This window comes from Mesorhizobium denitrificans, from assembly GCF_003403035.1.
Lineage (GTDB): Bacteria > Pseudomonadota > Alphaproteobacteria > Rhizobiales > Rhizobiaceae > Mesorhizobium_G > Mesorhizobium_G denitrificans.
Genome location: NZ_QURN01000004.1, coordinates 165,078 through 383,232, shown reverse-complemented (window position 1 = coordinate 383,232; position 218,155 = coordinate 165,078). Strand labels below are relative to the sequence as shown.

Here is a 218,155-nt window from a genome sequence, read left to right as displayed (position 1 = left end):
CCGCCGCTCACCGCTTTGGGGAAAGGTTCACATGGCTCAATTCTCAGTGGAAATTAGACGCCTACCCGGCTCACTTCTGGGTGGAAATCAACAGTCTGGCGAGAAGCGAGCAATCGGCACGCCTCCCAGCGCGAGCAGTACGCTTTCTTGGGACTGGCTGGCTGGACGCCGAGGTCTGGCGGCTGGAAGCTATTCCAGAAGCTCAATCGATACATGGGCCGGCGATCATTGAGTCTGATTTCACGTCGATCGTCGTCGATCCGGGCGCTGTCGCCCGGCGCGACGCTTCCGGCAACCTCATCATCTCAATCTAAGGGGGTTTCAATGTCGGACATAAGCTCTGTACCGGCGGAAGCCGCGACCGAAAGCGCGATGGACGGTTCCACTCTCGCGCTGCTGACTGCGCGCTTCGAAGGCATTGCCCGCAAGATGGCAAATACGCTTCACCGCACCGGGCGGTCGGGCATCCTTACCATTGCACGCGATTTCTCATGCGTGGTGCTTACCGCGCAGCATGAATTGCTGGCCACCGCCGAAAGCCTTCCGAACCACGTTTTGCGAGGGCCGGAGATAATGTCGCGCACCATGGCAGAGAACCATCCGGTGCTGCGTCGCGGCGATGCGTTTCTTCACAACTCGCCCTACCACGGCTGCACACATCCCGCCGACCATTCGATCCTCGTGCCGATTATCGACGATGAGGGTCGACACCGTTTCACGGTAATGGCCAAGGCGCATCAGGCGGATTGCGGCAATTCGCTGCCGACGACTTACATGGGTTCCGCCATCGATGTTTATAATGAGGGTGCGCTGATCTTTCCCGCTGTGAAGGTTCAACAGAACTACGAGCACGTGATGGACATTATCCGCATGTGTCAGTTGCGAATCCGCGTGCCTGAACAATGGTGGGGCGACTATCTCGCGACGCTCGGAGCCGCACGCGTCGGCGAGCGCGAAATCATGGCATTGGGAGCCGAGATCGGCTGGGACAGGCTCGCGGACTATGCCTCGCAATGGTTCGACTACAGCGAACGCCGCATGATCGAGGTGATCCGCGCTCTGCCTGCCGGACGCGTTACGCGCTCCAGCACGCATGATCCATTTCCCGGTACACCCGCTGAGGGCGTCAAAATAACCGCTACTGTGGAGATCAAGCCGGAAGAGGCGATGATCGAGGTCGATATGACCGACAATCCCGACACAATGCCCAACGGACTGAACCTTTCTGAGGCCTGTGCGCTTTCGACACCGATGATCGGCGTTTTCAACTCCATCGATCACACCGTTCCGAAGAATGAGGGCAGCTTCCGACGCATAAAAATCCATCTGCGCGATGGGTGTGTAGTCGGTCGTCCCCGGCATCCGACATCGTGCTCTGTCGCGACGACCAATATGGCCGACCGCGTGGCAAACCCCGTTCAATGTGCGATAGCCGAAATCGCGGACGGGTTGGGTCAGGCAGAGACCGGGGCACTCATACCCCCTTCCTGCGGCGTCGTTTCTGGCGTGCATGACGGCAAGCCGTTCGTGAACGAAGTCTATCTTGGCTGCACAGGCGGAGCGGGTACGCCATGGACGGATGGCTGGCTAACAATCCTGCACGTGGGCAATGCCGGCATGTGCTACCAGGACTCCATCGAAGTCGATGAACTGCGCCACCCGATTTTCGTTAAGGCGCGACGCCTTATTCCGGATTCGGAAGGAGCGGGGCGTTTCCGCGGAGCGCTCGGAGCTTATTCTGAGTTTTCACCGGTTGGATGCAGTATGACTGTGGCCTATGTCAGCGACGGTAACGTCAATCCCGCGACCGGCGCGCGCGAGGGAATGTCTGGTGGCGCATCTGCACAGTTTCGACGCAAGGCAGATGGTTCGCTCGAACCCGTGCCAGCCTGTGCAGAGGTTCTGATTGCCGAGGGCGAGGCTATGGTCTCGATAAGCGGCGGAGGCGGAGGCTATGGACATCCGTTCGAACGTGACCCAATGCGCGTTGCGCATGATGTCCGCGAAGGTTGGGTCTCGGCCGAACGAGCGCGGCAGGTGTATGGGATAGTGCTGTCTCCAGATGGTTCCCCGGACCTCGCCGCCACATTGGCCTGTCGCGATCAGATGCCAGGCTCGAGAAAGGGCATTGGGCCGACGTCAGAGTGATGCTTTTGTTGGATTAGCGTCGCGATCGGGGCGCATGCGGGTGCGAAGTTCGCTTGGCGAAACCCCCGTATGCTGCCTGAACACGCGGCTGAAGTGGCTGGCGCTGATAAATCCGCTGCGAAACGCGACTTCTGCAATTTGCAAGCTTTCATCGGCGAGCAATTTGCGCGCAAAGTTGATGCGTACAGCACCGTAGGCGTCAGCAGGACCCATGCCGAGTTCGAGGGCAAATCTGCGCTCAAGCTGGCGATTGGAAATTTGTAGCTGGCTCGCGATCTCTGCAATTGAAAGAGATTCATGCAGATTGCTTTCCATCAATAGAAGCGCGCGTTTCACCAGGCTGCTGGTCGCGCCGGGGAACATGTCCGAGATGGGTTGAGGGTCGCGAACGCTTCTGATCCTATCCAGCATCAGAACGTTGGCCGCCTTCTGCGCCGACACGTCGTTGAGATATTTCTTTACAAGTTGACCTGCCAAGTCGGCAGCGCCGGTACCTCCGGCGCACGTCGCCCGGCTTCGATCAATCAGATACAGGCTATCCGCGCGAGCATCGACGTTCGGAAATGATGCCCGGAAGTCTCTGATGTGAAACCAGCTCACACATGCGCTGTGGTTGTCGAGGAGGCCGTATCGGGCAAGCGCAAAACTTGCGGTGCAAAGACCGACCAGCGGCTTTTTCAAGCGCGCCGCGGCCAGCAGAAACTCTTCCTTCTCACGGCTCAGTTCGTGAGTGGCTTTCAAGAGGCCGCCGACAACGACAATATGATCGTAGCTCTCTGGATTACCAACATCGCAGGTGGGCAATATTTCAATTCCGCAACTGGATCTCAGCGGAAGACCGCGTTCGCCGACAATCTGCCAGTCAAACGCCACGCGGCGGCTGCGATCACCATCGTCCCCCGCCAGCCGAAGCGTATCGATGAACAGAGAAAGGGGCGACAGCGTGAACTCCCGCGCGAGCAAGAACGCAAATTTTATTGTCACCGAACTACCTCGCGGGATGTGCGCATCTGATTACCGGCAGATCAATCCCTTACCACAAATGCCAATGATGCGACGAAAGCGGCGCTGAGGCGACCTCGGAAATGGTAGCATCCCCCTTGCCCCCGCCAGTCTCGGCCACACGCTTGGATTAGAGCGTTGGAAGCACACGCTTGATGTGGTCAGCAAACGCCACGGCAGCGGGCGACGGACCAAGTTCTGAAAACTTGATGAGCATACCCAACACTGACAATCTTGGCATCGGAGCTCCTATGATGAAAAGGTCAGGCGGCACTGCTTCCTTCGTCATCACGCTGATCGCCAGCCCAGAGCGCGCGATGCCGATCAACCCGGCCAGACTGTTACTCGCATGCGCAATTTTGTAGCGAAGGCCAGCCCGAGTCATTGCATCGCAAGCTGCCCGATGATCCATGGCATTGGAGGCCGGTAAGGCCAACGGAACGATTTCACCGAACCCATGATCTCCCAGCGTCGGCCTGCTGCCAACCCAAACAAGTGGTTCAGGTCGCAGAACCTCCTGCGAATCCGTAGCGTTTGGCGTCGATATAAGTGCGAGGTCCAGTTGGCGCGCATTTATCAGCGCCTTCAATTCCACTGTGGGCGCGGAAATCACCTTGATCTCGACATTTGGGTAGAGTGGGCCGAAACTGCGCAAAATCTCTGCGAAAAACGCAAAAAGGTAGTCTTCCGGCGATCCGAATATGATCGTGCCCTGCAGACCCTTGTCTGAACAACTCAGCAGCGCCTCGTCCTGCAGGCGCAATATCCTCTCGGCGTAAGCGAGAAACCGCTCACCGCTGCCGGTGAGGCGGACGCCGCTTCCGCTGCGATGCAGCAGGGCCTGTCCGATCAACTCCTCCAGTCGTTGCATCTGCATGGTCACGGCAGATTGCGTGCGGCCGACCTGAACCGCAGTCGCGCTCAGTGAACCCGAATGCGCGGCGTGGATGAATGTAACGAGGAGGCGCGGGTCGATTGTCGTGTACATATCAATCTCATTGATATCGGATCACAAATACTATCAATTTTACCTCTGCACAACCCAGCGCTAATTCTTGCCTGTTCACCTTCAGGGAAAAGCCGATGTCAAAAAATCAGGAAGCGGCGTTCTGGGCAAAAGCCAGGTCCCATATGGTTCGTTATGGCGGCGCGTTCGACCCTGCGATCATTGAGCGCGCAGAAGGCTCCTTCGTCTATGACGCGGACGGCAAGGCGATCCTCGACTTCACCTCAGGGCAGATGAGCGCCGTACTCGGCCATTCACATCCGCGCGTCGTTGAAACCGTTCAGCGGCAGATGGGTCAGGTAGCCCACCTGTTCAGCGGCATGCTTTCCCGTCCGGTTGTCGACTTGGCGGAGAAGCTCGCCGGGCTCGTACCGGGGCTTGATCGCGTCCTGCTTCTTTCGACGGGCGCGGAGTCCAACGAGGCTGCCATTCGCATGGCAAAGCTGGTGACCGGGAAGCACGAAATCGTCGCATTCTCGAAAAGTTGGCACGGCATGACAGGTGCTGCGGCAGCGGCGACTTATAGCGCAGGCCGCAAAGGCTACGGGCCGACAATGCCCGGCTCCATGACCATCCCTGCCCCAAACAGCTATAGGCCGCGCTTCAAGAATCTGGACGGGACGCTGGATTGGCAAACAGAACTCGACGATTCCTTTGCACTTATCGACGCCCAGTCCACCGGCAGTCTGGCCGCCTTCATAGCCGAGCCCATACTCTCGAGTGGCGGCATGCTTGAACTGCCTGCTGGATATCTCAAGGCGCTCAAGGAGAAATGCCACGAGCGCGGCATGTTGCTGATCCTTGACGAAGCGCAAACCGGCGTAGCGCGCACCGGGAACATGTTTGCGTTCCAACGCGACGCGGTGACGCCCGATATACTCACGCTGTCGAAGACCATCGGCGCGGGCCTTCCGCTCGCTGCTGTGATGACGACGACGGAAATCGAACAGGCGGCGCATGAGCGCGGCTACCTATTCTACACCACACACGTTTCCGATCCGCTGCCCGCTGCGGTTGGCCTTACAGTTCTAGAAGTTGTCGAGCAGGAAAAGCTGGTGGAGCGCTCACGGCATTTGGGCAAGAGGCTTTTCGATGGCTTGCTAGATCTCAAACAGCGCCACGAATGCGTTGGAGACGTGCGTGGCCGCGGGCTTTTCATCGGGCTGGAAATCGTCAAGAGCAGGTCGACCCGCGAACCTGACCACGAGCTTGGCGCCAGCATTGCGCGCGAAGCCTTCAGGCGTGGATTGAACATGAACATAGTCAAGCTGCCCGGTATGGGTGGGGTGTTCCGAATAGCGCCTCCGTTGACCATTTCCGAAGCGGAAATCGATCAAGGGCTTGAAATCATCGGGGAGTCGATCGCGCACGAAACCATGCGCGTCGGAAAGCTGACGCGCGCACACAGCGACCTTGCCGGAGCCGCAAAATGAAGTCGGCGCAAACCGATGTCATTCGCGTGCTGGTCGCAAAGCTCGGACTGGATGGACATGACCGCGGGGCGAAGGTGGTGGCACGCGTGCTGCGCGATGCTGGCATGGAGGTCATCTATTCGGGCCTCTACAAGACACCGGCACAGGTGGTGACGGCGGCGATCCAGGAAGACGTAGACGTCATTGGCGTTAGCCTGCTTTCCGGGTCGCATGTTCCCCTGTTCCGAGAACTCGGGCGGAACCTTCGCGAGCAGAAGGCGGAGCACATCTTCGTTGTCGCTGGGGGAGTGATTCCTGAGCGGGACTATCCGGCACTTCTGGAAAGCGGCGTTGACGTGGTCGTGCCGCAGGAAGCGCGCGCCGAGGTCATCATATCCGCGATCAGGGATCTGGTGACGGCGAGAGGGCGCAAATGAGTGCGCCCGTCCGTTCCGTAGGGACAGCGCGCCCGGCCTACCGGGCCTCGATGGACCTTGTCGGCGAAGTCCGCGAAGGCCGCGTGTCGGCAATCGCCCGAATGATCTCACGAGCCGAGAGCGGGCACAGCGAGGCCGCCGCGGCGCTTGCGGAGATTTACCGACACACTGGCCGCGCGCACATCGTCGGCATAACGGGCGTGCCCGGTGCCGGCAAATCGACGCTTGTCGCGTCTTTGATCAAGTCCTTCGCTCGCGAAGGCTGCAAAGTCGGGGTCATCGCCATCGATCCAAGCAGTCCGTTTTCAGGCGGTGCGGTACTCGGAGATCGCGTTCGCATGACCGATGCGGCGGAGGCGACGCAATGCTTCGTGCGCAGCATGGCGACTCGCGGCCATCTGGGAGGGCTGGCGCGTGCAACCCTGCAAGCCGTCGATGTGCTCGACGCCGCAGGCTATTCGCCCATTTTCATCGAGACCGTCGGCGTGGGCCAGGACGAGGTCGAAGTTGTGACGGCGGCACATACGGTTGTCGTTCTTTCAGCGCCCGGCCTTGGAGACGACGTGCAGGCAATCAAGGCAGGAATTCTCGAGATTGCGGATATTCACGTCGTCAGCAAGGCGGATCGGCCGGATGCCGCCGCAACTGTCTCAGCACTGCACGGAATGATGTCGCTGGGCAGCACTCGACCCCAAACCAGTTGGAGCACGCCCGTGCTCGCTGTCAGTTCGGTGTCGGGAGAAAAGATCATGGAACTCAAGCAGGAGATTTCTCGTCACTGGATGCACCTTCAGGAGACTGGCGAGTTGGCTGATCGCCAATTGGCCATGAGCCGGACGCGTATTCTCGGAATGGCGCGCGACCTTTTCCAGCAGAAGTTCGATGAAGATGACGACGCGCTCGAAACGCGGCTGCATGCGGTCAAGTCGCGCAAGTTGGACCCGGCTTCCGCAGCACGCGCACTCCTGGGCTGGGAGGACGATTTTTCATGACGCTGTATTCCAAGGCGGCCATCGATGAGGTCCGCACCCGCCAAGGCGAATGGGAGGCGCGCGAACTCGACGCCGCGCTGCGCTCGCGACCTGAAGAGAAGGAGCGCTTCGCGACCGAAAGCGGCATTCCCCTCAAGCGCATATATACGGCCGCGGATGTCGCCGATATTCCCGCGAGCGATCTGGGTTTTCCGGGTGCCTATCCTTTCACGCGCGGCGCCTACCCGACAATGTATCGCGGGCGGCCCTGGACGATCCGGCAGGTTGCCGGTTTCGGCAATCCCGAAGCCACCAACCAGCGCTACAAATACATGATCCAGACTGGGCAGACCGGTCTTTCGACGGACTTCGACCTTCCGACGCTGCTTGGGCTCGACTCCGATGATCCGATGTCATTTGGTGAGGTCGGACGATGTGGAGTGGCCATCGACACAATCGAGGATGTCGACCGGTTGTTCGATGGAATCGATCTGGAGAAGATTTCCGTATCCCTTACGATCAATCCATCCGCCTGGGTCGTCTATTCCATGTTCGTCGCGGTCGCCGAGCAGCGCGGATGTGATTTCACCAAGCTTTCCGGAACGCTGCAGGCCGATCCGCTCAAAGAGTACGTCGCGCAGAAGGAATGGATCTATCCGGTCCGTCCTGCCGTCAGGCTGCTGCGAGACCTGATCATGTACAGCGCCAAGGCGACGCCAAGGATCAACCCAATCAGCCTTAGCGGCTATCACCTTTCCGATGTGGGTGGCAACGCGATCCAGGAGATCGCCTTCATCATGGCTTTCACCATCGCTTATTGTGATGAGGTGATCGAGGCCGGCATGAATATCGACGACTTCGCCCCTCGCCTGTCGTTTTTCTTCATCAGCCATCAGGATTTTTTCGAACAGATCTGCAAGTTCAGGGCCGCCAGACGCGTTTACGCCAAGCTCATGGCCGAGCGGTTCAACGCGAAAAAGCCAGAATCCATGCGGCTGCGGGTCCACGTCCAGACCGCAGCGATGAGCCTCACGAAAATCGAATACCAGAACAACCTGATGCGGACCGCCATCCAGGCTCTGGGTGCTGTGCTTGGAGGATGCCAGAGCATGCACACCAACGGGCTGGACGAAGCCTTCGCAATCCCTACCGAAGAGGCGATGAAGCTGGCCATACGCACGCAACAGATCATCCGCGACGAGATCAACGTGACTTCGGTGATAGACCCCCTCGGGGGCTCCTATTTCGTCGAACGCCTGACCAAGGACATGGAAGACGAGATTTGGAAGGTCCTGCATGAAGTCGACGAGCGCGGAGGCGCCATCAAGCTCGTGGAAGAAGGTTGGTTCCAGCAGAAGCTGGCCGACTCCGCATATGAGACATTCAGGAAGATCGATAGCGGCGAGAAGATCTCCGTCGGCGTCAACCGATATGTCGACGAAAGCAGTTCAGCGGCGGATGCCGACATCCATCCTTATGACGACGACTGCACGCAACTGCAGATCGATCGGCTTAATGATGTGCGCTCGAGGCGCGACAATGCGCTGGTGACGCGGCTTCTGGACGAGCTTGCCGAGCAGGCGCTGAGCGACAAAACGAACCTGCTGCCCAAAACCATCGAACTCGTGAAGGCGCGCGCAACACTTGGCGAGATCTGCAGCAGGCTCCGAGACGTCTGGGGCTCTTACGACGAACCTCTGATAGTGTGAGGATGCCTTGTCCGACGCCATAATTCTCAATTTCGATGGCACTGTTGGCTGGATAACGCTCAACCGCCCCGAGCGGCTAAATGCGATGAACCGGCAACTTGTCGACCAACTCGCCGCAGCTCTGGAGAAGGCAGAAAACGACGATTCCGTTCACACGATCGTACTGCACGGCGAGGGCCGCGCATTCTGCTCCGGCGACGACCTGAAAGATCTCGACGCGCAGACGGCTTCAGAGGCGCAGACTCGCGATTGGGTCAACGCCATCCAGAACATAACGCTGCTCATAATGCGCTCGAAGAAGATCGTAATCGCTGCTGTTCATGGCTGGTGCGTAGGCGGAGCACTGGAATGGGTCATAAATTGCGACTTCAGCCTCTTTGCCGAAAACACCCGCTGGTTTTTCCCTGAAGTCGGTTATGGGCTGTTCGTTACTGGCGGCGTAACCGCCCTGCTTACGAAACAGGTTGGTCCGCAGGTCGCCAAGGAACTTATGATACTGGGCGAAAAGCAAGATGCGCAGCGCGCTCTTGATCTCGGGATAGCATGGAAGATCGTACCCGACGGCGAACTGCTGGATGAGGCAAGGCACCTCGCAGTGCTGATTGGCACACGCCCACTGGGCGCCGTTGCGAAAATCAAGCACGCCATCAATGAGGGCTTCCACTCTTCGCTCGATACCGCGATCGCACGCGAAACCGAAGCGACCATCAGCGGCTTTCTCTCCCCCGAAGCCCAAGCCCGGGCAAAAGCCTTCAGATCATGACCATGACAATTCACCAGATCCACACGCCGCATATCATTCCCGGCCATTCGGATCGGGAAATCGAACTCCGTGTGCTGCCAAAAATCCTGCAGCATCAGGCCGAGCGGTTGGGCAGCACAGCGTTTATTGACATCTGCGGCCGCACGGCGAGCTTTGAGGAAATGTTCGCCATTTCAGGCGAGCTTGCGCATGGCCTGCAGCGCCTCGGGGTGAGCAAGGGCGACCGTGTCGCACTTTTGCTGCCGAACTGCTTCGAATTCGTCGCGCTATGGTTTGCAATCTCCAGGCTGGGTGCGATCGAGACTCCGAACAACCCAGGCCTGAAAGGAGATCTTCTCCGCCACAACTTGACAAATTCGGGCGCGGAAACGCTCGTCGCGGATGCTGCTTCACTGCCCGAAATCGCCAGCATTCAAGCTCAAATCCCGGCGATCAGAACGCTTATCCTCGTGGGTGCCGACCCTGATGACGCACGCGCGGCCGGCATCCGCATCGCTCGCATCTGCCGGTATGAGGACTGCCTTACATCGCAATCTGATTTCGACGCAGTCGATTTGCACTACACGGACCCAATGGCGATCCTCTACACGTCCGGGACGACCGGGCCGGCCAAGGGCGCGTTGATGTCGCACCACCACTGCTACGCGTGGGCGGCGGCGATGGCGCTGAATCTCGGATATACGTGCGACGACAGCTATTTTTCCGCACTGCCGCTGTTTCATACCGATGCGCAGATGTTCGGTGTGTACCTGCCGCTGATCTATGGCACCAGGGCGACGCTCGTCGATCAATTCAGCGCCTCGCGATTCTGGGAACAGGTTCGCGGAAGCGGTGCCACAGCGACCAACATGCTTGGCGCGATGGGCGTCATCCTCTCTCGTGCGCAGGCTGCGGAGGTCGACGAGAGGAATTCAATACGCGTTTGCCAATGCATCCCGATGGTTCCGGACCAGTCATCTTTCGAGCGCCGGTTCGGGCTGAAACTGGTTACGGGATATGGTCAGACCGAAACGAGCTTCGTCACGCTCGACACGGCGGACAATGGGCGTGACGGCTCTTGCGGGCGTCCACATCCAGATTGGGAGGTCGCCGTGGTCGACGAATACGACCAGCCGCTGCCGCCCGGCAGCGTCGGAGAGATCGTTTCGCGGCCACGCAAGAACTGGAGCATGTTTTCCGGCTATTTCAACGCCGAAGCCAGGACTGTCCAAACCTTGCGGAACCTCTGGTATCACTCCGGCGACGCGGGCTGCTTCGACGAAGATGGGTGGCTTTACTTCAAGCACAGGCTCAATGAGGCAATACGCCGGCGAGGCGAGAATATCTCGGCCTACGAGGTCGAGAGCATTGCAGAGCGTCATCCGGACATCGTCGAGTGCGCCGCCTTCGGTGTCGCTTCGGAATTCACCGAAGAAGACATCATGGTCGTCGCGATGCGGCGCGCCGGTTCGCAGTTCACACCGGCACAGCTGATAGAGCACTACGCCGCCAACGCGCCGCGCCACATGGTGCCGCGCTATGTCGAGATCGTCGATGCGCTTTTGCCGCGAACGCCCACGGAAAAGATCGCCAAAAGCACCCTCAAGCAGAGGGGCGTGACGGAAGCGACGTTCGACCGGGGAGCGCGCTAGCAGAGCAGGATTCCAACGGCCTTCTGCGCAGGCGCGGGCAGCGCATGAAGGCTTTTATCAGCGCCCGTGTAAAATGGGAGAGCATGCATGAAACGGACACTCTTTAGCGCAGCGCTGATGGGCGCGGTATTCTCGTTCGGTGGGTCTGCCTGGGCAGACATAACCATCGGTGTCGCCGGTCCAGTCACCGGTCCTAACGCCGCTTTCGGCGCACAGATTCAGAAGGGCGTCGAACAGGCGGCGGAAGATATCAACGCCGCCGGAGGCATTCTCGGTGAGAAGATCAAGGTTCAGGTCGGCGACGACGTTTCCGACCCGAAGCAGGGAATCTCGGTTGCAAACAAATTCGTGGCTGACGGTATCAAGTACGTAGTAGGGCACTTCAATTCCGGTGTGTCGATCCCTGCATCCGAGGTCTACGCCGACAATGGCGTGCTGGAAATCACACCTGCTTCAACCAATCCCGTCTACACCGAGCGCGGACTCTGGAACACCTTCCGCACCTGCGGGCGCGACGACCAGCAGGGTCAAGTTGCAGCCGACTACATCGCCAGCCATTTCAAGGATGCCAAGATCGCCATCATCCACGACAAGACGCCTTACGGACAGGGACTGGTCGACGTTGCGAAGAAGGTGCTGAACGAAAAGGGCGTCAAGGAAGTGATGATGGAAGGCATCAACATCGGCGATAAGGACTTCTCGGCGATGATCGCCAAGATGAAGGAAGCCGGTGTGACGCTGATCTATTTCGGCGGACTGCACACCGAGGCGGGGCTTATCATGCGGCAGTCAGCCGATCAGGGCCTGAAGGCAACGTTGTTCTCGGGCGACGGCATGGTCTCCAACGAACTGGCCTCAATCGCCGGCGATTCCGTTATCGGCACGCTCAACACCTTCGCGCCCGATCCGCGCAAAAATGCGGATGCGAAGGAGTTGGTCGAGAAGTTCCGCGCCAAGGGATTCGAACCCGAAGCCTACACTCTCTACTCGTATGCGGCGCTTCAGATTGTTGCCGCAGCCATCGCCAAGACCGGTTCGGCCGACGATGCTCAGAAAGTTGCAGAAACGATCAAATCTGGCGGGCCATGGGCAACGGCCATCGGTCCTATCGGCTACGATGCAAAGGGCGACATCACACGCCCAGACTACGTAATCTACGAGTGGAAGAAGGGCGAAGACGGAAAGCCGACATACTCGCAGATGTAATGCCAACAGTTACGGTTTAATATTGAGGAATGTCAGGCTCTGCTAGTGGTCCTTCCAGAGCCTGACATTCCGCTTCTTATAGTGGCTAGTGCCTGACCATGCCCGCGTCGACATTCAGCGTCTGGCCGGTGATCCAACGCGCGTCTTCGCTTGCGAGAAATGCCACCGCATCAGCAATATGTTCGGGCTGTCCCTTGCCCTTGACTGCCTGAAGCATCTCGACAAAGCCGAACGCCTCATTGTGGGGGCTGTCCTTGACGCCATCGCTCTCGATCAGGCCGGGCGTTACCGCATTCACCGTAATGTTGTACTTGCCGAGTTCCGTGGCCAACGCGCGCGTAAAGCCGATCACACCGCCCTTCGAGGCAACGTAGGCCGCCATATTCGGCGTTCCAGCGAAGAACGTATTGGAAGCGATACTGATCACCCGCCCGGCCTTCTTGTTCGCACGCATCTGATCGGTCGCTGCGCGCGTAACGATGAAAGTGCCGGTAAGATTGACGTCGATAATCTTGCGCCAATGATCGAGGTCGACTTCGTCCCATGCGATGAAAGGAACAATACCGGCATTGTTGACCAAGATGTCCACGCCGCCAGTCAGTTTCTGTATCTCAGCGAACAGCGCCTTGACCGCTGCAGGGTCGGAAATGTCTGCAGCAATCGCTTTCGTTTTTCCACCAATAGAAGCGGCAGCAGCCTTGATGCCGTCAACGTTAACATCGCTTGCGATGACGGTAGCGCCGTCGGCTGCCAGCCGCGCCGCAATTGCTTTGCCAATGCCCTGAGCGGCACCTGTGACCAAGGCCGTCTTTCCCGCGAGTCGTTCACTCATAATGTTTCTCCGTAGTCCGATGATGTTCGTTCAGGCGTCGGCGTCGATGACTGCCATCGCCGCTTCTACTCCCTTGCCAACTGCAAGCTTTTGGCCGGCCGCATTCAGAGCACCACCAAACGCAGTCAGCGCTGCTATTGCGTAGATGGGCTGCGCCGTTGGCCCCATGTGACCTATGCGTGTCAGCTTCCCCAGCGTTTCGCTGCGGCCAGAGGAGAACACCACGCCGTAGCGGGAGCGCGCTGCCTCTCGAATTGTCTTTTCATCGACACCTTCCGGCGTGCGAACAGAGGTCGTTGTTGGCGATGCAATCTTGTCGCTGGCTGCCCAAATAGAGAGGCCCATGGCTACAACTCCGGCACGCATGGCCTTTGCCGTCAGCGCGTGGCGCGCCCACACCGCCTCCGGTCCTTCGTTCAGGTATAGGTCGAGCGCGGCATCGAGCCCGTTGATCTCCGCAACTGCGGGGGTAAACGGGAATGGTTGATCTCGCGACCATGCATTTTCCCAATCGACAATGCTCAACATCGACGCGCGAGGTGCCGCTTTGTTGGCCTTCATCTTGGCCCAAGCGCGCTCGCTGACGCCGAGAATTGTCAGCGCTGGCGGCGCACCCAGGCATTTGCCTGGGCCGGTAACATAGATGTCTGCTTTGCAGTCATCGGGATGCGTCTTCATGCCGGCAAAGGATGAAACCGCATCTACGATCAAATAGCCGCCATGTGCCGAAACGAGCGCGCCGATCTCGTCGATCGGATTGATGGTGCCCGAGGGCGTGTCGTGATGACAAACCGACACGATGGTGATTTCCGGATGGGCCTTGAGCATATCGGCGACGGCCTGCGGATCGATCGCCTCATTGTATGGCACTTCGATCTCCAGCAGGTGAGGCGAGTAACGCTTTGCCCAATAGCCGAAGCCCTTGCCATAGACGCCGGAGACGAGATTGAGCACAACGTCGTCAGGCGTGATTAGCGAGGCGGCGGCAGCCTCAAGGCCAAGAACGGGTTCGCCGTGCAGGATGACCGGCTTGCTTGAAAGGCGCATCGCCTTCTGCGCCTTGCCAACGACATTCTCGTAAAAGAGTTGGAACGCCGGATCGTAATCATAGAGCACTGTGCGGCCAAGGCCGCGCAGCACTTCCGGGTAGCAATTGACGGGCCCGGCAGTCAGCGTAATGACTGGATTGGCGTGCTCGGAATAACGCATGATCAAATCTCCAGATTGGCCGCCATCAACCGTAGAACTGCGTGCCGGTCTTGTAGGTTTTGAAGTTGTCCATATCGTGCGAATACATCAGCTCCGCACCGTGATCCTCGGCGAGCTTTTTCACCTTACGCATTGAGTTCACTCCCGCCACCGGGTCGATGTGGAAGGCTGCCTGACACAGTGTTTCAAGGCTCTTCTGCGTATAGGCCGCATCGATTGTGAACATGATCGGCTTGCGCTTGGGAAACTCCACCAGCAGGCTGTAATGGCCAATCGAATGGCCCGGCGTCGAGATCAGCTTGACGCCCTTGGCGAGTTCGATGTCGCCTTCGATACCTTCGAAGGTCGAGTTTGCGCGTGTCGTGCCTTCAAGCAATTGCGCAGTAGCGCCACGCGCTTCGGCGGCCTCTGCAGAGAAGCTGAGGTCCGAATAGCCGAGATGTTCAAAAGGCTGCGGATTGCAGGCCTGCGGCACCTCAGAGCGATGGCATATCTTCTTCGCGTGCGGGAAGTATTTGTTGCCGCCGCAATGATCGAAATGGAAATGCGAGTTGACGACGACGTCGATGTCTTTGGGTTCGAGCCCAAGCAATGCGAGCGCACCTGGAATGGTCTGGTGCTTTTCCTGGATCGGCTTCTCGAACGGAAGCACCTTCATGACATGGTCGAAGTCATAGCCCGTATCAATCAGGAACCGGCCTTCATTATGCTCGATCAGGATCGAATAGACCGGAAAACGCACTTCGCCGCCGGGGCCGCGATTCCAGAATACATGATAGCCGTCGAGGACGAGCGAGCCGCCGTCGAGCAGGTAAACCTTGGTATCCGACATAATTACCTCCTGTTGTTGCGCGGTTTGCGTCCGCGCATGTGTTGCTGTCAGCGGGCCCCGCGTTCGTAAGGTATGCCTAGTGCGGCGGGCAGGCTGGCTCGCCGACCGAACAGCACAAGCATCGCCATAACTGCCAGGAACGGCAGCATTTGTATGATATCTGTTGGCATGTTGATGCCCGCCACCTGCATCGCGGTCGTAAGCGACAGGCAGACGCCGAAGACGAGCGCGCCAACCAGCACCCACACCGGACGACCGCGCGCAAGCATGGCCAGAACGATGCCAAGGAAGCCCGCTCCGTTGGTGATGAATGGAATAAACAGCCCAGCGCCTACATTGGCGAGATAGGCACCGCCGAGCCCGGCGAGAGCGCCCGTCGTCAGCACCGCGATGGTGCGCGTTTTCATGACGTCTATGCCGGCAACGTCGAGTGCGGCGGGTTTGTCACCGGCGGCCTGCAAATTGAGGCCGAGCTGAGTACGCCGATAAATGTAGCTCATCACGAACACCAGCGCGACCGCCAGATAGACAATCATGTGATGCTTGAAGAATGCAGGTCCGATAACCGGGATATTGGAGAGCAATGGAATAACGGTGGCATCAGCCGCCGGCAGACGGGGATAACTGCGCGAGAACTGGAAATGGTGCAGCAATGCTGTCAAACCCTCCACCCCGAGCGTCAGGGCTATGCCAATGACAATCTGGTTCAGCCCGATGCGTACACAGAGCAGCGCCATGATGAGCGCCACCGCGACACCACCCGCGATCCCAGTGAGGAAACCCAGCCAAAGCGACCCCGAATAGAACGCGCCAACGAAACCGAGATAGGCACCCGCCAGCATCATGCCTTCAATGCCTATATTCAGCACACCAGCCTTTTCCGACATCTGCTCGCCGAGACCGGCAAGCAGCAGCGGGATGGCTGCCGTAATGGCCCCAAACAACAGGGCGCTGAGAAAGACGTCGCTAAATAGCCCGCTCATGTCTCAGGCCTTTCTCGATTGGTTGTAGCGATGGTCAACATATTCAGCGAGGGCGAGCACGATCAGCACGATTGAAATCAGCACCAGCGTAAAATGATTTGGAACGCCGAGGCGGCGCGCTGCGCTTTCGCCTCCGATTGACAACACTGAAAGCAGGAACACAAAGCCGATTGCAGCAAAGCCGTTCATGCGGGCGAGAAAAACGGCTGGAATGACCGCAAGCCCATAGGCAGGGTTCCAGTCGGCCCGCACATTGCCCTGCACGCCGATTATGTCCACCGCACCTGCGAGCCCTGCGAGCCCCGCGGAAATCGCGAAGACCGCTATCGTCAGGGCAGAGACGTTCAATCCGGCATGCACCGCCGCGCGCGGATTGGCACCGACAATCCGTAATTTCAGCCCGAATGCAGTGCGTGTCATCACCAGATGCACAATGATGATTGTGATCAAGCCAAGAACCAGACCGCTGGTGATCGTTGTGTCGAAGAGACGCGGCAAACGGTCTTCTACGGGCAATGTGCGGGTCTGCGGCACAGTCGTGCCGGGATCACGAAAAACCAGCTTGACCAGAACATTGGCAAGCGAAGTGCCCAGAAACGTCATCATCAAAGTCGTGACGATCTCATTGACGCCCTGATAAGCCCGCAGCAGCGCGGGAACGAGCGACCAGATCATCGCAACAATCGTGGCAATGATGAACGCGCAAAATAACGCGAGCCAGCCCGGCATAAATTGAATTAGAACCGGCGCGCTGGCGGCAGCAGCTACAGCACCGAGAAGAAACTGCCCATCGCCGCCCAAATTCCACATGCCTGCGCGAAAGGCCACGATAAGGCCCGCGGCAAGGAACAACAGCGGAGCCATTCGCGAGAGCGTTTGCTGGATTCCCAGCGGCGAGAAAAGGCCTTTCTCCAACACGTAGCCATAATAGGCTAGCGGATCGACGCCAACGGCGAGCAAAATGCAACCCGCGATGATCAGGGCGATCAGAATTGGGCCGAGCGTCATCAGCAATCGATGCAAAATCGCGCGGCGCGTTGCCGCCCCGCTGGTTGCATCGAGCGCGGTCGCGCTGACAGTTGGCGCTGTGTCGATGCTCATGCGGCTAATCCGATCATCAAGCGCCCGACCTTGGTGCGTGCGTCGTCGACGTTATCTACGGTTCCGACAAGCGCACCATCGGCAATCACCGCGATACGGTCGCACATGCTAAGCAGTTCCTCCAGATCGGTAGATATGAGCAACACGGCCAAGCCACGCGCCGCCGTATCGCGGATGCGCTGGCGCGACGCCAGTGTGTTGGCAAGATCAAGCCCGTAGGTTGGCTTGTTGAAGATCACCACCTTGGCACCCTCGGCCAATTCTCGCGCCAACAGCACCTTCTGGATATTACCTCCGGAGAGCCGTCCCACCGGTGTCTTGAGGCTGGGTGTTCGCACATCGTATTCGCGCGCAAGCTGCGCGGCGCGCGCATCGATTTCGCCGCGCTGCTCGACGCCATTGCGCCAGAAAGGCGCGGCGCCGACCTGCTTGAGAAAGAAGTTTATCGAAACCGGAAAGGTGCCGACGGTGCCTTCACCTAACCGGTCGTCGGTCAGATAGCGAAGGCCGATTTCCCGGCGCGCCCCGACGCTTAATGTCTCGATGGCGGTGCGATCTACCCATATGGAGCCGCCCGCGACGGCGCGCTGACCAGCCAAGGCTTCCGCCAGTTGCTTCTGGCCGTTGCCATCGATACCCGCGATTCCGAGAATCTCGCCGGGACGAATGTCGAAAGAGATAGACGACAGGCCGGGTGCGTTTTCGGTCTGCGCAACGGCAAGATCCTTCACCTGCAGTAGCGGAGCCGCTCCAGCAAACGAGGCGGTGTGATCGGGATGCGTGGCAGCCTCTGGGTCTGCTCCCTGCGTGCCAAACATCAACTCCACGATTTCTGCGATGATTTCCTGCTCGCCCAGCGAGCGGAGTCGCTCTGGCGGGATTTCTCCAACCTTCTTGCCAAGCTTCAGTACCGATATGCGATCGCCAAAGGCGACCGCCTCCTTCAGCTTGTGAGTAATGAAAACAACTGCGAGCCCCTGCCCGACGAGACGCCGCATCAATGCGCCCAGTTCGTCAATGCCTTTTGGTGTCAGCATCGAGGTCGATTCATCGAGGATCAGCAAGCGGCTGTTCCTCAACATGGCACGCAATATTTCGACTTGCTGTTGCTCGCCAAGCGAAAGCTCGGACACCTTGGCGCTCAGTTTCAAGGTGATGCCAAGGCTGGACGTGATTTCGGCGACGCGAGCCGCCAGTTCTTCGGTTTTCGGCGTTTGCCACCACGGACCGCCAAGCAAAAGGTTTTCCGCTACGGTCAATGTTGGCACCAGCATCATGTGCTGGAATACCGTGCCTATGCCAAGCGCCAGCGCATTGCGCGGCGAAGTGATCTGTGTCGGCTTGCCGTCGACGAGTATGCGCCCCTCATCCGGCTGCTGCAGGCCGGAGAGCATACCGATCAGTGTGGATTTTCCAGCGCCGTTCTCGCCCAGGAGAACATGCACCTCACCTGGACGAATCGACAGATCGATATCGTCGTTGGCTACAATGCCGGGGAAGCGCTTGGTCACACTCTCAAGTGTGACGATGTCGCGCTTGTCAACGGGGGAGGATGCAGAACCGCTCATCAAGGCCATCACTGGAAACAGGGAATAGTCCAGAGGGGCGACACAATCGCCCCTCTGATAGTTGATCTTCAGCGAGCCTATTGGGCAACGCTGGTCATAAGCGCCCGGACCGCAGCGGCGTCAAAGATCGGCTCAACCTTGATCTTGCCGGAGATGATGTCCTCGCGCACGGTCTGCATCTCGGCCCAGACATCATCCGGGATGGCTGCGGTCTTGAGCAGCTGCACGGAATCATCCTTGAGGCCAATCGAGTAGTGCTTGGTGCCAAACGTGTCGGCCCTAAGGTCGGCAATCATCGCCGCATAGACCGGCTCGATGTTCCAAACGACAGACGACAGCAGGAAGCCTTTGTCGATCGGCGATTTGTCGCCGATGACATCGATGAAATAGACCTTGCCGCCATCAGCCGCCTTGGTCGTTTCAACGGCCTGCAACATTCCGAAGCTCGAACCATTGCCCTGACCGAAGATGATGTCGGCACCTGACGCAATCACGCTTTCAGTAACACGCTTGCCACCTGCGGCATCGCTGTAGGCGGCGGGCCCGATCACCGCGTAGGTGATCTTGACGTCCGGGTTTCCTGCCTTAACGCCTTGCGCGAAAGCAGCCGACTGCGAGTTCCATGATGGAGGCTCACCCGACACAACGATGCCGACGGACTTGGACCGGGACATCTTGGCCGCGAGACGGCCTGCAAGATATGCGCCTTCGTGGCCGCTCAACGTGTAGTCAGCAACAAGGCCCTTTTCCAATCCGGCGGGCGTATCCACAATCGCGACCGGAACTTTCAATTCGTGGGCGATTTCAGGTGCCGCAGTGTTGTAACCGCTTGCGTGAGCGATCAGCAGGCTTGCGCCATCAGAAGCGAGTTCCCGCAACGTTGGACGCACATCGCCGTAACCCAACCCCTGGGCGACGACAACTTCAACGCCTGCGGCTTTGGCGGCTGCCTTTGCAGCGTCGATGCCTTGCTGATTCCAGCCGTAATCGGTGCCTTCTTCAGGTGTTAGAATGGCTATAGACTTAACTTCGGCAGCGTGAACGCCGCCCAACAAGACACCACTCAGTATAGTTGCGCTTGCTAAGTTCCTAAGAATCTTAATCATGCTACCCTCTTTCTTTGATGTTCCAACAAATATTCTTGTTTTTATTGCGCATACGCGAGATATATTACCTGAGAAAATTACCCATGGGGTTCAGGCAAAGTGAAAGCTCCTTATGTTCTGCCGGCATTGCTGGCATTTACATCCTTCGCCAGTGCGGTTGAGTTGCACCATGTAATCGTCCGCAAAGGCACTGATGGTCTGAGCCCGGTGGCGCTGACGATTTCGAACGCAAGCAATGAGGAATTGTCCTGCAATGCAGATTTCGCCCATTGGTATTCGTCCGAGATAACAAGCGTTGGATCGGGCAAGAGTGAGCAGCGCGAGCTTTGGTTCGACCCGAAGACCGGCACATTCACCATCCTCAACGACAAGCGCGAGAACCTGCCCATCGAACGGCTGTGGTGCGGCCTTGCCGGCCGCGCGTACGCCACACGCGTACAGATAACGCTCGATCCAACCGACGCGGCCAAAGGCGAGCGCACCGTTTCGTGCAACATGGGGCAAGCCGGGCTGGCCTGCCTATAGACGCTGATCAACTTGCCCCGTGCCGACACCACTCGTCTCCTATTTGTTTGCCAGGAAGGTGTCAGTGAAAACATCATCAGCTGAAAGTTGCGCCTTGAGGACACCCTGATCGGTGAGTGTCTTCAGCGTTTCTTCCCACTGCTTTTTCGTCATCCAGCCAAGACCGTGCTCCTTGGTGTCTGGGCTGGTGAAGGTCGATGCGATGTCCGCGTTGATCTGCGCCAGCAGCACATCCTTCTTTTCGGCATAACCGGGAACGGCCTTGGCCGTAATCTCGGCGGCTTCCTCAGGATGCGCCACAACATAGTCGAACGCCTGCCTGTACGCCTTTACGAAGCGGGCAACGACGTCGGGCTTTTTTTCGATCATCGCCTGTGAAGTGAACAACCCGGAGCCGTAGGCTTTCCAGCCATGGTCGGCGCCCATCATGATGCTGAGCGAGCCCGGACCACCGGCCTTCGCCTCCAGTTCGGGAACCTCCGCATCGATATAGCCGACAACTGTTTGAACGCGACCGAGGAGCAGATAGCTCTCATAGGGCGGAGACACGCTGTTCAAGGTCATGTCCTTCTCGGAGAGGCCATTTGCCGCCAAAAACCCCCTGAAGAAAATGTAGGTTGAACCCGCGGGGTGAATGCCGATCGTGAGCCCCTTCAGGTCTGCCGGGCTGGTGAGCTTTTTCGTCTTGGCGAGCGAGATAATGGCCAGTGGCGAGTGCTGGTTGACCGCGGCCAATGCCACAACGGGGACATTCTGCGACCGGGCGACTGCAAGTGTGGGCAGATCTCCAAAGCCGAAATCGGCGTTCTCATTTCCCACCAGCCGCATGGCGTCGGGAGAGCCGGAACCCTTGCGAATCTCGCCGACGTCTATGCCGTTTTCTGAAAAGAACCCTTTCTCCTTGCCGACGAAGAACATTGCGTGATTGCCGCGCACGACCCAATCGAGTTGCACATTGACCTTGTCTGCGGCCGATGCCGCGCCAGTTAGGCCAGCGGTGCCGACGAGGGCTGCTAAAGTAATTGCTTTTATAAGCGAGCGTCTCAGCATGTTCGATCCTTTCTAATGTCTCTCGATATGGCAACTACGCGTCGTTGAACTTCGGCCTCCACGGCACCACGATGCGCTCAAGAATTTCGGCGGCGTAATAGAAGGCAACGCCCAGCACCGACACGAGCAGCAGCGCAGCAAAAACGAGCGCGGTATCCAACTGGGTGGAAGCGAATTGGATGATGTATCCGAGCCCGTCCGAAGCGCCCGCGAATTCGCCGACGATAGCGCCGATAACGCTGAGCGTCGCTGCGATCTTGGTTCCCGCCATCAGGCTCGGCAGTGAGTGTGGAACAAGAATTCTGAACAGGATCTGCGTGCGACTGGCACCAACCGAGTTCATCAGTAACAGCAGCGAGTGGTCCACCGACTTCATGCCCGCCAGCATCGACAACGTTACCGGAAAGAAGGCGATCACGAGGATCAGTCCGATCTTCGGGGCCAGCCCGTAACCGAACCAAAGGATAAAGATCGGTGCCAGCGCCACCTTCGGAACGTTCTGAAAAAGCACCACCAATGGATAGAGCGCACGGCCCAGCCAGTCGAAGCGCACGATGATCAACGCAATAGCAATACCGACGACGACTGAAACCACAAACCCGAACAGGATTTCGCCAGCCGTCACGAGCGTCGCCTGCATGAGCGTGTCCCACTGCGCGACCAGCGATTTCGCAACCTCCGTGGGAGCCGGAATGATGAAGGAGGAAATCGAAAAGATCCGCACCGCAGCTTCCCACGCAACGACTATCGCCAGAATGAGCGTGATCGGTGGGAGCCAACTGGCTGCCGCTGCACTCCAGATCGATGCCAGCCGCGAATCGGCGGAATATGTAACAGGCTGATCGGTCATGATGCGCCTCCGGGTTGGTGGCTCGCACGGAGCAGCATGCGCAGGTGGACCGCTTGCTTCACAAATTCGGGATCCTCCGCCACCGAAAGATCGCGCGGATAAGGCAAGTCAATGTCCATGCTCTCGGTAATCCGTCCGGGCCTGATCCCAAGCACATGGACGTGGTTAGAGAGATGAACGGCCTCATCGATGGAGTGGGTGACGAGCACAATTGTCTTGCCGGTGCGCTGCCATATCTCCAGCAGCGACTGCCCCATTGAATCGCGCGTAATAGCGTCGAGTGCGCCGAATGGCTCGTCCATCAGCAGCACAGCCGGATCAAGCGCCAAGGCTCGCGCGATGGCTACGCGCTGACGCATTCCGCCTGACAGTTCATGCGGGTACTTGTTGGAAGCGTCACCCAATCCCACCAGTTCCAGCATCTCCTGACCGCGCGCCTGCAACTCAGCGCGCGAAAGCGACCTGTTGGCGATGCTGAGCAGCATCGATGCGTTATCGACGGCGTTCTTCCAAGGCAGCAGGTTTGCGTCCTGGAATACCAGCCCGATCATGCGCCTGCGCGCCGCCTCTGTTGCCGAAAGCCCGGCGATAGAAACACTGCCGCTGGTCGGCGTCACAAGTCCGGCCAGCACCTTGAGCAAGGTACTCTTTCCGCATCCGGATGGGCCAATAAGCGAGACGAAAGACCCCTGCGGTATGGAGAGATCGATATTTTGCAAAATCAGTTGATTGCCCAAAACGACCGAAACGCCGTTCGCCGTGATCAACTCGTCGGTTTGAACTGCGGTTTGCTTGCGGGCGTTTGCGTGGGCGAGGTGCGACATTGCTAATCCCGCCCTTCAAGGATGCGCCGCACGGCAACGAGCTTGCGCGCCCGTTCGCCTTGCAGCGCCTTGGTCTGCTCGGGTGTGTAGGAGAACATGCCTTCACCCGACTTGATGCCGAACTTGGATGCGTTCGTTTTTTCCAGGACCATCGGCGCGACATCGTCGCGGTTGGAGAGGTCCGCATTGAGAAAAGACGAGACGGACTTGTAAATATCGAGGCCCGCCATATCGAGCAGCGCCATCGGTCCAATGACGGCAATCTTGTACCCGATCCCCCACGACACGCATGTATCGAGATCTTCAGGGTCGATAACACCACGCTCGACAAGGTCGACCGCCTCGCGCAGCAATGCATAAAGAACACGGTTTTCAACGAAGCCCGGAACATCCTTTTTCACCACAACCGGCAGCAAGCCGATCGAGAGGATCAATTCGCGGATCGTTGCCACTGTTTGGGGCGCGGTCTTCTCGCCTGCGATCACTTCAATCATCGGGACGATATGCGGCGGGTTCGACCAATGCATACCCACCATCCGCTCGGGATGGGAAATATGCGCCTGCAACTTGGTGATCGGTATGCCCGAGGTATCGGACGCAACGATCGTATCCGGCGCAATCATTCCGTCGATCGTGCGATAGACTTCAGCCTTGATTGAGATGTTCTCAGGAACGTTCTCAATAATCAGATCGGCTCCGGAGATTGCATCTGCAATATCATCAGTAAAGCGAACAGCCTCAGCCCCGGCTGGTGCCACAGTGCCTAGATTGTCGAGCACCAACTCGGCTGCGCTCAGCATGGTGTGAGCGCGCTCGATCGCCGCCGGAACAACGTCGTACGCAGTGACAATCATGCCGCCCCTTGCAAGGCGTGCCGCCATGCCCGGGCCCATCGTGCCCATACCAATGATGGCTATGCGCTTGATCGTCATGCCGCCGTGCTCCCTTTTGACGTTGCGATAAGGTCGGCGGCTTTCTCGGCGATCATGATCACGGCAGCATTGATATTGCCGCAGACGAGATCAGGCATGACAGATGCGTCGACTACTCTCAGGCCGCTGACCCCACGAACTCGCAACACCGGGTCGACAACCGAAGCGTCATCGGCTCCCATGCGGCACGTGCCTACCGGGTGATGGACCGTGATCGAGGTGCGACGGATATGCTCGTCGATCTCATCGTTTGCCTGGCATTTGGGCCCAGGGAAAAATTCCGCCTCGATGAAGGGCTGCATTTGCGGCTGGGCCGCAAGATTTCTTGCAACCCGGAAGCCGGCGCGAAGAGACTCCCAATCCTTGGGCGAGGCCAGGAAATTCTGGTGAATAAGCGGCGCGGCCAACGGATCCGCCGAGGCCAGTTTCACTGCGCCACGGCTCTCCGGTTGTGTCGCCACGATGCGAGTTGCGAACCCGTCGGGAAACGGTGCCTTGAACGGCTCGAAATACGGCCATGCGGCGAGGGGAGCTGCAGTGAACAGCAGTTGCACATCTGGCAACGGTCTATCGGGCCCGCTCTTCAGGAAGGCAACGACCCCGCCCGGAACATCGCCGGAAAAACCCTTGCCGGTGAGATAGGTTTTGGCGAAGTCCAGGCCGATGCGGTCCGCTCGCATCATTCGCAGGAACGGACCCGGCGTCTTGCGCTTGTACATGAGAATGACGGAGACATGGTCTTGCAGATTCTTGCCAACCGAAGGCAGCGTGACCTTCGTCTCGATCCCATGCGCTGCAAGTTCGTCATGAGCCCCTATTCCCGAAAGCATCATGAGTTGCGGCGTATTGATGACACCGCCCGCAAGAAGCACTTCCCTATTGGCGCTGATGGTCTGGGTGCTATCGCGATGGTTGATCTCGACGCCGGTTGCGCGCGTTCCATCCAGCACGATTCTCGTTGCGGTCGCTTGTGTCAGTACGGTGAGATTGGGACGCTTCAAGGCGGGCCGCAAATAAGCGGATGCCGTCGAACTGCGCCGACCATTTGAAATGGTCATCTGTAGGCGACCGAAGCCTTCTTGGTGTTCGGCATTATAGTCGTCCGTCTGCGCGTAGCCTGCCTGCTCACTTGCTTGCGCGAAAGCATCGATCAGCGCGTCTTTGTATCGGCAGAACTGGGTGCTGAGGGGGCCTGAACCGCCCCGATAGTGGCTTGCGCCGCCTTCCCAATGCTCCTGCTTGCGGAAGTATGGCAAAACCTTCTCGTAGGACCAATCGCTGAGCCCACTGGCGGCCCATCGGTCATAGTCGCCGCGATTTCCACGCACATAGGCCATGGCGTTGGTCGAGGATGATCCGCCGATGACCTTGCCGCGCGCGCACTCGACCTTGCGACCACCAACATTGTCTTCAGGTTCGCAGAAGTACATCCAGTCATGACGCCGCTCGGTCAGGATTTTTCCCCATCCGAGCGGGATATGGATCATGGGATCCTTGTCCCAGCCACCTGCCTCCAGCAACAGCACCGAACATTTCGGATCGGCGCTCAGCCGGTTGGCCAGCACGCATCCGGCCGATCCGGCCCCAACGATGACGTAGTCGTAGCTTTGTGCGTGCGTCATTGTAAGGTTCGCTGCTTTCGTTATCGTCGCGTCAAACGCTTAGGCCATGCCTGCCCACTTCAGGCGCTGGGACCAGTGATCCCATCCGCGGTCAATCTGGGCGCCAACCAGCTTCCCTGCCATTTCGATTTCGCCCGGTGTCAGATATTTGATCTTGCCGACTTGCAGGCTCGCCGTTTGCACGGATGCATTCAGCTCGAGATAGATCGCCCGGTACACCACCTCGCGGATGGAATTGCCGACATTGACGACACCATGACGCGCCATGAGAACAACTGGGTAGTTCCCGAGGGTTTGGGCGATGTCTGCGCACACACCTTCTGCGTTGCCGAAAAGATCTGTGCTGTCGCCGTGCTTGTCGCGTATTTCATAGACAGGAACAGCGTCGCCCAGAAAAGCTCCCATATGGATGACCGGACGAAGCGGCTGGTCAACGCAGCAATAAGGCAGAACGGCGGGAGAGTGGCTGTGGAGAACACACTGAACATCGGGACGCGCTTTGTAGATTTCGCTATGAATGAAGCGCTCCAGATATGAGGGGCGATTATCCGTCGTCTCACCGTCGAGATTGTAGCGCTGGATGTCACCTGTCGTTATCAGGCTTGGCGCCATCTTCTTGGCCAGATAGAAGCTACCGGGATCTTCAGGATCACGGGCGCTGATATGGCCGAAAGTGTCCAGCACTCCCTCATTTATAAGGATCTTCGTACCTAGAACGAGTTCCTCGAAGATCCTGTCTTTCGCTGCCTTTTTATCCGTCACTTTAAATTCTCCCGGTACTTAACATCGGCAATCGGATTTGATTTTTATCGATCACCGACGTCGTAGAACTCACTTGTTTTCGTAAATGCCGACGATCCGATTTTGTTCGATGATGTTCCCGGCATACTTCTGGAGGAACTCTTCTCTGGTAGGCGTTCCTTCGACATTGGTGTCCAATGCATAAACCCAGAAGTAATAGTGATGTTCGCCATGGCCGGCGGGCGGCTGGGGGCCGTAATATTGCTTGTCGCCAACACCGTTTGGCCCTACGCGAAACTTTTCCTGAGCATTCGATAGATCGGTGGTAGCCGGATCAATGCCGTAGACCGTCCAATGGGTGAAGCCGTTGGCCAACGGCGCATCCGGATCATGACAAATGACCGCCAGTTCCTTTGTGCCTGCCGGTACACCGCTGACGGTCAGCTTCGGCAGCACATTGCCCTTGTCGCCAGCATGTTCGTCGCGCAGTTTCCCCAGCGGCTTGAAATCCGAGGAAGTGATCTTCAGATCCTTGATATTAAGGGGCATTAGGACTGTCCTTTCATGAGTACCATCGACCTAGACGGTTGCCTTGAGGTCATTCACGGATTTGCCTCCGACGCGCTCATGCACGCGAGAACCCGACGCTACAGCAACGCAGATCAGAAGCTCATCCGGGCGCGGACCGTCCGGCACGGAAAATGTAACTGCGTCGTAATGAGAGCGAATGTAGAGCTCGTCCTTATGAGCGAGCGGAATATCGATGGCGGTACCGGCAGCGGCTACCTTACTCACCGACGATATCCAGGCCTTACCGCCGCCAACCTGTTCGCGAAGCGGATTGCCGAACGCGGTGGTAATGCAGGCAACCACATGCTCCTGCTCTCCAGCCGTGCCGGCAATGCCGCCTTTGCCGTAGCTCGCAACTGGCCGGTTCCCCAGCAAAGCTGCGGCCCGCTCTCCGAGCGCATGACCAATGGCCGCACTGGGCTTTATTAACTTCGACAGATCGCCGTCGAACTTGCCGGCATAGGGGTTGCGTATAATAACGCCCGCCGCGACCTTGATCAGACTACCACCAGCGTCCCCGCCGTCGTGCCGGATCTCGTGGACTGCGGAATACCAACCTCGAACTTCGTAGTGTTTTTCAACTTCTGCCGAATAGTCCATTCTCATCCCCTGAGAAGCGCGCACCTTGCGCGCAAGTTCATTTATTTGCTGGTTTGCCCGGCGCTACTGCGGCCATGAAAAGACACCGCGCAGCGGATCGTAACGGGCGGCTTCAAGCGCTGCCGGAGTAAACATGTTTCCTTTCGATAACGAGCGGTTCGCGGCGTATTCGCCTGACAGCGCCTGACAACGATCGGTGATCGGTCGAATGCGCTTCTCCCAGGCGATGAGCGAATCTTCGACCGTAGAACCGGCTTCAAGGTCCTGCGACAGGCTGAATGCATTGACCATTGCGCAACCTGCACCCTGCGCGAGCGCCGGGCACATTGCATTGGCAGCATCTCCCACGAGGGCGACCTTGCCGCGCGTCCAGCTATCCAGCTTGGTCGTCGCGTATTTATCGTAGCGCGCGGTTTCAAGCTTGGCGGCCTCGACGAGGCAGGGCTCCAGGAACGGGAACATCTCAACCCAGACCTCGAGGTCGATCGGCACGCGCGACCCGCGCGGATCGGCAGCGGGCGCCATCAATCCCAGATAGAGTTCGTTCTCGTTGCAGGGCGAATAAAGTATGCGCTGCACGCGCGGCCAGAAGTTCCACATGTCGATGGTGTTGTCCCATTCGCCATGCCCGAGTTCCTTTTTCTTGCGCGGGACGATCAACCGGATGATGCCGTCTGTCGAAACCCAGCGGTCCTGGACGAACCCGATCGAATCGCGGACCTTGGAGCCAACGCCATCGGCGCCGACGATCAGGTCGGCCTCGAGGACTTCACCCGTCTGAAGGGTCAGGAGGCCGTTCGGGTCGGCCGCTACAGCCTCCGAGTTGACGCGCAACTCCACGCCGAGCGCCTTGGCACGGTTGACCAGCGCATCATGCAGATGACTGCGCGTCATAATGCGCCATGGAAGACCGTTGAAGGTTTCCTTGGATACCGACTTGTTGTGCATCCAGGTTTCGTAGGCAGGTGGTGTGTGCGACCCTTCAAGGACAGCGTCCAAAGCGCCCAACCCTTCGAGCACGCGCAAACCATTGTGCCAAAGATATATGCCGGCACCGAATGCACGAAGTTCCGGGCTCTTTTCATGAAGCCTGACATCCCACCCCTTCTGCCTCAGGGCGATAGCTGCCGTCAGGCCCGCAAAGCCGCCGCCAGCCACTTCCGCGCGCCGCGTCTTGTTCGAAGTTTTGTTCACATTGGACATTGTCTAAATCCTGCTGCGTACAATGAGACGGCGTACCTGCCGTCAGGCGTCGATAAAATTCGTGATGGCTCGCAACGTGATCTCCGGGGAAACCTCGTTGACGTAATGATCTGCACCGGGAACAACGACCACCGGCAAATCCGGCCGCAACCGACTTGTCTTTGCCAAAGCCGCCTCTGAAACGAGCTTGCTTACCTCGCCGCGGACAATGAGGACGGGTCGCCTGACCTCCGTGTAGACAGGGACCAGGTCCGCGCGCAGTCCAATGGCAGTCTGTGCCATTGCAGAGGGCGACGCGAGGGGCCGCAATCCATCATCGGTCTGCTGATAGCCGCTTTCGGCACGCACCTTGATGGCGTCGGCAGGTATGTTCGGATAGCGATTGGAGAGATATTCCTCGACAGCCAGGATATCTTGGAATGGGCGACTGCCTGCATTCACACGAGCTTCCAGAGCATCGAAGACTTCATTCTCGATATAGGGCGTGAAATCGATCGCGATGACGGATCGCACGAGGTCGGGAAATTTCACGGCAACCGTAGCGGAGTTTCTTGCGCCGAGAGAATGCCCCACCAGAATGGCGCGTCCCATGCCAAGCGTTTTAATCAGCGCTGCAATGTCGTCAGCGTAATCACTTGCATCGTAGCCAGTATCCGGTTTGTCGCTAAGGCCATGCCCGCGCTGGTCAATCGCTATCGTCGTGAACCGGTCGGAAAAGCCAGCCATCAGGGGCGGAAAAACTGCCGAATTGGCAGTGATGCCGTGGCAGAACAGCATCAAAGGACCGGTGCCACCTTCGCGAACGTTGAGCACAATTCGGCCCGTGTCTATGCGGCGCAATCTGAACTGCCCGGAAGGTCTGTCTCCTGCCACTCTCTCGATCCTCCCCACCACTGCAACCCTTACTTGAAGGGATCACACAACCCGGGGCTCGTCAACAAGATTGTCTGACATTCTTGCAATCTTTATAATTGACGATCTTACTTTTCATGCTGTCATATTCGACGGCATCGCTTATGATGTAATAGTTTCCGTCCACACCCAATGAGATGAAACCTATGCCGCCTGAACTGAATTTGCGGATTTCCCCGCGCACAGTGCAACAGGAGACTGTAGGCAAGTTGCGGCTGGCCATTTTCTCCGGAATGTTTCAACCTGGAAGCCGCCTTGTCGAGAGTCAGCTATGCGCGCAACTGGGCATTAGCCGACCTTCGCTTCGAGAGGCGCTACGCAGCCTTGAGGCGGAGCGTCTTATCGAAATCGTGCCTAATCGCGGCCCGTCTATTCCTGCGCTCACGTGGGAAGAAGCAACCGCCATATACGAAGTTCGCGAGCTTATGGAAGTCGAGGCGGCGGGACGGTGCGCACTGAGAATTTCCGCGGAACAGTTGGCGGAACTCGAGAAATCTCTGTCCGCTTTTGAAGATGCGGCATCAAGCAATGACAGCGCGGCTCAGGTTATGACTGCTGCCGACTTCTACTCGATCATTCTCGCGAATTGCGGAAATCCGGTCTTGGAGGAAGTACACCGCGGCTTGGTGGCAAGAATCAGCTTCTTTCGAGGGCGATCCATGTCTTTGGAGGGCAGAGCGCAAAGCAGCTTGTCCGAAATGCGGGAGATATTCGAGGCAATTGCCGCAGGCGACGAGAAGGCCGCTCGCAAAGCTTCGAAACGGCACGTCTTGAAGGCAAAAGCTGCGGCGAAGATTTCCATGGACAGCGCCAGCTAGGGCCATCTGAAGAAGCGCGTCCTCACATTACATTTTGGGTCATGCATATGCCGAACCCGGATTTGAGCAAGGGGCTTTCGCCATCTCAGGCTCAGGTCATCCTCGAAGTCCGCAAGGGAAGTGATGATGCCAACGAAGAACGTTCAGCACGGATTGAACTCTGATTTCGTCATCGTTGGCGGAGGGTCTGCCGGATCGCTGCTTGCCGCGCGGCTGAGTGCCAATCCGGATATTCGAGTTCTGTTAATCGAAGCAGGCGGAGAACCAACAGACCCGGACATTTGGAACCCCGCCGCGTGGCCAATGCTTCAGGGACGAAGCTACGACTGGGATTATCGCACTGAGCCACAAAGTGGCACTGCGCATAGGGTTCATCATTGGGCGCGCGGGCGAGTGATCGGTGGTTCGAGTTGCTTGCACGCAATGGGCTACATGCGGGGGCACCCCTGCGATTTCCAGCCTTGGGTTGCCGCGACTGGCGATAGCCGCTGGGGTTGGGATGAACTTAGCCATGTTTTTCAGGCTATCGAAGATCACCCGCTTGGAGGAAACGGCATTTACGGCAAGAACGGACCGCTGCCGATCTATCTGCCAAATGAGGAAGTAAGCCCTCTTGCGCGTGACTTCATCGAAGCAGGCGCTTCATTGGGGCTGCCTCGATTGGAGGGGCACAATAGCGGAGATATGATCGGCGTTACGCCAAATTCTTTGAATATCCGCGACGGAAAGCGCGTCACCGTTGCAGATGCCTGGCTTACCGATATCGTTCGGGTCCGCAAAAACCTGACCATTCTCACGGGAACCCGTGTGGTGCGGCTAAGCTTGAACGATAATAGGGTCCGCAGTCTTGAGGTCGCAGGGCCACAAGGTTCGGCAGAAATTTTTGCTGATCGTGTAATACTTTCCGCAGGCGCGCTTGAAAGTCCGGCCCTGCTGATGCGCTCCGGTATTGGCCCGCAAGGTGTGCTCGCTGCCGCGGGTGTGAGCTGTTTAATCGACATGCCGGCGATTGGTCAGAACCTGCAGGATCATCTGCTAGGCGCAGGCAATCTGTATGCCGCACGAAAGCCGGTGCCAGCCTCACGCCTCCAACACTCTGAATCAATGAGTTATATGAAAGCTGGCGATTTTACAGCTATCGGACAACCCGAAATAGTCGTTGGCTGCGGTGTCGCGCCTATCGTCTCCGAGCGGTTTCAGGCACCTGCCGCTGGCACCGCATACTCGCTGCTGTTCGGAGTAACCCATCCGACGAGCCGTGGCAGCGTGGCAATTAGCGGACCGCAACTCGACGATCGATTGATCATCGATCCGGCATATTTGAAAAGCAGCAGGGACCGTGAACTGTTTCGCGAAGCCCTCGCGGCAGCCCGAGCGATTGGACATCGCAAAGAACTGGCAGATTGGCGGGAGCGCGAATTGCTCCCCGGCCCTTTAAGCACCGCGGCAGAGATCGACAATTTTATAGCGGAGGCGGTGATTACGCATCACCATCCTTGTGGCACCTGTAGAATGGGCAACGATGCGGACGCAGTTGTCGATGCAGATCTCCAGCTGAAAACGCTCAACAATCTCTTTGTCGTTGACGCTTCGATCATGCCGACCCTCACTTCAGGACCGATTCATGCGGCAGTGCTGGCAATTGCTGAAATGTTCGCCCGTACGACAGCAAACAGGATGCAATGATCATGTCAGGAAAGACGTCTGATGGGTGCCTGCACGATCGTTGAGCAATCCAGAGATTCTCCGCATCCTTCCCAACGCGCTGTTTTTATTCGTTTGAGGTATGAAATCAGGTATTTAAGTTGACTTGCAGGATCATGTATTGCTAGGTCTCCGCCTCGTTTTGAAATGGCTTGGAGCCCTCCCATGAGACTTTTAACTACAGCCTGCGCGGGCGCGCTTGCGCTCGCCGTGATGTGCACGGTTGCCTCCGCTCAAGATGCAGAAGGTATCGTCGTTTATAACGCTCAGCATGAAAGTCTCACAAAAGAATGGATCAACGGCTTCACCAAGGAGACCGGTATTAAGGTCACTTTGCGGCAAGGCGGCGACACAGAGTTCGGCAATCAGATCATTGCCGAAGGTGCTTATTCTCCGGCAGACGTGTTCCTGACGGAAAACTCGCCGGCGATGGCACTCGTGGACAGCTTCGGTCTGTTTGCGCCGCTGGACGCGGACACGCTGAGCCAGGTTCCGGAACAGTACCGACCTGCAAATGGCCATTGGATTGGGATCGCGGCGCGTAGCACGGTCTTCGTGTACAACAAATCCAAACTCAGCGCTGATACATTGCCGAAATCGATGCTCGATCTGGCTGATGCAAGCTGGAAGGGTCGCTGGGCTGCATCACCGACTGGAGCAGACTTTCAGGCAATAGTCGGCGCGCTGCTTGAACTAAAAGGCGAGCAGGTCACAGCCGACTGGCTAAAGGCGATGAAAGAGAATTTCAGAGCTTATCGAGGAAACGGAACCGTGATGAAGGCGGTCAATGCCGGCGAGATCGACGGCGGCATCATCTATCATTATTACTACTTCGGCGATCGCTCCAAGACAGGCGAGAACAGCGCCAATGTCGACCTGCATTACTTCAAGAATCAGGATCCCGGTGCTTTCGTCAGTATTTCGGGCGGTGGCGTGCTGGCGTCCAGCAAGCACCAGAAGGAAGCACAGGCGCTGATCAAGTGGATCACCGGCCACGCCGGACAGGAGATTCTCAAGACCGGAACATCGTTCGAATATGCCGTCGGCAACGGTGCAGACTCCAATCCGGCACTGGTTCCACTCAAGGATTTGCAGTCGCCCAAGGTCGATCCTACGAACCTGAACAGCACCAAGGTTACGGATCTTATGACAAAAGCCGGCTTGCTTTGAACATCTTCCAGAGCTAATTCGAGGTGCTCCCGCGAGGCGCAATTGCTCGTGGGAGCCGCTTTCCGAATGACACAGACTATAGCACAAGAACGAGATCTGGTTACCGCAGAGGATTTCCTTAAGATTCCTCGTGGTCACGGTTGGGTGTCGCGATGGATGACTATTGCGGCGTTCGCAATTACCTTCCTCACAATCCTGCCCCTTCCGTTCATCGCCTGGATCGGCTGGCAAACGGGATGGGAAACATCGATTTCCCTGATTTTTCGGCCGCGCGTAGGCGAACTACTTGTCAACACCGTCATGCTGCTGGTTCTGGCGGTGCCGCTTTGCACCGTGCTTGCACTTGCGCTCGCTTGGCTAACGGAATTTAGCGACCTACCATTTCGGCGCGTTTGGGCTTGGCTTTGCGTCGCGCCGCTCGCTGTGCCGGCATTTGTGCAGAGCTACGCTTGGATCAGCCTGTTCCCCGGCTTGAACGGCCTTTGGGCTGGCGTCATCATTTCCGTCATTGCCTATTTTCCATTCCTCTATTTGCCGATTGCCGCCACGCTAAGGCGGCTCGATCCAGCGCTTGAAGATGCCGCAGCTTCGCTTGGGCTGACGCCGTGGCGCATTTTCTTTCGTGTGATTCTGCCGCAATTGCGATTGGCACTGTGTGGAGGGGCCTTGTTGGTCGGGCTGCACCTTTTGGCAGAATACGGCCTCTATGTTTTCATACGCTTCGATACGTTTACCACCGCTATCGTCGACCAATACCAATCGAGCTTTAACGGACCCGCAGCAACGATGTTGGCTGGGGTGCTTGTTGTTTGTTGCCTCGTGCTTCTTAGTATCGAGGCGGGCGTACGAGGCAACGCGCGATATTCGCGAGTGGGTTCTGGTGCGGCCAGGCAAATTGAGCCTGTGCGGCTCGGCAAACTGACGCCTCTCTGCCTCGCATTGTTGATAGCAACAGCGCTGTTTTCCCTTGGTATCCCGCTGCTGACAATTGGCCGATGGCTGATGGCTGGCGGCGCTGATATATGGCGCTTCGATGAGATTGGCTATGCGTTTTACCAGACCTTGGTTCTTGCCATTTTGGGCGGTTTGCTAACGACGCTGGCCGCGATTCCGATGGCGTGGCTTTCAATTCGCGCCCCCGGCGGCGCGCAACGGGCGCTCGAGGGCTTGAACTATCTCGGAGGGGCACTGCCGGGCGTTGTGATCGCGCTCGCCGTAGTTACGATCACGGTGCGCACAGCACATATGTTCTATCAGACCATGGCAACAATCCTTCTGGCTTATACGCTGATGTTTCTGCCCCGCGCGCTGGTCAGCCTGCGCGCTTCGATTGCGCAGGCACCGGTCGAGCTGGAACACGCCGCAGCAAGTCTGGGCAGGCGGCCCGCAAACGCGCTCTGGGCAACGACAATTCGGCTCGCCGCCCCCGGAGCTGCGGCTGGTATGGCACTGGCTTCGCTCGGTATCATGAATGAATTGACGGCCACACAGATGCTGGCACCAAACGGAACGCGCACCTTGGCGATGGGATTTTGGGCCCTAAGCGGCGAATTGGACTACGCGGCAGCGGCACCCTATGCGCTCGTCATGATCTTGATCTCCTTGCCGCTGATTTGGCTACTGCATGATCAATCGCAACGGATGGCCGGACGATGAGCTTTCTCGAACTGCGTTCAGTTGAGCGACGCTATGGAAGAGTCGCTGCGCTTGGTGGCATTGATCTTGACGTCAAAACCGGAAGTCGGACGGCAATCGTAGGTCCATCTGGATGCGGTAAAACCACGCTTTTGCGATTGGTCGCGGGCTTTGATGTCCCTGATGCGGGAACTATCCTGATGGATGGCAAGGTGATCGCCAACGCAAGCGGAACCGTGCCAGCGCACCGCCGGGAGATCGGCGTTGTCGCACAAGATGGCGCTTTGTTTCCGCATTTGACGATCGCCGAGAACATCGGATTCGGAATTGATCGCAATGCGCCCGGCCGCGAAAAGATGATCTCGGACCTTGCATACACCGTAGGCTTGGATGGACACATACTCCTTCGGCGTCCGCATCAGCTTTCGGGCGGCCAGCAACAGCGCGTTGCGCTGGCGCGGGCGATGGCAAGAAAGCCGAAGATGATGCTGCTCGACGAACCCTTTTCAGCGCTCGACACAGGTCTGCGCGCCTCGATGCGCAAAGCGGTAGCCGAGGTGTTGGAAAACGCGGGGATCACTACCATTCTCGTGACGCACGATCAGGCGGAAGCGCTGTCATTTGCCGATCAGGTTGCGGTTATGCGCGAGGGTCGTTTCGCTCAAGTGGGGACGCCACGCGAACTCTACCTCAAGCCGAAAAACCGTATGGTTGCAGAATCGCTTGGAGACGCAATCGTCCTTAGCGCGACTATAGCAGATGGCTGGGCTGAATGTTCACTCGGTCGGCTATCGGTAGATACCACCGAGCGGCGTGATATTGCCCGTATCCTGTTGCGACCGGAACAAATTTCATTGCGATCAGCCTCAAGCACTGACGTTGCCGCCGCCAAGCCAGGCGCGATTTTCGCCGAAGTTTCAGATGCTGAATTTGCGGGTGCGATATCTACCGTTGCGGTGAAGCTGCTGAACAACCCAGATTCGCCGGAGCTTGCGGCGATAGGCAACACCCCGCTCATATTGAAAAAGCCGAGCGTTGAATCGCCAGCTGTTGGTGAGATCGTGCAGGTTGCGGTGTCTGGAAAGGCACATATTCTGGAATAGCAGCCTCGCAGCTATTCCGGGAATCGAATGAAGGCGCAGCCAACGCGCGTGCATACGCTTAAGCTGTTTATATATTCATATATTCTTATATTATTTCTTGACCTCAACACCGGCTTCAGTGTGCTGCGCAGATGGGATTGCGCATTACACCAGTCATACTCGCAGCAGGCGTGGGCACTCGGCTCTGGCCGTTATCTCAAGTCACGATGCCCAAGCAATTTCTGCCGTTGTTGTCAGATGGCCGCTCGACATTTCAGGCGGCAATAGGTGCGGTATCCGGCGAAATGTTCGGTACGCCGATTGTCATGACACAAGAAGCCTATCGGTGGATTGCCACTGAGCAGGCCCGTGCAATTGGCAGAGCGGTGGAATTCGTACTGGAGCCGCCAAAATGCGGCACGGCGCTAGCGGTGAGCGTTGCTGCGCATCAGGCCAAAGCAAAGCGAAACGGCGGGCTGTGCCTGGTCCTTGCGTCTGACCACAATTTGCAGGGTCAGACGCTATTTGAAGATGATTGCCGAAACGCGGTAAAATTGGCTGCGAGGTCCCATATAGCGATATTCGGGATCGAGCCCGATCACCCAAGTTCGGACTACGGCTATATCGAACTCGGGCAAGTCCTACACGTCGGCAAAGGGTACAGCGTCAAGCGCTTTGTTGAAAAACCTGACCAACCGCATGCGATGGAGTTGATCAGATCGGGCTGTCTCTGGAACAGCGGCAATATGCTGTTTGATACAGACGCGATGATTGCTGAGCTTGCAAAGAGCGCACCGAATATCGCCGCAGCCGCCCAAAACGCGCTTGCTAACGCAGTGGATGATAATGGTGCGCTGATCCTGCCAGAACGTGCCGCGCAGGGGCTGAACGCCATCTCCATCGACTATGCGTTGTTAGAGAGAACCTCTCGCGCAGCCGTTGTGCGCGCTTCGTTTGGATGGAGCGATATGGGCACATGGCAGTCTGTATTTGATCTAGGCGCCAAAGACCCGGCTGGAAATGTGACCGCCGGACAGGCCCACCTGATCGACACGCGCGATAGTCTCGTATTTTCCGATGGTAGACGCACCGCAGTTATCGGATTGAATGATGTGGCGGTCGTGGCCACACCACAGGCGATTCTGGTTGCGGATGTCAAACAATCGTCGAAGATAAAGGACTTGCTTCCGCAGTTGAGCGAGACAGATGCATACGCCCGCACTTACCGCCCTTGGGGATGGTTCGAGCGGTTGGGTGGCGGACCGAATTTTCAGGTAAAGCAGCTAGTGGTGAAGCGCGGCGCAGCGCTATCGCTGCAATTGCACCATCATCGGGACGAACACTGGACCGTTGTGCAAGGCGTGGGCGAGATAACGGTCGGCAGTGATACAGGCATATTCGAAGCTGGATCAAATGTGTACATTGCGCGGGAAAGCATCCATAGATTGCGCAATATGGGTGACGCTGAATTGATAGTGATCGAAGTGCAGACAGGATCTTATCTTGGCGAAGACGATATTGTTCGCTTCGAGGATCTCTACGACCGAGTTTAGAGCCAATGCCGACAATCGACCTGAACAGCGACCTTGGCGAGAGCTTTGCTGCTTGGAAGATGGGCGATGATCAAGCGATGCTCGACATCGTCAGCAGTGCCAATGTCGCATGCGGCTTCCATGCAGGTGACCCTGTCGGTATCCTGAAGACCTTGCGAACGGCTGCCGAGCGCGGCGTCGCAGTGGGCGCGCATGTTGGATATCGCGATCTTGCTGGATTTGGCCGCCGCAACATGGACCCCTCCAGCGAAGAACTAGTGGGCGATGTCATTTATCAGATCGGCGCGCTGCAAGGACTCGCAACCGCTGCCGGCACAAAAGTGACGTACGTGAAGCCGCACGGCGCGCTCTACAACACAATCGCATTCGACAAGCGTCAGGCAAGCGATGTGATCACGGCAATAATGAGCATCGATTCCGATCTCGTGCTGATGGCGCTTGCAGGTTCGCCACTCGTCGAGCAAGCGCGCGGTGCCGGGGTGAAGGTCGTTGCGGAGGCTTTTGCAGACCGTGCCTATACGTCGGACGGTCAACTCCTTTCCCGGCGAGAGGCGGGAGCACTGTTGACGGACACGGCGCAAATCACGGAACGGATGATCTGCATGGTTGAAGATGGCTTTTTGCCATCGATTGATGGCGGAAAGGCTCAGATCGATGCTCAGAGCATTTGCGTGCATGGAGACAATCCCCATGCGGTAGACGTAGCGCGACAGCTGCGAGCGGGGCTTGAACGTGCAGGCCTGACAATTCGATCATTTGTCTAGAGACTATGCGCTTTCTACCTGTCCGCGCTGGATCGACACTTATCGAACTGGACAGCCTTAACGAAGCGCTCGCTTTGGCTGCAGCGCTATCGGTCAATCCGATCGAAGGGATTCTAGAAATTGTCCCCGCAGCACGTACAGTGCTTGTCGTGTTCGATCCGGAACAAATATCAGAAGAAAAAATCGCCGCCCAAATTGCTGGTCTGAACCTTTCAATTGCGGCGGCGCCGTCCGGGCCACTGGTTGAAATACCAGTGCGATATGATGGTGAAGACCTTGCGGATGTCGCTTCGATGGTCGGCATATCCGAGGCCGAGGTGGTGCGGCGTCACACAGATTCGCAATACACCGTGGCCTTTACAGGCTTTGCGCCGGGTTTTGCATATTTGGTGGGTGGCGATCCGTCCCTGAATGTTCCGCGCCGAAAAACGCCAAGAGTACAAATAAAGGCTGGCGACGTGGCATTGGCAGGCGAATTCAGTGGAATCTACCCGAAAGACAGCCCCGGTGGATGGCAATTAATCGGCTCGACGCCACTCGTAATGTTCGATCCGGAGCGTGAGCCAGCCGCGCTGCTGGAACCGGGATTCCGCGTTCAGTTTCGCGACGTCACAAACGAACAGTTTGAAGTTCAGCCTCTGGAGTACAAAAAACGCGCGCGGCAATCACGGTCAGCCGCAGTAAGCATCGAAATTACCTACAGCATGTTTCCTGTGCTGATTCAGGATGAGGGCAGGCCCGGCAAGTCCAGCCAAGGTGTCAGCGAGTCAGGTGCAGCAGATAAAGCCAGCTACAGGATCGCCAATCGATTGGTGGGTAACGAACCGGGCGTTGCGGCTCTGGAGATTACGCTCGGGCAAGTTCAATTAAAAGCCGCCGGGAAAATGTTTCTCGCGCTGTCGGGAGCGCCTGCCTCGATGACCGTCCGAAAACCCGATGGCAGAACAAAAGTTGCGGGGCGCTTTGAGGTACTGGCACTTGACAGTGGCGACATACTTACCATTGGCGTGCCGCCTCGCGGTTTAAGGTCTTATCTGGCGGTGCGGGGCGGTTTCGATGTGCCCCGTTTTCTGGGCAGTTCGTCGCGGGATTTGCTCGCAAAGATCGGGCCGTCTGCGCTGGTTGCAGGGTCGATTGTCGATGTTCTCGAAGCACCAAAGAGCGCGATTGTCTCGACCGGCGAAATGGAACCTTTCCCGATGCCATCCGTCGGCGAAACAATTGCAATCGACATTACTCTTGGGCCGCGAGACGATTGGTTCACCGATGACTCTGTGGCGCGATTTCTTGCGCAACCTTGGGAGGTGTCACCGCAGTCCAGCAGGATCGGCCTACGGTTGACGGGTTCCGCGCTGGGGCGGGTCGATCAGCGTGAATTGCCGAGCGAAGCGACAGTTCATGGTGCGATTCAGGTTCCGCCAAATGGCTTGCCGGTGCTGTTTCTGAACGATCATCCTGTAACCGGCGGATACCCGGTTATCGCCAATGTCGCTCGACACCATCTGGACCTTGCCGGACAGCTACCGCCGGGCGTGCATTTGCGTTTCAATCGCCAAAGCCTCCCATAGATGTGAACCCAAACGCGGTGTGGGTGTTCTAATATCTGGCAACTCAAATGAGGAGGAGTGCGACATGACGCGCCTGACCGCGAAGGATTTTCCGCAGGAATTGCTGGAACTCTACGACTATTACGCGCATGGCAAGATTTCCAAACGCGAGTTTTTAGATCGCGCGGGCAAATACGCAGTGGGCGGCATGACCGCTGCGGCTATTTTGGCCTCCATGAGCCCGGATTATGCGCTCGCCAATCAGGTCGAGTTTACCGACCCAGACATCGTTCCAGAATACATCACCTACCCCTCGCCCAACGGTCATGGCGATGTGCGTGGATATATGGTGCGCCCTGCGAAAGCGGAGGGTAAGGTCGCGGCAGTTGTTGTTGTTCACGAAAATCGCGGACTGAACCCGTATATTGAGGACGTTGCACGGCGCGTGGCGAAAGCCGGGTTCATAGCGCTCGCGCCTGACGGCTTGACCTCAGTCGGCGGCTATCCCGGCAATGATGAAAAGGGCCGAGAATTGCAGCAGACGGTCGATCCAGAGAAATTGATGAATGACTTCTTCGCGGCGGTCGAGTTTCTCATGAAAGACGAACGCACAACGGGCAATGTCGGCATTACAGGTTTCTGTTATGGCGGCGGCGTCGCCAATGCTGCTGCGGTCGCCTATCCCGAACTCAAGGCCGCGGTGCCGTTCTATGGCCGCCAACCTAAATCGGAGGATGTACCGCGCATTCAGGCTCCGCTGCTCCTGCACTATGCAGAGTTGGACACCCGCATCAATGAAGGCTGGCCAGCATATGAAGAGACGTTGAAAGCAGCAGGCAAGACCTATGAGGCTTATATTTATCCCGGCGTGAATCACGGTTTCCATAACGACACCACGCCGCGTTACGATTAGGCCGCAGCCAAGCTCGCGTGGGACCGCACCATCGCCTGGTTCAACAAATATTTGGCTTGAAATTGACTGCTTTACATTTGGGAGGCGGCTTCGCGCGCAATCGCGACCGTCGCTTCCAGCCCGATGCCATTGCTGACAATTGTGACGTTGTCCTCACCTTTGATGAGATATACTGCAAAATATTGGGTCGGATTGTCAGCCAGATCGAGCGCCCAGGCATCGTCGGCAAGTTCTGGCACCGCAACAAATTCACCAGCCTCATATTTGCGCTTTTCGCCTTCGATCATTTGATCGAAATAGCTGCGTTCCGCGCCTTTGGGTATGCCATGCGACGATCCGGGGAAGAGCATCACGCTTACAGCGGCATCTTCGTTGCTCCCGACCCATGAACAGACGCTGGCCTCATCTTCAGAGCCTCGAGATTCCTTAAGAGCAGCCGGAGTGCCCGTATATGTTTCGATTTGATGCTGCGTAACCAGCTTACAAGCTGGAGATTCCAAAGGGGTGCCTCGGTCAGCAGCCTGGCTTCCGACTGAAAGCAGCGTCATGAAAGCTGTATGCAGCAATATTTTCCGCATAAAGGGCAGGTGCGGTGTTTTTCGCACAATTGCAAGATGTATTAATTGCTCCAGCCTACAACCAGCCTGTGTGCTTCGATTTCAGCCTTCGCTGCACCAAAAGACTCGTACAACTGACAAAGTTGGAACCAAATATAGTGTGTTTAATTATCTAATGACGGCGAACTCTAATTGAGTGGGGAAACAGTGCGGGCAAAGGCAAATACAGCTAATCAATCACCTATAAACGCGAAACGCTTCCACAAGCGCTCAAATGAAATAGCGCAATTAATGAAAGCGTTCGGGCATCCGGCACGCCTGATGCTCGCGGTTACACTGTTCCAGAAAGAACACTCCGTTGGCGAGCTTGAGGCTAAGCTTGATCTGCACCAACCGTCTCTCTCGCAGCAATTGGGCGTTTTGCGTCTGGCTGGGATCGTAGAGACCCGTCGGGAATCCAAGCAGATTTTCTATCGCTTGACGAACGACAAGGCTGCGATGTTGATCGAGGCCTTGGACGGTATTTACGCCAAGAAATGAAGGCTACGCGCCAGCTTCAACTGCTTTGAGATGGCGCGCAAAATCCGGCGTTTCCATTAGAGCCTTGCACCGGCCGAAACGTCCATCGGCATAAGCGCGAAAATCATCGACCGGATTATTATTGGCTAGCTGGATGAGGCCCCAAAGCGTCCAGAGCAGATCGCACATGGCCTTATAGATTACGACACGCCCGCGCTCAGAAGGACGCGGCTCGCCCTCGAAATAAGCGTTCAGCATTTCATCTTCCTGCGCCTGATCGAAGCCACCTTCGACGGATAAATCGCCGAGGTCCCACATCGGATCGTTCATCCCGGAATACTCCCAGTCAACGATCCACATGCGTTCTCCCGTGTCGATAAAGTTTTCACACAAAGGGTCGCAATGGCAGGCGACAATTTCAGATGGATGCGCGCTGAGTGCCGACCTAACGCTATCTGCTTCGCGAACGATTTCATGATAGCCCGGCGGCAGGACGACGTCTTTTGTCGACAGGATTCTCAAATAGCCATCGATCATGGAGAACAGTTCAAAGCGGAACGGGAACGTCGCACCTGATCGATGCAATCTCCTGAATGCCTGGGCAGCGCGGGCAGGCGAACCGTTTACCGACTTGAAGCCTGCCGGGGTCATCGTGATCGCGCGGTCGATGAAGCGCGTGACCATTATCCCGGTATTCAGATCGAAATATTCCAGCGCCGGGGAAACGCCCGCTTTTGCGGCCTCGCGCGCGGCGAAGCCCTCGTTGGCGCGATCTATATATTCCTCGGTTCCCCGCCCAGGTATGCGCAGACAATAGTCGCCTACGCGAAAGACCAAATTGGTGAGCCCGCCGAGACGCTGCGGTTCGCCCGCGCCAACGAGCATGGGGATAGAACGGATCGCTTCCCGAGCAAGCACGAGGTCTTCACTCATGCCTTGAGCCTTTCCATCTTGGGGTCATACAGCACACGCGGACCACGCGTCGCTTTGTACGCTTTACCGAACGCCTCGATTTCAAATGATTTTTCGTCCGCAAGCGAAGCCGGCAAGTAACCGAACGCAATTGTCTTGCCGAGCGTATAGCCGTAACCAGTAGAGGCAGTGGAACCAACCACTTCTCCGCCAGAAAGGATAGCTTCGCCGCCATGCAGGGGCGCAAAGCCATCAATGGTGAAGGAGCACAACTTGCGCGTTACGCCATCTTTCTTGATCGTGCGAAGGGCCTCGCGCCCGGTGAAGTCGCCCTTATCCAGCGCCACGGCGAAACCGAGCCCTGCATCGTATGGATTGTAGTCCGGCGTGATATCACCGGACCAATAGAGATAACCTTTTTCGAGCCGGCACGCTTCGATGGCACGATAGCCAGCGTCGGCGATGCCAAACGGTTGGCCAGCTTCCTTCAACGTGTCATAGACATGCGGCGCAAATTCCTGCGCGATGTAAAGCTCCCAACCCAGTTCTCCGACGTAGCCCACTCGCACCGCCAGGGCGGTCGCATCGCCAACCTCAATTTTGCGGGCAGTGAGAAACGGAAACGCTTCATTCGAAAGGTCGTCGTCGCTCACCGATTGCAAAATCTCGCGCGATTTCGGGCCACAGATGTTGATTACTGCATATTGGTCGGTGACGTCTCGGACGTTCACTCCGTCTGGCAATTGCCGCTCGACCCAATTGCGGTCGCGAACACCAAAGCCTGAGCCTGTGACAAGCCACAGCAGATCATCGGACAGGTGCAGGATCGTGACGTCTGCTTCGATACCGCCATTATTGTTGCACAGCTGGGTATAGATCGCGTGGCCCGGTTTGGTGCCGAGATCATTCGCGGCGATGTGCTGCATAGCTGAAAGCGCACCCTTCCCAGAAATCTCGAACTTGGAGAATGATGTTTGATCGATCAGCACCGCGCGCTCGCGGATCGCTTTTACCTCTGCACCAACCGCATCGAACCAGCCGGGCTTGCCTTCAAAGCTGCCGAGTTCGATCGCTTCGCTGCCGGGCAGCGAGAACCAGTTTGGTCGCTCCCATCCGAATTTCGAGCCGAACACTGCGCCGTTTTTCCGCAATTGCTCATGCAAAGGCGAACGCCTCAGTCCGCGACCAGCGTGGGCTTCCTCCGACGGCCAATGAATCTTGTAATAGGAGCCATATGCCTCAATTGCGCGCTGTTCGAGATAGCGGCCTTGCGAATGCAACGGACCGAAGCGCCGCGTATCGAACGCCCACAGATCCATACCTGCATCGCCGTGCAAAATCATGTTCGATAGCGCAAGCCCACCGCCGCCCGAAGCAGCAATGCCCGCAGTGAAGCCACAACCCGTGTAGTAATTATCCAGTTCGGGCACCAGACCGATTATTGGCTCGCCATCGTATGAAACGGGGATGGGCCCGTTGATGACGGTCTGAATGCCAATTTCGTTCAGCACTGGAAGCCGCTCTGCGGCTGGCAAGGCGAAAAGCTCCAGGCGATCCATGTTGGGCTCGAACAGTTCGCGCCCGAAATCGAGCGGTGGCTTGCCGCGCCAGCAACCTTTCGAGCCATCTTCCCAACCGCCGATGGCAAAGCTGCCAGTATCCGGCTTCAGGTAGAAATTGTTGTCCGGGTCACGAAGTGTGGTGAGGTTGGGATCGAGTTTCAGCTTTTTCTCGGTGAGGAAATATTGGTGCTCGACAATGCCCGCTGCGAGCGAAACACCTGCCATCTCTCCGACACGCTTGGCCCAGAGGCCCGCGCAATTGACCAGGATTTCGCAGCTTATGTTGCCAGTGTTGGTCACGACGCCAAGCGCCCTGCGACCTTCGACTACAATCTCCTCGACACACACACCTTCTTCGATCTTCGCACCATATTGGCGCGCGCCCTTGGCATACGCCATGGTCAGCGAATAGGGGTCAATGTAACCATCGCCCGGGATAAAGGCCGCGCCCTCGATTCCATCTTCGACGATGAAAGGGAAAAGCCCTTTCGCCTCACTGGCGGAAAGCGCGTGACACTCCACGCCGAAACTTTTCGCCTGCCCCATCGAGCGGCGAATTTCGCTCCAGCGGTCACGGCTTCCGGCAAGACGCAGCGACCCAACTTTTCTCCACGAAATCGCCTGCCCGGTTTCCTCTTCGAGCCGGTCAAACACGGCGACGGAATTCTGCATCAGGCGCGTCAAATTCCGCTTGGAACGAAGCTGTCCGACCAAGCCTGCCGCATGCCATGTACAGCCGTGCGTGAGCTGCGATTTCTCGACAAGCAGCACATCTTTCGCGCCGTCACGAGCGAGGTGATATGCGAGCGACGTGCCTATCGCACCACCACCTATTATAAGAATATGAACGTGCCGGTCTGCGTGGAAAGTCACGATTTCACCCTTGAAGCTGTGGGGTCGTAAAGCGGTTCCAGATGGATTTGCGCCGGTACATTGCGCATGGCGACGACCAGTTCGTATTTTCCGTCGGAGAGCCAATCATCGGCCACGCCTTCGCCGTTTCGCACATAGCCAAGGCCGATGCTCTTGCCTACAGTGTAGCCGTAGCCTCCGCTGGTCAGGTAGCCGACCGGCTGGCCATCGCGCAGGATGGTTTCGCGTCCGAGGAGAACAACCTCGGGATCTTCGACCGTGAAGCTCGCAAGTCGCTTGGTAAGCGCCTTACCGTTAGCGTTTTCCAAAGACCGGCGGCCAAGAAAATCAACATTCTTGCGAAGTTTAACCGCCCATCCCAAACCCGCCTCAAACGGATTGTCGTTGGCTGTGATGTCCGAACTCCATGCGCGATAACCCTTTTCGAGCCGGAGAGACTCGAGAGCGCGATAGCCTGTGAGCTTGATGCCAAACTGCTCGCCAGCCTGCATGAGCGCATCGAAAGCCGCACCTGTCGCTTCGATTGGGATATGCAATTCCCAGCCCAACTCTCCGACATAGGTGACGCGAAGCGCACGCACTTTTGCACCCGCGATTTCGATCTCGCGTACATGCCCGAACGGAAACGCCGCATTGGAAACATCCGCATCCGTGACCGCAGATAGTACGTCACGCGCCTTCGGTCCCATCAGCGAAAGTGTACCAAACTGTTCGGTGACATCCGTCAACTTGGCATCGAGCCCAGGTTCGATGTGATCAGCTATCCATGCAAGGTCATGTGTGCGGAAGCCGGTTCCCGTGACGATATAGAAATGGTCGTCAGCAAGGCGAGCGACGGTCAGATCCGCCTCTATGCCACCGCGAGTGTTGAGCAGTTGCGTATAGGTGAGGCGGCCGGCAGGCTTGGACACATCATTCGCACAAATCCAGTCCAGTGCCTTTTGCGCATCCGCGCCCTTCAACTCATATTTGGCGAATGAGGATTGGTCGAACATGCCCACAGCCTCGCGGACATGGCGGTGTTCGTCACCCACCGCGTCGAACCAGTTCTGACGTCCCATGGAATAGATGTCTTCCGCCGCTTCGCCATTGCGCGCAAACCAATTTGGCCGCTCCCAACCAAGCTTGGAGCCAAAAACCGCTTGCCTCGCCTTCAATCGCTCATAGAGCGGCGAGACAATGGCCGGGCGTCCCGACAGATATTCTTCGTGGGGGAATCCGATTGTGTAGTGCTTGCCATATGCCTCGAGCGTGCGATCTTTCACCCACTGCCGGTCGCGATGCAAACCAGAGAAGCGGCGAATATCGACTACCCACAGATCGAGCGGCGCTTCGCCATCGATGGCCCATTGCGCCAACACCCAGCCTGCGCCGCCACCGGACGCGATGCCAAAGGCATTGAAACCAGCGCCGACAAACATGTTTGCGCATTCCGGCGCGCTGCCGAGAATGAAATTACCATCCGGCGTGAAGCTCTCCGGCCCGTTGATCATCTGCTTGACGCCGACGCGTTCGAGCGCAGGCACGCGGGCAATCGCCTGTGTCATATGCTGCTCGAAATGATCGTAGTCGTCGTCGAACAGTCGAAATTCCCAATCATTCGGAACGTCGCCGCCGGACAGGCCCGTTTCCCAAGGCTGAGGGTTCGGCTCGTAACCGCCCATCACGAGCCCGCCGACCTCTTCCTTGAAATAGGTGCGCCGGTCGGGGTCGCGAATAGTCGGCGCATCGGTCGATAGCCCGTCGATTTTTTCGGTGATGATGTATTGATGCTTTACCGGCTGAAGCGGCACGTTGATGCCTGCCATCGCGCCAACCTGTCGCGCCCATTGTCCGGCGCAATTCACGACAATCTCACAAGCAATATCGCCTTGATCAGTTTTCACCTTCGTGATGCGTTTGCCATCCATTTCAAAGCCGGTGACACGCACGTCTTCAAAAATCTTTGCGCCATGCATGCGTGCGCCCCTGGCAAGCGATTGCGCAATGTCTGAAGGGCTCGCTTGTCCATCGGTCGGCAGCCACGATGCGCCGACGAGATCGGACGCATCCATGAGTGGCCACATCTTTTTGACCTCTTCAGGCGAAATTAGATGCATGTCCATGCCGAAGCTCTTGGCGGTGGTCGCGAGGCGCTTGAACTCTGTCCATCGGTCTTCGTTCGTGGCAAGCCGCAGACAACCCGTCATCTTCCAACCGGTGGCCAAGCCAGTTTCCTCGTCCAGCCGCTTGTAGAGATCGACCGAATATTTGAGCACGCGCGTGATTGAGGCGGACGAGCGCAATTGGCCGACCAGACCGGCGGCGTGCCATGTGGAGCCGGAGGTAAGCTTGCCTTGCTCCAGCAACACAACTTCGGCCTTATGATCGCGCGCAAGATGATAGGCAGTCGAACAACCGATTATTCCGCCGCCGATGACAACGACGCGAGCGTGTGATGGCAAATTCATTGGGACGTCTCCCCGATACGAAGCGGTTTTTTTGTCATTGCAGGCCGAGCCTGATCTTGGTTCGCGCCGCGCCTGCTGCGATGAGCCGGTCGGCAATAATGGCGATGAAGGCTACTGCGAGGCCCGCTACCAGGCCGCGCCCGGTATCTGCCTTGGTGAGTGCGATATAGACTTCCTGTCCAAGATCGCGCGTACCTACCAGTGCGGTGATAACGAGCATGGACAACGCGAACATGATGGTTTGGTTTATGCCAAGCATGATGTCAGGCAGCGCCAGCTTCAGCTTGATCTTGGTGAGCAATTGCCACTTTGTGCAGCCCATCGCACGGCCAGCTTCGATGAGGCGTGGCTCGACCTTTTGCAGCCCCAACGCCGTGTAGCGAATGGCTGGCGCAATCGCATAGGCCACGACCGCCAACATGGCCGTGAAATCCCCAACTCTGAACAGCATAACCGCAGGCATGAGATATACGAACGAGGGCAGAGTTTGCAGCGTATCGATAATGGCCTGAACAACGCGCCAAAGCTGTTTACGTTCGGCCGAAACGATCCCAATTGGAATGCCTATCAGCGCGGCAATTACCACGGATACACCGCACAGATAGACGGTGATCATCGCCTTTTCCCATTGACCTGTAGCGGCGATGAGAAAAGCAAGGACAGCCACAAGGAGCGCCAGCCGCAATCCGCCCAGACGCCAGCCGGCATAGGCAAGCAGACCCGTTACGCCCAACCACGGCAAACCGCCCAGAAAGCGCTTGAACGGCACAAGCACATTCAGCAGCATCGTATTCTTGATTGCTTCGAGCGTGTCGAAATAGTTCACGTTTATCCATTCAACCGCGCGGCCAATTGCCGTGCCACTGGCGATGGTCATGGTTTGCGGATAGGTCTGGATGGCGGGAATGGCGAGCCCCAGAACTGCAGTCGCGACAATCACCAAAAGAGCTACGAAGAGATAGGGATAGCGGGCGATGAAGCTCTTGTTTCCTGTGTCAGCATGGAAGTCGCCCATCTTAAGCGCCATTGCCTGACTCAGCCGATCGAGCGCAACAGCCAACGCAACAATCGCAAGCCCTGCCAGTAGACCCGCTCCAATGTCCAGGCGACGCAGCGCAGCCAATACGTCGAAGCCGAGCCCTCCTGCTCCGATCATCGAAGCGATGATGACCATGTTGAGCGAAAGCATGATCACCTGGTTTACACCAACCATCAGACTGTCGCGTGCAGACGGCACCATAACGCGCCACGTCATTTGCCGGCGCGTACATCCAATCATATGGCCGAGTTCTTGCACTTCCGATGGCACGCCGCGCAGAGCCAAAATCGTAATGCGTGTCATTGGCGGCATGGCATATATGACGGTAGCGACTATGGCCGCTGTCGGTCCGAAACCGAACAGGAAAAGGATTGGAACCAGATATGCAAAAACCGGGATCGTTTGCATCAGGTCGAGCAATGGCATTAGCGCCTTCTCGAATTGCGCCCACCGATAGGCTGCGAGCCCGAGCAACAAACCACCTATAACGCCGATTGGTGCTGCGACGAGGATCGACGCCAGCGTAACCATCGCGCTGTTCCATTGGCCGAATATTGCGAGGAACAGGAAGCAGCCTGCTGCGAACAACGCTAAACGCCAGCCGCCGGCGTAATGGCCGATCATGCCGACGATTGCGATGACCGAGATCCACGATAGTGGTGGCAGGAGTTGAATCGCGGAGGAACCTTGCCCCGATAGCAGGCCAGTCGAGAGGAGGCTCAGCGCGGCACGATAAGGCACGTCTACGACAGCGGCGATGAATCGGGTTAGCTGCGTGAAAGTGAACAGGCCGAAGGTTGCATCATTGAGCAACCATTTCAGCGCGTTGCTGATCCATCGAGCGGCTGGGATGATCCATGCCTTGGGATAGTCGAACGCCCACTTTGCAACCGGCTCCCCAAATTTCCAGAGCAGCACGAATGCAGTTAACGCGACCGCCCAGCCAATGATGGAGATGCGGCGTGATGATTCCATCTCACCCTCGCATCAACACATCGACAACATCAGCGCGGTGCAGCGCGCCGATTGTCTTGCCGGTTTCGTCCTCTACAGCCAGAACATCAAAACCCGGAGCGAACTGGGTCGCTGCATCGGCAATTGTTGTACGGTGTGACACGGTCGGGCCGGCCGCTGTGCTGGTCGACTTCATAACGGATGCGGCACGCAGAACCTTGGCCTTTGCGACGTTACGCGTGAACGCCGCGACGTAAGCATCCGCCGGCTGCATGACCAGTTCCTCAGGCGTACCCGCCTGCACGATCGCACCATCTTTCATGATCGCTATACGGTCCGCCAAACGGATCGCTTCGTCGAAATCATGCGTTATGAAAACGATGGTTTTCTTGAGCACCGATTGCAGGCGAATGAACTCGTCCTGCATCTCGCGACGAATGAGCGGATCGAGCGCAGAGAACGGTTCATCCAGAAACCAAAGCTCCGGCTCAACCGCGAGCGAACGCGCAATACCGACGCGCTGCTGCTGGCCACCGGAAAGCTCTCGCGGAAAGAAACGTTCGCGCCCCGCCAGACCGACCAACTCGATCATCTTTTGCGCGCGGGCTTCGCGCGCGGCGCGATCGACACCTTGCACCTCCAATGGGAACGCAACGTTTGCGAGCACTGTCAGATGTGGCAGCAGCGCGAAATTCTGAAACACCATGCCCATTTGATGACGGCGGATTTCGATCATCCGTGCATCGCTTGCCGCGAGCAGATTTTCGCCGTTGAAAATGATCTCGCCGGAGGTTGGCTCGATCAATCGCGACAAGCACCGCACAAGCGTAGACTTGCCAGACCCTGATAGTCCCATAATGACAAAGATCTCGCCGGCACGGACCCCTAGGTTTACACCCCTTACCGCACCGACGAGGCCTGATTTCCCAAGCGCATCAAGCTCGGGACTACCCCCCGAGGCCACCAGAAATTCGCGTGCCCCCGACCCGAAGATTTTCCAGACATTGCGGCATATGAGTTTTTCTTCCTGCACTGCCATTCTTCATCCGGTCTGTAGTCTTCGGCACGCAAACAGTATGCCCGCCGCGCATAAGCCCCTGTTGGCGGCGGGCTCCCCCAAGCTCCTACTTCTTGATCCAATCTGACCAGCGCGCTTCGTTCTTGCCCATCCATTCGGCCACTACGTCGTCCACTGATTTGCCCTCAAGATCGACTTTGGTGATCATTTGGCCCATTTCATCATTATCGAGGGTGAAAGCCTTGATCGCCTTATATGCGCCGGGCCACTTATCCTTTACGCCAACCCAACCCACTTTCCAGATTTCACCAAATGGCTTGCCGCAATCATAGAGGGCATCGGGGTTCGAACCCCAAGCCGGATCGGTGTAACATTCCTTTGTATATTGCGGGAACTCGACCCACTCGCCCTTGTATTTTGAGGGTGCCCAGTGCGGTGCGTAAATCCAAAGCATGATCGGCGCCTTGCGCTGATATGCGGACTCCAACTCCGCGAACAGCGCCGCATCCGTGCCGGCATGAACCACCTCAAACGGTAATCCCAGCGCTTCTACGCGTTCATCGTCAAAGCCGCCCCAGGTGACCGGTCCACCGAGATAACGCCCCTTCGGTGCGGTTTCCGCGGTAGAAAACGCTTCTGCGCATTTCTCGTCCTTCAGCGCTTCCCAATTGGGAAGGCCAGGGCATTTCTCTTTCATATATTCCGGATACCACCACTCTTCCTTGGCTTTCATGCCAGTGGGTCCGAAATTCTCCACTTTCCCGGTGGCTGTCGCTGCATCCATGGCGTCGCGGCCTGTGGTTTCCCACATTTCCATCGCAACATCGAGGTCACCGGTTTCGAGGCCAGCAAATTGCGCCAGATAGTCAGCCTGCACGTAGTCTACGTTGTAGCCGCCTTTCTTCAGCACCTCGCCCATGATGTGGGTGGTGATGAGCTGGCCGGTCCAGTCATGTAATGTAAGCTTTATGGGATCCGTGGATTCTTGCGAAAAGGCTGGAACGCTGCCGGCCGCCACCGACAGCATCAGGGCACTCGTGCAACCCAATAGAAAACGCCTCGCCCGATTCATGCGATTCTCCTCTGGCAGGTATTTTTTATTTTTATTGATCGAGGGAGTGTTACCGCGAAGGGGCGATCCGTCAACAAGAATTTGTGGCTTTTCATGGCATTTTGACTGAATATGCTTCGCAATTATGTGATGATGCCGCAAAATACCTCATACAATGGGCTCGCGAAGGTGGTGTATTCAAAGCGTCACGGCGAAATAATGCGGCTGCTGCAAGCAGAAGGAACGATAACCGTCGCCAATCTGGCCGAGCGGCTTGGCGTTTCGCTTGAAACGGTTAGGCGCGATGTGAAGCCGTTGGCAGATGAAGGCGCCGTCGTCAAAATGCACGGTGCTATCGGCCTGCCGAACTTGACCGGCGAAGCGCCGTTCGAACGACGCATGCGTGACAATGCAGAGGGCAAGCGCGCGATTGCACGCCATGCTGCGGCGAGTATCCGTGATGGCGATTCCATCATGCTCGATACGGGAACCACAACAAGCTATCTGGCGCGCGAATTGCTCGGCCATCGCCGTTTGACGGTCGTAACCAATTCATCGGACATTGCCCGCACGCTGGCCATCGTCAACGGCAACAAGGTCTATATGGCGGGCGGAGAACTGCGCAGTGACAATGGCGCGGCGTTCGGCGTCTCGGCCAATGAGTTCGTATCGCACTTTAGTGTGACCCACGCGTTTGTAACTGCGGGGGCGATAGACGCTCGTCTTGGCCTGATGGATTATAATCTCGAAGAAGCGGAGTTCGCGCGCATGGTGCTCTCACGCGGCGCGAGAACGGCGGTTGTCACCGATTATACAAAGTTCGGGAAACACGGGCTCGTGCAAGTCTGCGCATTTGATGGTTTCAATGAGATGATCACGGACCAGCAACCGCCTCGCGAATTCGTTTCGGCCATCCATTCTGCGGGAACAACGCTTACGGTCGCCCCCGAATAGGGCTCCTCACTCGAACAGATCAACGCAGCACGCGCACATGCTGGTCGCGCGCGGCTATACATTTGATTAACACCTCTTGCAGTCATGTCTCATATGTGAAAAATGTATTCACAAGAGAATACGGAGGATAAAATGGATTTGTCGGCCGCTGACAGCCCCACTTCGAGCGAAAGTTTGCGTGACGATCTTCCGCTGAACGGCATAGTGGTGCTGGATATGAGCCAGTTTCTGTCTGGACCATATTGCTCGCTGCGCATGCTTGACCTGGGTGCGCGCGTTATAAAAATCGAGCGGCCAGACGGCGGTGATCTTTCTCGCAGGCTCTATCTCAGCGATACAGAAATAGGCGGCGACTCGACGCTCTTCCACGCGATCAATCGAGGCAAGGAAAGCCTCGCCATCGACCTGAAGAACAAGGACGATCTGGCTTCTTTGCGGAAGCTGATCGGTCAGGCTGATGTGCTGATCCAGAATTTCAGACCCGGCGTCATAGCTCGTCTTGGTCTCGACTACGAAACGGTGAAGCAGATCAATCCGCGCATCGTCTATGCCTCTATCAGTGGGTATGGCGAGGAAGGTCCGTGGGTGGACCGTCCGGGGCAGGATTTGCTCGCGCAGTCACGTTCCGGCGTGATGTGGCTGAACGGCGACGAGGAGCAGGGACCTGTGCCGTTCGGGCTGGCGGTCGCAGATATGCTGGCGGGTGCAGCGGCATGTCAGGGCATATTGGCGGCGCTGGTGAAACGCGGCGTGACCGGTAAGGGTAGCCATGTCGAGACGAGTCTTCTGGAAGCTCTGGTAGACTTCCAGTTTGAGGTGCTGACAACATATTTGAATGACGGCGGACGACTTCCGAAGCGCTCCAACTTCCGCAGTGCTCACGCTTATCTATCCGCGCCCTATGGCGTTTATCCAGCCAAGGACGGGTTTCTGGCAATTGCCATGACGCCGATCCCGAAACTGGCGGAGTTGTTGGGGTTGCAGGCAGAACTCGCGCCCTATTCGGACAAGCCTGCTAGCTGGTTTGGTAAGCGCGATGACATCAAGCAAATCATCGCAAAGCGCGTTGCGACAAAGAACATCGATGAGTGGCTGGCCATTCTTGAACCCGCCGATATCTGGTGCGCGAAAGTATTGAATTGGCAGGAATTGATCGCCAGCGATGGATTCGCCGTGCTCGATATGCTCCAGACGGTACAGCGCGAGGACAACGTCTCGATCGCCACGACACGCGTGCCGCTGCGAATAAATGGCGTGCGTCCGCGCGTGGCTAGAGCCGCGCCGCGTGTTGGCGAACAGAGCGAGGCAATCCGCAAGGAATTCGGACTGTGAATGTTCGTCTGAAAGGTATGACGTGGAGCCATCCACGCGGCTACGACCCCATGATCGGTTGCAGCGCCGCGTGGACCGAAAAGTCTGGCGTCGGCATCGATTGGGACAAACGCTCGCTTCAGGATTTTGAGTCCTTTCCGGTAAAGGAACTTGCGCAAGCATATGATCTGATCGTCATCGATCACCCGCATGTCGGGCAGATTACTGCCGAGGGCTGCCTTGAACCGCTTGATGTGGCTAGCCGAGAAAATGAACGGGATGCGCTGGCGCGTGGCAGCGTTGGACAATCTTATCCAAGTTACAATTGGCAAGGTCGCCAATGGGCATTTCCGATTGATGCGGCAGCGCAGGTTCAGGCGTTTCGGCCTGATCTTATACAGACCGCGCCGCAGCGTTGGGATGAGGTGCTCGACCTCGCAAGACAAGGGCGTGTGCTTCTGCCACTGCGCCCGCCACATTGCCTGATGACGTTTTACACTTTGTCCGCAAATCTCGGCACGCCATGTGCTGTTGAGGGTGAATTGATCGCGCTCGAGGCCGGCGCACGTGCGTTCGAGATGATCCGCGAAATTGCTGATCTCGTCGATCCGGCTTGTTTCGAAATGGACCCCATCGCCGTTTCGGAGCAAATGGCGGAGGAAGGGTCAGAGATTGCCTGCTCACCGCTGATCTATGGTTATGTGAGTTATGCGCTTGATGGTTTTCGCCCGAACAAATTGCGGTTTGCCGACATCCCCGTAGCGGCAGGTAGCAGGCCGATAGGATCGGCGCTCGGTGGTACGGGGATCGCCGTTTCGGCGTTTAGTGAGGCAAAGCAGGCAGCTATCGATTTCGCCTATTTCGTTGCCAGCGGCGATATCCAGCGCAGCGTCTACCCCAAATCCGGCGGGCAGCCGGGACATTCGACTGCTTGGGAAGACGAGGCCGTAAACAAGGCGACTGGCAATTTCTATCGGGACACAAGAAAGACGCTCGAGGGCGCTTGGGTTCGCCCGCGCCACGATGGCTATATGGGCTTCCAGCAAGCCGCATCCGACTGCATCAACGATGGGCTATTGGAAAAGCGCGCTGCTCGCGATGTCGTAAACGACATCAACCGGCTGTTTCTCGAGAGCTTTTAGAGTTTCCAGATACGCGTTGCGTTACCGGAAAGCAGCGCAGTGCGTTCGCCTTCGGAAGAACCTGATAGAATTGCGTGTGTTGCGGCGACCCAGTGTGTCAACCCGCCACCAAGCGTGCAAACCGGCCAGTCACTGCCCCACACAACACGATCCCATCCGAAGCTTCCAATCGTGTGCTCGACATAAGGACGCAACGTTTCGACCGTCCAGCTTTCCGCATCTGCATAGGCGACCACGCCAGAAACCTTCGCCGTCACATTGGGGCGCTTGGCGATTTCGACCATGTGCTCGCGCCATGGATGATCTGCTTTGCCTTTGATGTCGGGTACGCCGCAATGGTCCAGGATAAACTGAACGCCGGGTGCATTGTCAGCTAGCGCAATTGCCTGCGGAATTTGTCGCGGCAGCACGCAGAGATCGAATGTCAATCCGGTGCCTTGCATGCGCTTGATATTTTCCCGAAACAGCGCGCTTTCGGACAATTCGTCAGGTTCAACATGCAGGACGCGGCGAAAGCCTTTGACGAATCGATTCTGCCGCTGGCGTTCCAGAAAATCTGCGAAGGAAGCATCCTCGGGTCGACAGGAGGCAATTGCGCCGCGCAGGAGATTGCCCGGTGTCTTGGATAACTTTTCGACATAGCTGATTTCCGCATCGATATCTGCCGGGTCAACGTCGACCTCCATGTGCAGCGCGCCCGAAATGCCAACCCGCAAGGCTTGCTGAGCGTATTCGGTATAGAGGAAATCGCGATTGAGCGCTGGCACCCCCGCCAGCCAAGGATAGCTCAAAGCCGATTGGTCAATGAGATGCAGATGCGTGTCGATGATCATTCGGCGTTGATCTCCCCCATGCCATGCCCCGCGAGTTGAGACAGATGCTGAACGGCGCCTAGAAGCAGCTCGATTGTGCGCGTGATGTCGGGCGCGGGCGGCTGACTGATGACCGTGATGTAAGGAATGGTGAGTGCCGCGATAGCTTGACCATCCGGCGCAAGGACAGGCCCGGACAAATTGTAGACGCCCGCTGTCTGCATGGATGCCATCATTTCGTAGCCACGGTCGCGAACCTGGTCCAAACGCTCGAAGAATTCTTTCGGCTGGTCCGGCTTGTCGGTGCTGCGCAAATGCTCGGCGATCATCATGCGCCGTTCTTCGTCGTCGCGGAACGCAAGCAAGACATGACCCGAGCCGGTATCAAACAGGCTGATATGTGAGCCAACGCGGATCGAAATGCCCCAATAGCCGGGAGCCTCCTGCTGGGCGATGACGACTGCCGCGCCACGGTCAAAAACGACGAGCTGGTTGGCCTGCCGTGTGACCTCGGCAAGTTCACGCATGATCGGCGTGGCGAAGGAAACAAGCCTGCGCACTGGCGCATGCAATTGCCCCAAGCCAAAGAGTTTCAGGGTCAAGGTAAAGCGGTCGCCATCAAGCCGAGTGACATAGCCACGCCTCACGAGCCGATCCAACATGCGGTAAAACTCGTTCGGACTGCGGCCGAGCTTTTTTGAAATTTCCGCCTGCGTCAGCCCACCATCGACGCTCGACAACAGCTCGAGAATATCGAGCCCCTTGTCCAGCGCAGGCGCGCGGTAGCGGTCTTCGTTTTCCTCCACCTTATTCTCTTCCCCAGTGAATGCGTTCCCTTACATATGCAGAAAGCAACAAGAAAGGGAAGTATCGACCGCGCAGAACTTTTATTCTTGACCAACCTGTGAAAATAATCTTTGTATATGAATGAGGCTTTTGTCAATGACGGCTTCGATCACTTGGCGGTCTTGGACCGGCAGAACGGGAGGAACAGATGAGAGATTTGTTAGCGGGCCTAGCGGCCGGCGTATGCATTTTGGCGTTGGCGAGTGGCGCGCAGGCGCAGGATTTGCCGGGAAAGTTTGAGGGCGTCACCATTGATGCCAAGCTGATCGGCGGTCAGCAGTATGAAGCGCTTTACGCGCGCATTGCAGATTGGGAAAAGGCCACCGGTGCCAAGGTCAACGTCCTTTCCAAAAAGAACCACTTTGAGCTGGACAAGGAAATCAAGTCGGACATCGCATCCGGCTCGGTAAACTGGTGTGTTGGCTCGAACCACTCATCATTCGCGCCGCAATATCCGGGCATCTACACGGACCTTTCCGTGCTGCTGCCGAAGTCGGAAATTGACGCGTTCGTGCCAGCGAATATTAAAGCTTCGACCATTGACGGCAAGCTGGTGATGTTGCCGCGCGCGCAGTTCGACGTATCGGCGCTGTATTATCAGAAGAGCCTCTACAACGATGAAGCCAAGAAGAAGGCTTACAAGGAAAAGTATGGCGAGGACCTTGTTCCGCCGGACACATGGGAAGAAGTAACGCGTCAGGCCGAATTCTTTACGGCACCTCCAGATTTCTACGGCACGCAGTTTGCGGGCAAGGAAGAAGCGATCAATGGCCGCTTCTATGAGATGTTAGTCGCCGAAGGCGGCGAATATCTCGACAAGGACGGCAAGCCTGCATTCAATTCGGATGCGGGTGTGCGCGCGCTCGACTGGTTCGTGAACCTCTATAAGGCAAAGGCCGTTCCGGCCGGCACCACGAATTATCTCTGGGACGATTTGGGTCAGGGCTTTGCTTCCGGCACCATCGCACTCAACCTCGACTGGCCGGGTTGGGCCGGGTTCTTCAACGATCCGAAGTCGTCGAAGGTAGCAGGTAATGTCGGCGTGAAGGTTCAGCCAAAGGGTTCCTCGGGTAAGCGCACTGGCTGGTCTGGCCATCATGGCTTCTCCGTGACGGAAAACTGCGCCAACAAGGAAGCCGCAGCATCGCTGGTCTGGTGGCTGACGAACGAAGACAGCCAGAAGCTCGAAGCTTCCGCCGGTCCGTTGCCTACCCGCACCGCAGTGTGGGAATGGGATATCGAGCAGGCCAAGGGCGATGCGTACAAAACCGAAGTGCTGAAGGCTTTCCAGGAAGCCGCTCAGAACGCATTCCCGGTTCCGCAGACGGCAGAATGGATCGAAATCTCCAACGCAGTTTATCCCGAGTTGCAGGCCGCGATCCTTGGCGACAAGACGTCCAAGCAGGCGCTCGACACCGCTGCCGAAAAGGCAACGCAGATCCTGCAAGACGCGGGCAAGCTGTGAGCTTTGCTCAAAGGGCGGCGCTCGCGCTGCCCCCAGAACTGCCTTGCCCCTCATCCTAACCCTCTCCCCGCAAGCAGGGAGAGGGGGACGTCAGCGTTGCGTTGAACTTTTGAAATGCAGGCGCGACGCGCATGACTCCCTCTCCCTGTTTACGGGGAGAAAGTAAGGGTGAGGGGCAGGCCTGCGTGGCAGATTGAAAACAAAATATAGAACACATGAAAAACTGGAAACTCTCAGCACCGTTTCTGCTTCTGTTGCCGTCCTTCATCGTACTGGCCGCAGTCGTGATCGTGCCGTTGCTGCTGTCCTTCTATTCCAGCTTCACACCTTTCCGTCTGACAAAGCCGGAATCGTTCTTCGTATTCATCGGACTGCGCAATTACATAAACATTCTGTCGGACTGGAACTTCTGGGTCGCGTTTGGGCGCACTGTTCTTCTGCTGACAATCGCGCTCAATCTTGAAATGCTGCTTGGGTTGGGACTTGCTCTGCTGGTTGAGAAGGCGTCTCGAGGTCAGCGCATCCTGCGCACCATCATGATGTTCCCCATGATGTTTTCGCCGATACTTGTCGGCTTCCAGTTCAAGTTCATGTTCAATGACAATATCGGGCTTGTGAACAATGCGCTTCAGGCGCTGGGTATCACCAACAATGCGATTCCGTGGCTGATTGACGGCACACTGGCATTCATCGCGATTCTGACTGCTGAAATCTGGTCCTCGACATCGGTCTTCGCGATCCTCATCCTCGCTGGCTTGCTGGCCATGCCGCGCGAACCTGTCGAGGCAGCCCGCGTAGACGGCTGCACGCCGTGGCAGACGTTCCGCTATGTGACTTGGCCATTCCTGATGCCGTTTGCCTATATCGCGATGACAATCCGTTCGCTGGATGTGGCGCGTGCCTATGACATCGTGAAGATTATGACTGACGGTGGCCCGGCGGGCCGTACGGAACTGATCTGGACGCTCGTAGCCCGCACTGGCTACAGCGACGCCCGCATGGGCGTGGCTAACGCAATGGCCTATTTCTCGATCCTGCTGTCGATCCTGTTTACCGTCTACTTCTTCCGCAAGCTGGCCGCTGCGCGGACTCAGATCGGCGCGGAGTGGTGATGCAAATGGATGCCAACGCTTCCGCCCGCACCAAAAAGCGACTCCTATCGATCGCCCATAAAGTTGCGCTATTTCTGGCGATGCTCATCATTTGCCTTCCCGGCATCTGGATTGTGCTCGCATCGCTGCGCCCGACTGTTGAGATCATGGCGAAGCCACCGGTCTGGATACCGCAAGAACTATCGCTCAACGCCTATGTGTCGATGTTCTCCGGTGTCGGCAAAGGCGGCATTCCGGTGCTCGACTATTTCCGGAATTCGTTGATCATCTCGATCACGTCTACGGTGATCGCAATTATCATCGGCATGGCTGGCGGTTATGCGTTTGCACGGTTCCGCTTCAAGGCAAAATCCGGGCTGTTCCTCGGCCTGATGCTGACGCGCACCGTTCCCGGAATTGCACTGTCTTTGCCGCTGTTCTTCGTGTTCGCACGCGTCGGCATTATCGACACGCATTTTGGCTTGATCCTCGCCTATGTAGCGCTGAACATTCCATTCACGATCTGGCTGATCGACGGCTTCTTTAGACAGGTGCCGAAGGATTTGGCTGAGGCCGCGCAAATCGATGGCTGCACGCGTTGGCAGGCATTCTGGCAAGTGGAATTTCCGCTTGCTGGTCCCGGAATTGCATCTGCCGGCATCTTCGCTTTTCTCACTTCATGGAACGAGTTTGCGCTGGCATCACAATTGACCCGCTCGATCAACTCCAAAACCTTGCCAGTCGGCCTGCTGGACTACACAGCCGAATTCACGATCGATTGGCGCGGCATGTGTGCGCTGGCGGTGGTGATGATCATTCCCGCGCTGACACTCACTTTCATCGTCCAAAAGCACCTTGTCGGCGGGCTTACCTCCGGCGCGGTGAAGGGATGAACCAAATGACCGAACAGAAATGAGCAGCTAATGGCAACCGTTTCTCTGAAAAAGCTGACCAAGCGCTACGGCCCGCTGGAGATCGTGCACGGCATTGATCTTGAAGTGGCTGACCGCGAGTTCATCGCTCTCGTCGGACCCTCGGGCTGCGGTAAGTCTACGACGCTGCGCATGATTGCAGGCTTGGAAGAAATATCCGGTGGAGCGGTCGAGATCGGCGGCAAGGTGGTCAACGATCTGCCCCCGCGCTCGCGCAACATCTCGATGGTGTTTCAGTCGTACGCGCTCTATCCGCACATGACCGTGCGCGAGAATATGGGCTTTTCGCTAAAAATAGCAGGGCGTTCGCAAGATGAAATAGCCAAGCGGGTGGACGAAGCCGCCGCCATTCTAGACCTAAATCATCTGTTGGAACGGCGGCCTTCACAGCTTTCAGGCGGACAGCGTCAGCGCGTCGCCATGGGTCGCGCAATTGTCCGCGACCCGGACGTGTTTCTGTTCGATGAGCCACTGTCAAACCTTGACGCAAAGCTGCGCACGCAGATGCGCACCGAGATCAAGAAACTGCACGCCAAGGTGAAGTCAACGGTCGTCTATGTGACGCATGATCAGGTCGAGGCGATGACGCTTTCTGATCGCATCGTCATCATGCGCGACGGCTACATCGAGCAGGTCGGCACGCCGGACGAGGTATTCAAGCGCCCCGCCACGCGTTTCGTCGCCGGCTTTATCGGCTCTCCGCCCATGAATTTGCGTGAGGCAATTGTGACCGACGGAAAGCTGGCTTTCCCGAACGGCACGAAACTGCCGCTGCCACGCCAGTTCCGCGACCGGGTAGCGGCGGGCGACAAGGTGGTGTTCGGGCTGCGCCCAGACGATGCTTACCCCACGGGCCACGGCCTGCATTCGGGCGAAGAAACCGATGTCCACGCGCTGGAACTGCCAGTGACCGTGACTGAGCCGCTGGGCAATGAGACGCTGGTGTTTGCGGATTTCGACGGCGCGGATCTGGTCGCGCGCATGTTGAACCCGAGGCCGCTTAAGTCTGGCGACAAGGTAAATATGAGTTTCGATCTTTCACAAGCGCATCTGTTTTCTGCAGAAACTGGCAGGACGCTGAGGGCCTGACAATGGCGAAGATCGAACGTGTCGAACTGCGGATGGTTGACCTTGTTCCGAAGGTCAAACGTACCGATGCTATCCAGAGCTTTGTTTCCCAGGAAACGCCTATCGTAACGATCACGGATTCCGATGGTGCGACCGGAACCGGCTATAGCTATACAATCGGTACTGGCGGCTCATCGGTGATGCGCTTGTTGGCGGATCACCTCGCGCCGCGCCTGATCGGCCGCGATGCGGACATGATCGAGGCGATCTGGCACGAGTTGGAATTTGCCACCCACGCCACGACCATTGGTGCGATCACCGCAATTGCGCTGGCCGCTATCGACACCGCGCTCTGGGATCTTCGCGCGAAGAAGCAGAAGTTGCCTCTTTGGAAATTGGCTGGCGGCGCGAAAGAGCGTTGTCCTCTCTATACGACGGAAGGCGGCTGGCTGCACATCGAGACGGCGGCGCTGGTGGACGACGCCTTGCAGGCCAAAGCCAAAGGCTTCACTGGATCGAAGGTGAAGATCGGTCGCCCACATGTTTCGGAGGATGTAGCGCGGCTTTCGGCGGTGCGTGCGGCGGTCGGCGACGCATACGAAATTATGACCGACTGCAATCAGGGCTTTTCGGTGGATGAAGCGATTCGACGTGCGGAGCGGTTGCGGCCCATCGATCTGGCGTGGATCGAGGAGCCGCTTCCCGCCGACGACATTGACGGCCATGTACGCCTGTCGAACTCGACGTCGACACCGATTGCGGTTGGCGAGTCACTCTATTCGATCCGTCACTTCCGCGAATATATGCAGAAGGGCGCCTGTAACATCGTTCAGGTGGATGTCGGCCGCATCGGCGGCATCACGCCTTGGCTGAAGGTTGCGCACGCGGCGGAGGCGTTCGACATTCCTGTATGCCCACATTTTTTGATGGAGCTACATGTCAGCCTCGTTTGCGCTGTGCAGAACGGCAAGTATGTCGAGTACATTCCGCAACTGGACGATTTGACGGGATCGCGCCTCAAGATCGAAGATGGCCATGCCTATGCGCCAAGCGAACCGGGCATCGGCATCGACTGGAACTGGGATGCGGTGAAGGCGATGAGCATCGCCGAATTCACCTGCGAGATCGGGAGGTAAGCCATGCAGCGCATGGGATCCATTTTGGGTATCAAGCCCGAAGCAATAGCCGAATACAAGCGCCTTCACGCAGCGGTCTGGCCGGAAGTGCTGGACAAGATCGCAGACTGCAATATCAAGAATTACAGCATCTTTTTGCGGGAACCGGAAAATCTGTTGTTCGCCTATTTTGAGTATCACGGCACGGACTTCGCTGCAGATTCCGCCAAGATGGCGGCAGATCCCAAGACGCAAGAGTGGTGGGCAATCAACATGCCGCTGCAAGTGCCGTTGGCGACCGTCAAAGAAGGCGACTGGTGGGCAACGACGGAAGAGGTCTTCCATGTCGATTGATGGTTTGGCGGCGTTGCCTATGATGGATGCATCTTCCTTGTCTGTTATCCTCGGGCTTGTCCCGAGGATCTGCAATGCTTCCGGTTACGCGGTAGGTCCTCAGGACAAGCCCGAGGATGACGGAGCGTTTGCTAGGCGGTTCGCGCACCGTTTATTCGGTGGACGCGCATGACCTTCGATCCTTCCACGCTCGCGCAAACATGGCCGGCTCCGTCGAACCCGCGTCCGGTGGTGACGTTCGGGGCGGGGTCGATTGTGGGCGATGCGCATTTTCCGGCCTATCGGAAGTCTGGCATTCTCATTGCCGGAATCTACGATCCCGATTTTGCCAAGGCCGAAAAACTTGCCGCAGAATGGGGCGTAGCCGCTTATCGAACCGCGGAAGAAGCGGCATCAGTCGAGAATGCGATATTCGATCTCGCTACCCCTCCGGCGTTCCATGCGGCGGTGTTGAAAACCCTGCCTGACAATGCAGCCGCTTTGATTCAGAAGCCGATGGGCAGTGATCTGGCCGGCGCGACGGAAATCCTTGAAATTTGTCGGGCCAAGAATCTCACCGCCGCCGTGAATTTCCAACTTCGCTTTGCGCCCATGATGCTGGCGCTCAAGGACGCTATCGCCAAGGGTTGGCTTGGCGAGGTTGTGGATTTCGACGCGTGGCTGGCGCTGGATACGCCTTGGCCGCATTGGCCGTTTGTCTTGAAATCGCCGCGCGTGGAACTCGCGCTGCATTCTATTCACTATCTGGATTTGATCCGTCAGGTGCTTGGCGATCCGCGCGGTGTTCATGCCAAATCGATCGGCCACCCGAGCCATACCGTCGCCCAGACTCGCACCAGTGCCATTCTGGACTATGGCGACAAGGTGCGCTGCGCACTGTCGATCAATCATGACCACGCTTTCAAGCGCAAGCATCAAGCCTGTGAGTTCCGCGTTTGTGGGACGGAAGGCGCGGCCTATGTGCAGCTTGGCGTCAACCTGGATTATCCGCGTGGCGAACCTGATATTCTGGAAATCTACCCGAAGGGCGGCGACGACTGGATCAGCGTACCGCTCAAAGGTGGTTGGTTCCCGGACGCATTTGTCGGGCGTATGGCCAACATGCAGCGTTTTGTGGCGGGCGAGGACAAAGAGCTTGTCAGCTCAGTCGAAGATGCGTGGAACACAATGGCGTTGATCGAGGCCGCGTATCAATCGAGCGCCGCGCCCGCGACACCGCTTGCGAGGAAGCCCTGAAATGGAAGTCGTCACCTATTTCGAGGATTACGAAATCGGATCGTCACGCACGACCAGCGGGCGTACGATTACGGAAACCGATTTCGTGGTTCATGCAGGACATACCGGTGATTTCTTTCCCCATCACATGGATGCGGAATTCATGAAGGCGTCGCCCTTCGGCCAACGCATCGCACACGGCACTCTCGTGTTTTCCATCGGCGTTGGACTCACCGCCAGCGTCATAAATCCGGTTGCCTTCTCATACGGGTATGACAGGCTGCGTTTCATCAAACCAGTCTTTATAAACGATACAATTCATTCGGTGACGACCATTGCCGCCAAAGAAGACGACCCAAAGCGACCTGACGCCGGGCGCATAATCGAACGTCTGCAGGTCATGAACCAACATGGCGAAACAGTGCTGGCGGCCGATCACATCTACATCGTCGAACGCAAGAAGAGTTAGAATCATGTCCGACTTGACCGGAAAAACCGTAGTCGTAACAGCTGCCGCGCAGGGCATTGGCCGTGCTTCAGCGCTAGCCTTTGCGGCCGCTGGCGCGAAAGTATATGCGACCGACATCAACGATAAGCTGCTCGGCGATTTGAAAGACGACCGCATAATCGGGCGACGCATGGACGTTTTGAACGATGCGGACGTGCAGGCTGTGATCAGCGGCATCGGGCAGGTTGATGTGCTTTTCAACTGTGCGGGCTTTGTTCATTCCGGTTCTATTATGGAGATGAAGGACGAAGATCTCGACTTCGCCATGAACTTGAATGTTCGCTCCATGATCCGGACCATTCGCGCGGTGCTACCGGGCATGTTGAGCCGCAAGGACGGTTCGATCATCAATATGTCGTCCGTCGCAAGCTCGGTGAAGGGTGTGCCAAATCGCTTCGCCTATGGCGTTACGAAGGCGGCCGTGGTTGGGCTGACCAAAGCAGTCGCGGCCGACTACATTACGCAAGGAATTCGCTGCAATTGTATCTGCCCTGGCACAGTGGAAAGCCCATCGCTGCAGGACCGGATGCGCGCGCAGGGCGACTATGACAAAGCCCGTGCAGCTTTCATCGCGCGCCAGCCAATGGGCCGGTTGGGCGAACCAGACGAGATTGCAGACCTTGCAGTCTATCTAGCTGGAGCAACCTATACGACAGGCCAAGCCTATAATATCGATGGCGGCTGGACAGTCTGAACCTACGGAGATCGAGAGACGGCATGAAACTGGTAAGATATGGCAAAGCGGGCGCCGAAAAGCCCGGCCTCGTCGACGCTGATGGCAAGATCCGCGATTTGTCTGAACATGTATCCGACGTGGCGGGCGCAGCACTTGCGCCCGCACAATTGAAGAAGCTGGCGAAGCTTGATCCGAAATCGCTTCCGGCGGTTCGCGGCAATCCGCGCCTGGGTCCATGCGTTGGCGGTACGGGCAAATTTATTTGTATCGGCCTTAATTACTCGGACCATGCGGCAGAAACGGGCGCAACCGTTCCTTCCGAGCCGATCATTTTCATGAAGGCAACATCGGCAATTGTCGGACCGAACGACGATCTGCTGATCCCGCGAGACTCAAAGAAAACCGACTGGGAAGTGGAGCTCGGCGTCGTCATCGGCAAAAAGGCGAAATACGTTTCCGAGGAAGATGCGCTGGACTATGTCGCAGGATATTGCGTGCTCCATGACGTCTCGGAGCGTGCTTTCCAGATCGAGCATCAAGGCCAGTGGACCAAGGGCAAGAGCTGCGACACCTTCGGGCCGACCGGGCCTTGGTTGGTCACAAAGGACGAGGTCAAGGATCCGCAAAATCTCAAGCTTTGGCTGAACGTCAACGGCAAAAAGATGCAGGACGGCACCACGGCGACGATGGTTTACGGCGTGAAGTACCTTGTCTCCTACCTGTCGCGCTTCATGAGCCTGCAACCGGGCGACATCATCTCAACAGGCACACCTCCGGGCGTCGGCATGGGCATGAAGCCGCAGAAATTCCTCAAGGCCGGTGACGTTGTTGAACTCGGCATTGAGGGGTTGGGAACACAGACGCAGAACGTCAAGGCGGACGCGTAAGCCGCAAGGCACCGCCATACAATTTGAACTGACTGCTCTACCGCTTGCAGAGGTGGAGACGTGAATGTTTTTCGCGAATGCGAGGGAATTGCATCATGACCAGGATAACGAATCTACGGACATACGATTTGCGGTTCCCTACATCGCTGAGCCTCGATGGCTCGGATGCGATGAACCCGGACCCCGATTATTCGGCCGCGTATCTAGTGCTGGAAACGGATCGACCCGGGCTGGATGGTCATGGGCTGACGTTCACCATCGGGCGTGGCAACGAAATTTGCGTCGCCGCGCTCAATGCCATGCGGCATCTGCTGATCGGGCTTGAGCTTGACTGGATCAAGGAAGATCCGGGCCGCATGTGGCGGCATCTCACGAGCGACAGTCAGTTGCGCTGGATTGGCCCAGACAAGGGCGCAATGCATCTGGCAACCGGTGCCGCGGTCAACGCGATCTGGGACCTCCTCGCCAAGGATGCGAAAAAGCCTGTCTGGAAGCTGGTCGCCGACATGAGCGCGGAGGAAATCCTCAAAATTGTAGATTTTCGTTATCTCACCGACGTGCTGACCCCCGACGAAGCATTGGTGATCCTTAAAAAGGCAGAGCACGGACGCGCGGAACGCGAGGCAATTCTGACGCGCGACGGCTATAGCTGCTACACGACATCTGCGGGCTGGCTCGGCTATTCAGAAGAGAAGCTGCGCCGGCTTTGCCAGGAAGCCATCGATGCGGGTTTCAACCATGTCAAAATGAAAGTAGGGCGCGATCTGCAAGACGACATTCGTCGACTCACAATCGCGCGCGAAATCATTGGGCCGGATCGTTATCTGATGATCGATGCCAATCAGGTTTGGGAAGTGCCGCAGGCTATAGAATGGCTGGACAAGCTCGCCTTCTGCAATCCGTTCTTTATCGAGGAGCCGACTAGCCCGGATGACATCGCGGGGCACCGCAAAATACGCGAAGCGGTGAAGCCGATGAAGGTCGCGACCGGCGAGATGTGCCAGAACCGCATCATGTTCAAACAGTTCATTGCGGAAGGCGCTATCGATGTCGTGCAGATCGATTCATGCCGCATGGGCGGCCTGAATGAGGTGCTGGCTGTGCTGCTGTTGGCCGCAAAGTACAACCTGCCAGTATGGCCACACGCAGGTGGCGTTGGTCTTTGCGAGTATGTGCAGCATCTCTCTATGATCGACTATTTGTGTGTGTCGGGTACGAAAGAAGGCCGCGTAATTGAATTCGTTGACCATCTGCATGAGCACTTTATCGATCCGTGCGTCATCCAAAACGCAGCCTACATGCCGCCTGAACGCCCAGGCTTTTCCATCGAAATGAAGCCAGCCTCAATCAAGGAATATACGTTCCGAGGTTAATCCAATGTTCGGCGGAAGCGTAGAAGTGCGAGCGTAGCGAAGGCCAAAACGAACGCAAAAAGTGCGGCGACTTCCGTTGCGATGGCCGGGAAGGCCGCGCCCTTCAGCATCACCGCGCGAACGATACGCAGGAAGTGCGTGAGGGGCAGAATTTCCCCAAGCGTCTGCGCCCAATCCGGCATACCGCGATACGGGAACATGAAGCCAGACAAGAGGATTGACGGTAGAAAAAAGAAGAAGGTCAGCTGCATTGCCTGCATCTGCGTACGCGCAACCGTCGATATAGAATAGCCGAGCAAGACCAGAGCGAGCACAAATACGAAGATTGCAGAAAGCAGCAAGGGCAGGCTTCCGAAAAACGGCACGCCGAAAAGCCCCTTTGCAGCGACAAGCACCACCACAACCTGCACCGCACCCACGGCTGCGTAGGGCAGTACTTTTCCGAGCATTATCTCCACGGGACTGGCGGGCATCGCCAACAGGTTTTCCATAGTACCGCGCTCACTTTCGCGAGTCAGTGCCATAGCGGTCATCATCACCATCGTCATTTGCAGAATGACGCCGAGCAGGCCCGGGACAATATTGTATTGCGAGATACCTTCCGGATTGTAGCGGCGATGGACGACCACTTGCAGCTGGCTGGCTGCCATTGTCGCGGCTTGCGCCTGATCGCCCTGTTCCCGCAGCAATGCCTGACTCGCGACTGTTCCGAGTGTCGAGATTGCTCCGCTGGCGACAGATGGGTCAGTCGCGTCAGCCTCGATCAATATCTGCGGATTGTCGCCACGCTCCACGCGCCTTGCAAAGTCAGATGGGATGGTTACGACAAAGGCCACGTCGCCTTTGGTAATCAGTGCTTCGGCCTCTTCCGCGCTACTTACCCTATGATCGAAACGGTAATACCCGGTCATTTCCAGAGCCGACACCATAGCACGCGTGTAATGATCATTGCTCGTCGCAACGAGTGCTGCGGGCAGGCGCTTTGGATCATTGTTGATTGCATATCCGAACAATATCAGCAGCATCAACGGCACACCCAGCATCATGGCGAACGTGACGCGGTCACGACGCATCTGGATGAACTCCTTTCTCAAGAGCGCGCTTAGCCGGGATAGCGAAAAGATCGTATGGCTCATCCCATATTGTCCTTAGATTCTGCCATAAACTGAATGAATACGTCCTCAAGGCTGGTTTCGCCGAGTTCGATCTTTATGGCTTTTTCTTTCTTGTAGGCAGCAAGCGTCTTTTCGAGCAGAGCGCGGTCTGATCCGACGACGTGGAGCGTAGTGCCGAAAGGCGCGACCTGATCGACGCCGGGTGCGCCTTGCAATCGCTCGGCAACTTCATTGAGACCGGGGCCAGTGACGATATAGGTGGTCAATCCTGCATTTCGGATCACGTCATCGACAGTGCCCGTAGCCAGTATCTTGCCATAGGATATGTAGCAGATGCGGTGACAACGCTCGGCTTCGTCCATGTAGTGCGTGGACACGAGTACGGTGAGCCCACCACGCGCGAGCCGATGAATCTCGTCCCAGAACTCGCGGCGCGCCTTTGGGTCGACGCCTGCAGTTGGTTCATCGAGCAGGAGAAGTTTCGGCTTGTGCATGATGCACGCGGCGAGCGCCAGACGTTGCTTCCAGCCGCCGGATAGTGTGCCCGCAAGCTGATTGCGACGGGTGGTGAGTCCGAGGTCGTTGAGTGTATCGTCAACATATTTTGAAACGGGCTTCAGCTCATAAAGGCGCGCGACGAATTCCAGATTCTCAGCGATGGTGAGATCTTCGTAAAAAGAGAACTTTTGCGTCATGTAGCCGACTTCGCGCTTGATCTTGAGCGAGTCGGTTTTCAGGTCGTAACCCAGCACTTCGCCTTCGCCCTCATCAGGCGTAAGCAGTCCGCACATGATCCGGATCGTCGTCGTTTTGCCCGAACCGTTCGGCCCCAGGAACCCAACGATTTCGCCCTGCCCCACCTGCATTGAGACATGATCGACGACGGTCTTGTCACCGAAGCGCTTCACCAGATTTCGGACGTCAATGACGTTCATCGCGCTATTCCGAAGCCGCGAGATCGACATCTACAATTTGGCCGGGCTTGAGGCGTGTATCGCCGTCCGGACGCGCCTCGATTAAATAAACGAGCTTCTGGCGCGTCTCGAGCGAGTAAATTACCGGAGGTGTGAACTCAGGATCTGGCGATACGTAGCTGATCGTTGCGGTCAGGCCGTTGCCGCAACCATCGCAACGAACCGTGAGCTTGCCACCCAATTTAAGCTTCGAGAAATCCGGCTCCGGAACATAGACTTTCAATTTTACGGCGCCATCAGGCAATATGGATAAAACTGGAGCTGACGGACCTGCGATGTCGCCCGGATCGCGGATTACATCGTCAACGCGCCCGGCGCTTGGCGCAATGAGGCTGCGCTTGGACTGTCGCCAATGCGCTTCTTCGAGCGCTGCCGATGCCTGCTTCACAGCTTCTTCAGCCGCGCGGATCGTTTCCTGTCGTGCGGGCAAATTCGCGACCGCGAGGTTGGCCTTGGCCTGGCCGATAGCAGCAGCCGTCACCTGAAGCTGCGTCTTGGCGGTATCCAGTTGCGCTTGCGTTGCCGTACCGCGTCCGAAAAGATCCTGCGTGCGTTCCAACACGCGACCCGCCTCTTCGTGCTCCGCTTCTGCGGAGTTAAGCGCCGCGGCCAGCACGTCTATCTCTTCTGGTCGCTTGCCGATTTTCAGGTCTGCGAGTTGCGCTTCGGCCTGCGCGAGTGCTGCCTCAGCCTGCGCCACTGCAATGCGAACATCCGTATCTTCAAGGCGCACTATGATTTGTCCCGGCTCGACACGGTCGCCCCGACGCACTGCGACGGTCTGGACATGCGCTGTTTCGATTGGTGCGAGGCGCACGAATTCGCCTTCGACATAGCCAACAGCCAAAGGCGTGGGGCTACCGCAGGAGAGGAGCGAGGCAAGAATCGGTACGGAGCAAAACACACTCATGAGTTCCGGTCTTTCTTTGCAGCAAGGAGAGTGCTGACATTGGCAACAGCGATGTCGGCGATTTTCTTGCCCTGTTGCGGGCCGATTTCGATCCAACCCAATCGTCGGCGGACAGCTTCGCGCGCGAGACGGAAGTAGAGGATTTGGCCGATCATCATAAAAACATTGATGCGCGTTTCCTCGCTCTCTGCTTCCTCACCTGTGGCCGCTTTCCAAAGCTGGCAACAATGACGGTGCAGTGGTTCCATCATGCCGTTGTAGATGCGGTCGAAAGCGGGTGACGGCGCAGACATCTCTCGCAGCACGAAAGGAACGATCTCAGCAGCCTCTTCCTGCAGCACGAAGAATGAGAACATCCGCTCCACCATCGCGATTATCGCTTGCTCGGCTGCCTGCCCGGAGGGCAATCCATCGGTGCGATCCTCAATCTGCGCGCGAGCCGCAATTGCCGCGACGGTGGCAACGATATGGTCGGCCACTGCGATGCGCAGTCCTTCCTTGCCCCTGAAATGATAGGCTATGGAGCCGATATTCGCCTTGGCGGCTGCAGCGATCTCCCGCGTCGAAGTGCCTTCGAAACCCTGTCGCCCAAACAGAATTAGAGCGGCGTGCACAAGTGCGCCACGCGTTTGCTCCGCGCTCGACAAAGATTCAAGTGATTGCTGTTTGCTTGCCATTCGGCGATTTAATCGATCGATTGATTAAAGTCAAGTGATGCTGACGTGAACTTTTTTCTGCTCTGCGGTTCAATTGACAATATTCCGCATTGCGCTCGCACGCCGGACAGTCTTTATTCCCCCGCAATGGCCAAGGAAGTCGAACGCAAATTCCTCGTTCGCAATGATGCGTGGCGCAGCCGCGTGTCGAGAGTTATTGCCATCCGCCAGTTCTATCTTTCCATCGGAGCAGACCGCTCGACGCGGGTGCGTGTGAGCGATGGATCGAGCGCGAAGCTGACGTTTAAATTCGGCTCGAACCTGCCAGAACGGGACGAGTACGAATATCCGATACCTCTCGATGAAGCGCTCTCCATGCAGGCATTCGCGATAGGATCATTGATCGAAAAGCGCAGACATCTGGTTTCGCATGGCGGCTATACATACGAGATCGATGTTTTTACCGGCGAACTTGCAGGGTTGATCGTCGCCGAGCTGGAAACACCAGATCATGTGCCAGATGCGGCCTTGCCGGAATGGCTTGGGCGCGAAGTGACCGGTGATCAGCGCTATTCGAATGCTGTTCTGGCGCTTAGCGAAAAGACGCATTCGACCATTACGGCGCTTGCAAGCTAGGGCGGCGTCGGACGGTTTTTAAGCCACCAGCGCGCAACCAACCAGCAAAGCATTGCCCAAGCAAAGCCCATACACCAGCCCGCCAAAACATCGGTTGGCCAATGCACCCCGATATAGACGCGGCTCGCGCCAACCAGCGCGGTTAGAAGCACCGCGACAAACAGAAAATAGATCTTGAGCCGGCGTTGTGGCGTGATGCGAGCCAGCAGCGAGCCCAAAGTGATATAGGTCACAGCCGACATCATTGCATGACCACTAGGAAAGCTGCTCGAAGTCTCGCGCATAAGATGCGAAACAAGTTCCGGGCGAGGTCGATCTATTTCAAACTTGAGCAGTGTCGAAACGAGTTGTCCCCCACCTACTGCACACAGCACGAAAACTGCGATCTGCCATTTGCCCGCCAGCAGCAGGAAGATGACCACAAGCGCGGTCAAGAGGACAAGGATTGCTACTCCGCCTAGAGCCGTAATGTCCCGAACCAGGCCTTCAAAGTTTGCCGATCCAATAGGATTGTCAGGCTGGCCCGGTTCGCGCAGCGCAAGCAGCAGACGTGTGTCGAAATCATGCGGAGGCGCATTTTTCACGAATTCCGAAAGCTCTACAAAGCCCCACAGGCCGCCTACGATCAACAGACCGGCGAGCAGGACTGGAAATTCAAGCCGATTGAAAAAATCGAGCGGACGAGCGAAGCCTCGCAAAAGTTCCCGGTAATTATTCATCGTCCGCCAAGATAGGGTCCGAAACTAATGACTGCTACCGAGGCTACGGCGAGCAGAATGCCGATGCCTTGAGCTGTACCTGGAATTTCGCCGAAATAAAGCAGTGCAACCAGATTGACTGCAATGAGCTGGATAACCGCAGAAAGGCTGAACGCGACCGACATACCAAATTCGCGCACCAGGCGAAGCATGATGAGGTTGCCTAGCGTGTAGAGCGCGAGCGTCAGTATGATCTTGGGAAGGCTTGGAGCCATCGCCCACGACTTCGCACCGCTAGCCGCTGCTAGAAAAATCAAGGTTGAGGCCAGTAGTTGCAGCGCGCCAGAAAGGCTCATGTTATCCGCTCGATGAATGAAGCGCTGAATTGGGGGCAAGTGAGCGCCCCCGTCAAGTGATCAGTTCTTGAGCCGGTAACCTGTGCGGAATATCCAGCCGACAATTGCGAGACAAACCACCAAGAAACCAAGGGTAGCGGCGAGGCTGATACCGACACCTACATCGGCGTGGCCGAAAAAGCTCCAGCGAAAACCGCTGACAAGATAAACCACAGGGTTGAAGAGCGAGATCGTGCGCCACGCAGGCGGCAGCATGTCGATGGAATAAAAACTGCCGCCCAGAAAAGTGAGCGGCGTGATGATCAGCAGCGGCACAACTTGCAACTGCTCAAAGCCATTCGCCCAAATACCAATAATGAACCCGAATAAGCTGAAAGTCAGGGCGGTCAGGACGAGAAATGCAACCATCCAAAACGGGTGCTCAATATGCAGAGGCACAAAAAGGCTAGCGGTAATCAAGATGATCAAGCCGAGCACGATAGACTTGGTTGCCGCCGCGCCGACATAGGCAATGACGATTTCGAGGTATGACACCGGAGCAGAAAGCAGCTCGAAAATCGTGCCGGTGAATTTCGGGAAATAGATTCCGAATGAGGCGTTCGCTACCGACTGTGTAAGGAGCGACAACATGATCAAGCCCGGAACGATGAACGCGCCATAGGCTATGCCATTCACTTCCTGAATGCGGCTGCCTATTGCGGCGCCGAAGACCACGAAATAAAGCGAAGTCGATATGACGGGCGAGACAATGCTTTGCAACAGCGTACGGAAAGTGCGCGCCATTTCCGTCTTGTAAATTGCCCATAGCGCGTATTGGTTCACTGCTTTTCCCTCAGAAGCCCGACAAAAATATCCTCCAACGAGCTTTGCTCGGTATCGAGGTCGCGAAAACCAATGCCCGCAGCATCAAGATCGCGCAACAACGAAGCAATGCCGGGTCGCTCCGCTTTCGTGTCGTAAATATAGGTCAGCCGCTTGCCGTCTTCCGACCGTTCGAGCTTGTATCTGTCCAACTGCGATGGCAGTTCGCTCAACGTTTCGCGCAGTTCGAGCACCAATTGCTTGCGGCCGAGCTTGCGCATCAGTTCGGCCTTGTCTTCCACGAGTATGATCTTGCCGCCATTGATAATGCCAATGCGGTCAGCCATCTGCTCGGCTTCTTCGATATAGTGTGTGGTCAAGATAATGGTGACGCCATCGTCGCGCAGTCGACGAACCATTTCCCAAAGATCATGTCGAAGTTCGACGTCGACGCCTGCAGTCGGTTCATCGAGAAACAGGATGCGCGGCTCGTGCGCCAACGCTTTGGCGATCAGAAGGCGTCGCTTCATACCGCCGGAAAGCTGCCGCGATTTCGCATCGCGCTTATCCCAAAGAGACAAGTCGCGAAGCACCTTCTCTATATAACCGGGATTTGCTGACTTGCCGAAAAGGCCACGGCTGTAGGCGCAGGCGTTGAAGACGGTCTCCCACATGTCCGCCGTCAGTTCTTGCGGAACCAGCCCGATCAGGCTGCGGGTCGTTCGATAGTCGCGGCCAATGTCATGACCATCGACAAGAACAGTGCCAGCCGTTCGATTAACAATACCGCAGATGATGGAGATTAGGGTTGTCTTGCCCGCGCCATTCGGACCAAGCAGCGCGAAGATTTCGCCGCGCCGGATTTCAAGATTGATATCTTCGAGCGCTTTGAAACCAGAAGCGTAGGTTTTTGAAACGCCGGATATGGAGATTACGGATTGCATGATGGCACTTTGCTATCGTGAGGGGCTTGCATGTCGTATCTCATGGGCCAATGTCAAATTCGATACTGACAGATGCTGACGCCCTTTGCGCAATCGACGCTGCTAAACAACTTCGGTCACAGTATCGCGTTTGATGCCCAATTGCTGCTCTCGGAAGAAAATGAAAAGCCCAGAAACCACGATAACGACTGCGCCAATTATTGTCGTGATGCGCGGCGTCTCGTTAAAGACCAGCCAGCCAAAAAACATTGCCCAGACAAGCAATGTGTATTGATAAGGCGTGACAGTCGCCGCGTCCGCCAGCATAAGCGAACGGTTGGTCAGAAAATGCGCCATCAGCGCTACTACGCCGAGCAACGCAAGCAACACGAAATCGATCGGCGTCGGCATGGTCGTCGCCCAAGGCAGAGCAGTGATTCCGAGCAAGGTCACTCCCAGGGTCGGCCAGAACACCATTGCTATGTCCGACGATTGACGCAGAGCGCGGCCAGTCACCATCATGAAGCTGAAGGCCACACTTCCCGTAAGCGCTACAAGGGCAGGCAGGGTCAGCGTTTCTGACGACGGCCGCAAAGCAATGATCACGCCCGCGAAGCCAATCAGGATCGCCGTCCAGCGCCGCCATCCTACATGCTCACCAAGCAAAAACGGTGAGAGCGCGGCGACGTAGATCGGTGCCGCCATCCAGAAGGTCATTGCGTCGGCCAGTGGCATGTAGCCCACCGCGTAATAAAAGCTGGAAATTTCGATGGTTGTCAGAACGACGCGTGCGACCATCAGTTTCGGCTGTGAAACATCGAAGAGACTGCGCCAACCCGCCTTTAAAATGAACGGGGTTAGAAAAAGCACAGCTGCCGTGCTGCGTATCAGGAGAAGTTGACCTACAGAGTAGGAGGCGACCAGATATTTTCCGAGCACATCGTTCAGCGAAAACATCAGAACCGCCAGCAGCATCAGCATGACGCCGATCTTGCTACGGTCACTCGCTTGTGTAGTCGTGGACATTAGGCCTGCTACGTAATTTATCGCGGACGCCTATAGCAAGCGCTTTAGTCGGTATAGAGCTTCAAGGGCCTCGCGCGGTGTCAGTTCGTCGGGATTGATTGCGCCAAGCGCGTCACTTATCCCATCATTGCGAGGCGGTGGAGGTGTTTCCTTGCGAAGAATAGCGGAGAATAGCGGCAGATCGTCAAGCATACGATCAGCCTTGCCTGACATTTCGCCTTCTTCGAGTTGGTGCAACACATCGCGTGCACGTTGAACCACGGCATCTGGCAGGCCAGCCAGCTTCGCCACTTGCACACCGTAGCTGCGGTCGGCTGCTCCCATGGCTACCTCGTGGAGGAATACGACATCGCCATCCCATTCCTTCACGCGCATCGTCACATTGTGCAAGCGCGGCAGTTTGGCTGAAAGCGCTGTAATCTCGTGGAAATGCGTGGCGAAGATCGCGCGGCAGCGGTTCTGTTCGTGCAGATATTCCACCGCCGCCCACGCGATTGATAGCCCGTCGAACGTTGCAGTGCCGCGTCCGATTTCATCCAGAATAACCAATGACCGGTCGCCTGCCTGATTGAGAATAGCAGCGGTTTCGACCATTTCGACCATGAAGGTCGAACGACCACGCGCCAGATCATCCGACGCACCGACACGTGAGAACAATCTGTCTACGACGCCAATATGAGCGGAACGCGCAGGCACAAAGGAGCCCATCTGCGCCATGATAGAAATGAGCGCATTTTGGCGCAGAAAGGTGGATTTGCCACCCATATTGGGACCGGTGAGCAACCAGATCGCGCCATTCCGATCATTGCCGGAAGGTGAAAGATCACAGTCGTTCGCAACAAACGGCGCTTCGGCAGATCTTCGCAACGCTTGCTCTACAACAGGGTGTCGTCCGCCCTCGATCTGGAAAGCAAGACTCCCATCCACCTGCGGGCGGCAATAATTGTCGGCTTGGGCCAACAAGGAAAGCGCGGCGGAAACGTCGAGTACGGAAATTGCTTGAGCACCGGCCCGGATTACATCCGCGTGGCCCACCGCCTCCGCGGTCAGCGCATCGAAAATTCGATGCTCTATTGCTAGCGCCCGATCCGCTGCATTGGCAATCTTGGTTTCAAGACCGGCGAGTTCCGTCGTAGTGAAGCGCATGGCGTTCGCCATTGTTTGACGATGGATAAATCGCCCTTTCGCTTCATCCGTACCGTTCAACGCAGACTGATTGTTGGCCGTGACCTCTATGTAATAGCCAAGCACATTGTTGTGCCGAATCTTCAGTGAACGAATGCCCGTCTCTTCGATCAGGTCACGCTCCATGCCTGCAATCACGCGGCGAGACTCATCGCGCAAAGCACGCATCTCATCCAGTTCGGCGTTGTAGCCAGCGCGAACATATCCACCATCGCGTCTGAGCAGTGGCAGTTCTTCGCCAAGCGCAGAGGCCAGATGCTCACCAAAGTCTCCAGGCAATGCTGCAAGAGCGTCAATCGCGCGTGCGATTTCGCTCGGCGCAGTCAGCTTGTCCAACATCTCACGAAGGCTACGCGCTGCTTCCATGCCCGCGCGCAAAGCGCCCAAATCGCGCGGCCCGCCACGGTTGAGCGCGAGCCGAGAAAGAGCGCGCGGCATGTCCGCAACGCCTTTGAGCACAATGCGAACCGCCTCGCACAATCGCGTTTCGCCGAGAAAGAACGAAACGGAATCCAGTCGCGCACCGATCTCATCTGGATCGGTGAGCGGCGACATCAGCCGCTCGGCCAGCATTCGCCCACCACCGCCCGTCACCGTGCGATCAATTGACTTGAACAACGAGCCGTCGCGACCGCCATTCATGGCACGAACCAGTTCGAGGCTGGAACGGGTAGCCGGATCGATGAAGAGCGTCGAAGCCGATTGCTCTCGCTCGGGTCTGGCCAATGGCGGGCGCTCGGCCTTCTGCGTTTTTTCCACGTACGCGATCGCGCCTGAAATGGCCGATAGCTCCGCTCGCGAAAACGCCCCGAAACTGTCGGGCGTAGCTACACCGTAGAAGCGCGCGATTCGGCCAGCCGCGCCTGAAGATTCGAACAGCGAGCCAGGAACCGGCCCGGCGGTTCGCCCCAGCACATCGAACACCTGCTTCAGTTCTTCATCGTAGAAGACAGGCTCAGCCACAACCACTTCGCGCGGATCGACGCGCAGAACATCAGCGAGCAAACGATCCGCGTTCGTCTCGGCCACGCGGAACAGCCCGGTAGAAATATCGATCCATGCCAGTCCGAAAACATCTTGTGGCGAACTCTTGATGCGCCCAACAGCCATCAGAAAATTGCTTTGAGCCGGATCAAGCAATTTGTCTTCGGTGATAGTACCGGGTGTAACAAGACGAACCACGTCACGCCGCACGACCGCTTTGTAACCGCGCTTCTTTGCTTCCGAGGGGTCTTCAATCTGCTCGCAAACAGCAACGCGGAAGCCCAGCCCGATTAGCTTCTGCAAATAGTCATCAGCGGCATGGACCGGGACACCGCACATGGGAATGTCTTCGCCCTGATGCTTGCCCCGCTTTGTGAGCACGATGCCCAAGGCGCGGCTTGCTTTTTCTGCATCATCGAAGAACAACTCGTAGAAATCGCCCATGCGATAGAACAGGAGGGAATCCTGGTTCGCCGCCTTGATCTCGATGTACTGCTCCATCATCGGCGTTGCGCCAGATGTTGAAAGGATTGTTGCCTCGCTGGCCTGCTTGTTCAACATCGCGACCTCAAAGGCTGATCGCCGCAGTGCCGATCACCGCAATTGCTGCGCCGAGCCAGGCTGCCTTTACTGGCGCTACGCCGGACCGCAGCCAAACCATCGGCAAAATCATGATGGGCGTCATGGAAGAAAGAGTCGTCACGATGCCTACATTGCCAGTCGTTAGCGCAGCCATCAACAAAGACATGCCGAGCCCTGTGCCAAAGAAGGCGGAGGCCACAGCAATCTTCATATCCGGCCATTGAAATTTGTAAGGCTGGTGAAGCGCTTTTAACGGCACCAGAGCAAGCGCAAGGAAGAAGAGCGCGGCGATGCCTGAGCGCACGGCCATTGCGGCAGCAGGATCGGCACCTGCTTCCATCGCCGGACGAGCAGCGAGACTGCCGAGCGCTTGCCCCAGAGCCGTGATGACACCCAGCGCCATGCCCAGCCAGCTTGGCGATGGTTGTTGCGAGACGGGCGCAGCAGTATTTGCAGCAGGAACCTCAACTGCGGGCACCGTTTCCCGCCTCCGCATTCCGATTGCCATGAGAATACCGACAATCACCAACAGCACGCCAAAAGCTTGGCGCATGGTGATCGTTTCGCCGAGAAACGCATAGCCTAGTAGAAGTGAGAACGGCGATGCCAATGTGAACAGCAAGGCCGTCGTACGTGGGCCAGCAATATAGATCGCGGCAAAATAGGTCGTGCTCGCAATAATGATGCCGAACAGGCTGGACAAGGCCAGCAGCCACGCCTGATCGGCGTCTATGGTGTCCCAACCGCCTCGGACGACCGTCATCGCCGCAGTCATCGCAAAAGCTGCCAACATCTGCCAGCGTGCGAGGCGAATAACATCTACTCTGCCTTTCAATTCGCTGATGAGCATACCGCTCAGCGCGATGCAGATTGCCGCCGAAAGCGCCAGCAGTTCGGAAATAAACAAGGCGATGCGCCCCAAAAATTGAGTTCGTTAGTTCCTTGGCCCTTCCTTTGCAGCAAGTGTAGCCTTATTCCTCAATGCTCCACAAAAAAGCATCGCCGACTGGCACGGCAGGGGTAAGGAAACGCATATTCATGGCCGCCAAGAAGACAGAGCAGACTGGTCCATCCGTCACCGCTGAAGAAGCACTTGATTTTCACGCATCCGGCAGGCCAGGGAAACTCGAAATCAGCCCCACGAAGCCAATGGCGACGCAGCGCGATTTGTCGCTGGCTTATTCGCCCGGCGTAGCAGTTCCGGTCAAAGCCATTGCGGAAGACCCTTCGCGCGCGTTCGATTACACAACGCGCGGCAACATGGTCGCGGTTATCTCCAACGGCACTGCCATTCTCGGCCTCGGCAATCTCGGAGCGCTGGCATCAAAACCCGTCATGGAAGGCAAGTCCGTTCTGTTCAAGCGCTTTGCAGACGTAGATTCCATCGACCTGGAGGTAGACACCGAAGACCCGGACGCCTTTATCAATTGCGTACGCTATTTGGGCCCATCCTTCGGCGGCATCAATCTTGAAGACATTAAGGCGCCCGATTGCTTCATCATTGAGCAGCGGCTGCGCGAACTCATGGACATTCCGGTTTTCCATGACGACCAACACGGCACGGCGATTATCGCAACGGCAGGCCTCATCAACGCGCTGGAAATTACCGGACGCGACATGAAGACCGCCAAGCTCGTCTGCAATGGTGCGGGCGCTGCGGGCATTGCCTGTATTGAACTGGTCAAGTCGCTGGGTTTTTCGCCGGAGAATGTCATTCTGTGCGACACTAAAGGTGTGGTTTATCAGGGCCGCACCGAAGGCATGAACCAATGGAAGTCTGCTCATGCCGTTAAAACCAAGGCCCGGACACTGGAAGAAGCGCTCGATGGCGCCGATGTTTTCTTCGGCCTTTCGGCCAAGGGTGCGCTGACCACGAAGATGGTCCAGTCGATGGCGAAGAACCCCATCATCTTTGCAATGGCGAATCCGGACCCGGAAATCACGCCGGAGGAAGTGGCCGAAATCCGCACCGATGCCATCATGGCAACGGGCCGTTCGGACTATCCCAACCAGGTTAATAACGTACTTGGCTTCCCTTACATCTTCCGTGGTGCGCTTGATGTCCGCGCGACCACCATCAACGATGAAATGAAAGTTGCAGCCGCTCAGGCGCTGGCCGAACTCGCGCGCGAAGATGTGCCCGACGATGTCGCCGCGGCCTATCAAGGCAATCGCCCAAAGTTCGGTCCAAACTACATCATCCCCGTACCTTTTGATCCGCGCTTGATCTCGGCTATTCCCGTTGCGGTCGCGAAAGCGGCGATGGAAAGCGGCGTCGCCCGTCGTCCAATTCTCGATCTAAATAAATACGCGCAAGAGCTTTCGGCGCGACGCGACCCGATCGCGTCCACCTTGCAACGCATTTATGACCGCGTGCGCCGCCAACCCAAGCGCGTCGTGTTCGCGGAAGGTGAAGAGCAGCAGGTGATGCGCGCAGCGGTTTCGTTCGTGAACCAACGTCTCGGCACCGCGATTCTGGTCGGTCGCGAGGAGCAGATAAAGGAAACCGCCCGTCAGGCGGGCGTCGAAATCAACAAGGCCGGCATCGAGATCATCAATGCACGGCTTTCGCGCCGCAATTCCGTTTATGCAGACCATCTCTACGAGCATATGCAACGCAAGGGCTTTCTGCTGCGCGATTGCCAGCGGCTCATCAACAATGATCGAAACCACTTTGCCGCAACAATGGTCGCGCTGGGCGATGCCGACGCGGTGGTTACGGGCGTAACCCGCAACTATTCCACCGTGCTGGAAGACGTATGCCGCGTCATCGACGCCAAGCCGGGACATCGCATCATCGGTGTATCGATTGCGCTCTGCCGGGGCCGCACGGTCATCGTAGCCGATACTGCTGTGCACGACATGCCCAACTCGGAACAGCTTGCGGATATCGCGGAGGAAGCAGCCGGCTTCGCGCGCCGCATGGGCTACGAGCCGCGTGTGGCAATGCTGGCTTATTCCACCTTCGGACATCCGCAGGGTGAGCGGTCAGAGCGTGTGCAGGAGGCCGTAAAGATACTCGACCGCCGCCGCGTGGATTTCGAATATGATGGCGAGATGGCGGCCGACGTCGCATTGAACTTCAATCTGATGCAGCGGCAATACCCCTTCTGCCGACTGTCAGGCGCGGCCAATGTGCTTGTTATGCCCGCGTTCCATTCCGCCAGCATTTCAACCAAAATGCTGCAGGAGCTGGGCGGTTCGACTGTCATCGGCCCGCTGCTCGTTGGCCTGAACAAGTCAGTGCAGATCGTACCGCTGAATGCCAAAGACGCCGATGTGGTGAACATGGCCGCAATTGCGGCCTATAATGCCGGCGTTTAGGTGAAACGCTCCGCTATAAAAAACGGTAGCAATCTAGCCGCATATCAACTATATGCGCGCCAGCATTGCGCAATAATCGTGCCTGCTATCATGGCCCCTGCTGGACGACATCCCGGCTAAGGGCGTCCCGTTTCCTCAAATTCGAAAGGAAAAACGCGATGTCGATAACTGCTGAACGTAAGCAGGAACTGCTGAAAGAATTCGCCACCGCCAAGGGCGACACCGGCTCGCCGGAAGTCCAGGTTGCAATTCTCTCGGAGCGTATCAAGAATCTGACCGAGCACTTCAAGGGCCACGTGAAGGATAACCACTCCCGTCGCGGCCTCCTCGCCCTCGTGTCGCAGCGTCGTTCACTCCTCGACTACCTCAAGAGGAAAGACGATGCGCGCTATCAGGCGTTGATCGAGAAGCTCGGTCTGCGTCGCTAAGAACTTCCGGCGGGTTTCCTTTGGAGACCCGCCGGTTGCGCATTTCGGGCCGTGAATGGCCCAAAGGTCCGGACGAAAAAGGGATCGTCGGACCGCCTCATGGGCAGGTCATGGGGCAGGATTGCAGGATGCCCGGCAGCTTTTCTTGGAGCTAATTACCGGACCTCCCGTTGTCTTGCCCGTGGCTCGCCCAAACGAAGCCGGGAAAGGTAGGGCGCGCCGAAAAGGTCGGTGCGGGCCTTTCCGCATATGAAGGACAAGACATGTTCAATCACCACAAAGTGGAAATCGAGTGGGGCGGTCGCCCGCTGATCCTGGAAACCGGCAAGATTGCCCGCCAGGCTGACGGCGCTGTTCTCGCCACCTATGGCGAAACCGTCGTGCTCGCCACCGTTGTTTCGGCGAAAGAGCCGAAGCCGGGTTTCGACTTTTTTCCGCTCACAGTAAACTATCAGGAAAAGACCTTCGCAGCCGGTAAGATCCCCGGCGGTTATTTCAAGCGCGAAGGCCGTCCGACCGAGAAGGAAACGCTGGTTTCCCGCTTGATCGATCGTCCGATTCGCCCGCTTTTCGCGGACGGCTACAAGAACGATACCCAGATCATCGTGACGGTTGTTCAGCATGATCTCGAAAACGATCCGGACATTCTGTCAATCGTCGCTACCTCGGCTGCACTGACGCTTTCGGGCGTGCCCTTCATGGGCCCGATCGGCGGCGCGCGCGTTGGCTACATCAACGGCGAGTTCGTCCTGAACCCGCATATCGACGAAATGGAAGAGTCCAAGCTCGACCTCGTCGTTGCAGGCACTTCCGACGCGGTGCTGATGGTCGAATCCGAAGCACAGGAACTGCCGGAAGACATCATGCTCGGCGCTGTGATGTTCGGTCATAAGGGCTTCCAGCCGGTGATTGAAGCGATCATCAAGCTGGCTGAGGTTGCCGCCAAGGATCCGCGCGATTTCACTGCGCCCACATTTGGCGACCTCGAAAAGGAAATGCTCGGCCTGATCGAAGGCGAGTTGCGCGCTGCCTACAAGAATACCGTCAAGCAGGCTCGCTATGACGCGGTTGATGCGGCTAAGGCCAAGGTAAAAGCGCATTTCGCACCGGAAGGTGAAGAAACACCGAAGTACAGCGCCGATCAGGTCGCAACCGTGTTCAAGGAGCTTCAGGCAAAAATCGTTCGCTGGAACATCCTCGACACCGGTTCGCGCATCGACGGTCGCGATCTTCAGACGGTCCGCCCGATTGTTTCAGAAGTTGGTGTGCTTCCTCGTACGCACGGTTCGGCGCTCTTTACGCGCGGCGAAACGCAGGCGCTCGTCGTTGCAACGCTCGGCACCGGCGAAGACGAACAGTACATCGACTCGTTGACCGGTACACATAAGGAAACCTTCCTTCTGCACTACAACTTCCCGCCCTATTCGGTCGGTGAAACGGGTCGCATGGGTTCGCCAGGTCGCCGTGAAATCGGCCACGGCAAGTTGGCATGGCGCGCCATCCACCCAATGCTGCCTTCCGCTGAGCAGTTCCCGTATACGCTGCGTGTCGTTTCCGAGATCACCGAATCCAACGGTTCGTCGTCGATGGCAACCGTTTGCGGCACCTCGCTGGCGTTGATGGATGCGGGCGTTCCGCTTTCGAAGCCGGTGGCGGGCATCGCGATGGGTCTCATCAAGGAAGGCGAGCGCTTTGCCGTTCTCTCAGACATTCTCGGCGACGAAGATCACCTCGGCGACATGGACTTCAAGGTGGCCGGCACGGTTGGCGGCATCACTTCGCTCCAGATGGACATCAAGATCGACGGCATCACCGAAGAGATCATGAAGGTGGCTCTTGGTCAGGCCAAGGACGGTCGCCTGCACATTCTGGGCGAGATGGCCAAGGCTCTCTCCGAAGGCCGCAAGGAACTCGGCGAATTTGCGCCCCGCATCGAGGTCATGCAGATTCCGACCGACAAGATCCGTGACGTGATCGGGTCTGGCGGCAAGGTCATCCGCGAAATCGTGGAAAAGACCGGCGCAAAGATCAACATCGAAGACGACGGCACGGTGAAGATCGCTTCGTCGAACGCGAAGGAAATCGAGGCTGCCAAGAAGTGGATCCACACCATTGTTGCTGAGCCGGAAGTCGGCGAAATCTATGAAGGCACGGTCGTCAAGACTGCCGACTTCGGCGCTTTCGTGAACTTCTTCGGCCCACGCGATGGCCTGGTTCACATTTCGCAGCTTGCCAATGAGCGCGTTCAGAAAACCACAGATGTCGTCAAGGAAGGCGATAAGGTTTGGGTCAAGCTGATGGGCTTCGACGAGCGCGGCAAGGTTCGCCTTTCCATGAAGGTTGTCGATCAGGCGACCGGCAAGGAAATCGTTCGCGAGAAGAAAGACGAAGAAGACGCCGCGTAAGCCGCGTCTGATTCAGGCAAAGTCGGGCGCGGCAGCAATGCCGCGCCTTTTCTTTTTCGAGAGATGCATCAATGAGCCGCGAAAGCGTCCAGACTCTTTTTCATCCATTTGCCTCAGGCGAACTCGACGCTCCGGCGGCTGGCAAAACTTGCCTCGTGTTTGGTGCCGAGCGTGATTTTCAGGTACCCCAATATTTCGATGCCAAACTTACGCTTGTACAGGGTTTCCGCCCTGACTTCTTGGTGCTGGAACGGCGCGGGTTTTCCGTAGCTCCCGTCCCTGACGGCGGGAATTACGAATCGGCGATCATCCTTGCCGGAAAGCATCGCGGACAAAATGAGCGATGGCTGGCAGAAAGTATCCTTCGGCTTGTGCCGGGTGGGCTTATCGTCGTTGCAGGCGGCAAGGACGAAGGCGCGGCAAGTTTGCGCAAGCGGCTTGAAAAGGAAGTGCCTCTCGGCGGACACCTGTCAAAGAACCACGGCGTGGTTTTCTGGCTGTACAGAAGCGCGCAGGCCGATGCCTACGCGGACTCGATTGTTCGCCAACAGGATAACGCGTTGCTGGTCGACGGGAAATTCGAAACAGCGCCCGGCATGTTCTCACATGATCGGATCGATGTCGGATCGCGTCTCTTGGCAGATAGGTTGCCAGCCGGACTGCATGGAGTTACAGCCGATTTTTGCGCTGGTTGGGGCTACCTATCGGCAGTACTTGCTGAGAGCAGCAAATTCTCTCGCATTGATCTTTACGAAGCGGATTATGCATCAGTGGAGGCTGCGCGACGAAACATGGCGCGGCTTGCGTCTGCACAAGGCACCAATTTTCATTGGTGTGATCTGACCGCTGAAAGGGTCGAGCGCATCTATGATTTGATCGTAATGAACCCGCCGTTTCACGCGGGGCGAGCGGCCGATCCGGCCTTGGGCCAGGCGTTGATTCGCGCCGCCGCTTCCGCGCTCAAGCCGCGCGGAAAGCTATTTATGGTGGCCAATCGCGGACTACCCTATGAAGCCATTTTGAAAACGCAATTCCACGCTTGCGAGACGATTGCGGACGAAAAGGGTTTCCGCGTTTATGCGGCCACACGCTAAATCCATTTCTTCCACTTGAAGAAGCAGATGGTCAGTAGTGCGACCAGCGCCATAAAGCCTAGCGCCGCTGGATACCCGTAGTAGCTTTCCAGTTCGGGCATGTTGAACGGAGACTTGTCGGGGTCAAAATTCATGCCCCATATTCCGGCGAGAAATGTCAGCGGAATAAATACTGCGGACACAATCGTGAGAAAGCTGATTACGTCATTTGTACGCGCCTGACTAAGCGACAGGTGCATTTCGATGAGGCCGGTCAGCATATCCCGCGCGCTTTCAACCGCTTCCAGTTGGCTGATCGCGTGGTCATAGGTGTCGTTCAGATAGATTTTTGTTTCGGGCGTAATCACCACAGAATCGCTTCGCAGCAGCGCGGCTATAGCATCGCGCGTGGGCCATAAGGCGCGCTTGAGCTGACCGGCACGACGGCGCAACAGATGAAGTCGACCAACCTGGTCCTTGCCCAACCCCGTCAGAATTTCATCTTCAATCGCATCGATTTGGCCATTCAACTGCTCGATGCACGGGAAGTAGCTATCAACAATTGCGTCTATCAGCGCATAAGCAAGATAGTCCGCTTTCTTTGCGCGCAACCTGCTAGCAGTTGCGGCTTCGAGACGCTTGCGGACAGGATCAAACGGATCGCCCTCGCGCTCCTGAAAAGTGACGACAAAATCAGAGCCGAAGAACACGGAAATCTGCTCTGGTCTGTTGGTGATGTGATCGTCAATCATCGTCAACACCACAAAGACATTGGTGTCGAAAAAGTCGGCCTTCGGCCGCTGACCGGTGTTTACGGTATCTTCCAAGGAAAGCGGATGCAGCCCAAATAGTTGACCTATCTCCTGCACGAGTCCGACATCCGCGAGGCCGGAACAATCCAACCATACCAATGGCCAATGGCCACGCTCGCGCCGCACATCATCTACACTAGCGTTAGAAAAGGTTTTTGATCCAGCCGGAGAAATAACCGTCAGCGTGAGAATGGGTTTTTGCGCTGTGGGGTCTGCAATCAGTGTTCCCGGTGAGGCCCCAATGGGGGAATGCTTCTTCGCACGCATTCTCCCTGCGTCACGCGACGGTACTGAATCAGGCATGTCCATCTGCCCAAGCTAGGAAATTTTCCAGTCGCTGAAAACTGGCTCTAGCTTACGAATACACGCTTCGGTTTAAACATGCCTGCTTCAATTGCGCCAATGGCGACAAGCCGTCCGCGCGCCATTGCGCAGGCCTCATCTGCTTCCACAGGCGCGTCGCGCCCGCGAATGATGATAGGGTTACCAAGACGGATGCGAGTTGCTGCATCGTCGGTAATGTCCACGCGGGGAAGACATTCGAGAGCCGCCCCTGTGTCGATCACCAGATTATCGATCGCGGTGAAATTCGGCGCCTCTCCTTCCGCTCCAGTTCGTGCTGTTTCAAGCTGCTCGACGGTCACGAAATCATCTGGTGTGAAAGGGTCTACTTCCGTACGACGCAAGGTGGCGATATGGCCAAAGCAGCCAAGATCACGCCCCATATCACGCGCCAACGAGCGCACATATGTGCCCTTGCCGCATTCAATCTCAAACAGCGTGCGGTCGCCGGAATGTTCTACCAGATCGAATCTACCAATCTCGACTTCGCGCGCCGGTATCTCAACGGTTTCGCCACCACGCGCCAGATCGTAAGCACGTTCGCCGCCGATCTTGATGGCAGAGAACTGCGGCGGGGTCTGCATGATTACGCCAGTGTATTTCGGCATGATGGCGCGGATAGCTTCCTCAGATGGGCGTTCTGCGGACGTCTTGGTTGCCTCGCCTTCCAGATCATCCGTCGTGCGCTCCTCGCCCCACGCGACCGTGAACCGATAGACCTTCGCGCCGTCCTGCACATACGGAACTGTCTTCGTTGCTTCGCCTAGTGCGATTGGCAGCATGCCGGAAGCTAACGGGTCGAGCGTTCCCGCATGACCCGCCTTTTCCGCATTGAAAAGCCATTTGATCTTGGAGACGGCTTCGGTTGAACCCATGCCAACCGGTTTATCCAAAATTACCCAGCCAGAAACCGGCCGGCCTTTTTTCTTGCCGCGTCGCGCCATCAATCATTTTCCTCATTGTCCAGATCGCGCTTTACTTCCGGCGAACGCAGCAGTTCGTCGATCTTGGCCATATTGTCGTAGCTGGTATCGAGCCGGAACCTGAACTCCGGCATGTATTTCATTTGCCTCAATGCAGGCGACATTCGTCCGCGAATAAACCGTGCATTGCGGTTGAGCGCGTCTATCACCGCCTGATCATCCTTCGCGCCGAGCGGTGAAACGAAGGCCGTCGCTATTTTAAGATCGGGCGACATGCGAACTTCGGAGACTGAAATAACAGTCGTCTCAATCAGATTGTCACGTACCTCGCCGCGTTGCAAAAGTTCTGACAACGCATGCCGAACTTGCTCGCCAACACGAAGCTGGCGCTGCGATGGGCCGGAAGTTGAAAATCTGGACATTTTTCCAAACCAAACCGCTTGCGGGATAGAACCGCAAGCGCTTTCAATTAATTTGGGAGGACAGTGAAGCGCCCTCCCGATTTCAGCGAACTAGAGCGTGCGCGTAACCATCTCTACGCGGAAGCACTCAATAATATCGCCCTGCCGGATGTCTTCATAGTTCTGGAACGCCATACCGCATTCCTGACCGACCGGCACTTCAGACACTTCATCCTTGAAGCGCTTGAGCGTTTTGAGCGTTCCTTCGTGGATAACCACGTTGTCGCGGATGAGCCGCACGCCCGCTCCGCGCTCCACTTTGCCTTCCGTAACGCGGCAGCCCGCGACCTTGCCGATTTTGGTGATGTGGAAGACTTCCAAAATCTCCGCATTACCGAGGAACGTCTCGCGACGCTCTGGCGACAGCAGCCCGGACATGGCCTGCTTCACATCGTCTACCAGGTTGTAGATGATGTTGTAGTACCGGATTTCGATGCCTGCCTGCTCAGCCGCCTGGCGAGCCTGAACGTTCGCACGAACGTTGAACCCGATGATCGCAGCGCCCGAAGTCTCGGCAAGAGAGACGTCTGTTTCGGTAATGCCGCCTGCGCCCGAATGAACGATGCGGGCACGCACTTCGTCCGTTCCCAGCTTTTCGAGTGCTGCCGCAATGGCTTCGATGGAACCCTGCACGTCGCCCTTGATGACAAGCGGGAACTCCTTGAGACCACTCGTCTGCAACTGCGACATCATCTGTTCGAGCGAGCCGCGCTGGCCGACGTGCTTGGCAACAGCCTTGTCGCGCGCAAGACGCTGACGATACGCAGCGATTTCGCGCGCACGTGCTTCGTTCTCGACCGTTGCAAAACGGTCGCCTGCGTGCGGCGTGCCTTGCAAGCCAAGAACCTCGACCGGCATAGACGGCGGCGCTTCTTCCAGATGCTCGCCTCTGTCATTGACCACCGCGCGCACACGGCCCCATTCGTTACCTACGACGATAATGTCGCCCGGCATAAGAGTACCTGTCTGTACGAGAACAGTGGCGACAGGACCGCGACCCTTGTCGAGCTTGGCTTCGATGACGACGCCCTCAGCGGTACGATCAGGGTTAGCCTTGAGGTCAAGGATTTCAGCCTGCAGCAGAATGGCTTCAAGAAGCTTGTCGAGGCCCAGACCAGTCTTCGCCGAGACTTCAACGTCCAGCGTCTCACCGCCCATCGACTCCACAAACACTTCGTGTTGGAGCAACTGCGTACGCACTTTCTGCGCATCTGCCGACGGCTTGTCGATCTTGTTGATCGCCACGATGATCGGAACGCCCGCTGCCTTTGCGTGGCTGATCGACTCGATCGTCTGCGGCATCACGGAATCGTCTGCAGCAACAACGAGAATGGCGATGTCCGTTACCTGAGCACCGCGTGCGCGCATTGCCGTGAAGGCCGCGTGACCCGGCGTATCGATGAAGGTGATCTTCTGACCATTCTTCTCGACCTGATAGGCACCGATATGCTGCGTGATTCCGCCCGCTTCGCCAGAAACAACATTGGCATTGCGGATGGCGTCGAGCAACGACGTCTTACCGTGATCGACGTGACCCATAATGGTGACCACAGGCGGACGCGACTTCAAATCTTCATCCGCATCCGGTAGGTTGAACAGGCCTTCTTCGACGTCAGACTCTGCAACACGCTTGACCGTGTGGCCAAATTCAGACGCGATCAGTTCTGCCGTGTCAGCATCGATCACGTCGCCGGGCTTCATCATCTGGCCCTGCTTCATGAAGAACTTAATGACATCCACTGCGCGCTCCGACATACGGCCCGCGAGTTCCTGGATCGTGATCGTTTCCGGCAGCGTTACTTCACGCGAAATCTTTTCACGCGGTTCATTCTGCATCGCACGTTTGAATTTCTCCTGACGGCGGCGAGCCGCAGCCAAAGAGCGACCACGCGCTGCATCGCCGTCGTCCGTCAATGCAGCCGTGACTGTCAGGCGACCTTGACGACGATCGGCTTCACCTTTCGTGCGTGTGGGACGCGCGGGCTCAGGCGCGGGCGTTCCGCGACGCGGCGGCAGGCCTCGCGGTGCAGGAGCACCACCGCCGCCGCGCTTCGGCGCAACCGGAGCCTCGTCCTCATCTGCGACCACGTTATCAAGCTGCGGCGTACGGCGGCGCGCATCTTCCTCAGCACGGCGACGCGCCTCGGCTTCAGCCTTGATACGAGCTTCCTCGTCGGCTTGGCGGCGCGCGGATTCTTCGCGTTCCTTGCGACGACGCTCTTCCTCTTCGGCGCGGCGATTGGCCTGCTCGGTCGCGCGACGGCGATCCTCAGCCTCGCGAGCCTGTGAACCTTCCAATGCGCGTCGACGCGCCTCCATCTCGCTGTTAGACAACTCGTTCAGCACAACACCACCGCGATCTCGACTAGGTGCGGGTGCAGGTGCTGGCGCTGGCGCTGGCGAAGCTTGTGCGGCGGGCGCTGGTGCAGCCACCTGCGGTTTCGCAACCGGCGCAGGTTGCGGCGGTTGCGCCTGAGGTTGAGGGGCCGGCTTCGGCGTAAACACCTGTGCAGGCTCTGGCCGCTCGCCCGGCTTGACGAACTTCCGCTTGGTTTCGACGACGACAGCCTTCGTGCGCCCGTGCGAGAAATTCTGCCGCACGGTGCTCTGCTCGATCCCTGGGCGCTTCAGCGTCAGGGTCTTCTTGGTATTGACATGCAACGTCTTGTCGTCGCCGGACTTCGTATCACTCATTCCATATCCTCTGCGGCGTCATCATTCGGGGCAATTGCCGCACTTATTGCCTGAGCTGCCGGGGAACCGCCCCGATAACGGTCGAGCGCTTCGATGCGCTTAACGGCCGCCGTTCCCGCATCACCCGCGAGGACGGCAGCATGTATCACATTTGTACTGCCCAATGCCAAACCCAATTCGGATTCGGCAAAAAGTTTATAGGCGGGAATGTCTGGGCCACCGAGGTGAACCGTAGCCCGTCGTGCTTGCGTCACTTTGCGCACGCCATCATCCGCTGCCTCGAAAGCATGCAGGACCAGCGCGGCTGTGCCGGATCGCACGGCATTCTCCACCTTTGTAGCGCCAAGCGCAACCTTACCCGCCTTGCGCGCGAGCCCAAGCGAACCGAGCGCAGTTTTGGCCAGCAGCCGATCAACCTGCGCGCCCAGATCTGCGGGAACGGTAACGCCCGCTCGCAGCGCGCGCGTGAATAGCTTTTTGGAAGCTGCTGCTTTGTCTACGTGCTCGCGGTCCGAAGTAACCCAGCAACCGCGGCCCGGCAAATTGCGCTTAAGGTCAGGAACGACAGTTGAATCGGGAGCAGCCACGAACCGGATCAACAAATCCGGGTCCGCGTTCTGGCGGGTAACGATGCAGGTGCGATCGTTCATCTCGTCCAAGTGCCGCTCCAAGCCAACGCATGATTATGCGTCGGCGGTTTCTTCAGCAGCCTCTTGCTCGGCTGCGAGTTCTTCTTCAGTGATCCAGCCGGCCTTGAGCCGAGCCGAGAGCACCATCTGTTCAGCTTCTGCGCGCGAAATCTGATGCGGAGCCAGAACGCCGGGGAACTGTTTGGTTTCGCCGTCCTTGCGCTCTTTCCAGCCAACAAGGTCGTCCACCGCATAACCTGCGAAGTCCTCGATGCTCTTCACGCCATCCTCTCCGAGCGTCACCATCATTGCAGTGCTGATGCCGGGAATTTCGCGAACCTCATCCAGAACACCGAGCTTCTTGCGCTTTGCATCCTGCTCAGCTTCCAGACGTTCCAGATATTCGCGGGCGCGCATCTGGATTTCGCTAGCCGTATCTTCATCAAAACCATCGATGGACGAAATTTCATCGGCATCAACGTAGGCAACTTCCTCAATGCTGGAGAAGCCTTCCGATGCCAGTACCTGACCGACGATTTCGTCGACATTGAGCGCGTCCATGAAGAGCTTCGAGCGCTCCGAGAATTCCTTCTGGCGACGTTCGGACTCTTCCTGCTCCGTCAGGATGTCGATGTCCCAACCAGTAAGCTGCGAGGCGAGGCGCACGTTCTGACCACGGCGACCAATTGCGAGCGAAAGCTGGTCGTCGGCAACGACAACTTCGATACGCTCGGCTTCTTCGTCCAACACCACCTTGGCTACTTCCGCAGGCTGCAGCGCGTTCACGATGAACGATGCAACCGAAGGCGACCACGGAATGATGTCGATCTTTTCGCCCTGCAACTCGGCTACCACAGCCTGCACGCGCGAACCGCGCATACCGACGCAAGCACCGACAGGGTCAATCGAGGAATCGCGCGACGTCACGGCGATTTTGGCGCGGGAGCCGGGATCGCGAGCCACGGACTTTATCTCGATGATGCCGTCATAGATTTCTGGCACTTCCATCGTGAACAGCTTCGCCATGAACTGCGGATGGGTACGCGACAAGAAAATCTGCGGGCCACGCTGTTCGCGACGCACGTCATAGACATAAGCGCGCACGCGGTCGCCATATTTGTAGTTTTCGCGGGGGATGAGTTCGTCGCGACGGATGATCGCTTCGCCACGACCCAGATCCACGATCACATTACCATATTCCACGCGCTTGACCGTACCGTTGACGATCTCGCCAATGCGATCCTTGTACTCGTCATACTGGCGGTCACGCTCAGCTTCACGAACCTTCTGCACAATAACCTGCTTCGCCGACTGCGCTGCGATGCGGCCAAAATCCATCGGTGGAAGCTGCTCGGCAATGTAGTCGCCCGGCTGCGCATCCGGATTGCGCAGGCGCGCATCCTTCACTGAAATCTGGCGGGCAGGTTCTTCGACCGCATCAACCACTTCCATCAAGCGCTGAAGCTTCATCTCACCTGTCTGGTGATTGATGTCGGCGCGAATATTGGTTTCCTGACCATAGCGAGAGCGCGCGGCCTTCTGAATCGCATCGGCCATCGCATCGATCACGATAGATTTGTCGATGGACTTTTCGCGAGCTACCGCATCCGCAATCTGCAGCAGCTCAAGCCTGTTGGCACTGACGACCATGTTCGTCTCCCTGAGTTAGCGGACCATGCCCGCTCGAATTCACTCGTCCTGCGCGGCGTCTTCCGCTGGTTCGCCACGGCGCTTTTTTGCTTCCTGACGCGCCTTCTTATCCGCAGTAAGCGCATCGCGAATCAAATCATCGGTCAATATGAGACGCGCATCGGAAATTGCCTCGAATGGCACTTTCACTGATGGCTCGTCGCCATAGCTGGCCTGATCCCGTTCGATCAGAACACCAGCGTCGTCAACAGATACGATCCGACCGCGGAAGCGCTTGCGCTCCGCTACCATCACCGAGGTTTCCATCTTCACCAGATGGCCAATCCAGGCCGTAAAATCTGACTTCCGAACCAGCGGCCTGTCGATGCCCGGCGAAGACACTTCCAGATGATAGGCTTTTTCGATGGGATCTTCCACATCAAGAGCCGGTGAAAGTGCGCGACTCACTTCCTCGCAATCCTCGACGGTCATCGTGCCGTCTTCCCGCTCGGCCATTATCTGCAGGGTCAAGCCGTTCTGCCCGAACAGGCGAACCCGAACCAGCCTGAAACCGATGCCGCGCAGCACCGGCTCGACAACAGCTGCAACGCGCGCATCGATTCCGCTTTCACGGATGATACGGTCGTCACCGGCAATGTCAGTTTCGGCAGTTGTCATGCAAACCTTCAAATGGCTGCCCGGTAACAAAAAAGAGCGGGACCGGGTGGACCCACTCTTCGTCATACCGACCAAGAATTTGAAGCCGATATAAATCCATGTCCTTCGGATTGCAAGAGGGGGCAGCATTTTCGATGGAATTTCAGAAAGCCGACCCATGCGAATCTGCATGGCTGGTTTGATACAACCCGCCTGACAACATCACTCTGGAGTCACTACATTTGTTGCGTCGCACAAATTTGATGCGGCACCGCAAAACAGGAGTTAGACATGACCATGCGCAGCACACTCTCGGCCTTCTTCGGCACGATCGGCAGCGCGGCAAAGGTAGCGAGCGCCGTTGAGAACAACCGCGCTCCGCGTTCGAGCGATCTTCAGACTTTGGGTATCGACCCTGTCGAATTTCGCATGATCATTGGCAAAAGGGCCCACACGTATAAATAACTCGTTCGCTTCGTGGGAGACAGCCTAGTCTGTGTCTCCCGCGATTTGTTCGAGCACCTTGCTGCCGCGATAGCGCATATACATCGGCACGAGGACGGCTGACGCAGCTAGCAGCCATAGGACTATCGCTATCCAAGAATGGAACAGTGCGGTGGGGTCGCCCTGGCTGATTTGCAGTGCCTGTCGAAGGCTCTTTTCTGCCATCGGTCCAAGGATGAGTCCAACCACCACGGGCGCTATCGGATAGTGGAACCGGCGCAGCAAGTAGCCCAGTATTCCGAACAGCATCAGCAAGCCCAGCCCAAATGATACTGGAATGCCGCCGAGCGAAAAGGTCGAGCCATCGGCGCCGATCGTTCCCAAGGTCGCGAACACCAGAATACCCGCATAAAGCCAATGGCGCGGGATTGTCAGCAGTTTCACCCAAAGCCCAATTAGCGGCAGGTTCAACACAAGCAGCATGAGGTTTGCTACCAGAAGGCTGGCAATAAGACCCCACACAAGCGTTGCGTTGGTTACGAACAGCAACGGACCGGGCTGCAAGCCGAACTGCTGGAAGCCCGCGAGCATGATCGCAGCGGTCGCAGTCGTCGGGAGGCCCAGCGTGAGCAGCGGCACCAGCGTTCCGGCAGCGGAGGCATTGTTCGCCGCTTCCGGACCAGCTACGCCTTCGATGGCACCATGGCCGAATTCTTCCGGATGTTTCGAGAACGTTCTTTCCGCCGAATAGGAGAGAAAACTAGAAACGTCAGCGCCGCCCGCCGGCATTGCGCCAATCGGAAAGCCGATAGCGGTGCCGCGTAGCCACGGCATCCACGAGCGCTTCCAATCGTCCTTGGTCATCCAGACCGAGCCTTTGACAGACTCGACTTTTTCCTCGCCCGTAACCTTCTGCGACGCGACCGCGAATGTCTCACCAATTGCGAAGAGCGCAACGGCAAGCGTTGTTACCGAGATACCGTCAAAGAGGTTCGGCAAGCCCATCGTCAGACGTGTCTGGCCCGTAAGCTGATCTATACCGATAAGACCTAGCGCCAGTCCGATTGTCAGCGATGTGATGCCGCGGAGCGCGGAATCGCCGAAGGCGGCTGAAACGGTCATGAAGGCAAGAAGCATGAGGCCGAAATATTCGGCTGGCCCAAACGAAAGCGCGAACTTCACCACGGACGGCGCGATAAACGCGAGCCCCAGCGTAGCAATCAAACCAGCAACGAATGAGCCTATTGCAGCTGTCGCCAGCGCGGGACCGCCGCGGCCCTTGCGGGCCATTTTGTTGCCCTCGAGCGCGGTGACGATTGAAGCGCTTTCGCCCGGTGTGTTCAGCAGAATCGACGTGGTCGAGCCGCCATACATGCCGCCGTAGTAAATGCCCGCAAACATGATTAGCGAGCCTGCCGGATCGAGCTTGTACGTTACCGGCAAGAGCAGTGCGACCGTAAGTGCGGGTCCGATTCCGGGCAACACCCCAACCGCCGTACCAAGCGTGACGCCAATAAGCGCATAGAGCAGGTTCGACCACTGCATCGCGGTCAACAATCCCTGGCCGAGCAGTTCAAAGGTATTCATTTGATGATCCTAGAAAAGCCGCTCGAATGGTCCTGCCGGAAGCGAAAGTTGCAGGCCCTTTGAGAATATGAACCAAACGATGAAAGAGAATACGACGCCCACAGGAATAGTCAGCCACAGCGGACCTCGGCCAAAGCCTTTTGCGGTTGCCGCGAAGAGCACGCCAGTCGCCAATGAAAAACCAACCGTTTTCATCGTCAGCATTTGAATAGCAAGGCCACCCAAGATCCAGAGAATTGGCGGAACGTTCTGCTCTTCACGCTCGGGAAAATCGCCGCGCAAGCCAGCTATCGCCGTCATGATCGACAAGCCTGCCAGCGCTGCGGCGATGATGTAAGGAACGGTTTTCGGACCCACCGGCGAATAGCCGGCCACGCCGCCTTGCTGCATTGTGCCATAGCCGATGCCGATGGCGACCACCATCAACACCGCAGCGATAACAAGCACCGCCCTATCTGGGCGGCGCTGTTCGCCAGAGCTTCCAGTGCTCATTTAACCAAGCCGATATCTTTGAGAATTTCAGTCGTCGAAGCGACGTCCTTCTTGAGTTGCTCGGTAAATGCGTCTCCCGCGAGATAGGTGTTTGCCCAGCCCTTGTCTGCGAGCGTCTTCTTCCATGTCTCGGAATTGTTCATCTTTTCGATGTCGGCCGTAATGGCCGCTTTCTGCTCATCGCTGATGCCCGGCGCAGCGGCAACCATGCGCCAATTCTGGATCGACACATCAACACCGCTCTCCTTATAGGTTGGCGCATCGATGCCAGCCACGCGCTCGTCACTTGAAATGCCGATTATGCGCAGCGTTCCACCCTTCACTTGCTCAGCAAACTCGCCATAACCGGAAATCCCGACAGTGACCTGATTGCCGAGAATGGCAGCAAGAGCTTCACCACCACCGGAAAATGCGATGTAGTTTACTTTGGTCGGGTCAACGCCCGCAGCCTTGGCGATAAGGCCCGCCGTAATGTGGTCCGTACCGCCTGCCGATCCTCCGCCCCATGAAACCGAGCCGGGATCTGCCTTCAGCTTTTCAACCAGCCCAGCCATATCCTTGATGTCGGATGCGGCGGGCACGACAATCGCTTCATATTCGCCGGTCAGGCGCGCAATCGGCGTAATCTGGTCAAGCGTTACTGGCGAATTGTTGGTGAGAATGGCACCCACCATGACATAGCCGCCGACGATCAATTGCGATGGATCGCCATTGGCCTGATTGACAAACTGCGCCAATCCGATTGTACCGCCCGCACCCGGAACGTTGTAAACCTGAACACTATCGGAAATCTTTTCATCCTGCAGAGCGCTCTGCATGGAGCGAGCGGTCTGATCCCATCCGCCGCCCGGCGCAGCCGGAGCCATGATCTTATAGTCAGTTGCAAGAGCAGGCGCGGCCAGCGCACCCGTCAAAACGGTTGCCAAAATAAATTTCTTCACTGAATTCCTCCCTAAAACTGCGGGAGCAACTATGACTCAGCAAGTCGCATATTTCCAGCATTTGCTTGCGCTCTCAGGTTGAGCGGCGAAAACGTAGGTAAGCGGGCACTCTGCCCTCGCGCAAAGCCTTGGCTTCATAACGCGTTCCCGGCCAACCCTCATATGGCTTACGCCAATCATCAGCATTGTCGGCAAGCCACTCAAAGCCACCGTGATCGGCACATTCAAGCAGAGTCCAATTCACGTAGTGTTCGATATCCGATGCGAAACGAAACATGCCGCCGGGAACCAGTACGCGATGGAATCGAGCCAGATTTGTCTGACTGACGAAGCGGCGCTTCCAATGCTTTTTCTTCGGCCACGGATCGGGATAAAAAAGGTCTATCCCCGCAAGTGATGCAGTGGGGAGCCAATCCAGAACATTCACCCCATCCTCGCCATAGAGGCGCACATTGTTGAGTGGCCGCAGCGCAAGCGCAGCCATCACCTTGGCCATTCCGTTGATGAAAGGCTCGACGCCAATGTAACCGATGGACGGATTTTCGATGGCTCTGTGCAGAAGGTGTTCGCCACCACCAAAGCCAATTTCGAGCCGAACTTCTTGGACGTCCGCAGGGAACAGGGTGGTTAGCCGAGATGGTGGTGCCGTCGAAAGATCCAGCCAATAGGCCTTCTGACCAGCCTCGTAGGATTGCTCCTGATGTTGGCGAAGGGGGCGGCCCCGTCTGCGGCCAAAAAAAGCGCCCCCTGCCAGCTGGTTTTCGTCACTCGCCATTTCAAGAACAAGCTCAGGCGGCGAGCGCTTTCTTGAGCGCGCCGGTCAGATCCGTCTTCTCCCACGAGAAAGAGCCATCACGGCCGGGCTTGCGTCCAAAATGTCCGTAAGCGGTTGTCTTTGCATAAACCGGCTTGTTGAGGTCCAGATGTCGACGAATCCCCGTCGGGGAAAGGTCCATCACGTCGCGCAATGCCTTCTCCAACTTTGCCTCGTCTACCTTCCCCGTGCCATGCAGGTCGACATAAATGGACAAGGGTTGAGCCACCCCAATGGCGTAAGAAAGCTGGATGGTGCAGCGATCCGCAATACCGGCCGCGACCACATTCTTGGCAAGATAACGGGCAGCGTACGCTGCAGAACGGTCAACCTTCGTTGTGTCCTTGCCGGAGAAAGCGCCGCCACCGTGGGGAGCCGCGCCGCCATAGGTGTCCACAATGATCTTGCGGCCCGTGAGGCCCGCGTCACCGTCTGGCCCACCAATCACAAACTTGCCGGTCGGATTGATGTACCAGTTGCAATTATCCGCAATTTTCAGATCGCCGAGCGCATCACGAATATAGGGTTCGACAACTTGTCGGACCTTCTTCGAATCCCAGCTTTCATCCATATGCTGCGTCGAGAGAACGATCTGCGTTACTTCGGCTGCCTCGCCATCGATGTAGCGAACCGTAACCTGGCTCTTTGCATCCGGACCAAGCTTGCCAACCTCGCCCTTACCGGAATGGCGCGCTTCGGCGAGCTTTTCCAGCATCTTGTGGCTGTAGTAGATCGGCGCAGGCATAAGGTCTGGCGTTTCGCGGCAAGCGTAGCCGAACATAATACCCTGATCGCCAGCACCTTCTTCGCCCTGGCGGTCGGCCGCGTTGTCTACGCCCTGACCAATATCAGGCGATTGCCCGTGCAGCAGAACGTCGATCTTGGCATTTTTCCAGTGGAAGCCTGCCTGTTCGTAGCCAATCGCCTTTATTGCCTTGCGGGCCACAGCCTTGAACTTGGAAGGATTCACGACCGGATGTCCTGCCTTATCCAGCAGAACCTCGCCGTCCTTGCCCTTCTTCAGAAGCGTGTCAGGAACCCGAACCTCGCCCGCGATAACCACACGGTTAGTCGTAGCCAAGGTTTCGCACGCCACGCGGACCTTCCATGGGTCCATGCCGGTTTTTCGTGCTTCGCGATAAACGAGATCGACGATTTCGTCCGATATTCGATCACAAACCTTGTCGGGATGACCTTCGGATACGGATTCGCTTGTGAAGAGATAATCTTTGCGCACAGGTTGCCCTTTAGAAGAAATTACCGGCTTTAAGCTGGTGGCGTCCTGTAGCTTTCCCGTTTCGCAGCGTCAAGCAAACGCCGTTCTTTCCTTGAGCAAAAACGAGCATCAAGCTTCCGCGGTCGCGCTTAAAGCCTTAACCAGATCGAGTACGCGGCGGCGAACCTTGGCGTCATCAATAGCGATATATGCTCTGTTGAGTTGAAGGCCCTCCGTGCTTGAACAGAATTCCAGGAGCGAAAAGCCTTGATCCGGCTCGGCAAAACCGGTTCGTCCAGCCTCCGCGTTCGCTGCGTCTTCAAAGAAGAAGGAAACCGGTACGCCGAGAATGCTGGCAATTGCCTGCAACCGGCTTGCGCCTACACGGTTTGTGCCTTTTTCGTATTTTTGCACCTGTTGAAACGTAATTCCCAAGCTTTCGCCCAAGCGTTCTTGGCTCATGCCCAGCATATTTCGGCGAAGGCGGATGCGACTGCCCACATGAACGTCGATCGGGTTGGCCTTTTTCTTATTCTCACCCATCGGTATCCCCAGAAAAGTACAAGGAAATACACCTGCTGGATGCAGAAGTTCATGACTGCAAGCAGCGCGTGTTTTCACACTATATGCGCTACATCTAAATTAGTTTGCAGTCAATTTTTCATTTTGCGCTGCAGCGCGAGTATTGCGGCTACTAGCGCAAATAGGAGCGCTATGCCTGCGCCAATCTTATTTTGCAGTCGCGAATCCATTTGACTGTTAGCGGGTACTCTCAAACTGGTGTCGAGTATGCCCTGACTTTCAATGGCAAGCGCGTCGAGCACGCGCCCCTTTTCATCGATGAACGCCGAGATTCCAGTATTTGCCGCGCGTACGACCGGCAGGCCAGTCTCCACGGCCCTTATCTGTGCCTGCCGTAAATGCTGATACGGTCCCGGCGTGTTTCCGAACCATGCATCGTTGGTGACATTCAGAATGAAGCTCTTGGCCGGAGACGGCTGCATCATCAGGTCAGGGAAAATTATCTCGTAGCAAATGTAGGGCAGAGCGCTGAACCCACCGGGGGTCGATAGGGGATGACGGTTCGCACCCGCCACGAAATTCATCGGACCAGAGACGAACTGATTGATTCCTATGCGCTCGAAAAAGTCTTCAAATGGGATGTATTCGCCAAATGGCACCAGATGGACCTTGTCCACCGCATCTGCGATTTCGCCTTTGTCGTTAATCGAGACGATTGAGTTGTAGTAGAGCGTCGAATCTCCGCCGCCTTCGGTTCGCGCAACGCCGGCGAACAGCGTCTGCCCGTCATTGAGCATATCGCCTATCATACGCAGGCCGTCCGGATGCTCCTGAAACAGGAACGGGATAGACGTTTCCGGCCAAACAATGAGTTGCGGCTTTTGTTTTCCCGTTGCAGGCGGTTGCTTCGAAAGTGAAAGCTCGGACGCAAAAATCCGGTCGCGTACGGTCTCGTCCCATTTTTCGGTAAGATCGATATTTGGCTGAACGATTCGAACCTGCAGCGTTTCCGCAACGGGCTGCTCGCGCGTCATGCTGTAAAAGCCATACCCGGCATGAGCTGCCAGCAATGCAATCGCAGCAAGTATGCCAACAGGCCTGTGCTTGCGGCCTACGAGCAATGCCGGCATTGCGAAAATGAAAACAGCCAGCGCATTCATTCCGATAACACCGACAACGCCTACGCTTTGCATCAACAGCGGGATCGGCATCAGGCCGAAACCTACGGGATTCCAGGGGAAGCCAGTGAACAGTGCTTCGCGCAGCCATTCCGCCAAGGCAAACGCGAAGGCCAGAGCTGCGATGCGCCCGATACCGTCGGTCCAGAAAATACGCGCCAGCGCGGTTGCGATGCCAAAATAGATCGCGAGCAGCAATGGCAACCCTACAATGGCAAACGGCAGGGCCCACGCATAAGTCTGGCTTTCGACCATGACTGCGCCACCAATCCACCATAAGCCTGCGAGGAAATAGCCGAAGCCAAACCACCAGCCGACCCGAAAAGATGGCTTTAGGCGGCCGAGCATGCTCGCTGATGGGGCAGGTGCAGCGCCATCCAGCAACCAGGCGAGAACTGGAAAAGATATGAAGCCTGCCAGCATGAAATCGAAAGGCGCTTGTGTCAAAACGGCAAATGCACCCGCAAGCACAGCAGCAAGTGTGCGCTTTCCGCCGGACAATAGGACAATGTTGCCCGCCAGTCGGTTCATTAACGCGGCTTCCCTCGAATCACCGAAGCAAAGGTGTATCAGGCCGCAAGGCAACGGCCAAACACACCTTAAGTTAAGGCGGAAGTGAGTTCTACTCCTGCTCGGGCTTTGTAACAGGACGCCTGCGACGCTCGCCCTTGTGGCTTGCCACGATCCGCACACGCTTCACCCGGCGCGGATCCGCATCCAGCACATGGAACTCATAGCCCGGAATTGGCTGCACAACCTCGCCGCGAGCAGGGACGCGACCCAGCGCATTGAAAATCATGCCGCCAATCGTATCCACATACTCACCGTGTTCGCCTGGAGCGAAATCGCCTCCAACGGCCTTGGCAACATCCTCGATCTCGGCCTTCGCATCTACCACGAACACACCGTCGCCCGTTTTGGTGATCAGCGGTTCTTCCTCGTCATGCTCGTCTTCAATATCGCCGACGACCATCTCAACGATGTCTTCCAGCGAAACCAGACCGTCTGTACCGCCATATTCGTCGATAACCAGCGCCATCTGCGTGCGGCTTGTCTGCATGCGCGCCATCAAATCCGACGCCAGCATCGACGGAGGAACGAATAGCACCGTACGGATAAGATTCAGTTCGCCGATAGTCTTGCCCAAATCGACAGTTGAAAGGTTCAGCGCTGCATTTGGCGTCGGCTTGCGGCTGCGGCCTTTCTTGGCGCGTGCGCTGCGCGTTACATGTGCGAGCAAGTCACGAATGTGCACCATTCCACGAGGATCATCGAGCGTCTCCGCATAGACCGGCATGCGCGAATGGCCGCTATCCTCGAAAATATTCATCAATTCGCCAACGGTTGTGCCGATTTCAACAGCCTCGACATCGGCGCGCGGCACCATGACGTCCTCGACGCGAACTTCGCGCAACCTTAGGATATTGTTGAGCATTGCCCGCTCACCCGGCGAAAACGCCTCGGCCTCGGGTGCTGTCTCTGAAAGCGCGTCCGCGAGATCCTCGCGCAAGGAACTGCCATTCCGCTGCCGGAAAAGCCCCGCCACCCGCTCAAAAAAGGAATGGCGTTCCGCTGATTGGGCGTGACTTAAGCCGCTACTCGGACCGTCTTCGGTCTTTTCGGCCTTGCCGTTAGCGGCTTCGGGCCGCTCGGCAGTATCTGTCTTGTCGTTCATTTTCTTCCGTCGCTAAGACCTTCTAATTATTCGTAGGGATCAGGGATAGCAAGCCTTGCGAGTGCACGACGCTCCGCTTCTTCCATTTCTTCTGCTTCTTCATCCGTCTCGTGGTCGTAACCGACGAGGTGCAAAAACCCATGAACAATGAGATGCGTGAGATGGTTTTGAAAAGTCTTGCCTTCTTCCGCAGCCTCACGCTTCACCGTTTCGGCGGCCAGTACAATGTCGCCGAGCAAAGGCGGAATTGGCCCGGCGTGAGTGGGTGTAAACGCCGGAAAAGACAGCACATTTGTAGCTTTATCTTTGTCGCGCCATTCGGAATTCAGGCGCCTGATCTGCTCATCGCCCGTAAAAAGCACACTCAGCTCGCTGCCCATTGCCGAAAACGGACGCCCCACCTCCAGCAGAGCTGCCCCTGTCGCACGCTCGCAGATTGCCTCAAGCTCGGAAAGAGGCGGCCAATCACCCGCCTCCACCGAAATATCGAGCGAAAGGGTAGGCCCGTTTGAAGTTGCAACGCTCACAGCAAATCAAATTTCGTCCACGGGGAGCCCGCGCGAAACCTTACCCTCGCGATCATATGCTTTCACGATTTCAGCAACCAAAGGATGGCGCACGACGTCCGCATCGTTAAAGCGCACCGTGACCATGCCCGGCACACCGTCAAGAATGCGCAGCGCGTCAACAAGTCCAGACTTGGTGTTGGGCGGCAAGTCGATCTGCGTCGGATCGCCCGTCACGATCATGCGCGACCCTTCACCGAGACGTGTCAGGAACATTTTCATCTGCATGGTGGTGGTGTTTTGCGCCTCGTCCAGAATGACCGCAGCGTTTGAAAGTGTACGGCCACGCATAAAGGCGAGCGGCGCAATTTCGATCACCTCCGCTGTTATGGCCCGTTCAACCTTGTCAGCCGGCATCATTTCGTACAGCGCGTCATAAAGTGGTCGCAGATAAGGATCGACCTTCTCCTTCATGTCACCCGGCAGGAAGCCCAGCCGCTCGCCTGCTTCCACAGCGGGACGTGAAAGAATGATGCGCTCCACCATGCCCCGCTCCAACAGGCTGGCCGCGTAAGCAACAGCGAGAAACGTCTTGCCCGTACCAGCAGGACCGATACCGAACACCAGTTCGGACCGCTCAAGCGCACGCATATATGCGTCCTGATTCTGAGATCGAGCGTAAATGGTGCGCTTGCGCGTTGCGATCTGGGCGGCGGAAACCTTCCCTTTTCGCTCCAGCGTTGGCAGCGTCAGTTGGTCGTCCACGGCGACAGCCATACGCACCGCGCCATCGACGTCGGATTGGGCGATGTTTCCGCCCTTTTGCAAAATGCCGTACAAATGATCCAGTGCACGTCGCGTCTGCTCGGAGGCAATCGGATCACCCTTGATGGTTAGCTGATTTCCACGCGAGCGGATATCAACGCCGAGTTTCTGTTCCAGCCGCGCGAGGTTCTCGTCGAACTGTCCGTAGAGCGCGCTCGCCAATTTGTTGTTGTCGAAGGTAAGTACGATATGCGCGAGATCTGAAGCTCCACCGGGAGCTGAAACCTGCTTCAATTCGGCAGCGCTCAAACGTATCTCCTTTAAGCGGCTTCGCCATAGAGGCTGTTTGTACCCAGCCGCGTGATTCGTACATTCACAATGTCGCCGATTCCGCCCGCACTTTCATCAACAATAACGGGCTGCAACCAAGGAGATCGTCCAACAAGCTGATCATCCTGTCTGCCCCGCTTTTCGATCAGGGTCTGAAAACTCTTGCCGACAAGCGAAGCAGCAAATTCGTTCTGCTGCCGCGTCAGCAGCGCTTGCAGGCGCTGTAACCGCTCGTCCTTCACATCTTCCGGCACATGTCCGTCCATTTCGGCTCCGGGCGTACCCGGACGCGGCGAATATTTGAACGAGTAGGCAGAGGCATAGCGAACTTCTTCCACCAGCCGCATCGTGTCGTCGAAATCAGCGTCGCTTTCGCCCGGGAAACCAACAATGAAATCGCCCGATATCGCAATGTCGGGTCTGATCGAGCGAATGCGCTCAAGCAACTTCAGATATTCCGCAGCCTGATGCTGACGATTCATTGCCTTGAGTATGCGGTCAGAACCACTTTGAACGGGTAGATGAAGATACGGCATCAGGATTTCAAGATCACGATGCGCTGCAATTAGCTCATCATCCATGTCACGCGGATGACTTGTCGTATAGCGCAGTCGCGCGATACCGGGAATCTCGGCCAGTCTGAACAGCAGCCGCCCGAGGCCCCACTCAGTGCCGTCCGGCCCTTCGCCATGCCACGCATTGACGTTCTGCCCCAATAGCGTGACCTCCCGTACCCCCGCTCCTGCCAGCTTTTCGGCCTCGGTCACGATCTGCGCCACAGGGCGCGAAACTTCCGAGCCGCGCGTATAGGGAACTACACAGAATGTGCAAAACTTATCGCAGCCTTCCTGCACCGTCAGGAAAGCAGTTACGCCGCGCCGCGCGACGTCGGCGCGCTTGGGTTGCGGCAAATGCTCGAACTTGTCTTCGATCGCATATTCCGTTTCGACGATACGCTCACCCGCGCGTGCCTTGCGCACCACTTCGGGTAAACGATGATAGGTCTGCGGGCCGACAACCAGGTCCACGGCAGACGAACGGCGCAGTATTTCGCTGCCCTCGGCTTGCGCAACGCAGCCCGTCACACCCACCATCATTTCGCGGCCTTCGCGCGCTCTGACAGCCTTCATATCGCGAAGGCGACCCAACACGGAGTAGACTTTTTCGGCAGCCTTTTCGCGGATATGGCAGGTATTCAAAAGCACCAGATCCGCTTCATCAATGCTTTCTGTTGCCGTATAGCCATCTGCGGCCAGCGCATCCGACATGCGCTGACTGTCATACACGTTCATCTGGCAGCCATATGTCTTGACGAATACCTTCTTCGTCGCCACGGCCGATTCCTGCGGCTCATGTGCCGCTACTGCTTCAGTTTCCATAACCGCGCTTTAGAGCATTTCGGCCCGCGATTGAAGGGTTTCAGAGTGGCATGATCGACGCTGCAATAATTTTTTGCACCGCAAAAGAATCCCTCTTGAAATAGTAAGCATGCTTATAATATATGGCGCTTATGAGTGACCTGACCCATCAGCCTGACGAAACCGACCGTGTCGGATTTCTTCTTCACGACGCGTCCCGCTTGTTGCGCAAGCGGTTTGAGACGCGCGCCAGTTGCTATGGATTATCGGCGGCGCAGTGGAGACTGCTCGTCCGCGTTTTCAAGGAAGAGGGCATCGCACAAGCACGTCTTGCCGAGCTTCTTGAAATCGAGCCAATCAGCGTATCCCGGCTGATTGATCGCATGGAAGAAGGTGGCTGGATCGAACGACGGAACGATATGTCGGATCGCCGCGTTCGTACGATCTATCTGACCGAGAAAAGCAGAGCGATCTTCAACCAAATGCGCGGCATGGCAGCTCAAGTGTTCGATTATGCACTGAACGGGCTTTCCGCTGATGAGCGACGGACCACCATAAGCGCGCTCAAAACGATCATAAGCAATCTCAGCGACGACGACCGGATGGCCGCCGCCCTCAAAGATACTGAAAAGGCAGCCTGAAATGTCGAGCGCAGCAAACACCAACGAACGCGCTGAGGCGGAAGTGAAGCAATTTCCTCAACCTCAACAAGAAGCTCCTGCGCCCGCTTCCAAAGTCACGGAGCCGGCAGTGGAACTTAAACCCGCACCACGCAAGCGCAGCCGTCGTTTTGCGCTGATGGCACTTGTTCCTGCCCTTTTGCTGGTAGGCGGAACCTATGTCTGGGTTACTGGCGGTCGCTATGAAGAAACCGAGAACGCCAATCTTCGGCAGGCGCGTATCGCCGTAACCTCCGAAGTTGCTGGCCGCATCGTTCAGGTCGACATTCAGGAAAACCAGACCGTCAAGCAGGGCGAAACGCTCTTCGTGATCGACCAGGAGCCGTATCGGATCGCTTTGGCGCAGGCTGATGCCTCCCTTGGGGCGGCGCGCCTGAAGGTTGAAGAGCTTCGCGCCGCTTACAGTCAGGCTATCGCCAGCCAGCGTGTGTCCGAAGAGGAAGTCAAATACTTCCAGTCCGAGTTGGATCGGCAGTCAGAGTTGACCAGGAAAGGCGTTGGAACAGCCGCGGCGCTGGATTCCGCTCGTCGGGATCTCATCAAGGCAAATGAAGAATTATCATCGGCCAAAGAGCAGGTCGCCGGCGCACTTGCCGCTCTTGGCGGAAGCTCTGATATTGAGACCGACAAGCACCCAACCGTGCTTGCCGCATTGGCCGAACGCGACAAGGCTCTGTTCAACCTTTCGCAGGCCACAATCAAAGCTGCGGGTGACGGCGTAGTCTATCAGGCTGCATCTATTAAGCCGGGTCAGTTTGTCACCATTGGCACGCCGCTGTTCACCTTGGTCGAAACAGGCGACACGTGGGTTGACGCCAATTTCAAGGAAACGCAGCTCACCCATATGAAAGTCGGTCAGGAAGCAGAGATCACTCTCGACACCTTTCCGAACAAGCCCCTCAAGGCCGTCGTCGACTCCATCGGCGCAGGTACGGGTGCTGAATTTTCGATTCTTCCCGCCCAGAATGCGACTGGCAATTGGGTGAAAGTTACGCAGCGCATTCCTGTGCGGCTCAAAGTGGAATCTTCTGATGCCGATCTGCTGTTGCGCTCGGGCATGAGCGCCACGGTAACGGTCGATACGGGTAAAGCGCGCGGCTTCGCCAGCCTGTTCGGCTCTGCCTTCGCCGGTGAATAATTAGCAGCGGCAATCCCGCGCGAGTGCAATCATGAGCACGCCTGAATCTCACACCAACGTGCCGCATCGCGCACTCATCACCGTTTCGATCATGCTCGCGACGGTGATGCAGGTGCTGGACACGACAATCGCCAATGTCGCCCTGCCAACCATGACAGGCGATTTGGGCGCATCGCAGGACACCATCAACTGGGTCCTGACATCCTACATCGTCGCCGCCGCCATCATGACGCCTGTTACGGGTTGGCTGTCGGACCGGGTCGGCCGGCGTGAGCTTTTTCTGATTTCCATCGTCGGCTTCACCATTACGTCGATGCTCTGCGGCCTCGCGTGGAACCTCGAAGCGATGGTCTTTTTCCGGCTGGTGCAAGGCGTATTCGGCGCGGCCATCGTGCCATTGTCGCAAACGATACTGCTCGACATCAATCCGCGAGAGCGTCAAGGCTCAGCGATGGCGATTTGGGGCGCAGGCATCATGGTCGGCCCCATTATCGGCCCTACTTTGGGGGGCTGGCTCACCGAAACCGCCAATTGGCGCTGGGTGTTCTTCATCAATCTGCCGGTGGGCATATTGGCGTTTCTCGGCTCTGCCGCTTACCTGCCCAAGTTCCCGCTGCGTCGTCGCAGCCTGGATTTCTTCGGCTTCGCCATGCTCTCGCTCGGCGTCGGCGCGCTTCAGTTGATGCTGGATCGTGGTGCTGAAGTCGATTGGTTTTCCTCGATGGAGATCTGGATCGAGCTTGGTCTTGCTATTACCGGTTTCTGGGTTTTCGTCGTTCACATTGCAACGGGTGAACATACCTTCATGGACAAGGCGTTGTTCGCGGACTGGAATTTCGTAATCTGCCTCCTGTTCATCTTCATTGTTGGCGTAATCTTGCTTTCCGGCCTCGCGCTGCTGCCGCCGATGCTTGGCAATCTGTTCAACCACTCGACAACGCTTACCGGCATTGTCATGGCGCCGCGCGGCGTCGGCACAATGATCTCGATGCTGCTTGTGGGTCGGCTCGTACGCATTGTAGATCCGCGTGCGCTCGTGTTGACGGGTCTTCTGCTGACAGCGTGGTCGCTGCAAATGATGACCAATTTCACGCCTCAGATGAATGATACGCCCGTGATCGTTTCAGGCATTGTACAGGGCCTGGGTCTGGGGCTGGTATTCGTGCCGCTTTCAACGCTGGCGTTCTCAACACTCGACGCGCGGTTCCGCGGCGATGCAACGAGCCTTTTCACCCTTGTTCGGAATGTCGGATCGTCCATAGGCATTTCGGTGGTGTCCGTACTCCTTACGCGGAACATACAGATCAACCATTCGGAGTTATCGGCCGGTTTGACACCCTATAATCCGAACCTCGCCGCTGCACTGCCAAAGGCGATTACAGGCGATCCGGCCACTCTCAGCCAGCTTGATCAGCTCGTGAATCAACAATCTGCCATGATCTCTTATGTCAATGATTTCAAGCTGATGATGATCGTGACGCTATGCGCAGTACCTCTCGTTTTCCTGCTGCGCCGCTCGTCCGCTCCGCGTTCGGCTGGTGCACCCGCAGCGGCACACATGGATTGAATAAACAGGTCGCTGAGATTTCGTTTCGATTTGAATGAATTAGCTTAAACGTCATTTCAGTTTCGCGCGCTATGAGTCCCGCATAGGCGGAGACGGAGCAAATGAAACTTTCAGGCAAATTACTGAGCAGGTTCGCCCGCTCAGAGGGCGGCAATTTTGCCGTCGTCATGGCATTGAGTGCTGTACCATTGTTGCTTGGTGCTGGCATGGCGGTTGACTACAGCCGCGCCACGAACCATCGCGCAACAATGCAATCCTCGCTGGATGCGGCAACGCTGGCAGTGCTTTCACTGCCCAAAACGTCGACTCAAGAGGAACGCGCGAGCAAATTGCAAACCGTTTACGCAGCGAGCGGCGGAAAAGGCAATGCGGCTTTGGTGTCCATGAATATCGACAATGTCGGCGCGGCCAGCGCATCGGCGACGGCCACATATAGCGCACCGACATCTCTGATGAAGATGGCCACGATCGATTATGTCACGGTCAGGGTAAAGGCAGCAGCCAGCAAGCCACCACAGCTAACTGAGGCTAAATTCACGCTGGATACGGCTTCGGGATACTGGAGCAAAGCTATGTATCTCTACGGCAAGCAGTACGGGGCCAAGGATACCGACGCTGACGAAAAGCTGATGCAAATCGACTATACATATAATGGCAAGGGTGGCCCGAAAGGCTACGGCACCACCACGGCTTATACCGTCACGAAAGATGCAAAAGGCAAAGAAGTCAAAACCAAAGTGCAGGAAGAAGTCTGCACTACGACCAATCCTACGAAGTTCACGACGGGCTATACCGGCAAGATCATTCAGGAAACGTCGGGCAACACCAAATATGAGACCAAGTGTGTCACCACTTTTTATGGTGGCGCAACTGGCGCAGCGATCGACGTCAGCAAGATGAATAATCTCTATCTGCAGATGTATGTGAACGACACGAAGAAAACATACAGATCTGACGACACCACCACGTCCGAGTATCTATATCTCGATGGGGTCGAAGTGAAGAAAAACCAGAAGGTTGATATCTTCTCAGCGGTTCCCTGCGGGCAGGTCAGCAGTCAGGCATGGGAGGACGGCGGTAATGCGCTGCCGGCGCCGGTCAATAACGCCGACTTCTATTACAAAGTCACCGGCAAGTGCGATTACTCGCAAAAGACGACAGGTATTCGTTTGACCCAATAAGGCAAAAGCCGAAAAAGGACGCGAAAGGCCGTCCGTCAGGGCGGCCTTTTTCTTGCACCTCAATCATATGTCAAATCACCAGCCTTCCCGCCGAAAACGCGGTAGGCATAAAACGAATAGATCAGGATAATCGGCAAAACGACTGCCGTGCCTGCCAGAATAATCGCCAGACTTTCGGTCGCCGATGCAGCCTCCCAGATCGTCATTCGTTCCGGCACGACATAGGGATAAAAGGACCACGCAAGCCCCATGAAGCCCAGCGCGAATATCGCCGCAAGCATCAGGAACGGCATGAGTTCGTGCCGCCCGTCATGGCTTGGCAGGCTGAATGTCTTGCGCCAAAGAATGAAGAATAGCGCGGCCGAGAGGATCGGCAGGGGCGACAGGTAGATTATTTCCGGAAACAGGAACCAGCGCTCGAATATGCGCGGGCTGGCGAGCGGCGTGGCCAGCGAGACAGCGCCCATGCCGATGACAGTGAACGCGAGCGCCGAGCGCAGCCAAAGCACGGCCTTTTTCTGCAGTTCACCTTCTGTCTTGTAGATCAACCATGCCGCGCCCATCGCGACATAGGCTGCAGCCAGGCACAGGGCAACCAAAGCTCCAAAAAGGAACGCCAGCATTCCAGTGCGCAAGCCGAGCACATAAACACCCAGCATGTAGCCCTGTGCGAGGGACGCCGTTAGCGAGCCGAGGAAAAACAACCTGTTCCACCGTTGCTTGTGACCCGCGGGAACCTTGGCGCGGAAATCGAACGCAACTCCGCGCAAGATCAGACCGACGAGCAGGAAAAATACCGGTATGTAGAGTGCCGTGAGGATTGTTCCGTGCGCGATTGGAAACGCAACGAGCAGCAACCCCACGGCCAGAACAAGCCAAGTCTCATTTGCATCCCAGAAGGGACCGATAGCTGAAATCATCAGGTCCTGTTCTTTGCCATTCGCAACAGAAAACAGAATGCCAATTCCGAGGTCGAACCCGTCGAGAATGACGTAGATCAGGATCGCTACGCCCATGAGAGTCGCTGCAATAAGGGGCAGGAGTGTGGGCCAATCTATTGTCATGGCGCTTTTCCTTTGAGGCTATTCGGCTACCGGCTGCGCGAGAGGCTGCTCCAACACTGCGGGAAGTGGTGCGGTGTCGCCTTCCTTGGCTGCCTTGAGCGCCAAATGAATCAGGACTCCGAGATAGCTCGCGAGCAATGCCGCATAGAGCAACAGGTAGACCACCAGCGTTGTCGCAACATGGCTCGCGGCCACGCTGCCTACGGCGTCTTCAGTACGTAGAACACCTGTGACAAGCCAAGGCTGGCGCCCAATTTCTGTGGTGTACCACCCCGCAAGTGTTGCGAGCCAACCCGAAAGCGCCATCGGAACCAACGGGTAGGCCAACCAGTTTGGAATGCTATCGCGACGCCACAGATAGAACGAGCCAACCCACGAAAAGAACAGCATCAGCAAGCCGGTTCCAACCATGATGCGGAAGCCCCAGAATACCGGCAGCACAGGCGGATGATTGCCCTCGAACTGATCAAGTCCCGGCACTACGCCATCGGCTTCGTGTCGCAAAATAAGGCTCGCACCATCCGGTATTGCAAGTTCAAAGTGATTTTCTTTTGCTGCCTCATCAGGCCAAGCAAAAAGAATTAGCGGTACGTTCGGCCCCGTTTTCCAATTGGCCTCCATCGCAGCAATCTTCTGCGGCTGGTGCTCCAGCGTGTTAAGTCCGTGCTGGTCGCCCGCGAATATCTGGATCGGGATCAGGATCGCGCCTGTAAATATGCCTGTGCGAAGCGCTTTCATCATGGATTCGGAGCGGTCGCCGGCAAGGTATCTCAGCGCCGAGATGCCCGCGATCAGGAAGCAAACGGTCAGCCCCGATGCCAGCAGCATATGAGCCAGCCGGTAGGGAAACGATGGATTCAACACCACCGCCCACCAATCGGTGGCATGGGCAACACCGTCTCTGATCTCAAATCCAGTGGGTGTCTGCATCCATGAGTTCAGCGCCAAAATCCAAAATGCGGACATCGTAGTGCCAAACGCCACCAACAGCGTGGCCAGCGTGTGCACCTTGTTCGGCACACGGCGAAATCCGAACAGCATGATCCCTAGAAAAACAGCCTCGAGGAAGAATGCGGTTAGAACCTCATACGCCAGCAGTGGTCCGGCGATATTGCCAACGCGCTCCATGAAGCCGGGCCAATTCGTTCCAAACTGGAAACTCATCGTCACGCCCGAAACAACGCCGATTGCGAATGAAAGCGCGAACACCTTCACCCACGTGAAATAGGCTCGCATCCATGCGGCGTCATGGGTGGCGTTGTATCGGAGCTTGAAGAAAAGCAGCACCCAGCCAAGCGCTATCGTGATAGTCGGAAACAGGATGTGGAACGACATGTTCGCAGCAAACTGCATGCGCGATAGTATCACCGGGTCCATTGGAAACGCGCTCCTGTAACCTCACCGCCAAGTCTATGAAGCTTTGTGCGCTTGGTCAAAGCGTAAAGGCGGCACAGGGTCGGAGTGTCGCATGGCAGCATGCCATGCAGGCGGAACATTCGCCCCGCCTGCATAAATCAGCTTACGGCCTTATCCGTGGGCGACCATGACGTGTCGCACTGCCGTGTAGTCTTCTATCGCGTAGAGCGACATGTCCTTGCCATAACCGGACTGCTTTACGCCGCCATGCGGCATTTCATTGGTCAGCATGAAATGCGTGTTGATCCAGGTGCAGCCATATTGAAGCCTTGCGGCCGTTGCCATCGCACGGCCCACATCCTTGGTCCACACCGAGGAGGCGAGGCCATAATCGCTGTCGTTCGCCCATGCGACAGCCTCATCGACATCCGAGAAGCGCGTTACCGACACAACCGGCCCAAACACCTCACGCCGCACGATCTCGTCGTCCTGTGTGGCGCCTGCCACCACCGTTGGCTCATAGAAGAAGCCATTGCCTGCGCCCGGCTTTCCGCCGGTTGTTATCTCAATGTGCTTCAACTCGGCAGCGCGCTCCACGAAACTCGCGACGCGGTCACGCTGGCGTCGGGAGATCAATGGCCCGATCTCGTTTTCGGTATCGTCGTTCTGATCAAACTTGATTGTCGAAACGGCGGATGAAAGCTCGGCCACGAGCTTTTCGTAGATCTTCTTGCCCGCATAAATACGGCATGCCGCTGTGCAATCCTGTCCGGCATTATAGTAGCCGAACGCCCGCAAGCCGCTCACAACGCTTTCCAGATCGGCATCATCAAACACGATCACCGGGGCCTTGCCGCCAAGTTCCAGATGCGTGCGCTTCACGGTCTTGGATGCAGCTTGCATCACTTTCTTGCCGGTCGCCACATCGCCAGTAATCGAGATCATATTGATCTTCGGATGATTGATCAGCGCGTTGCCAACGCTTTCGCCGCGCCCGAGAATGACGTTCACAACGCCTTCGGGCAGCACGTCAGCCAAAATCTTCGCCAGTTTGAGTGCGGTCAGCGGGGTCTGCTCGGACGGCTTGAACACAACCGTATTGCCACCGGCAATTGCAGGCGCGAGCTTCCACGCCATCATCATCAGCGGATAGTTCCAGGGCGCGATAGAGGCCACGATGCCGATCGGATCGCGCCGGATCATGGAGGTGAAGCCCGGCAAATATTCACCCGCGACCACGCCCGGCAATGTGCGCACCGCACCTGCGAAGAAACGATAGCAATCGACGATTGCGGGTATCTCGTCGTTCAGAGCGGCATTAATTGGCTTGCCGCAATTCAGCGCTTCGAGCTTTGCAAACTCTTCTGCTTCTTGTTCGATACGATCCGCTATCTGCAAAAGATAGCCGGAGCGCTGCGCTGGCGTCGTCCGCGACCAGCTTGCGAAGGCCTTTTCCGCAGCAGCCACCGCTGCCTCTATCTGGGCGGGCGAAGCTTCCGGCATTCCCAGAATCTTTTCGCCGGTCTTCGGGTTCAGAATGGGTTCCTCGGTTTCGGTCCCGATTTCGAATTTCGAGCCAATCAGCATTTCATTGAACATGCGGAACTCCCTTTTCATTCTTATTTGCCGGAACCGGCGGTTTGGTCACCGTCCCGTGTCAGGTAGTAGGCGGCAAGAATTGGCAAGAGCGTCACCAGCACAACAACCATCGCCACGACATTCGTGACTGGGCGCTGGCGCGGCCGCACCAATTCCTCAAGCATCCAGATCGGCAGTGTCTGCTGCTGACCCGCGGTGAAGGTCGTGACGATCACTTCGTCGAAGGAAAGCGCGAAGGCGAGCATTCCGCCCGCGAGGAGCGCGGTGCCGATATTGGGGAGCACGATATGGCGGAACGTCTGGAAGCCATCGGCACCAAGATCGTAGGACGCCTCGATCATAGAGCCGGATGTGCGCCGGAACCGCGCAACCGCATTGTTGTAAACGACCACGATGCAGAAGGTCGCGTGGCCCAGCACAATGGTCCATGTCGAGAATGGAATGTTCATCAGGCTGAACGCCGAACGCAGCGATATACCGGTAATGATTCCAGGCAGCGCAATCGGCAGAATTACCAGAAGCGAGATCGTCTCACGTCCGAAGAACTTCGACCGACTCACGGCTGCGGCGCACAGCGTGCCGAGGATGATGGCAATCAGCGTGGAGATGGCCGCGACCTTCAGCGAAAGCGCCAGCGCTTCCCATACGTCTGGCCTGTTCCATGTCACCGCGAACCATTTGGCGGTTAAGCCAGGGGGCGGCCACTGATAGCTCTTTTCCTCGGTCGTGAAGGCATAGACAAAGATCAGCAGCAGCGGAATATGCAGGAAAAGCAATCCCGCAGCCGCAGCAATCTTGAGCGCAATCGGTGCGGAGCTGTTGCGATCAGAGCGCATCGAAAGCCCCCATGCGTCTGGCCATCCAGAGATAGATTCCCATCACCACGATTGGCACCACCGTGAAAGCGGCGGCGAGCGGAATATTCCCTGCCGTGCCTTGCAACGAATACACAGCCTGCCCGATGAAATATTGCGAGTTCCCGATGATCTGCGGGATGATGTAATCGCCGAGCGTCAGCGAGAATGTGAAGATCGATCCGGCGATGATCCCCGGGAGCGCGAGCGGGAACAATACGTTTCGAAACGTCTGTGCAGGTGAAGCACCAAGGTCTGCCGAAGCCTCGATCAGGTTTCCCGGAACGCGTTCAAGCGCCGCCTGTATCGGCAAAATCATGAACGGCAGCCAGACATACACGAATACAATGAATGTGCCGGTGAACGACACAGACAGCGAGTTGCCACCAACGACCGGCAACGAAAGCCATGCGTCAAGCAGCCATGTGAGGTGCAGCTTGTCGAGCGCCCATGTGAGGATGCCCTCCTTTGCGAGGATCAACTTCCATGCATAGACCTTCACCAGATAGCTGGACCATAGCGGCAGCATCACGCCAAGATAGAACAGCGCCTTCCATTTGCCGCGCGCATAGCGCGCCGCGAAATAGGCGATCGGAAAAGCCACGATCGCCGACGCAATTGTCACCGATGCCGCCATCACGACCGTGCGGATCATTATGTCCATATTGGAAGGAAGGAGCAGCTCGCCGTAGGTCTTGAGCGTGAACTCCCGGTTGATCAGTCCGGAGAACTCATCAATCGAAAAGAAACTTTGCAGCAGCAGCGCAAACAGCGAGCCGAGGTAAACAACGCCGAGCCACAGAACCGGCGGCGCCAGCATCAGGAACAGAAGTAGCCGCGGATTGCGCCAGAACGCATCGGACAACGCATTCAACACGCCACCCCGCCGTGGCAATACGGCGCTCGTCGAAGCGATGGCGGCAGAGGTGCTCATGCCTCGCCATCCATCAAGTGAATCTGCTCGCGATTGAAGCTGATCGTTACGCGCTCGCCCTGTTCGGGAAGCGGCTGGCCAGCCGGTATCATCGCGTGCAGTCGCAAACCATTGACATCGAGCGCAATGCGGGTCGATGCGCCCAGATAATTCAGCGCAACGACATCTGCGGGAATGCCATTCGCATCCTGCTCTCTCTTCACACGAATTGCCTCGGGTCTAAGACTTGCCCAGCGCATCTGACCGGAATGCAACTTCACGAATTCGGGCGGCAATACATTTGATGACCCAACAAAATCAGCGACGAAGCGAGAGGCTGGGCGCTGGTAAATGTCGTGTGGAGTGCCGATCTGCATGATGTGACCATCATTAAAGACAGCCACCCGGTCAGCCATTGAAAGCGCCTCGCCCTGATCGTGGGTCACGAAGATAAACGTCACGCCGAGCGACTTTTGCAGAAGCTTCAGTTCCTCCTGCATGTTTTCGCGCAGCTTCAGGTCGAGCGCGCCGAGTGGTTCATCCAGCAGCAGAACCTTGGGTCGATTAACCAGCGCACGCGCCAGCGCCACACGCTGTCTCTGCCCGCCGGAAAGCTGACCCGGCATGCGGCTGCCATATCCGGGTAGGCGCACCAGTGCCAAAGTGTCTTCCGCCGCCTTGAGCCGTTCAGCGCGGCCAATGCCTTTGACCATCAGGCCATAGGCTACATTGTCCAGCACGTTGAGGTGCGGAAACAGCGCGTAGTCCTGAAACACCGTATTCACATTGCGGCGGTAAGGCGGCACGCCTTCCGCGCGCTCGCCAAAGATCGAAATAGCGCCCGACGTTGGCTGCTCGAAACCTGCAATCAATCGCAGGCACGTCGTTTTGCCAGATCCGCTCGGGCCAAGCATCGCGAAAAATTCGCCCGGCTCGATGTCCAGATCGACCGCATCCACGGCTTTGACCGAGCCGAAATGCCGGGACACTTTTTGAAAAGATACCGCGGAAACCATCCGGATTCCCTGTTCAAGCGTTAGTCAGCGCGATAGCGATATCGCACTCATAAGCGCAATTTGTTTCATCGAAGTCTCGGCGGGCCACCCCGCTGTTATGCGAGGTGGCCGCGCCGGATCAGCGGCCGCCAATCACGCCGATATAGTCGGACACCCAACGGTAGTAGGGAACGCAGGCATCATTCTGGCTTGCGCACTTGGTTGTGGGCGTCGTCCAGAAATGAACCTTGTCGAAATTGTCGAAACCATTTGCGGAGCAACCTTCCTTGGTCTGTTGGCCACTGCCGTCTGTGCAGGCCGCAGGCACGGATGGGTTAGCCCCGAACCACACCGAAAGGTCGCTCTGGAGATTGGAGGAAAGCGTATGTTCCATCCACATATAGGCGCAGTTCGGATTGGCGGAATCCACGCTCATCATGGTGGTGTCGGCCCATCCAGTTACGCCCTCTTCAGGGAACGTCGAGCCGACAGGCTGCTTCTCGCCCTTCAGCAGATTCACCTGGAACGGCCAAGATCCCGACGCAACCACGCCTTCATTCTTGAAGTCATCGATCTGGATAAACGCATCATGCCAATAGCGGCCAACGAGCTTGCGCTGTTCGCGCAGCAAATCAAGCGCGGCCTTATATTGATCTTCGTTGAGTTCATACGGGCTCTTGATGCCGAGTTCCGGTTTATGCGCCATCAGATATTGCGCAGCATCGGCAATGTGGATCGGGCCGTCGTAAGCCTGCACGCGTCCGGCATTCGGCTTACCATCCGGCAGGTCCATCGGCTCGAACACGACCTTCCAGCTTGTCGGTGCTTCCTTGAACACGTTCGTGTTGTACATCAGAACGTTCGGACCCCACATGTAGGGTACGCCGTAGTGTACACCATCGACCGTATGCCAAGGCGCATTCTTGAGGCGGTCGTCGACATTTGGCCAGCTCTTGATGAGATCAACATTGATCGGCTGAACGCGCTTGCCGGCAACGAGCCGCAGCGACGCATCGCCCGACGCGGTGACGAGATCGAAACCGCCCTCATTCATGAGCGCGACCATTTCGTCGGATGTATTGGCGGTCTTGACGTTGACCTTACACCCGCTGGCCTGCTCGAACTTGGTCACCCAGTCGAAATTCTTGTCAGTTTCGCCGCGCTCGATATAGCCCGGCCACGCAACGATTGTGACCTGCCCTTCGGCCTTGCCTATTTCCTTGATCTGCGCGCCCGCATGGGCCGTGAAGCTCAAAATGAGCGCGAGCGCAGTGCATGTTTTCATGAACGCTTGCATCGTGACATCTCCCATTGCAGGGCCGCTCTCCATCGGCGGTTAAAATCCCTGATTGAAAGTTGCTTCGATTTCAGACCATTCGCAAATTCATTTACAAGAACGCCGATATCGGAATTTCCGATACCTCAGCGTTGGCGGATGGTGCGTTGACCTTGTGCGATGGAAATAAAATCGCGGGCCGTCGGTGTAAGGCCCGACCCGCGCCGCCAAACCATGCCAACCTGCACCACTGGCAGCGTGCCGGAAATATCGCGAGATTCGATACGGTCGCCTTCCAACGACCAGGGACGGTACACAAGGTCCGGCAGAAGTGCGACACCCGCGCCGGTTGCAACGAGACTGCGAACAGCTTCCACAGAACGCGTGCGAAACGCGACATGTGGCTTTGTGCCGAGCGCGGCGAGCAGCTTTCCGGTATTCTCCTCGATCTCGTCTATGGTGAGCATAATCAGCGGCTCAGAGGCGAGGTCCTGCAAATTTATGATCTCAGCTCCGGCCAGATGATGACCAAGCGGCAGCCACAGGCGATAAGGCGATACCTCGATGATTTCCGCCTGCAACGCCATGCGGTCGCGCAGGTTGGAAATCACCATAACGGCAACATCGAGTTCCCCACCGATCAGAAGATGTTCGAGATAGTCGCCATTGTCCTCGACTGCGGAAACCTGCACTCCCGGAAACGCGCGGCGATAGCGCGCCAGCAAGTCCGATAGGACATAGCCTGCAACCAGTGAGGTTACACCGAGATGCAGATGCCCACCACGCTCAGCCGCCTCGCCGGAAAACGCCCTGCGTGCATCAGAAACGCCGGTCAGGATTTTCGTCGCATGGCGCAGAAACTGGTGTCCCTGGTGGGTGATATTCAGCCCACGCGGATGCCGCTCGAACAGCGCCACGCCGAGGTCTGCTTCCAGTTCCTTGATTGCCTCGGTTACGGAGGATTGTGAAATCGACAGTGCCTGCGCAGCGCCCGAGACCGTACCCTGCTCGGCCACCGCCACGAAAAACTGCAACTGTCTGAATGTGAATGCCATGCGCGCAATAAATACGGCTACACATCGCTTTTGAAGCGGAATCGGCGCGCCATTTTTTATTGCCACAGTTGTTTTGTTTGTCCGTTGCGCTAAATCGGAGTCTAGCTGGCAGGATTTGGCCGGTCGGGAGATTGCAATGACGGGTTCTGATCAGCGCAAGACATTGGTCCTCACGGGTGCCAGCCGTGGCATCGGCCACGCCACCGTCAAGCGTTTCTCGCGCGAAGGCTGGAGGGTTATCACCTGCTCGCGCCAGCCATTTGCCGAAAACTGCCCCTGGCCTGCCGGACCGGAAGATCACATAAAGGTTGACCTCGCCGACCCGGAAGACGTGGGTGTCGCGGTTTCGGAAATTCGCCACCGTCTTGAAACAAATGGTGGGCAGCTTACCGCGCTGGTCAACAATGCAGGCATTTCCCCCAAATTATCGAGCGGCGACGGGCGCATGAACTCCATCGATACGCCGATGCATGTCTGGCGCGATGTGTTTCAGGTGAATTTCTTCGCCCCTATCATGCTGGCGCGTGGATTGTTCAAGGAACTCGCCTTAGCCAAAGGCTCAATCGTCAACGTCACATCCATCGCGGGTACGCGCGTGCACCCATTCGCCGGAACCGCTTATGCAACTTCAAAGGCAGCGCTTGGCTCACTTACGCGCGAAATGGCAGCTGACTTTGGGCCGCACGGCATTCGGGTTAATGCCATTGCGCCGGGCGAAATCGACACCGCGATCCTCTCCCCCGGCACGGATAAGATCGTTGAAGGCATTCCCCTGCGCCGCCTCGGTTCAACAGCAGAGGTTGCTGACATCATTTATTTCCTGTGCTCAGGCCAATCGTCTTATGTTAACGGCGCCGAGATCCACATTAACGGCGGCCAGCACGTCTAAATCAGCAGGGCCGCTCACCCGAAACAATTCGTCGCAATGAAATAAGAATTGCGTTGCGTCGGTGTGACTAGTCTTGTGCTGGCGCGGTTGTGCTCATAATAATTCGGCCTCCAGCGGAAACGACGAGGATGCCCTCCATGAAAGGCAAAGCGCAGCCAGCCGAGGCCGACGTAACTGACCTGCCGCAGATTCCCATTCGCAAGTCGGTAGAGGCGCCGCCGTTAAAGAACGAGGTCGCACCAGCCCCCGCCAATACGCCAGCGCATACCGGGCACGGAATTGCCCGAAATCCGGGCATGAAGCTCGATATCGGGTTCGTGGAATCCATGCGCAACGTCAATCGCTCAGCGTTGGAGCGCCGCGTACAGACGATGGCTAAGCGCCGCTCGATCAAGGGCGATAATCAAGCAGCGTGGCTACTGCGCGCGCTGGCGGTCATGGACCTGACATCGCTTAATTCCAACGACACGGACGAGCGCATTCGCCGCCTCTGTGCGAAAGCATTGCAACCGCTGCGGCGTGACATAAGCATTGGCCTTGGGCTGGGTTCGACGCCAGTGCGCCCCGCCGCCGTCTGTGTATATCACCCCTTCGTCGCAACTGCCGCTCAAGCCTTGAAGGGCTCCGGCATTCACGTTGCTGCCGTTTCCACCGCGTTTCCGCACGGCCTCGCACCGCTGGACACAAGGCTGAAAGAAATCGAAGCGTCAGTGAATGACGGCGCAGATGAGATCGACGTGGTGATCAAGCGCGGTCTTGTTTACGAGGCCAAGTGGCAGGAACTCTACGATGAAATCGCGGCTATGCGCGCGGCCTGCGGTAATGCGCACCTTAAAGTCATTCTCGGAACTGGCGACCTCGCAACTTTGCGCAACGTAACGCTCGCTTCGATGGTGGCCATGATGGCCGGCGCTGACTTCATCAAAACCTCGACCGGCAAGGAAAGTGTAAACGCAACGCTTCCGGTCGGCCTCGCAATGGTGCGCGCTATACGGGCCTATTTCGAGGAAACGGGCTATATGATCGGCTTCAAGCCCGCTGGTGGCATCTCCACTGCCAAGGCTGCACTCGACTGGCTCGTGCTCATCAAGGAAGAACTCGGACGTCCGTGGCTAGAGCCTGAGTTATTGCGTTTCGGCGCATCGAGCCTGCTCACTGACATTGAACGCCAGCTTGAGCATCACGTCACAGGCCACTATTCGGCCAATCATCGTCACGCGCTGGCTTAGGGGGAGTTCGGATCATGAATATTCTCGAACGCTTCCACGCAATGGAATATGGCCCGGCCCCTGAAAGCCGGGAAGAAGCTGACCTCTGGCTCGGCTCGCGTGATTTCAGCAAATCGCTCTACATTGCAGGCGAGTGGCGCGCTGCCTCGGATGGCAAGACCTTCGAAACACGCGATCCCGCCACCGGCAAGGTGCTGACCAAGGTATCCGAGGCCAGCAAGGCCGATGTAGATGCCGCCGTAGCTGCGGCTCAGAAAGCGCTTCCGAAATGGTCCGCCTCCTCGGGCTTTGACCGCGCCAAGGTGCTTTACGCAATCGGACGTGGAATGCAGCGCCACCAGCGCCTGCTCGCCGTGCTCGAATCTGTCGACAACGGCAAGCCGATCCGCGAAAGCCGCGATGTGGACGTGCCGCTCGCCATCCGCCACTTCCTTTATCACGCGGGTTGGGCGCAGACGCTCGACAAGGAATTTCCCGACCAGAAGGCCGTTGGTGTCGTTGGCCAGATCATTCCCTGGAATTTCCCACTATTGATGCTGGCGTGGAAGATTGCGCCCGCGCTTGCCGCCGGCTGCACTGTCGTGCTCAAGCCAGCGGAGTTTACGCCGCTCACGGCGATCCTGTTCGCGGAAATCTGTGAGCGCGCCGGTGTGCCGAAAGGCGTGATCAATATCGTTCCGGGTGGACCTGAAACAGGCGAGGCGATCGTCAATCAGCCGGGTATAGACAAGATTGCATTTACCGGCTCATCGGAAGTCGGGAAGATCATCCGCAGGGAGACTGCCGGTTCGGGCAAGAAACTCTCCCTTGAGCTTGGCGGTAAATCGGCCTTCATCGTGTTCGAGGACGCCGATCTTGACAGCGCTGTCGAAGGGCTGGTCGATGGCATCTGGTTCAATCAGGGTCAGGTATGCTGCGCGGGATCGCGTCTGCTCGTACAGGAAAGCGTTGCCGACGCGCTGATTGCAAAAGTCAAACAGCGCATGTCGCGACTGCGCGTGGGCGCTCCACTCGACAAGAACACTGACATTGGTCCGTTGGTGGACAAAACCCAGCTTGAACGCGTGAAGGGCCTTGTGTCTGAGGGTGCGGCGCAGGGTGCGGATTGCTGGCAACCGGATTTCACCCTGCCATCTTCCGGCTACTTCGTGCTGCCAACGCTGGCGACTGGCGTTTCCCCTTCCAACATTCTCGCGCAAGAGGAGGTCTTCGGTCCCGTTCTCGCGACAATGACCTTCCGCAATCAGGATGAGGCCATCGAGATCGCCAACAACACACGCTATGGCCTCGCCGCGTCGATCTGGAGCGAAAACATCAATGTTGCGCTGCATGTCGCTCCACAGTTGAAGGCTGGCGTGGTGTGGATCAACGGCACAAACATGTTCGATGCCGCTTGTGGCTTTGGTGGCTATCGCGAAAGCGGCTTTGGCCGCGAAGGCGGGCGCGAAGGCATGCTGGAATATCTTGCGCCGAAGGCTGCGCCGGGTGCCGAGATAAAGCCCGCATCGAAAGCAGGTTTCCAGCGTCAGGGCGACTACGATATTCTCTCAATCGACCGCACTGCCAAGCTTTTCATCGGCGGCAAGCAGGTTCGCCCCGATGGCAATTATTCGTTCCCCGTTCTGGATAAGAAGGGGAAGCTCGCCGGCGAGTCTGGACAGGGAAATCGCAAAGACATTCGCGATGCAGTAGCAGCAGCGCGTGCCTGCAAGGCGTGGGGAGAAGCCACGGCCTACAATCGCGCGCAAGTGCTGTATTACTTCGCCGAAAATCTTTCAGGCCGTGCGGCTGAATTTGCCGCGCGCCTCGCGCAGTTGACCGGCGCTGCCCCGCAGGCTGCACGCGCTGAAGTGGACCTTTCAATTGAGCGTTTGTTCTATCACGCGGGCATGTCTGACAAGTTCGAGGGTCGCGTTCATCAGCCACCATCGCGCGCCGTTACGCTTGCACTCAATGAGCCGGTCGGTGTTCTAGGTGTCGTGCCAGGCGATGATGCGCCGTTGCTCGGACTCATCTCAATGGTCGCGCCGGCTCTTGCGATGGGCAACACCGTTGTCGCCGTGCCGTCTGCGCGTTCGCCTCTGGTCGCTACAGGACTTTACGAGGTGATCGAGTATTCGGATATTCCGGCAGGTGCGATCAACATTGTTACGGGTTATCCGTCTGAGCTTACGGCGGTGCTCGCCAAGCATGATGACGTCGATGGTCTTTGGGTTGTTGCAGAGGCTGACACATGCACTTACGCAGAAGTCGAGTCGGTCGGAAATCTCAAGCGCGTATGGACCAGCAATGGCCGCGCAATCGATTGGACATCTGACGCTCACAACGACACCTTCCTGCGCCGCGCGGTCGAGATCAAGAACGTCTGGGTACCATACGGCGACTAGCCGGCTTGCACCGCAGCGCAATTCCAGCAAATGTCCGCACCGACCTAATTCTTGAGGAGGTGCGGATGTTTCGTTGGGGTGTTTTGTCGACTGCCAAGATTGCGCGCGAGCAGTTGATACCGGCAATTGTAGAAGCCGAAGGCAGCGTTCTCGCTGCAATCGCCAGTCGTGATCTCTCCAAAGCTAAAAAGCTGACGGCGCATTTCGGTGCTCGTCACGCATTCGGCTCTTATGAGGAGTTGCTCGCGTCTGATCAGGTGGACGGCGTGTATATTCCGCTTCCCACCTCCCAGCACGTCGAGTGGACTGCAAAGGCAATTGAGGCAGGCAAGCATGTTCTGGTCGAAAAGCCCTTGGCGCTGGATGCGAAAGACATCGCGCCGCTGATCAAGCTTCGCAACAAAAAGAAGGTATTGGTGTGTGAAGCGTTCATGGTCACATACCACCCGCAATGGCTGAAGGTGCGCGAGCTTGTTCAGTCAGGGGCTATCGGCACGCTGAAACATGTGCAGGGCGCCTTCACCTACTTCAACGTCGATCCAAACAATATGCGCAACAAGGTTGAGCTTGGCGGCGGAGCGTTGCTCGATATTGGTGTTTACCCCACCGTCGGCACGCGCTTCGTGACTGGAAAGGAACCCAAGCGCGTCCAGGCGACGGTCGAGCGAGATAAGAAGTTCAAGACGGATACTTACTCGTCAATTCGCGCAGATTTCGGTGATTTTGAACTCTCGTTCTATGTCGCAACGCAGCTGGCCGCGCGTCAATTCATGGTCTTCCACGGAGACAAAGGATATATTGAGGTATCTGCGCCTTTTAACGCTGGTGTTTATGACCATCACCGCGTCGAACTGCACAACCAGCGCCACACGGAAGCCCAGGTTTGGCGCTTCCCCGGCGCACAGCAGTACCGCTACGAGATCGAGACATTTGCAAAAGTGGCGCAGGGCGGTAGCGGCGAAGTGTTCACGCTGGAAAATTCTGTAAAGAACCAGAAGCTGATCGACGCCATCTTCCGTGCCGGAAAAGTGAACGGGTGGGAAAAGGTCTGAAGCCCAGTATCTGGCGACCGTAACCCGCATCCGATCACTGGAAAGTGGTCAACGCGCTACCCATTTGAGCAGGGCCTCCATTTCGGAGGCCCTTCGCATTTGGCTCCGAATCAGCAATCACTGACTGTATGTTTGGCTTTCTCAAGCGCGCGCCCCAGCCCGCCCTGCCGATTGAGCGGGAGCACGAGGTTGCTGGCCGCACATTGCCACTCAAGATCGTACAGAACGACCGCGCACGACGCCTGACGCTTCGTATCGACGCGGGCGGGCGCGGACTTCGCATAACCGTACCGCCCGGCGTGCCCGGCAATGAGGTTGAGCGCTTCCTGTTTCGCCATCAAGGCTGGCTTGAGCAGAGGCTGGCGAAGGTTCCGGATCGTCCGCAGGTGCGACCAGGCATCAAGGTGCCGATACGCGGCGTTCCGCACCTGATCGTTCACGAACCGGCGGCGCGTGGCATAGTCAGCATTGAACAGGACGAGCGCGGACCTTTGATCGTGGTTCACGGCGACCGCCGCCATCTCCCGCGCCGTATCTCGGATTTCCTTAAGCGCGAAGCCAAGCGCGAGATCGAAGCGCTTGTTGCCAAGCACACCATGACGCTTGGCAAGCGTGCAAAATCGATCCGTTTCAAGGATACGTCGAGCCGTTGGGGTTCGTGCTCATCGGAAGGTAATCTCTCTTTTTCGTGGCGCATCATGATGGCGCCGCAGGCGGTCATCAATTACCTCGTCGCGCATGAGGTGGCCCATCTCAAGGAGATGAACCACTCGCCGCGTTTCTGGAAAGTATGCACCGAGCTGTGCCCCGATACCGAGCGCTGCCGGTCATGGCTGAAGCGCAACGGCGCTGCTTTGCAAGCAATCGCTTTTGATTGAATGCCTCGACTTTGCAGCCATCTCGCACTATCTGCCCTTCATGGACATCAAGATTTGCGGATTGAATACGGAAAAGTCGGTCGCGGCAGCGCTTGACGGCGGTGCCAGCCATGTCGGCTTCATCTTCTTCCCCAAAAGCCCGCGTAATATCGCCCCCGAAGATGCGGGCCGCTTGCGGCAGGCTGCAATCGGGCGCGCCAACGCTGTTGCTGTAACGGTCGATGCGACCGACAGCGAACTTGAGCGCATCATTTCGACCGTGAAGCCGGATATGCTGCAGCTTCACGGCAAGGAAGCGCCGGAACGCATCGGCGAAATCAAACAGCGTTTTGGCCTTCCAGTTATGAAGGCGCTTGCCATCAGCACCGCTGATGACCTGAACAGGATCGCGCCGTTTAAAGGCATCGCAGATCGCTTCTTGTTTGATGCCAAGCCGCCAGCCGGTTCACAGCTACCCGGCGGCAATGGCGTTTCATTCGACTGGACCTTGCTTTCCAAGCTTCCGGCTGGACTGGATTACCTGCTGTCGGGCGGCATTAATTCTGAAAATGTCGCGGAGGCGCTGCGTATGACCAATCCTCCCGGCCTCGACATTTCATCCGGCGTGGAAAGAACGCCGGGCGTAAAGGATCCTGCGCTTATTGCCGCCTTTTTTGCCGCTGTGCGACGTGCGAGTGCGCAAAGCGTTGTTTGAGAGTGTTTACATTCGATGCGGGAAAAGGATAAGCGGTATCCCGCGAGCCGGTTGCCGGCCAAGGAAAAGCAAGAATGAACGAGACCGTCCAGCCAAATTCATTCCGCACAGGTCCTGACGAACAGGGCATGTTCGGCATTTTCGGTGGTCGCTTCGTGGCCGAAACGCTCATGCCGTTGATCCTTGATCTTGAGCGGCACTGGAACGAGGCCAAGGACGACCCGGAATTCAAGGCTGAGCTAAGCGCGCTTTCCAACTATTACGCCGGTCGGCCCTCAAAGCTCTACTTTGCGGAAGGTCTGACCCGCCATCTCGGTGGCGCGAAGGTATACTTCAAGCGCGAAGACCTGAACCACACCGGTTCGCATAAGATCAACAATTGCCTTGGCCAAATCCTGCTCGCCAAGCGCATGGGAAAGAAGCGCATTATTGCGGAAACGGGAGCCGGTCAGCACGGCGTTGCTTCGGCGACTGTTTCGGCCCGGTTCGGCTTTCCCTGTGTCGTTTACATGGGTGCGACCGACGTCGAGCGTCAGAAGCCAAACGTCTTCCGCATGAAGTTGCTCGGCGCAGAAGTGAAGCCCGTTTCTGCCGGTCACGGCACACTGAAAGACGCGATGAACGAGGCGCTCCGCGACTGGGTTACGAACGTCGAAGACACTTATTATTTGATCGGCACCGCCGCGGGCCCGCACCCTTATCCAGAACTGGTACGTGAGTTTCAGTCCGTGATCGGCTCGGAAGCCCGTGCGCAGATGCTTGAGCTGGAAGGCCGTCTGCCGGATGCGATCATCGCCGCGGTGGGCGGAGGTTCCAACGCAATCGGCCTGTTCCATCCATTCCTTGACGACAAGGATGTTCGCATAATCGGCGTCGAAGCCGGTGGTCGCGGTCTTGATGGTATCGAGCACTGCGCTTCGATGAATGCGGGCCGCCCCGGCGTTCTGCACGGCAACCGCACCTATCTGCTCCAAAACGAGGACGGCCAGATTCTTGACGGTCATTCGATCTCCGCAGGTCTGGACTATCCCGGCGTCGGCCCCGAACATTCGTGGCTGCGAGACACCGGCCGCGTTGAATACGTGCCGATCCTCGACGACGAAGCGCTCGAAGCCTTCAAGCTCACCACCAAGGTTGAGGGCATTATTCCGGCGCTGGAATCGGCACACGCAATCGCTCAAGCCGTAAAATTGGCACCCACTATGGGCAAGGACCAGATAATCGTGGTCAACCTCTCCGGTCGCGGAGACAAGGATGTCCATACCGTCGCGGGCATGATGGGGATGGAGATCTGACATGACCGACACCCGCATCGACCGCCGCATGGCAAAAATCAAGGCCGAGGGACGTCCCGCTCTCGTCACCTATTTCATGGGTGGAGATCCAAATTACGAAACCTCGCTCAAGGTGATGCAAGCTCTGCCAAAGGCGGGCGCGGACATTATCGAGCTTGGAATGCCCTTCTCAGACCCGATGGCCGACGGCCCTGCTATTCAGGCCGCAGGCCTGCGCGCATTGAAAAGCGGGCAGACACTGGCAAAGACGCTGAAAATGGCGCGTGAATTTCGCAAAACCGATGACGAAACCCCCATCGTGATGATGGGTTATTACAACCCCATCTATATCTACGGTGTGGATCGTTTTCTTGCCGATGCAAAGCAGTCCGGTATCGATGGCCTGATCGTCGTGGACCTGCCGCCAGAAATGGACAATGAGCTTTGCGTGCCCGCGATCAAAGCCGGCATCAATTTCATCCGCCTGGCGACGCCGACGACTGATGACAAGCGCTTGCCGAAGGTTTTGGAGAACACGTCCGGCTTCGTTTATTACGTCTCGATGACCGGCATCACCGGCTCGGCGCTTGCAAACACCGCCAAGGTTTCAGATGCGGTGAAACGCATCAAGGCGCATACTGATCTGCCTGTTTGTGTCGGTTTCGGCGTCAAAACGGCGGAGCAGGCGCGCACAATCGGCGCTTCGGCGGACGGTGTTGTCGTCGGCACGGCCATCGTAAACGCGATTGCCAATGTGCTTGGACCGAACGGCGAGCACACGGCAGACCCGGCGGAAGCTGTCGTAACTCTGGTCAACGGCCTCGCACAGGGCGTGCGTGCAGCACGCCTTGAGACTGCCTAGTTCGCATAACATTTTTCACGACGACCCAAGGGATCGCGCGATGAACTGGATAACCAACTACGTTCGCCCAAAAATCAACTCGATGCTTGGCCGGCGCGATATGCCGGACAACCTCTGGATCAAGGATCCCGAGAGCGGCGAGATGGTTTTTCACAAAGACCTTGAGAGCAATCAGTGGGTTATTCCGGCATCCGGCCACCACATGAAGATTGCAGCGAAGGAACGGCTTCGTTTCTTCTTCGATGGCGGCAAATATGACCTCATCGAAAACCCGAAAGTGGCGCTCGACCCCCTCAAGTTTCGCGATGAAAAGCGTTATACAGACCGCCTGAAGGACGCAAAGTCCAAGACCGGAATGGAAGACGCAATCGTCAGCGGTCTTGGCTCCATCGAAGGCCTGCCCATTGTCGCGACAGTGCAGGATTTCGCCTTCATGGGCGGCTCGCTCGGCATGGCTGCAGGCGAAGCTATCATCCGCGCCTTTGAAACTGCACTCGAAAAAAAGCGCCCGCTGGTGCTGTTCGCGGCTTCGGGTGGCGCACGCATGCAGGAAGGCATCCTTTCGCTCATGCAGCTTCCGCGCACCACTGTCGGGGTGGATCGGCTCAAGGAAGCGGGCTTGCCTTACATCGTGGTTCTAACCAATCCGACAACGGGTGGCGTTACCGCCTCCTACGCAATGCTCGGCGATGTTCATATCGCGGAACCGGGCGCACTAATTGGTTTTGCCGGTCCGCGCGTGATCGAGCAGACCATCCGCGAGAAACTACCGGAAGGCTTCCAGCGCGCTGAATATCTGATGGAACACGGCATGGTCGACATGGTCGTGTCCCGCCTTGAATTGAAGGCCACCATCGCGCGACTGCTCAAGATTCTCATGAAGGCGTCAGAACCTGCCGCAATCGAGCCGGAAATTCTCCCGCCCGCCAAGGTAAAGGCTGAGAAAAGACCCGGCGCTTGAGGATATTCTGGGCAGCGCTTTGCAAGGCAAGAAATCGTGACGACACAAAAGGCCGCTGACCGCGAGATCGAGCGCCTTATGGCGCTTCACCCGAAGGGGTTCGACCTTTCGCTGGATCGCATCTCCCGCTTGCTGGAAAAACTTGGAAATCCGCAAGATCGCCTGCCGCCGGTGATCCACATTGCCGGAACCAACGGCAAAGGTTCTGCCGCCGCCTTTTCGCGCGCATTGCTCGAAGAGGCAGGCTACAGGGTGCATGTCCACACCTCGCCGCATCTGGTGAACTGGCATGAGCGTTATCGGCTTGGCACGTCGAATGGCGGTAAACTCGTCGCGGACGACGTGCTTGCAGATGCAATTCAACGGATTGCCAAGGTTAATGACGGCCAGACCATAACCGTTTTCGAGATTCTGACGGCAGCAACCTTCCTGCTGTTTTCCGAACACCCGGCGGATGTAGCCATCATCGAGGTCGGGCTCGGCGGGCGCTTTGATGCGACCAACGTCATTCGTGAGCCAGCAGTATCCCTCATCATGCCGATCTCAATGGATCACGAAGCCTATCTCGGCGACCGGGTTGAACTCATCGCTTCCGAAAAGGCTGGCATCATCAAGCCCGGCTATCCGGTTGTTATCGGACAGCAGGATCATGATGAAGCCGAAGCAGTCTTGGTGGATCGCGCCGAGCGGCTGAACTGCCCCTTGTGGGTATATGGGCAAGATTTCTTCGCCTACGAAGAAAACCGTCGGATGATTTATCAGGACGAGACTGGACTAATGGACCTGACCCGGCCACGTCTTCTGGGGCGCCATCAATATGCCAACGCGGCGGCGGCCATCGCAGCGGTGCGCGCCGCTGGGTTCGATGTCGGCGCAGACGATGCTGATCGCGCTATGACAAGCGTCGAATGGCCCGGCAGAATGCAACGGCTAACCTCTGGCAAGCTGGTAGATTTGCTGCCGTTGGGCGCAGAACTGTGGGTCGATGGTGGGCACAATCCCGGCGCGGGTACGGTCGTCGCCGAAGCACTGGCCGAACTGGAAGAAAAGCAACCGCGCCCGCTTTTCCTCATTTCCGGCATGATCAACACCAAGGACCAAACGGGCTATTTTCGTGCCTTTCACGGCATGGCGCGCCATGTCTACACCGTGCCGGTCACGATGAGCGAAGCCAGTGTTCCGAATGCAGAACTGGCTGCGCGGGCGCGGGCTGCGGATCTGTCGGCCGAACCGGTCAACTCTGTCGCCAATGCGCTTATGCTGCTTCGTGACACTTGGGACATTCGCGAAACCGCGCCGCGCATATTGATATGCGGCTCGCTCTATCTCGCGGGACAGGTTTTGGCCGAAAACGGCACCCCGCCAGCGTAAAACAAAAAGCCCGGCGCTTGGCCGGGCTTTTCTTGTTCGTTCAATCGACAATCAAACGATCGCACCATTGATCCAGTGAGAAAGCGCTGTCTTGGGCAACGCGCCAACCTTGATGTCGGCAACTTCGCCGCCTTTGAAAATCATCAGAGTCGGGATCGAGCGCACACCAAATTGCGCCGCAAGCTCCGGATTCTCGTCAATGTTCAGCTTGGCGACCTTCGCCTTGCCACCGAGTTCATTGGCGATTTCTTCCAGCGATGGGCCGATCATCTTGCAAGGACCGCACCATTCCGCCCAGAAATCAACCACTACCGGCTCTTTGGCGTCGAGCACATCGGCCTTGAAATTGTTCTTGTCTACCTTGACGGTGGCCATGCTGAAATCCTCTCGAAATTGGATGTTATTACCAAATGTGGTGGTTGCGAACCCGCCGTTCAAGTCGATCTTGTGTCACGCTTGAGTGAGTCGGGCAAGCGCGGAGGCAAGCTTCGTTTCAGGAACCTCGATTAGCCTCGGAGCGTCCGTAAAGACCAGCGCCGCCCTTATCACGCGGCCCGGATAGAGCGGCTTAAGCAACTCTGCATAGAGAGCAAGTTGCAGAATATACGCGTCAGGAACCTGTCCCAGCGCAACTGGCGCAGGGCGGTTTGTCTTGAAATCAACGATTTGCACGGCTTCGGGTGTTACCGCGAGCCGGTCGATTTTACCCGAAACAAAGCGCTCCTTGCCTTGTATGTGCAACGTCCCCGCTATTGCGACCTCTGCGCGCGACCCCTCGGCAAAGAGCGGCGCATAAACCGCATCGTTCAGTATGGCTTCCACGGATTCCCAAGCTTTTGCGCGCTCGGCTTCCGGCCAATCTGCTGCAAACAACGACAGGAAACGACCCGCCGCGTCCGCGCGCTCATCCCTTGCCAGATCAGGCAACGTCTGGAGCATGCGGTGCATGGCTGACCCGCGTGCCGCTGCAAAAGACGTGATACCCTCGGGATCAAATACAGGCGAGCGCGTGTCCTTTCCGGCCTCGACCACAGGCTCGATCAACGCCGCCGCTCCAGACGGCGAGAGCGGACGTGGCAAAACTTCTGGACGCGGGAGCGGCGCGATTGCTGGTGGCTGCTCTTCCTTGCGCGCGGCATCCGGTGCCTCTGCCGCCACAATCGGTTGCTGCGAAACATCCGTCACGCGATAGCGTATCACTTCGCCCTCGGCGACCGGATGCGGCACGCTTGTGCTGGAAACATCCCCGGCAAGCGCTTCCATAACGAGCCGATGCCATACGCCCTGCGCTTGATCCCGCTTGCCGTGGTAGCCGCAAACGATCAGCCTGTCCTCGGCGCGCGTCATGCCCACATACAGCAAGCGCCTATATTCATCGTCAGCAAGGTCACGCAACCGGTCGCGAATGCCGGTGGTGACACTGTTTTTCACCTCAATATCCGAACGCCAAAGGTAGCCCTGCACATTGCGCAAATCGCCCGATGGCCGAAACGGCATCAGCCGCGGCAAATGGTGATCCGAGAAGGGTGCACTGCCGCTGTCCACCAGAAAAACCACGGGCGCTTCCAAACCCTTGGAGGCGTGCACGGTCATTATCCGCACCTCGTTTCGGGTCTGGTCCATCTCGCGCTTGATTTCCGGTCCAGCGCTTTCGAGCGTCGCGATAAACGCGCTCAGTCCGGGCAAGCCGGTTCGTTCTTCCGCCAGACAGAAGCTTAGAAACTCGTCCAGAATATCGCCCGCCTCATGCCCCAGCCGAGCAATCATGCGGCGGCGCACGCCATCTCGTTGAAGAACGCCACTGAAAAATTCGAACGGCGGCCTAAACGCAGCCTCCGTCGCCCAACGATCCAGCATCTCGACCGTCGCGCGTATATCGGCGGCCTCGTCAGCCATTTTCCGCATAGCGGCCATCAGTGGCTGCCTTTTCGGTCGGCTTGCGGCAATGTCAAAAAGTCGCTGCTCGTCAAACCCGAAGATCGGGCTTTTCAATATGCCCGCCAGCGAAAGGTCATCGTGCGGTAGCAGCAGGAAGCGCCCAAGCGCCAACATATCCTGAACAGCGATATGGCTCACCAATTTGAGCCTGTCCGCACCGGCCACTGCTATGTCCAGGTCCTTTAGGCTGCGCGAAAGAGCGTGCACGAAGCTGTCGCGTTTGCGAACCAGCACAAGAACATCCCCTGGCGTCAACCTTCGACCTTGACCCTCAATTATCTCTTGGCTGTCGATCCATTTCGCGATGGTATTTGCCACCTGGGTCGCTAGCTGCACCGCTGGCGCCTTGGCGTGATCGACTGATTTAGTCCAATCTTCCGGTTCTTCCGCTTGCTGCGCCCCTATCGATTCCCAAACCTCCACGTAGCCGGGGTCGTTGTGCCGCCACGCGCTATGGGTGATCGTTTCGGCAGCGAGCCCACGTCGCGTTTCAGCACGGTCGAATACCCGGTCTACCGCGTGCAAAACATCATTTGTGGAGCGAAACGAGAGCGTCAGGCGAACCGGCGAAAAGTCTTGTCGGGCGTCGCGCACCAGATGGGCGAACCCGCGCCCGGACTCAGCGAAACTCTCCGGCGCGGCGCCTTGAAACGAATAGATGGACTGCTTTTCGTCGCCCACGGCGAAGATCGTGCGTGTCACGTTGCGCGCGCTGTGACCGGAGAAGAACTCGCCGGCGATGCTTTTCACCACCTGCCACTGTTCTGGGCTGGTGTCCTGCGCTTCGTCCAGCAAAATGTGGTCGATGCCCTTGTCCAGCTTATACTGCACCCACGGCCCGACATCCTGCCGCGCAAGCAATCGAACTGTGCGTGTAATTAAATCGTTGAAGTCCAGAAACCCTTTGTCACTCTTGAGCTTCTCATACCGTTCGATCAGCTTGTCGGCGACAGTTAGCGCTGCCGCTGTGCCTTCCAACATGCGGAACAGGGCCAGCCGGTCGCGAGCCGCAGAAAGTGCCAGCGCAGCCTCCGCGTAACGTTCAATAACATCTGGCATACGCGCCTGCAGCGCCTTGGTGAAGGTGCGTTCGGCATAAGGCTGGCCGTCCGTCTTTAAAAATCCTTTTGCCAGAAGCTGCATTCTGCGCACCGGATCAGCTTCATTGAAGCCGGCAATCGCGTCGGGCAGAATATTTTTCTGCACCTGCCCCGCGCCCACTTCGTTTGCGATCGTCGCAAACTCGCTGAACGCATCCCGCGGAAACCCCGGCAGCGGCCAGACACTTTGCGCAATGCTTTCGGCTGTCTCTCCCGAAGGAAATCCGAACTCTTCAAAAAGAGGCTCAAAAGCCCGGTCGTCTAGCTCAGGCCCCACGCGTGCTGCGGAAATAAACCGCCGCAAACCGTCACGCTTGGAGATGATCTCGCCGAGCAACGCGTCAAGGCCACTCTCGCCTCCGCGCTCCAGAACCATCGCGAAGGCTTCCGCGATTTCCGGATCGCCACCGTCGGCAGCGCCGGAAATCAGGTCGCGTCGCGCTTGTGCGAGCAGCATTTGTTCCATCTTGGAATCAAGCAACTCGAAATGTGCGGCGATGTTTGCTTCCAACGGAAACTGGTGCAGCACAGACTCGCAAAATGCGTGGATGGTCTGGATTTTCAGCCCGCCCGGCGTCTCAAGTGCCTTGCTGAAAAGGCGCCTCGCGAGCGATAGCTTTGCAGCGCCTGGCCTCGCGCCCTCCAGCGCAGCAATCGCGTCCGTCAGCTTGTCGTCGGGCAGCGCGGTCCATGCAGCCAGTTCCTTGAAAACGCGATTTGCCATGTTGGCCGCCGCCGCGCGCGTGTAGGTCAGGCACAAGATGCGCGCCGGATCGGTGTCGCCAAGCAAAAGCCGAATAACCCGCTGGGAAAGTACGTGCGTCTTGCCGGAGCCTGCATTGGCCGACACCCATGCTGAAATAGCTGGATCCGACGCTTTCGCCTGCGCAGTTAAAGTCTCGGGCGGGATGGGTCGCTGAGGTTTCACTCCTCGTCCCCTTCCGTCGTATCACCACCCGCAGACCATTCAAGCACCCGGGCCAGATGGTCATAATCGCCACTCGTCGCATTTTCCCTGAAGGGCAAAGCGCGGGAGAGGTAGCCGTTTTTCTCAACCTGATAGTGGAGCAGCAATTCGCGCAATCGTTCCCACGATTCAAAGGCCAATTGCCTCCCGCTTTTCTGGCTGCCCTTCAAAATGGATTGATGCTCAACCTCTCCGTTGGGCTTTAGCCTCACATAAGCCAGATCAGCGGGCTGACGACTACCGAACTCATGGAAAGCACCAAGTTCTAGCAGGGCGGCTTCAAGCGCAAGCTGCGGAGAAAGCAGCGTCTGCGCCTGCTTCGTCGATGGGTACGAACCTGTCTTGTAGTCGAGAATGTCTGCCAGACCTTCGCGCAGCAGATCGACACGATCCGCATATCCGGAAAGCGTAACGCCGGTTGTGCCCACAGGCGTTTTCTCGGCCCTCACCTCGGCGTGCCGCTTAACGACATTGTCCGCGCGTAGATCCTCCCATTCGAGAATGCTGACCGCCAGGCTTTCGAAACGAGGCCACCACACCGCATAGACGTCCGTCGGCAAATCCGCCTCTGCAAAGCAGGCACGACCATCGGCCAAGAGGCTTTGCAAAGCTTCCGGCGCACGCGGATCGACACCCGAAATTGAAAAGCGATGCAGAATGTCATGGAAAAGCGTGCCGCGCTCCGCAGCACCGGGATCGCGAATGAGCGGATCGATCGCCTTGAGGTCCAAAATGCGCTTCGCATAAATCGCGTAAGGATCGCGGCGAAGCGTCTCGATCTCGGTGACGGAAAAATGCTTCGGCCGTAAGTCCAGCGGCGGCGTGGGCTGCGGGCGCGGCGCAAACGCGATGCGGGCACTTTCGTCCAGCGCGCGGCTATGGCGCAGAAGCTCGTCTCCACGCGCCTTCATCGGCTGCGCCTGATCCGCCCCTATGAAAGCCAGCAACCGTTGCAGCCAACGCGAGGCGACGGCTGGCGCATCGCCATCACGCGCCGCACCGGTCAGAATGACCCTGCGTGCGCCCATCGCCATCTGAAAATCATGCGCAGCCAAACCTATGCGGCGCTCCGGTGGCTCAAGGCTGATGCCCGCCTTCATCACGCGTGACATCAGCCTGTCCGCCTCTGCCTTGCGCGGCCAACTCCCCTCATTCATGCCACCCAGAATCAGCGTATCAACGCTCTGTAGGCGTGCTTCGAGCGCACCCCAGATGGAAATACGCGGATCGGTGTTCACCGATGGCTTCACAACCTCCGGAGCAATCAGCGCACTCAGAACTGAAGGCCACTCGGTTGCTGCAAGCCCAAAAGGAACAGTGCTTCCGATTGCCTCGCGCAAAACCTCCGCAAGCTTGACGCCCGCTTCATGGCCATAGAGATCGGCAAGTGTGCCGTCTTCCGCACGTCCAAGCGCTTCGAACGCCGTCACCGTCGCGGTCAGCAGATCGAAAAGTACAACCTCACCCTTGGGTCGCAACGCGGCCAAGGGCGCGAACACATCGCGCAATTGGCGTAAAACCGCTCGGGCCTCATCCAGCCGTTCAAGATCGAGCCTCGCCAGCCAGTGTGGTTGGCGTGTCCCTTCATGCGCCAGTATCTCAAGCTTCCTCTCGAATAACGCGTCCAGCGCCGAAATGTCTGGTCGCCCGACACCGCCCCTGAGCGCGATTAGCTCAATGCACTCTGCGGCTCGACGCACGACCGCGCGCGGCAAGCCAAGCTGAATCAGCGGGTGCTTCAGCAACGACAAAATCGCCACCGCATCGCCGGGCTCAAACGCGGCAAGCACGAGTAGTCTCAGCAGTCCGGCTGGCGGCGTGTTTGAGAGCGGTGTGCCACCAGAATCATCGGCTTCGATCCCGAACCGGCGAAGTTCTGTCGCCACGCGACGAGCCAAGTTTCGATCGCCCGTAACCAGCGCTGCGGATTTGCCTGGGTCCTCGATTGCGAGGCGAAGTGCCGTCGCTATCGTGGTGGCTTCGTCCCGCTCATTCGCCGCTTCGACGAGCGTCACTGCCGCAAGCGCCTCGTCAAGAGCGCTCCGACTACTTTGCGTGCGACTCGCCAACCAGACGTCCGTTGCCTCAGCTGGACGAAGCGCCTCGCTGACGATCCAGGCGCGATCAACAAGTGCTTTCGGCGGCAAACCAAGCTCCACGACTTCGCTTCGTGTCACGCCGAGTTTTTTCAACAGTTTTGCCAGACCGAATTGTGGATGCCCGAACACCGACTGATCTGGCACTGCCTCGCCAAGCAGCGTCCACGAGTTTTCATCCATGCTCGTGTCGAGGCCTGGCAAAACGACCGCACCGTTAGGTAAGCGAGAAATTACAGAAAGAAGCGCTGCCGTTGCCGGGATGGAGCCCGTCGAACCCGCCGCGATCACAGGCCCGGCCGGCGGGCGCAGCGCAAGGCGCTTGGCTTCGGCGCGCAGCAGAGCGTCCCGGTGCGCGGCAGGGTTGGACTGGCCACGTTCCTCAAGAATTTGCGGCCAATGCGCTGTTACGATTTCCAGAAAATCGAGTGTTACCTGCCACCAGCCAGCGAGATTGTCGGTAACAAGACCGCGAAGCTGCGTCCAATCGGCACCTTCCAGTTCAACCTCATCGATAAGCTCGGCGAGATCGCGCGCAAGCCAGATGGCGTCAGCAGTTGAGGCCGGCACTATCACATGTTCGTTGTAGAGATCCGCCAAGCTCTGCGGCAATCGTTCCTTCCATCGCTTGACCAATGGCGCTAGCAGCAGCAGTCGGTCGATTGCGGAGATCGGCTGCGTAAGCGAAAGCAGGGAAGCTGAACTCGCATCGAACGCGGCTTCTTCCGCGTCAAATTCCCCGAGCGCCTTGATCGTCGGAAGTATCGCAGCCTTGCCTGCTCCAAATTCCGCGAAGGCCGCTCGCAGTTCACGCGCGGCACGCCGGGTCGGCACGAAGATCGTCGCGTCCGCGATTGCCAATGGGTCGCCTTGTGGCTGAAATCCGGGAACCAGTTCTCCGCCGGCCAGCGCGCTCGCCAAGGTCGGCAGAAACGGTGTGCCAGGCGCAATCGTGAACAGGCGCGGGGCAATCCGGTCGATCATGCGCGGTGACCGGCAGCCCTTGCAACGGCGGCTTCGGCGGGCGCAATAGCATCCGGCGTGCCAACGGTTATCCAGCTTCCTTCCATTTGCAGGCCGAAAAGACGTCCCTGTTCAATCGCGCGGTCGAAATAGGCATTCAGCGAATGCGGCACTGCCTCAGCGTCAGCGAATAATTTCGGCGACGCAATCGCCGCGCCGGCATAGATCAATCCAGCCGGATCGCCCTTGGCGCGCTGAAGACGCCCATTCTTACCGAGCAGAAAATCGGTTCCACCGGAATGTCCGGTCGCTTGATCGAGACTCGCGAGCATGAGCAGAATATCCATGCTGTCCGGTCGCCATGCAAGCGCCAGCCGTTCGAGATTGGGTACGCTCCTGTCAATCCAGAACGTATCTGCGTTGAGAATGTAGAACGGATCATTGCCAAGCAGTGGCCGAGCTTTGACTATCCCGCCCGCTGAATCCAACAGCACGTCGCGCTCGTCGGAGATAATTATCTGTGGCTGCGCGCGGCATTTCACGTGAGCGATGATCTGGTCCGGCAAATAGTGAACATTGACCACCGCTTCCTTCACACTGACGGCAGCGAGACTATCAAGCCCCCAATCGAGCAAGGTCTTGCCCGCAATCGAAACCAGCGGCTTGGGCATCGTATCAGTAATCGGCCGCATACGCTTACCCAGACCTGCCGCCAAAACCATTGCGTGGCTCGGTCTTGCGCTCACGCTGCATCCTCCGACAACAGGCCGTTGCGCTCATAAAAATCGCGCAACTCAGCAAGCTGCGGATGGCGGAAAGCACGACGCACATATTCGCGAATGCGCGGCAAATGCTTGAGATAAATCGGCTTGCCATCGCGCCTGTCCAGCCGAACAAAGCCACCCAGAATTTTCGAATTCCGGTGCGCAGCCATAGTTGCGTAAGCGAGAGCAAACGTCCTGCGGTCGAACGCTCCGGCCGCAGCCCGTGCACTCGCATACGCTTCTACCGTTTCGGTTTCGATTTCATCAGGAATGGTTACGCGCGCGTCCATGGCCAGCGAAGCCAGATCATAGGCAGTTGGGCCGATCATCGCGTCCTGAAAGTCCAGAATGCCCAGCCGATCATTGCCCGTTCGCGTCGCCCGCCAGACAATGTTGGGCGAGTGATAATCACGCATAAGCAACGATGTTTCCGCTGTCGCGATGCGATCCAGCGCGGCATTCCAAAGTGCCTCGAACTCGGCCTTCAGCGCATCGCTCGCGGGCGCGCCGCGCATATAGGGCAAATACCAGTCCATCAGCAGGCTGACTTCAATAAGCATTGCCTCACGATCAAATGGCGGAATGCTATGTCGCGCCCCACCGACCTCGATTTCGGTCGGCCAGTCATGGCGATGCATGTAAGCGAGCAATTGCGCCGCCGCCGCATAACGCTCGGCTACCGGCTTTCCATCCTCAAGAAATGTGTCGCTGCCCAAATGCTCTACAAGCAGGAAGCCTTGAGCCAGATCGGAGGCGTATATTTCCGGCACACTTACACCGGCGTCTCGTAATGCGTGATCAATCGCAACAAATGCCGAAACGGTCTGTGCGGTATGCGCGATAATTGCATATGGCTTTCCATCGCGGACCGGCGGTCCCAAAACCAGTTCTGGCGAATTCATCAGAATGCGACGTGGTTCGCCCGGCAAATCTACGGTTTCGTAAGCGCGCGCTGACGCATCCCCCAGCAAATATCGCCGCGCCGCCTCACCCCATCCGTTCGCGCCGAGAAAATCTCGTATCGCCAAAGAACGCGCAACGCGTGCCAGAGCGGCAACCTCGCCGCTGATGATCGCACGACGACCGTCGCCCTCATGTTCAAGATGGACTGTCACACCTGCTGACAGCTTTGCGCGCTCCGGCCACTCGACCAGCGCAGCGCCGAATTGAAGAGCTTCAGAGAGCCCCAGTTCTTCCAGCTCTTCGGAATCGGACAATCGATAGAGGTCGAAATGGTAGAGCGGTATTCGTGTATCGTAAGCCTGAACCAGCGTGAAGGTGGGGCTCGGCACCTCCAAAACCGGATCGCCTGCCATCGCACGGATAAGCGCACGCGCAAGAGTGGTCTTGCCTGTCCCCAAATCGCCATTCAATGCAATCAAATCGCCCGGTCGCAATGCCAGGGCGATGTCTTCGCCCAAACGCTTCGCTGCGGCCTCATCGGCGAGGAACAACTCAATCTGCGCGGCCATTCGCGGCCTACTCTGCGGCTTCGCGTATGCCGCCATCAGGCGGAAAAGGAAAGAAGCAGATGACCGTGGTGCCTTTGCCGGAACCGGTCTCAATCTTCACCGTTCCACCATGCAATTCTACGAAACTTTTCACGATGGAGAGGCCGAGGCCAGCGCCGCGCCTGCGGCCGCCATTTGCTCGCGCCTCAAAGCGAGAAAACACCACGCCGAGCATTTCCTCAGACATGCCTGGACCATCGTCGTGTACAGAAAACTCCACGCCATTGTGCACCTGGCGGCACGCCAGCGTTATCGTGCTCTCAGGCGGAGCGAAGTTGGCAGCGTTGCTCAGCAGATTGTAAAGCACCTGCCTGACCCGCATTTCGTCACCGTAGAAGGTGCGCGGCGCCGCCTTCGTCTCAAGCTTCAGCGCGATGTGATGCTCGGCGAGACGATCCGAGATCAGAGCAGCGGCAGCGTCGATAGCCTGCCCTATTGGCACTTCCGCCATATCAAGCTGCATGAAGCCGGCATCAACGGTGGCAAGGTCCAGAATATCGTCAATCGTTTCCGATAACACCACCGACGACGCGTTGATGTGGTCGATGTATTCGCGCTGCCGTTCATTCAGTTCGCCGGTTTGCCCCATCGCGAGCACTTCCGCGAAGCCGCGAATATTGGTCAGCGGCGTGCGCAGCTCATAGGAAATGTGCTGCACAAAATCATTCTTGAGCCGATAGGCGCGCTGCAGCGCGTCGTTCTTTTCATGCAGCGCGCGCTCTACATTCACGCTGTCCGTCATGTCGATAAAGGTGACCATCACTTGCTGGTTCGGCAGTGAAATCACGGCGTAGCGCAGCACTTTTCCGTCAATCAGTTCGGTTTGCCCTTGACGATCTCGGCGCTCGGCGTCGAAGCCGGTGATGTCGGCCATCAACTCGCTCCACGGGCTGTCCTTCGCGACGGCGTCAGAGCGTGCGCGCAATGCAGAAATATGCGTGTCGATCTGCAAGGTGCCGGGCTCAATCTCCCAGAATCGCAGGAAAGCAGGGTTGAAAAGTTTGATCTTCCCATCATGCCCGAAAACCGCAACGCCCTCGGCCAGATTGTCCAGCGTTTCACCGCGCACCCGCACTTCGGTGGCATAGCGGCTCTGCAGTTGCATCTGTTCGGTGAGGTTTTCAAACACCCACGTCACACCGCCATTTGCTTGCGGGCTGCCCACGACGCGCAAAGTCCGCCCATCCGGCAGATGCCAAAGATCTTCTTTTGGATCGACCGCTCGATAAGCTGCGAGAATGCCTTCTTTCCATCCCCGCCAGTCTGGCCGCTCGCCGAGCTTGCCGAGGCTGCGCAGATGGTCGAGCAGCAGAGCGTTCTCAGGCGCGGTATCCAGATATGCGGGATCTATGTCCCAAAGAAGCTGGAACGCGTTGTTGTAGAACCGCAGCTTCTGTTGCGCATCGAAGATCGCGACAGCAGTCATCAAGTGGTTCAGCGTCTCAACATGGTTCTGCTCTGCACGCTTGAGCTTGTCGCGCAGCATCTCCAGATCGCTGATGTCGCGAGCGAGGCCCGCGCCGCCATTCGTCCCGGCGAAGTCAACAACGGACATCATGTGCCGGTCGCCATGCATCACCGTGGAAATATCGTCCCGGTAAAGCGCGGCGGTGCGATGCTTGATTGCGATTTCCTCGCGCACTTGCGTTCCCAGCAACTCACGGCTCGAATGCACCGCTGCCTCCGAGTCAGCTGCTTCGACAGCATCCGCATACGCTCGATTGACCCATTTCAGCTTGCCATCATGACCGCGTATCCATGCGGGCATTTCCAGCCCGTCCATCATCGAAAGCAGGTCGTAATAATCGGAAACGAGTTTCTGATTTTCCAATCGCAGCCGCGCTTGTGCTTGCTGGGAAGCCGAAAGCGCAATGAAGCGAACCAGTACGGATGCGGGGGTGTAGCGACCCTGTACTTCGAGCACGGAACCGTTTTGCGTCTCTGCCATCAGATCAAAATTACGGCGATGTTCGCGCAGTGCCGCGGTTGCCTGATCCAGCATCGCAGCGGATTGCGGGTTCAACCAGCGCCCAAACGCCAGAAACTGAGCCCTGTCTTCAGGCGCGCCACTCTCCGCAGGCAATGCGCCAACAATATCGGCCTTTTTGGCATCCGAAGCCCACACAATCGTCCGCTGGTCGCGGAAGCTCATCAGCGCTTCATATCGCCGTACAATTGCGGTGCTTTCCGCCAAACGAGTTTTGATGTCGGCGTTCTCGGTCGAGATGCGGGCTCTATCACGGATAAGAGTTATTGCCGTCAGAAAGGTTGCCAGCAGCACCCCGGCGACGATTGCAAGCTGCAAGACCTCAGGCGTCGAAAGCATAGGAAAGTGCGGCAATGCAGCCTCCGGCTCCTGTGCCAGAACTTCCGCAACGCCTAGGCCGCCCGCAAGCGCAAATGCGCTCACACGGGTCAGCGCGCGCCTCATCGACACGCGAATCGGCGTTGCAACCCTTGGACTGGAATCCTTTTGGCCGCCCGACACGGCATTTCCCGCGTCGCGCGGGTCTTCCCCCGGCATTTTATACCTCTCCGCCGCAAACGGTGCTTCGCGCTCACTTGCTCCCCGCCAGTGATTAACGAGCGCTGCGAATCACTAAGATACCGAATGGGCGAATCGGCGTGAAGGAGGCGCGTGCGAAAAATATGAGCCGGGCGAAAAGTCAAGCGCCCGGCCACAATATGTTGTGTTTTTTCAGGAATGGTTAATAGCGGTAGTGGTCAGCCTTGTAAGGCCCCTGCGGCGTAACGCCGATATAGCTCGCCTGCTCGTTGCTGAGTTGGGTCAGCTTCGCGCCAAGCTTGTCCAGATGCAAGCGCGCGACCTTCTCGTCGAGGTGCTTCGGCAGCACGTAGACCTTGTTTTCGTACTTGCCTTGATTGGTCCAAAGCTCGATCTGCGCCAAGGTCTGATTGGTGAAGGATGCAGACATAACGAAGCTCGGATGTCCGGTGGCATTGCCGAGATTCAGCAGACGACCTTCCGACAAGAGCAGCAAGCGCTTGTCATCGGGGAAGGTGATCATGTCCACCTGCGGCTTGATGTTCGTCCACTTGAGATTGCGCAGCGCGACCACCTGAATCTCATTGTCGAAATGGCCGATGTTTCCAACGATGACCATATCCTTCATCGCGCGCATGTGGTCGAGCGTGATGACATCCTTGTTGCCTGTGGTGGTAATGACAATGTCCGCATTTGGAGCAGCGTCTTCGAGCGTCACTACCTCGAAGCCGTCCATTGCGGCCTGAAGCGCGCAGATCGGATCAACTTCCGTAACCTTGACGCGCGCGCCGGCGCCGCGCAGCGAAGCAGCAGAACCCTTGCCCACATCGCCATAGCCGCAAACAACGGCGACCTTGCCGGCCATCATGGTGTCGGTTGCACGGCGAATGCCGTCCACCAGCGACTCCTTGCAGCCATACTTGTTGTCGAACTTCGACTTGGTCACGGAATCATTGACGTTAATTGCGGGGAACGGCAGCAGGCCGTTCTTCTGAAGCTGATAGAGGCGATTGACGCCGGTCGTCGTTTCTTCCGTCACGCCACGGATCGCTTCACGCTGCTTGGTGAAAAAGCCCGGCGTTGCGGCCATGCGCTTCTTGATCTGCGCAAAGAGGATTTCCTCTTCCTCGTTGCCCGGCTTGGATAGCACATCTTCACCGGCTTCAGCGCGCGCGCCAATCAGAATGTACATGGTGGCGTCGCCACCATCATCAAGGATCATGTTGGTCGGGCCGCCATCGGTCCACTGGAAAATGCGATCCGTATATTCCCAGTATTCGGTCAGGGATTCGCCCTTCACCGCGAACACAGGCGTGCCCGTCTCGGCAATTGCCGCAGCCGCGTGGTCCTGTGTGGAGAAGATGTTGCAGGAAGCCCAGCGAACGTCAGCGCCGAGCGCCTTCAGCGTTTCGATCAGCACTGCGGTCTGGATCGTCATATGCAGCGATCCGCTGATGCGCGCGCCCTTGAGCGGCTGGCTTGGCCCGAACTCTTCACGGCAGGCCATCAGGCCGGGCATTTCGGTTTCTGCAATCTCGATTTCCTTGCGGCCCCAGGCAGCAAGCGAAATATCTGCGACGACATAGTCTTTATGGGCGGCCATATGCGTGATCCTGCTTGAAATGATTGGCGATCCACCGGTCAGCCACTCATAGCCACCGGCAAATTTTGCCGCCTCCTAGCAGAAACGCACCATTTCGGCAATGTTACATAAACAAATCTTTATCTCTCTATGTCTTTCTGGATCAGATCTCTTCGCCAAATCGGTCGCATACAAGCGCTTCCAGCGCTCGAATTGCTTCTTCCGCCTGCGGCCCAGTCGCAGAGATGCGGATATGGCAGCCGGGGCTTGCCGCGAGCATCATCAATCCCATGATCGATGTGCCGCCAACCTTCATGCCGTCCTTCTCAACCGAAACATCAGCATCGAAGCTGCCCGCAGTTTGCACGAACTTGGCCGAAGCCCGCGCGTGCAGTCCGCGTTGATTGACGATCAAAACATCACGGGAATTATCAATTTGCGCCGACATTAAACCTGTCACTTTCCGGCGAGGAGTTGGCTGGCGACGTTGATGTATTTGCGTCCCGCCATCTGTGCTTCCTCGATTGCTTTCGCCAGATCATTGCCCTTCCGGATTGACGAAAGCTTGATGAGCATCGGAAGGTTCACACCCGCGATAACCTCTACGCGCCCAGCCTCCATAACGGAGATAGCCAGGTTCGACGGCGTGCCGCCAAACATATCCGTCAGCACAATCACGCCTGAGCCATTGTCGACCGCAGCAACGGCTTCGACAATGTCCTGACGGCGTTGCTCCATATCATCGTCGGCGTCGATGGAAACTGTTGCCAGCCGCTCCTGAGGTCCAACGACATGTTCGACCGCATTGCGGAACTCTTCGGCCAACCGTCCGTGCGTGACGAGCACGAGTCCGATCATACTGTACTGGCTCCTGGTATGGCCGTTATCGCTGGCCTCACTCAACTCAACCCCCGCAACCCGGGGGGCGCTTGGTGGAGCGCTATCTTGTCGAGCCGGAGCCCGTTTACAAGTGCCAATTTGCAGCCGGCTTAGCCATTTTGCCGCATATACACAGCATCAAAAAGGCCAATGTCCAGTTGTGCAAGTACAACTGACGCTGCGTCATGCACGTTATGCGCCGCAAGTTTAAGCTCCGGCAGCCGGACGGAATGAAGGGTCACAAAGCTGGATTCCGGCATCCGTTCTGCCTGCTTGGGATCTACGAGTGTCACCACCAGATCGATAACCGCCTTACCCTGCACGGCGATCGAACGGGGACCCAGCCCCCTGACCTCGACCATGCCCACAATCGTCTCAGGTGCGGTCATCAGGAGCTTTCCGCCCGCAGATGATGTGAATAGCTGATCGTCAGCAACGAGCCGCGCAAACTGGCCACAGGACTGGACTCTCGCCAGCAATTCCAGCGCCAGCTCGGTTTTCCCCGTACCGGACCTGCCCTGGATAAACACGCCGCGGTCACCGAGAATTACCGCCGTGCCATGCAAATTATCGGCCATTCCAGCTATCAGCTTTCGGCAGGGAAGCTTGCCACAAAGCGAGCGCCCTTGAGATCACCCGGCTTTGCGCCGGGAATATTTTCGGCGATCAACCTGCCGCCGTGCGCCTCGACAATCTGGCGACTGATGGAGAGCCCAAGGCCGGAATTCTGACCAAACGCTTCGCTTGATGGTCGGTCCGTATAAAAGCGCTCAAAAATGCGGTCAATTTTTTCAACGCGAATGCCCGGTCCGTTGTCCTCGACCGAAACCACATTGAATTTGCCGGCACGCGCAAGCCGCACAATGATCTTTCCGCCTTCGTCCGGCACAAACGAGCGCGCGTTTTCGATCAGGTTCGTCATCACCTGACCCAAACGCGACTCGTGACCGCTGACAAAGAACCCCTTGACGCCTTGCGGTGGCTTTTCGGCCACGAACTCAATATCAACTCGCTTCTTGTTGCGGCTCGTATCCTGCGAAGCCGCCACCAGGTCCGTCATGAATTTGCGCAGATCGACCCGCTGGGCATCCTCTCGCGCCAATTCCGCATCAAGGCGCGATGCGTCGGAAATGTCGGTTATCAGTCGGTCGAGCCGCCTCACATCATGCTGAATCACTTGCATCAGCCGATCGCGTGACGTCTCGTTTTTCGCAAGCGGCAGCGTCTCGACGGCGCTGCGCAGGGATGTCAGTGGGTTCTTCAGCTCGTGGCTCACATCGGCCGCAAAGCTTTCAATTGCGTCGATGCGTGCATAGAGCGCATTCGTCATGTCGCGGACAGCAACGGAAAGATTGCCGATCTCATCCTGCCGCGCCGAAAAGTCTGGAATTTCCTCGCGCTTCTTCACGCCACGGCGCACACGCACAGCCGCAGCCGATAGCCGACGCAGCGGGTTCGCAATCGTAGATGCCAGCAGCACGGACAGCACCGCATTCGCCAGAGCGGCGACACCAAACACACGCAGAATGGCGCGCCGCTCGCCCGCAACGATCTTGTCGATGTCAGCGCCTTCGGTGGAAAGCATGAGAACACCCAAAACCGCTCGGAAGCGCTGGATGGGCACCGCCACGGAAACGATCTGCTCGCCCTGCTCATTGACGCGCACCTGCGTAGCGGGGCTACCCGTAAGCGCTGTCATAATCTCAGGAAATCCCGCGCCGCTTCCGCCGGGCTGCTCCTTATAGACCGGCAGATCTGTGTTGCGGAAAAGATCAAAGATGAACCTCTCGGCGCGATCCAGAATGCCGTTCTCTTCGTCATCCACCGGCGGTAGGTCGTAGCGCAATATCTGTCCACGCGAATAAAGATGCCGCGAATCCAGCAACAGATTCGCATCCCGGTCGTAGACGCGCGCGCGGGTTCGCGTTGGTGAAATCAAACGGCGCAGGACCGGCGCAACCTTTTCCGGATTGATTGGAAAGTCGAGACTCTCAAGGTCCGCCCCCGGCCCAAGATTCTCGCCTGCCTGCAGTTCGAACAGCTTTTCGGGATCGATGTTGAGCGAATCCGTCTCGACCGTCGCCGAAGCCGCAATTGCGCCTGCAATGATCTCGCCCTGCGTGCGCAGGCTTTCTACGCGCGCATCGATAAGCCCATCGCGGAACTGGTTAAGATAGAGAACGCCCACCACCAGCACTGCCAGCGCGGCAAGATTAAGAATCAGAATGCGCCGCGTGAGACTCGAAAACAGATGGTGTTCAAGAAAGGTGCGCACCGAAGCACCGGCTCGCCGCAGAAATTTTGGCGCAAAGCGCCGACGCGGCTTTGCCGCGGCCGGCCTGCTCGAATGCACCTCAACTGCCATTCACCAGAGTCCGTTGCGTCCTGCCGCGTGGCGAAATGCTTATGCCTCGCGGAACCGATATCCCACGCCATAAAGCGTTTCGATCATCTCGAAATCGTCATCCACCGCCTTGAACTTCTTCCGAAGACGCTTGATGTGGCTATCGATGGTGCGGTCGTCAACATAAACCTGTTCGTCATAGGCCGAATCCATCAGCGCATCGCGGCTTTTCACGACGCCGGGGCGCTGCGCCAGCGAATGCAGGATCAAAAATTCGGTAACGGTCAGCGTAACCGGTTCGCCCTTCCAGGTGCAGGTGTGACGCTCCTGATCCATCACCAACTGCCCGCGCTCCAGCGACCGCGCTTGCTGCGTAGGCGCTTTTGCACCTGCTTCGCGCGCGCTTGCGCGGCGCAGAACTGCTTTTACGCGCTCCACCAGCAACCGCTGGGAGAATGGCTTTCGAATGAAATCGTCCGCGCCCATTTTCAGGCCGAACAACTCATCGATCTCATCGTCCTTGGAGGTGAGGAAGATCACAGGCAGATCGGTCTTCTGGCGAAGACGGCGCAGAAGTTCCATGCCATCCATGCGCGGCATCTTGATATCGAGAATGGCAAGATTTGGCGGGCGCGCCGACAATCCTTCCAAGGCCGAAGCACCGTCGGTGTAGGTCTCCACCCGGTAGCCTTCTGATTCAAGGGCGATCGAAACAGAAGTTAGAATGTTCCTGTCGTCGTCTACGAGGGCGACTGTCGCCATGTCCTGCGGCTCCTTCATTCGCTGCATGTCCCTTCAGTTCATGAATGGCTCATGCAAAACAAATTGGGTACAAAATGTGGCACAGATTCCCGGCAATGTCACACGACGAGGGCTAAACCGCTCATTTTGCCCACAAGAGTAACTTATATTGACTTGCTCTTTCGCAGCCTTACGCCCACGCCACCGCCATTCTCGGCAATGAACTCAACACCCGCGGATTCGAGCGCTTCTTGAACCCTATCGCGAGTATCGGCGTGCATGCCTCCCCGCTCATTCTCGTAGCGTGTTATGGTAGCGGTGGTGACGTTTGACATGACAGCCAACTCTCGAACACCAATTTTGAGCGCTGCACGCGCCATCCGCACTTGTGAGGGGGTCAATATATTACCCTGTTCTTATTTTATATTACACTGTATTGATTTTGGTGAAATCTAGAATTGCTTATCACGACGTATCAACTCTTCCAATATTTGCGCGCCAAAACAGATCGTTCCGGGCGAGCGCGCTTCCATGCGGTATCGGGGTTAGGCGAACATGGACTACCGCACGCATCTCTTACGCCATCTGTGCCTGACCATCGGCCAAAACATCCATGCTGCAAGGCTGAAACAGAGGATGCCGTTGAAAGTGCTCGCGCGCCTCTCGGGCGTGCCGGAAGATAAGCTCGACCAGTGTGAACTCGGAAAAAACGAAATCACGTTGCAAGAAGCGCTGCGGGTGGCTTATGCGGTGCAAGTCGATCTAGCGGAATTGATCGGTCCTGCGTGCAAGAACGTTTCGCGATGAAATCTGGCCGGACCAGTCGAAATTCAACCGATTTTCCTACACTTTTTAAACGATTGAAATAGTTTGATCATTTTTTAAATCGATTAATGATTTGAAATCATTTGGTTTTTCTGGTTCCGCTAGAGTGCGCCATAACGACGAGCAGCGAGTGGCGTTCATCGAACCGAAACTGGCGGCATATAACAGGGGAACGTCGAATGGCATCGAATGGGCACAAGCCGGTTGCACGGCTTGCGGGCAAGGATCTTGTAACCAGCGGAGAGGTCCGGGCGAATCTCGCTGCAGCCGAGCTCTATGAGCAGGCAATCAGGCGCGGTGAAGCGAAGATCACCGCAGAGGGCGCGCTGGTCGCCTATACCGGCCAGCACACCGGCCGCTCGCCGAAGGACAAGTTCGTTGTGCGCGATGCCACCACGGAAAACACCGTTTGGTGGGACAACAACGCGGCCATCTCGTCGGAACATTTCGACATTCTGCTGGAAGATTTTCTTGCGCAGGCCGGTTCGCTGGACCTGTTCGTGCAGGATCTTGTCGGCGGTGCCGATCCAGCCAACAGTTTGCCGGTGCGCGTGGTCACCGAATATGCTTGGCATTCGCTCTTCATCCGCAATCTGCTGATCCGGCCCGACCGCGCTTCGCTGGCCGCGTTCGAACCGAAGATGACCATCATCGACCTACCGTCCTTCAAGGCAGACCCCGCCCGTCACGGTACGCGCACGCAAACCATCATCGCAGTCGATCTGACGCGCATGATCGTTCTGATTGGCGGCACGTCTTACGCGGGCGAGATGAAGAAATCTGTGTTCACCGCGCTGAACTTCCTGCTGCCGAAAGCTGGCGTCATGCCTATGCATTGCTCCGCCAACACGGATGATGCGGGCAGTTCTGCCGTGTTCTTCGGTCTTTCCGGCACCGGCAAAACAACCCTTTCCGCTGATCCTTCCCGCACACTCATCGGTGACGACGAGCACGGCTGGGGGCCGGAAGGCATCTTCAATTTTGAAGGCGGCTGCTACGCAAAAACGATCCGCCTGTCGGCTGAGGCCGAGCCTGAAATCTTTGCGACGACACAGCGTTTCGGCACCGTGCTTGAAAACGTCGTTCTCGACGCCAATCGCACACCCGACTTCAATGACGGGTCGCTGACCGAGAACACACGCTGCGCCTATCCGCTGGACTTCATTCCAAATGCCAGCGCCACTGGCCGCGCCCCGCATCCGAAGAACATTGTTATGCTTACCGCAGACGCGTTCGGCGTGCTTCCGCCCATCGCAAAGCTCACGCCTGCGCAGGCTATGTATCACTTCCTGTCCGGCTACACAGCAAAGGTCGCTGGCACTGAAAAGGGCGTGACGGAGCCGGAGGCCACTTTCTCGACCTGCTTCGGTGCGCCCTTCATGCCGCGCCATCCGTCCGAGTATGGCAATTTGCTGCGCGAACTGATTGCTGAGCATGGCGTTGACTGCTGGCTCGTAAACACCGGCTGGACCGGCGGTGCCTACGGCGTGGGCCATCGTATGCCGATCAAGGCGACCCGTGCGCTGCTATCTGCTGCGCTGGATGGTTCGCTCAAGGGCGTCGAGTTCCGCACTGACTCCAATTTCGGCTTTGACGTGCCGGTTGCGGTGCCCGGCGTGGATAGCAAGATACTCGATCCCCGCTCCACCTGGGCCGATACGAACGCCTATGATCGTCAGGCTCAGAAGCTGGTCGACATGTTTGTCACCAACTTTGCCAAGTTTGAGGATCACGTCGACGATGGAGTTCGTGGCGCGGCGCCCGGTCTGAAAGTAGCCGCCGAATAATCACTTCATGCATTTCTGAAAGGGCCGGATAATTTTCCGGCCTTTTCTTTTTTCGTGTGAGGCGGCATCAAGTCGTCATGGCGGAAGAAATCATCCATATCAGCGCCGAAGCTGCAATTCATCCCGACGACCTGACCGAGAGCTTTATCCGCGCGTCCGGGCCGGGCGGCCAAAACGTCAACAAGGTGGCGACGGCGGTACAGCTTCGCTTCGATGCCGCAAATGCGCCCGGTCTGTCGCCGCGCGTGCGTGCTCGTGCGTTGAAACTCGCGGGGCAGCGCGCAACACGTGATGGCGTGATCCAGATCGAAGCAGCCCGCTTTCGCACGCAAGAACGCAATCGCGCTGACGCTCTTGAACGTCTCGTCGAACTGCTCACCAAAGCCGCCGAGCCGCCACCGCCGCCGCGCAAGAAAACCAAACCGACCAAGGGGTCTGTCGAGCGACGACTGAAGTCCAAGGCTGGCCGCTCTGCAATCAAGCGATTGCGAAGTCGGCGCGTTGATGATTAGATCGCTGGGTAATATAATCAATTTCGAAAATCAGAATAATGCTTCGTTTCAGAAACCAGCCGCTTCGACTTCCGTCTTTGAAGCGTTTTCTAATTGGAATATACGGCGATTTGCACCTCCTCGATAACGCCATACAAGACACTAGATGTGATAGCTATATTAATTTATATCGGTATGTTCTAGTTTTAGAAGACAGGAGGTACTATAGCCATAAGGGGATAGATTATATTTCATTTTTGAGAGACTTTTGGCGCCTAGTAACACTTAGACGGCATGGTGGTTTTAGTACAATAGAGATGCAGTTAGTTCGTACGGTTACCGCGAGGTATGAGCGAACTTTAAGTCGTAAACTATACGAAATTTTGCTTGCGCATCTGTGTAATTGGCACTTTTCAAAAAGAGACATGCTCTTATGCTATTGTTCCATCGCATATTATGGCGCGAGGTATCCGGTCCAACACTACGGGGGATTGATGCCGAATTGCGAGGCAGTCGCATTTAACGAATTCGGTAAATCCCTTGGAGAACTAACAGAGGAGGATGCTGCTGAAATTGCCTCTTACCTAGTATATCCGCGCCCCACACATCCAACACCGTTGTGGCTGAAAAAAGTAGATAAGAGAAAGCGCTACGCGTTAAAACTCGCGCCTTCTTACAAATATCTGTTTGAATATATACCAATTTGATAGATGTTTTTCATTCTCTAACGATATTGCGAATACGCCATCGAAACGCTCCTTTAGTCCGTCAATATGGGACCATAGATTTCCGATATAAGTATTTACAGTCCCGCCAAATAATTCGACTTGGCCTGATATGTCTCGAAGATTTTCAAAATACCCGTGACCGAAATCGCTCCTATCAAATTCTCTTTTTGATTGCTCTACTAGGGAACCGATTTGCTGAAATTCTCGTATAATTTCTTCTAGCTGATATTGCAGGCTTCTTGAGAAGAACTGACGCAACTTCGTTATGTATCCATTCACACTTTCGTTCCATTTAATAACAGACTTGTCGTATTCCTCCCACGCAACCCGAACGCGTTCAGCATCACGTCCCCTGAGAGCCGCAGTCGCTCGAAAAGTCCGAAATCTCCTAGACCCAATTAAATCAGATAGACCTTCAACTATCTGAATTTGCTGACTCAACAACTCCTTGTTTCGTACATAATCTTGCTGAAATCGCCAATTTCTTTTCTGCCAAATATAGGTGATCCACGTTCCCACGACACCTGTGAGCACGAAACCCACGACGGCAGTTAAAATTGTTTTCCATATATCCATCGGAAAATTATACCCTACCATTTGGCCGTAGGGAATGCATACCAAGTTGGCTACCGCCCCTTCCACACGGGATCGCGTTTTTCCGCAAACGCTTTGAAACCTTCCAGCCCATCCTCAGACGAATACAACTCATCCACGGTGCGGAATTTCCGCTTCGTCACCCAATTCATTGCATCCTGAAATTCCATCGCCTCTGCGCGCCGTGCGACTTCCTTGATTGCCGCGAAAACCATCGGCGGCCCGCTCGCCAGCAGCCGCGCGATTTCCCACACACGCGCTTCCAACTTCTCCTGCGGCAGAATCTCGTTGACCAGACCCCAGCGATGTGCCTCCTGCACATCCATCCAGCGGCCCGTCAAAAGCAGGTCCATCGCCACATGATACGGGATGCGTTTGGGCAGCTTGATCGTTGCGGCATCTGCCAGCGTTCCGGCGCGAATTTCGGGCAGCGCGAAGCTCGAATGATCCGACGCGTAGATCAGATCGCAGGAGAGCGCCAATTCAAATCCGCCGCCAACTGCCATGCCGTTGACGCACGCGATCACCGGCTTGTTCAAATCGCGCAATTCCTGCAGGCCCGCGAACCCGCCCACGCCATAATCGCCATCGACGGCATCGCCAGCAGCGGCAGCTTTCAAATCCCAACCAGCCGAGAAAAACTTATCGCCCGCCGTTTTGACAATTGCGACGCGCAGTTCTGGATCGTCGCGAAATGCCTCGAACGTCGTGCCCATGAGTCGCGAGGTTGCGAGGTCAATTGCATTCGCCTTCGGCCGGTCGAGCGTGACTTCCAGAATGCCGCCCTCGCGGCGAGTCGTTATCACTTCGCTCATTGCGTCCTCCGAACCAGCAGCGCGTCTGCGATCCATGCGCCCTTGCCTTCACCGCAAACGATCAGGGGGTTAATGTCCAGTTCTTCGATGTTTTCAGCCTGTGCAAACGCACCGATTTTCGCAATTGCTTCGATGGCTGCGCGAAGATCGGCTTTTGGCCTGCCTCGATAACCTTCCAGTAGGGGAAACATCTTCAAGCCGCGCAACGCGCGCTCGATCTCGTCCCTTGACGCGGGCAGAAGCAGCGTTGCGCTGTCCTGCAAAAGCTCGACCAGCACACCGCCTGTGCCGATTGTCATCACCGGCCCGAAAAGCGCGTCATGCGTAATGCCTACGATCAATTCGGCAACGCCCCCCTCGATCATTTTTTCCACGAAGAGCCCCGTTCCAAGTGGCAACAGCGCTTCCGCGACGCTACGCACGGTATCGGCATCGCGCAGGTTCAGGCGAACTGCGCCAGTCTCGGACTTATGCGCGACCCCCAGCGCCTTGAGCGCAAGCGGAAATCCGATCTTTCCCGCTGCATCCACCGCGTCCGCAACGCTTGCAGCCACAATTCCCGCCGGCACGTTCAGACCATCCTCACGCAGCAGCGCTTTCGCCGTTGCCTCGTCCAGCACTTGTGTTTCACCGACTAACGCGGCGCGGTCGCCAACCGCCGTAGATGCTGGCTTGCTCCATGCCGCACCTATGAAATGTGCTGCCTCTACTGCGTCCATCGTTTCACCAATGCCAAACAGCGGCACGACGCCTTGCGCAACGAGCGCCTTGGCCTCGCCTTCGGGCATATTTTCGGGCATCGATGCGACCACCGCCCCACGCGCCGATTTCGCCGTCAAAGCTGCTCTGAACGCCCGCAGCGTTGGTTGCCAATCGGCGTCCGAGCAACGGTCGTTTCGCGGAAAATCCAACACCAGCGCGTTGAGGTCGAATCTGTCCGACACCATCGCCGTGAACGTCTGGCGCATGGCGTCTTCGTTGTTCCAGATGAAGGTGTGGTAATCGAGCGGATTGGCGACAGCCACCAGAGGTCCAAGCGTTTCCTTGACGCTTGCTCGATGTGCATCATCCAGCTTCGGGAACACCAGCGGCCGTCCTTCCGCCGCATCGGCCATCACAGACGCTTCACCACCCGAACAGCTCATAGACGACAACTTATTACCCGGCAGCGGGCCACACACATGCAGCAGCTTCAGCGTTTCCAGAAATGCCGGGATCGAATCTACCCGCGCAATCCCCAGTCTCCGCATAAATGCGTCCGATGCAGCATCGGACCCGGCCAGCGATGCCGTATGAGACAATGCGCCCGCGCGCGCCTGCTCCGAGCGTCCGACTTTCATGGCGACTATCGGCTTTCGCAATTCGCGCGCCCGCGCTGCCAGCTTTTCGAGGCCCGTAACCGAGTCAAACCCTTCAATATGCAGCCCCAGCGCTGAGACGCGCTCATCCTCGATCAACCCCAGCGCCAGTTCGGAAAGACCGGTCTGCGCCTGATTACCCGCCGTCATGACATAGGCCAAGGGCAGGCCGCGCTTCTGCATGGTCATGTTGATGGCGATGTTCGATGATTGCGTGAGGATCGCAACGCCGCGCCCGCCTTCCAGCCGTTCGCCACCATGCTGATCCGGCCACAGCAACGCGCCATCTGCGTAATTTATCAAGCCATAGCAATTCGGCCCAATGATCGGCATATCGCCAGCCGCCGCCAGCAATTCGTCCTGTAACCGCGCACCGTCTGCGTCGTCAGCGCCCGCTTCCAGAAAGCCAGCCGCGAAGCAAATCGCGCCGCCCGCACCGCGCTCGCGCAATTGCCGCACAATGTCGATTGTCAGCAGCCTGTTCACGCCAACGAACGCCGCATCCGGCACTCCGGGAAGATCGTCTACGCCCCGATATGCCTTGACTCCATGCACCTCCGGCTTGGTCGGATGCACTGGCCATACCTCGCCCGCAAAGCCCATCTTGCGGCATTGCTGCACGACATTGGCCGCGAACGACCCGCCGAACACTGCAATTGAGCGCGGTCGCAACAATCTTTCGAGGCGATGCATATCAGCCGCCCACCGCACGAAGAAGCGCGCGCGAAATGATGTGTCGCTGTATCTCGCTTGTGCCTTCCCAGATGCGTTCGACACGCGCGTCCCGCCAGATGCGCTCGAGCGGCAGATCATTCATCAGGCCCATGCCGCCGTAGATCTGGATTGCCTCGTCGGCTACAAAGGCGAGCATTTCCGTGGCCTTGAGCTTCGCCATCGCCATGTCTTCGTCGGTCACGGTGCCCTGGTCATATTTCCAGCCCGCTTCAAACACGAGCAGGTTGGCGGCCTTCATCTCGGTCGCCATGTCGGCCAGCTTGAATGACACACCCTGAAATTTGCCAATCTGCTGGCCAAATTGCTTGCGCTCGGCAGCATAGGAAACTGCATGGCCGAAAGCGCGCTCCGCACGGCCTAGACATGTCGCCGCCACTTGCAAGCGTGTAGCCCCCAACCAGGCATTGGCAACCTCAAAGCCCTTATGCACCTCGCCCAGAACCTGCTGTTTCGGCAGGCGGCAATCGTCAAATTCCAGCACGGAATTGGTGTATCCCCGATGCGAAACATTCTGATAGCCATCGCGCACACTGAACCCCGGCGTGCCCTTATCGACAAAGAACGCCGTGATCTTCTTGCGCTTTCCGCGCGGGGTATCTTCCTCGCCACTTGCCATGAAGGTAATGACAAAATCAGCCATATCCGCATGGCTGATGAAATGCTTCGTGCCATTCAGCACCCAGTCGTCGCCGTCCTGCACCGCGCTCGCCTGCATGCTGCGCAGGTCCGAACCCGCATTAGGTTCAGTCATGGCGAGGCAGTCCGACTTTTCGCCGCGTATGCATGGAAACAGGTAGCGCTCGCGCTGCTCCGGCGTTCCCGCCAGCAAAATGTTCGATGGCCGCGCCACGCAGTTCCAGTGGAGCGCATAGCTGGCGCGGCCAAGCTCTTTTTCATAGAGCAGCCATGTCACGGTATCGAGGCCCGCGCCGCCCACATCCGCAGGCATGTTTGCCGCGTAAAGGCCAGCTGCAATCGCTTTGGCCTTTATCTCCGCGATCAATTCCGGCCGCAAAACTCCGGTGCGCTCAACTTCCGCCTCATGCGGATAAAGTTCGTTCTCAACGAACGCCCGCGTCGTATCGACAATTAGGCGCTGCTCCTCGCTCAACCCGAACTGCATCTGCGGAACCTCCTCGAAACAAGCCTTCATCTTGCCGAACTTGCAACGTCGCCATTAACTCTTTACGAAATTCATTTGATGAAAAACGAATCTCGAAACGTGTTTCGCGTTGAGCGCGCACCTTTGTCCATCACAATACTCGTGCTCGAAAATGCATCGATCCTGTGCGTTGCCTCCACCATCGATCCCCTTCGCGCCGCCAACCGGATCGCAGGCGAACGCCTGTTCGATTGGCGAATTGTTTCCATTGATCGCGTTCCGCCTCGAACAACGAGCGGCTTGCCCATCGCCGTGGATGGCGCATTCGATGCAATGGCCGCCGACATGCTCATCGTCATCGGCGGCTTCGGCACGCGTGACGCGTCATCGCGCCCGCTGCTTTCCACATTGCGCAAATGTGCCCGCGCGGCGCGTAGCTTCGGCGGCGTCGAGGCCGGTTCGTGGTTGCTGGCGCGCGCTGGATTGCTCGACGGTCGCCGCGCCACAACCCACTGGGAAGACCTCGAGGACTTCGCCGCTGCCTTTCCCAGCGTCGACGTGCGACCCGACCGTTATGTCATCGACGGCGCGGCATTCACGGCAGGTGGCGCCTCGCCCATTTTCGACCTGATGCTGCACCTCATCCGCAGTCGGCTCGGCATGGCCGTCGCGCTCGATGTCGCCAGCGTCTTTATTTATGATCAGGCGCATAATGCCGCCGATACGCAGCCGTTCGTCTCCCTCGGTCGTCTGGAAGGCTATGATGAGCGCGTCGCGCAAGCGATCCGGCTCATGGAATCCCGCATTGATGAACCGCTCAGCACAGCCGCCCTCGCTGCACGTACCGGTGTGACCACGCGAACTCTGGAAACCATATTCCGCAAAGCCATCGGAGAAACGCCCGGCGCATACTATCAGCGCCTGCGCCTCAACGCCGCCCGGCGGCTCGTGCTCGATACGCGCCTGCCGATGGCTGATATCGCCGCGCGTACGGGCTTTGGTTCCACCGCGAGCTTTTCGCGGGCTTTTTCTGCGGCCTTCGGAGAGGCTCCGACACGTCTCAGAACGGGTTAAAATCTCTCAAGAAGATCAATGCATTAAATCGTAAATTCTCCTAACCTATTGCGTTTTATTGCGAAATATGCCTGTATTGAATGAACATTCAATAAATAATCGGGTTTGAAAATGAACCAGCACCTGCTCAATGTCGCAGTGCCGGACAATTGGGACCGGCGCGGCCTGCCGGGCTGGAGCTATCACAGCCCCGCCTTTCTTGAACTGGAAAGGGAATTCCTTTTCCGCAACCATTGGCAGATTGCCTGCCATATCGCGGATGTCCCCGAACCCGGTGACTACCTGACCTTCGACGCTGTCGGCGAACGCGCGCTCATCGTGCGCGGCAAGGATGGCATAGTGCGCGCCTTCCATAATATCTGCCGCCATCGCGGTTCGCGCGTCGTGGCCGACGAGAAGGGCCATTGCAAGAACGCACTGGTCTGCCCGTTTCACGGTTGGGTCTATAATCTCGATGGCACGCTGCGTGGTGCGGCGCAGCCTCGCAGCTTTCCAGAACTGGACAAGAATGAGTTTGGCTTGATTCCGCTGGATCTCGAAATCTGGATGGGCTTTGTGTTTGTCCGCTTCCGGCATGGGCCGCAGCCTTCCGTGGCTGAATTGTTCAAGCCGATCGAAGCGGAAATCGCGCATTACAACATTGCGGATATGGTGCCTTCGGGCGAACCGTGGACGCAGACCACTCCGGTCAACTGGAAGTCGGTCCGCGATGTCGACAATGAGGGCTATCACGTTGCGATGGCCCATCCAGCATTGCAGGATCTTTACGGCTCAACCTATTTTGACGAACCCTTCGTCAATGGGGTGTCGCGCTCATTCGCGACTTACAATCCCCATGCGGGCCGACGCTGGAGCGTGAAAAACTACGTCAACATCGCGCCGGAGCCGTCATATCTGCCGGAGCATCTGCGCAAGGCGTGGATCTATTATGGATTGTTCCCGAACAACGTCATCACGCTGATGCCGGAATCCGTTCAGTTCTATCAGGAATTTCCGCTTTCGACGGGTGAAACGCTTTTGCGCGGCTCTACCTATCGATTCCGTGACGAAAATCGTCAGCAAGCGGCGGCGCGTTACCTTTCAATGCGCATCGACCGCGACACGATGGCAGAGGACGTACAGCTTTCCGTATGGTCGAACGAAGCAATGCAATCAAAGGCGTTCGCGGGCTTCTTCCTGTCTGATCTGGAATATGGCGTGCGCACGCATCATGATCATTTGCGCGAGCAATTGCCGGTGCTCAATCTCGAAACCGCACCGCGTGACCGCGATTTGGCGCGCATCAATGAAGAAATGCGCGCCAAGTCTTGAGAACCACATGAAGTGACCGGCTTGGCCGGTTACTTCTGCTCTTCGTAGCGGACAACGGCCTCGCGGATCATCTTCTTGGCGTATTCAGCATCATGCCAGCCGCCAATCTTGACCCATTTGCCTGGTTCAAGGTCTTTGTAGTGTTCGAAGAAGTGCGCAACCTGTTCCAGCGTAATCGGCGGCAGGTCAGTATAGTTCTTCACGCGCTCGTAGCGCTTCGTAAGGTGCGTCGAAGGAACAGCCAGAACCTTCTCGTCCTGTCCAGCATTGTCTTCCATTATCAGCACGCCGATTGGGCGCACATTGATAACGCAGCCCGGTACCAGCTCGCGCGTGTTGCAAACAAGAACGTCGATCGGGTCGCCGTCGCCGGAAAGCGTGTGCGGCACAAAGCCATAATTTCCCGGATAGCGCATGGAGGTATAGAGGAAGCGATCAACGACCAGCGTTCCCGCAGCTTTATCCATCTCATATTTGATCGGCTCGCCGCCAATCGGAACTTCGATGATGACGTTGACGTCTTCAGGCGGATTATTGCCTGTGGATATGGCTTCGATACGCATCTGTCTCTCCGAAATGAGTCGCACCGCATTACAGTCCCATTTCGAAACGCGCAATGCAGACCGAAGTCGAAGATTAACAACAGGTTGGCGTCAATGCGAGCGGCGGGGCACTATTCCCAAACGAAGCCGATCTTTTTAAGGGCTTTCTGCTCGAATATTTCTACGCCTTCGGCGATGTCGCGCCCGCCACTTCCTGAATAAAACGACAGCGCATTTGCATTGTCTTCCAGCGCCCAGACGACCAGACCCTTCAGGCCGTGCTGCTTAAGGCGTCTGCGCGCCTCTTTGAAAAGGCGTGTGCCGAGGCCAACGCCCTGATATTCCGGGCGCAGGTAGAGTTCGTAGATTTCGCCTTCCTGCTGCAATTGGCGTGCGCGGCTACGCCCCAAAGTCGCATAACCCGCGATTTCGCCACCCACGTCGACAACCAGAATGGATGTCGCGTTGCGGATCGCGTTGGCCCACCAATCATGACCACGGCGGTTAACCATCGAAAGCAATGTCCGGTGCGGGATGATGCCGCTATAGGTTCCAAGCCACGCAGCCTCGTGGGCTTCCGCTATCGCCTCGGCATCGCGCAACTCGGCGCGGCGTATGTCTATGGTCAGAGTCTTCATTATTTCTTAACCATATGCCCCAACCGCGCGGATGCACAAGCGCTCCTTGTGGCTAATCGCGATTCGGCTTTTGGTGATTCTAGAGTGAAGACTCGCTAGATCTCTACCAAATGATCATCGAGTTCATTCGGATTCACAGCTTTTGGTGGAAAGTGCTTCGCCAGCAATGCACCCACGATACCCACTGTTTTGACGAAACCATTGGCGATCTCGTCGCGTCTGGCATGCGCTGTCAGCTCGCGAATAACGCCATCCCACTCGTCCTGCTCAACCTTGGCGCTGATGCCGCTGTCCGCGACCACCTCTGCATAGCGCTCGGCTAGCGAAACGAAGATCAGCACACCGGTTCGATCTGCAGTGATATGCACGTTGCGGGCAAGGAACTGCTTCACCGCATTCTCATGCGCGCGCTGGAATTGCAACCGCCGTGGCACGAGCATCAGCCGAAAGCGCGGCAGGAATGCGATAAGCAGCAGGATACAAGCCGTTGCAGAAATCTGGGCAGCAACAAAAACCGGAAGGCGGATCGTAAACCAACCGGCTTCCAGAGCGAGCGCCGCACCGAGACTTACGATCAGAAGCGCGATGAAAACCATGAAGGACGCAGCGTAAAAATAGCTGCTGCTGCGCCGTGCAACGACGCAGTAGATTTCGCCTGAAGTCTTGTCCTCGGCTGCAGCAATGGCGCGGGCAACGCGCTCGTGCTCTTGGTCGGTGATTGTTCTGGCTGTCATGGCGTCACCATCCACCCGAGGAACCGCCGCCGCCAGATGAGCCGCCCCCGCCGGAGAAACCGCCACCACCAGACCAGCCACCACCGCCACCTGAGGACCAACCGCCGCCAGACCAGCCGCCTGTCGTCCAGCCGCTATCCCGGTTGCGCCTTCCGTTGTTGGCGTAGTTGAATTCCATCCCCAGCCAGCGATATCGTCCGGGCGCAATCTGCTCACCGAACATGCGCGGCAGAACCGCCATCAGAATGCTGCCAAAGAACAAAGTGAACCAAAGCAGCAGGAATAACCCAACCACAACATCCATCGGCTCGGAATCATTCTGCTGATTGCGCTTGGCGCGCGCCTCCAGCTCTGCCCCTTGGCCCTCAAGCACCTTTTCGATACCGTCCACAGCCTGCGTTATGCCGCCGGCGTAATCGCCATTCCGGAAATACGGAACCATGTCCTGAATAATGAGGTTGGAATGCAGGTCCGTCAGCGTGCCTTCCAGCCCGTAACCAACCTCGATGCGCATTTTGCGGTCGTCTTTTGCGACCAGCAGCAGCACGCCGTTGTTCTCGCCTGCCTGCCCCAGCTTCCACGCCCTGAAAAGACGATTGGCATAGGGCTCGATCGCCTCGCCATCGAGATTATCTATCGTTGCGACCACGATCTGATCGCTCGATTTCTTCTCATAGGCCTCCAGTTTGGCCGTCAGCGCCTGTATCGTCGCTGCATCCAACATATGGGCGTTGTCGACAACGCGGCCCGTAAGCTGCGGAATCTCCGCCGCGCGCACCATCGCGACTGTGCCAAGCAGCACAAGCACAACGAAAATGCAGTTGCGCACCACGGACCATGCGATCCGTGGCGTCGTTTCAAGTTCTCTCAGGCGAATATCGGCCACGTCTCGACCGGCTCAGTTCAACCGCCGGAAGATTGCGTCTGCGGCTTGGTGCCGAAATCCACCTTCGGCGCATCCATCTTGTCCTGCTCCACCGTGAAGTTCTGGAACGGCTGCTTATGGAACCAAAGCTTGTCCCAGATCATCGACGGGAAGGTGGAGAGGGTCAGATTGAACGCCCGCACCGCACCGATGTAATCGCGCCGCGCAACGGCAATGCGGTTTTCTGTGCCTTCAAGCTGCGCCTGCAATGCAAGGAAGTTCTGGTTTGCCTTCAGGTCAGGATAGTTTTCCGCAACCGCCAGCAGTCGGCCAAGTGCGCTCGTCAAACCCGCCTGATTTTCCTGAAATTTCTTGAATGCTTCCGGGTCGGTCAGATTGTCGGCATTCACTGTCACCTGCGTTGCCTTGGCGCGCGCCTCGACAACACTTTGCAGCGTGTCGGCTTCATGCGCGGCATAGCCTTTCACCGTTTCAACCAGGTTCGGAATGAGGTCTGCGCGACGCTGATACTGATTCAGCACTTCGCTCCATGCCGCCTTCGCGTTTTCTTCGGCGGTTGGAATGGTGTTGTAGCCACAAGCTGAGAGCAGGGGCGCCAGCAGGAATACGAAAAGGATCGAAAGCAGCGGACGGGTCGGCTGCATTCTGGAAGCGATAGTAGTCATAGCGAGACCCCCAGGGATTCGTGTCGGTTGCAGGCTTAACACACTATTGGGCCAAGGAAAGCTGGTGTGTGCGAAAGTGCCATCCTTGACTTTCATGGCTATCCGGCGTCCCGATCATCAATATCGATTTCGGCAGCACAAATATGACAGCTCGCAAGAATAATGACGATCTCGCAGAATCCCGGCGCATACTTGGCCAGATCGAGCAGGAAGCGGGCTATGCGCGCAGGCTCAAGAACCACCTCAACGCCGCCGACGCAGATCAGGACGATCGTATCGAGACGTGGGGAACGCGAATTGGTCGAACAATCGGGTTCCTCGTCACCATCGCTGTTATCCTGCTGTTTATTCGCTATATGATATCGAATTGAACCATGTCGTCTCCTGCCGATACATCTGAGCCGGGCTCCGCAAAGGCCGTTATCGTCATCTCCAGCCACGTCGCGCGCGGCTCGGTGGGCAATCGCGCGGCAGTGTTCGCGCTGGAAACATTGGGCTATCCCGTCTGGGCGGTTCCCACGGTCATCCTGCCGTGGCACCCCGGTCATGGCCTCGCAACGCGCATCGTCCCTGCGCCTGATCAATTTTCAGCACTGATGAAAGACCTGGAACGCGCGCCTTGGCTCGGCGAGGTCGCGGGCGTCCTTTCAGGTTATCTGGGTGACGAAGGACAGGTGGGCGCCGTTGCCTCGCTTGTCGCCGCTGTGCGAGCTCGGAATCCGAAGGCGCTTTATGTTTGCGATCCGGTCATGGGCGATCTCGGCGGCCTGTACGTGAAGCAGGGATTGGCCGAGCGTATCCGCGACGAACTCATCACCATTGCGGACATTGCCACGCCCAACCGCTATGAACTGGCGTGGATGGTAGGCCGCGAACTGTCGGAAATGCGCACGACGCTGGAGGCCGCTTCAGAAGTCGGTCCGCCGACCATGCTCGTAACCTCGGCTCCGGCCATGATGAAGGGTTTTACCGGTAATCTCCTGCTTTCGGGATCGGAGGCGTGGCTGGCCGAGCACCGCATTATCGAAAATCCGCCAAACGGCCTGGGAGATTTAACCGGCGCGGTATTCCTCGCACGGCTGATGGACGGACAGAATTTCAGCAAGGCCCTGCAGACCACTACAGCGGCCGTGTTTGAAATTCTCGCCCGCACCGCGCGGCGTGGTGGGGACGAGCTTCAACTTGAAACCGATGCACAAAGTCTCGCTCATCCGATGGCGATGGTCCAGATCCGCCGCCTTTCTGTACCCGACAAAGGTCGTCGCGCATAACACGCATAACACCTCGTCGAAAATTCTGTTTTGCAAATCGCTAATGAAGTTCTAGGAGGGAAGCTATGGCACATCTTCCAGACCACCTCCTCAAAGGCTATCGCAACTTCATGACCACCCGCTATCCGGGTGAGCGCGACCATTACCGCTCGCTTGCTCGCGAAGGCCAGGCCCCCGAAACAATGCTGATCGCCTGTTGCGATTCCCGCTCTGCACCGGAAGTCATATTCGATTCCGCGCCGGGTGAGTTGTTTGTCGTACGCAACGTCGCGAATCTCGTCCCGCCTTACGAACCGGATGGCGAGTTCCATTCGACATCCGCTTCATTGGAGTTCGCCGTTCAAAGCCTCAAGGTGAAAAACATCGTCGTTATGGGGCACGGTCGCTGCGGGGGCATCAAGGCTGCCCTTTCACCATCCTCTCCGCTGTCGCCCGGTGATTTCATCGGCAAATGGATGAGCCTTGTCGCACCGGCGGCGGAATCCATCTCTGGAAATCCAATGATGACGCCAATCGAGCGTCAGACCGCGCTCGAACGCATATCCGTGCGCTACTCGCTGACCAATCTGCGTACATTCCCTTGTGTGCAAATTCTGGAACAGAAGGGCAGACTTTCCCTTTACGGTGCATGGTTCGACATTTCGACGGGCGAACTATGGGCGATGAACAACGCAACCGGGGATTTCGAACGACCCGAGTTCGATTGATCGCGGCCACCATCCAAGCCTGCGCAGGTTTTTAGTTCGGCACCGGTCGCCCATCCCTGTTGCGCCAGTACAGAGCGCGTCCTACATCGCTGGTAGGCACACCAATCAGGACCTGACCGCATGACCGTCAAGAATTCCTCCAAACATCCGCTGACGCATTGGACGGGACCATTCGGCCTGCCGGACTATTCGCGCATCAGAGACGAAGATTTTGCCGGCGTCTTTGACGAGGCATTGAAGTCGCATGATGCGGAGATCGAAAGCATCGCTTCCAACACCGAGACTGCAACCATCGAAAACACGCTCGCTGCGCTCGAACTCTGCGGCGATGCGCTCGACCGCGTTTCGTCGATTTTCTGGAACCGCTCCGGTGCGCATACCAACGAAACCATTCAGGCTCTCGAACGCGAAATTGCGCCCAAAATGGCGAGACATTTCTCAGCCATCTCAATGAATGATCGCCTCTTCAAGCGCATTGACGATCTATACCAGCGCCGCAGTACCCTGAATCTCGATTCCGAAACGCTGCGCGTTCTGGAAAAGACCTGGAAAAACTTCGTACGCGCGGGTGCAAAGCTGAATCAAACCGGCAAAAAGCGTCTAGCAGACATCAATGAAGAACTCGCGGGGCTTGGCGCTCGCTTCGGCCAGAACGTGCTTGCAGACGAGAAGGATTGGGTGCTTTTCCTCGACGAAGCCGATCTCGCGGGCATTCCCGACTCTCTCAAGAGCGCGATGGCGCAAGCTGCTGACATACGCGGCGAAAAGGGTCGTTACGCGGTCACGCTCTCCCGCTCTATCTACGAGCCGTTCATGTCCTTCTCGGATCGTCGCGACCTTCGCGAGAAGGTTTTCAATGGCTTCATCATGCGCGGCCAGATGGGCGGCGAGAGCGACAATACGGAAACCGTTGCCAGGACGCTTTCGTTGCGCGCCGAAAAGGCAAAGCTGCTCGGCTACGACAGCTACGCGGCTCTAAAGCTGGATGACACAATGGCGAAAACGCCCGCCGCAGTGCTTGGCCTGCTGGAGCCGGTTTGGGACAAGGCTCGCGCCAAGGCTGGTGAAGATGAAGTCTCGCTTCAGCGCATCGCTGCCGCCTCCGGCAGCAATGAAAAGATCGCAGGTTGGGACTGGCGCTACTATCAGGAAAAACTGCGCGCGGAGAAATTTGCCTTCGATGAAGCCGAGCTGAAGCCATACTTCCAACTCGAAAACATCATCGCCGCCAGCTTCGACGTTGCCACCCGTTTGTTCGGCATTACCTTCGTACCGATCGATAGCGTTAACGCGTGGCACCCAGATGTGCGCGCCTTCCGCGTGCTCGATGCTTCCGGAAATCCGCAGGCGCTGTTCCTTGCGGATTATTTCAATCGCCCCTCCAAGCGTTCCGGCGCGTGGATGAGCGCCCTGCAATCCGGCTACAAGCTCGGCAAGGGCTCGACGCCGATAATCTACAACATCATGAACTTCGCCAAGCCACCAGCCGGCGAGCCCGCGCTTCTCTCGATGGACGAAGCACGTACGCTTTTCCACGAATTTGGCCATGCCCTGCACGGAATGTTGACCGATGTGACATGGCCGTCCGTCTCCGGCACCTCCGTTAGCCGCGATTTCGTGGAGCTTCCCTCGCAGCTTTACGAACATTGGCTGATGGTGCCTGAAATCTTGGAAAAATACGCTCTGCACGCCAAGACGAGCCAGCCGATCCCAAAGGATTTGCTGGACAAGCTGCTGGCCGCGCGCACCTTCGGCGCTGGTTTCAATACGGTCGAGTTCGCCGCTTCCGCATTGGTCGACATGGCCTATCACGCTGAATCCAAGGCTCCGGCCGATCCGCTTGTGTTTGAAGCAGCAACGCTTGAAAGGCTTCAAAAGCCTGAAGCCATTCCGATGCGCCACCGCACACCGCATTTCCAGCATGTCTTTGCCGGCGAAGGTTATTCCGCGGGTTATTACTCCTACATGTGGTCTGAGGTGCTGGACGCCGACGCCTTTTCCGCATTCGAGGAAACAGGCGATCCGTTCAACCCTGAAATGGCTGCGCGCCTCAAAGCCAACATTTATGCCGCCGGTGGCTCGAAAGACCCCGAAGAGCTTTACACCGCTTTCCGGGGTAAGATGCCATCTCCAGATGCCATGTTGGAGAAGCGTGGCCTCGCCTAGGCCGCGCTCTCTTCCTCGCGAGCCAGCTTCTGCGTGTCCATCTTGCGCGCCGCCAACGGCCCAATCACACAGACCTCAAGCGGCGCGCTGTGGCCTCGTATTTCGACCTTCTGGAATGCATAGGCTTTCAGTTCCAGCTTTGATTGCTCGGCGGCGTGGCGCGAAATAACAATCGCCGCGTCGAGTTCCTTCGCGAGCGTTTCCAATCGACTCGCCACATTCACCGTGTCGCCAATAACGGTGACATTCATTGCGCGGCCATAACCCATCGTGCCCGCAATTGCCGGGCCGGAATGAATACCGATTGCCACCCGCAATGGCTGCGCCAGGTCGGGATCGAGTTCCCGGCTGACCCTATCCAGCCCTTCGATAATCGCTTTGGCTGCTTCCAGCGCCTGCCGACACGCAATATCCGGCTCCGTTTCCAGCCCGAATATGGCCATAGCGCCATCACCGATGAATTTATCCAATCGGCCGCCCGCCTGCTCCACGGCTCTGCCTACGACCGCAAAATAGCGGTTCAATAGAAACACGGTGTCGAAAGGCAGGCTGTCGCTGGTTATCCGCGTGAAATCGCGAATATCGCAAAACAGCACCGCCACTTCCCGCTCGCGACCAGGCGCAGGGGAAGCGCGAACCGTTTCCCCCAGAATGTTTTCGCCCGCAGCCAAAACCAGACTGACCTTGATATCCGTCACTGGCCGCAACTGACACGCCAGCCTGACATCTGGTGGCGCATGTATTCTCTCGAGGGTCGCAGCCTCAACGGCACGAGACAGCGGCTGCTCCGCCAGATTTTCGAGCACAACCACGCGACATGTCGAGCATCGCCCCCGTCCACCGCAAACCGCGTGATGCGGTATGCCGGCCAGCCTGCTTGCCTCCAGCACGCTATACCCCATCGGCACGCGCGATACGCGACCATCAGCGTAACGAACTTCAATCGTGTGCGCGCGTTCTCGCAACTCTCGCACCACGCGCAGGATCAATACGACAAGCAAAGCGGCGCCATAAATGCCGTAAACAAGGTAATTGACCTCCGCCTTTGTCGAAGCCGCGGCGCGCAACTTTTCAAGATCGGTAGGTGCCAGCGCAAAGCCAGTTTCGGCAACCGCGCGACCTCCTGCCACAAAAGCCAACGCTGTCAGAACGGGAACCAGCGCAGCCACCACCAGCAAAGGCGCTGCGGCCTTCTCGAACCACGGTTGCTGTCGCTGCCAAAAATAGATCCCAAGGCAAGCGTGTATCCACACCACGAACACAGCCACGATCTGGCGCACGCCAGCGCCGGGCGATTCCACCCACAGCGTATTGGCCACGTAATGGTAGCTGTCCGCTATGCCCGTCAGTTGAAAATTGAAACGCGTGCCGATCACATGCTCGGCCACCAACATGGGTATCAGCAACCCAAGCAGCACCTGGCAGGCCTCACGCGCAGGCATCACCAGAGTGCGGCGCCGATAAAGTGAGCGCAACGTCAAGGCAACATGGGTTAGCAGCGCGCCCAGAAAAAGCGTGGTGCCGACCGGATTGCGCCAAATCGCCAGAAACCACGGTCGCACGGCTTCCGCGGCGTTGAGCGAAACCAACATCAGCATGTGGTTCAAAAAGTGCAGGAGCACGAAGCTGAACAGCACAAGCCCTGAATATAGCCGCAACGTGCGTAAACGCCGGTCGAGATTACCTCTTATGGGAACGTTGGGGTTTCGGCTCATTTTCGGTCCTGGTCGGCGGCCAATGTGTCAGGCCGCACGCATGCCTTCAACGCAATTAACGCATGTTTGCATAGCTGCATTGTCTTTGGGCCCTTTCGCATGTGCGAAAAAACCTGTATGAGCGCGGCAAATTGGCATCCGCAAGGCGGTTTGCTTCCTGTTCACCCCTGAGAACTCATCATGAAACTTCGCAATATCGCGATCATCGCGCACGTCGATCATGGCAAGACGACGCTGGTGGACGCCCTCCTGAAGCAGTCCGGCGCAGTGCGCGATAACCAGCGCGTTGCAGAACGCGTAATGGATTCCAACGATATCGAAAAAGAACGCGGTATCACCATTCTGGCCAAGGCAACCTCGGTTGTCTGGAAAGATACCCGTATCAACATCGTCGATACGCCGGGCCACGCGGATTTCGGCGGTGAGGTCGAGCGCATCCTGAACATGGTCGATGGCGCCATCGTGCTGGTTGACGCTGCGGAAGGCCCGATGCCTCAGACCAAGTTCGTGGTCGGCAAGGCGCTCAAAGTTGGCCTCCGCCCCATCGTCGCGATCAACAAGATTGACCGTCCTGACGCACGCGAAGTTGAAGTCATCAATGATGTTTTCGACCTCTTCGCCGCACTCGACGCCACCGACGAGCAGCTCGACTTCCCGATCCTCTACGGTTCCGGCCGCGACGGCTGGATGGCCGACAAGCCGGAAGGTCCGAAGGATCAGGGCCTCGCTCCGCTTTTCGACCTCGTGCTCAAGCACGTGCCGGAGCCCAAGGTCGGTCCTGGCCCGTTCCGCATGATCGGCACGATCCTTGAAGCAAACCCCTTTCTCGGCCGTATCATCACGGGCCGCATTGAGAGTGGTTCGCTCAAACCAAATCAGGCCGTGAAGGTTCTGCATCACGACGGTTCGCTGCTGGAAAATGGTCGCGTTTCCAAGATCCTCGCTTTCCGTGGTCTTGAGCGCCAGCCCATTGAAGACGCACAGGCGGGCGACATCGTCGCAATCGCCGGGCTTTCCAAGGGTACGGTGGCCGATACTTTCTGCGACCCGGCGGTAAGCGAACCGCTAACCGCGCAGCCGATCGATCCGCCGACCGTCACCATGTCCTTCCTTGTCAACGATTCCCCATTGGCGGGCACCGAGGGCGATAAGGTTACGAGCCGCGTCATTCGCGACCGCCTGCTGCGCGAGGCTGAGGGCAACGTTGCGCTCAAGATCGAAGAATCATCCGAGAAGGATTCATTCTACGTTTCCGGTCGCGGTGAATTGCAGCTTGCGGTTCTCATCGAAACGATGCGCCGTGAAGGCTTCGAATTGGCAGTTTCGCGTCCGCGCGTCGTTATGCAGCAGGGTGAACACGGCCAGCTTCTGGAACCTATCGAAGAGGTCGTAATCGACGTTGACGAGGAACACGCTGGCATTGTCGTGCAGAAGATGTCCGAGCGTAAAGCCGATATGGTCGAATTGAAGCCATCCGGCGGCAATCGTCAGCGCCTCGTATTCCATGCGCCGACGCGCGGCCTGATTGGCTATCAGTCGGAATTGCTCACGGATACGCGCGGCACCGCCGTCATGAACCGGCTCTTCCATGCGTACGAACCCTTCAAGGGTGAAATCCCCGGCCGCGTTAATGGCGTGCTGATTTCCATTGAAGCTGGCGAAGCCGTGGCCTACGCGCTCTGGAACCTCGAAGACCGTGGTCCGATGGTTATCGACGCTGGCGTCAAGGTTTACGCCGGCATGATCATCGGCATCCACACGCGGGACAATGACCTTGAAGTCAACGTGCTTAAAGGTAAGAAGCTCACCAACATCCGCGCCGCAGGCAAGGATGAAGCCGTGAAGCTTACGCCGCCGGTACGGATGACGCTTGAGCGCGCACTCGCATGGATCCAGGACGACGAACTCGTTGAAGTTACGCCGAAGTCCATCCGCCTGCGCAAACTCTATCTTGATCCGCATGAGCGCAAGCGGTTCGAGAAATCGAAGCTGGCTGGTGCAGCCTGATACATCAACGGCCTGCTGCAAAGCGGGCCGTTTTTCTTTTAAGGGTTCGATTTCGTTGGTTACTCTCGGCCCATACCTCCGACACTATCGGCGCGGGCAAATCTGTGTTCGCATTCGATGGATCACTGCACTTGTCGGGCCAGTTGTTGCTGGTTCGTCTTGTAGCTATGGTCGCAATGCCCGGAGGAACCCCATGTCTATCTCAGCAATCGCAATATTTGCCTTGGCGCTGTTCGTAGCAGCGGGATCGCCGGGGCCGTCGATCGCTGCGTTGGTCGCGCGTGTCATCTCGCGCGGTATGCGCGATGTATTCCCGTTTATCTTGGCCATGTGGATCGGTGAGGCGATCTGGCTTTCGCTCGCCGTCTTTGGCCTCGCAGTGGTGGCTCAAGCCTTCCATCAGGCGTTTGTGCTGCTGAAATGGGCGGGCGTTTTCTATCTTCTCTATCTGGCATGGAAAATGTGGAATGCCCCCGCAGCTACAGATGCCGAGGAGCTTCCGAAGTCGGACTCGGCAATCAAGCTTTTTGCAGCCGGGATGGCTGTAACTCTGGGCAACCCGAAAATTATGCTGTTTTACCTCGCGCTCCTGCCCACCATCATCGACTTAAATTCGGTTACGATACTGGGTTGGGCGGAACTGACTTTGACAATGTTTGCAGTGCTTGCCGTAATCGATATTGGCTGGGCGCTTGTTGCTGCGCAGGCCCGCAAATTCATGAAAAGCCCCAAAGCGGTGCGCTCTGCCAATCGCATCAGCGCGGGGCTAATGGTGGGTGCGGCCGCAGCAATCGCCGCTCGCAGCTAAAGAAATAAAAAAGCCGGGCAATGCCCGGCTTCATACCGCTCCAGGATTCTCGTCACTCAGGCAGCGAGCGCGCTCTTAAGCGTAGAGAGATGGTCCAGATATTCCTGGGCCTTTGCGCGAGCCGCGTCGGTCTTGGCATCGCTGACGTCTTCACGCGCGTCTTGAATACGGCGGTCAAGACCGTCTTGATTGATGTCCTGCACCGCTAGAGCCTCTTCCGCGAGCAATGTGCAGCCTGACGGGAGAATATCCGCGAAACCGCCAAACACCACAAAGCGCTGCTCGGCGCCCGATACAGGTTTAACCGTTACAACACCCGGCTTGATTGTGGTCATGACCGGCGCGTGATTGGCCATCACGGTCATTTCGCCTTCTGTGCCAGGAATAACAACCGCTTCGACCGACTCGGAAACGAGCAGGCGTTCGGGAGAAACCAGTTCGAATTTGAACGCTTCAGCCATGGTACCCTATGCCTTGGGCGCTGCTTCCAGCGCTGCCTCAAAGTGCGTAACTGCTGCCGCAAACTTGTCGCGGCAGCCAGGATTACAGAAGCCGACAGTCTTTCCCTTGTACATCGTCAGCGAATCCTCGGAGATCGGCTTTCCCGACCACGGACAGGTTTCGTTGACGGCATCCGCAAGCGAAAGCCCGTCGCCATTCATTAGGCCGCCTCAGCAGCCAATCGCTGTGCCTTCTCGATCGCTTCCTCCATGGAGCCAACCATGTAGAATGCTGCTTCCGGCAGGTGATCGTACTCGCCAGCGACAAGACCCTTGAAGCCCTTGATCGTATCCTTGAGGTCGACCAGCTTGCCCGGCGAACCTGTGAACACTTCCGCAACGAAGAACGGCTGCGACAGGAAGCGTTCGATCTTGCGAGCGCGAGCCACGGTCAGCTTGTCCTCTTCGGAAAGCTCGTCCATGCCGAGAATTGCGATGATGTCCTGCAACGACTTGTAGCGCTGCAGCGTCTGCTGCACCGTACGTGCCACCTGATAGTGCTCTTCACCAACAACCATCGGGTCAAGCATACGCGACGTGGAGTCGAGCGGGTCAACCGCCGGGTAAATGCCCTTTTCAGCGATTGAGCGCGAAAGCACGGTCGTTGCGTCAAGGTGGGCAAACGATGTTGCTGGCGCCGGGTCGGTCAAGTCGTCGGCAGGAACGTAGATTGCCTGCACCGAGGTGATCGAACCCTTGGTCGTGGTGGTGATGCGTTCCTGCATCTGGCCCATATCCGTTGCGAGCGTCGGCTGATAGCCCACAGCCGACGGAATACGGCCGAGCAGTGCCGACACTTCGGAACCCGCCTGCGTAAAGCGGAAAATGTTGTCGACGAAGAAAAGCACGTCCTGACCCTGATCGCGGAAATGCTCAGCAACCGTCAGACCCGAGAGAGCAACGCGAGCGCGGGCTCCCGGCGGCTCGTTCATCTGGCCGTAAACCAGCGCAGCCTTCGAGCCTTCGCCGCCGCCATGCTTGTTCACGCCCGATTCGATCATTTCGTGATAGAGATCGTTGCCCTCGCGGGTGCGCTCTCCGACGCCTGCGAACACGGAGTAGCCGCCGTGCGCCTTAGCAACGTTGTTGATCAATTCCATGATGAGAACGGTCTTGCCGACGCCAGCGCCGCCGAACAAGCCGATCTTGCCGCCCTTCGCATAAGGAGCCAGCAGATCAACGACCTTGATACCGGTGACGAGGATCTGTGCTTCCGTCGACTGCTCGACATAGGCCGGAGCATCCTGGTGAATAGCGCGCTTCGACTTTGTGGTCAGCGGGCCCGCTTCATCAACTGGCTCACCGATAACGTTCATGATTCGGCCAAGCGTTTCATCGCCGACCGGAACCATGATCGGAGCACCCGTGTCGACAACTGCCTGACCACGAACCAGACCTTCCGTCGAGTCCATCGCGATGCAGCGAACGGTGTTTTCACCCAGATGCTGCGCAACTTCGAGAACAAGGCGATTGCCGCCATTGTTGGTCTCGAGCGCGTTCAAAATCGCCGGAAGATGTTCGTCGAACTGGACGTCGATAACAGCGCCGATGACCTGGCGAACTTTGCCTTTCGGTCCCTTGGCCATGTTGTAGTTCGCCGTCGCGCCACGGGTTTCGACCTTGCCCGGCTTTCCTTCCGCAACAAGCTTGGCCGCTTCTTTCGCTGAAGCGGACTTCGCCGCCGTGGCGGGAGCGGCAGACGCCTTCACCGCCGTCTTTGCGGTCGTCTTCGGGGCCGCCGTCTTTGCGGCAGTCGTCTTCGGAGTCGCTGCTTTCGCCATCCTGATTACCCTTTTTCGTCCTTGTGTCCTGTACGCCGACTATCCGACCGTCGGCCTAGAGCGCTTCCGCGCCCGAAATAATTTCAATGAGTTCCTTGGTGATCTGCGCCTGACGCTGGCGATTGTATGTGATCGACAGCTTGTTGATCATGTCGCCGGCATTGCGCGTAGCGCTATCCATCGCGCTCATCTTTGCGCCCATTTCACCGGCCGCATTTTCGAGCAGCGCACGGAAAATCTGGACAGCAATATTGCGCGGGATCAGATCGGCAAGAATTTCACCCGGTTCGGGCTCGTATTCGTAAACCGCTGAGGCTTCGGGACCAGATGCTACCGGCGCTGCAGCAGGAATAATCTGCTGCGCGGTAGGTATCTGCGCAATCACCGACTTGAACTCGGAGTAGATCAACGTGCAAACGTCGAACCCACCCTCGTTGAAAAGCTCAATAACCTTCTCTGCAATTGCCTGCGCATTCACAAAGCCGATCTGCTTGACTTCGCGCAACTCAACCCGATCGATGATGAGGTTGCTGAAGTCGCGACGCAGAATGTCGTGACCCTTTTTTCCGACCGTAATAATCTTCACGGTCTTGCCCGCGCTGAGCAGCTTACGTGTCGTTTCGCGTGCAAGGCGTGCGATTTGCGAGTTGAAGCCGCCGCAAAGGCCGCGCTCAGCGGTGCAGACGACAAGCAGATGCGTGTCGTCCTTGCCTGTGCCGGTCATCAATGCCGGCGCGTCACCACCACCGCCAACAGCAGCACTGATGTTGGCAAGCACAGCACCCATGCGCTGCGAATATGGACGCGCCGCTTCCGCCGCTTCCTGTGCGCGGCGCAGTTTCGCCGCGGCGACCATCTGCATCGCCTTGGTGATTTTCTGCGTCGCCTTCACCGAGGCGATGCGGTTGCGGAGGTCTTTTAGCGAAGCCATATCGTCAGGTCCGGTCCGTCTTCGCGCTTATGCAAAGGTCTTGGCGTAAGAATCAATCTCGGCTTTGAGCTTGGCACGCAGATCGTCCGAAAGCGCCTTTTCGGTACGGATACCGTCCAGAACTGCCTTGCCGGGGCCGCGCATGTGAGCCAACAGACCCTGCTCAAACTTGCCAACTTCGCCAACCGTGAGCTTATCGAGATAGCCGTTCACACCTGCGAAGATCACAGCAACCTGCTCTTCCGTCTTGAGCGGCGAGAACTGCGGCTGCTTCAGGAGCTCCGTCAGACGCGCACCGCGGTTCAGAAGTCGCTGCGTTGCAGCGTCAAGGTCCGAGCCGAACTGTGCGAATGCCGCCATTTCGCGGTACTGCGCAAGCTCACCCTTAATCGAACCCGCAACCTGCTTCATCGCCTTGATCTGTGCCGACGAGCCGACGCGCGACACCGACAGACCGACGTTCACAGCCGGGCGGATACCCTGGAAGAACAGGTTCGTTTCAAGGAAAATCTGTCCGTCAGTGATCGAAATCACGTTGGTCGGAATGTAAGCCGAAACGTCGTTTGCCTGCGTTTCAATAACGGGCAGAGCGGTCAGCGAACCGGCGCCATTGTCGTCGTTGAGCTTCGCAGCGCGCTCCAGAAGACGGGAGTGCAGATAGAAAACGTCGCCCGGATAAGCTTCACGTCCCGGCGGACGACGAAGCAGCAGCGACATCTGGCGATAAGCAACAGCCTGCTTGGACAGATCGTCATAGCCGATCAGCGCGTGCTGGCCGTTATCGCGGAAATATTCGCCCATCGCGCAGCCTGCGAACGGCGCAATGAACTGCAGCGGTGCCGGATCCGATGCGGTCGCGGCAACGATGATCGAATATTCGAGCGCGCCGCGCTCTTCGAGCACCTTCACGAACTGCGCAACGGTCGAGCGCTTCTGGCCGACAGCGACGTAAACGCAATATAGCTTTTCTGAGTCCGGGCCGCTCTGGTGAATGGCCTTCTGGTTCAGAATGGTATCGAGGATAATCGCGGTCTTGCCGGTCTGGCGGTCACCGATGACCAGCTCGCGCTGACCACGACCAACCGGGATAAGAGCGTCGATAGCCTTGAGGCCGGTCGACATCGGCTCATGCACCGACTTGCGGGGGATGATGCCAGGAGCCTTGACGTCAACGCGGCGGCGTTCCGTCGCCTTGATCGGGCCTTTGCCGTCAATCGGATTGCCGAGTGCGTCAACCACGCGGCCGAGAAGCGCCGGACCAACCGGAACGTCCACGATTGCGCCCGTGCGCTTAACCGTATCGCCTTCCTTAATGTCGCGGTCGTTGCCGAAAATCACGACGCCGACATTGTCAGCTTCGAGATTCAACGCCATGCCGCGAATGCCGCCCGGGAATTCGACCATTTCACCGGCCTGAACATTGTCCAGACCGTAAACACGGGCGATACCGTCGCCAACGGAGAGGACCTGTCCAACTTCCGTAACCTGGGCCTCACGGCCGAAATTCTTGATCTGGTCCTTAAGGATTGCGGAAATTTCCGCGGCGCGGATGTCCATCAGCCGACCTCTTTCAGTGCAAGCTTGAGCGAATTGAGTTTGGTTTGAAGTGACGTATCAATCTGGCGGGAACCCATCTTGACGATGAGCCCTCCCAGCAAAGACGGATCAACTGTGACGTTGATCGAGACATCCTTGCCGGCAATACCCTTGAGTGCAGACTTGAGTTCGGTCTGCTGCGCGGCGCTCAAAGCGTGCGCGGAAATGACGTCTGCCGAGACTTCGCCGCGCGCTTCGGCGGCGATGCGCCGGAAGGCAGCGATCATGCCCGGAACCGCGAACAGGCGGCGATTGCGCGCAACGACCCGCAGGAAGTTTCCGGTCAGGCCGCTGATCTTCGCTTTATCAGCGACAGCGCCAATGGCCTTGAACTGATCGTCCGCCGAAAATACCGGGCTTTTGATAAGCCGGTCGAGATCCGGGCTGGAGGCCAGCATTTTTTCGAATGAAGAAAGGTCTGATTCGACCTTGGCGACCGCTTTGGAATCGGATGCCAGCTCAAAAAGTGAGCGTGCATAGCGCTCTGCAACGGCGGAAATGGGCGATGATGAAGATGCCACGGTCCGTCAATTCTCTTGTCTGACAGGCCGAAGATTTTTGGCTTAGAGTGTGAAACTCGGGCTAAATCTCTGACCTAATTACGATCTTAGTGCCTTGAGGGAGGTAGGAACGCCGCGTGTGCGCCGTAGTCCCCCGGCGAAAACCGCTTGCCGTCTAGCACAGGCTTTTCCATGCTGCAACACGGGTAACAGGGCTGATTTCAACAGATTTGTCGCACCTGCCGAGAAGCTTCGCAAGCTTGCACGAGACTCAAGCGAGCCAACCCAGCGCAAAGGCTATGGAAGCCGACGCCAGAATGAGCTCCAGCACGAGCCACGCAAAGTTCGCCGGCGTCAGTCCAGCATCCGAAAGCATCGAGATAAGCCGGCCAAAAGCGGTCAGAAGCCAGCTAAAGCCCAGCGCCAGATATAGAAGCGGCTGGCCCAACAGAATGCAGCAGAGCGGCAGTCCGAGATAAAACCCGGCCATGCGTCCGCGAATCTCTGCCTGCGCCTCCGGATGCCCATCGGTCGTTCTCAAGCGCATAACGCGCATCGAGATGCCCGGCGCGAATAGAAAAAATATGCCAAGCAGTGTCGTGAAGGCCGCAACGCCGAATGCAATCCATTCCGCGTTGCTTACCGGCCATGGAAAAGCGATATCCATTAAACATCCCCCAAGATGCGTTCTGCGCATTGAAGGACGCAGCCGCTTCGAGTCAAGCGAATGCTACAGGAAGCTTTGCGGATCAACATCCACCTGAATGCGCACTGAGCCGCGCAGCTTCGGCCCGCTAGCCAGCATTGCCCGCAGGAAGGTTTGAATATCTGAGCGCCGTCCTCCGTGAATGAGCAGCCGGAACCTGTGACGCCCCGCGACAAGTGCCAGCGGCGCTTCCGCTGGACCCAGTACATGTATGTCAGGCGAATCAGGTGCGGCGCGGCGCAGCCCGCGCGCATGCCCTTCCGCATCGGCGCGACTGTCGGCGCTGACGATAATGGCAGCCAGCCTGCCAAACGGCGGCAGCGCGGCCCGTTCGCGCTCGGCAATCTCGCGTTCGTAAAACGCGCTGCTGTCGCCGGAGACGATAGCCCGCATAACCGGATGATCCGGCTGATAGGTTTGAATCAGGCCGCGACTTTTCTTGCCGGTGCGGCCGGCGCGGCCCGTAACCTGACTCAGAAGCTGGAACGTGCGCTCGGCTGCGCGCGGGTCGCCATTGGCCAACCCAAGATCAGCATCGACAATGCCAACCAGCGTCATATTCGGAAAATGATGCCCCTTCGCTACAAGCTGCGTACCGATCACGATGTCGGCCTCGCCGCCCGCAATTGCTTCCAGCTCCATTCTCAGTCGTTTCGTTCCACCAAGAAGATCGGAGGAGAGCACAATCGTTCGCGCGTCAGGAAAGTGCGAGACTGCTTCTTCGGCGATGCGTTCGACACCCGGCCCGCAGGCGACAAGATGATCGACCGTTCCGCATTCGGGGCAAGCGTCTGGCCGCTTTTCGGTGTGGCCGCAATGGTGGCACACAAGCTGCCCCCGAAAACGATGCTCCACGAGCCAGGCTGAACACTCGGGACATTGGAACCGATGGCCGCATACACGGCAAAGTGTCAGCGGCGCATATCCCCGGCGGTTGAGAAAAAGCAGTGCCTGCTCACCACGGTCGAGCGTTTCGCGAATCGGGCCAAGCAGCGCGGGCGATAGAAACCCGCCGCGCGCGGGCGGTGCGCGCCGCAGATCGATTGCCTTCAATTCCGGCAGCGCCGCATCCGCATAGCGGCCACGCAGCTCGACGCAAGTGTACCGCCCCTGCATGGCGTTCACTTTGCTCTCCACGGAGGGCGTTGCTGAAGCCAGCACGACTGGAAACTTGCCCAAATGCCCGCGCACAACCGCCATGTCGCGCGCATTATAAAAGACGCGGTCTTCCTGCTTGTAGGCAGGGTCGTGCTCCTCATCGACCACGATAAGGCCGAGTTCCTTGAAGGGCAGGAACAGCGCAGAGCGTGCACCAGCGACCACGCGCACCGTGCCTTCCACCGCCTGCCGCCAAACGCGTTCACGCATGCGCGGCGCGAGATCGGAATGCCATTCCGCTGGCTTTGCGCCAAAACGGTCCTGAAATCTTTCCAGAAAGGCTTGGGTCAGCGCAATTTCCGGCAGCAGGATCAGCACCTGCCTGCCCTTGGCCAGTGCCGCCGCAACAGCCTCGAAATAAACCTCCGTTTTGCCCGAACCCGTTACGCCGTCCAGCAGCGTCACGCCAGGCCTATCGCTCGCGACACCGTCGCGCAGAACCTGCGCGGCGCTCATCTGGTCAGGCATCAAATCCGGCAGCGCATAGGATGGATCCGGCGCGGGCACGACCGGCCTCGGCGGCAGCATCACAGTTTCAAAAACGCCCTGCGCCTTCAATCCGTCGATGACCGTGGAAGAAACGCCAGCCGCATGTGCAAGCCCGGAGCGCGTCCAGGCGGGAGCTTCCGACGCTAGCGCGAGCACGCGTCTGCGCGCATCAGTCAACCTGTCCGGCTCTACGTCCGTGAGTTGAATGCCTTCGCTCCAGGGCTCAGGATCAAACGCCGCAGGCGCGCGCAACAAAAGCCGTGCGACCAGTCCCGGCGGAGTTAGCGTATAGGCCGCGACCCAATCGACGAAGCGCCGCGCGGTTTCATCGATCGGCGGACAGTCGAAAATCTCTTCGACCTGCCGCAACCTTTTCGATTCGATGTTTTCGACCGGTGTATCCCATACAATGCCGGCCACTTGCCGCGGTCCCAGAGGCACGCGCACGATCGAGCCCGGCACCGCTTCCATGCCTTCCTGCAGCACATAGGAATAGGGTCGCTCCGCCGGCATAGGCACGAGCACGGGCACCACCTTCATTTCGCGCGAATCTCCTGTCATGGCGCGTGACCTTGCCCCGAACTTGGTCTAGAGCAAAGTCAGGAAGACGGGCACAACGCCTTCAAGCGACAGGAGATACACATGAAGTTCTTCGTGGACACGGCCGATGTAAAGGAAATCAAGGAGCTGAACGATTTAGGGCTCGTAGACGGTGTGACCACAAATCCGTCGCTCATCCTGAAGTCAGGCGGCTCTATTGCTGAAGTCACCAAGCAGATTTGCGATATGGTTGAAGGCCCGGTCTCTGCCGAAGTCGTGGCGACCGACTATGATGGCATGATGCGTGAAGCCGAAACTCTGGCCAAGATCGCCGACAATGTGTGCATCAAGGTGCCTCTGACGCTCGATGGCTTGAAAGCTTGCCGCGCCATTCGCAAGCAGGGCCGCCTCGTCAATGTCACGCTCTGCTTCTCGGCCAATCAGGCCCTTCTGGCTGCAAAGGCTGGCGCGAGCTTCATTTCGCCGTTCATCGGCCGGCTGGACGACATCGCCATCGACGGCATGGATCTCATCGCCGAGATTCGCCAGATCTATGACAATTATGATTACCCGACCGAAATTCTCGCGGCCTCCGCCCGCACCGTGAACCACATCAAGCAAGCGGCATTGATCGGCTCAGACGTCGTCACCGCGCCGCCTGCCGTGCTCAAGGCACTGGTCAAGCATCCGCTTACCGACAACGGCCTCAAGCAGTTCCTTGCTGATTGGGAAAAGACCGGCCAGAAAATCGGCTAACGGGAGCGCCGCCGCCGGTCGCCCAACCTTGTCGACCAACCACCCTTCCGGGCTTATCCCGAGCATCTGCTGTCCGGGCCGTAGACCCTCGGGACAAGCCCGAGGGTGACGGTTGAGCGCAAACTGCTTCGCAGGGGATCAGAACAGCCGAAAACGACTACCGGCTTTTCGTTCTTCCGGCGGCACGCCGGGATCGTCCGGCAAACGCCGAACAGGCTCATCAACCTTTTCTTCCTGCACGGAATCGTGGGCGGGCTTTTGGTCATTGTCCGCACTTAGCGGCTTTGCTTCCTCGGTTGGGTCCGCCTTAGCCGGTTCCGCCGATTCCACAACCGCATCTGCCTCATCGGGTTCTACAAGCTCGACGTCCGTTGCCACAGGCTCAGCTTCGACAATTTCGGCTTCCTCGATTGGCTGCGGTTCGGCCTCGATCATAACCGGTGCCAAGCGCTCCTCTGGCTCGATTGCAATACCCACGCGCTCGACCGGCACGCGCCATTGAAACGCATCGATCTTGCCCGTAACCGGCGATTGAGGTGCCCAATGTTCCGAAATCACACCGTCCGCGACCCACGCAGGATCACGCGGGGCCCGCACGGCACGCGCCAGGAATTCCCGAACGCGGCCCGAATCGCCACCGGCGGCCTCTTCAATGTCCGCGAGCAGCAGATAGGCGCTCTCGCGCGGGTCCATGCGAATAGACGCCTGCGCCTCCTCGCGCGCCAAACCGAATTCCTGCACGGCAAGGGCGGCGCGCGCCACCGTCAGCGCGCTTTCGGGATGGTTGCTGTGCAGAGATTGCAGCCGTTGCGCACGCGCCAATCGATCCAAAGCTGCATCGCCATGCCGTGCATGAACATAAAGCTCGGCAATTTCAGGATGCGGATGCTTGCGCCAAGCCGCCTCCAACAACTTCGATCCTTTGCGAACTTCATCCGTACGGAACAGACAGCGCGCAGCGATGAGCGCGGCTGGTACGAAGTCCGGCACAAGCCTGTTCGCTTCCAGCGCTGCCGCGCGCGCACCCACTTGATCCGTGTCGAACGTCGATATGGCCTTGGCCGTCAGCAACACGGCGCGGCGGCGATTGAACCCTTCGCGGTCGGTCTTTTGCACCGCCTTCTGGGCTTCCAGAAGTTTCAGCGCACCGTCCCAATCGCCTTCTTCGGCCTTTTCCTCGATACTCGATTCAGCGGCCCATCCAAGTTGCGGCGCTACATGGGCTGCCCTTGATGCATAGTGACGGGCAGCTTCCCGATTTCCCTGTCGAGCCGCCTCAAGATAAAGCCCGCGCAATCCCAGCAAGCGCGTTTCGGGATCGTCGATCATCTGCTCAAACTTGTCGCGCGCGGCTTCGTGGTTGCCTTCGAGCATCAGCGTTTGCGCCTCAAGCAACTGAATTAGCGGTTCCTGATCTGAACGGATAAGCTTTGCCGCTTCCTTGTTCTTCTGCCGCGCCAGCGCCGCGTCGCCCGCGCCCGCTGCTATCATGCCGGTCGATAGCGCCTGATAGCCCCGGTCCCGCCTGCGCACACGGAAATAGCGAGTAATCGTATAGGGGCTATTCCAGAGCGCCTTAACGACCCACCATGAAAGCATGATCGCCGCGACCAGTCCGACGACCGCCACGGCAGCGACCATGAGAGACACCTGATATTGGTATCCATCAAAGGTAACGACCATGTCGCCGGGGCGGTCGGCCAACCACGCAAAGCCCAACGCGATGGCACCAATAAGAATCAGGAAGTAAAGAACGCGTACCATTCGAACTCCTAGGCCGACTTCATGGCACTGGCGACAAGCTGATCAACCAGCTTGGTCACTTCAATCCGCCCCTTGATGCGGTCAGCAAGTGGGGCACCCGCCTGCTTCGCAGCTTCCGGAAGGCCGTCATATTCAGCCAGCGCCTTCTGCAAATCGCCAGCCTTAAGCGCAATTTCCATGCGCGCAACGCGTGCGCCCGGTTCATCACCTTCCACAGATCCGACCGGCCTCACCTTAACGACGGACCGTGCGCTGTCCATCAAGCGCTGCCAAATACCAGCGCTCGGATTTTCCGGCTCGCTCGCCGCAATCATGGCATCCGCCGCTTGCGGAAAAGACGCGACGAGATCGGCCTCCGTCGCGACACCCTGATCCGCATATTGGCGAAGCGCGGCCAATTCTGGCGCGTTGGGCGCAATCGCCGCGAAGGTTTCGGCTTCTGCCGCGAACGGTCCGCCGCGATCCACAGCCGATTTGAGCGCTGCCGCTGCGATAGCCAGCGCCACCTTCGGCTGCGAAGCCTGCTGCTCCACCTTGCCTGTCAGCGTGCTGAGCGATTGTTCAATTGCGCCGATTCGTGTGTCGCTGTTTGCAAGCGAATCCGCTGCCGCGGTCACTTTGCTTTCCATCTCGGCAATCTTGCTTTCAACGTCCTGCGCAACGGCAGGAGCCGTTTCCAGCTTCTTGATGCGCTCATCAAGCGCAGCGACCGCAGCACCATCGCCCGCACCGCCCGATTCAACGGCCGACTTCAACCCTGCTACGTCAGATTTTAGCTGATCGAGCGCAGAAGCGAGTCCAGCATCAGCCGATGGTGCCGTCTTGAGGCTATCCAACTCACTCTTTAGAGCGCTGATCTGCGATTCAACCGGCTCCAGCGATGGCACAACCGCCGTGCTACCCGGCGAACCGATCACGCCTGCGGCCTGTAACCCGTAGAATCCGCCAAGCGCGAGGACCGCACCTATCACTCCTGCTGCAATATTGGACATACCGCCCTGCTTTGCCGGAGCCGGACGGTTGCTTGCAGGCCGTGGCTCAGGGTCCGCACGCCCAAATGAGTAATCCGATTTCCGCGTAGGTTCTTCCGCAGCTTCAGGCTTTCGTTCCTCAACAACAGGTTCGCCCTCAACCTCCAGCAGTTCGGCGTCCGGCTGGGCGGGCACTTCGATGCTTTCGATTGATTCCGTAGTTTCCGGTTCCGCTGGCGCTGCCGCAATCGGCTCTTCCACGCGCTTCACGTCATCCGAGCCAAGCTCGATGGTTACGGGCGCGCGTTGCGTCTTGCTGTGGCGCGTTCTCGGGGTCTTGACCATGTCCGGCCTCCGAAATTCAAGGACGTGCCAAAGACCTAGCACACCCGTCGGTCATAGGAACAGTCCGCGCTCTGCCGCTCAAGGATTCAAGAGAGCAAAAAGAGCGTCTTCGTCGGGGTGGTCAGCGATGCGAATCTTTGCTGTTTCCACCCCTTCGAACCGCGCCGCAATGCGCTCTGAAAGGCAGCAATGCACAGTCTTTGAAAAAGTTTCGGCCATTTCGGGCCGCTCAACCAGTTTTCGTAGCGCCTCAGCAGCCTTGGCCGAATAGACAAGCGCCGCGGCGATCGGTCGCCCCGTTCGAAGCGCCTCGATTTCAGCTTCAGAAAGTTCCACCGGTTCGGTGTCATAAACTTCTATGGGAATGACCCGCATGCCAGCCATTTCAAGCCTTGCCTCGAAATTCGGCTGCCGAACGCGCCCCGCCAGATAGGCAATCGCGCCGCTCACCTCCGCGCCGATAATCGCATCTGCAAGCGATTGGGCATCGCCTGCAGCCTGCACAACATCGGCAAAGCCTGCCGCTCGTGCGGCGGCGCCAGTGCGCTCACCAACAGCAAAGCACGGCTTTTGAGACAGCGCCTCAATTAATTCTCTCGGCGAATGGCGCAGCGCGTTGACGCTCGTTACGGCAACGGCTTCGCAATCCGGCACATTATCCGCCGCGGGCAGCGTCGCGATTCGCGACAAGGGCAGCACCACGGCTTCAAACCCCATCGCGCAAAGTCGGCTGGCGGTCGCCGAAGCGCCGGGCTCGGGCCGCGTGACCAGAACCCGCTTCATGTCAGACCCAGCTTTCAAAAAAGCCATCGCCCGCTTCTGCCCGAATTGCGTCTCCGGCCTCGCGACCGATTGTAGCGGCCTCATCCGCGCGCCCAACCCGCTCGATAGAATGGCTGCGCTTGCCATCCGGCGTCAGGATCAGCCCGCTGAAACGGAGCGCATCACCGTCAATCCGCGCATGTCCAGCAATCGGCGTGCGACAAGAGCCATCCAGCGCGGCCAGAAATGCCCGCTCACACGCCAACGCCAGACCCGTATCGCGATCGTGAATCGCAGCGACCATCGCGGTCGCGCGCTCATCGCCCACGCGGCTTTCGATGCAGATCGCACCCTGTCCCGGAGCGGGTGGAAACTGCGCCTCCGGCATAATCTCCGTCGCGACATGATCCATGCCAAGGCGTTTCAGCCCTGCCAGCGCCAGCATGGTGCCGTCAGCGACACCTTCTTCCAGCTTGCGCAAACGGGTCTGCACATTGCCGCGAAAGGTAATGACGTTGAGGTCTGGCCGCATTCGCCGAATCAATGCCTGCCGCCGCAGAGAGGACGAACCAACCGTCGCACCTTGTGGCAAATCGGCGATTCGCTTCGCTGCGCGCCCGACAAACACATCCCGCACATCTTCGCGCGGCAGAAAGGCCGAAAGCTCCAGCCCATCCGGCAATGTCGTCGGCATATCCTTTGAAGAATGCACCGCAATGTCGATCCTGCCGTCCAGCAGGGCTTCCTCGAGTTCCTTTGTGAACAGCCCCTTGCCGCCTGCCTCGGAAAGCGGACGGTCCTGAATGCGGTCGCCGCTCGTGGAAATTACCTCGATGGCAAAAGCCTCCTCTGGCAAGTCATGCGCCACCATCAGCCGCGCGCGCGTTTCGCTCGCCTGCGCCAGTGCCAGCGGACTGCCCCGCGTACCTATCCTGAGAAGTCTGGTATCCATTGTCTGTTGTTTCGGCCTTATGGTCCGTGATAACCCGCAGCGGATTTAGAGCTTTAATCCAAACCCCGCAATGAGGCAGGCAGTCACCAATTGCTCCGCGTGCTTGGCATAGAAACGAGTTGCGATGAAACGGCGGCCAGCGTCGTGGCGTCGGATTCGCCTGCGCATGGCCTTATTCTGTCGAATATCGTGTTCAGCCAGATCGAGGAACATGCCGCTTTCGGTGGCGTCGTGCCGGAGATTGCTGCGCGCGCCCATGTCGAGGCGTTGGATGGCATCGTGCAGGCCGCGCTGGATGAAGCTGGCGTTACCCTTGCCGACATTGACGCCGTCGCAGCTACGGCCGGGCCGGGGCTGGTCGGCGGCCTGATCGTCGGACTGATGACTGCCAAGGCAATCGCCGCCGCATCGGGCAAGCCATTGCTCGCCGTGAACCATCTCGAAGGTCATGCGCTCACCGCGCGCCTCACAGATGGCGCTGCCTTTCCTTATTTGCTGCTGCTCGTTTCGGGTGGCCACACGCAGATTGTTCTGGTGCGGGGCGTTGGCGAGTACCAACGCTGGGCCACTACAATCGACGATGCGCTTGGCGAAGCCTTCGACAAGACCGCCAAGATTCTCGGCCTGCCGCATCCCGGCGGTCCAAGCGTCGAGCGCGCCGCTGCCAGCGGTAATCCTACCCGCTTCGCATTTCCGCGCCCTATGAAGGGATCGCATCAGCCAGACTTTTCCTTCTCCGGCCTCAAGACCGCGGTCCGTCAAGCCGCAACTGCAATCGCGCCGCTCACGGATCAGGACGTCGCCGATATCTGTGCCTCGTTTCAGCAAGCCATTGCTGACACGCTGCATGAGCGCGTAGGCCGCACGCTCGCGCGCTTTCGGCAGGAGTTTCCCGATTGCCCAACTCCCGCGCTCATCGTGGCTGGAGGTGTCGCCGCCAACAAGCGCGTGCGCACAACGCTTGATGCGCTCTGTGCCGAATACGGCTTCCAGTTCATCGCTCCGCCCGGCGTGCTCTGCACAGACAATGCCGCAATGATTGCGTGGGCTGGAATCGAACGCCTGCAAGCCGGACTGGAATCGGAAAACCCGATGGCATTTGCGCCGCGCTCGCGCTGGCCACTGGATACAATATCGGCTCCCGTTGTCGGGTCGGGCCGCAGGGGAGCCAAGGCATGAATCCGTGGCGCATAACCGTGCTTGGTGGCGGCGCGTGGGGCACGGCCCTTGCCGCAGCGCTGCGCCGCGCAAGCCAGCAGGTCACGCTTTGGGCGCGCGACACGGAAACGGCCAAAGCCATTTCGATCGGTGAAAACCCGCGCTACCTGCCCGGCATCCGCTTGCCCGGCGACATTGTTGGAACCACCGATTCCGCGCACGCGCTCGACGGCACCGATTGCGTGCTGATTGTCGTGCCAGCCCAATCTCTGCGCGATACACTGGATGGGCTCGCTTTTCGCATTCCGCCGCATGTTCCAGTCGTGCTTTGTGCCAAGGGCATCGAGCGCAGCACCGGACTGCTGCTCTCCGACGTTGCGCGCGAACATCTGCAAGGCAATCCGCTGGCCGCGCTGTCCGGCCCCAGCTTCGCAACCGATGTTGCGCGCGGGCTTCCCACCGCAGTCGTTGTGGCAGGCGAAGATGAATCGCTGGCGGCGCTCATGGCGCTGCGCTTTTCCTCTGAAACATTCCGCTGCTATTCGAGCGATGACCTGACCGGCGTTGAAATCGGCGGAGCGCTGAAAAACGTCTTTGCCATCGCCGCTGGCGCTGTCACCGGCGCAAATCTCGGCGCCAGCGCGCAGGCCGCCATGGTCACGCGCGGCTTTGTGGAGCTGCGCCGCATCGCCGCCGCCTTTGGCGCACGGCCCGAAACGCTCATGGGGCTTTCCGGTCTCGGCGATCTGATGCTCACCTGCTCAACCGTGCAGTCGCGCAACTTCGCTTATGGCCTTGCGCTTGGGCGCGGCGAATCGCTTGACAATTTGCCCCTGGCCGAAGGTGTTGCGACGGCGGGCATTGCTGCCAAGGTTGCCGCCGATCACGGTGTCGAAGCGCCCATCATCAGCGCTGTCGCCCAGATTCTGAAGCGAACCGTCACAATTCAAGAAGCGGTTCAGCAATTGATGAACCGCCCTCTCAAGACCGAAAGCGAATAGGAGCCATCATGCTGTTTGCATTTCTCTGCAAGGATAAACCCGGTCACCTTCAGGTGCGCCTGGATACCAGACCGGCCCATGTCGAACATCTTACCGCGCTCAATGCTGCTGGAACGCTCAAGTTCGCCGGTCCTTTCCTCGGCGAAGACGGCAAGCCCACTGGTAGCCTCGTGGTAGTTGAAGCCGCAGACCTTGCCGCTGCTGAAAAGATCGCCGCTGATGATCCTTATGCAAAGGCTGGCTTGTTCGAGAGCGTTCAGGTCAAGGCGTGGAACTGGGTATTTAACAATCCCGCAAACGCGTGAGGGCAGCCATGAACTACTGGCTTTTCAAGTCCGAACCCGACGTCTTTTCCTTCGATGATTTGAAGGCCAAAGGCCAGAAAGGCCAGGAATGGGATGGCGTGCGCAATTATCAGGCGCGCAACAACATGCGCGCCATGCAAATCGGCGACCTCGGCTTTTTCTATCATTCCAATATCGGGCTTTGTGCGGCTGGCATTGTTGAGGTTTGCGCGCTCGCCCACCCCGATTCCACCGCCGATAATCCCACATGGGAGTGTGTCGATGTCCGCGCCGTGCGGGACGTTCCCAACCCACCGACGCTGGAACAGATCAAAGCCAATCCGAAGCTTTCGAAGATGGTTCTCGTCAACAATTCGCGGCTTTCGGTGCAACCGGTCACGCCGGACGAGTGGAAGGAAGTCTGCCGCATGGGTGGGGTCGATCCCGCGCCTTGAGCGTTGGCTCACACCCATGCGCACCTCACGTGAGTTCATCCTCGAAAACACGGTATTGATGTCGCCGCCGCATGTGCCGGAGATTCGGCTGCATCTGGCGGACGAAGCACATGCGCTTTGGCAGAAGACCGAGGAAGAGCTTGCCGCCATCGGCCTGCCGCCACCCTTCTGGGCATTTGCCTGGGCGGGCGGACAAGGGCTGGCGCGGCATATTCTCGACAATCCGCATCTCGTTGCCGGCAAGCGCGTGCTGGATTTCGCCACCGGCTCCGGGCTGGTAGCCATCGCGGCCCGCAATTCCAGCGCGGCTTCTGTATTGGCCGCTGACATTGACCCCTTCTGCGAAACGGCTGTCGCCCTTAACGCCAACGCAAATGCCGTCGATATTTCCTTCATCGGTGACGATCTGGTCGGAAATGACGGCGATTGGGATGTTGCGCTCGCAGGAGACGTATTCTACGAAAAGCCGTTCGCTGACCGCCTCATCGATTGGTTTGCGGCTTTGGCCCGTCGCGGTACGCAGATCTATGTGGGTGATCCCGGTCGCTCCTATTTGCCGAAAGATCGCCTTGAAATGCTTGCCACCTACGAGGTGCCCGTAACGCGCGCACTCGAAGACGCGGACGTAAAGAAGACGACTGTCTGGCGCTTTATTTGAAGTCGAGATAGAGCACCCCAACCGCAACGACGGAGTTCGAAATGGTTTTCGCGGGCACGAACTATCTGGCGATCCTCATCGCTGCGGTCGCGGCTTTCGCCTTCGGCGCTGTTTACTATTCCGCACTGGCCGAGCCGTGGAAACGCGCCGCCGGTATCTCCGCAGACCGTGCAAAGTCTGCCACAGGCACCTTCATTTTCACCTTCTTCGCCGAACTGGCGATGGCATGGATCATGGCGGGACTGATCGGCCATCTCGGGCCGGGACAAGTCACGCTCAAGAATGGCTTGATTTCGGCAGGCATCGTGTGGTTCGGATTCCTGCTCACCAGCACGGCTATTTCGCACCGCTATCAGGGCAAGCCGTGGAAGTTAACGCTGATCGACGCCGGGCATTGGCTTGGTGTTGCGCTTATCCTCGGCGGCGTAATCGGCGGGCTGGGCGCCTAGCGCTTCACGACCAGCACCGTTCGTTTGGACAATAGCGGCAGCAGCCTGCGCATAACCGGCTTTGACACCGCGACGCATCCCGCCGTTGGCTGGAAGCCCGGACGCGCCAGGTGAAAGAAAATAGCGCTACCCTTGCCGCGCACGCGCGGGCGGATATTCCAGTCCAGCACAATGCAGCCATCATAAAGATCGTCGTCGCGCAGCATCCGCTCATGGCTCGCCGCATAAGGCATTCGCACCGGGCGATTGTAATTCCGGTCGTCCGGCACCTCACACCAGCCGAGCGTGGGCGAAATGCGCTCCAGCGGCAACGCGGACCGGTAGGCAAACCGGCCATCCCTTATATAGCCGCGTAACAGCCGCATGTTTGCCAGCGGCGTACCGCCATCACTCTCGCGCTTCAGCATTTTGATGCCGCCGCGCCCTAAAGCACAGGGAAAAACTGTGCCGGAAACGTTCATCAGGCCCTGTGTGGGGACGCCGGGACGCGCACGAACCGTGATTCGGCCCACTTCCATACATGAATTTGTCGTTATCGCCTTGCGTCTGCCGATTTTCGGGTATGATCTTGCCACGTTTCAAATCACCGTGCCGTTCGTCGCGCTTCACAAACAGCACAACGGATAACCGGTAACAACAACGGAATTAAGAATGGCATCACGCACCATCCTGATCGTAGATGATGATGACGACCTGCGCAGCACGCTCGTTGAACAGCTATCACTCTATGAAGAGTTCAAGATTCTTGACGAACCGACCGCCGCCAAAGGTGTCGCATCGGTGCGGGCGGGACTGGTGGACCTCCTCATCATGGATGTTGGCCTGCCGGACATGGATGGCCGGGAGGCCGTCAAGGTGCTGCGCAAGAGTGGTTTCAAGGCCCCGATCATTATGCTCACGGGGCATGATACGGATTCCGACACGATCCTTGGCCTTGAGGCTGGCGCAAACGACTACGTCACGAAGCCCTTCCGCTTCGCCGTGCTGCTTGCCCGCATCCGCGCGCAGCTTCGCCAGCATGAACAGAGCGAAGACGCCACGTTTACGGTTGGGCCCTACACGTTTAAACCGAGCCAAAAGCTCATGATCGACCCGCGCGGCTCAAAAATCCGGCTAACGGAAAAGGAAGCCTCGATTATCCGATACCTTTACCGCGCCGGCAAAGCCGTTGTTAAGCGCGACACGCTGCTGGAAGAGGTTTGGGGCTACAATTCCGGCGTTACGACACATACACTTGAAACGCACGTATATCGTCTTCGTCAGAAGATTGAGCGTGATCCTTCCAAAGCCGAGATTCTTGTGACAGAAAGCGGTGGTTACAGGCTGATGCCGTAGCTTCCACGGGGTGGGTGGTGCTAGGGCGTCGGCGAGGGTGCAGCCTTTCACCGCGCCGTTAAAGCTTCGGTGAGAAGATTGCGCTCAGAATCAGTGGTTTAGTGCGTGATCGCGGGTATTTGGAATAATCCGTCCGTCGCGCCTTAGCCGGGGACAATATGGCGCTGGATGACGACATCCGTTTGCTGTCCGGCGTCGCTCTCTTCGAGAGCCTCGCTGACGAACACTTGCGCCTGCTCGCTTTCGGGGCGGAAAAGATGTCGCTGCGCGCCGGCGAAACGCTTTACATCGAAGGCGAGCCAGCACTTTGCGCTTATGTGGTCATGTCAGGCCGCATCGAGATTTATCGCGAACGCGAAACAGAAAAGATAAAGCTGGCCGATGCCGGACCAGGAACCGTGCTTGGCGAACTGGCTGTCATTGCGCCAACCCGCCGCTTGTCGAGCGCAATGGCGGCGGTCGAATCCCGCGTCATGACGATCGATCGGAAGAGCTTCCGGCGCATTCTCGAAGAATATCCGGAGCTGCCCGAACTGATACGCCGCCGCCTTGCGCGGGAATTTCAGGCGATGGTCGAGCGACTTGACGCGCTCTCGTCAAAACTGGGCGAATAGCGCCTCAGTCGGTCATCCGCATGATCACCGGCACGTGGTCGGACGGGCGATCCCATCCACGCGCTTCACGCAGAATTTCAATCTCGGCCAGATTCCCGATCATATTGGGTGAGGACCAGATGTGGTCCAGCCTGCGGCCGCGATCCGACGCGGCCCAATCCTGCGCGCGATAGCTCCACCAAGTGTAGAGCTTCTGCTCATACGGCACGTCGTGGCGCATCAGATCGGCCCAGCCGCCGCCCGTGCGCATGGCTTCCAGACCCGCAGTCTCGATGGGTGTGTGACTGACCACATTGAGCAATTGCTTGTGCGACCACACATCGTGCTCCAGCGGCGCGATGTTCAGATCACCCACCAGAATCGACGCAGATTCGCCATCGAACCCGGCGCGCACGCCGTTCATCTCATCGATAAAGCCGAGCTTGTGCTTGAATTTCGGATTAATTTCCGGGTCGGGCTCGTCGCCTCCCGCCGGAACATAGAAATTGTGCAGCAGCACCGTTTTGCCCGCCGCATTGAGCTTCACCGACAAGTGTCGCGTGTCGTCGATCTCGCAGAAGCGGCGCTTTTCCACGATCTCCAGTGGACGGCGGGAAATTGTCGCTACGCCGTGATAGCCTTTCTGTCCATGTATCGCGATGTGCTCGTATCCGGCAGCTCGCAGCGGCTCGAATGGAAAAAGATCGTCCGGGCATTTCGTTTCCTGCAAGCACAGCACATCCGGCTGATAGGAGCGCAGGAAGCGCTCTACCAATGGCATTCGCAAACGGACTGAATTGATATTCCAGGTTGCCAGTGTGAAAGTCATATTGTGCCCAAGCACGCTGTCGACGCGCTTAACTGCCAGTCAGATCGATGAAAGACAAGCGCCTAGCGCTGACCTTTCTTCTGGTTGATTTCACGATTGCGCTGATAGTTTATTTCGAACATCGACTGATCGAGTTGCACACCGTTCTGGACATTCGAGATCATCACCGTTGTGTCCTTGCCCTTGGCGTCGGTGATTGTCCATTCGAGCAATTCGCTGGTCTGCGGATTGAACTTCATGGTGATAGTCGAGTTGCCGAACACCGATTTGTCGGCAAGCTGAATCGTCGTGAGATCGTCTTCCTGTTTTACGCTTTTCACCTTGCCGCCCGAAAGGTCGATCCTGTCGTCCAGCAGCAATTTCAGCGGCGTCTTGGAGAGCGGATAGAGGTCCGAAGTCCGCAGCTTCATGTTTTCGATAACGACTGACTTGCCATCTGCAATCACGCGATAGTTTGACGGTGCGTCGTAGTTGAACCGGATTTTGCCGGGGCGCTGGATGAAGAACTTGCCGCCAGTCTGCTCCCCGCGCGGACCAAACTGCACGAAATCGCCGCGCATTGTCCGAATCGAGGCAAAGTGGTCCGCAATCTGCTGCACGGCTTCATTGGCCTGCGCCTGCGCATCCATAACCAACGCGGCGTTCGATACTGCAAACGCTCCTGCGAGCGCCAAGCCCAGCGCGGCTCTGCGGGTAAAGCTTTGCTTCGATGTATTCACTGTCATAGCGGCAATTCCAATTCCTGATCGTCAGCGGCTACGCTGCCAGTTGGGCCGAACTTTGACCCTTCAGCAATGTTCGCGAATCAAGCCTCACGAATGCGTGCGCTTACACATTTCATTTAAGGATGGCTTTGGGACGCCGCAATGGCTTCAAGCTTTGCAAGCCATGCCTCGCCTATGCCGCGCTCGCGAATGATCGAAAGCGGGTCCTGGTTGTCCAGCCGCGAAGAAACGCGATAGACCTCCAGCGTTTTGGCATTCATGTCGCCGCGCTTGTAGAAATACATCGCCGCCGCATAGCGCGCGCGGCCCGACCACGCTTCGCCGAGCGGGGAGAGAACCAACCGCCAGTTTTCGGCTTCTTCGGCGGGGTCGCTCATCTCTCACCCGGCGGGTTTGCCGTGCGGCGATCAAGCTTGATGAACGGCCGCGGCACCACTTTCGCGCGCTTCATCAGCTTGTGATATTGCAGCTCGCGCATAGCGTAGATTTCTACCCACAAATCATCAACGACCGTATCGCCATAGGGCCGCTGCAGGCTCGCAATCGCGATGTTGCGCTTTGCCGTCGGCGACCAGATTGCCGCGCTCACCAGCCCGACCTCGCGCTTGCCGCGATGATAGACAATGGCGTGTTCAGCCGGAATATTTCCCTCGATCTCCAGACCAACTAGCACATGCTTCAATGTCTTGTTCTGCCGTGCGTCAAGAATCGCGCGGCGACCATTGAAATGCCCCTTTGCCGGGTCGATCATGAAGCCGAGCCCGATTTCATCCGGCATACGCAGCCGGTCCGTCCGAATGGCGCTGTCGCCGGTCACGAAATCCGCATTTGCAACGATCAGCCCGGCTTCGATGCGCGCGCGGTTCAGCGCTGTGTAACCCATCGGCCGGATGCCATGCAGCTTACCGCCCTCGATCAACCGATCCCACAGGCTCAGCGCTTGCTTCACCGGCACAAAAAGCTCGTAGCCCAGATCACCAGTAAAGCCGGTTCGCGAAATCGTGACAGACCCCTTCTCATGCGGAAATTCCGCCAGATCGAAAATCTTCAGCTTTTCGACGCCTTTAAAACCGGCATCGCGCAGCACCGCAAACGATGTCGGCCCTTGCAGCGCAAGTCCGGCAACTTCCTGCGTTTCTTCAACAACGCTCACCTCATAGCCAATTGCGCTGTCCAGCAGCCAAGGCAGATGCCGCTCCTGACAGCACAGCCGGAACCGATCGGCTGAGAATCGAAACAGCGTGCCGTCGTCGAGCACATAGCCTTCGTCGTCACACCACGCTGTATAATGCACGCGCCCAGGCTTCAGCTTGGTCACGTTGCGCAGCGTCACGCGGTTGAGAAACGCCTCCGCATCTGGCCCCTCGATCCGGTATTTCACCATCGGCGAAATATCGAACAGCGCGGCCTGACTGCGTATCGCGAAATATTCCAGTTCGTCGTCCCACAAAGCGTGCGGCGCCTTGTAGCCCGCCCAATCGTACCAATCCTGTTGAGCGGCCAGCGCTTCAAGCCGCGGCTGAAACGGCGATGGCAAACGCAACGTCCGAAAATGCGCCTGTTCGGCCAGCTTGGTGCGCGACTTCGTCTTGGCAACAGCAACCATCGCTCAGCCCTTTCTCGCCAGCACGCGGCGCGCGGCATTTAGGCCCGGCACACCGGAAATGCCGCCGCCCGGATGCGACCCCGCACCGCCGAGATACAGGCCGTCCACGGGCGTATCGTAACCCGACCAGCCCGCGACCGGACGCGACATAAGCATCTGGTCGGCCTGCAACTCGCCATGGTGCCAATGCCCGCCCGGCATTCGGTAGCGCTGTTCAATATCCGGCGGCGTCAGCAATTCCGCGTGCCGAACCTGCTTACCGATGCCGGGTGCAACACGCTCAAGCTGCGCCATCACGGCTTTCAGGAATTTCGGTTTTCCCTTTTCCCAGCCCTCTTTCAAAGCATAGGGCGCGAACATGATGTTGGCCGAAAGCACGCAACCGCCAGCGGGCGCGAGCGAGGTGTCGCTGATGCTGGGCAGCACGATTTCCATCACCGGCTCCGGCGAGAACCCGCCATATTTTGATGGGTTGAACGCGCGCTCCACATGGTTGGTCGAAGGCGCAAACACCAGCCTGCCGCGAAGATCCTGCTCCGCAACGCCTTTGAACCCTGGCAGGCCGTCCAGCGCCAGATGCAGCTTGGCAACCGAGCCTTTCATGCGAATGTTCGTAACCTTGCGCACAAAGCCGGTGTCGAAATTGCGCGGCCCGGTCAGCTCCATCAAAGCGGCAAACGGATTGGTCGCCGCCAGCACGATTGGCGCGGTCAGTTCTTCGCCGCTGCCAAGCGCGACACCGGTCACGCGAGCGTCCTGCACGTTGATCCGCGCGACTAGCGCGTCGGTGCGCACCTGCACGCCCGCCTTGCGGGCAGCGCTTGCCATCGCCGTGATAACCGCGCCCATCCCGCCGCTCGGCGTTATCTGCGCGCCAGCCTTGCCACCAATCTCGCCAGCCAGCCGGTAGTATAGGCCAAGCAGCGAGGTCGGCGAGCGAGGCCCAAGATGGCTGCCCATCACGGCATCGAAAGCCAGCAATCCCTTGAGCCTATCATCAGTCAGGCAATCGTCGCTCACATCCGCAACATTCATCAGGAACATGCGCAGGAAGTCGCGCATATCCTCCTTGCCCAGTCGCCGCAGCGACAGCCCGATCATGCCGAGCGCAGATGTTTCGCCAAACGTCATGCCGGAAAGGTCCGGTGGGCGACGCGCCAGCATCGGCTTCAAAATGCCCGCATAGCGAATGAGTTGCGCCCGCAATTCCGACCACGCCTGCGCCTCGCTTGCCGACGCGCCGGAAAGGCCTTCGCCATAGGCACCGGTCAGAATCAGCGGCTCACCATCGGCGGAAAGAGCGACGCTCGGCATGTCGGACGCATCGAGAACAAGTCCGTTCGCTTCCAGATCCAGTGCCTTGACCACCTCTGGGTGGAGTCGGTTCAAGATATGCGCGACGGATACGCGAAAACCCGGTGCAAACTCCTCCGTTCGCGCTGGGCCGCCAAGCTCCGGCCTGGCTTCCAGCAGCGCCACGCGACGGCCCGCTTTCGCCAGCAGCGTTGCAGCCACGATACCGTTGTGACCGCCGCCAACGACGATTGCATCAAATGACGTCATGGGCCGCACTCACATGATTTGCGCCGCGCTTCAGGTCGCGCAGAATTTCCACGGCCGCGTTGCGCCCCGGCGCGCCCATAACGCCGCCGCCCGGATGTGTGGAGGAACCGCACATATAGAGCCCACCGACTGGCGAGCGATATTGCGCATAACCCGGCACCGGCCTGTTAAACAGCAATTGGTCGAAGGTCAGTTCACCCTGGAAAATATTGCCTTCCGTCAGCCCCGTTTCCGCTTCGATCTCGCGCGGCGTGCGCACTTCCATATGCACGATCCGCTCGCGGAACCCCGGCGAGTAATCCGCAATCTGGGAAATGACGCTTTCAGCAAATCCGTCACGATCGGCGTCGGTCCACTCGCGCCCACCAACCTTGGGCGGGGCATATTGCACGAAGCAACTCATGAAGTGCTTTCCCGGCGAAGCCATGGTCGGGTCCAGCGTCGTCGGAATCACCATGTCGATGAACGGATCGGCAGACCAGCGTCCCTCTTTCCAGTCATCATAGGCGCGCTCCATGCGCTCCACCGAATCGGTGAAATGCAGATCGCCCCGATAGCAAGGCGAGTCGTCAGGCAGCGCCGGGAACTCCGGCATGGAACCCAGCGCAATATTCACCTTCCCGGACGAGCCACGAATCTTGAAGTTCTTCACCCGTCGCAGGAAAATGTCGGGCAGTTCCTTCGGCTCCACCAGCTTGAGGAATGTGCGCTTCACGTCTGCGTTCGAGACGGTCAGCTTGCCCAACACCTCTTCGCCACCGGCCAGCACGACGCCTTGCGCGTGACCATTCTTCACCAGAACCTGCTCAACCTGCGCGCCGGTCCGGATCGTGCCGCCCGATGCCTGAAAAGACGCTGCCAGCGCCTGCGTCACAGCGCCCATGCCACCGCGCGCGTAACCCCATGCGCCAACCGAGCCATCAACCTCGCCCATATAGTGATGCAGCAGCACATAGGCCGTTCCCGGCGACATCGGGCCGAGCGCTGTTCCGATAATTCCAGACAGCGCAAAGTTTGCCTTGATCACATCCGTCTCGAAATATTCGTCGAGAAAATCGGAAATCGACATCGTCCAGAAGCGCATCGTCAGCGCCATCTCTTCCGCGGACATGTCGGAAAACTTTCGGCCCAGATAAATCAACTCACCAATGTCGCGCGGTTTGAAACTGGTCGGGTCGGGCGCCGTGCGCATCAATAGCGGCTGAATGAACCGGCACTGGCGCGTCACGTCGCACGCATAACGCTCATATGCCTCCGCATCCCGTGGCGAGAAGCGCGCGAACTCTCGCCGGTGCGCATGGTGATCGCGATAATTGGCGAGGTAGTCGCCATCCTGCGTAAAAACCGCGCCGCCTTCATAGGGAATCACCTGCAGCCCGAAGCGCGGCAATTCAAGATCACGCATGATCTCAGGACGAAACAGCGAACACACATAAGAACAGTTGGAATAGACGAATCCCGGCGTTAGCGACCGGCTCGTGGCAGCGCCGCCCACCCAGTCCTTCTGCTCAAGCACCAGCACATCCAGTCCGGAGCGCTGCAAATAGCAGGCATTGACCAGGCCATTATGGCCACCGCCAATGACTATTACGTCCCAGTTCTTCATGACCGAGGCATCTCCCATTGCAGTAAATCTGCCACGCCAGAGCCGCTCTTGTCCATAGCCATTGAATGTACGTTCAACAAATTGACTTGCGTTTGCTGCAGTTCAGAGTAGGCTTGAGCCATTCAGACGCAAGGTAATCGGTATTCGCGTCTGAGCCATCCGGAGCCGTAGAATGGCACTTGACATGGCTGATCCTCCCTCGTCTCAACTGCGGCAGCAGCGCACTGCGCGCGGCGTCAATAAGTCGGGCATGGACAAGATGGTCAGATTGTCATCAAGCAAAGCCATTCAGGGCGACAAAATCAAGCCGCGCACGGCGGCCAAGGATGTGCGCCGCCAACAACTCATCGAAGCGACCATCGATTCGCTTGCCAGGCGTGGCTACGCGGAAACCACGATGGCTGATGTCGCTGATGGGGCAGGCCTCTCGCGCGGCATTGTGAACTTCCATTTCGAGAGCAAGGAAAAGCTGCTTATCGCCACCTTGCAATATATGTCGGACGAATACGCCGCCCATTGGCGCACCAGTCTTGAAAAGGTTGGCGATGTGCCTGCCGATCAGCTTCGCGCACTCGTCGCGGCAGATTTCGACCGTGCCATCTGCACGCGGCGCAAGCTGGCCGCGTGGTGCGCATTCTGGGGCGAGGCAAAATCGCGCCCTACCTATCAGGCGCTATGCGGCGCTCGCGACGAAAACTACCAGCGCATTTTCTCCGGACTTTGCGGAAAGCTCCGACATGAAGCGGGTTATGATTTTGACCCGGAAGCCATTGCGCTGGCCCTTTGTTCATTGCTCGAGGGCCTATGGCTGCGTCTGATGATGGGGACCGAAAACGTTACCCGGCAGAGCGCGCTGCAATGCGCATATGAATTTTTGGCTGTGGCCTTTCCTAAGCATTTCGACCGGCCACGGGAAACCGCACAAGAAACATAAGGGAACAGGGCATGACGAGATTGTTGAGACGAACAGCACTTGGCCTGACCGCCGCTGGGCTGTTTTCCTTTTCGCTGTTAGGCATTGTCGCTGCGGATGATGGCCAGCTGACGATTTTCGACTGGTCTGGCTATGAGGTGCCTGAGTTTCACCCCGCCTATGTTGCCAAGTACGGCGACTCGCCCACCTTCACCTTTTTCGGTGACGAGGAAGAAGCTTTTCAAAAGCTGCGTTCCGGCTTCAAGACAGACCTCGCCCACCCGTGCTCGCAGAGCGTTGCCAAATGGCGTGACGCTGGCCTGCTCGAACCGCTCGACACCTCCAAGATCACTGCCTGGGGCGATATGAACCCGCAGATCATGGGCATGAAGGATCTCGTTTCCACCTCGGATGGCAAGGCGTGGTTTCTGCCTTGGGAGTGGGGCAACTCACTGCTTACCTACAATACCGAAAAGGTTGACGCGGCAGACGTACAATCGCTGCGCTCGTTGGCCGACCCGAAGTTCAAGGACCGCGTTTCCATCGGCGATAATGTCGATGACGCATATGCCTTGGCGTCGCTCGCCATCGGCTTGAAAGACTGGACCAAGATGACCGACGAGCAGTTCAAGGAAGCTTCGGACTTCTTGCGCCAGGTACATAAGAACGTCCGTCTGTACTGGACTGACACGACCGAAATCGTTCAGGCAATGAGCGGCGGCGAAGTCGATCTTGCATGGGCATGGAATGACGCCGCCGTGCAATCTGCGCTCGCCGGTGCGCCGATCAAATCGACGCGCGACACCAAGGAAGGACTTTCGACCTGGGTGTGTGGCTACGTTCGCATCAAGGGCGGCACCGGCAGTGTCGATAAGGCTTATGATTATCTCAACGCCATCAACACGCCGGAAGTCGCGAAGTATCTGCTCACCGATTGGGGCTATGGCCACGCCAACGCCAAGGCCATGAGCGAGATCGATCCGAAGGTCGTGGCCGATCAGGGCTACGGCGATGTCGACAAGTTCCTCGACAAGACGCTGTTCCAGTCGCCATTGCCGACCGAACTGCGCCAGAAAATGATCGAGGAATTCGAGAAGATCAAAGCGGGGTATTGAGGGCTTTTGCTGATTGGGCAGTGCTGCCCCTCACCCTTACCCTCTCCCCGCATGCAGGGAGAGGGAAACATCAGCGCCGATGAAAATCCGCATTGCGATTGGCGAAAACATCGCCACCGCCCGCCTCTCCCCGTTTATGGGGAGAGGATGCCGGCAGGCAGGTGAGGGGCAGCGCTGACCTCGCCCTCATGCACGTCTCTCAATCGGCCAAAGCCACCAGCGCATCGGGGTCATAGGCAAGGCGGATCGGCGCACCCACGGGAATATCGTCCGCGCCGAAATTATTCGTCTCCGACACCGAGAGAGGCTGTTCCATTCCCGGAACCTCCACGATCAGATGTGTAATCTCGCCGAAATAGTGCCGGTCGACCACCTTGCCTGCGATCTCGTACTTGTCGGTCGCATCGTCCCATAGCACCCGCAGCCGTTCGGGACGAATGCCGAGCGTCGCCGCCTTGCCCTTCGTGACAAACTGCACCGGCTTTTCCGTTTTCACACGTCCGAAGCTCGTCGTTTCCACGGTGATCGTGCCGCTATCTTCGCCAACGATTTCCGCTGCAACAAAATTCATGCCGCCGACGAAATCCGCCACCTGGCGATTCACAGGCCGCTGATAAATATCCTTCGGCGTTGCCACCTGCGCGATGTTTCCGCTGAACATCACAGCAATGCGATCAGACATCGCCAGTGCTTCATACTGGTCGTGTGTCACAAGAATGAACGTGATCCCGACCGCCTGTTGCAGCTTGCGCAACTCCACCTGCATTTGCTCGCGCAGTTTCTTGTCGAGCGCCGATAGCGGCTCGTCCAGCAACAACACCTTGGGTCGCATCACCAGCGCGCGAGCCAGCGCCACGCGCTGACGTTGCCCGCCCGACAATTCCGTCGCACCACGCTTTCCCAGATGTGCCATCGACACCTGACCGAGCGCTTCTTCCACCCGCCGCTTTTCCTCGACTGCGTCCAACCGCAGGCGCTTCAACCCATACGCAACATTCTGCGCCACGTTGAGATGCGGAAAAATCGCGTAGCTCTGAAACACCATATTGGTCGGGCGGCGGTTTGCCGGAATTCCGTTCATGGCCTGACCGTCAAGATAGATCGTGCCCGATGTCGGATTGTCGAAGCCGCCGATCATGCGCAGCAAGGTGGTCTTGCCGCAGCCCGATGGTCCGAGCAGCGAGAAGAATTCGCCTTTTTGGATCGTCAACGAAGCGTCATCCAGCGCCTTGAACGCACCATAGGCTCGCGTCACGTGGTCGATCTTGATCATCGGCGTCTCAGGCATAGACACCTCCTTCGTTCTGCGCACGGCGAGCCGCGCGGCGGCGCAAAATTTCAGCGATGGACAGCATCATAAAAGACGCCAGCAAAAGCAGCGTGCCCAGCGCTAAAACGCTCGGCAGTTTCGCCGCAAACCGCAGCTGACCCCAGATGTAGACGGGCAGCGTCGGCTCAGTTCCTGACAAGAAGAACGCCAGAATGAACTCGTCCAGCGAGATGGTGAACGACACCAGCAGGCTGGAGATGATCGCAGGGGCGACCATCGGCAGCGTCACGCGCCTGAAGGTTCCCCACGCGCTTTCGCCGAGGTCAGCAGACGCCTCCTCAAGACTGCGGTCGAACCCTTCGAAGCCGGAAATCAGCACCGTCACGGAATAGGGAATGCAGATCAGTATGTGGCCGAGAATGACCGTGAACAATGAAAGCCCGACGCCGAGTTGCAGCAGCACGAGCAGCATCGAAACCGCCACGATAATTTCCGGCAGAACCAGCGGCGCCATGATCAGGCCGCTCGCCACCCTCTGCCCTCGAAAGCGATAGCGCGTGATCGCCCGCGCTGCGCAGATGCCGAGGATTGTGCTCACAATCGACGCAGACAGGCCGACGATCAGGCTATTCCATGCCGAGGACAACAGCTCCGGCGTATTCGGCAGACCCGCATACCATTTCATCGTGTAGCCAGTGAGCGGGAATTGCGGCACCGCCGACTGGTTGATCGAGAAGATCGGCAGCAGCAAAATTGGCAGATAGAGAAACGCGACGTATAGCACCGCGTAGACCGGCAGCCAGTTCGAAAGCAGTCTGCGCACAATGTTCATCGCGCCTGCCTCGCCGCCCATCTCAATATGAACACCGTCGCGCCCGCCATTGCGGTTACAACCACCATCGACGTTACCGAAAGCGCTGCGCCCAGCGGCCAGTTCGCCGCCTTGCCAAACTGCGCCTGAATGGCGTTGGCTATCATCACGCCGTCTTTTCCGCCGACGAGGCGCGGTGTCACATAATCACCGACCGTCGGGATCATCACGATCATCAGCGCGGATATGGCACCAGGCATCGAAAGCGGCAACGTCACCCGCAGAAATCTACGCACAGCACCATCGCCCAGATCGGTCGCGGCCTCGATCAGCGTGCGGTCCACCTTTTCCAGCGAAACGAAAATCGGCAAAATCGCAAACGCCGCCCAGGCATGCGTAAGCGTAATGATCACCGCATTCGTGTTGTACAGAAACGCGGTGGATGGCTCGCTGATAATGCCGAGTGCCATCAGGCCCGAATTGAGCACGCCGTTGAATCCGAGGATCACCTTCCACGACATCACGCGCAGCAGATAGCTCGTCCAGAACGGAATGGTGATGATGAACAGCCACAGACCCTTGTGGCGGCCGCCATGGAAAGAAATGTAATAGGCAATGGGGTAAGCCAGCACGACCGTGACAAAGCTGACCGTCAGCGAGATGAACAGCGAGCGCCACAGCAGGTCGCGATAGATTGGCTCCGTGAGCGCAATGCGATAGTTTTCCAGCGTGAAGGTGCGGTCGATGTCCATATAGTTCTGCGTCCAGAAACTATGTGCAAATGTCACCAATATCGGCACCGCCAGCATCGCCAGCGCATAGAGAAAGGTTGGGCTTATCAGCGCAATGCCTTGCGCGGCCTCAGATTGCAGAAGGGCAGGTCGTCCAGCCTGTTGCGCCGAATCATCCGGCTTCCCTTCCGCAGCAATCGTCATTGGAGCGTTCCGGGCTTTATCTCAGGCACGAGCGCGTTTCTCATTTTCAGGCCACCTCACCCGCGACGCAGCGCCGCTTGCAGTTGATCGTATCCAGAGATTGAAATTGAAATCAACCTCTGCGATATTGATTGAACGCTTATTCAAAACGACTGTCAAGAATGCTTACGAAAAGCGGACTTGGCGTTGATCTGGAGAGAATCAAATGGCCGCTTTGAGACAAATCGATGACGCCGATACCATCGCCCTGGCCGAGCGCCATCTTGTTCAGCCCTGGCCCGTGGCCGGCTCCATCGGCGCGGAAGCGCGCACGCTGATCGGCGAAGGCGACGGGATTTACATCACGGACGGCGATGGCAAGCGCCTTATCGACGGCCCTGCCGGTATGTGGTGCACGAATGTTGGCCATCGTCGCGCGGAACTGGCCCAGGTCATGTACGATCAAGCGATGGCGCTGTCCTACAACACGCCATGGTACACCATGAACGAACCATCCGTGGTTCTCGCGGAACGCATCGCTTCCCATGCACCCGGCGATCTCGATCACGTGTTTTTCACCACCGGCGGTTCTTCGGCCGTGGAGAGCGCGCTGCGCTTCATGCAGTTCTACAACAATGTGCGCGGTCGTCCTGAAAAGAAGCTGATCCTGTCGCGCGGTGGGGCTTATCACGGCTCAACCTATCTTTCGGCGTCGCTCAATGGCCGGCCTCGCGACCTCGACTGGATGGACGGCGCGAAGGAACTGGTCGTCAAACTCAGTGCGCCGGACCCGTTCCGCCGCCCTGCCGGCCTGTCCGTCGAAGCGTTCGAGCAGTTTCTCGTAACGGAATTCGAAGAAACGATTGCGCGTGTCGGAGCCGAGCGCATCGGCGCATTTGTTGGCGAGCCGGTACAGGCATCCGGCGGCGTTATTGTCGCGCCCGGCAGCTATCTGAAACGCATCCGCGAGATATGCCGCGCAAATGACATCATGTACGTTTCGGATGAGGTCGTGACCGCCTTTGGCAGATTGGGTCACGTTTTCGCTTCCAAGGACGTGTTCGGAATCGAGCCGGATATCATCACCTTCGCCAAGGGCGTTACCTCCGGCTATTTCCCGCTCGGTGGCATGGTAGTTTCGGCGCGTCTTATGGAAGATCTGCGCAAATCGAACCATCCTGACGCCATGTTCGGACACGGGCTTACATATTCCAGCCACCCGATTGGCTGCGCCGTCGCGCTCAAGAACCTCGACTTGCTGGAAGAAGGCGTGCTGGCACATACACGCAAGGTCGCGCCCTATTTCCAGTCGCAGCTCAAGAAGCTTGAGGAATTGCCGCTGGTCGGCGAGGTGCGCGGCGTTGGTTTGATGGCCTGCGTGGAATGCGTTGCCGACCGCGAAAGCCGCAACCCGTTGCAGCTGGATAAAGCAGTCGGGGCGCGCATCGACGCCCATTGCCACGAACTTGGTTTGCTGGTCCGCCCGCTCATCAACATGTGCGTCATGTCTCCGCCGCTTATTATCACGGAATCGCAGATCGATGACATGGTGTCGATCCTACGCGAAGGCATCTGCCGCACGATGGACGATCTGCGCCGCGAAGGCGTCTGGAACGGTTAGCAGACAGTTGCTGATACAGCGCGCACCCTCATCCGCCGGCAGGCGGATGAGGGATAGTCAATTCGCGCAGTTCGGTAGCTTTGCCTGGCCGCGCCTACAGCACTCAAAGCTTCCGCAGCGCTACTTCCTTGACCAGATGGTCCTCGCCCTTGCGCAGAATGAGGTCGGCGCGGGGGCGGGTCGGCAGAATATTCTCGCGCAGGTTTTTCAGGTTGATGTTTTCCCACAGCCCTTCCGCAATGGCACGCGCAGCATCTTCCGACAATTGCGAGTAGCGATGGAAAAACGACTGCGGGTCGCGGAATGCGGTTTCGCGCAATCGCATGAACCTCTTGATGTACCATTCGTGGATCAGCTCTTCGTCCGCATCGATATAGATCGCAAAGTCGAAGAAATCCGAGAGAAATGGCACGAATTTGCCATCCGGCGAGAGCTTGCCGGGTTGTAGCACGTTGATGCCCTCGAAGATCAGAATATCAGGCCGGTCGATGGTTACGAACTCGCCCGGTAGAACGTCATAGATCAGGTGGGAGTAAACAGGCGCAGGTACGTCTGCCTTGCCTGATTTGATGGCCGACAAAAACCGCAGCAGTGCGCCGACATCATAGCTGTCGGGAAAGCCCTTGCGATCCATCATATTGCGTTCGCGCAGCACCTCGTTCGGCAGCAGAAAACCGTCCGTCGTAACGAGATCCACCTTCGGACTCGATGGCCAGCGCGCCAGCAGCTCCTTCAGCACGCGCGCGGTGGTCGATTTTCCAACCGCAACCGATCCGGCGACACCAATAATGAATGGCGTTTTCTCCGCATCCGGTACGTTGAGGAAATCGCGACGCTGTTCAAAAAGGAGCTGACTTGCCTCCACGTGAGCCGAGAGCAGGCGCGACATCGAAAGATAGATGCGCTTTACCTCTTCCAGATCCACCGGATCGTTCAGCGAACGTAGGCGTTTAATCTCTTCCTGGCCCAGCGTCAGTGGCGTATCGGCGCGAAACTGCGACCATTTCTCGGCAGAGAAAAAGCGGTAGGGCGAGTACTTCTCGCCTGGTACAAGCTGGTCCATTTCCCCTCCCAGACGCCGCAATCTATCCGCCGCGCGAAGCCTTTTCAGCAACGCCGGATTGCGCAGTGCGCCTTTCCAGCTCGCTGATCACCTCGGACAATGGCACACCGGCAAGCGCCAGCAACACCAACCAGTGATAGATCAGGTCTGCACTTTCAGCGACCACGCCTTGCCGATCCCCTTTCACGGCGGAAATCACCGTCTCCACCGCCTCTTCGCCGAGCTTTTGCGCAGCCTTGTCGATCCCCTTCGCAAAAAGCTTGGCTGTCCACGAATTCGCATCGCCGGAACGGCCTCGCTCAGCGATAATCTTCTCAAGGTCTTGCAGAGAAAAAGTGCTCATTTTCGCCGTTTATGACGACGCGGCCTCTGAGTCCAGCCGCATCGGCAAACCGGCCTTCGCCATGAAGGCTTTGGCCTCACCGATGGAATAGGTGCCAAAATGGAAAATCGAGGCCGCAAGCACGGCGGTCGCGTGCCCATCGCGAATGCCCGCAACCATGTGGTCGAGTGTGCCGACGCCGCCCGATGCGATCACGGGCGCGCGTACCGCATCGGCAATGGCGCGCGTCAGCGCAATGTCATAACCGGCCTTCGTGCCGTCGCGATCCATTGAAGTCAGCAGGATTTCACCTGCGCCGAGATCGACAACCTTGCGCGCAAATTCGATTGCGTCGATGCCGGTAGCCTGCCGTCCGCCATGCGTGAAAATTTCCCAGCGATCAGCCTCGCCCGTCTGCGAAACCTTTTTCGCATCGATGGCGACGACGATGCACTGATTGCCGAATTTATCCGCGGCCTCCGCCACAAATCCAGGGTTATGCACGGCAGCCGTATTGATCGAAACCTTGTCTGCACCGGCCAGCAGCAGCTTGCGAATGTCGGCAACCTGACGGACGCCCCCGCCAACCGTCAACGGCATGAAGCATTGCTCTGCCGTGCGTGCCACCACATCGAAGATCGTTTCGCGATTGTCAGACGAAGCCGTGATGTCGAGGAAGCACAATTCATCCGCGCCCGCCGCGTCATAGGCCTTTGCCGCCTCGACCGGGTCGCCCGCATCGATCAGATCGACGAAGTTGACGCCTTTCACCACCCGCCCATCCTTGACGTCGAGGCAGGGAATGACGCGTGCTTTCAGTGTCATCTCGTTTCCTCGAAGAATGCGGGCTCCGGCTTGAGCGTGCCGCGCAAAATGCCGAGCGCCTCCGTCGGGTCAATGCGCCCGTCATAGAGTGCGCGCCCGGAAATCGCGCCTTCAAGCTTTTGCGCATCAGGCATGGTCATGCGCACAATGTCGGCGATGGACGCCAGCCCACCAGAGGCGATCACGGGAATGCTGACGGCTTCCGCCAGCGCAATCGTGGATTCCCAGTTGATGCCGGTCAGCACGCCGTCGCGATCAATGTCGGTGTAGATAATCGCGGCAACGCCCGCGCCTTCGAACCTCTGCGCAAGTTCTATCACGCCGAGCGACGATGCTTCCGCCCAACCCTCAACCGCAACCTTGCCGCCCTTGGCGTCGATTCCCACCGCAATCTTGCCCGGAAAACGCTTGCACGCTTCCTTCACGAGCGCCGGATCACGCACCGCGACCGTGCCGAGGATGACACGCGCAAGACCCTTGTCCAGCCAGCTTTCAATATGCGCCAGCGTGCGAATGCCGCCGCCAAGCTGAACCGGATTCGTCGTCGCCTTCAGAATTGCCTCAACGGCAGCGCCGTTGATGCTCTCGCCAGCGAAGGCGCCATTCAGATCCACCACATGCAGCCATTCGAACCCCTGATCTTCAAACGCCTTGGCCTGCGCGGCGGGGTCCGTGTTGTAAACAGTCGCCTGCTCCATATCGCCCAGCTTGAGCCGAACGCATTGGCCGTCTTTCAGGTCGATTGCGGGGAATAGGATCATGGCCGCCACCTCAAAAAATTGGCGATGAGTGCCAGGCCAAGCGCCTGGCTCTTTTCAGGGTGGAATTGCGTTCCCGCACGGTTGCCTTCGGCCACGGCAGCCGTAACCGTCCCGCCATAGTCAGTCGTCGCCAGCACCTGCTCTGCGCGCTTCGCTTCCAGCTGGTAGGAATGCACGAAATAGGCGTGCAGCCCGTCCGATCCCGTCGGGATACCTTCGAACAGCGGATGCTCTCGCTTGAGCGTGATTGTGTTCCAGCCGATCTGCGGGATTTTGAGCGACGGATCGTTCGGCTCGATCTCTTTCACGTCGCCTGCGATCCAGCCGAACCCCTTGCTGATCTTCTTCTCCAGCCCGCGCTCGGACATAAGCTGCATTCCCACGCAGATGCCGAGAAACGGTCGGGCGCGCTGTACCGCCACTTCGTCGATTGCCTCCACCATGCCCGGCACGGCTAGCAGGCCGGCGAGACAATCGGCATAGGCACCGACGCCCGGCAGCACGACGCGGTCGGCATTGCGCACCGCTTCCGCATCGCTGGTCAGCAATATCTCGGCGCTGATGCCGGATTCGCGCGATGCCCGCTCGAATGCCTTGGTCGCGGAGCGCAGATTGCCCGAGCCGTAATCAATAATCGCCACGCGCATCACGCAGCCACTCCAAATCGAGCGAAGGCAAAACGTGCCTCGGCTTCTTCTTCGTTTCTTGCGTCAATATAGGATGCCTGATGCCAGCCCTTGCGCTCCAGCGCGGCTACACGCAATCGCGCACCTTCCAGCCCCACCAGCACGCTGACCGCGAAGGATACCATTGCGGCGAACACGCCATAGCCGCCGCCGCGCGCCAGCCAATCGAGCACAACCAGCAGCAGCGCAACCGTGATCGCCTCCAGCCATAGCCGATGCCATGCCAGCCAGAGGGGCGGCACGAGAAAGCCCAGAACCGCAAAACCGTCCTTCACGATAACGGTTTCGGCCTTGCTGCCCGCAGGCGGCTCCACAATCACGAAACTGGCCATCTTTCAGCCTTTCAGGCTGCCTTTGGTGGAGGGTACCGCATTCGGCTGGCGAGGATCGCTTTCGAGCGCCGCACGCAACACGCGCGCCACAGCCTTGAAACAGGTTTCCGCGATGTGGTGATTGTTCGCGCCGTAGTGATTTTTCACATGCAGCGTAATGCCCGCATGCTGCGCCAGCGCGTTGAAGAACTCGCGCACCAGTTCGGTGTCGAACGTTCCAATCTTCGGCGCGGAGAAATTCACGTCCCAGACGAGAAACGGCCTGCCCGACACATCCACCGCCGCACGCGTCAGCGTTTCGTCCATGGCAAGGTCCAGCGACGCATAGCGCATGATGCCGCGCCGCTCGCCCAATGCCTTGGACAACGCCTGTCCTATTGCAATGCCGGTGTCCTCAACGGTGTGGTGATCGTCAATGTGCAGATCACCCTTCGCCTTGATCGTCATGTCGATCAGCGAATGGCGCGAAAGCTGGTCCAGCATATGATCGAAGAAGCCGACTCCGGTGGAGATGTCGGCCTTGCCCGTTCCATCGACGTGCACGGAAACGGCAATGTCCGTTTCCTTCGTCGTGCGGCTCACTTCGGCGCTGCGTCCAGCCATTGCGTGGTCCTCGCTTGTCCAAGCGGGCTTCTAGACCGTTTCAGCGCAGTATGGAAGCGTGTCAGGCGTGACGAATAGAGCGGCCTTCCACGTCGTCGTTAGAGCGAATGCGCAGCACCCGCGCCGGTACGCCCGCGACAATCGCGAAATCCGGCACATCGTCGACGACAACCGCGCCCGCCCCGATAATCGCGCCCTTGCCAACCGTCACGCCCGGCAGGATCGTGGCGTTTGTGCCGATATCGGCCCAGTCACCAATCCGCACCGGGCGAATTTCCAGGTCCGTCTTGATGATCGGCAAATCGACCGGCATCGCGCTGTGCGCGGAACCGAGAACTTTTGCACCCGGCCCCCAGCCGACATAATCGCCAAAGACCAGATCGCGGGCATCGAGAAATGCCTGCGGGCCGATCCAGCAATTATCGCCAATGACGAAGCTGCCATCGAACCGGCCCTGTATCTGCGCACCCGCGCCGACAAACAGGCTATTGCCGATGGTGAATGTCTCGGCGTGCTTGAACCACGCACCCGCCCCGATCTTGAGGCCATGTCCGCAGCGCACCGAAAGGGCGCGCACGATTGCCCGGCGCATCAGCGTATCCAGCTTGCCATCGCCTTGCGCGAATCGACCGTAAAGCTCGACCAGACCGTCGCGGCTGTAATCTGCCTTCAACGCCTCCGACAATCCGGCTTCATAGGCCGGGTCTTCCACTGGCCCTGCTGCACCGTGAACGGCTTTCACCACTCGAACAGGCTTGTTACCGGACTGCATGCTACACGCTCCAAATTTTCTTTGAGCAAAGCGCGGCGGGCCATTTCTGTACAGAAGCCAAAATGGCCGCCGCTGCTAACCGAAAGATGTAGACCCTAGATCAAGGTTCGCGGATCGCCGTATCCAGCCCCTTGAGGATTGGATAGAGGAAGTAGGAAATCACCTTGCGCTGACCCACCTTCAACTCCGCCGTCACCGCCATGCCCGGCAGCAGCCGCACATCTTCGACCGGTGTGCGCAGATCGGTTTTGTCGAGCCTGATGCGCGCCTTGTAGTAAGGAGCGCCGGCACCCTCCGCATCACCCGCGCTACCGCCATTTACCGACGCGTTGGCCGAGTTATCATGCGAATAGGCGTCGTGGCTGATCGTGCGCACCGATCCTTCGGCTGTCCCAAACTTCTGGAACGGGAATGCATCGAACTTGATGCGCGCATCCGCATTCGACGAAACGCGGCCAATGTCACCGGCGTTGATCGTCACTTCTGCTTCCAGCGGCACGTTCAGCGGCACCAGCGTCAAGACAGGTTCAGCTTCACGCACAACTGAGCCGATGGAGCGCTGCGCGAGGTCAAGCACAACTGCATCAGACGGCGCAGTCAGCTTCACCATATCGCGGCGCAGTTCCATCTTTTTCATTTCCTCGCCGGTGGAGTCGCGCTGGCTGCGCTTGTCCGCAAGCGTTTCCATGGTCACGCGCCTGAAATCCTCGATGAAAGCTTGCTTGTCGGCTTGCAGCTTGGCAACCGCGTGTCGCGCCGTCGCTGCTGTTCCAACAGCCTGCGCATAGCTTGCATCAACCGCCAGACGCGCATCGCGCGAGGTCAGCATGTTCATCAGCGAGCCGGTTTCCTGCTTGGCCAGTTTTTCGCGCGCGACTTCGATTTGCGTCAGCGTCTGCTGGCGTTCGGCAAGAATCACCTGCTGGTCGGCGCTGGATTCGATTGCAGCCTGCTGACCCGCAATCTGCTGATCGAAGTTCTGCATCTGCGCGTCATGGAAGGCCTTGCGCTGCATGAATACTTGCATCTGCAATTGCTCATCCGGCGTATTGCCCGCCTCTGCGGCGTAGTCCCGGCCTTGAAGCTCGGCCTCCATGCGCTTCACCTGCGCGTCGAGCGCGTCATATTCCGTGCGTCGACGATCCACGTCAGCCTGACTGAAAGTGGCGTCGAGCGTAGCCAGCGTTTGGCCCGCCTTCACGACATCGCCCGGCTGTACATCGATGCTGCGAACGATAGACGTTTCAATCGGCTGAACCACGATGGTCGGCTTCGTCGTCACCAGCTTGCCGCGCGCCACCACCACCTCGTCGATTGAAGCGAGCGAGGCCCATGTCACACCCGCTAAAATAAGCGCGGTGATCGTGTAGAGCGTAATCCGTGCCACGCGGGGCGGCGTCCGTTCTTCCAGTTCGATCGCGTCCGGCTGGAACTCCGAGATAACCTGTCTTCCGGCTTTCGGCGTCGCCGGTAAAGGCTGCACGACCACTGCCGGCTTTTGCTCTGCCTGCGGCTCAGCGCCTTCCGGCAGGGTTTCCTTGTGCTGGGTCATATCCATCACGCCACCTGCTTCATCTGCTGGTTCCACAGGTGACGGTAGGTCATGCAACGAGACACAAGCTCTTCATGACGACCGACATCCGACACCTTGCCGCGTTCCATCACGAGAATGGCGTCGGCATCGGTCAGCGTGGACAGGCGGTGGGAAACAATAATGACGGTACGGCCCTCGGCGATCCGGCGCAGGTTCTGCCGGATAATCGCCTCGCTGTCAGGATCAAGCGCGCTTGTCGCCTCATCGAAAATCAGCAGCTTCGGATCGGTAATCAAAGCGCGTGCGATAGCCAACCGCTGCTTTTGCCCGCCCGATAGGTTGGACGCATTTTCTTCGAGGTCCGTTTCCAGACCGCGCGGCAAACGTTCGATGAACTCTTCCGCTCCCGCCAGTCGGGCAGCAGCAGCGATTTCGTCCATCGTAGCGTCGGGTTTGGCGATAGCGATGTTGTCACGAACCGTTCCCTTGAACAGGAAGCTGTCCTGCAACACCACGCCAATGCTCTTGCGCAGATGCACCAGATCGATCTCGCGGCAGTCAGCACCATCGATCTTCAACAGGCCCTGCTGAACAGGATACAGACCCTGAATCATGCGCGTGATGGTCGTTTTGCCGGAGCCGCTTTTGCCAACCAGACCGAACACCGTTCCCGGTTCAATCTTGAACGTAACTTCGTCCAGCGCTGGAGCGCGATCCGGCCCATAGTGGAACGACACGTCGCTGAACTCGATCTCGCCCTTGATTTCGGGGCGCAGGCCGCTGCCCATGCCGAAACGTTCCGGGCGCTGGTTCATAACTTCGCCAAGCATCCGAACAGAGAGCGAAACCTCCTGATACTCATGCACCATGGTCACGATCTGCACCAGCGGACCGGAAACCCGATTTGCCAGCATGTTGAACGCAACCAGCGTACCCACCGTCATTGCACCGGAGAAGGCATCCAGCGCGCCAATCACGATGATGGCGACGCCCATCAGCTTTTCCAGCAGGCCGGTCAGCGATTGAGCAAGCGCCGAGATTTTTTCGACGTGATAGCGTTCGGAAATGACTTCCGCAGACTGGTCGTCCCAGACGCGGCGCTGGCGCGGCTCAAGTGCAAGCGATTTGACCGCCCGCATGCCGTGTACAGTTTCGACAAGCAAAGCCTGCCGCTCACCTTCGGCCTGATAGAGCTTTTGCAGCCGGCGCTGGAATGGCCCGATCAGCATGAAGACCGTCAAGCCGACCAGCGCGGTGAACCCGAGCACAACCATTGTCAGCTTGACGCTGTAGAGCAGCAGCACCGGCACGAACACGATGAGTGACATCGCATCGAGCAAGCCCAGGAACAGCCGCCCGGTCAAAAACTCACGTATGCGCCCAGCCTGCTGCATGTGTTTGATCAGCAAGCCCGCGGGGGCGTGCTCGAACAGTGCAATCGGCAGGTTCAGCAAATGCGAGAAGGTTCGCGTGGAAACGCGCACGTCGATCTTGTTGGTCGCGTAGAGCAGCAAATATCGCCGTAAAAACGTAAAGGTCGCCTCGAACATCAGGGCAATGACAATGCCGATGCTCAAAACGGTAAGCGTTGCGTAGCTCTGATGGGCCAGAACCTTGTCGATCACCAGCTGGAAGAAGATCGGCGTAACAAGGCCCAGCGCATAAAGCACAAGCGCAGCAATCGCCACGTCGCGAAACAGGCTGCGTTGCTTGATGATTTCGGGGATGAACCAACGGATGCCAAATGGCTGCTCGCTGTCGCGCAATTTGAATACGCGCTTCAGCAAAACGACATTGCCGCTCCAGCTTTTTTCAAACTGGTCGCGGCTTAGCATCAGTGCTTCAGGTCGTGCGGCCAGCGGGTCGATTACGCCGACGCGCTGCTCGCCATCTGGCGTGGTCACGACATTGGCAACAACCACCCAGTTTCCATTGGAAAGTTCAGCCAGAACCGGAAACGCTTCCCGAAGCTTGCTGAATGAATCGAATTTCATGCGCACGGCGCGGGCACGCATGCCCTTGTCCTTAGCCATGCGCAGGAGTTTTTGCGTCGAGATCGGCTGCTCGCCGACCGAATAGTCATGTGCCAGCCGGTCGGCCGAAACATCTACGCCGAGATGTCTCGCCACCAGGGCAAGGCACTGAATGTTTGTGTGTTGCTGCATCGACATCGGACGTCAGGCCCCCCTGCTTCCGCGCGATATCAGTTAAAATTGGGAGAGCTGTTTTCGGGTGGTGTCGCCTTCTTGTTGCGCGGCTGCTCCACTGGAGCGGTCGCTGCACCCGGAAGCGGCGTTACCTCTGGCGCGCGGCGCACTGCGCCTGCGTCCACCAGACCGGCCAGCGCCTTGTCCATTACATCCACCGAATTCGCGAACGCGTCGATCGGCATAATGATACGCTGTCTGAAAACCGGCTTTGGATTGCCTTTTGAATCACGTTCGGTAGGCGACAGGCTTACGAGATCGATCCGCACGATCGTTCCAGTTACCGTGATTTCGCCAATTCCATCAGAATAGAGTTCGTCCGCCATCTCACTCTCCGCTGCATAGTTGCACTCTAGGCTGCGGCGTGATCGTGCCGAACCCATTCTGGGAAGGGGTCGCGCATCTCGGCCACTTCCCTCGCGTCAATTCCCGTTTCGCTTCCGGAGAGACATGCGTCAAGCGCGGCTGAAATTTCTTCCTTCGGTAGGTTAACACCGATGAAAACCAGTTCCTGCCGGCGGTCGCCCCATGTCGCCGTCCAATAACGCTGCAACATAGCTTGAAATTGCTGCTGGCGCGGCCAGTACGTTCGTGGAACGGAAGCCCACCAAAAGCCCCGCTGATCTACTTTTGTCTGTGTACCCGCCACCGAATAGAGGCCTATCCAGTCTTTACGGGTCGCCAGCCAGAAATGACCCTTGGCACGCAGCAATCCGTCCCACTTGCGTTGAGTAAATGCATAAAACTTCTCGGGATCGAACGGGCGACGTGCCCGATATACGAAGCTTGCTATCCCATATTCTTCCGTTTCCGGGATGTGCTCTGCAGGGCTGTAAAGCTCCTTATGCCAGAGTGGATGCGTAGCCGCCTTGGCTTCGCTGTAAAGCTTGGTATCCAGAATCTCGGACAGCTCGACCTTGCCGAAGTCTGTTTCAATCAGCTTTGCGTCGATGTTCAGCGATTTGATCGTCTTGCGTATTTCGGCCAGTTCATCGGCGCTCACTTCGCTCGCCTTATTGATGACAACCACATCCGCGAACTCGATCTGATCCACCAGAAGGTCGATCAGGCTGCGTTGATCCTCATCGTCGCGCACCTCGCCCCTGTCGCTCAACAGATCCTGGCTGCTGAAATCCTTCAGGAGGTTTGCCGCATCGACAACGGAAACCATCGTGTCCAGTCGCGATATATCGCGCAGCGAGCGACCTTCTTCGTCCTTGAACGAGAATGACGCCGCTATTGGCAGCGGCTCGGCTATGCCGGTTCCTTCGATCAGGATGTAGTCGAACTTCCCGGCTTCAGCCAGCCGACGAACCTCAACCAGCAAGTCTTCCCGCAGCGTGCAGCAGATGCAGCCGTTGGAAAGCTCAACCATCGTCTCGTCGGTGCGGGTCACATCGGCGTCGCGGATCAGATCCGCGTCGATGTTAACCTCGCTCATGTCGTTGACAATAACGGCAATGCGGTGCTCGCCCGCATTGCGCAATACATGGTTTAGCAGTGTCGTCTTGCCGGATCCTAGGAATCCCGCCAATACCGTCACTGGAAGCAATCCATCCGCCCGATGGTCTTCCATTATCTACTCCGCTATGCCGCCAGCTGCGGACGGAATGCTACGTCCACATAATAGTTGGTGCTGTTGTACGTACTCGTCGGGAACAGCGCCCCCGTGCCGTAACTATACACACCATTGCCGCCAGATACAGCCGAAGAAAGTGCTGTGAGATTCTGGTTCTCGCGAGACGTAGAGAAGAAGTTTGACGTTGCGGAATACGCGCTGTTCGCATTGTACGAAACGACATATGTCGTGTTCGCCGTCACCGCGACCTGCTGCGCAAGCTCGACATATTGCCAGCCGCTCGCAGTTTCGTTGGTGAAGGTTGCACTGCCGAGCAGCGCGCCCGATGCCGTCCACAAGTTCGCGGTGTGCGTTCCGGTGTTCGACGTTCCCTTGTAGAAGCTGAAGCCTGTGATCCAGCCCGCAGCGTTGGTCTGGAACTTCATGCCGAGCTGCACCGGACCATCGATCACATTGGCTGTGGTAGGCGTATCCGAAGCGGTGAACACGCTCTGCGTCGGAGCCACTGCGCCCGAATTCACGGTCAGGCTTACATTTGCAGAAGACGTACCGCCATTGCCGTCCGAGATCGCGTAGCTGAAGCTCGCAGCGCCGGAATAGCCGGTGGTCGGGGTGAACGTCACCGCCTTGGTCGTGCTGTTATAGGCAACGGTTCCGTTTACCGCATTCGATACGCCCGTAATGTTGAGCGTGTCGCCGTTGGAGTCGGTATCGTTCGCCAACAACTGGCTGGCCTGTATGACCTTGGCCGTGTTGAACGCAGTGGTGAAACCGGTGTCATTGACTGCAACCGGAGGAGCGTTCCCGGTTGCGTTCTGGAACGTCACGTCAACCCAGTAGTTCGACGCCTGGTAAGAGTTCGTCGGGAACAGGCTGCTGTTGCCGTAAGCATAAACGCCGTTGTTTCCGCCGGTCGCGCTCAGTGGCCCATTTGTGATGGTCGACGTGAAGTAATTCGGCGTAACCGCGTAGTTGCCGTTGGAGTGATAGCTGACCACGAGAGTCGTACCAGCAGCCACGGCAACTGGCTGGGTGAATGTCAGTGTCTGCCAGCCACTCGCCGTTTCGTTGCTGAACGTACCGGAAGTCAGAAGCGTGCCGCCGCTCGTCCACAGCGAACCGATATGCGTGCCGGTATCGTTGACACCCTTATAGTACTTGATCCCCGTGATGGTGCCCGCGGCCGAAACCGTGAAGCGCATACCGAGTTCAACACCCGACGGATCGTTGACGGATGGCTGCGAAGGCGTGCCGTTATTGAGCAGGCTCACCGTCTGCGCAGGTGCTGCAACCGAGAAGCTCACCGTTGCGGAAGATGTACCGCCGCGACCATCGGAGATGGAATAGCGGAAACTTGCAGCACCGGTGTAACCGGTGGTCGGCGTAAAGGTCACAGCTTTCGTGGTGCTGTTGTAAGCAACCGTACCGTTAACCGCCAGATCAGCACCGGTGATCGACAGCACATCCCCATCCGGGTCGTTGTCATTGGCCAGCAAGGTGGATGCCGCAAGCGTCAATGCCGTATTCTGGATTGTCGTGTAACCGCTGTCGTTGTTGGCGGTCGGAGCAGTGTTCGTCGGTGTGTTGACTGTCAGGCTGACGGTCGCCATCGCCGTGCCGCCCTTGCCGTCAGAGACGGTGTAACGGAAGCTTGCAGCGCCGCTGTAGCCGGTCGTCGGAGTGAAGGTCACAATCTTCGTGGTGGTGTTGTACGAGACAGTGCCGTTTACCGCCTGGTCTACGCCGGTGATGGAAAGCACATCGCCATCCACATCCGTATCGTTGGCGAGCAATGCAGCAGCACCCACTGCAAGCGCCGTGTTGAATGTGGTGCTATAACCGGTGTCGTTCGTAGCCACTGGCGCGCTGTTGGCCACCGCGGACTGGTTGAATAATACGTCCACCCAGTAGTTGGCTGCCTGATAGGTTTGCGTAGGCAAGGCGCTGGTGTTTCCATACACATACAAGCCGTTGCCGGCGCCATTCACTGAGGCCGGAGCCGTCAATGGGCCGCTCGTAGTCGCGCTGTTGAAGTATCCGCTGGTCGCGTAATACCGGCCGTTTGAGTGGTACGAAACGATGTATTGTTCGCCCGCAACGATGTTGATGGCATTTGCGAAGCCCGCCGTCTGCCAACCGCTCGCCGTTTCGTTCGAGAAGGTCAGGCGGCCCAGCAGGGTGCCATCGGCCTTCCAGATCGAACCGGTATGCGTGCCCGTATCGCCGGCGGCCTTGTAGAATTTCAGCCCGGAAATCGTGCCCGACGCGGAAGTCGCGAAGCGCATGCCGAGCTCAACGCCGGTCCCGTCATTAAATGCGGAGCCCGTTGGGGTCGCGCCAGGCGCAAACAGCGATACGCCCGTAGGAAGGGTGTTCACTGCGAGGCTCACCATTGCGGTCGATGTGCCACCGCGACCATCGGAGATGGTGTACTTGAAGCTTGCGGCGCCGGTATAGCCAGCGGTCGGCGTAAATACGACCGTACCGTTTTGCGAATTGATCGCGACGGTTCCGTTCACTGCGTCCGAAACGCCAGTGATACTCAGCGCATCGCCATTGGCATCGGTGTCGTTACCAGTCAGCGCCGCAAACGCCAGCGTCAGCGCATTGCCCTGAGTGGTGCTGAATCCGCTGTCGTTGACCGCAACCGGCGCGGTGTTCGTCGTGCTCGGCTGGAAGACAACGTCGACCCAGTAATTGTCACCCGTAAATGTTGTGAACGGCGACAGCGTCGGGAAGGTCGGCGTGCTGCCGTATACATATACCGCACCATTCGCCTCAACCGACAACGGACCGTTTGAGTAGGCGTTCGTGAACGTGCCGTTGGTCGCCGAATAATAGCCATTGGTATGGTACGAAGCGACATAGCTGGTGTTCGCAGCAATCGTTACCGGCGTGGCGAAGTTAACCTGCTGCCAGCCGTCGAGTGACTCGCCAGTCGAGACGCCACGCGCGAGCAATTGCCCGTCGGCAGTCCACAAGCTGACCGTATGCTCGCCAATATTGTAGAAACCCTTGTAGAAGCGGATCGCGGTGACTTGGCCGCTGGTGCTCGACTTGAACTTCACACCGAGTTCGACACTATCCTTGTCGAGCACGGTTGCCTGTTGCGTCGTAGGTTTGGACGCAAGGCTCCATAGGCTCGATGTCGTCGGAAGCGCAACCGTGACCGTCTTGCCGGTGCCCGGCGTTTCCAGATTGAGGCTGTCGTCCACGGCACGCGACATAATCGTGTAATTGCCGCTGGCCTGTACAACCCAATTGTACGTCCAGTTTTCACGTCCGGTCGCTTTCCACCAGCTTTGCCCGCCGTCGAGCGAAACTTCCACGCCCGCAACTATGCCGCCGCCGGTATCGGTCGCCGTACCCGTGATCGTAACCTTCTGCCCCTCGACAAAGCTTGCACCGATGATCGGCGAAGTAATGGTCGACGTTGGCTTGACGAAATCGGTGCTCTGCGTGGCAAGTACAAGGCTGGCCTGAAGCGTCATAGGCTGAATGCCCATATCCGCAAACATGTTGA

199 protein-coding genes and 1 pseudogene (1 of these 200 running past the window's edge) are annotated in these 218,155 nt (G+C 57.7%); 78 read left to right on the top strand and 122 right to left on the bottom strand.

What is annotated here, in order from left to right:
* Positions 1-314, top strand: a pseudogene (locus DY251_RS06875) (hypothetical protein); the annotation flags it as partial.
* 10 nt (positions 315-324) lie between these two features.
* Complete coding sequence (locus tag DY251_RS06870) at positions 325-2,148, top strand: hydantoinase B/oxoprolinase family protein (protein ID WP_116623111.1); 1,824 nt, start codon at positions 325-327, stop codon at positions 2,146-2,148.
* Here DY251_RS06870 and DY251_RS06865 read toward each other — a convergent pair.
* Together DY251_RS06865 and DY251_RS06860 are read right to left on the bottom strand one after the other, a co-directional pair.
* Complete coding sequence (locus DY251_RS06865; protein ID WP_116623110.1) at positions 2,140-3,132, bottom strand: GlxA family transcriptional regulator; 993 nt, start codon at positions 3,130-3,132, stop codon at positions 2,140-2,142. The genes DY251_RS06870 and DY251_RS06865 overlap by 9 nt on opposite strands.
* Before the next feature lie 148 nt (positions 3,133-3,280).
* A complete protein-coding gene (locus tag DY251_RS06860) occupies positions 3,281-4,138 on the bottom strand; it encodes a LysR family transcriptional regulator (protein ID WP_116623109.1) in 858 nt (285 codons plus the stop codon).
* A 95-nt stretch (positions 4,139-4,233) separates the two neighbouring features.
* Between DY251_RS06860 and DY251_RS06855 the strand changes: the two genes are divergently transcribed.
* The 7 genes from DY251_RS06855 to DY251_RS06825 all read left to right on the top strand — a co-directional run bounded on the left by DY251_RS06855 (position 4,234) and on the right by DY251_RS06825 (position 12,285).
* Positions 4,234-5,589 (top strand): aspartate aminotransferase family protein, encoded by a 1,356-nt coding sequence (locus tag DY251_RS06855; protein ID WP_116623108.1) that lies wholly within the window; start codon positions 4,234-4,236, stop codon positions 5,587-5,589.
* The gene (locus DY251_RS06850) at positions 5,586-6,005 is read left to right on the top strand and encodes a cobalamin B12-binding domain-containing protein (RefSeq protein WP_116623107.1); all 420 of its coding nucleotides are present in this window, start codon (positions 5,586-5,588) and stop codon (positions 6,003-6,005) included. The genes DY251_RS06855 and DY251_RS06850 overlap by 4 nt, the downstream gene beginning before the upstream one ends.
* Positions 6,002-6,997 (top strand): methylmalonyl Co-A mutase-associated GTPase MeaB, encoded by a 996-nt coding sequence (meaB, locus tag DY251_RS06845; RefSeq protein ID WP_116623106.1) that lies wholly within the window; start codon positions 6,002-6,004, stop codon positions 6,995-6,997. The genes DY251_RS06850 and meaB overlap by 4 nt, the downstream gene beginning before the upstream one ends.
* Positions 6,994-8,685: a methylmalonyl-CoA mutase family protein gene (locus DY251_RS06840; RefSeq protein WP_116623105.1), complete on the top strand. Its 1,692-nt coding sequence runs from the start codon at positions 6,994-6,996 to the stop codon at positions 8,683-8,685. Before meaB ends, DY251_RS06840 begins: the two co-directional genes overlap by 4 nt.
* Positions 8,686-8,692: 7 nt before the next feature.
* A complete protein-coding gene (locus tag DY251_RS06835) occupies positions 8,693-9,448 on the top strand; it encodes an enoyl-CoA hydratase/isomerase family protein (RefSeq protein ID WP_116623104.1) in 756 nt (251 codons plus the stop codon).
* The gene (locus DY251_RS06830; RefSeq protein ID WP_245415877.1) at positions 9,445-11,079 is read left to right on the top strand and encodes an AMP-binding protein; all 1,635 of its coding nucleotides are present in this window, start codon (positions 9,445-9,447) and stop codon (positions 11,077-11,079) included. The genes DY251_RS06835 and DY251_RS06830 overlap by 4 nt, the downstream gene beginning before the upstream one ends.
* Positions 11,080-11,166: 87 nt before the next feature.
* A complete protein-coding gene (locus DY251_RS06825; RefSeq protein WP_116623103.1) occupies positions 11,167-12,285 on the top strand; it encodes a branched-chain amino acid ABC transporter substrate-binding protein in 1,119 nt (372 codons plus the stop codon).
* A gap of 85 nt (positions 12,286-12,370) precedes the next feature.
* On the opposite strand, the gene pldH is transcribed toward DY251_RS06825, so the two are convergent.
* From pldH to DY251_RS06790, 7 genes are all read right to left on the bottom strand, one after another.
* Positions 12,371-13,117, bottom strand: a complete 747-nt coding sequence (gene pldH, locus DY251_RS06820; RefSeq protein ID WP_116623102.1) for a pyridoxal 4-dehydrogenase, SDR-type — start codon at positions 13,115-13,117, stop codon at positions 12,371-12,373.
* A gap of 30 nt (positions 13,118-13,147) precedes the next feature.
* Positions 13,148-14,326: a pyridoxamine--pyruvate transaminase gene (gene ppaT, locus DY251_RS06815; RefSeq protein WP_116623101.1), complete on the bottom strand. Its 1,179-nt coding sequence runs from the start codon at positions 14,324-14,326 to the stop codon at positions 13,148-13,150.
* Positions 14,327-14,351: 25 nt separating this feature from the next.
* On the bottom strand, positions 14,352-15,158 hold the full coding sequence (pldA, locus tag DY251_RS06810; protein ID WP_116623100.1) for a 4-pyridoxolactonase: 807 nt from the start codon (positions 15,156-15,158) through the stop codon (positions 14,352-14,354).
* A 47-nt stretch (positions 15,159-15,205) separates the two neighbouring features.
* Positions 15,206-16,141, bottom strand: coding sequence for a putative B6 ABC transporter permease subunit 1 (locus tag DY251_RS06805; RefSeq protein ID WP_116623099.1), 936 nt, complete (start codon positions 16,139-16,141; stop codon positions 15,206-15,208).
* 3 nt (positions 16,142-16,144) lie between these two features.
* Complete coding sequence (locus tag DY251_RS06800) at positions 16,145-17,242, bottom strand: putative B6 ABC transporter permease subunit 2 (protein WP_116623098.1); 1,098 nt, start codon at positions 17,240-17,242, stop codon at positions 16,145-16,147.
* Positions 17,239-18,810, bottom strand: coding sequence for a putative B6 ABC transporter ATP-binding protein (locus tag DY251_RS06795; protein WP_116623151.1), 1,572 nt, complete (start codon positions 18,808-18,810; stop codon positions 17,239-17,241). The genes DY251_RS06800 and DY251_RS06795 overlap by 4 nt, the downstream gene beginning before the upstream one ends.
* Positions 18,811-18,887: 77 nt before the next feature.
* A complete protein-coding gene (locus DY251_RS06790; protein ID WP_245415876.1) occupies positions 18,888-19,865 on the bottom strand; it encodes a putative B6 ABC transporter substrate-binding protein in 978 nt (325 codons plus the stop codon).
* Between the two features lie 150 nt (positions 19,866-20,015).
* Here DY251_RS06790 and DY251_RS06785 point away from each other — a divergent pair, with 150 nt between their 5' ends.
* The gene (locus DY251_RS06785) at positions 20,016-20,441 is read left to right on the top strand and encodes a hypothetical protein (protein WP_116623096.1); all 426 of its coding nucleotides are present in this window, start codon (positions 20,016-20,018) and stop codon (positions 20,439-20,441) included.
* 39 nt (positions 20,442-20,480) lie between these two features.
* On the opposite strand, the gene DY251_RS06780 is transcribed toward DY251_RS06785, so the two are convergent.
* From DY251_RS06780 to DY251_RS06735, 10 genes are all read right to left on the bottom strand, one after another.
* The gene (locus tag DY251_RS06780; RefSeq protein WP_116623095.1) at positions 20,481-21,491 is read right to left on the bottom strand and encodes an ABC transporter substrate-binding protein; all 1,011 of its coding nucleotides are present in this window, start codon (positions 21,489-21,491) and stop codon (positions 20,481-20,483) included.
* Positions 21,492-21,525: 34 nt separating this feature from the next.
* Positions 21,526-22,341: an ABC transporter permease gene (locus DY251_RS06775; RefSeq protein ID WP_116623094.1), complete on the bottom strand. Its 816-nt coding sequence runs from the start codon at positions 22,339-22,341 to the stop codon at positions 21,526-21,528.
* On the bottom strand, positions 22,338-23,165 hold the full coding sequence (locus tag DY251_RS06770) for an ABC transporter ATP-binding protein (RefSeq protein ID WP_116623093.1): 828 nt from the start codon (positions 23,163-23,165) through the stop codon (positions 22,338-22,340). Before DY251_RS06770 ends, DY251_RS06775 begins: the two co-directional genes overlap by 4 nt.
* Before the next feature lie 2 nt (positions 23,166-23,167).
* Positions 23,168-24,097, bottom strand: coding sequence for a 5-formyl-3-hydroxy-2-methylpyridine 4-carboxylate 5-dehydrogenase (gene fhmpcd1, locus DY251_RS06765; protein WP_116623092.1), 930 nt, complete (start codon positions 24,095-24,097; stop codon positions 23,168-23,170).
* Positions 24,094-25,719, bottom strand: coding sequence for a GMC family oxidoreductase (locus tag DY251_RS06760; RefSeq protein ID WP_116623091.1), 1,626 nt, complete (start codon positions 25,717-25,719; stop codon positions 24,094-24,096). The genes fhmpcd1 and DY251_RS06760 overlap by 4 nt, the downstream gene beginning before the upstream one ends.
* Before the next feature lie 39 nt (positions 25,720-25,758).
* Positions 25,759-26,481, bottom strand: coding sequence for a class II aldolase/adducin family protein (locus tag DY251_RS06755; protein ID WP_116623090.1), 723 nt, complete (start codon positions 26,479-26,481; stop codon positions 25,759-25,761).
* A 69-nt stretch (positions 26,482-26,550) separates the two neighbouring features.
* Positions 26,551-27,009, bottom strand: a complete 459-nt coding sequence (locus tag DY251_RS06750; RefSeq protein ID WP_116623089.1) for a YbhB/YbcL family Raf kinase inhibitor-like protein — start codon at positions 27,007-27,009, stop codon at positions 26,551-26,553.
* Between the two features lie 30 nt (positions 27,010-27,039).
* The gene (locus DY251_RS06745; protein ID WP_116623088.1) at positions 27,040-27,630 is read right to left on the bottom strand and encodes an amino acid synthesis family protein; all 591 of its coding nucleotides are present in this window, start codon (positions 27,628-27,630) and stop codon (positions 27,040-27,042) included.
* Positions 27,631-27,693: 63 nt separating this feature from the next.
* A complete protein-coding gene (locus DY251_RS06740) occupies positions 27,694-28,833 on the bottom strand; it encodes an FAD-dependent oxidoreductase (RefSeq protein ID WP_116623087.1) in 1,140 nt (379 codons plus the stop codon).
* Between the two features lie 42 nt (positions 28,834-28,875).
* Entirely contained in the window at positions 28,876-29,706 is an 831-nt protein-coding gene (locus tag DY251_RS06735; protein WP_245415875.1) for an alpha/beta fold hydrolase, read from the bottom strand.
* A 185-nt stretch (positions 29,707-29,891) separates the two neighbouring features.
* On the opposite strand from DY251_RS06735, the gene DY251_RS06730 reads away from it, so the two are divergent.
* From DY251_RS06730 to yghX, 9 genes are all read left to right on the top strand, one after another.
* The gene (locus DY251_RS06730; RefSeq protein WP_116623086.1) at positions 29,892-30,563 is read left to right on the top strand and encodes a GntR family transcriptional regulator; all 672 of its coding nucleotides are present in this window, start codon (positions 29,892-29,894) and stop codon (positions 30,561-30,563) included.
* Positions 30,564-30,689: 126 nt separating this feature from the next.
* Complete coding sequence (locus DY251_RS06725) at positions 30,690-32,249, top strand: GMC family oxidoreductase (protein WP_116623149.1); 1,560 nt, start codon at positions 30,690-30,692, stop codon at positions 32,247-32,249.
* Between the two features lie 183 nt (positions 32,250-32,432).
* A complete protein-coding gene (locus DY251_RS06720; RefSeq protein WP_116623085.1) occupies positions 32,433-33,437 on the top strand; it encodes an iron ABC transporter substrate-binding protein in 1,005 nt (334 codons plus the stop codon).
* A 156-nt stretch (positions 33,438-33,593) separates the two neighbouring features.
* Complete coding sequence (locus DY251_RS06715) at positions 33,594-35,093, top strand: ABC transporter permease (RefSeq protein ID WP_245415887.1); 1,500 nt, start codon at positions 33,594-33,596, stop codon at positions 35,091-35,093.
* On the top strand, positions 35,090-36,175 hold the full coding sequence (locus tag DY251_RS06710) for an ABC transporter ATP-binding protein (protein ID WP_116623083.1): 1,086 nt from the start codon (positions 35,090-35,092) through the stop codon (positions 36,173-36,175). Before DY251_RS06715 ends, DY251_RS06710 begins: the two co-directional genes overlap by 4 nt.
* A 137-nt stretch (positions 36,176-36,312) precedes the next feature.
* Positions 36,313-37,707 carry a mannose-1-phosphate guanylyltransferase/mannose-6-phosphate isomerase gene (locus tag DY251_RS06705; RefSeq protein ID WP_158553227.1) on the top strand — a complete coding sequence of 465 codons (1,395 nt, stop codon included), beginning with the start codon at positions 36,313-36,315 and terminating at the stop codon, positions 37,705-37,707.
* A 5-nt stretch (positions 37,708-37,712) separates the two neighbouring features.
* Positions 37,713-38,471 carry a LamB/YcsF family protein gene (locus DY251_RS06700; RefSeq protein WP_116623081.1) on the top strand — a complete coding sequence of 253 codons (759 nt, stop codon included), beginning with the start codon at positions 37,713-37,715 and terminating at the stop codon, positions 38,469-38,471.
* A 5-nt stretch (positions 38,472-38,476) separates the two neighbouring features.
* Complete coding sequence (locus DY251_RS06695; protein WP_116623080.1) at positions 38,477-40,039, top strand: 5-oxoprolinase subunit B/C family protein; 1,563 nt, start codon at positions 38,477-38,479, stop codon at positions 40,037-40,039.
* Positions 40,040-40,103: 64 nt separating this feature from the next.
* Complete coding sequence (gene yghX / locus DY251_RS06690; protein ID WP_116623079.1) at positions 40,104-40,931, top strand: YghX family hydrolase; 828 nt, start codon at positions 40,104-40,106, stop codon at positions 40,929-40,931.
* A 71-nt stretch (positions 40,932-41,002) separates the two neighbouring features.
* Here yghX and DY251_RS06685 read toward each other — a convergent pair whose 3' ends face one another.
* Positions 41,003-41,431 carry a hypothetical protein gene (locus DY251_RS06685; protein WP_137113404.1) on the bottom strand — a complete coding sequence of 143 codons (429 nt, stop codon included), beginning with the start codon at positions 41,429-41,431 and terminating at the stop codon, positions 41,003-41,005.
* A 300-nt stretch (positions 41,432-41,731) separates the two neighbouring features.
* Here DY251_RS06685 and DY251_RS06680 point away from each other — a divergent pair, with 300 nt between their 5' ends.
* Positions 41,732-42,028, top strand: coding sequence for an ArsR/SmtB family transcription factor (locus DY251_RS06680; protein WP_245415886.1), 297 nt, complete (start codon positions 41,732-41,734; stop codon positions 42,026-42,028).
* Between the two features lie 3 nt (positions 42,029-42,031).
* Here the strand turns inward: DY251_RS06680 and DY251_RS06675 are convergent, their stop codons facing one another.
* The 6 genes from DY251_RS06675 to DY251_RS06650 form a co-directional block, all read right to left on the bottom strand.
* Entirely contained in the window at positions 42,032-42,940 is a 909-nt protein-coding gene (locus tag DY251_RS06675) for a phosphotransferase family protein (protein ID WP_116623076.1), read from the bottom strand.
* Entirely contained in the window at positions 42,937-45,354 is a 2,418-nt protein-coding gene (locus DY251_RS06670; RefSeq protein ID WP_116623075.1) for a GcvT family protein, read from the bottom strand. The genes DY251_RS06675 and DY251_RS06670 overlap by 4 nt, the downstream gene beginning before the upstream one ends.
* Complete coding sequence (locus tag DY251_RS06665) at positions 45,351-47,804, bottom strand: GcvT family protein (RefSeq protein WP_116623074.1); 2,454 nt, start codon at positions 47,802-47,804, stop codon at positions 45,351-45,353. The genes DY251_RS06670 and DY251_RS06665 overlap by 4 nt, the downstream gene beginning before the upstream one ends.
* Before the next feature lie 34 nt (positions 47,805-47,838).
* Positions 47,839-49,818, bottom strand: coding sequence for an ABC transporter permease (locus tag DY251_RS06660; protein ID WP_116623073.1), 1,980 nt, complete (start codon positions 49,816-49,818; stop codon positions 47,839-47,841).
* Between the two features lies 1 nt (position 49,819).
* The gene (locus DY251_RS06655; protein ID WP_116623072.1) at positions 49,820-50,836 is read right to left on the bottom strand and encodes a quaternary amine ABC transporter ATP-binding protein; all 1,017 of its coding nucleotides are present in this window, start codon (positions 50,834-50,836) and stop codon (positions 49,820-49,822) included.
* An 85-nt stretch (positions 50,837-50,921) separates the two neighbouring features.
* Positions 50,922-51,842, bottom strand: coding sequence for an ABC transporter substrate-binding protein (locus DY251_RS06650; protein ID WP_116623071.1), 921 nt, complete (start codon positions 51,840-51,842; stop codon positions 50,922-50,924).
* 213 nt (positions 51,843-52,055) lie between these two features.
* Between DY251_RS06650 and DY251_RS06645 the strand changes: the two genes are divergently transcribed.
* The 3 genes from DY251_RS06645 to DY251_RS06635 all read left to right on the top strand — a co-directional run bounded on the left by DY251_RS06645 (position 52,056) and on the right by DY251_RS06635 (position 55,273).
* The gene (locus DY251_RS06645) at positions 52,056-52,820 is read left to right on the top strand and encodes a DeoR/GlpR family DNA-binding transcription regulator (RefSeq protein WP_116623148.1); all 765 of its coding nucleotides are present in this window, start codon (positions 52,056-52,058) and stop codon (positions 52,818-52,820) included.
* A gap of 132 nt (positions 52,821-52,952) precedes the next feature.
* Entirely contained in the window at positions 52,953-54,152 is a 1,200-nt protein-coding gene (locus DY251_RS06640; protein ID WP_116623070.1) for a CaiB/BaiF CoA transferase family protein, read from the top strand.
* Positions 54,153-54,169: 17 nt separating this feature from the next.
* Complete coding sequence (locus DY251_RS06635) at positions 54,170-55,273, top strand: extracellular solute-binding protein (RefSeq protein ID WP_116623069.1); 1,104 nt, start codon at positions 54,170-54,172, stop codon at positions 55,271-55,273.
* Here DY251_RS06635 and DY251_RS06630 read toward each other — a convergent pair.
* Complete coding sequence (locus DY251_RS06630; RefSeq protein WP_116623068.1) at positions 55,270-56,106, bottom strand: amidohydrolase family protein; 837 nt, start codon at positions 56,104-56,106, stop codon at positions 55,270-55,272. The two genes, DY251_RS06635 and DY251_RS06630, sit on opposite strands and share 4 nt — an antisense overlap.
* Positions 56,103-56,891: an IclR family transcriptional regulator gene (locus tag DY251_RS06625; RefSeq protein ID WP_116623067.1), complete on the bottom strand. Its 789-nt coding sequence runs from the start codon at positions 56,889-56,891 to the stop codon at positions 56,103-56,105. The genes DY251_RS06630 and DY251_RS06625 overlap by 4 nt, the downstream gene beginning before the upstream one ends.
* 188 nt (positions 56,892-57,079) lie before the next feature.
* On the opposite strand from DY251_RS06625, the gene DY251_RS06620 reads away from it, so the two are divergent.
* The 11 genes from DY251_RS06620 (at position 57,080) to DY251_RS06570 (ending at position 67,615) form a co-directional block, all read left to right on the top strand.
* Positions 57,080-58,396, top strand: a complete 1,317-nt coding sequence (locus DY251_RS06620; RefSeq protein WP_116623066.1) for an ABC transporter substrate-binding protein — start codon at positions 57,080-57,082, stop codon at positions 58,394-58,396.
* A gap of 215 nt (positions 58,397-58,611) precedes the next feature.
* Positions 58,612-59,508, top strand: coding sequence for a carbohydrate ABC transporter permease (locus DY251_RS06615; RefSeq protein ID WP_116623065.1), 897 nt, complete (start codon positions 58,612-58,614; stop codon positions 59,506-59,508).
* A gap of 5 nt (positions 59,509-59,513) precedes the next feature.
* Entirely contained in the window at positions 59,514-60,380 is an 867-nt protein-coding gene (locus DY251_RS06610; protein ID WP_116623147.1) for a carbohydrate ABC transporter permease, read from the top strand.
* A 30-nt stretch (positions 60,381-60,410) separates the two neighbouring features.
* Positions 60,411-61,508, top strand: coding sequence for an ABC transporter ATP-binding protein (locus DY251_RS06605; protein ID WP_116623064.1), 1,098 nt, complete (start codon positions 60,411-60,413; stop codon positions 61,506-61,508).
* 2 nt (positions 61,509-61,510) lie between these two features.
* Positions 61,511-62,623, top strand: a complete 1,113-nt coding sequence (locus DY251_RS06600; protein ID WP_116623063.1) for a mandelate racemase/muconate lactonizing enzyme family protein — start codon at positions 61,511-61,513, stop codon at positions 62,621-62,623.
* 3 nt (positions 62,624-62,626) lie between these two features.
* Positions 62,627-62,956, top strand: coding sequence for an L-rhamnose mutarotase (locus DY251_RS06595; RefSeq protein WP_116623062.1), 330 nt, complete (start codon positions 62,627-62,629; stop codon positions 62,954-62,956).
* Between the two features lie 168 nt (positions 62,957-63,124).
* Positions 63,125-64,192 carry a Gfo/Idh/MocA family protein gene (locus DY251_RS06590; protein ID WP_116623061.1) on the top strand — a complete coding sequence of 356 codons (1,068 nt, stop codon included), beginning with the start codon at positions 63,125-63,127 and terminating at the stop codon, positions 64,190-64,192.
* A gap of 1 nt (position 64,193) precedes the next feature.
* Positions 64,194-64,640: a MaoC/PaaZ C-terminal domain-containing protein gene (locus DY251_RS06585; RefSeq protein ID WP_116623060.1), complete on the top strand. Its 447-nt coding sequence runs from the start codon at positions 64,194-64,196 to the stop codon at positions 64,638-64,640.
* 4 nt (positions 64,641-64,644) lie between these two features.
* Complete coding sequence (locus DY251_RS06580; RefSeq protein WP_116623059.1) at positions 64,645-65,373, top strand: SDR family oxidoreductase; 729 nt, start codon at positions 64,645-64,647, stop codon at positions 65,371-65,373.
* Between the two features lie 23 nt (positions 65,374-65,396).
* The gene (locus tag DY251_RS06575) at positions 65,397-66,242 is read left to right on the top strand and encodes a fumarylacetoacetate hydrolase family protein (RefSeq protein WP_116623058.1); all 846 of its coding nucleotides are present in this window, start codon (positions 65,397-65,399) and stop codon (positions 66,240-66,242) included.
* 95 nt (positions 66,243-66,337) lie between these two features.
* The gene (locus DY251_RS06570) at positions 66,338-67,615 is read left to right on the top strand and encodes an L-fuconate dehydratase (protein ID WP_116623057.1); all 1,278 of its coding nucleotides are present in this window, start codon (positions 66,338-66,340) and stop codon (positions 67,613-67,615) included.
* Here the strand turns inward: DY251_RS06570 and DY251_RS06565 are convergent.
* Genes DY251_RS06565 through DY251_RS06550 form a run of 4 tightly spaced genes read right to left on the bottom strand, consistent with a single transcriptional unit; the run spans position 67,612 to position 71,291 of the window.
* Positions 67,612-68,751: an ABC transporter permease gene (locus tag DY251_RS06565; RefSeq protein WP_116623056.1), complete on the bottom strand. Its 1,140-nt coding sequence runs from the start codon at positions 68,749-68,751 to the stop codon at positions 67,612-67,614. The two genes, DY251_RS06570 and DY251_RS06565, sit on opposite strands and share 4 nt — an antisense overlap.
* Positions 68,748-69,665 carry an ABC transporter ATP-binding protein gene (locus DY251_RS06560; RefSeq protein ID WP_116623055.1) on the bottom strand — a complete coding sequence of 306 codons (918 nt, stop codon included), beginning with the start codon at positions 69,663-69,665 and terminating at the stop codon, positions 68,748-68,750. Before DY251_RS06560 ends, DY251_RS06565 begins: the two co-directional genes overlap by 4 nt.
* Positions 69,666-69,669: 4 nt before the next feature.
* On the bottom strand, positions 69,670-70,614 hold the full coding sequence (locus tag DY251_RS06555; protein WP_116623054.1) for an HlyD family secretion protein: 945 nt from the start codon (positions 70,612-70,614) through the stop codon (positions 69,670-69,672).
* Complete coding sequence (locus DY251_RS06550; protein WP_116623053.1) at positions 70,611-71,291, bottom strand: CerR family C-terminal domain-containing protein; 681 nt, start codon at positions 71,289-71,291, stop codon at positions 70,611-70,613. Before DY251_RS06550 ends, DY251_RS06555 begins: the two co-directional genes overlap by 4 nt.
* Positions 71,292-71,417: 126 nt before the next feature.
* Here DY251_RS06550 and DY251_RS06545 point away from each other — a divergent pair, with 126 nt between their 5' ends.
* Positions 71,418-71,906, top strand: coding sequence for a CYTH domain-containing protein (locus tag DY251_RS06545; RefSeq protein WP_116623052.1), 489 nt, complete (start codon positions 71,418-71,420; stop codon positions 71,904-71,906).
* On the opposite strand, the gene DY251_RS06540 is transcribed toward DY251_RS06545, so the two are convergent.
* The 7 genes from DY251_RS06540 to DY251_RS06510 all read right to left on the bottom strand — a co-directional run bounded on the left by DY251_RS06540 (position 71,903) and on the right by DY251_RS06510 (position 79,368).
* A complete protein-coding gene (locus DY251_RS06540) occupies positions 71,903-72,625 on the bottom strand; it encodes a phosphatase PAP2 family protein (RefSeq protein ID WP_116623051.1) in 723 nt (240 codons plus the stop codon). The two genes, DY251_RS06545 and DY251_RS06540, sit on opposite strands and share 4 nt — an antisense overlap.
* The gene (locus tag DY251_RS06535; protein WP_116623050.1) at positions 72,622-72,960 is read right to left on the bottom strand and encodes a hypothetical protein; all 339 of its coding nucleotides are present in this window, start codon (positions 72,958-72,960) and stop codon (positions 72,622-72,624) included. Before DY251_RS06535 ends, DY251_RS06540 begins: the two co-directional genes overlap by 4 nt.
* Positions 72,961-73,020: 60 nt before the next feature.
* Positions 73,021-73,782, bottom strand: a complete 762-nt coding sequence (locus tag DY251_RS06530) for an ABC transporter permease (RefSeq protein WP_116623049.1) — start codon at positions 73,780-73,782, stop codon at positions 73,021-73,023.
* Complete coding sequence (locus DY251_RS06525; RefSeq protein WP_116623048.1) at positions 73,779-74,705, bottom strand: ABC transporter ATP-binding protein; 927 nt, start codon at positions 74,703-74,705, stop codon at positions 73,779-73,781. The genes DY251_RS06530 and DY251_RS06525 overlap by 4 nt, the downstream gene beginning before the upstream one ends.
* A 102-nt stretch (positions 74,706-74,807) precedes the next feature.
* Positions 74,808-75,710, bottom strand: a complete 903-nt coding sequence (locus tag DY251_RS06520; protein ID WP_116623047.1) for a DMT family transporter — start codon at positions 75,708-75,710, stop codon at positions 74,808-74,810.
* Between the two features lie 30 nt (positions 75,711-75,740).
* A complete protein-coding gene (gene mutS / locus DY251_RS06515; RefSeq protein ID WP_116623046.1) occupies positions 75,741-78,440 on the bottom strand; it encodes a DNA mismatch repair protein MutS in 2,700 nt (899 codons plus the stop codon).
* 7 nt (positions 78,441-78,447) lie between these two features.
* Positions 78,448-79,368 carry a DMT family transporter gene (locus DY251_RS06510; RefSeq protein ID WP_158553226.1) on the bottom strand — a complete coding sequence of 307 codons (921 nt, stop codon included), beginning with the start codon at positions 79,366-79,368 and terminating at the stop codon, positions 78,448-78,450.
* 131 nt (positions 79,369-79,499) lie between these two features.
* Between DY251_RS06510 and DY251_RS06505 the strand changes: the two genes are divergently transcribed.
* The 4 genes from DY251_RS06505 to DY251_RS06490 all read left to right on the top strand — a co-directional run bounded on the left by DY251_RS06505 (position 79,500) and on the right by DY251_RS06490 (position 85,712).
* Positions 79,500-81,785, top strand: coding sequence for an NADP-dependent malic enzyme (locus DY251_RS06505; protein WP_116623044.1), 2,286 nt, complete (start codon positions 79,500-79,502; stop codon positions 81,783-81,785).
* 158 nt (positions 81,786-81,943) lie between these two features.
* The gene (gene rpsO, locus DY251_RS06500; protein WP_116623043.1) at positions 81,944-82,213 is read left to right on the top strand and encodes a 30S ribosomal protein S15; all 270 of its coding nucleotides are present in this window, start codon (positions 81,944-81,946) and stop codon (positions 82,211-82,213) included.
* A gap of 263 nt (positions 82,214-82,476) precedes the next feature.
* On the top strand, positions 82,477-84,618 hold the full coding sequence (pnp, locus tag DY251_RS06495) for a polyribonucleotide nucleotidyltransferase (RefSeq protein WP_116623146.1): 2,142 nt from the start codon (positions 82,477-82,479) through the stop codon (positions 84,616-84,618).
* 71 nt (positions 84,619-84,689) lie between these two features.
* The gene (locus DY251_RS06490) at positions 84,690-85,712 is read left to right on the top strand and encodes a class I SAM-dependent methyltransferase (RefSeq protein WP_116623042.1); all 1,023 of its coding nucleotides are present in this window, start codon (positions 84,690-84,692) and stop codon (positions 85,710-85,712) included.
* Here DY251_RS06490 and corA read toward each other — a convergent pair.
* From corA to rimP, 7 genes are all read right to left on the bottom strand, one after another.
* The gene (corA, locus tag DY251_RS06485) at positions 85,709-86,806 is read right to left on the bottom strand and encodes a magnesium/cobalt transporter CorA (RefSeq protein ID WP_245415873.1); all 1,098 of its coding nucleotides are present in this window, start codon (positions 86,804-86,806) and stop codon (positions 85,709-85,711) included. The genes DY251_RS06490 and corA overlap by 4 nt on opposite strands.
* A gap of 47 nt (positions 86,807-86,853) precedes the next feature.
* Positions 86,854-87,789 carry a tRNA pseudouridine(55) synthase TruB gene (gene truB / locus DY251_RS06480; RefSeq protein WP_116623040.1) on the bottom strand — a complete coding sequence of 312 codons (936 nt, stop codon included), beginning with the start codon at positions 87,787-87,789 and terminating at the stop codon, positions 86,854-86,856.
* Positions 87,789-88,190, bottom strand: a complete 402-nt coding sequence (gene rbfA / locus DY251_RS06475; RefSeq protein WP_116623039.1) for a 30S ribosome-binding factor RbfA — start codon at positions 88,188-88,190, stop codon at positions 87,789-87,791. Before rbfA ends, truB begins: the two co-directional genes overlap by 1 nt.
* A 90-nt stretch (positions 88,191-88,280) precedes the next feature.
* On the bottom strand, positions 88,281-90,923 hold the full coding sequence (gene infB, locus DY251_RS06470; RefSeq protein WP_116623038.1) for a translation initiation factor IF-2: 2,643 nt from the start codon (positions 90,921-90,923) through the stop codon (positions 88,281-88,283).
* Positions 90,920-91,573, bottom strand: a complete 654-nt coding sequence (locus DY251_RS06465; protein ID WP_170971293.1) for an RNA-binding protein — start codon at positions 91,571-91,573, stop codon at positions 90,920-90,922. The genes infB and DY251_RS06465 overlap by 4 nt, the downstream gene beginning before the upstream one ends.
* 33 nt (positions 91,574-91,606) lie before the next feature.
* The gene (gene nusA, locus DY251_RS06460) at positions 91,607-93,202 is read right to left on the bottom strand and encodes a transcription termination factor NusA (protein ID WP_116623036.1); all 1,596 of its coding nucleotides are present in this window, start codon (positions 93,200-93,202) and stop codon (positions 91,607-91,609) included.
* A 39-nt stretch (positions 93,203-93,241) separates the two neighbouring features.
* Positions 93,242-93,859 (bottom strand): ribosome maturation factor RimP, encoded by a 618-nt coding sequence (gene rimP / locus DY251_RS06455; protein ID WP_116623035.1) that lies wholly within the window; start codon positions 93,857-93,859, stop codon positions 93,242-93,244.
* Positions 93,860-94,129: 270 nt separating this feature from the next.
* On the opposite strand from rimP, the gene DY251_RS21605 reads away from it, so the two are divergent.
* A complete protein-coding gene (locus tag DY251_RS21605) occupies positions 94,130-94,303 on the top strand; it encodes a hypothetical protein (RefSeq protein WP_170971272.1) in 174 nt (57 codons plus the stop codon).
* A 24-nt stretch (positions 94,304-94,327) separates the two neighbouring features.
* On the opposite strand, the gene DY251_RS06450 is transcribed toward DY251_RS21605, so the two are convergent.
* The 11 genes from DY251_RS06450 to miaB form a co-directional block, all read right to left on the bottom strand.
* Complete coding sequence (locus tag DY251_RS06450; protein ID WP_116623034.1) at positions 94,328-95,869, bottom strand: tripartite tricarboxylate transporter permease; 1,542 nt, start codon at positions 95,867-95,869, stop codon at positions 94,328-94,330.
* A 9-nt stretch (positions 95,870-95,878) separates the two neighbouring features.
* Positions 95,879-96,361 (bottom strand): tripartite tricarboxylate transporter TctB family protein, encoded by a 483-nt coding sequence (locus tag DY251_RS06445; RefSeq protein ID WP_116623033.1) that lies wholly within the window; start codon positions 96,359-96,361, stop codon positions 95,879-95,881.
* Positions 96,358-97,302, bottom strand: a complete 945-nt coding sequence (locus DY251_RS06440) for a Bug family tripartite tricarboxylate transporter substrate binding protein (protein WP_116623032.1) — start codon at positions 97,300-97,302, stop codon at positions 96,358-96,360. The genes DY251_RS06445 and DY251_RS06440 overlap by 4 nt, the downstream gene beginning before the upstream one ends.
* A 73-nt stretch (positions 97,303-97,375) precedes the next feature.
* On the bottom strand, positions 97,376-98,077 hold the full coding sequence (gene trmB / locus DY251_RS06435; protein WP_116623031.1) for a tRNA (guanine(46)-N(7))-methyltransferase TrmB: 702 nt from the start codon (positions 98,075-98,077) through the stop codon (positions 97,376-97,378).
* A gap of 13 nt (positions 98,078-98,090) precedes the next feature.
* The gene (metK, locus tag DY251_RS06430) at positions 98,091-99,374 is read right to left on the bottom strand and encodes a methionine adenosyltransferase (protein WP_210210078.1); all 1,284 of its coding nucleotides are present in this window, start codon (positions 99,372-99,374) and stop codon (positions 98,091-98,093) included.
* An 87-nt stretch (positions 99,375-99,461) separates the two neighbouring features.
* Positions 99,462-99,875 (bottom strand): helix-turn-helix domain-containing protein, encoded by a 414-nt coding sequence (locus DY251_RS06425; protein WP_116623029.1) that lies wholly within the window; start codon positions 99,873-99,875, stop codon positions 99,462-99,464.
* A 110-nt stretch (positions 99,876-99,985) separates the two neighbouring features.
* Entirely contained in the window at positions 99,986-101,563 is a 1,578-nt protein-coding gene (gene lnt, locus DY251_RS06420; RefSeq protein WP_116623028.1) for an apolipoprotein N-acyltransferase, read from the bottom strand.
* Between the two features lie 91 nt (positions 101,564-101,654).
* Positions 101,655-102,707: a hemolysin family protein gene (locus DY251_RS06415; protein WP_116623027.1), complete on the bottom strand. Its 1,053-nt coding sequence runs from the start codon at positions 102,705-102,707 to the stop codon at positions 101,655-101,657.
* Between the two features lie 26 nt (positions 102,708-102,733).
* On the bottom strand, positions 102,734-103,234 hold the full coding sequence (gene ybeY / locus DY251_RS06410; protein WP_116623026.1) for an rRNA maturation RNase YbeY: 501 nt from the start codon (positions 103,232-103,234) through the stop codon (positions 102,734-102,736).
* A gap of 6 nt (positions 103,235-103,240) precedes the next feature.
* On the bottom strand, positions 103,241-104,287 hold the full coding sequence (locus DY251_RS06405; RefSeq protein WP_116623025.1) for a PhoH family protein: 1,047 nt from the start codon (positions 104,285-104,287) through the stop codon (positions 103,241-103,243).
* Positions 104,288-104,298: 11 nt separating this feature from the next.
* Positions 104,299-105,687, bottom strand: coding sequence for a tRNA (N6-isopentenyl adenosine(37)-C2)-methylthiotransferase MiaB (gene miaB, locus DY251_RS06400; RefSeq protein ID WP_116623024.1), 1,389 nt, complete (start codon positions 105,685-105,687; stop codon positions 104,299-104,301).
* Between the two features lie 131 nt (positions 105,688-105,818).
* Here miaB and DY251_RS06395 point away from each other — a divergent pair, with 131 nt between their 5' ends.
* From DY251_RS06395 to DY251_RS06380, 4 genes are all read left to right on the top strand, one after another.
* A complete protein-coding gene (locus tag DY251_RS06395; protein WP_116623145.1) occupies positions 105,819-106,307 on the top strand; it encodes a MarR family winged helix-turn-helix transcriptional regulator in 489 nt (162 codons plus the stop codon).
* Position 106,308: 1 nt separating this feature from the next.
* Positions 106,309-107,484 (top strand): HlyD family secretion protein, encoded by a 1,176-nt coding sequence (locus tag DY251_RS06390; protein WP_116623023.1) that lies wholly within the window; start codon positions 106,309-106,311, stop codon positions 107,482-107,484.
* Between the two features lie 31 nt (positions 107,485-107,515).
* Entirely contained in the window at positions 107,516-109,051 is a 1,536-nt protein-coding gene (locus DY251_RS06385; protein ID WP_116623022.1) for a DHA2 family efflux MFS transporter permease subunit, read from the top strand.
* 101 nt (positions 109,052-109,152) lie between these two features.
* On the top strand, positions 109,153-110,232 hold the full coding sequence (locus DY251_RS06380; protein WP_116623021.1) for a TadE/TadG family type IV pilus assembly protein: 1,080 nt from the start codon (positions 109,153-109,155) through the stop codon (positions 110,230-110,232).
* A gap of 59 nt (positions 110,233-110,291) precedes the next feature.
* Here DY251_RS06380 and DY251_RS06375 read toward each other — a convergent pair whose 3' ends face one another.
* From DY251_RS06375 to DY251_RS06340, 8 genes are all read right to left on the bottom strand, one after another.
* On the bottom strand, positions 110,292-111,296 hold the full coding sequence (locus tag DY251_RS06375) for a cytochrome d ubiquinol oxidase subunit II (protein WP_116623020.1): 1,005 nt from the start codon (positions 111,294-111,296) through the stop codon (positions 110,292-110,294).
* An 18-nt stretch (positions 111,297-111,314) separates the two neighbouring features.
* Positions 111,315-112,673 carry a cytochrome ubiquinol oxidase subunit I gene (locus DY251_RS06370; RefSeq protein ID WP_116623019.1) on the bottom strand — a complete coding sequence of 453 codons (1,359 nt, stop codon included), beginning with the start codon at positions 112,671-112,673 and terminating at the stop codon, positions 111,315-111,317.
* Positions 112,674-112,823: 150 nt separating this feature from the next.
* Positions 112,824-114,251: a gamma-aminobutyraldehyde dehydrogenase gene (locus DY251_RS06365; protein ID WP_116623018.1), complete on the bottom strand. Its 1,428-nt coding sequence runs from the start codon at positions 114,249-114,251 to the stop codon at positions 112,824-112,826.
* A gap of 20 nt (positions 114,252-114,271) precedes the next feature.
* The gene (locus DY251_RS06360) at positions 114,272-115,087 is read right to left on the bottom strand and encodes an ABC transporter permease (protein WP_116623017.1); all 816 of its coding nucleotides are present in this window, start codon (positions 115,085-115,087) and stop codon (positions 114,272-114,274) included.
* Complete coding sequence (locus DY251_RS06355) at positions 115,077-116,039, bottom strand: ABC transporter permease (protein ID WP_116623016.1); 963 nt, start codon at positions 116,037-116,039, stop codon at positions 115,077-115,079. The genes DY251_RS06360 and DY251_RS06355 overlap by 11 nt, the downstream gene beginning before the upstream one ends.
* Positions 116,036-117,034 (bottom strand): ABC transporter ATP-binding protein, encoded by a 999-nt coding sequence (locus DY251_RS06350; protein WP_116623015.1) that lies wholly within the window; start codon positions 117,032-117,034, stop codon positions 116,036-116,038. The genes DY251_RS06355 and DY251_RS06350 overlap by 4 nt, the downstream gene beginning before the upstream one ends.
* Positions 117,035-117,152: 118 nt before the next feature.
* Positions 117,153-118,310: an ABC transporter substrate-binding protein gene (locus DY251_RS06345; protein WP_116623144.1), complete on the bottom strand. Its 1,158-nt coding sequence runs from the start codon at positions 118,308-118,310 to the stop codon at positions 117,153-117,155.
* Between the two features lie 125 nt (positions 118,311-118,435).
* On the bottom strand, positions 118,436-119,344 hold the full coding sequence (locus DY251_RS06340; RefSeq protein ID WP_116623143.1) for a LysR family transcriptional regulator: 909 nt from the start codon (positions 119,342-119,344) through the stop codon (positions 118,436-118,438).
* Positions 119,345-119,480: 136 nt separating this feature from the next.
* Between DY251_RS06340 and DY251_RS06335 the strand changes: the two genes are divergently transcribed.
* The 10 genes from DY251_RS06335 (at position 119,481) to DY251_RS06290 (ending at position 130,941) form a co-directional block, all read left to right on the top strand.
* Complete coding sequence (locus tag DY251_RS06335; protein ID WP_116623014.1) at positions 119,481-120,233, top strand: SDR family NAD(P)-dependent oxidoreductase; 753 nt, start codon at positions 119,481-119,483, stop codon at positions 120,231-120,233.
* Between the two features lie 296 nt (positions 120,234-120,529).
* Positions 120,530-121,462, top strand: coding sequence for a deoxyribose-phosphate aldolase (deoC, locus tag DY251_RS06330; RefSeq protein ID WP_245415885.1), 933 nt, complete (start codon positions 120,530-120,532; stop codon positions 121,460-121,462).
* Between the two features lie 14 nt (positions 121,463-121,476).
* The gene (locus DY251_RS06325) at positions 121,477-123,849 is read left to right on the top strand and encodes an aldehyde dehydrogenase family protein (protein ID WP_116623012.1); all 2,373 of its coding nucleotides are present in this window, start codon (positions 121,477-121,479) and stop codon (positions 123,847-123,849) included.
* Positions 123,850-123,914: 65 nt separating this feature from the next.
* A complete protein-coding gene (locus tag DY251_RS06320) occupies positions 123,915-124,901 on the top strand; it encodes a Gfo/Idh/MocA family protein (protein WP_116623011.1) in 987 nt (328 codons plus the stop codon).
* A gap of 128 nt (positions 124,902-125,029) precedes the next feature.
* On the top strand, positions 125,030-125,779 hold the full coding sequence (locus DY251_RS06315) for a M48 family metallopeptidase (protein WP_116623010.1): 750 nt from the start codon (positions 125,030-125,032) through the stop codon (positions 125,777-125,779).
* 40 nt (positions 125,780-125,819) lie between these two features.
* A complete protein-coding gene (locus DY251_RS06310; RefSeq protein WP_116623142.1) occupies positions 125,820-126,473 on the top strand; it encodes a phosphoribosylanthranilate isomerase in 654 nt (217 codons plus the stop codon).
* 74 nt (positions 126,474-126,547) lie between these two features.
* A complete protein-coding gene (trpB, locus tag DY251_RS06305) occupies positions 126,548-127,768 on the top strand; it encodes a tryptophan synthase subunit beta (RefSeq protein WP_116623009.1) in 1,221 nt (406 codons plus the stop codon).
* 1 nt (position 127,769) lies between these two features.
* Positions 127,770-128,609: a tryptophan synthase subunit alpha gene (gene trpA, locus DY251_RS06300; protein WP_116623008.1), complete on the top strand. Its 840-nt coding sequence runs from the start codon at positions 127,770-127,772 to the stop codon at positions 128,607-128,609.
* A 40-nt stretch (positions 128,610-128,649) separates the two neighbouring features.
* Entirely contained in the window at positions 128,650-129,570 is a 921-nt protein-coding gene (gene accD / locus DY251_RS06295; protein WP_116623007.1) for an acetyl-CoA carboxylase, carboxyltransferase subunit beta, read from the top strand.
* Positions 129,571-129,648: 78 nt separating this feature from the next.
* A complete protein-coding gene (locus DY251_RS06290; protein ID WP_116623141.1) occupies positions 129,649-130,941 on the top strand; it encodes a bifunctional folylpolyglutamate synthase/dihydrofolate synthase in 1,293 nt (430 codons plus the stop codon).
* A 51-nt stretch (positions 130,942-130,992) separates the two neighbouring features.
* Here DY251_RS06290 and trxA read toward each other — a convergent pair whose 3' ends face one another.
* From trxA to DY251_RS06230, 12 genes are all read right to left on the bottom strand, one after another.
* Positions 130,993-131,316 carry a thioredoxin gene (gene trxA / locus DY251_RS06285; protein ID WP_116623006.1) on the bottom strand — a complete coding sequence of 108 codons (324 nt, stop codon included), beginning with the start codon at positions 131,314-131,316 and terminating at the stop codon, positions 130,993-130,995.
* A 75-nt stretch (positions 131,317-131,391) separates the two neighbouring features.
* Positions 131,392-134,907, bottom strand: a complete 3,516-nt coding sequence (gene addA / locus DY251_RS06280) for a double-strand break repair helicase AddA (RefSeq protein ID WP_116623005.1) — start codon at positions 134,905-134,907, stop codon at positions 131,392-131,394.
* Positions 134,904-138,026: a double-strand break repair protein AddB gene (gene addB / locus DY251_RS06275; RefSeq protein WP_116623004.1), complete on the bottom strand. Its 3,123-nt coding sequence runs from the start codon at positions 138,024-138,026 to the stop codon at positions 134,904-134,906. Before addB ends, addA begins: the two co-directional genes overlap by 4 nt.
* The gene (locus DY251_RS06270; RefSeq protein ID WP_116623003.1) at positions 138,023-138,727 is read right to left on the bottom strand and encodes a nucleotidyltransferase family protein; all 705 of its coding nucleotides are present in this window, start codon (positions 138,725-138,727) and stop codon (positions 138,023-138,025) included. The genes addB and DY251_RS06270 overlap by 4 nt, the downstream gene beginning before the upstream one ends.
* A gap of 20 nt (positions 138,728-138,747) precedes the next feature.
* Complete coding sequence (gene tsaE, locus DY251_RS06265) at positions 138,748-140,241, bottom strand: tRNA (adenosine(37)-N6)-threonylcarbamoyltransferase complex ATPase subunit type 1 TsaE (RefSeq protein ID WP_116623140.1); 1,494 nt, start codon at positions 140,239-140,241, stop codon at positions 138,748-138,750.
* Positions 140,242-140,248: 7 nt separating this feature from the next.
* A complete protein-coding gene (locus DY251_RS06260; RefSeq protein ID WP_116623002.1) occupies positions 140,249-142,804 on the bottom strand; it encodes a sensor histidine kinase in 2,556 nt (851 codons plus the stop codon).
* A 184-nt stretch (positions 142,805-142,988) separates the two neighbouring features.
* Entirely contained in the window at positions 142,989-144,389 is a 1,401-nt protein-coding gene (gene ahcY, locus DY251_RS06255; protein WP_116623001.1) for an adenosylhomocysteinase, read from the bottom strand.
* A gap of 142 nt (positions 144,390-144,531) precedes the next feature.
* On the bottom strand, positions 144,532-144,816 hold the full coding sequence (locus tag DY251_RS06250; RefSeq protein WP_116623000.1) for an HPr family phosphocarrier protein: 285 nt from the start codon (positions 144,814-144,816) through the stop codon (positions 144,532-144,534).
* Between the two features lie 8 nt (positions 144,817-144,824).
* Positions 144,825-145,226: a PTS sugar transporter subunit IIA gene (locus tag DY251_RS06245; protein WP_116622999.1), complete on the bottom strand. Its 402-nt coding sequence runs from the start codon at positions 145,224-145,226 to the stop codon at positions 144,825-144,827.
* Between the two features lie 131 nt (positions 145,227-145,357).
* Positions 145,358-145,825, bottom strand: coding sequence for an HPr kinase/phosphorylase (locus DY251_RS06240; protein WP_116622998.1), 468 nt, complete (start codon positions 145,823-145,825; stop codon positions 145,358-145,360).
* Between the two features lie 8 nt (positions 145,826-145,833).
* Positions 145,834-147,612 carry a sensor histidine kinase gene (locus DY251_RS06235; RefSeq protein ID WP_116622997.1) on the bottom strand — a complete coding sequence of 593 codons (1,779 nt, stop codon included), beginning with the start codon at positions 147,610-147,612 and terminating at the stop codon, positions 145,834-145,836.
* Between the two features lie 39 nt (positions 147,613-147,651).
* On the bottom strand, positions 147,652-148,353 hold the full coding sequence (locus DY251_RS06230) for a response regulator transcription factor (RefSeq protein ID WP_116623139.1): 702 nt from the start codon (positions 148,351-148,353) through the stop codon (positions 147,652-147,654).
* 534 nt (positions 148,354-148,887) lie between these two features.
* Between DY251_RS06230 and DY251_RS06220 the strand changes: the two genes are divergently transcribed.
* The 4 genes from DY251_RS06220 (at position 148,888) to DY251_RS21935 (ending at position 152,142) form a co-directional block, all read left to right on the top strand.
* On the top strand, positions 148,888-149,139 hold the full coding sequence (locus tag DY251_RS06220) for a helix-turn-helix domain-containing protein (protein WP_116622995.1): 252 nt from the start codon (positions 148,888-148,890) through the stop codon (positions 149,137-149,139).
* A gap of 197 nt (positions 149,140-149,336) precedes the next feature.
* Positions 149,337-150,944: a phosphoenolpyruvate carboxykinase gene (locus DY251_RS06215; protein ID WP_116622994.1), complete on the top strand. Its 1,608-nt coding sequence runs from the start codon at positions 149,337-149,339 to the stop codon at positions 150,942-150,944.
* Positions 150,945-151,021: 77 nt separating this feature from the next.
* Complete coding sequence (gene arfB / locus DY251_RS06210; protein WP_116622993.1) at positions 151,022-151,456, top strand: alternative ribosome rescue aminoacyl-tRNA hydrolase ArfB; 435 nt, start codon at positions 151,022-151,024, stop codon at positions 151,454-151,456.
* A gap of 38 nt (positions 151,457-151,494) precedes the next feature.
* On the top strand, positions 151,495-152,142 hold the full coding sequence (locus tag DY251_RS21935; RefSeq protein ID WP_116622992.1) for a biosynthetic peptidoglycan transglycosylase: 648 nt from the start codon (positions 151,495-151,497) through the stop codon (positions 152,140-152,142).
* Here the strand turns inward: DY251_RS21935 and DY251_RS06200 are convergent.
* From DY251_RS06200 to DY251_RS06185, 4 genes are read right to left on the bottom strand one after another with little or no spacing between them, the layout of a single operon-like run.
* On the bottom strand, positions 152,092-152,805 hold the full coding sequence (locus DY251_RS06200; RefSeq protein ID WP_137113407.1) for a hypothetical protein: 714 nt from the start codon (positions 152,803-152,805) through the stop codon (positions 152,092-152,094). The genes DY251_RS21935 and DY251_RS06200 overlap by 51 nt on opposite strands.
* A complete protein-coding gene (locus DY251_RS06195; RefSeq protein WP_116623138.1) occupies positions 152,790-153,572 on the bottom strand; it encodes a carnitinyl-CoA dehydratase in 783 nt (260 codons plus the stop codon). The genes DY251_RS06200 and DY251_RS06195 overlap by 16 nt, the downstream gene beginning before the upstream one ends.
* The gene (locus DY251_RS06190; protein ID WP_116622990.1) at positions 153,569-155,623 is read right to left on the bottom strand and encodes an acetate--CoA ligase family protein; all 2,055 of its coding nucleotides are present in this window, start codon (positions 155,621-155,623) and stop codon (positions 153,569-153,571) included. Before DY251_RS06190 ends, DY251_RS06195 begins: the two co-directional genes overlap by 4 nt.
* Position 155,624: 1 nt before the next feature.
* Complete coding sequence (locus DY251_RS06185; protein WP_116623137.1) at positions 155,625-156,788, bottom strand: acyl-CoA dehydrogenase family protein; 1,164 nt, start codon at positions 156,786-156,788, stop codon at positions 155,625-155,627.
* Positions 156,789-156,866: 78 nt separating this feature from the next.
* On the opposite strand from DY251_RS06185, the gene DY251_RS06180 reads away from it, so the two are divergent.
* A complete protein-coding gene (locus DY251_RS06180) occupies positions 156,867-157,841 on the top strand; it encodes a GlxA family transcriptional regulator (protein ID WP_425373281.1) in 975 nt (324 codons plus the stop codon).
* A gap of 111 nt (positions 157,842-157,952) precedes the next feature.
* Complete coding sequence (locus DY251_RS06175) at positions 157,953-159,152, top strand: aromatic ring-hydroxylating oxygenase subunit alpha (protein WP_116622988.1); 1,200 nt, start codon at positions 157,953-157,955, stop codon at positions 159,150-159,152.
* 29 nt (positions 159,153-159,181) lie between these two features.
* Here the strand turns inward: DY251_RS06175 and ppa are convergent, their stop codons facing one another.
* The 5 genes from ppa to DY251_RS06150 form a co-directional block, all read right to left on the bottom strand.
* The gene (ppa, locus tag DY251_RS06170) at positions 159,182-159,715 is read right to left on the bottom strand and encodes an inorganic diphosphatase (protein ID WP_116622987.1); all 534 of its coding nucleotides are present in this window, start codon (positions 159,713-159,715) and stop codon (positions 159,182-159,184) included.
* Positions 159,716-159,825: 110 nt separating this feature from the next.
* Entirely contained in the window at positions 159,826-160,332 is a 507-nt protein-coding gene (locus tag DY251_RS06165; RefSeq protein WP_116622986.1) for a GNAT family N-acetyltransferase, read from the bottom strand.
* 95 nt (positions 160,333-160,427) lie between these two features.
* Complete coding sequence (locus DY251_RS06160; RefSeq protein WP_116622985.1) at positions 160,428-161,066, bottom strand: TPM domain-containing protein; 639 nt, start codon at positions 161,064-161,066, stop codon at positions 160,428-160,430.
* Between the two features lie 4 nt (positions 161,067-161,070).
* Positions 161,071-161,952 carry a TPM domain-containing protein gene (locus DY251_RS06155; protein ID WP_425373280.1) on the bottom strand — a complete coding sequence of 294 codons (882 nt, stop codon included), beginning with the start codon at positions 161,950-161,952 and terminating at the stop codon, positions 161,071-161,073.
* A 17-nt stretch (positions 161,953-161,969) separates the two neighbouring features.
* Positions 161,970-162,596, bottom strand: a complete 627-nt coding sequence (locus DY251_RS06150; protein ID WP_245415883.1) for a LemA family protein — start codon at positions 162,594-162,596, stop codon at positions 161,970-161,972.
* Positions 162,597-162,760: 164 nt separating this feature from the next.
* Here DY251_RS06150 and DY251_RS06145 point away from each other — a divergent pair, with 164 nt between their 5' ends.
* The 4 genes from DY251_RS06145 (at position 162,761) to DY251_RS06130 (ending at position 166,761) form a co-directional block, all read left to right on the top strand.
* Positions 162,761-162,988 (top strand): hypothetical protein, encoded by a 228-nt coding sequence (locus tag DY251_RS06145; RefSeq protein ID WP_116622983.1) that lies wholly within the window; start codon positions 162,761-162,763, stop codon positions 162,986-162,988.
* A gap of 3 nt (positions 162,989-162,991) precedes the next feature.
* Complete coding sequence (pdxY, locus tag DY251_RS06140) at positions 162,992-163,888, top strand: pyridoxal kinase PdxY (RefSeq protein ID WP_116622982.1); 897 nt, start codon at positions 162,992-162,994, stop codon at positions 163,886-163,888.
* A 65-nt stretch (positions 163,889-163,953) separates the two neighbouring features.
* Entirely contained in the window at positions 163,954-164,595 is a 642-nt protein-coding gene (locus tag DY251_RS06135; protein ID WP_116622981.1) for a carbonic anhydrase, read from the top strand.
* A gap of 120 nt (positions 164,596-164,715) precedes the next feature.
* On the top strand, positions 164,716-166,761 hold the full coding sequence (locus DY251_RS06130; protein ID WP_116622980.1) for a M3 family metallopeptidase: 2,046 nt from the start codon (positions 164,716-164,718) through the stop codon (positions 166,759-166,761).
* On the opposite strand, the gene DY251_RS06125 is transcribed toward DY251_RS06130, so the two are convergent.
* Entirely contained in the window at positions 166,758-168,476 is a 1,719-nt protein-coding gene (locus tag DY251_RS06125; RefSeq protein WP_116622979.1) for an adenylate/guanylate cyclase domain-containing protein, read from the bottom strand. The genes DY251_RS06130 and DY251_RS06125 overlap by 4 nt on opposite strands.
* A gap of 180 nt (positions 168,477-168,656) precedes the next feature.
* Between DY251_RS06125 and typA the strand changes: the two genes are divergently transcribed.
* Positions 168,657-170,483: a translational GTPase TypA gene (gene typA / locus DY251_RS06120; protein ID WP_116622978.1), complete on the top strand. Its 1,827-nt coding sequence runs from the start codon at positions 168,657-168,659 to the stop codon at positions 170,481-170,483.
* Positions 170,484-170,676: 193 nt separating this feature from the next.
* Positions 170,677-171,291 (top strand): LysE family translocator, encoded by a 615-nt coding sequence (locus tag DY251_RS06115; RefSeq protein ID WP_116622977.1) that lies wholly within the window; start codon positions 170,677-170,679, stop codon positions 171,289-171,291.
* A gap of 56 nt (positions 171,292-171,347) precedes the next feature.
* On the opposite strand, the gene DY251_RS06110 is transcribed toward DY251_RS06115, so the two are convergent.
* The 8 genes from DY251_RS06110 to DY251_RS06075 form a co-directional block, all read right to left on the bottom strand.
* Positions 171,348-171,752 (bottom strand): F0F1 ATP synthase subunit epsilon, encoded by a 405-nt coding sequence (locus DY251_RS06110; protein WP_116622976.1) that lies wholly within the window; start codon positions 171,750-171,752, stop codon positions 171,348-171,350.
* A gap of 6 nt (positions 171,753-171,758) precedes the next feature.
* Positions 171,759-171,953: an eL24 family ribosomal protein gene (locus tag DY251_RS06105; RefSeq protein WP_116622975.1), complete on the bottom strand. Its 195-nt coding sequence runs from the start codon at positions 171,951-171,953 to the stop codon at positions 171,759-171,761.
* Positions 171,953-173,572: a F0F1 ATP synthase subunit beta gene (gene atpD / locus DY251_RS06100; RefSeq protein WP_116622974.1), complete on the bottom strand. Its 1,620-nt coding sequence runs from the start codon at positions 173,570-173,572 to the stop codon at positions 171,953-171,955. The genes DY251_RS06105 and atpD overlap by 1 nt, the downstream gene beginning before the upstream one ends.
* 55 nt (positions 173,573-173,627) lie before the next feature.
* Entirely contained in the window at positions 173,628-174,503 is an 876-nt protein-coding gene (locus DY251_RS06095) for a F0F1 ATP synthase subunit gamma (RefSeq protein WP_116622973.1), read from the bottom strand.
* Between the two features lie 27 nt (positions 174,504-174,530).
* Positions 174,531-176,060: a F0F1 ATP synthase subunit alpha gene (gene atpA, locus DY251_RS06090; protein ID WP_116622972.1), complete on the bottom strand. Its 1,530-nt coding sequence runs from the start codon at positions 176,058-176,060 to the stop codon at positions 174,531-174,533.
* Positions 176,060-176,620 (bottom strand): F0F1 ATP synthase subunit delta, encoded by a 561-nt coding sequence (locus DY251_RS06085; RefSeq protein ID WP_116622971.1) that lies wholly within the window; start codon positions 176,618-176,620, stop codon positions 176,060-176,062. The genes atpA and DY251_RS06085 overlap by 1 nt, the downstream gene beginning before the upstream one ends.
* Before the next feature lie 250 nt (positions 176,621-176,870).
* Complete coding sequence (locus DY251_RS06080; RefSeq protein ID WP_116622970.1) at positions 176,871-177,266, bottom strand: AGROH133_08824 family phage infection protein; 396 nt, start codon at positions 177,264-177,266, stop codon at positions 176,871-176,873.
* Between the two features lie 63 nt (positions 177,267-177,329).
* Positions 177,330-179,513 (bottom strand): primosomal protein N', encoded by a 2,184-nt coding sequence (locus DY251_RS06075; RefSeq protein WP_116622969.1) that lies wholly within the window; start codon positions 179,511-179,513, stop codon positions 177,330-177,332.
* Between the two features lie 81 nt (positions 179,514-179,594).
* Between DY251_RS06075 and fsa the strand changes: the two genes are divergently transcribed.
* Positions 179,595-180,248: a fructose-6-phosphate aldolase gene (gene fsa, locus DY251_RS06070; protein ID WP_116622968.1), complete on the top strand. Its 654-nt coding sequence runs from the start codon at positions 179,595-179,597 to the stop codon at positions 180,246-180,248.
* Between the two features lie 138 nt (positions 180,249-180,386).
* Here the strand turns inward: fsa and DY251_RS06065 are convergent, their stop codons facing one another.
* The 4 genes from DY251_RS06065 to hemC form a co-directional block, all read right to left on the bottom strand.
* Positions 180,387-182,012, bottom strand: a complete 1,626-nt coding sequence (locus DY251_RS06065) for a heme biosynthesis protein HemY (protein WP_116622967.1) — start codon at positions 182,010-182,012, stop codon at positions 180,387-180,389.
* Positions 182,013-182,020: 8 nt separating this feature from the next.
* On the bottom strand, positions 182,021-183,328 hold the full coding sequence (locus tag DY251_RS06060) for a COG4223 family protein (protein WP_116622966.1): 1,308 nt from the start codon (positions 183,326-183,328) through the stop codon (positions 182,021-182,023).
* A 78-nt stretch (positions 183,329-183,406) separates the two neighbouring features.
* Positions 183,407-184,138 carry a uroporphyrinogen-III synthase gene (locus DY251_RS06055; protein ID WP_245415870.1) on the bottom strand — a complete coding sequence of 244 codons (732 nt, stop codon included), beginning with the start codon at positions 184,136-184,138 and terminating at the stop codon, positions 183,407-183,409.
* Positions 184,113-185,042: a hydroxymethylbilane synthase gene (hemC, locus tag DY251_RS06050; protein WP_116622964.1), complete on the bottom strand. Its 930-nt coding sequence runs from the start codon at positions 185,040-185,042 to the stop codon at positions 184,113-184,115. The genes DY251_RS06055 and hemC overlap by 26 nt, the downstream gene beginning before the upstream one ends.
* A 90-nt stretch (positions 185,043-185,132) precedes the next feature.
* Here hemC and tsaD point away from each other — a divergent pair, with 90 nt between their 5' ends.
* The 6 genes from tsaD to DY251_RS06020 are packed head-to-tail and all read left to right on the top strand — an operon-like array spanning position 185,133 to position 189,047.
* Positions 185,133-186,221: a tRNA (adenosine(37)-N6)-threonylcarbamoyltransferase complex transferase subunit TsaD gene (gene tsaD, locus DY251_RS06045; protein WP_116622963.1), complete on the top strand. Its 1,089-nt coding sequence runs from the start codon at positions 185,133-185,135 to the stop codon at positions 186,219-186,221.
* On the top strand, positions 186,218-187,201 hold the full coding sequence (locus tag DY251_RS06040) for an NAD(P)H-dependent glycerol-3-phosphate dehydrogenase (protein WP_116622962.1): 984 nt from the start codon (positions 186,218-186,220) through the stop codon (positions 187,199-187,201). Before tsaD ends, DY251_RS06040 begins: the two co-directional genes overlap by 4 nt.
* Before the next feature lie 8 nt (positions 187,202-187,209).
* Complete coding sequence (locus tag DY251_RS06035; RefSeq protein ID WP_116622961.1) at positions 187,210-187,506, top strand: YciI-like protein; 297 nt, start codon at positions 187,210-187,212, stop codon at positions 187,504-187,506.
* Positions 187,507-187,514: 8 nt separating this feature from the next.
* Complete coding sequence (locus tag DY251_RS06030; RefSeq protein WP_116622960.1) at positions 187,515-187,940, top strand: EVE domain-containing protein; 426 nt, start codon at positions 187,515-187,517, stop codon at positions 187,938-187,940.
* Positions 187,941-187,956: 16 nt separating this feature from the next.
* Complete coding sequence (locus DY251_RS06025) at positions 187,957-188,598, top strand: class I SAM-dependent methyltransferase (protein WP_116622959.1); 642 nt, start codon at positions 187,957-187,959, stop codon at positions 188,596-188,598.
* A 41-nt stretch (positions 188,599-188,639) separates the two neighbouring features.
* Positions 188,640-189,047, top strand: coding sequence for a DUF1761 domain-containing protein (locus tag DY251_RS06020; RefSeq protein ID WP_116622958.1), 408 nt, complete (start codon positions 188,640-188,642; stop codon positions 189,045-189,047).
* Here the strand turns inward: DY251_RS06020 and DY251_RS06015 are convergent.
* Positions 189,044-189,565, bottom strand: a complete 522-nt coding sequence (locus tag DY251_RS06015) for a L,D-transpeptidase family protein (RefSeq protein WP_116622957.1) — start codon at positions 189,563-189,565, stop codon at positions 189,044-189,046. The two genes, DY251_RS06020 and DY251_RS06015, sit on opposite strands and share 4 nt — an antisense overlap.
* A gap of 133 nt (positions 189,566-189,698) precedes the next feature.
* Here DY251_RS06015 and DY251_RS06010 point away from each other — a divergent pair, with 133 nt between their 5' ends.
* Positions 189,699-190,382 (top strand): response regulator transcription factor, encoded by a 684-nt coding sequence (locus DY251_RS06010; protein WP_116622956.1) that lies wholly within the window; start codon positions 189,699-189,701, stop codon positions 190,380-190,382.
* 158 nt (positions 190,383-190,540) lie between these two features.
* Entirely contained in the window at positions 190,541-190,996 is a 456-nt protein-coding gene (locus DY251_RS06005) for a cyclic nucleotide-binding domain-containing protein (RefSeq protein WP_116622955.1), read from the top strand.
* Positions 190,997-191,000: 4 nt separating this feature from the next.
* Here the strand turns inward: DY251_RS06005 and DY251_RS06000 are convergent, their stop codons facing one another.
* From DY251_RS06000 to DY251_RS05975, 6 genes are all read right to left on the bottom strand, one after another.
* Positions 191,001-191,804, bottom strand: coding sequence for an exodeoxyribonuclease III (locus tag DY251_RS06000; protein ID WP_116622954.1), 804 nt, complete (start codon positions 191,802-191,804; stop codon positions 191,001-191,003).
* Positions 191,805-191,866: 62 nt separating this feature from the next.
* Entirely contained in the window at positions 191,867-192,529 is a 663-nt protein-coding gene (locus DY251_RS05995) for an outer membrane lipoprotein carrier protein LolA (RefSeq protein WP_116622953.1), read from the bottom strand.
* Positions 192,530-192,645: 116 nt separating this feature from the next.
* Positions 192,646-192,906, bottom strand: coding sequence for a hypothetical protein (locus tag DY251_RS05990; protein ID WP_116622952.1), 261 nt, complete (start codon positions 192,904-192,906; stop codon positions 192,646-192,648).
* Positions 192,903-194,135 carry an aminomethyl transferase family protein gene (locus DY251_RS05985; RefSeq protein ID WP_116622951.1) on the bottom strand — a complete coding sequence of 411 codons (1,233 nt, stop codon included), beginning with the start codon at positions 194,133-194,135 and terminating at the stop codon, positions 192,903-192,905. The genes DY251_RS05990 and DY251_RS05985 overlap by 4 nt, the downstream gene beginning before the upstream one ends.
* 3 nt (positions 194,136-194,138) lie before the next feature.
* The gene (locus DY251_RS05980) at positions 194,139-195,698 is read right to left on the bottom strand and encodes a phytoene desaturase family protein (protein ID WP_116622950.1); all 1,560 of its coding nucleotides are present in this window, start codon (positions 195,696-195,698) and stop codon (positions 194,139-194,141) included.
* Entirely contained in the window at positions 195,685-197,304 is a 1,620-nt protein-coding gene (locus tag DY251_RS05975; RefSeq protein ID WP_116622949.1) for a phytoene desaturase family protein, read from the bottom strand. The genes DY251_RS05980 and DY251_RS05975 overlap by 14 nt, the downstream gene beginning before the upstream one ends.
* A 250-nt stretch (positions 197,305-197,554) precedes the next feature.
* Here DY251_RS05975 and betI point away from each other — a divergent pair, with 250 nt between their 5' ends.
* The gene (gene betI, locus DY251_RS05970) at positions 197,555-198,238 is read left to right on the top strand and encodes a transcriptional regulator BetI (protein WP_116623135.1); all 684 of its coding nucleotides are present in this window, start codon (positions 197,555-197,557) and stop codon (positions 198,236-198,238) included.
* Positions 198,239-198,249: 11 nt separating this feature from the next.
* Positions 198,250-199,332 carry an extracellular solute-binding protein gene (locus DY251_RS05965; RefSeq protein WP_116622948.1) on the top strand — a complete coding sequence of 361 codons (1,083 nt, stop codon included), beginning with the start codon at positions 198,250-198,252 and terminating at the stop codon, positions 199,330-199,332.
* Between the two features lie 199 nt (positions 199,333-199,531).
* Here the strand turns inward: DY251_RS05965 and DY251_RS05960 are convergent, their stop codons facing one another.
* From DY251_RS05960 to DY251_RS05950, 3 genes are read right to left on the bottom strand one after another with little or no spacing between them, the layout of a single operon-like run.
* Positions 199,532-200,605 carry an ABC transporter ATP-binding protein gene (locus tag DY251_RS05960; protein WP_116623133.1) on the bottom strand — a complete coding sequence of 358 codons (1,074 nt, stop codon included), beginning with the start codon at positions 200,603-200,605 and terminating at the stop codon, positions 199,532-199,534.
* A 7-nt stretch (positions 200,606-200,612) separates the two neighbouring features.
* The gene (locus DY251_RS05955) at positions 200,613-201,434 is read right to left on the bottom strand and encodes an ABC transporter permease (RefSeq protein ID WP_116623134.1); all 822 of its coding nucleotides are present in this window, start codon (positions 201,432-201,434) and stop codon (positions 200,613-200,615) included.
* On the bottom strand, positions 201,431-202,348 hold the full coding sequence (locus DY251_RS05950; protein WP_116622947.1) for an ABC transporter permease: 918 nt from the start codon (positions 202,346-202,348) through the stop codon (positions 201,431-201,433). The genes DY251_RS05955 and DY251_RS05950 overlap by 4 nt, the downstream gene beginning before the upstream one ends.
* A 205-nt stretch (positions 202,349-202,553) precedes the next feature.
* Here DY251_RS05950 and DY251_RS05945 point away from each other — a divergent pair, with 205 nt between their 5' ends.
* Positions 202,554-203,948 carry an aminotransferase gene (locus DY251_RS05945; RefSeq protein ID WP_116622946.1) on the top strand — a complete coding sequence of 465 codons (1,395 nt, stop codon included), beginning with the start codon at positions 202,554-202,556 and terminating at the stop codon, positions 203,946-203,948.
* A 103-nt stretch (positions 203,949-204,051) separates the two neighbouring features.
* Here the strand turns inward: DY251_RS05945 and coaA are convergent, their stop codons facing one another.
* The 13 genes from coaA to DY251_RS05880 all read right to left on the bottom strand — a co-directional run.
* Positions 204,052-205,011, bottom strand: coding sequence for a type I pantothenate kinase (coaA, locus tag DY251_RS05940; RefSeq protein ID WP_116622945.1), 960 nt, complete (start codon positions 205,009-205,011; stop codon positions 204,052-204,054).
* Between the two features lie 22 nt (positions 205,012-205,033).
* A complete protein-coding gene (locus tag DY251_RS05935) occupies positions 205,034-205,354 on the bottom strand; it encodes a phosphoribosyl-ATP diphosphatase (RefSeq protein ID WP_116622944.1) in 321 nt (106 codons plus the stop codon).
* A 9-nt stretch (positions 205,355-205,363) separates the two neighbouring features.
* Positions 205,364-206,158 (bottom strand): imidazole glycerol phosphate synthase subunit HisF, encoded by a 795-nt coding sequence (gene hisF, locus DY251_RS05930; RefSeq protein ID WP_116622943.1) that lies wholly within the window; start codon positions 206,156-206,158, stop codon positions 205,364-205,366.
* Complete coding sequence (gene hisA / locus DY251_RS05925) at positions 206,155-206,919, bottom strand: 1-(5-phosphoribosyl)-5-[(5-phosphoribosylamino)methylideneamino]imidazole-4-carboxamide isomerase (protein WP_116622942.1); 765 nt, start codon at positions 206,917-206,919, stop codon at positions 206,155-206,157. Before hisA ends, hisF begins: the two co-directional genes overlap by 4 nt.
* Positions 206,916-207,566 carry an imidazole glycerol phosphate synthase subunit HisH gene (gene hisH / locus DY251_RS05920; RefSeq protein ID WP_116622941.1) on the bottom strand — a complete coding sequence of 217 codons (651 nt, stop codon included), beginning with the start codon at positions 207,564-207,566 and terminating at the stop codon, positions 206,916-206,918. The genes hisA and hisH overlap by 4 nt, the downstream gene beginning before the upstream one ends.
* Positions 207,566-207,937 carry a DUF2628 domain-containing protein gene (locus DY251_RS05915; RefSeq protein ID WP_116622940.1) on the bottom strand — a complete coding sequence of 124 codons (372 nt, stop codon included), beginning with the start codon at positions 207,935-207,937 and terminating at the stop codon, positions 207,566-207,568. Before DY251_RS05915 ends, hisH begins: the two co-directional genes overlap by 1 nt.
* A 3-nt stretch (positions 207,938-207,940) precedes the next feature.
* The gene (hisB, locus tag DY251_RS05910; protein WP_116622939.1) at positions 207,941-208,540 is read right to left on the bottom strand and encodes an imidazoleglycerol-phosphate dehydratase HisB; all 600 of its coding nucleotides are present in this window, start codon (positions 208,538-208,540) and stop codon (positions 207,941-207,943) included.
* Positions 208,541-208,601: 61 nt separating this feature from the next.
* Positions 208,602-209,312: an acyltransferase gene (locus DY251_RS05905; protein ID WP_116622938.1), complete on the bottom strand. Its 711-nt coding sequence runs from the start codon at positions 209,310-209,312 to the stop codon at positions 208,602-208,604.
* A 100-nt stretch (positions 209,313-209,412) separates the two neighbouring features.
* Positions 209,413-210,864 carry an HlyD family type I secretion periplasmic adaptor subunit gene (locus tag DY251_RS05900; protein WP_116623132.1) on the bottom strand — a complete coding sequence of 484 codons (1,452 nt, stop codon included), beginning with the start codon at positions 210,862-210,864 and terminating at the stop codon, positions 209,413-209,415.
* 5 nt (positions 210,865-210,869) lie between these two features.
* Positions 210,870-213,017 (bottom strand): peptidase domain-containing ABC transporter, encoded by a 2,148-nt coding sequence (locus DY251_RS05895; protein ID WP_116622937.1) that lies wholly within the window; start codon positions 213,015-213,017, stop codon positions 210,870-210,872.
* A 32-nt stretch (positions 213,018-213,049) separates the two neighbouring features.
* A complete protein-coding gene (locus DY251_RS05890) occupies positions 213,050-213,379 on the bottom strand; it encodes a hypothetical protein (RefSeq protein ID WP_116622936.1) in 330 nt (109 codons plus the stop codon).
* Between the two features lie 26 nt (positions 213,380-213,405).
* Complete coding sequence (locus DY251_RS05885; protein WP_116622935.1) at positions 213,406-214,629, bottom strand: GTP-binding protein; 1,224 nt, start codon at positions 214,627-214,629, stop codon at positions 213,406-213,408.
* Positions 214,630-214,640: 11 nt separating this feature from the next.
* Positions 214,641-218,155 carry the 3' portion of a DUF4082 domain-containing protein gene (locus DY251_RS05880; protein ID WP_116622934.1) on the bottom strand. The gene runs 1,951 nt beyond the window's last position, so 3,515 of the gene's 5,466 nt are visible here — the last part of the coding sequence; its start codon lies off the right edge, out of view; it ends in the stop codon at positions 214,641-214,643.

What these genes read in the sequence shown, in the direction of transcription:
- DY251_RS06870 (WP_116623111.1), top strand. Translation starts at nt 325, where the DNA reads ATGTCGGACATAAGCTCTGTACCGGCGGAAGCCGCGACCGAAAGCGCG.
- DY251_RS06860 (WP_116623109.1), bottom strand. Translation starts at nt 4,138, where the DNA reads ATGTACACGACAATCGACCCGCGCCTCCTCGTTACATTCATCCACGCC.
- DY251_RS06855 (WP_116623108.1), top strand. Translation starts at nt 4,234, where the DNA reads ATGTCAAAAAATCAGGAAGCGGCGTTCTGGGCAAAAGCCAGGTCCCAT.
- DY251_RS06850 (WP_116623107.1), top strand. Translation starts at nt 5,586, where the DNA reads ATGAAGTCGGCGCAAACCGATGTCATTCGCGTGCTGGTCGCAAAGCTC.
- meaB (WP_116623106.1), top strand. Translation starts at nt 6,002, where the DNA reads ATGAGTGCGCCCGTCCGTTCCGTAGGGACAGCGCGCCCGGCCTACCGG.
- DY251_RS06840 (WP_116623105.1), top strand. Translation starts at nt 6,994, where the DNA reads ATGACGCTGTATTCCAAGGCGGCCATCGATGAGGTCCGCACCCGCCAA.
- DY251_RS06830 (WP_245415877.1), top strand. Translation starts at nt 9,445, where the DNA reads ATGACCATGACAATTCACCAGATCCACACGCCGCATATCATTCCCGGC.
- DY251_RS06825 (WP_116623103.1), top strand. Translation starts at nt 11,167, where the DNA reads ATGAAACGGACACTCTTTAGCGCAGCGCTGATGGGCGCGGTATTCTCG.
- pldH (WP_116623102.1), bottom strand. Translation starts at nt 13,117, where the DNA reads ATGAGTGAACGACTCGCGGGAAAGACGGCCTTGGTCACAGGTGCCGCT.
- ppaT (WP_116623101.1), bottom strand. Translation starts at nt 14,326, where the DNA reads ATGCGTTATTCCGAGCACGCCAATCCAGTCATTACGCTGACTGCCGGG.
- pldA (WP_116623100.1), bottom strand. Translation starts at nt 15,158, where the DNA reads ATGTCGGATACCAAGGTTTACCTGCTCGACGGCGGCTCGCTCGTCCTC.
- DY251_RS06805 (WP_116623099.1), bottom strand. Translation starts at nt 16,141, where the DNA reads ATGAGCGGGCTATTTAGCGACGTCTTTCTCAGCGCCCTGTTGTTTGGG.
- DY251_RS06800 (WP_116623098.1), bottom strand. Translation starts at nt 17,242, where the DNA reads ATGAGCATCGACACAGCGCCAACTGTCAGCGCGACCGCGCTCGATGCA.
- DY251_RS06795 (WP_116623151.1), bottom strand. Translation starts at nt 18,810, where the DNA reads ATGAGCGGTTCTGCATCCTCCCCCGTTGACAAGCGCGACATCGTCACA.
- DY251_RS06780 (WP_116623095.1), bottom strand. Translation starts at nt 21,491, where the DNA reads ATGCTGAGACGCTCGCTTATAAAAGCAATTACTTTAGCAGCCCTCGTC.
- DY251_RS06775 (WP_116623094.1), bottom strand. Translation starts at nt 22,341, where the DNA reads ATGACCGATCAGCCTGTTACATATTCCGCCGATTCGCGGCTGGCATCG.
- DY251_RS06770 (WP_116623093.1), bottom strand. Translation starts at nt 23,165, where the DNA reads ATGTCGCACCTCGCCCACGCAAACGCCCGCAAGCAAACCGCAGTTCAA.
- fhmpcd1 (WP_116623092.1), bottom strand. Translation starts at nt 24,097, where the DNA reads ATGACGATCAAGCGCATAGCCATCATTGGTATGGGCACGATGGGCCCG.
- DY251_RS06760 (WP_116623091.1), bottom strand. Translation starts at nt 25,719, where the DNA reads ATGACGCACGCACAAAGCTACGACTACGTCATCGTTGGGGCCGGATCG.
- DY251_RS06750 (WP_116623089.1), bottom strand. Translation starts at nt 27,009, where the DNA reads ATGCCCCTTAATATCAAGGATCTGAAGATCACTTCCTCGGATTTCAAG.
- DY251_RS06745 (WP_116623088.1), bottom strand. Translation starts at nt 27,630, where the DNA reads ATGGACTATTCGGCAGAAGTTGAAAAACACTACGAAGTTCGAGGTTGG.
- DY251_RS06740 (WP_116623087.1), bottom strand. Translation starts at nt 28,833, where the DNA reads ATGTCCAATGTGAACAAAACTTCGAACAAGACGCGGCGCGCGGAAGTG.
- DY251_RS06730 (WP_116623086.1), top strand. Translation starts at nt 29,892, where the DNA reads ATGCCGCCTGAACTGAATTTGCGGATTTCCCCGCGCACAGTGCAACAG.
- DY251_RS06725 (WP_116623149.1), top strand. Translation starts at nt 30,690, where the DNA reads ATGCCAACGAAGAACGTTCAGCACGGATTGAACTCTGATTTCGTCATC.
- DY251_RS06720 (WP_116623085.1), top strand. Translation starts at nt 32,433, where the DNA reads ATGAGACTTTTAACTACAGCCTGCGCGGGCGCGCTTGCGCTCGCCGTG.
- DY251_RS06715 (WP_245415887.1), top strand. Translation starts at nt 33,594, where the DNA reads ATGACTATTGCGGCGTTCGCAATTACCTTCCTCACAATCCTGCCCCTT.
- DY251_RS06710 (WP_116623083.1), top strand. Translation starts at nt 35,090, where the DNA reads ATGAGCTTTCTCGAACTGCGTTCAGTTGAGCGACGCTATGGAAGAGTC.
- DY251_RS06700 (WP_116623081.1), top strand. Translation starts at nt 37,713, where the DNA reads ATGCCGACAATCGACCTGAACAGCGACCTTGGCGAGAGCTTTGCTGCT.
- DY251_RS06695 (WP_116623080.1), top strand. Translation starts at nt 38,477, where the DNA reads ATGCGCTTTCTACCTGTCCGCGCTGGATCGACACTTATCGAACTGGAC.
- yghX (WP_116623079.1), top strand. Translation starts at nt 40,104, where the DNA reads ATGACGCGCCTGACCGCGAAGGATTTTCCGCAGGAATTGCTGGAACTC.
- DY251_RS06675 (WP_116623076.1), bottom strand. Translation starts at nt 42,940, where the DNA reads ATGAGTGAAGACCTCGTGCTTGCTCGGGAAGCGATCCGTTCTATCCCC.
- DY251_RS06665 (WP_116623074.1), bottom strand. Translation starts at nt 47,804, where the DNA reads ATGAATTTGCCATCACACGCTCGCGTCGTTGTCATCGGCGGCGGAATA.
- DY251_RS06660 (WP_116623073.1), bottom strand. Translation starts at nt 49,818, where the DNA reads ATGGAATCATCACGCCGCATCTCCATCATTGGCTGGGCGGTCGCGTTA.
- DY251_RS06655 (WP_116623072.1), bottom strand. Translation starts at nt 50,836, where the DNA reads ATGGCAGTGCAGGAAGAAAAACTCATATGCCGCAATGTCTGGAAAATC.
- DY251_RS06650 (WP_116623071.1), bottom strand. Translation starts at nt 51,842, where the DNA reads ATGCTGTCGGTGGCGGCCGGCAGCGTTCCAGCCTTTTCGCAAGAATCC.
- DY251_RS06640 (WP_116623070.1), top strand. Translation starts at nt 52,953, where the DNA reads ATGGATTTGTCGGCCGCTGACAGCCCCACTTCGAGCGAAAGTTTGCGT.
- DY251_RS06635 (WP_116623069.1), top strand. Translation starts at nt 54,170, where the DNA reads ATGACGTGGAGCCATCCACGCGGCTACGACCCCATGATCGGTTGCAGC.
- DY251_RS06630 (WP_116623068.1), bottom strand. Translation starts at nt 56,106, where the DNA reads ATGATCATCGACACGCATCTGCATCTCATTGACCAATCGGCTTTGAGC.
- DY251_RS06620 (WP_116623066.1), top strand. Translation starts at nt 57,080, where the DNA reads ATGAGAGATTTGTTAGCGGGCCTAGCGGCCGGCGTATGCATTTTGGCG.
- DY251_RS06615 (WP_116623065.1), top strand. Translation starts at nt 58,612, where the DNA reads ATGAAAAACTGGAAACTCTCAGCACCGTTTCTGCTTCTGTTGCCGTCC.
- DY251_RS06610 (WP_116623147.1), top strand. Translation starts at nt 59,514, where the DNA reads ATGGATGCCAACGCTTCCGCCCGCACCAAAAAGCGACTCCTATCGATC.
- DY251_RS06605 (WP_116623064.1), top strand. Translation starts at nt 60,411, where the DNA reads ATGGCAACCGTTTCTCTGAAAAAGCTGACCAAGCGCTACGGCCCGCTG.
- DY251_RS06600 (WP_116623063.1), top strand. Translation starts at nt 61,511, where the DNA reads ATGGCGAAGATCGAACGTGTCGAACTGCGGATGGTTGACCTTGTTCCG.
- DY251_RS06595 (WP_116623062.1), top strand. Translation starts at nt 62,627, where the DNA reads ATGCAGCGCATGGGATCCATTTTGGGTATCAAGCCCGAAGCAATAGCC.
- DY251_RS06590 (WP_116623061.1), top strand. Translation starts at nt 63,125, where the DNA reads ATGACCTTCGATCCTTCCACGCTCGCGCAAACATGGCCGGCTCCGTCG.
- DY251_RS06585 (WP_116623060.1), top strand. Translation starts at nt 64,194, where the DNA reads ATGGAAGTCGTCACCTATTTCGAGGATTACGAAATCGGATCGTCACGC.
- DY251_RS06580 (WP_116623059.1), top strand. Translation starts at nt 64,645, where the DNA reads ATGTCCGACTTGACCGGAAAAACCGTAGTCGTAACAGCTGCCGCGCAG.
- DY251_RS06575 (WP_116623058.1), top strand. Translation starts at nt 65,397, where the DNA reads ATGAAACTGGTAAGATATGGCAAAGCGGGCGCCGAAAAGCCCGGCCTC.
- DY251_RS06570 (WP_116623057.1), top strand. Translation starts at nt 66,338, where the DNA reads ATGACCAGGATAACGAATCTACGGACATACGATTTGCGGTTCCCTACA.
- DY251_RS06565 (WP_116623056.1), bottom strand. Translation starts at nt 68,751, where the DNA reads ATGAGCCATACGATCTTTTCGCTATCCCGGCTAAGCGCGCTCTTGAGA.
- DY251_RS06560 (WP_116623055.1), bottom strand. Translation starts at nt 69,665, where the DNA reads ATGAACGTCATTGACGTCCGAAATCTGGTGAAGCGCTTCGGTGACAAG.
- DY251_RS06555 (WP_116623054.1), bottom strand. Translation starts at nt 70,614, where the DNA reads ATGAGTGTGTTTTGCTCCGTACCGATTCTTGCCTCGCTCCTCTCCTGC.
- DY251_RS06550 (WP_116623053.1), bottom strand. Translation starts at nt 71,291, where the DNA reads ATGGCAAGCAAACAGCAATCACTTGAATCTTTGTCGAGCGCGGAGCAA.
- DY251_RS06545 (WP_116623052.1), top strand. Translation starts at nt 71,418, where the DNA reads ATGGCCAAGGAAGTCGAACGCAAATTCCTCGTTCGCAATGATGCGTGG.
- DY251_RS06540 (WP_116623051.1), bottom strand. Translation starts at nt 72,625, where the DNA reads ATGAATAATTACCGGGAACTTTTGCGAGGCTTCGCTCGTCCGCTCGAT.
- DY251_RS06535 (WP_116623050.1), bottom strand. Translation starts at nt 72,960, where the DNA reads ATGAGCCTTTCTGGCGCGCTGCAACTACTGGCCTCAACCTTGATTTTT.
- DY251_RS06525 (WP_116623048.1), bottom strand. Translation starts at nt 74,705, where the DNA reads ATGCAATCCGTAATCTCCATATCCGGCGTTTCAAAAACCTACGCTTCT.
- DY251_RS06520 (WP_116623047.1), bottom strand. Translation starts at nt 75,710, where the DNA reads ATGTCCACGACTACACAAGCGAGTGACCGTAGCAAGATCGGCGTCATG.
- mutS (WP_116623046.1), bottom strand. Translation starts at nt 78,440, where the DNA reads ATGTTGAACAAGCAGGCCAGCGAGGCAACAATCCTTTCAACATCTGGC.
- DY251_RS06505 (WP_116623044.1), top strand. Translation starts at nt 79,500, where the DNA reads ATGGCCGCCAAGAAGACAGAGCAGACTGGTCCATCCGTCACCGCTGAA.
- rpsO (WP_116623043.1), top strand. Translation starts at nt 81,944, where the DNA reads ATGTCGATAACTGCTGAACGTAAGCAGGAACTGCTGAAAGAATTCGCC.
- pnp (WP_116623146.1), top strand. Translation starts at nt 82,477, where the DNA reads ATGTTCAATCACCACAAAGTGGAAATCGAGTGGGGCGGTCGCCCGCTG.
- DY251_RS06490 (WP_116623042.1), top strand. Translation starts at nt 84,690, where the DNA reads ATGAGCCGCGAAAGCGTCCAGACTCTTTTTCATCCATTTGCCTCAGGC.
- corA (WP_245415873.1), bottom strand. Translation starts at nt 86,806, where the DNA reads ATGCCTGATTCAGTACCGTCGCGTGACGCAGGGAGAATGCGTGCGAAG.
- truB (WP_116623040.1), bottom strand. Translation starts at nt 87,789, where the DNA reads ATGGCGCGACGCGGCAAGAAAAAAGGCCGGCCGGTTTCTGGCTGGGTA.
- rbfA (WP_116623039.1), bottom strand. Translation starts at nt 88,190, where the DNA reads ATGTCCAGATTTTCAACTTCCGGCCCATCGCAGCGCCAGCTTCGTGTT.
- infB (WP_116623038.1), bottom strand. Translation starts at nt 90,923, where the DNA reads ATGAGTGATACGAAGTCCGGCGACGACAAGACGTTGCATGTCAATACC.
- DY251_RS06465 (WP_170971293.1), bottom strand. Translation starts at nt 91,573, where the DNA reads ATGAACGATCGCACCTGCATCGTTACCCGCCAGAACGCGGACCCGGAT.
- nusA (WP_116623036.1), bottom strand. Translation starts at nt 93,202, where the DNA reads ATGGTCGTCAGTGCCAACAGGCTTGAGCTGCTGCAGATTGCGGATGCG.
- rimP (WP_116623035.1), bottom strand. Translation starts at nt 93,859, where the DNA reads ATGACAACTGCCGAAACTGACATTGCCGGTGACGACCGTATCATCCGT.
- DY251_RS21605 (WP_170971272.1), top strand. Translation starts at nt 94,130, where the DNA reads ATGACCATGCGCAGCACACTCTCGGCCTTCTTCGGCACGATCGGCAGC.
- DY251_RS06450 (WP_116623034.1), bottom strand. Translation starts at nt 95,869, where the DNA reads ATGAATACCTTTGAACTGCTCGGCCAGGGATTGTTGACCGCGATGCAG.
- DY251_RS06445 (WP_116623033.1), bottom strand. Translation starts at nt 96,361, where the DNA reads ATGAGCACTGGAAGCTCTGGCGAACAGCGCCGCCCAGATAGGGCGGTG.
- trmB (WP_116623031.1), bottom strand. Translation starts at nt 98,077, where the DNA reads ATGGCGAGTGACGAAAACCAGCTGGCAGGGGGCGCTTTTTTTGGCCGC.
- DY251_RS06425 (WP_116623029.1), bottom strand. Translation starts at nt 99,875, where the DNA reads ATGGGTGAGAATAAGAAAAAGGCCAACCCGATCGACGTTCATGTGGGC.
- lnt (WP_116623028.1), bottom strand. Translation starts at nt 101,563, where the DNA reads ATGAACCGACTGGCGGGCAACATTGTCCTATTGTCCGGCGGAAAGCGC.
- DY251_RS06415 (WP_116623027.1), bottom strand. Translation starts at nt 102,707, where the DNA reads ATGAACGACAAGACAGATACTGCCGAGCGGCCCGAAGCCGCTAACGGC.
- miaB (WP_116623024.1), bottom strand. Translation starts at nt 105,687, where the DNA reads ATGGAAACTGAAGCAGTAGCGGCACATGAGCCGCAGGAATCGGCCGTG.
- DY251_RS06395 (WP_116623145.1), top strand. Translation starts at nt 105,819, where the DNA reads ATGAGTGACCTGACCCATCAGCCTGACGAAACCGACCGTGTCGGATTT.
- DY251_RS06390 (WP_116623023.1), top strand. Translation starts at nt 106,309, where the DNA reads ATGTCGAGCGCAGCAAACACCAACGAACGCGCTGAGGCGGAAGTGAAG.
- DY251_RS06385 (WP_116623022.1), top strand. Translation starts at nt 107,516, where the DNA reads ATGAGCACGCCTGAATCTCACACCAACGTGCCGCATCGCGCACTCATC.
- DY251_RS06380 (WP_116623021.1), top strand. Translation starts at nt 109,153, where the DNA reads ATGAAACTTTCAGGCAAATTACTGAGCAGGTTCGCCCGCTCAGAGGGC.
- DY251_RS06375 (WP_116623020.1), bottom strand. Translation starts at nt 111,296, where the DNA reads ATGACAATAGATTGGCCCACACTCCTGCCCCTTATTGCAGCGACTCTC.
- DY251_RS06370 (WP_116623019.1), bottom strand. Translation starts at nt 112,673, where the DNA reads ATGGACCCGGTGATACTATCGCGCATGCAGTTTGCTGCGAACATGTCG.
- DY251_RS06365 (WP_116623018.1), bottom strand. Translation starts at nt 114,251, where the DNA reads ATGTTCAATGAAATGCTGATTGGCTCGAAATTCGAAATCGGGACCGAA.
- DY251_RS06360 (WP_116623017.1), bottom strand. Translation starts at nt 115,087, where the DNA reads ATGCGCTCTGATCGCAACAGCTCCGCACCGATTGCGCTCAAGATTGCT.
- DY251_RS06355 (WP_116623016.1), bottom strand. Translation starts at nt 116,039, where the DNA reads ATGAGCACCTCTGCCGCCATCGCTTCGACGAGCGCCGTATTGCCACGG.
- DY251_RS06350 (WP_116623015.1), bottom strand. Translation starts at nt 117,034, where the DNA reads ATGGTTTCCGCGGTATCTTTTCAAAAAGTGTCCCGGCATTTCGGCTCG.
- DY251_RS06345 (WP_116623144.1), bottom strand. Translation starts at nt 118,310, where the DNA reads ATGCAAGCGTTCATGAAAACATGCACTGCGCTCGCGCTCATTTTGAGC.
- DY251_RS06340 (WP_116623143.1), bottom strand. Translation starts at nt 119,344, where the DNA reads ATGGCATTCACATTCAGACAGTTGCAGTTTTTCGTGGCGGTGGCCGAG.
- DY251_RS06335 (WP_116623014.1), top strand. Translation starts at nt 119,481, where the DNA reads ATGACGGGTTCTGATCAGCGCAAGACATTGGTCCTCACGGGTGCCAGC.
- deoC (WP_245415885.1), top strand. Translation starts at nt 120,530, where the DNA reads ATGAAGCTCGATATCGGGTTCGTGGAATCCATGCGCAACGTCAATCGC.
- DY251_RS06325 (WP_116623012.1), top strand. Translation starts at nt 121,477, where the DNA reads ATGAATATTCTCGAACGCTTCCACGCAATGGAATATGGCCCGGCCCCT.
- DY251_RS06320 (WP_116623011.1), top strand. Translation starts at nt 123,915, where the DNA reads ATGTTTCGTTGGGGTGTTTTGTCGACTGCCAAGATTGCGCGCGAGCAG.
- DY251_RS06315 (WP_116623010.1), top strand. Translation starts at nt 125,030, where the DNA reads ATGTTTGGCTTTCTCAAGCGCGCGCCCCAGCCCGCCCTGCCGATTGAG.
- DY251_RS06310 (WP_116623142.1), top strand. Translation starts at nt 125,820, where the DNA reads ATGGACATCAAGATTTGCGGATTGAATACGGAAAAGTCGGTCGCGGCA.
- trpB (WP_116623009.1), top strand. Translation starts at nt 126,548, where the DNA reads ATGAACGAGACCGTCCAGCCAAATTCATTCCGCACAGGTCCTGACGAA.
- trpA (WP_116623008.1), top strand. Translation starts at nt 127,770, where the DNA reads ATGACCGACACCCGCATCGACCGCCGCATGGCAAAAATCAAGGCCGAG.
- accD (WP_116623007.1), top strand. Translation starts at nt 128,650, where the DNA reads ATGAACTGGATAACCAACTACGTTCGCCCAAAAATCAACTCGATGCTT.
- DY251_RS06290 (WP_116623141.1), top strand. Translation starts at nt 129,649, where the DNA reads ATGGCGCTTCACCCGAAGGGGTTCGACCTTTCGCTGGATCGCATCTCC.
- trxA (WP_116623006.1), bottom strand. Translation starts at nt 131,316, where the DNA reads ATGGCCACCGTCAAGGTAGACAAGAACAATTTCAAGGCCGATGTGCTC.
- addB (WP_116623004.1), bottom strand. Translation starts at nt 138,026, where the DNA reads ATGATCGACCGGATTGCCCCGCGCCTGTTCACGATTGCGCCTGGCACA.
- DY251_RS06270 (WP_116623003.1), bottom strand. Translation starts at nt 138,727, where the DNA reads ATGGTTTTGGCGGCAGGTCTGGGTAAGCGTATGCGGCCGATTACTGAT.
- tsaE (WP_116623140.1), bottom strand. Translation starts at nt 140,241, where the DNA reads ATGGCCGCGCAGATTGAGTTGTTCCTCGCCGATGAGGCCGCAGCGAAG.
- DY251_RS06260 (WP_116623002.1), bottom strand. Translation starts at nt 142,804, where the DNA reads ATGCCGGGGGAAGACCCGCGCGACGCGGGAAATGCCGTGTCGGGCGGC.
- ahcY (WP_116623001.1), bottom strand. Translation starts at nt 144,389, where the DNA reads ATGGCCGCCCATAAAGACTATGTCGTCGCAGATATTTCGCTTGCTGCC.
- DY251_RS06250 (WP_116623000.1), bottom strand. Translation starts at nt 144,816, where the DNA reads ATGTCGGCGCAAATTGATAATTCCCGTGATGTTTTGATCGTCAATCAA.
- DY251_RS06245 (WP_116622999.1), bottom strand. Translation starts at nt 145,226, where the DNA reads ATGATCGGACTCGTGCTCGTCACGCACGGACGGTTGGCCGAAGAGTTC.
- DY251_RS06240 (WP_116622998.1), bottom strand. Translation starts at nt 145,825, where the DNA reads ATGGCCGATAATTTGCATGGCACGGCGGTAATTCTCGGTGACCGCGGC.
- DY251_RS06235 (WP_116622997.1), bottom strand. Translation starts at nt 147,612, where the DNA reads ATGGCAGTTGAGGTGCATTCGAGCAGGCCGGCCGCGGCAAAGCCGCGT.
- DY251_RS06230 (WP_116623139.1), bottom strand. Translation starts at nt 148,353, where the DNA reads ATGGCGACAGTCGCCCTCGTAGACGACGACAGGAACATTCTAACTTCT.
- DY251_RS06220 (WP_116622995.1), top strand. Translation starts at nt 148,888, where the DNA reads ATGGACTACCGCACGCATCTCTTACGCCATCTGTGCCTGACCATCGGC.
- DY251_RS06215 (WP_116622994.1), top strand. Translation starts at nt 149,337, where the DNA reads ATGGCATCGAATGGGCACAAGCCGGTTGCACGGCTTGCGGGCAAGGAT.
- arfB (WP_116622993.1), top strand. Translation starts at nt 151,022, where the DNA reads ATGGCGGAAGAAATCATCCATATCAGCGCCGAAGCTGCAATTCATCCC.
- DY251_RS21935 (WP_116622992.1), top strand. Translation starts at nt 151,495, where the DNA reads ATGCTTCGTTTCAGAAACCAGCCGCTTCGACTTCCGTCTTTGAAGCGT.
- DY251_RS06195 (WP_116623138.1), bottom strand. Translation starts at nt 153,572, where the DNA reads ATGAGCGAAGTGATAACGACTCGCCGCGAGGGCGGCATTCTGGAAGTC.
- DY251_RS06190 (WP_116622990.1), bottom strand. Translation starts at nt 155,623, where the DNA reads ATGCATCGCCTCGAAAGATTGTTGCGACCGCGCTCAATTGCAGTGTTC.
- DY251_RS06185 (WP_116623137.1), bottom strand. Translation starts at nt 156,788, where the DNA reads ATGCAGTTCGGGTTGAGCGAGGAGCAGCGCCTAATTGTCGATACGACG.
- DY251_RS06180 (WP_425373281.1), top strand. Translation starts at nt 156,867, where the DNA reads ATGAAAAACGAATCTCGAAACGTGTTTCGCGTTGAGCGCGCACCTTTG.
- DY251_RS06175 (WP_116622988.1), top strand. Translation starts at nt 157,953, where the DNA reads ATGAACCAGCACCTGCTCAATGTCGCAGTGCCGGACAATTGGGACCGG.
- ppa (WP_116622987.1), bottom strand. Translation starts at nt 159,715, where the DNA reads ATGCGTATCGAAGCCATATCCACAGGCAATAATCCGCCTGAAGACGTC.
- DY251_RS06165 (WP_116622986.1), bottom strand. Translation starts at nt 160,332, where the DNA reads ATGAAGACTCTGACCATAGACATACGCCGCGCCGAGTTGCGCGATGCC.
- DY251_RS06160 (WP_116622985.1), bottom strand. Translation starts at nt 161,066, where the DNA reads ATGACAGCCAGAACAATCACCGACCAAGAGCACGAGCGCGTTGCCCGC.
- DY251_RS06150 (WP_245415883.1), bottom strand. Translation starts at nt 162,596, where the DNA reads ATGCAGCCGACCCGTCCGCTGCTTTCGATCCTTTTCGTATTCCTGCTG.
- DY251_RS06145 (WP_116622983.1), top strand. Translation starts at nt 162,761, where the DNA reads ATGACAGCTCGCAAGAATAATGACGATCTCGCAGAATCCCGGCGCATA.
- pdxY (WP_116622982.1), top strand. Translation starts at nt 162,992, where the DNA reads ATGTCGTCTCCTGCCGATACATCTGAGCCGGGCTCCGCAAAGGCCGTT.
- DY251_RS06135 (WP_116622981.1), top strand. Translation starts at nt 163,954, where the DNA reads ATGGCACATCTTCCAGACCACCTCCTCAAAGGCTATCGCAACTTCATG.
- DY251_RS06130 (WP_116622980.1), top strand. Translation starts at nt 164,716, where the DNA reads ATGACCGTCAAGAATTCCTCCAAACATCCGCTGACGCATTGGACGGGA.
- DY251_RS06125 (WP_116622979.1), bottom strand. Translation starts at nt 168,476, where the DNA reads ATGAGCCGAAACCCCAACGTTCCCATAAGAGGTAATCTCGACCGGCGT.
- typA (WP_116622978.1), top strand. Translation starts at nt 168,657, where the DNA reads ATGAAACTTCGCAATATCGCGATCATCGCGCACGTCGATCATGGCAAG.
- DY251_RS06115 (WP_116622977.1), top strand. Translation starts at nt 170,677, where the DNA reads ATGTCTATCTCAGCAATCGCAATATTTGCCTTGGCGCTGTTCGTAGCA.
- DY251_RS06110 (WP_116622976.1), bottom strand. Translation starts at nt 171,752, where the DNA reads ATGGCTGAAGCGTTCAAATTCGAACTGGTTTCTCCCGAACGCCTGCTC.
- DY251_RS06105 (WP_116622975.1), bottom strand. Translation starts at nt 171,953, where the DNA reads ATGAATGGCGACGGGCTTTCGCTTGCGGATGCCGTCAACGAAACCTGT.
- atpD (WP_116622974.1), bottom strand. Translation starts at nt 173,572, where the DNA reads ATGGCGAAAGCAGCGACTCCGAAGACGACTGCCGCAAAGACGGCGGCC.
- DY251_RS06095 (WP_116622973.1), bottom strand. Translation starts at nt 174,503, where the DNA reads ATGGCTTCGCTAAAAGACCTCCGCAACCGCATCGCCTCGGTGAAGGCG.
- atpA (WP_116622972.1), bottom strand. Translation starts at nt 176,060, where the DNA reads ATGGACATCCGCGCCGCGGAAATTTCCGCAATCCTTAAGGACCAGATC.
- DY251_RS06080 (WP_116622970.1), bottom strand. Translation starts at nt 177,266, where the DNA reads ATGGATATCGCTTTTCCATGGCCGGTAAGCAACGCGGAATGGATTGCA.
- DY251_RS06075 (WP_116622969.1), bottom strand. Translation starts at nt 179,513, where the DNA reads ATGACAGGAGATTCGCGCGAAATGAAGGTGGTGCCCGTGCTCGTGCCT.
- fsa (WP_116622968.1), top strand. Translation starts at nt 179,595, where the DNA reads ATGAAGTTCTTCGTGGACACGGCCGATGTAAAGGAAATCAAGGAGCTG.
- DY251_RS06065 (WP_116622967.1), bottom strand. Translation starts at nt 182,012, where the DNA reads ATGGTACGCGTTCTTTACTTCCTGATTCTTATTGGTGCCATCGCGTTG.
- DY251_RS06060 (WP_116622966.1), bottom strand. Translation starts at nt 183,328, where the DNA reads ATGGTCAAGACCCCGAGAACGCGCCACAGCAAGACGCAACGCGCGCCC.
- DY251_RS06055 (WP_245415870.1), bottom strand. Translation starts at nt 184,138, where the DNA reads ATGGCTTTTTTGAAAGCTGGGTCTGACATGAAGCGGGTTCTGGTCACG.
- hemC (WP_116622964.1), bottom strand. Translation starts at nt 185,042, where the DNA reads ATGGATACCAGACTTCTCAGGATAGGTACGCGGGGCAGTCCGCTGGCA.
- DY251_RS06040 (WP_116622962.1), top strand. Translation starts at nt 186,218, where the DNA reads ATGAATCCGTGGCGCATAACCGTGCTTGGTGGCGGCGCGTGGGGCACG.
- DY251_RS06035 (WP_116622961.1), top strand. Translation starts at nt 187,210, where the DNA reads ATGCTGTTTGCATTTCTCTGCAAGGATAAACCCGGTCACCTTCAGGTG.
- DY251_RS06030 (WP_116622960.1), top strand. Translation starts at nt 187,515, where the DNA reads ATGAACTACTGGCTTTTCAAGTCCGAACCCGACGTCTTTTCCTTCGAT.
- DY251_RS06025 (WP_116622959.1), top strand. Translation starts at nt 187,957, where the DNA reads ATGCGCACCTCACGTGAGTTCATCCTCGAAAACACGGTATTGATGTCG.
- DY251_RS06020 (WP_116622958.1), top strand. Translation starts at nt 188,640, where the DNA reads ATGGTTTTCGCGGGCACGAACTATCTGGCGATCCTCATCGCTGCGGTC.
- DY251_RS06015 (WP_116622957.1), bottom strand. Translation starts at nt 189,565, where the DNA reads ATGGAAGTGGGCCGAATCACGGTTCGTGCGCGTCCCGGCGTCCCCACA.
- DY251_RS06010 (WP_116622956.1), top strand. Translation starts at nt 189,699, where the DNA reads ATGGCATCACGCACCATCCTGATCGTAGATGATGATGACGACCTGCGC.
- DY251_RS06005 (WP_116622955.1), top strand. Translation starts at nt 190,541, where the DNA reads ATGGCGCTGGATGACGACATCCGTTTGCTGTCCGGCGTCGCTCTCTTC.
- DY251_RS06000 (WP_116622954.1), bottom strand. Translation starts at nt 191,804, where the DNA reads ATGACTTTCACACTGGCAACCTGGAATATCAATTCAGTCCGTTTGCGA.
- DY251_RS05995 (WP_116622953.1), bottom strand. Translation starts at nt 192,529, where the DNA reads ATGACAGTGAATACATCGAAGCAAAGCTTTACCCGCAGAGCCGCGCTG.
- DY251_RS05990 (WP_116622952.1), bottom strand. Translation starts at nt 192,906, where the DNA reads ATGAGCGACCCCGCCGAAGAAGCCGAAAACTGGCGGTTGGTTCTCTCC.
- DY251_RS05985 (WP_116622951.1), bottom strand. Translation starts at nt 194,135, where the DNA reads ATGGTTGCTGTTGCCAAGACGAAGTCGCGCACCAAGCTGGCCGAACAG.
- DY251_RS05980 (WP_116622950.1), bottom strand. Translation starts at nt 195,698, where the DNA reads ATGACGTCATTTGATGCAATCGTCGTTGGCGGCGGTCACAACGGTATC.
- DY251_RS05975 (WP_116622949.1), bottom strand. Translation starts at nt 197,304, where the DNA reads ATGAAGAACTGGGACGTAATAGTCATTGGCGGTGGCCATAATGGCCTG.
- betI (WP_116623135.1), top strand. Translation starts at nt 197,555, where the DNA reads ATGGACAAGATGGTCAGATTGTCATCAAGCAAAGCCATTCAGGGCGAC.
- DY251_RS05965 (WP_116622948.1), top strand. Translation starts at nt 198,250, where the DNA reads ATGACGAGATTGTTGAGACGAACAGCACTTGGCCTGACCGCCGCTGGG.
- DY251_RS05960 (WP_116623133.1), bottom strand. Translation starts at nt 200,605, where the DNA reads ATGATCAAGATCGACCACGTGACGCGAGCCTATGGTGCGTTCAAGGCG.
- DY251_RS05955 (WP_116623134.1), bottom strand. Translation starts at nt 201,434, where the DNA reads ATGAACATTGTGCGCAGACTGCTTTCGAACTGGCTGCCGGTCTACGCG.
- DY251_RS05950 (WP_116622947.1), bottom strand. Translation starts at nt 202,348, where the DNA reads ATGACGATTGCTGCGGAAGGGAAGCCGGATGATTCGGCGCAACAGGCT.
- DY251_RS05945 (WP_116622946.1), top strand. Translation starts at nt 202,554, where the DNA reads ATGGCCGCTTTGAGACAAATCGATGACGCCGATACCATCGCCCTGGCC.
- coaA (WP_116622945.1), bottom strand. Translation starts at nt 205,011, where the DNA reads ATGGACCAGCTTGTACCAGGCGAGAAGTACTCGCCCTACCGCTTTTTC.
- DY251_RS05935 (WP_116622944.1), bottom strand. Translation starts at nt 205,354, where the DNA reads ATGAGCACTTTTTCTCTGCAAGACCTTGAGAAGATTATCGCTGAGCGA.
- hisF (WP_116622943.1), bottom strand. Translation starts at nt 206,158, where the DNA reads ATGACACTGAAAGCACGCGTCATTCCCTGCCTCGACGTCAAGGATGGG.
- hisA (WP_116622942.1), bottom strand. Translation starts at nt 206,919, where the DNA reads ATGATCCTATTCCCCGCAATCGACCTGAAAGACGGCCAATGCGTTCGG.
- hisH (WP_116622941.1), bottom strand. Translation starts at nt 207,566, where the DNA reads ATGCGCGTGGCGATTATTGATTACGGCTCGGGCAATCTGCGCTCCGCG.
- DY251_RS05915 (WP_116622940.1), bottom strand. Translation starts at nt 207,937, where the DNA reads ATGGCCAGTTTCGTGATTGTGGAGCCGCCTGCGGGCAGCAAGGCCGAA.
- hisB (WP_116622939.1), bottom strand. Translation starts at nt 208,540, where the DNA reads ATGGCTGGACGCAGCGCCGAAGTGAGCCGCACGACGAAGGAAACGGAC.
- DY251_RS05905 (WP_116622938.1), bottom strand. Translation starts at nt 209,312, where the DNA reads ATGCAGTCCGGTAACAAGCCTGTTCGAGTGGTGAAAGCCGTTCACGGT.
- DY251_RS05900 (WP_116623132.1), bottom strand. Translation starts at nt 210,864, where the DNA reads ATGACCCAGCACAAGGAAACCCTGCCGGAAGGCGCTGAGCCGCAGGCA.
- DY251_RS05895 (WP_116622937.1), bottom strand. Translation starts at nt 213,017, where the DNA reads ATGTCGATGCAGCAACACACAAACATTCAGTGCCTTGCCCTGGTGGCG.
- DY251_RS05890 (WP_116622936.1), bottom strand. Translation starts at nt 213,379, where the DNA reads ATGGCGGACGAACTCTATTCTGATGGAATTGGCGAAATCACGGTAACT.
- DY251_RS05885 (WP_116622935.1), bottom strand. Translation starts at nt 214,629, where the DNA reads ATGGAAGACCATCGGGCGGATGGATTGCTTCCAGTGACGGTATTGGCG.